This is a genomic window from Kitasatospora sp. NPDC018619 (assembly GCF_044391605.1).
Lineage (GTDB): Bacteria > Actinomycetota > Actinomycetes > Streptomycetales > Streptomycetaceae > Kitasatospora.
On sequence record NZ_JBISAI010000010.1, the window covers coordinates 1 to 224,365 of the forward strand.

The 224,365-nt window shown below is 74.9% G+C and carries 202 protein-coding genes, 3 pseudogenes and 1 riboswitch (1 of these 206 cut by a window edge); of the genes and pseudogenes, 70 read left to right on the forward strand and 135 right to left on the reverse strand.

Annotation, left to right across the window (positions count from 1 at the left end):
• On the reverse strand, positions 1-2,453 hold a 2,453-nt coding region (locus ACH5AR_RS17370; protein WP_396302275.1), incomplete at its 3' end, for a hypothetical protein.
• A gap of 1,573 nt (positions 2,454-4,026) precedes the next feature.
• Here ACH5AR_RS17370 and ACH5AR_RS17375 point away from each other — a divergent pair.
• The 3 genes from ACH5AR_RS17375 to ACH5AR_RS17385 all read left to right on the forward strand — a co-directional run bounded on the left by ACH5AR_RS17375 (position 4,027) and on the right by ACH5AR_RS17385 (position 6,851).
• Positions 4,027-4,563, forward strand: a complete 537-nt coding sequence (locus ACH5AR_RS17375) for a GNAT family N-acetyltransferase (protein ID WP_396302276.1) — start codon at positions 4,027-4,029, stop codon at positions 4,561-4,563.
• Positions 4,564-4,596: 33 nt separating this feature from the next.
• A complete protein-coding gene (locus tag ACH5AR_RS17380; RefSeq protein ID WP_396302277.1) occupies positions 4,597-5,595 on the forward strand; it encodes a TauD/TfdA family dioxygenase in 999 nt (332 codons plus the stop codon).
• A gap of 434 nt (positions 5,596-6,029) precedes the next feature.
• A complete protein-coding gene (locus tag ACH5AR_RS17385) occupies positions 6,030-6,851 on the forward strand; it encodes a DUF1206 domain-containing protein (protein ID WP_396302278.1) in 822 nt (273 codons plus the stop codon).
• A gap of 886 nt (positions 6,852-7,737) precedes the next feature.
• Here ACH5AR_RS17385 and ACH5AR_RS17390 read toward each other — a convergent pair.
• From ACH5AR_RS17390 to ACH5AR_RS17400, 3 genes are read right to left on the reverse strand one after another with little or no spacing between them, the layout of a single operon-like run.
• The gene (locus tag ACH5AR_RS17390; RefSeq protein WP_396302279.1) at positions 7,738-8,712 is read right to left on the reverse strand and encodes a hypothetical protein; all 975 of its coding nucleotides are present in this window, start codon (positions 8,710-8,712) and stop codon (positions 7,738-7,740) included.
• Positions 8,709-10,076, reverse strand: a complete 1,368-nt coding sequence (locus ACH5AR_RS17395; protein WP_396302502.1) for an MFS transporter — start codon at positions 10,074-10,076, stop codon at positions 8,709-8,711. The genes ACH5AR_RS17390 and ACH5AR_RS17395 overlap by 4 nt, the downstream gene beginning before the upstream one ends.
• A 2-nt stretch (positions 10,077-10,078) precedes the next feature.
• Positions 10,079-11,398: a discoidin domain-containing protein gene (locus tag ACH5AR_RS17400; protein WP_396302280.1), complete on the reverse strand. Its 1,320-nt coding sequence runs from the start codon at positions 11,396-11,398 to the stop codon at positions 10,079-10,081.
• Positions 11,399-12,199: 801 nt separating this feature from the next.
• On the opposite strand from ACH5AR_RS17400, the gene ACH5AR_RS17405 reads away from it, so the two are divergent.
• The 3 genes from ACH5AR_RS17405 to ACH5AR_RS17415 all read left to right on the forward strand — a co-directional run bounded on the left by ACH5AR_RS17405 (position 12,200) and on the right by ACH5AR_RS17415 (position 15,176).
• On the forward strand, positions 12,200-13,576 hold the full coding sequence (locus tag ACH5AR_RS17405; protein WP_396302281.1) for an erythromycin esterase family protein: 1,377 nt from the start codon (positions 12,200-12,202) through the stop codon (positions 13,574-13,576).
• 537 nt (positions 13,577-14,113) lie between these two features.
• Complete coding sequence (locus ACH5AR_RS17410) at positions 14,114-14,410, forward strand: DUF6479 family protein (protein WP_396302282.1); 297 nt, start codon at positions 14,114-14,116, stop codon at positions 14,408-14,410.
• Between the two features lie 544 nt (positions 14,411-14,954).
• Complete coding sequence (locus ACH5AR_RS17415; RefSeq protein WP_396302283.1) at positions 14,955-15,176, forward strand: DUF6458 family protein; 222 nt, start codon at positions 14,955-14,957, stop codon at positions 15,174-15,176.
• 151 nt (positions 15,177-15,327) lie between these two features.
• Here the strand turns inward: ACH5AR_RS17415 and ACH5AR_RS17420 are convergent, their stop codons facing one another.
• Together ACH5AR_RS17420 and ACH5AR_RS17425 are read right to left on the reverse strand one after the other, a co-directional pair.
• Positions 15,328-15,663: a MarR family transcriptional regulator gene (locus ACH5AR_RS17420; RefSeq protein ID WP_396302284.1), complete on the reverse strand. Its 336-nt coding sequence runs from the start codon at positions 15,661-15,663 to the stop codon at positions 15,328-15,330.
• A 284-nt stretch (positions 15,664-15,947) separates the two neighbouring features.
• Complete coding sequence (locus ACH5AR_RS17425; protein ID WP_396302285.1) at positions 15,948-16,295, reverse strand: PRC-barrel domain containing protein; 348 nt, start codon at positions 16,293-16,295, stop codon at positions 15,948-15,950.
• A gap of 417 nt (positions 16,296-16,712) precedes the next feature.
• On the opposite strand from ACH5AR_RS17425, the gene ACH5AR_RS17430 reads away from it, so the two are divergent.
• The 3 genes from ACH5AR_RS17430 to ACH5AR_RS17440 all read left to right on the forward strand — a co-directional run bounded on the left by ACH5AR_RS17430 (position 16,713) and on the right by ACH5AR_RS17440 (position 20,417).
• The gene (locus ACH5AR_RS17430) at positions 16,713-17,114 is read left to right on the forward strand and encodes a YccF domain-containing protein (RefSeq protein ID WP_396302286.1); all 402 of its coding nucleotides are present in this window, start codon (positions 16,713-16,715) and stop codon (positions 17,112-17,114) included.
• A gap of 134 nt (positions 17,115-17,248) precedes the next feature.
• Positions 17,249-17,923 (forward strand): TetR/AcrR family transcriptional regulator, encoded by a 675-nt coding sequence (locus ACH5AR_RS17435; protein WP_396302287.1) that lies wholly within the window; start codon positions 17,249-17,251, stop codon positions 17,921-17,923.
• A 49-nt stretch (positions 17,924-17,972) separates the two neighbouring features.
• Positions 17,973-20,417 (forward strand): LuxR C-terminal-related transcriptional regulator, encoded by a 2,445-nt coding sequence (locus ACH5AR_RS17440; RefSeq protein WP_396302288.1) that lies wholly within the window; start codon positions 17,973-17,975, stop codon positions 20,415-20,417.
• A 77-nt stretch (positions 20,418-20,494) separates the two neighbouring features.
• Here ACH5AR_RS17440 and ACH5AR_RS17445 read toward each other — a convergent pair whose 3' ends face one another.
• From ACH5AR_RS17445 to ACH5AR_RS17455, 3 genes are all read right to left on the reverse strand, one after another.
• Positions 20,495-20,656, reverse strand: coding sequence for a hypothetical protein (locus ACH5AR_RS17445; protein WP_396302289.1), 162 nt, complete (start codon positions 20,654-20,656; stop codon positions 20,495-20,497).
• Between the two features lie 85 nt (positions 20,657-20,741).
• Positions 20,742-20,906, reverse strand: a complete 165-nt coding sequence (locus ACH5AR_RS17450) for a hypothetical protein (RefSeq protein ID WP_396302290.1) — start codon at positions 20,904-20,906, stop codon at positions 20,742-20,744.
• A gap of 171 nt (positions 20,907-21,077) precedes the next feature.
• Complete coding sequence (locus ACH5AR_RS17455; protein ID WP_396302291.1) at positions 21,078-21,245, reverse strand: hypothetical protein; 168 nt, start codon at positions 21,243-21,245, stop codon at positions 21,078-21,080.
• A 281-nt stretch (positions 21,246-21,526) separates the two neighbouring features.
• Between ACH5AR_RS17455 and lxmK the strand changes: the two genes are divergently transcribed.
• From lxmK to ACH5AR_RS17470, 3 genes are read left to right on the forward strand one after another with little or no spacing between them, the layout of a single operon-like run.
• Positions 21,527-22,699, forward strand: coding sequence for a class V lanthionine synthetase subunit LxmK (lxmK, locus tag ACH5AR_RS17460; protein ID WP_396302292.1), 1,173 nt, complete (start codon positions 21,527-21,529; stop codon positions 22,697-22,699).
• Positions 22,700-22,751: 52 nt separating this feature from the next.
• The gene (locus ACH5AR_RS17465) at positions 22,752-23,774 is read left to right on the forward strand and encodes a T3SS effector HopA1 family protein (RefSeq protein WP_396302293.1); all 1,023 of its coding nucleotides are present in this window, start codon (positions 22,752-22,754) and stop codon (positions 23,772-23,774) included.
• Positions 23,775-23,784: 10 nt separating this feature from the next.
• Complete coding sequence (locus ACH5AR_RS17470) at positions 23,785-24,783, forward strand: LLM class flavin-dependent oxidoreductase (protein ID WP_396302294.1); 999 nt, start codon at positions 23,785-23,787, stop codon at positions 24,781-24,783.
• A 287-nt stretch (positions 24,784-25,070) separates the two neighbouring features.
• On the opposite strand, the gene ACH5AR_RS17475 is transcribed toward ACH5AR_RS17470, so the two are convergent.
• The 9 genes from ACH5AR_RS17475 to ACH5AR_RS17515 form a co-directional block, all read right to left on the reverse strand.
• The gene (locus tag ACH5AR_RS17475) at positions 25,071-26,339 is read right to left on the reverse strand and encodes an APC family permease (RefSeq protein WP_396302295.1); all 1,269 of its coding nucleotides are present in this window, start codon (positions 26,337-26,339) and stop codon (positions 25,071-25,073) included.
• A gap of 152 nt (positions 26,340-26,491) precedes the next feature.
• Complete coding sequence (locus ACH5AR_RS17480) at positions 26,492-26,965, reverse strand: SRPBCC family protein (protein ID WP_396302296.1); 474 nt, start codon at positions 26,963-26,965, stop codon at positions 26,492-26,494.
• Between the two features lie 142 nt (positions 26,966-27,107).
• Positions 27,108-28,739, reverse strand: coding sequence for an AMP-binding protein (locus ACH5AR_RS17485; RefSeq protein ID WP_396302297.1), 1,632 nt, complete (start codon positions 28,737-28,739; stop codon positions 27,108-27,110).
• 149 nt (positions 28,740-28,888) lie between these two features.
• Positions 28,889-29,128 (reverse strand): chaplin, encoded by a 240-nt coding sequence (locus tag ACH5AR_RS17490; RefSeq protein WP_396302298.1) that lies wholly within the window; start codon positions 29,126-29,128, stop codon positions 28,889-28,891.
• Between the two features lie 98 nt (positions 29,129-29,226).
• Positions 29,227-29,538, reverse strand: a complete 312-nt coding sequence (locus ACH5AR_RS17495; RefSeq protein WP_396302299.1) for a hypothetical protein — start codon at positions 29,536-29,538, stop codon at positions 29,227-29,229.
• Complete coding sequence (locus ACH5AR_RS17500; protein ID WP_396302300.1) at positions 29,535-32,108, reverse strand: Hsp70 family protein; 2,574 nt, start codon at positions 32,106-32,108, stop codon at positions 29,535-29,537. Before ACH5AR_RS17500 ends, ACH5AR_RS17495 begins: the two co-directional genes overlap by 4 nt.
• A 31-nt stretch (positions 32,109-32,139) precedes the next feature.
• Positions 32,140-32,970 carry a nucleotide exchange factor GrpE gene (locus ACH5AR_RS17505; RefSeq protein WP_396302301.1) on the reverse strand — a complete coding sequence of 277 codons (831 nt, stop codon included), beginning with the start codon at positions 32,968-32,970 and terminating at the stop codon, positions 32,140-32,142.
• Positions 32,967-33,389, reverse strand: a complete 423-nt coding sequence (locus ACH5AR_RS17510) for a hypothetical protein (RefSeq protein ID WP_396302302.1) — start codon at positions 33,387-33,389, stop codon at positions 32,967-32,969. The genes ACH5AR_RS17505 and ACH5AR_RS17510 overlap by 4 nt, the downstream gene beginning before the upstream one ends.
• Positions 33,390-33,539: 150 nt before the next feature.
• Entirely contained in the window at positions 33,540-37,724 is a 4,185-nt protein-coding gene (locus ACH5AR_RS17515) for a hypothetical protein (protein ID WP_396302303.1), read from the reverse strand.
• A gap of 241 nt (positions 37,725-37,965) precedes the next feature.
• On the opposite strand from ACH5AR_RS17515, the gene ACH5AR_RS17520 reads away from it, so the two are divergent.
• On the forward strand, positions 37,966-39,756 hold the full coding sequence (locus ACH5AR_RS17520) for a hypothetical protein (protein ID WP_396302304.1): 1,791 nt from the start codon (positions 37,966-37,968) through the stop codon (positions 39,754-39,756).
• Here the strand turns inward: ACH5AR_RS17520 and ACH5AR_RS17525 are convergent.
• The 3 genes from ACH5AR_RS17525 to metF all read right to left on the reverse strand — a co-directional run bounded on the left by ACH5AR_RS17525 (position 39,753) and on the right by metF (position 43,823).
• Positions 39,753-40,295 carry a hypothetical protein gene (locus ACH5AR_RS17525; RefSeq protein WP_396302305.1) on the reverse strand — a complete coding sequence of 181 codons (543 nt, stop codon included), beginning with the start codon at positions 40,293-40,295 and terminating at the stop codon, positions 39,753-39,755. The genes ACH5AR_RS17520 and ACH5AR_RS17525 overlap by 4 nt on opposite strands.
• Positions 40,296-40,421: 126 nt before the next feature.
• A complete protein-coding gene (locus tag ACH5AR_RS17530) occupies positions 40,422-42,668 on the reverse strand; it encodes a heavy metal translocating P-type ATPase (RefSeq protein ID WP_396302306.1) in 2,247 nt (748 codons plus the stop codon).
• Between the two features lie 219 nt (positions 42,669-42,887).
• Positions 42,888-43,823 (reverse strand): methylenetetrahydrofolate reductase [NAD(P)H], encoded by a 936-nt coding sequence (metF, locus tag ACH5AR_RS17535; protein ID WP_396302307.1) that lies wholly within the window; start codon positions 43,821-43,823, stop codon positions 42,888-42,890.
• 244 nt (positions 43,824-44,067) lie between these two features.
• Between metF and ACH5AR_RS17540 the strand changes: the two genes are divergently transcribed.
• Positions 44,068-44,388 (forward strand): heavy-metal-associated domain-containing protein, encoded by a 321-nt coding sequence (locus ACH5AR_RS17540; protein WP_396302308.1) that lies wholly within the window; start codon positions 44,068-44,070, stop codon positions 44,386-44,388.
• A gap of 407 nt (positions 44,389-44,795) precedes the next feature.
• On the opposite strand, the gene ACH5AR_RS17545 is transcribed toward ACH5AR_RS17540, so the two are convergent.
• Positions 44,796-45,338: an MOSC domain-containing protein gene (locus ACH5AR_RS17545; RefSeq protein ID WP_396302309.1), complete on the reverse strand. Its 543-nt coding sequence runs from the start codon at positions 45,336-45,338 to the stop codon at positions 44,796-44,798.
• Positions 45,339-45,415: 77 nt separating this feature from the next.
• Positions 45,416-45,826 carry a DUF4345 domain-containing protein gene (locus tag ACH5AR_RS17550; RefSeq protein ID WP_396302310.1) on the reverse strand — a complete coding sequence of 137 codons (411 nt, stop codon included), beginning with the start codon at positions 45,824-45,826 and terminating at the stop codon, positions 45,416-45,418.
• A 90-nt stretch (positions 45,827-45,916) separates the two neighbouring features.
• Between ACH5AR_RS17550 and ACH5AR_RS17555 the strand changes: the two genes are divergently transcribed.
• Both ACH5AR_RS17555 and ACH5AR_RS17560 read left to right on the forward strand, forming a co-directional pair.
• Positions 45,917-46,555, forward strand: coding sequence for a TetR/AcrR family transcriptional regulator (locus ACH5AR_RS17555; protein ID WP_396302311.1), 639 nt, complete (start codon positions 45,917-45,919; stop codon positions 46,553-46,555).
• Positions 46,556-46,657: 102 nt separating this feature from the next.
• Positions 46,658-47,950: a cytochrome P450 gene (locus ACH5AR_RS17560; RefSeq protein WP_396302312.1), complete on the forward strand. Its 1,293-nt coding sequence runs from the start codon at positions 46,658-46,660 to the stop codon at positions 47,948-47,950.
• Positions 47,951-47,975: 25 nt separating this feature from the next.
• Here ACH5AR_RS17560 and ACH5AR_RS17565 read toward each other — a convergent pair whose 3' ends face one another.
• Positions 47,976-48,824: a phosphotransferase gene (locus ACH5AR_RS17565; protein WP_396302313.1), complete on the reverse strand. Its 849-nt coding sequence runs from the start codon at positions 48,822-48,824 to the stop codon at positions 47,976-47,978.
• Complete coding sequence (locus ACH5AR_RS17570; protein WP_396302314.1) at positions 48,821-50,047, reverse strand: Dyp-type peroxidase; 1,227 nt, start codon at positions 50,045-50,047, stop codon at positions 48,821-48,823. The genes ACH5AR_RS17565 and ACH5AR_RS17570 overlap by 4 nt, the downstream gene beginning before the upstream one ends.
• Positions 50,048-50,078: 31 nt before the next feature.
• Here ACH5AR_RS17570 and ACH5AR_RS17575 point away from each other — a divergent pair, with 31 nt between their 5' ends.
• Entirely contained in the window at positions 50,079-51,440 is a 1,362-nt protein-coding gene (locus ACH5AR_RS17575) for a right-handed parallel beta-helix repeat-containing protein (RefSeq protein ID WP_396302315.1), read from the forward strand.
• Positions 51,441-52,161: 721 nt separating this feature from the next.
• On the opposite strand, the pseudogene ACH5AR_RS17580 reads toward ACH5AR_RS17575, so the two are convergent.
• A pseudogene (locus ACH5AR_RS17580) lies at positions 52,162-53,238 on the reverse strand (SdrD B-like domain-containing protein); the annotation flags it as partial.
• Positions 53,239-54,918: 1,680 nt separating this feature from the next.
• Here ACH5AR_RS17580 and ACH5AR_RS17585 point away from each other — a divergent pair.
• The 3 genes from ACH5AR_RS17585 to ACH5AR_RS17595 all read left to right on the forward strand — a co-directional run bounded on the left by ACH5AR_RS17585 (position 54,919) and on the right by ACH5AR_RS17595 (position 57,627).
• Positions 54,919-56,262, forward strand: a complete 1,344-nt coding sequence (locus ACH5AR_RS17585; protein ID WP_396302316.1) for an MFS transporter — start codon at positions 54,919-54,921, stop codon at positions 56,260-56,262.
• A gap of 119 nt (positions 56,263-56,381) precedes the next feature.
• Positions 56,382-56,975, forward strand: coding sequence for a hypothetical protein (locus ACH5AR_RS17590; protein ID WP_396302317.1), 594 nt, complete (start codon positions 56,382-56,384; stop codon positions 56,973-56,975).
• Between the two features lie 268 nt (positions 56,976-57,243).
• Positions 57,244-57,627: a hypothetical protein gene (locus ACH5AR_RS17595; protein ID WP_396302318.1), complete on the forward strand. Its 384-nt coding sequence runs from the start codon at positions 57,244-57,246 to the stop codon at positions 57,625-57,627.
• Between the two features lie 376 nt (positions 57,628-58,003).
• On the opposite strand, the gene ACH5AR_RS17600 is transcribed toward ACH5AR_RS17595, so the two are convergent.
• Positions 58,004-58,330, reverse strand: coding sequence for an ArsR/SmtB family transcription factor (locus ACH5AR_RS17600; RefSeq protein WP_396302319.1), 327 nt, complete (start codon positions 58,328-58,330; stop codon positions 58,004-58,006).
• A gap of 246 nt (positions 58,331-58,576) precedes the next feature.
• On the opposite strand from ACH5AR_RS17600, the gene ACH5AR_RS17605 reads away from it, so the two are divergent.
• Positions 58,577-59,305, forward strand: coding sequence for a DUF4097 family beta strand repeat-containing protein (locus ACH5AR_RS17605; RefSeq protein WP_396302320.1), 729 nt, complete (start codon positions 58,577-58,579; stop codon positions 59,303-59,305).
• A gap of 51 nt (positions 59,306-59,356) precedes the next feature.
• Here ACH5AR_RS17605 and ACH5AR_RS17610 read toward each other — a convergent pair whose 3' ends face one another.
• Complete coding sequence (locus ACH5AR_RS17610) at positions 59,357-59,551, reverse strand: hypothetical protein (protein WP_396302321.1); 195 nt, start codon at positions 59,549-59,551, stop codon at positions 59,357-59,359.
• Between the two features lie 253 nt (positions 59,552-59,804).
• Here ACH5AR_RS17610 and ACH5AR_RS17615 point away from each other — a divergent pair, with 253 nt between their 5' ends.
• The 8 genes from ACH5AR_RS17615 to ACH5AR_RS17650 all read left to right on the forward strand — a co-directional run bounded on the left by ACH5AR_RS17615 (position 59,805) and on the right by ACH5AR_RS17650 (position 69,703).
• Positions 59,805-60,167, forward strand: a complete 363-nt coding sequence (locus tag ACH5AR_RS17615; RefSeq protein ID WP_396302322.1) for a hypothetical protein — start codon at positions 59,805-59,807, stop codon at positions 60,165-60,167.
• A 165-nt stretch (positions 60,168-60,332) separates the two neighbouring features.
• Positions 60,333-60,905: a hypothetical protein gene (locus ACH5AR_RS17620; protein ID WP_396302323.1), complete on the forward strand. Its 573-nt coding sequence runs from the start codon at positions 60,333-60,335 to the stop codon at positions 60,903-60,905.
• A 150-nt stretch (positions 60,906-61,055) separates the two neighbouring features.
• The gene (locus tag ACH5AR_RS17625) at positions 61,056-63,881 is read left to right on the forward strand and encodes an AAA family ATPase (protein ID WP_396302324.1); all 2,826 of its coding nucleotides are present in this window, start codon (positions 61,056-61,058) and stop codon (positions 63,879-63,881) included.
• A 103-nt stretch (positions 63,882-63,984) separates the two neighbouring features.
• Complete coding sequence (locus tag ACH5AR_RS17630; RefSeq protein WP_396302503.1) at positions 63,985-64,413, forward strand: hypothetical protein; 429 nt, start codon at positions 63,985-63,987, stop codon at positions 64,411-64,413.
• 719 nt (positions 64,414-65,132) lie between these two features.
• Complete coding sequence (abc-f, locus tag ACH5AR_RS17635; protein WP_396302325.1) at positions 65,133-66,767, forward strand: ribosomal protection-like ABC-F family protein; 1,635 nt, start codon at positions 65,133-65,135, stop codon at positions 66,765-66,767.
• 70 nt (positions 66,768-66,837) lie between these two features.
• Positions 66,838-68,553, forward strand: coding sequence for an ABC-F family ATP-binding cassette domain-containing protein (locus tag ACH5AR_RS17640; protein ID WP_396302326.1), 1,716 nt, complete (start codon positions 66,838-66,840; stop codon positions 68,551-68,553).
• A complete protein-coding gene (locus ACH5AR_RS17645) occupies positions 68,550-69,113 on the forward strand; it encodes a CGNR zinc finger domain-containing protein (protein ID WP_396302327.1) in 564 nt (187 codons plus the stop codon). Before ACH5AR_RS17640 ends, ACH5AR_RS17645 begins: the two co-directional genes overlap by 4 nt.
• A 104-nt stretch (positions 69,114-69,217) precedes the next feature.
• On the forward strand, positions 69,218-69,703 hold the full coding sequence (locus ACH5AR_RS17650) for a hypothetical protein (RefSeq protein ID WP_396302328.1): 486 nt from the start codon (positions 69,218-69,220) through the stop codon (positions 69,701-69,703).
• Between the two features lie 289 nt (positions 69,704-69,992).
• On the opposite strand, the gene ACH5AR_RS17655 is transcribed toward ACH5AR_RS17650, so the two are convergent.
• From ACH5AR_RS17655 to ACH5AR_RS17685, 7 genes are all read right to left on the reverse strand, one after another.
• Complete coding sequence (locus ACH5AR_RS17655; RefSeq protein WP_396302329.1) at positions 69,993-70,421, reverse strand: Ohr family peroxiredoxin; 429 nt, start codon at positions 70,419-70,421, stop codon at positions 69,993-69,995.
• A 170-nt stretch (positions 70,422-70,591) separates the two neighbouring features.
• Positions 70,592-71,560 carry a helix-turn-helix domain-containing protein gene (locus tag ACH5AR_RS17660; RefSeq protein WP_396302330.1) on the reverse strand — a complete coding sequence of 323 codons (969 nt, stop codon included), beginning with the start codon at positions 71,558-71,560 and terminating at the stop codon, positions 70,592-70,594.
• Positions 71,561-71,649: 89 nt separating this feature from the next.
• Positions 71,650-72,789: an alpha/beta hydrolase gene (locus ACH5AR_RS17665; protein WP_396302331.1), complete on the reverse strand. Its 1,140-nt coding sequence runs from the start codon at positions 72,787-72,789 to the stop codon at positions 71,650-71,652.
• A gap of 94 nt (positions 72,790-72,883) precedes the next feature.
• A complete protein-coding gene (locus tag ACH5AR_RS17670) occupies positions 72,884-73,855 on the reverse strand; it encodes a helix-turn-helix domain-containing protein (protein WP_396302332.1) in 972 nt (323 codons plus the stop codon).
• Positions 73,856-74,007: 152 nt separating this feature from the next.
• Complete coding sequence (locus ACH5AR_RS17675; protein ID WP_396302333.1) at positions 74,008-76,731, reverse strand: AAA family ATPase; 2,724 nt, start codon at positions 76,729-76,731, stop codon at positions 74,008-74,010.
• Between the two features lie 771 nt (positions 76,732-77,502).
• Positions 77,503-78,189 carry a YoaK family protein gene (locus tag ACH5AR_RS17680; protein WP_396302334.1) on the reverse strand — a complete coding sequence of 229 codons (687 nt, stop codon included), beginning with the start codon at positions 78,187-78,189 and terminating at the stop codon, positions 77,503-77,505.
• 99 nt (positions 78,190-78,288) lie between these two features.
• The gene (locus ACH5AR_RS17685; protein ID WP_396302504.1) at positions 78,289-80,166 is read right to left on the reverse strand and encodes an amidohydrolase; all 1,878 of its coding nucleotides are present in this window, start codon (positions 80,164-80,166) and stop codon (positions 78,289-78,291) included.
• Positions 80,167-80,476: 310 nt separating this feature from the next.
• On the opposite strand from ACH5AR_RS17685, the gene ACH5AR_RS17690 reads away from it, so the two are divergent.
• Positions 80,477-81,139 (forward strand): hydrolase, encoded by a 663-nt coding sequence (locus ACH5AR_RS17690; RefSeq protein WP_396302335.1) that lies wholly within the window; start codon positions 80,477-80,479, stop codon positions 81,137-81,139.
• A 20-nt stretch (positions 81,140-81,159) separates the two neighbouring features.
• On the forward strand, positions 81,160-81,642 hold the full coding sequence (locus ACH5AR_RS17695) for a DoxX family protein (RefSeq protein WP_396302336.1): 483 nt from the start codon (positions 81,160-81,162) through the stop codon (positions 81,640-81,642).
• Positions 81,643-81,920: 278 nt separating this feature from the next.
• Here the strand turns inward: ACH5AR_RS17695 and ACH5AR_RS17700 are convergent, their stop codons facing one another.
• A complete protein-coding gene (locus ACH5AR_RS17700) occupies positions 81,921-82,478 on the reverse strand; it encodes a Dps family protein (protein WP_396302337.1) in 558 nt (185 codons plus the stop codon).
• Positions 82,479-82,511: 33 nt separating this feature from the next.
• The gene (locus ACH5AR_RS17705) at positions 82,512-83,237 is read right to left on the reverse strand and encodes an alpha/beta fold hydrolase (RefSeq protein WP_396302338.1); all 726 of its coding nucleotides are present in this window, start codon (positions 83,235-83,237) and stop codon (positions 82,512-82,514) included.
• Between the two features lie 307 nt (positions 83,238-83,544).
• Between ACH5AR_RS17705 and ACH5AR_RS17710 the strand changes: the two genes are divergently transcribed.
• Positions 83,545-84,381, forward strand: coding sequence for an alpha/beta fold hydrolase (locus tag ACH5AR_RS17710; protein WP_396302339.1), 837 nt, complete (start codon positions 83,545-83,547; stop codon positions 84,379-84,381).
• 203 nt (positions 84,382-84,584) lie between these two features.
• The gene (locus tag ACH5AR_RS17715) at positions 84,585-85,508 is read left to right on the forward strand and encodes a VOC family protein (RefSeq protein WP_396302340.1); all 924 of its coding nucleotides are present in this window, start codon (positions 84,585-84,587) and stop codon (positions 85,506-85,508) included.
• Positions 85,509-85,590: 82 nt separating this feature from the next.
• On the opposite strand, the gene ACH5AR_RS17720 is transcribed toward ACH5AR_RS17715, so the two are convergent.
• The 4 genes from ACH5AR_RS17720 to ACH5AR_RS17735 form a co-directional block, all read right to left on the reverse strand.
• Positions 85,591-86,346 carry an alpha/beta fold hydrolase gene (locus ACH5AR_RS17720; protein ID WP_396302341.1) on the reverse strand — a complete coding sequence of 252 codons (756 nt, stop codon included), beginning with the start codon at positions 86,344-86,346 and terminating at the stop codon, positions 85,591-85,593.
• A 107-nt stretch (positions 86,347-86,453) separates the two neighbouring features.
• Positions 86,454-87,311, reverse strand: a complete 858-nt coding sequence (locus ACH5AR_RS17725; protein ID WP_396302342.1) for a helix-turn-helix domain-containing protein — start codon at positions 87,309-87,311, stop codon at positions 86,454-86,456.
• 128 nt (positions 87,312-87,439) lie between these two features.
• Entirely contained in the window at positions 87,440-88,270 is an 831-nt protein-coding gene (locus tag ACH5AR_RS17730) for an alpha/beta fold hydrolase (RefSeq protein WP_396302343.1), read from the reverse strand.
• Between the two features lie 254 nt (positions 88,271-88,524).
• Complete coding sequence (locus ACH5AR_RS17735; protein WP_396302344.1) at positions 88,525-89,772, reverse strand: PucR family transcriptional regulator; 1,248 nt, start codon at positions 89,770-89,772, stop codon at positions 88,525-88,527.
• Between the two features lie 545 nt (positions 89,773-90,317).
• On the opposite strand from ACH5AR_RS17735, the gene ACH5AR_RS17740 reads away from it, so the two are divergent.
• A complete protein-coding gene (locus ACH5AR_RS17740; RefSeq protein WP_396302345.1) occupies positions 90,318-90,773 on the forward strand; it encodes an SsgA family sporulation/cell division regulator in 456 nt (151 codons plus the stop codon).
• 78 nt (positions 90,774-90,851) lie between these two features.
• Here ACH5AR_RS17740 and ACH5AR_RS17745 read toward each other — a convergent pair whose 3' ends face one another.
• The 4 genes from ACH5AR_RS17745 to ACH5AR_RS17760 form a co-directional block, all read right to left on the reverse strand.
• Entirely contained in the window at positions 90,852-93,251 is a 2,400-nt protein-coding gene (locus ACH5AR_RS17745; RefSeq protein ID WP_396302346.1) for an FtsX-like permease family protein, read from the reverse strand.
• Positions 93,248-93,934, reverse strand: a complete 687-nt coding sequence (locus ACH5AR_RS17750; protein ID WP_396302347.1) for an ABC transporter ATP-binding protein — start codon at positions 93,932-93,934, stop codon at positions 93,248-93,250. Before ACH5AR_RS17750 ends, ACH5AR_RS17745 begins: the two co-directional genes overlap by 4 nt.
• Complete coding sequence (locus ACH5AR_RS17755) at positions 93,931-94,464, reverse strand: PadR family transcriptional regulator (protein ID WP_396302348.1); 534 nt, start codon at positions 94,462-94,464, stop codon at positions 93,931-93,933. The genes ACH5AR_RS17750 and ACH5AR_RS17755 overlap by 4 nt, the downstream gene beginning before the upstream one ends.
• Positions 94,465-94,556: 92 nt before the next feature.
• On the reverse strand, positions 94,557-95,189 hold the full coding sequence (locus ACH5AR_RS17760; protein ID WP_396302349.1) for a TetR/AcrR family transcriptional regulator C-terminal domain-containing protein: 633 nt from the start codon (positions 95,187-95,189) through the stop codon (positions 94,557-94,559).
• Between the two features lie 65 nt (positions 95,190-95,254).
• Here ACH5AR_RS17760 and ACH5AR_RS17765 point away from each other — a divergent pair, with 65 nt between their 5' ends.
• Positions 95,255-96,526, forward strand: coding sequence for a beta-ketoacyl-[acyl-carrier-protein] synthase family protein (locus tag ACH5AR_RS17765; protein WP_396302350.1), 1,272 nt, complete (start codon positions 95,255-95,257; stop codon positions 96,524-96,526).
• Between the two features lie 22 nt (positions 96,527-96,548).
• Here the strand turns inward: ACH5AR_RS17765 and ACH5AR_RS17770 are convergent, their stop codons facing one another.
• From ACH5AR_RS17770 to ACH5AR_RS17780, 3 genes are all read right to left on the reverse strand, one after another.
• Positions 96,549-97,454 (reverse strand): S41 family peptidase, encoded by a 906-nt coding sequence (locus ACH5AR_RS17770; RefSeq protein WP_396302351.1) that lies wholly within the window; start codon positions 97,452-97,454, stop codon positions 96,549-96,551.
• A 257-nt stretch (positions 97,455-97,711) separates the two neighbouring features.
• Complete coding sequence (locus ACH5AR_RS17775; protein ID WP_396302352.1) at positions 97,712-98,161, reverse strand: DUF5990 family protein; 450 nt, start codon at positions 98,159-98,161, stop codon at positions 97,712-97,714.
• 67 nt (positions 98,162-98,228) lie between these two features.
• Positions 98,229-100,301, reverse strand: a complete 2,073-nt coding sequence (locus ACH5AR_RS17780; RefSeq protein WP_396302353.1) for a heavy metal translocating P-type ATPase — start codon at positions 100,299-100,301, stop codon at positions 98,229-98,231.
• A 97-nt stretch (positions 100,302-100,398) separates the two neighbouring features.
• Between ACH5AR_RS17780 and ACH5AR_RS17785 the strand changes: the two genes are divergently transcribed.
• Positions 100,399-100,788: an ArsR/SmtB family transcription factor gene (locus ACH5AR_RS17785; protein ID WP_396302354.1), complete on the forward strand. Its 390-nt coding sequence runs from the start codon at positions 100,399-100,401 to the stop codon at positions 100,786-100,788.
• Between the two features lie 105 nt (positions 100,789-100,893).
• On the opposite strand, the gene ACH5AR_RS17790 is transcribed toward ACH5AR_RS17785, so the two are convergent.
• The 5 genes from ACH5AR_RS17790 to ACH5AR_RS17810 all read right to left on the reverse strand — a co-directional run bounded on the left by ACH5AR_RS17790 (position 100,894) and on the right by ACH5AR_RS17810 (position 103,398).
• The gene (locus ACH5AR_RS17790; protein ID WP_396302355.1) at positions 100,894-101,403 is read right to left on the reverse strand and encodes a hypothetical protein; all 510 of its coding nucleotides are present in this window, start codon (positions 101,401-101,403) and stop codon (positions 100,894-100,896) included.
• A gap of 237 nt (positions 101,404-101,640) precedes the next feature.
• Positions 101,641-102,039: a DUF2267 domain-containing protein gene (locus ACH5AR_RS17795; RefSeq protein WP_396302356.1), complete on the reverse strand. Its 399-nt coding sequence runs from the start codon at positions 102,037-102,039 to the stop codon at positions 101,641-101,643.
• 58 nt (positions 102,040-102,097) lie between these two features.
• Positions 102,098-102,502 carry a DUF2267 domain-containing protein gene (locus ACH5AR_RS17800; RefSeq protein ID WP_396302357.1) on the reverse strand — a complete coding sequence of 135 codons (405 nt, stop codon included), beginning with the start codon at positions 102,500-102,502 and terminating at the stop codon, positions 102,098-102,100.
• Positions 102,499-102,840, reverse strand: coding sequence for an STAS domain-containing protein (locus ACH5AR_RS17805; RefSeq protein WP_396302358.1), 342 nt, complete (start codon positions 102,838-102,840; stop codon positions 102,499-102,501). The genes ACH5AR_RS17800 and ACH5AR_RS17805 overlap by 4 nt, the downstream gene beginning before the upstream one ends.
• Before the next feature lie 123 nt (positions 102,841-102,963).
• Positions 102,964-103,398, reverse strand: coding sequence for an Hsp20/alpha crystallin family protein (locus ACH5AR_RS17810; protein WP_396302359.1), 435 nt, complete (start codon positions 103,396-103,398; stop codon positions 102,964-102,966).
• Between the two features lie 109 nt (positions 103,399-103,507).
• Between ACH5AR_RS17810 and ACH5AR_RS17815 the strand changes: the two genes are divergently transcribed.
• The 4 genes from ACH5AR_RS17815 to ACH5AR_RS17830 all read left to right on the forward strand — a co-directional run bounded on the left by ACH5AR_RS17815 (position 103,508) and on the right by ACH5AR_RS17830 (position 106,549).
• Entirely contained in the window at positions 103,508-104,194 is a 687-nt protein-coding gene (locus ACH5AR_RS17815; RefSeq protein WP_396302360.1) for a type III effector protein, read from the forward strand.
• A complete protein-coding gene (locus tag ACH5AR_RS17820; RefSeq protein ID WP_396302361.1) occupies positions 104,169-104,417 on the forward strand; it encodes a hypothetical protein in 249 nt (82 codons plus the stop codon). The genes ACH5AR_RS17815 and ACH5AR_RS17820 overlap by 26 nt, the downstream gene beginning before the upstream one ends.
• Positions 104,418-104,884: 467 nt before the next feature.
• The gene (locus ACH5AR_RS17825; RefSeq protein WP_396302362.1) at positions 104,885-105,097 is read left to right on the forward strand and encodes a hypothetical protein; all 213 of its coding nucleotides are present in this window, start codon (positions 104,885-104,887) and stop codon (positions 105,095-105,097) included.
• 69 nt (positions 105,098-105,166) lie between these two features.
• On the forward strand, positions 105,167-106,549 hold the full coding sequence (locus tag ACH5AR_RS17830) for a hypothetical protein (protein ID WP_396302363.1): 1,383 nt from the start codon (positions 105,167-105,169) through the stop codon (positions 106,547-106,549).
• Here the strand turns inward: ACH5AR_RS17830 and ACH5AR_RS17835 are convergent.
• The 4 genes from ACH5AR_RS17835 to ACH5AR_RS17850 are packed head-to-tail and all read right to left on the reverse strand — an operon-like array spanning position 106,546 to position 111,423.
• Positions 106,546-108,027, reverse strand: coding sequence for an ABC transporter ATP-binding protein (locus ACH5AR_RS17835; protein ID WP_396302364.1), 1,482 nt, complete (start codon positions 108,025-108,027; stop codon positions 106,546-106,548). The two genes, ACH5AR_RS17830 and ACH5AR_RS17835, sit on opposite strands and share 4 nt — an antisense overlap.
• On the reverse strand, positions 108,024-108,872 hold the full coding sequence (locus ACH5AR_RS17840; RefSeq protein WP_396302365.1) for an ABC transporter permease: 849 nt from the start codon (positions 108,870-108,872) through the stop codon (positions 108,024-108,026). The genes ACH5AR_RS17835 and ACH5AR_RS17840 overlap by 4 nt, the downstream gene beginning before the upstream one ends.
• On the reverse strand, positions 108,869-109,879 hold the full coding sequence (locus tag ACH5AR_RS17845) for an ABC transporter permease (RefSeq protein WP_396302505.1): 1,011 nt from the start codon (positions 109,877-109,879) through the stop codon (positions 108,869-108,871). Before ACH5AR_RS17845 ends, ACH5AR_RS17840 begins: the two co-directional genes overlap by 4 nt.
• Positions 109,864-111,423, reverse strand: a complete 1,560-nt coding sequence (locus tag ACH5AR_RS17850; protein WP_396302366.1) for an ABC transporter substrate-binding protein — start codon at positions 111,421-111,423, stop codon at positions 109,864-109,866. The genes ACH5AR_RS17845 and ACH5AR_RS17850 overlap by 16 nt, the downstream gene beginning before the upstream one ends.
• A 383-nt stretch (positions 111,424-111,806) precedes the next feature.
• On the opposite strand from ACH5AR_RS17850, the gene ACH5AR_RS17855 reads away from it, so the two are divergent.
• Genes ACH5AR_RS17855 through ACH5AR_RS17875 form a run of 5 tightly spaced genes read left to right on the forward strand, consistent with a single transcriptional unit; the run spans position 111,807 to position 117,714 of the window.
• Positions 111,807-112,796, forward strand: coding sequence for a TauD/TfdA family dioxygenase (locus ACH5AR_RS17855; RefSeq protein WP_396302367.1), 990 nt, complete (start codon positions 111,807-111,809; stop codon positions 112,794-112,796).
• Between the two features lie 52 nt (positions 112,797-112,848).
• Complete coding sequence (locus ACH5AR_RS17860; protein WP_396302368.1) at positions 112,849-113,838, forward strand: ornithine cyclodeaminase family protein; 990 nt, start codon at positions 112,849-112,851, stop codon at positions 113,836-113,838.
• Positions 113,829-115,187 carry a Y4yA family PLP-dependent enzyme gene (locus ACH5AR_RS17865; protein ID WP_396302369.1) on the forward strand — a complete coding sequence of 453 codons (1,359 nt, stop codon included), beginning with the start codon at positions 113,829-113,831 and terminating at the stop codon, positions 115,185-115,187. Before ACH5AR_RS17860 ends, ACH5AR_RS17865 begins: the two co-directional genes overlap by 10 nt.
• A 31-nt stretch (positions 115,188-115,218) precedes the next feature.
• Positions 115,219-116,250, forward strand: a complete 1,032-nt coding sequence (locus ACH5AR_RS17870; protein WP_396302370.1) for a cysteine synthase family protein — start codon at positions 115,219-115,221, stop codon at positions 116,248-116,250.
• Positions 116,251-116,274: 24 nt separating this feature from the next.
• A complete protein-coding gene (locus ACH5AR_RS17875; RefSeq protein ID WP_396302506.1) occupies positions 116,275-117,714 on the forward strand; it encodes an MATE family efflux transporter in 1,440 nt (479 codons plus the stop codon).
• A gap of 28 nt (positions 117,715-117,742) precedes the next feature.
• Here the strand turns inward: ACH5AR_RS17875 and ACH5AR_RS17880 are convergent, their stop codons facing one another.
• Positions 117,743-118,702 (reverse strand): pirin family protein, encoded by a 960-nt coding sequence (locus tag ACH5AR_RS17880; RefSeq protein ID WP_396302371.1) that lies wholly within the window; start codon positions 118,700-118,702, stop codon positions 117,743-117,745.
• Between the two features lie 152 nt (positions 118,703-118,854).
• The gene (rpe, locus tag ACH5AR_RS17885) at positions 118,855-119,538 is read right to left on the reverse strand and encodes a ribulose-phosphate 3-epimerase (RefSeq protein ID WP_396302372.1); all 684 of its coding nucleotides are present in this window, start codon (positions 119,536-119,538) and stop codon (positions 118,855-118,857) included.
• A gap of 291 nt (positions 119,539-119,829) precedes the next feature.
• Between rpe and ACH5AR_RS17890 the strand changes: the two genes are divergently transcribed.
• Positions 119,830-120,681 carry a hypothetical protein gene (locus ACH5AR_RS17890; protein WP_396302373.1) on the forward strand — a complete coding sequence of 284 codons (852 nt, stop codon included), beginning with the start codon at positions 119,830-119,832 and terminating at the stop codon, positions 120,679-120,681.
• Positions 120,682-120,700: 19 nt separating this feature from the next.
• On the opposite strand, the gene ACH5AR_RS17895 is transcribed toward ACH5AR_RS17890, so the two are convergent.
• The 4 genes from ACH5AR_RS17895 to ACH5AR_RS17910 all read right to left on the reverse strand — a co-directional run bounded on the left by ACH5AR_RS17895 (position 120,701) and on the right by ACH5AR_RS17910 (position 124,397).
• Positions 120,701-121,375 (reverse strand): C39 family peptidase, encoded by a 675-nt coding sequence (locus tag ACH5AR_RS17895; RefSeq protein WP_396302374.1) that lies wholly within the window; start codon positions 121,373-121,375, stop codon positions 120,701-120,703.
• A 148-nt stretch (positions 121,376-121,523) separates the two neighbouring features.
• Positions 121,524-122,510: an aldo/keto reductase gene (locus tag ACH5AR_RS17900; RefSeq protein WP_396302375.1), complete on the reverse strand. Its 987-nt coding sequence runs from the start codon at positions 122,508-122,510 to the stop codon at positions 121,524-121,526.
• 70 nt (positions 122,511-122,580) lie between these two features.
• Complete coding sequence (locus tag ACH5AR_RS17905) at positions 122,581-123,414, reverse strand: ABC transporter permease (protein ID WP_396302376.1); 834 nt, start codon at positions 123,412-123,414, stop codon at positions 122,581-122,583.
• Positions 123,414-124,397, reverse strand: a complete 984-nt coding sequence (locus tag ACH5AR_RS17910) for an ATP-binding cassette domain-containing protein (protein ID WP_396302377.1) — start codon at positions 124,395-124,397, stop codon at positions 123,414-123,416. Before ACH5AR_RS17910 ends, ACH5AR_RS17905 begins: the two co-directional genes overlap by 1 nt.
• Positions 124,398-124,501: 104 nt before the next feature.
• On the opposite strand from ACH5AR_RS17910, the gene ACH5AR_RS17915 reads away from it, so the two are divergent.
• A complete protein-coding gene (locus tag ACH5AR_RS17915) occupies positions 124,502-125,263 on the forward strand; it encodes a TetR/AcrR family transcriptional regulator (RefSeq protein ID WP_396302378.1) in 762 nt (253 codons plus the stop codon).
• A 28-nt stretch (positions 125,264-125,291) separates the two neighbouring features.
• On the opposite strand, the gene ACH5AR_RS17920 is transcribed toward ACH5AR_RS17915, so the two are convergent.
• Together ACH5AR_RS17920 and ACH5AR_RS17925 are read right to left on the reverse strand one after the other, a co-directional pair.
• Positions 125,292-126,683, reverse strand: coding sequence for a pyridoxal-phosphate dependent enzyme (locus tag ACH5AR_RS17920; protein ID WP_396302379.1), 1,392 nt, complete (start codon positions 126,681-126,683; stop codon positions 125,292-125,294).
• Positions 126,684-127,014: 331 nt separating this feature from the next.
• Positions 127,015-127,725: pseudogene (locus ACH5AR_RS17925) on the reverse strand (vWA domain-containing protein); the annotation flags it as partial.
• A 240-nt stretch (positions 127,726-127,965) separates the two neighbouring features.
• On the opposite strand from ACH5AR_RS17925, the gene ACH5AR_RS17930 reads away from it, so the two are divergent.
• Together ACH5AR_RS17930 and ACH5AR_RS17935 are read left to right on the forward strand one after the other, a co-directional pair.
• Positions 127,966-129,108 (forward strand): serine hydrolase domain-containing protein, encoded by a 1,143-nt coding sequence (locus ACH5AR_RS17930; RefSeq protein ID WP_396302380.1) that lies wholly within the window; start codon positions 127,966-127,968, stop codon positions 129,106-129,108.
• Entirely contained in the window at positions 129,096-129,662 is a 567-nt protein-coding gene (locus ACH5AR_RS17935; protein ID WP_396302381.1) for a hypothetical protein, read from the forward strand. Before ACH5AR_RS17930 ends, ACH5AR_RS17935 begins: the two co-directional genes overlap by 13 nt.
• A 115-nt stretch (positions 129,663-129,777) precedes the next feature.
• On the opposite strand, the gene ACH5AR_RS17940 is transcribed toward ACH5AR_RS17935, so the two are convergent.
• Positions 129,778-130,587, reverse strand: a complete 810-nt coding sequence (locus ACH5AR_RS17940; RefSeq protein ID WP_396302382.1) for an alpha/beta fold hydrolase — start codon at positions 130,585-130,587, stop codon at positions 129,778-129,780.
• A gap of 109 nt (positions 130,588-130,696) precedes the next feature.
• Positions 130,697-132,157, reverse strand: coding sequence for a PQQ-binding-like beta-propeller repeat protein (locus tag ACH5AR_RS17945; protein ID WP_396302383.1), 1,461 nt, complete (start codon positions 132,155-132,157; stop codon positions 130,697-130,699).
• A gap of 443 nt (positions 132,158-132,600) precedes the next feature.
• On the opposite strand from ACH5AR_RS17945, the gene ACH5AR_RS17950 reads away from it, so the two are divergent.
• The 9 genes from ACH5AR_RS17950 to ACH5AR_RS17990 all read left to right on the forward strand — a co-directional run bounded on the left by ACH5AR_RS17950 (position 132,601) and on the right by ACH5AR_RS17990 (position 138,609).
• On the forward strand, positions 132,601-133,398 hold the full coding sequence (locus ACH5AR_RS17950) for a hypothetical protein (protein ID WP_396302384.1): 798 nt from the start codon (positions 132,601-132,603) through the stop codon (positions 133,396-133,398).
• A gap of 278 nt (positions 133,399-133,676) precedes the next feature.
• Positions 133,677-134,006 (forward strand): hypothetical protein, encoded by a 330-nt coding sequence (locus ACH5AR_RS17955; protein WP_396302385.1) that lies wholly within the window; start codon positions 133,677-133,679, stop codon positions 134,004-134,006.
• A gap of 32 nt (positions 134,007-134,038) precedes the next feature.
• Positions 134,039-134,728 carry an alpha/beta hydrolase gene (locus ACH5AR_RS17960; RefSeq protein WP_396302386.1) on the forward strand — a complete coding sequence of 230 codons (690 nt, stop codon included), beginning with the start codon at positions 134,039-134,041 and terminating at the stop codon, positions 134,726-134,728.
• Positions 134,729-134,807: 79 nt separating this feature from the next.
• Positions 134,808-135,158 carry a DUF6204 family protein gene (locus tag ACH5AR_RS17965; protein ID WP_396302387.1) on the forward strand — a complete coding sequence of 117 codons (351 nt, stop codon included), beginning with the start codon at positions 134,808-134,810 and terminating at the stop codon, positions 135,156-135,158.
• Positions 135,159-135,232: 74 nt separating this feature from the next.
• On the forward strand, positions 135,233-135,754 hold the full coding sequence (locus ACH5AR_RS17970) for a MarR family winged helix-turn-helix transcriptional regulator (protein WP_396302388.1): 522 nt from the start codon (positions 135,233-135,235) through the stop codon (positions 135,752-135,754).
• Between the two features lie 173 nt (positions 135,755-135,927).
• Positions 135,928-136,224 carry a hypothetical protein gene (locus ACH5AR_RS17975; protein WP_396302389.1) on the forward strand — a complete coding sequence of 99 codons (297 nt, stop codon included), beginning with the start codon at positions 135,928-135,930 and terminating at the stop codon, positions 136,222-136,224.
• The gene (locus tag ACH5AR_RS17980) at positions 136,221-136,562 is read left to right on the forward strand and encodes a sulfurtransferase TusA family protein (RefSeq protein WP_396302390.1); all 342 of its coding nucleotides are present in this window, start codon (positions 136,221-136,223) and stop codon (positions 136,560-136,562) included. Before ACH5AR_RS17975 ends, ACH5AR_RS17980 begins: the two co-directional genes overlap by 4 nt.
• A 70-nt stretch (positions 136,563-136,632) precedes the next feature.
• The gene (locus ACH5AR_RS17985; protein ID WP_396302391.1) at positions 136,633-137,664 is read left to right on the forward strand and encodes a ChbG/HpnK family deacetylase; all 1,032 of its coding nucleotides are present in this window, start codon (positions 136,633-136,635) and stop codon (positions 137,662-137,664) included.
• 33 nt (positions 137,665-137,697) lie between these two features.
• Complete coding sequence (locus tag ACH5AR_RS17990; protein ID WP_396302392.1) at positions 137,698-138,609, forward strand: S41 family peptidase; 912 nt, start codon at positions 137,698-137,700, stop codon at positions 138,607-138,609.
• 506 nt (positions 138,610-139,115) lie between these two features.
• On the opposite strand, the pseudogene ACH5AR_RS17995 reads toward ACH5AR_RS17990, so the two are convergent.
• The 5 genes and pseudogenes from ACH5AR_RS17995 to def form a co-directional block, all read right to left on the reverse strand.
• Positions 139,116-139,304: pseudogene (locus ACH5AR_RS17995) on the reverse strand (MerR family transcriptional regulator); the annotation flags it as partial.
• A 78-nt stretch (positions 139,305-139,382) separates the two neighbouring features.
• Positions 139,383-139,676: a hypothetical protein gene (locus tag ACH5AR_RS18000; RefSeq protein ID WP_396302393.1), complete on the reverse strand. Its 294-nt coding sequence runs from the start codon at positions 139,674-139,676 to the stop codon at positions 139,383-139,385.
• A gap of 266 nt (positions 139,677-139,942) precedes the next feature.
• Positions 139,943-141,376 carry an RsmB/NOP family class I SAM-dependent RNA methyltransferase gene (locus tag ACH5AR_RS18005; protein ID WP_396302394.1) on the reverse strand — a complete coding sequence of 478 codons (1,434 nt, stop codon included), beginning with the start codon at positions 141,374-141,376 and terminating at the stop codon, positions 139,943-139,945.
• Positions 141,377-141,471: 95 nt separating this feature from the next.
• Positions 141,472-142,410 (reverse strand): methionyl-tRNA formyltransferase, encoded by a 939-nt coding sequence (gene fmt, locus ACH5AR_RS18010; RefSeq protein WP_396302395.1) that lies wholly within the window; start codon positions 142,408-142,410, stop codon positions 141,472-141,474.
• Between the two features lie 46 nt (positions 142,411-142,456).
• On the reverse strand, positions 142,457-143,002 hold the full coding sequence (def, locus tag ACH5AR_RS18015) for a peptide deformylase (RefSeq protein ID WP_396302396.1): 546 nt from the start codon (positions 143,000-143,002) through the stop codon (positions 142,457-142,459).
• A 254-nt stretch (positions 143,003-143,256) separates the two neighbouring features.
• On the opposite strand from def, the gene ACH5AR_RS18020 reads away from it, so the two are divergent.
• Positions 143,257-143,874: a hypothetical protein gene (locus ACH5AR_RS18020; RefSeq protein ID WP_396302397.1), complete on the forward strand. Its 618-nt coding sequence runs from the start codon at positions 143,257-143,259 to the stop codon at positions 143,872-143,874.
• Positions 143,875-143,990: 116 nt separating this feature from the next.
• On the opposite strand, the gene ACH5AR_RS18025 is transcribed toward ACH5AR_RS18020, so the two are convergent.
• The 14 genes from ACH5AR_RS18025 to pyrR form a co-directional block, all read right to left on the reverse strand.
• On the reverse strand, positions 143,991-146,060 hold the full coding sequence (locus ACH5AR_RS18025) for a primosomal protein N' (RefSeq protein ID WP_396302398.1): 2,070 nt from the start codon (positions 146,058-146,060) through the stop codon (positions 143,991-143,993).
• 92 nt (positions 146,061-146,152) lie between these two features.
• Complete coding sequence (gene metK, locus ACH5AR_RS18030) at positions 146,153-147,361, reverse strand: methionine adenosyltransferase (RefSeq protein WP_396302399.1); 1,209 nt, start codon at positions 147,359-147,361, stop codon at positions 146,153-146,155.
• A gap of 151 nt (positions 147,362-147,512) precedes the next feature.
• Positions 147,513-148,748: a bifunctional phosphopantothenoylcysteine decarboxylase/phosphopantothenate--cysteine ligase CoaBC gene (gene coaBC / locus ACH5AR_RS18035; RefSeq protein WP_396302400.1), complete on the reverse strand. Its 1,236-nt coding sequence runs from the start codon at positions 148,746-148,748 to the stop codon at positions 147,513-147,515.
• A gap of 150 nt (positions 148,749-148,898) precedes the next feature.
• On the reverse strand, positions 148,899-149,165 hold the full coding sequence (rpoZ, locus tag ACH5AR_RS18040; RefSeq protein ID WP_030056185.1) for a DNA-directed RNA polymerase subunit omega: 267 nt from the start codon (positions 149,163-149,165) through the stop codon (positions 148,899-148,901).
• A 37-nt stretch (positions 149,166-149,202) separates the two neighbouring features.
• On the reverse strand, positions 149,203-149,760 hold the full coding sequence (gmk, locus tag ACH5AR_RS18045; protein ID WP_396302401.1) for a guanylate kinase: 558 nt from the start codon (positions 149,758-149,760) through the stop codon (positions 149,203-149,205).
• 49 nt (positions 149,761-149,809) lie between these two features.
• Positions 149,810-150,136 (reverse strand): integration host factor, actinobacterial type, encoded by a 327-nt coding sequence (gene mihF / locus ACH5AR_RS18050; protein ID WP_030056187.1) that lies wholly within the window; start codon positions 150,134-150,136, stop codon positions 149,810-149,812.
• Positions 150,137-150,485: 349 nt separating this feature from the next.
• Entirely contained in the window at positions 150,486-151,319 is an 834-nt protein-coding gene (gene pyrF, locus ACH5AR_RS18055; protein ID WP_396302402.1) for an orotidine-5'-phosphate decarboxylase, read from the reverse strand.
• A 29-nt stretch (positions 151,320-151,348) separates the two neighbouring features.
• Positions 151,349-152,452 carry a quinone-dependent dihydroorotate dehydrogenase gene (locus ACH5AR_RS18060; RefSeq protein ID WP_396302403.1) on the reverse strand — a complete coding sequence of 368 codons (1,104 nt, stop codon included), beginning with the start codon at positions 152,450-152,452 and terminating at the stop codon, positions 151,349-151,351.
• 87 nt (positions 152,453-152,539) lie between these two features.
• Positions 152,540-155,848: a carbamoyl-phosphate synthase large subunit gene (gene carB / locus ACH5AR_RS18065; protein ID WP_396302404.1), complete on the reverse strand. Its 3,309-nt coding sequence runs from the start codon at positions 155,846-155,848 to the stop codon at positions 152,540-152,542.
• A complete protein-coding gene (gene carA / locus ACH5AR_RS18070) occupies positions 155,841-156,998 on the reverse strand; it encodes a glutamine-hydrolyzing carbamoyl-phosphate synthase small subunit (RefSeq protein WP_396302405.1) in 1,158 nt (385 codons plus the stop codon). Before carA ends, carB begins: the two co-directional genes overlap by 8 nt.
• The gene (locus tag ACH5AR_RS18075) at positions 156,995-157,564 is read right to left on the reverse strand and encodes a hypothetical protein (RefSeq protein WP_396302406.1); all 570 of its coding nucleotides are present in this window, start codon (positions 157,562-157,564) and stop codon (positions 156,995-156,997) included. The genes carA and ACH5AR_RS18075 overlap by 4 nt, the downstream gene beginning before the upstream one ends.
• Positions 157,561-158,865, reverse strand: coding sequence for a dihydroorotase (locus ACH5AR_RS18080; protein WP_396302407.1), 1,305 nt, complete (start codon positions 158,863-158,865; stop codon positions 157,561-157,563). Before ACH5AR_RS18080 ends, ACH5AR_RS18075 begins: the two co-directional genes overlap by 4 nt.
• Complete coding sequence (locus tag ACH5AR_RS18085; protein WP_396302408.1) at positions 158,862-159,851, reverse strand: aspartate carbamoyltransferase catalytic subunit; 990 nt, start codon at positions 159,849-159,851, stop codon at positions 158,862-158,864. Before ACH5AR_RS18085 ends, ACH5AR_RS18080 begins: the two co-directional genes overlap by 4 nt.
• Before the next feature lie 5 nt (positions 159,852-159,856).
• A complete protein-coding gene (gene pyrR / locus ACH5AR_RS18090; RefSeq protein WP_396302409.1) occupies positions 159,857-160,504 on the reverse strand; it encodes a bifunctional pyr operon transcriptional regulator/uracil phosphoribosyltransferase PyrR in 648 nt (215 codons plus the stop codon).
• A gap of 329 nt (positions 160,505-160,833) precedes the next feature.
• Between pyrR and ACH5AR_RS18095 the strand changes: the two genes are divergently transcribed.
• A complete protein-coding gene (locus ACH5AR_RS18095; protein ID WP_030056198.1) occupies positions 160,834-161,337 on the forward strand; it encodes a transcriptional regulator in 504 nt (167 codons plus the stop codon).
• A 148-nt stretch (positions 161,338-161,485) separates the two neighbouring features.
• Here ACH5AR_RS18095 and ACH5AR_RS18100 read toward each other — a convergent pair whose 3' ends face one another.
• The 5 genes from ACH5AR_RS18100 to ACH5AR_RS18120 form a co-directional block, all read right to left on the reverse strand.
• Entirely contained in the window at positions 161,486-162,403 is a 918-nt protein-coding gene (locus ACH5AR_RS18100; RefSeq protein ID WP_396302410.1) for a hypothetical protein, read from the reverse strand.
• A 152-nt stretch (positions 162,404-162,555) separates the two neighbouring features.
• Entirely contained in the window at positions 162,556-163,383 is an 828-nt protein-coding gene (locus ACH5AR_RS18105; RefSeq protein WP_396302411.1) for a thioesterase family protein, read from the reverse strand.
• A 150-nt stretch (positions 163,384-163,533) separates the two neighbouring features.
• On the reverse strand, positions 163,534-163,971 hold the full coding sequence (gene nusB, locus ACH5AR_RS18110) for a transcription antitermination factor NusB (RefSeq protein WP_396302412.1): 438 nt from the start codon (positions 163,969-163,971) through the stop codon (positions 163,534-163,536).
• A gap of 4 nt (positions 163,972-163,975) precedes the next feature.
• Positions 163,976-164,539: an elongation factor P gene (efp, locus tag ACH5AR_RS18115; RefSeq protein ID WP_396302413.1), complete on the reverse strand. Its 564-nt coding sequence runs from the start codon at positions 164,537-164,539 to the stop codon at positions 163,976-163,978.
• A gap of 76 nt (positions 164,540-164,615) precedes the next feature.
• Positions 164,616-165,722: a M24 family metallopeptidase gene (locus ACH5AR_RS18120; protein ID WP_396302414.1), complete on the reverse strand. Its 1,107-nt coding sequence runs from the start codon at positions 165,720-165,722 to the stop codon at positions 164,616-164,618.
• Between the two features lie 308 nt (positions 165,723-166,030).
• On the opposite strand from ACH5AR_RS18120, the gene rpmG reads away from it, so the two are divergent.
• Positions 166,031-166,195: a 50S ribosomal protein L33 gene (rpmG, locus tag ACH5AR_RS18125; RefSeq protein WP_396302415.1), complete on the forward strand. Its 165-nt coding sequence runs from the start codon at positions 166,031-166,033 to the stop codon at positions 166,193-166,195.
• A gap of 47 nt (positions 166,196-166,242) precedes the next feature.
• Entirely contained in the window at positions 166,243-166,491 is a 249-nt protein-coding gene (locus tag ACH5AR_RS18130) for a type B 50S ribosomal protein L31 (RefSeq protein WP_396302416.1), read from the forward strand.
• A 90-nt stretch (positions 166,492-166,581) separates the two neighbouring features.
• On the opposite strand, the gene ACH5AR_RS18135 is transcribed toward ACH5AR_RS18130, so the two are convergent.
• Positions 166,582-167,697 carry a HoxN/HupN/NixA family nickel/cobalt transporter gene (locus ACH5AR_RS18135; RefSeq protein ID WP_396302417.1) on the reverse strand — a complete coding sequence of 372 codons (1,116 nt, stop codon included), beginning with the start codon at positions 167,695-167,697 and terminating at the stop codon, positions 166,582-166,584.
• Positions 167,698-167,725: 28 nt separating this feature from the next.
• Positions 167,726-167,939, reverse strand: a riboswitch (cobalamin riboswitch).
• Between the two features lie 81 nt (positions 167,940-168,020).
• Between ACH5AR_RS18135 and ACH5AR_RS18140 the strand changes: the two genes are divergently transcribed.
• Together ACH5AR_RS18140 and ACH5AR_RS18145 are read left to right on the forward strand one after the other, a co-directional pair.
• The gene (locus ACH5AR_RS18140) at positions 168,021-168,404 is read left to right on the forward strand and encodes an ArsR/SmtB family transcription factor (protein ID WP_396302418.1); all 384 of its coding nucleotides are present in this window, start codon (positions 168,021-168,023) and stop codon (positions 168,402-168,404) included.
• 48 nt (positions 168,405-168,452) lie between these two features.
• Positions 168,453-170,147, forward strand: coding sequence for a hypothetical protein (locus tag ACH5AR_RS18145; RefSeq protein ID WP_396302419.1), 1,695 nt, complete (start codon positions 168,453-168,455; stop codon positions 170,145-170,147).
• A gap of 50 nt (positions 170,148-170,197) precedes the next feature.
• Here ACH5AR_RS18145 and ACH5AR_RS18150 read toward each other — a convergent pair whose 3' ends face one another.
• The 15 genes from ACH5AR_RS18150 to ACH5AR_RS18220 form a co-directional block, all read right to left on the reverse strand.
• On the reverse strand, positions 170,198-172,201 hold the full coding sequence (locus ACH5AR_RS18150; RefSeq protein ID WP_396302420.1) for an AAA family ATPase: 2,004 nt from the start codon (positions 172,199-172,201) through the stop codon (positions 170,198-170,200).
• Positions 172,202-172,284: 83 nt separating this feature from the next.
• Positions 172,285-172,611: a putative quinol monooxygenase gene (locus ACH5AR_RS18155; RefSeq protein WP_396302421.1), complete on the reverse strand. Its 327-nt coding sequence runs from the start codon at positions 172,609-172,611 to the stop codon at positions 172,285-172,287.
• 120 nt (positions 172,612-172,731) lie between these two features.
• A complete protein-coding gene (locus ACH5AR_RS18160) occupies positions 172,732-173,541 on the reverse strand; it encodes an Fpg/Nei family DNA glycosylase (RefSeq protein ID WP_396302422.1) in 810 nt (269 codons plus the stop codon).
• Between the two features lie 78 nt (positions 173,542-173,619).
• Positions 173,620-174,471 carry an AAA family ATPase gene (locus ACH5AR_RS18165; RefSeq protein ID WP_396302423.1) on the reverse strand — a complete coding sequence of 284 codons (852 nt, stop codon included), beginning with the start codon at positions 174,469-174,471 and terminating at the stop codon, positions 173,620-173,622.
• A 70-nt stretch (positions 174,472-174,541) separates the two neighbouring features.
• Positions 174,542-174,970 carry a type II 3-dehydroquinate dehydratase gene (gene aroQ, locus ACH5AR_RS18170; RefSeq protein ID WP_396302507.1) on the reverse strand — a complete coding sequence of 143 codons (429 nt, stop codon included), beginning with the start codon at positions 174,968-174,970 and terminating at the stop codon, positions 174,542-174,544.
• 8 nt (positions 174,971-174,978) lie between these two features.
• Positions 174,979-176,070: a 3-dehydroquinate synthase gene (aroB, locus tag ACH5AR_RS18175; RefSeq protein ID WP_396302424.1), complete on the reverse strand. Its 1,092-nt coding sequence runs from the start codon at positions 176,068-176,070 to the stop codon at positions 174,979-174,981.
• Complete coding sequence (locus tag ACH5AR_RS18180) at positions 176,063-176,662, reverse strand: shikimate kinase (RefSeq protein WP_396302425.1); 600 nt, start codon at positions 176,660-176,662, stop codon at positions 176,063-176,065. Before ACH5AR_RS18180 ends, aroB begins: the two co-directional genes overlap by 8 nt.
• Positions 176,659-177,843 (reverse strand): chorismate synthase, encoded by a 1,185-nt coding sequence (gene aroC, locus ACH5AR_RS18185; protein WP_396302426.1) that lies wholly within the window; start codon positions 177,841-177,843, stop codon positions 176,659-176,661. The genes ACH5AR_RS18180 and aroC overlap by 4 nt, the downstream gene beginning before the upstream one ends.
• A 198-nt stretch (positions 177,844-178,041) precedes the next feature.
• On the reverse strand, positions 178,042-178,872 hold the full coding sequence (locus tag ACH5AR_RS18190) for a shikimate dehydrogenase (protein WP_396302427.1): 831 nt from the start codon (positions 178,870-178,872) through the stop codon (positions 178,042-178,044).
• Positions 178,873-178,971: 99 nt separating this feature from the next.
• Positions 178,972-180,825, reverse strand: coding sequence for an endolytic transglycosylase MltG (mltG, locus tag ACH5AR_RS18195; protein WP_396302428.1), 1,854 nt, complete (start codon positions 180,823-180,825; stop codon positions 178,972-178,974).
• A gap of 188 nt (positions 180,826-181,013) precedes the next feature.
• Entirely contained in the window at positions 181,014-182,252 is a 1,239-nt protein-coding gene (gene mltG, locus ACH5AR_RS18200; protein ID WP_396302429.1) for an endolytic transglycosylase MltG, read from the reverse strand.
• A gap of 138 nt (positions 182,253-182,390) precedes the next feature.
• The gene (gene ruvX / locus ACH5AR_RS18205) at positions 182,391-182,870 is read right to left on the reverse strand and encodes a Holliday junction resolvase RuvX (protein WP_396302430.1); all 480 of its coding nucleotides are present in this window, start codon (positions 182,868-182,870) and stop codon (positions 182,391-182,393) included.
• Entirely contained in the window at positions 182,870-185,539 is a 2,670-nt protein-coding gene (alaS, locus tag ACH5AR_RS18210) for an alanine--tRNA ligase (protein WP_396302431.1), read from the reverse strand. The genes ruvX and alaS overlap by 1 nt, the downstream gene beginning before the upstream one ends.
• Positions 185,539-185,982: a DUF6167 family protein gene (locus ACH5AR_RS18215; RefSeq protein ID WP_396302432.1), complete on the reverse strand. Its 444-nt coding sequence runs from the start codon at positions 185,980-185,982 to the stop codon at positions 185,539-185,541. The genes alaS and ACH5AR_RS18215 overlap by 1 nt, the downstream gene beginning before the upstream one ends.
• A 4-nt stretch (positions 185,983-185,986) precedes the next feature.
• Complete coding sequence (locus tag ACH5AR_RS18220) at positions 185,987-186,466, reverse strand: DUF948 domain-containing protein (RefSeq protein WP_396302433.1); 480 nt, start codon at positions 186,464-186,466, stop codon at positions 185,987-185,989.
• Between the two features lie 219 nt (positions 186,467-186,685).
• Here ACH5AR_RS18220 and ACH5AR_RS18225 point away from each other — a divergent pair, with 219 nt between their 5' ends.
• Together ACH5AR_RS18225 and ACH5AR_RS18230 are read left to right on the forward strand one after the other, a co-directional pair.
• Complete coding sequence (locus ACH5AR_RS18225; protein ID WP_396302434.1) at positions 186,686-188,914, forward strand: ATP-binding protein; 2,229 nt, start codon at positions 186,686-186,688, stop codon at positions 188,912-188,914.
• Positions 188,915-188,963: 49 nt separating this feature from the next.
• On the forward strand, positions 188,964-189,290 hold the full coding sequence (locus ACH5AR_RS18230; protein WP_396302435.1) for a tetratricopeptide repeat protein: 327 nt from the start codon (positions 188,964-188,966) through the stop codon (positions 189,288-189,290).
• Between the two features lie 81 nt (positions 189,291-189,371).
• Here ACH5AR_RS18230 and rpsD read toward each other — a convergent pair whose 3' ends face one another.
• From rpsD to ACH5AR_RS18265, 7 genes are all read right to left on the reverse strand, one after another.
• A complete protein-coding gene (gene rpsD, locus ACH5AR_RS18235; protein ID WP_030056230.1) occupies positions 189,372-189,986 on the reverse strand; it encodes a 30S ribosomal protein S4 in 615 nt (204 codons plus the stop codon).
• A gap of 312 nt (positions 189,987-190,298) precedes the next feature.
• Positions 190,299-191,717 (reverse strand): replication-associated recombination protein A, encoded by a 1,419-nt coding sequence (locus ACH5AR_RS18240; RefSeq protein WP_396302436.1) that lies wholly within the window; start codon positions 191,715-191,717, stop codon positions 190,299-190,301.
• A gap of 38 nt (positions 191,718-191,755) precedes the next feature.
• On the reverse strand, positions 191,756-192,574 hold the full coding sequence (ppk2, locus tag ACH5AR_RS18245; RefSeq protein WP_396302437.1) for a polyphosphate kinase 2: 819 nt from the start codon (positions 192,572-192,574) through the stop codon (positions 191,756-191,758).
• 169 nt (positions 192,575-192,743) lie between these two features.
• Positions 192,744-193,271, reverse strand: coding sequence for a GNAT family N-acetyltransferase (locus ACH5AR_RS18250; protein ID WP_396302438.1), 528 nt, complete (start codon positions 193,269-193,271; stop codon positions 192,744-192,746).
• A gap of 73 nt (positions 193,272-193,344) precedes the next feature.
• Complete coding sequence (gene aspS / locus ACH5AR_RS18255) at positions 193,345-195,135, reverse strand: aspartate--tRNA ligase (RefSeq protein ID WP_396302439.1); 1,791 nt, start codon at positions 195,133-195,135, stop codon at positions 193,345-193,347.
• A complete protein-coding gene (hisS, locus tag ACH5AR_RS18260; RefSeq protein ID WP_396302440.1) occupies positions 195,132-196,394 on the reverse strand; it encodes a histidine--tRNA ligase in 1,263 nt (420 codons plus the stop codon). Before hisS ends, aspS begins: the two co-directional genes overlap by 4 nt.
• A gap of 11 nt (positions 196,395-196,405) precedes the next feature.
• Positions 196,406-197,113: an MBL fold metallo-hydrolase gene (locus ACH5AR_RS18265; RefSeq protein ID WP_396302441.1), complete on the reverse strand. Its 708-nt coding sequence runs from the start codon at positions 197,111-197,113 to the stop codon at positions 196,406-196,408.
• A 234-nt stretch (positions 197,114-197,347) separates the two neighbouring features.
• On the opposite strand from ACH5AR_RS18265, the gene ACH5AR_RS18270 reads away from it, so the two are divergent.
• Both ACH5AR_RS18270 and ACH5AR_RS18275 read left to right on the forward strand, forming a co-directional pair.
• Positions 197,348-198,196, forward strand: coding sequence for a peptidylprolyl isomerase (locus ACH5AR_RS18270; RefSeq protein WP_396302442.1), 849 nt, complete (start codon positions 197,348-197,350; stop codon positions 198,194-198,196).
• 264 nt (positions 198,197-198,460) lie between these two features.
• Positions 198,461-199,690: a DUF349 domain-containing protein gene (locus ACH5AR_RS18275; RefSeq protein WP_396302443.1), complete on the forward strand. Its 1,230-nt coding sequence runs from the start codon at positions 198,461-198,463 to the stop codon at positions 199,688-199,690.
• Between the two features lie 70 nt (positions 199,691-199,760).
• On the opposite strand, the gene ACH5AR_RS18280 is transcribed toward ACH5AR_RS18275, so the two are convergent.
• The 16 genes from ACH5AR_RS18280 to pgsA all read right to left on the reverse strand — a co-directional run bounded on the left by ACH5AR_RS18280 (position 199,761) and on the right by pgsA (position 215,588).
• Positions 199,761-202,190 (reverse strand): RelA/SpoT family protein, encoded by a 2,430-nt coding sequence (locus tag ACH5AR_RS18280; protein ID WP_396302444.1) that lies wholly within the window; start codon positions 202,188-202,190, stop codon positions 199,761-199,763.
• A 185-nt stretch (positions 202,191-202,375) separates the two neighbouring features.
• A complete protein-coding gene (locus ACH5AR_RS18285; protein ID WP_396302445.1) occupies positions 202,376-202,927 on the reverse strand; it encodes an adenine phosphoribosyltransferase in 552 nt (183 codons plus the stop codon).
• 34 nt (positions 202,928-202,961) lie between these two features.
• Complete coding sequence (gene secF / locus ACH5AR_RS18290) at positions 202,962-204,053, reverse strand: protein translocase subunit SecF (RefSeq protein WP_396302446.1); 1,092 nt, start codon at positions 204,051-204,053, stop codon at positions 202,962-202,964.
• Between the two features lie 4 nt (positions 204,054-204,057).
• Positions 204,058-205,845 carry a protein translocase subunit SecD gene (gene secD, locus ACH5AR_RS18295; protein WP_396302447.1) on the reverse strand — a complete coding sequence of 596 codons (1,788 nt, stop codon included), beginning with the start codon at positions 205,843-205,845 and terminating at the stop codon, positions 204,058-204,060.
• A 148-nt stretch (positions 205,846-205,993) separates the two neighbouring features.
• A complete protein-coding gene (gene yajC, locus ACH5AR_RS18300; protein ID WP_396302448.1) occupies positions 205,994-206,395 on the reverse strand; it encodes a preprotein translocase subunit YajC in 402 nt (133 codons plus the stop codon).
• A 259-nt stretch (positions 206,396-206,654) separates the two neighbouring features.
• Positions 206,655-207,725 (reverse strand): Holliday junction branch migration DNA helicase RuvB, encoded by a 1,071-nt coding sequence (ruvB, locus tag ACH5AR_RS18305; protein WP_396302508.1) that lies wholly within the window; start codon positions 207,723-207,725, stop codon positions 206,655-206,657.
• A 53-nt stretch (positions 207,726-207,778) separates the two neighbouring features.
• A complete protein-coding gene (ruvA, locus tag ACH5AR_RS18310) occupies positions 207,779-208,390 on the reverse strand; it encodes a Holliday junction branch migration protein RuvA (protein WP_396302449.1) in 612 nt (203 codons plus the stop codon).
• A complete protein-coding gene (gene ruvC, locus ACH5AR_RS18315) occupies positions 208,387-208,935 on the reverse strand; it encodes a crossover junction endodeoxyribonuclease RuvC (protein ID WP_396302509.1) in 549 nt (182 codons plus the stop codon). Before ruvC ends, ruvA begins: the two co-directional genes overlap by 4 nt.
• Positions 208,936-209,088: 153 nt before the next feature.
• Complete coding sequence (locus tag ACH5AR_RS18320) at positions 209,089-209,847, reverse strand: YebC/PmpR family DNA-binding transcriptional regulator (protein WP_396302450.1); 759 nt, start codon at positions 209,845-209,847, stop codon at positions 209,089-209,091.
• 78 nt (positions 209,848-209,925) lie between these two features.
• Positions 209,926-210,549 carry a pyridoxal 5'-phosphate synthase glutaminase subunit PdxT gene (gene pdxT / locus ACH5AR_RS18325; RefSeq protein WP_396302451.1) on the reverse strand — a complete coding sequence of 208 codons (624 nt, stop codon included), beginning with the start codon at positions 210,547-210,549 and terminating at the stop codon, positions 209,926-209,928.
• Between the two features lie 92 nt (positions 210,550-210,641).
• Positions 210,642-211,553 carry a pyridoxal 5'-phosphate synthase lyase subunit PdxS gene (gene pdxS / locus ACH5AR_RS18330; RefSeq protein ID WP_396302452.1) on the reverse strand — a complete coding sequence of 304 codons (912 nt, stop codon included), beginning with the start codon at positions 211,551-211,553 and terminating at the stop codon, positions 210,642-210,644.
• Positions 211,554-211,682: 129 nt separating this feature from the next.
• Positions 211,683-212,183 (reverse strand): hypothetical protein, encoded by a 501-nt coding sequence (locus ACH5AR_RS18335; protein ID WP_396302510.1) that lies wholly within the window; start codon positions 212,181-212,183, stop codon positions 211,683-211,685.
• A gap of 74 nt (positions 212,184-212,257) precedes the next feature.
• On the reverse strand, positions 212,258-212,626 hold the full coding sequence (locus ACH5AR_RS18340; protein WP_396302453.1) for a 5-carboxymethyl-2-hydroxymuconate Delta-isomerase: 369 nt from the start codon (positions 212,624-212,626) through the stop codon (positions 212,258-212,260).
• Positions 212,627-212,699: 73 nt separating this feature from the next.
• Positions 212,700-213,884, reverse strand: a complete 1,185-nt coding sequence (locus ACH5AR_RS18345) for a glycosyltransferase family 4 protein (protein WP_396302454.1) — start codon at positions 213,882-213,884, stop codon at positions 212,700-212,702.
• A 77-nt stretch (positions 213,885-213,961) separates the two neighbouring features.
• Positions 213,962-214,924, reverse strand: a complete 963-nt coding sequence (locus ACH5AR_RS18350; RefSeq protein ID WP_396302455.1) for a phosphatidylinositol mannoside acyltransferase — start codon at positions 214,922-214,924, stop codon at positions 213,962-213,964.
• Between the two features lie 16 nt (positions 214,925-214,940).
• Positions 214,941-215,588 carry a phosphatidylinositol phosphate synthase gene (gene pgsA, locus ACH5AR_RS18355; RefSeq protein ID WP_359825323.1) on the reverse strand — a complete coding sequence of 216 codons (648 nt, stop codon included), beginning with the start codon at positions 215,586-215,588 and terminating at the stop codon, positions 214,941-214,943.
• A gap of 289 nt (positions 215,589-215,877) precedes the next feature.
• Between pgsA and ACH5AR_RS18360 the strand changes: the two genes are divergently transcribed.
• Positions 215,878-217,926, forward strand: coding sequence for an elongation factor G-like protein EF-G2 (locus ACH5AR_RS18360; protein ID WP_396302456.1), 2,049 nt, complete (start codon positions 215,878-215,880; stop codon positions 217,924-217,926).
• Here ACH5AR_RS18360 and ACH5AR_RS18365 read toward each other — a convergent pair.
• On the reverse strand, positions 217,914-218,339 hold the full coding sequence (locus ACH5AR_RS18365) for a thiol-disulfide oxidoreductase DCC family protein (protein WP_396302457.1): 426 nt from the start codon (positions 218,337-218,339) through the stop codon (positions 217,914-217,916). The two genes, ACH5AR_RS18360 and ACH5AR_RS18365, sit on opposite strands and share 13 nt — an antisense overlap.
• Before the next feature lie 192 nt (positions 218,340-218,531).
• On the opposite strand from ACH5AR_RS18365, the gene ACH5AR_RS18370 reads away from it, so the two are divergent.
• Positions 218,532-220,178, forward strand: a complete 1,647-nt coding sequence (locus ACH5AR_RS18370; protein ID WP_396302458.1) for a hypothetical protein — start codon at positions 218,532-218,534, stop codon at positions 220,176-220,178.
• 89 nt (positions 220,179-220,267) lie between these two features.
• On the opposite strand, the gene ACH5AR_RS18375 is transcribed toward ACH5AR_RS18370, so the two are convergent.
• The 4 genes from ACH5AR_RS18375 to ACH5AR_RS18390 form a co-directional block, all read right to left on the reverse strand.
• On the reverse strand, positions 220,268-220,828 hold the full coding sequence (locus ACH5AR_RS18375) for an HIT family protein (protein WP_396302459.1): 561 nt from the start codon (positions 220,826-220,828) through the stop codon (positions 220,268-220,270).
• Between the two features lie 82 nt (positions 220,829-220,910).
• Complete coding sequence (gene thrS, locus ACH5AR_RS18380; protein WP_396302460.1) at positions 220,911-222,890, reverse strand: threonine--tRNA ligase; 1,980 nt, start codon at positions 222,888-222,890, stop codon at positions 220,911-220,913.
• Between the two features lie 88 nt (positions 222,891-222,978).
• Positions 222,979-224,142 carry a hypothetical protein gene (locus tag ACH5AR_RS18385; protein ID WP_396302461.1) on the reverse strand — a complete coding sequence of 388 codons (1,164 nt, stop codon included), beginning with the start codon at positions 224,140-224,142 and terminating at the stop codon, positions 222,979-222,981.
• A 32-nt stretch (positions 224,143-224,174) separates the two neighbouring features.
• Positions 224,175-224,365, reverse strand: the 3' end of a protein-coding gene (locus ACH5AR_RS18390) for a DUF4365 domain-containing protein (RefSeq protein ID WP_396302462.1). It continues 367 nt past the right edge of the window; the window shows 191 of its 558 coding nt (coding positions 368-558); its start codon lies beyond the right edge, outside the window; its stop codon occupies positions 224,175-224,177.

A 224,365-nucleotide genomic window follows, 5' to 3' on the forward strand; every position in this document is an offset into this window, starting at 1 on the left:
GCGTCCGGCGTGAACGTCTGCGTCCACCCCGCGCTGTTGCCCGTCACGTCCCCGGCCCTGCCGTTCGCCGGATCGGCCGGGTCGTCCGACAGCGACCCCGGCGCGGCGGTGGTGTAGTACACCTTCGCACCCGCCACCGGCGTCACCGACTCCAGCCGGTACGAGCCCGAGTAGGACGTCCCGCGGCCGTCACCCCGGTACGGCAGGATGTCGATCGTGTCCGTGAACGCCTGCGGAGCCGGGTCGTAGGAACGCAGCGTCACCGTCCACGAACCCGAGCCCCTGCCGTCACCCTTGAGGTTCGGGATGAACGGACTGTCGGCACTCTTGCCGATCGTCGTCACACCGGTCGATGAGAGCGTCACCGATGCCGTCGCGACCGCGGAGTTCTGGCCGTTGTACGAGGCCACCGCCGAGTTGGTCAACGCCTGGCCGGGAGTCGCCTTGCCGTCGGCCACCGCCCGGTAGGTCAGCGCGTGCTCCGCGTTGGTGACCACCTTGTCGAACGTCCAGGTCAGCACCTGCCGGCCCGACCCGTCCGTCGTGACCGCCGGTTCCGGAGAAGCGGAGCCGGCCACGTACGTCATTCCCACCGGCAGCGTGTCCACGATCTTGAACCCGTCCACCGACGGCGGCACGCTGCCACCGCCGTTGGCCGAGTACCTGAGCGTGAACCCCGCGGGTTCACCCGGCCTGACGACCACCCGGTCGCTCGACTTGGAGATCGCGGGAGTCACCGAGATGACCCGGAGGATGTCCCGGCTCCCCGTCGTACTGGGGTACCGGGCGTTGGGCGTCGAGAGGAGGACCACCGGGTTGGAGAACCAGGTGCCTTCGCGGTACTGACCCCAGGTCCACACATCGGTGCCTGGCGGAACGGTGTCCTTGATCCGCAGTTTCACGAACATGTCGGTGGCCCACAGTGCCGCCACGTCCGGGCCGAGGTCGGAGCGCAGGAAGTTGGACCGTACGGCCTTCACGGTGCTCAGATCGGCCGGCGGCGTGGTCACCCACCCCGTCGCCCCGGGGTCCGCGCCGCCCGTCGCGCAGTCGAAAGCGTCAGGGTTGTAGCTGGCGGAGCTCGGGTCCAGGTACGGCGAGTTGCCGGTGTAGTACTCGAACGGGAGCTTGGCCAAGAGGGTGCTGCCCCACGAGACACCCTCGAAGGTCGCGTACTTGGTGTCGATGACGTCGCACACGCCGAGCTTCGTGTCGGCCGGCATGGCGATGGCACCGGCCTTGGTCATGACGATTCCGACGACCTCGCTGCCGGCGGAGACGCGGTAGGTGTCGTCGTGCCAGGAGCCGCTGGGGCGCGACTGCCAGGCCTGGTTGTAGCCACCGCTCTCGATGACCTTGCTGGACCGGTTGTTCGAGGGGTCGTCCTGCGCGGTCTGGCCGTTGACGGAGGTGTACGTCGGAGCCGACGCCTCCAGTTGCGTGCCGCCCTCCTGGGTGGTCAGGAGACGGAACCACACCGAGCCGCTGGCGACGGCCACCCGGTCGGTGGGGAGCGGCTTGCCGAGTGTGTCCTTGGTGGGCACCTGCGTCTGCGAGTAGTCGATGCCGGTCAGGGTCAGCTTGAACTCGTTGGCGTTCCCGGTCGGGGTCAGCGTGCAGGACTTCACGAACGGAGCTGTGTACTCCGGCGGGTGGGAACCTCCCGACCACGGGTGTTCGCTCGCCCACCCCGCGCTGAAGGGGGCGCAGGCGTCCGGGCCGACCTGGACGGTGCCGGCGGGGGGCGTCACCTTCAGGACGTAGCTGACCGAATCCGGTCCGGCCTCACTGCCCTTCCGCAGGTTCAGCGTCCACTCGAAGTCGAGGTCGAAGTAGCCCCGGCCGTTCTGGAAGACGTTGCTCGAGTTGTTCCAGAGCATGTCCATCCCGAACGCGTTCCTGATCGGGATCTCCGGCAGGATCGCGGTCTGCCCGTCGATGGTTCCGGTGGCGGACACCTTGTCGCCGGTCTGACCGTTCGCCACCACGGCGCTCTGGACAACCGTCGCGCTGCCCTGCTGCTGGGTGCCGACGTTGCACGTCAGCGTGGTCTTGTCGGCCGACAGTGACGACACCGGGGTCACACCTGTGGTCAGGCACGCCTCCGGGACCGCGCCGAAGGTGCCGTGCTGAAGCGTCACCGAGAAGGTGACGTTGTCCACCGGCTCATTGGACGGCGCCTGGGCGTCGTCGTTGACGTTCACCCGCCACTCGGCCGTCACCACCTCACCGTCGGCCAGCTGCGCGGGCACGGTACCCGCCCACCTGCCGGTGATCTGGTGCACCGTCTTCGCCCACGAACTGGCCGACAGGGCGAACGTCGTCAGCAGCATCGCCAGCACCAGTGCCTGCGCGATCCAGCCGATCCATCCGGGGCGGGATATCAGCAGTCCGCGCCCCCCTCCTCCGAACGCCGTACCGGCGGCACGCAGCCGCCATCTGTACGAACCCACCTCGGATCACCTCTTCAGTTCTCGTGACGCAGCACAGGCACACGGCCGCACGCAGCGGCCGGCTGCCACCAGCACAACTCTGTGGATGCCCGCCGGAATCGGCTCCTGGCGGACACAGGATCGGAGAGAGTTAAACACCCGATAAGGTGATTTGAGGATATTTAGGGTTGTTCATTGCGCGTGTCCTGCTCGGCTCGGTCGAGAATCCGGCCGCGGCCACGCCGCCCTGATGACCGGACGACGCCGCGCGAGCTCACCGATCCTGGACGAGGCGCCACGGGGGACCGCACGTCCGGCCCTGCAACGCCGGAGCTTCGGCTCCGCGGCGGCGACTGCCACGGCGTCATGACCGCGCGCTCCGACGGCTACGAGCGAGGACCTGAACGGACGGCGATCGCCCGCGACCCCGCCACCCGTCCCGACGGCATCGGCGTTGGCCTCGGCGCGGGCGGGACGAGGGGGCGTTGACCACGCCGCACCGGCTCTCCGCAGACCGGGATCCGCCGTCGCGCCTTCGCACTCCGCCCGGACCACCACGTCCTCTCGGTCGTGGACTTCGCGTCGCCCGTCCCACGGGCCGATCGTGGCACCGGCCTTGGCGTCCGGTCAGCCCGTCTTGGGCTAATTTCATCCGATTGGCGTACCGCCCTGGTTGTGGGCCGGTCGGGGCTGTAGAAAGACCGAGGTAGCCGCCGGCCAAGGAGGTAACAGCCGATGAGGGACGCGGACGTCTCGACGCCGGTCATGCAGGCCGCGTGGTTCGTGGAGTTGCCACCGTGCTCCTCCTCGCCCTCGAGGTGCTTCACGGCTGATGACCCCGATGTCTTCACCGGCGCGGCTCTCGTCGGCACGGCCGTCGGAGCCGGCATCCCCGAACCGTGCGGACACAGGCCATGAATTTCAGTCGGACGGGCGGGTCGAGGCCCATGACGAAAGCGGGCCGGTCCGCCGTGCACTGATTCGGAGTCAAGTCCGCCGGGCCACGAAGGATTTCCGTCCTTGACACAACTCCAATCCGGTCCTAGCGTTCAGCGCATTGGAGCCCGGTTCCGAATAGCCGAGGGAACTCCGACACGGTGGCCAGTCCTGCAGAATTCTCCTCCGGAGCCTGGGGCGGGATCCCTGTGAGTGGATATCGGGGATTGTCGATTGATTCGCCGATGGCAGGCCCGTACAGAGCACCGCAGGCCCCGGCCCTCCGCACAGCCTTGCCGGCCGTCCCCCTGTGTCGACGACCGGCCCACCTTCTCACCGTCGGCGCGGGCGCACCCGCCCCGGCACACCCTGCTCCACCCCTATCTTCGGCCCTTTTCCTTCGGGAGTTTCCTGATGTCCGGCACGAACAGCGAAGCCACCGTCTCCGACCCCGTGGTCGCCGTCATCGAATCCACCGCCCGGCCTCGCACCGGCACCCCGGCGCGAGGGAATCGACCGGCATCGGGACGGGCTCCGCCCCCCCTTGACGACGCCAACGGGCTGACCTGCCGCACGGCCCACTGGATTGCCCTGCCGGACGACCAGAGCACGCTGAAAAGAAACCACCCGCCGAACGGCGCATTCCGTTGGAGAGAACGTGGACGTGGAAATACGCACCGGCACCAGTGCCTTGCAGAGCCTCACCTGCCGCACTGCCGACGTCTACCAGGACTGGCCCCGCATCTGGCCGGTCTGGCAGCGCGTGGTGTCGGCAGGGGAAACCCACCCCTACCCCGTCGACGCCACCGAGAAAGAGGCCCGCGCCCTGTGGCTCGACCCGCACCGCTCCGTCGTCCACATCGCCGAGGCCGACGGTGAGCTGCTGGCCGCGATGATGACGAAACCGCTGCGGTACGGCCCCGGCGATCACGTCGCCAACTTCGACCTGATGGTCAACCCCGACCACTGGGGGAAAGGCGTCGGCCGCATCCTGGCCGACCACGTCATCGACGCCACCCGGACCGCCGGCTACCACGCCATGGAGGCGTACGCCGTCGTGGAGACCAACCACCGGGCCCTGCGCCTGTGGCAGAGCCTCGGCTTCCAGTCGATGGCCGTGGTGCCCGAGGCCTTCCGCCACCCGCGATTCGGCCTCACCGGCGTCCACCTCATGCGACGGTCCCTGCAGTCCTGACCCACTCAGCCCATGCCCGGAAGGGGAACCACCGTGTCCGACTCCATCAACTGCGCACCGTACGCCACCGAGTTGGAAGCGCTCGCCGCCCAGCTCCCGCAGCGGCCCCGGCAGGACTACCCCGCGTTCTTCGACGCGGCCACCGAGCTCTCCACCCGGATACCGGCACCGCTGCGCGACGCCGTCACCGACTTCCGCCGCAACGGCAACGAGCAGGGCTACCTCCACCTGACCGGCCTGCCCTTCGACCCCGCCGCGCTGCCGGCCACCCCCAGCAGCTACCCGCCACCCGCCGACCAACCGCTCATCGGCACCGAGCCCTGGGTGGCCCTGTTCGGCATGCTGCTGGGCAAGGCCACCGGCTACAGGGAGAACCGCGGCGGAAGCTGCTACCAGGACATCTTCGCCCAGCCGGGCGCGCACTGGACCACCGCGAACAACTTCAAGGTGTCGCTGCGGTACCACACCGAGATGGCGTACTGCGCGGACATGCAGCACTACGTCGTCATCGGCTGCGCCCGGCCCGACCACGAGCGGAAGGCGGCCACGCTCGTCGCCTCGGTGCGCCGCGCGCTGCCCCTGCTCAGCGAGGAGCACCGCGAGATCCTGCGGACCGTGCCCCTGCGGTGGCACGCCGACATGGCCTACCGCACCGCCTCCGAGGAGCGCGGCGGCGACCCTGACCCGACCACCTACATGCGCCTGCTCATCGACGGCGACGACGGCGTCCGGTACGACGGCGTCATGATCGACACCCCGGACGACCCGGAGGTGGCCGCGGCACTGGCGGCCTACACCGAGGCCGTCACCGCGACCGCAGCGCACGTCAACCTCGACGGCGGCGAGGTGCTGCTGCTCGACAACACGCGCACCTCGCACTCGCGTGCCCCGTACACCCCGCGGTTCGACGGCACCGACCGGTGGCTGCAGCGGATCTTCGTCCGTGACCCCGAGAAGCTGGGCCACCCGATCGGACAGGCCGAGGCACTGCCCTTCCGGATGCGCGAACCGGAGGCGGCCGCCCTGGTCTGACACCCGGACCCCAGCCCGTGGGGCCCCGGGTGCCGGGGGCCTGGCCTTCGTCAGGCCAGGCCCCCGGGCGGGCACAACTGCCGGTCCCGCGCACACGACGCGGTCTCCGCGGCAGGCGTGGACACTGACCGCGACCTGGCGGTGCGCCCGGTTCCCGAGCGCACCGCAGTGCGGCCGGGGGCCATCCGGCCGGGGCCCGGCCGCACCTGGGGAACGACACGTCGTCGATGACCCGCACCTGCGGCGCGACCGCCCCGGACAGGCGCCGACTCCCGCCACGTGCCCGGGGCCGCTGTGCCGCGCCCGGGCGTGCGCTCCGGCCGTGTCGGGCGGCTGTGGTCTGACGGGCGGTGGACGGGTGCCCACGTGTATCCGTCGTGCGGGCGGGCACACGGCCGCCGGGGGCGGCAGGCGCCCTCCACGGAGGAGGAGTCATGGTACCCACGGCACAGCACGCGCGGCACCGGCGCACGGGTTGGACGGAGTGGTTGCCGCGTTCCGCGGGCCGGGTCGGTTTCACCGCCCGCGGCGTCGTCTACGTCGTGGTCGGCTACCTCGCCCTGCGGATCGCCCTGGGCCGGGGCGGCTCGGACGAGGCGGACCGCCAGGGTGCGCTCCAGCAGATCGCGGACCAGCCCTTCGGCCGGGCGCTGTTGTGGTTGCTGGCCGCAGGTTTCGCCTGCATGGCGCTGTGGCGCGCCGTGGCCACCACGACCGGCAGGCAGGGGAACGGGAAGGCGGGCAGCAGACTCCTCAGTGCGGGGCGCGCGGTGTTCTACGCCTCGGTCTCCTGGGGCACCGCAGCCTTCGCGGCGGGAGCCGGCGCCGCCTCCGACAGCGACCGCGCGTCCAAGGACTGGACGGCCACCGTGCTCGGTCTGCCGGGTGGCGACGTGCTGGTCGGCGCGGCCGGCGTGGTCCTGACGGGGATAGGGATCGGGATCGCCGTCCGCGCGTTCCTGCGCACGTTCCTGCGCAAGCTGGACACGGGCGCGATGGGTCCGCGCACCCGCGGCGCCGTCACGGTCGGCGGAATCGCCGGCAACGCGGCGCGCGGCGCGGTGTTCGCCGGGGTGGGGGCCTTCGTCGTCGCAGCGGCCGTGCGTTTCGACCCGGACCAGGCCAAGGGCGTCGACGACACCCTCCGTTCCTTCGCCGCCACGCCGGCCGGTCCGGGGCTGCTCACCGCCACGGCGGTGGGCCTGCTGCTGTTCGGCGCCTTCTCGTTCGCCTCCGCCCGCTGGCGGCGCTTCTGACCCGCGGAGCGCGGCCCGCCGGCGACGTTGCGAACCGCCCGCCACCGGATGGATGCCGGACACCCGCAGGCCCTGCGGTTCTACGCCCGCGTCCTCGTCCGCGTCGGCCGCAACACGGAAGGCGCTCGCCCCGCTACTGCCGCACGACGGGGCCGGACCGGGCGGCTTCCATCGGGACGGCAGCGGCCCGCCGCCTCGGCGGCGGCCTCAAGAACGAGCGACCGCCCGACCGACCGGCACCTTCCGGGCGCCGGCCGCCCCGCCGGAGGCCGGCTCGCCATCAGCAGCCCCGGCAGCAGGCCGGCGGCGCAGCCGGGCGGGGCCCCGACGGCGACGAACCATCAGCCGGTGCCCCGCGGCGAACGGCAGGGTGCCGACGGCGGCCGATCGTCCGGGGCCGAGCCGGTGCACGAGCACGGCGCTGCCGGGGGCGACCGGCGGCACCGGCAGCGGTCCGGGGGCGACGGCGGGTCCGGTGCGCGGCGCCGAGTACCCCAGGCCTGCCGGCACCACAGGACCGGGGACGCGGCCTGGACCTGCCGCACCGGCGGCGAGGAGGTGCGGGGGCCGGACCTCGCGCTGGAGATCCGGCCGCACGTTGGGACCGCCAGGGCCCCACCCGGCGACACCCTGGAGCCGCTGCCCGCGCCCGCCACGCACCGGCGGGAGGTGGACCCGGTCCGGTCGGCGCGGACGAAGCCCCTGGCGAGCTTGTTCGCCAGGGGCTGGGTCTCCGGTGTCATCTGCCCCGGGGCGTCGGGCGCCGGCGCGTCGGCCCGTGCGCGCCGAGGACCGCCCGCGGTCGGCGCACCGTCGCGGAGACCACCTCGTCCACGTCCACGTCCACGGGGCGGGCGCGGCCCACCGTCCCGGGCCGGTGCGGGCGTCAGGCCGGCGGGGGCGGGACGGCGACCGGGGAGGAAGCACCGGGGAGCAGGAGGCGGGGCGTGCCGGTGCCGTCGGCGGGGGTGGCCCAGACGTCGGGAGCCTTGCCCGCCCGGGCCTGGAGGGCGTAGGCGAGGGTGGCGTCGTCGAGCCAGGCGGCCTGGTCGTCGACGCTGCGGGTCTCGGCCAGCGGGTGTTCGTGGAGGTCGGCCAGGTCGAGGACGTGGAGGCGCCAGGGCGCGGCGGGATCGGCGGAGACCTTCTTCTTGAAGGCGATCCGGGTGCCGTCCGGGGAGAGCGAGGGGCATTCCACGTTCTCCCGCAGGGTGCGGGCCGACCAGGCCTTGAGGTCGCCCTCGACGAGGTGGGTGCGGCCGGCGGTGGAGACGGTGGCGTAGAAGCGGTTGTCGTCGGCGGCGAAGTTGACGCCCCAGTAGTTGACGTCGGCGGCGTGGTAGCGGGTCCCGCCGATCGTCAGCGGGATCTCCTCGACGGACTTGATCAGGTAGCCGGTGCGCAGGTCGAGGATCGAGGTACGGGTGGAGAAGCGGTCCGCCGCGTAGGAGTCGCCGACGGCGAAGGTGGTCCAGGAGAGCACCTGGCCGGAGGGCGAGACCCGGGCCCGGTTCGGGGTCCCGGGGACGATCACCGACCGGAGCTCGGTGAACCGCCGGTCGTAGACCACGGCCTGGGTCCGGGCGGGGGTGCCCGGCAGGGCACGCAGGCACAGGGCGCGCTCCCCCGCGGCGTAGAAGCGGGCGCAGGACGGGCCGCCGGGCTCGCCGCCCGGGCTGCGGGCGACGCGGCCGGTGGCGGTGTCGCGGTAGTAGAGACCGGGCTGGTCGAGCGTGAACGAGGCGTCCGCGGCGACGAGTTGCGGTCCACCGTCGCGTTGGCGGGCGTGCACCACGTAGCCGAGGGAGCCGCCCAGGAGGACGAGGACGGCGAGGACCAGCAGGACCGTTCGCGACTTCATCGGCGCGTCTTCCTTCCCGGGAGGATCCGCCAGGCGGCGGTGAGTGCGGCGGCCAGGGCGAGGGCGGCCGCGACGAGGGCCGGGCGCGGCCCCCACCACGTCCAGGCCGCGCCGAACCCGCCCGCGCCGACCAGACGGGCCAGGGCCTGTCCGGTCTGCAGGACGGCGAGGCCGCTCGCCCGGCCGGCGGCCGGGAGCGCGGGCGCGGCGAGCGCCATCAGCACGCCGTCGGTGGCGGCGTAGAAGACGCCGAGGAGGACCAGGACCAGCACGGCGGACGGCAGGCCCGACGGGGCCAGGAGCGTCAGGTAGGCGGCGAGCAGCGCGCCGTGGCCGAGCAGGAACGGGATCCGCCGTCCGGCGCGGTCCGCGATCCGCCCGGCGGGGACGGCCAGCAGCAGGTAGCAGGCCGCCGCGCCGAGCGGCAGCAGGGGGAAGAGCGCGGCCGACAGGTCGAGGCCGCGCTGGAGCAGGAGGTAGAGGAAGGAGTCGCCGACGGTCGCGGCGCCCAGCAGCGCGGCGGCCGCCACCACCCGCCGGAAGGCGGGGTCGGAGGTCGACCGGGCCGCCGTGCCGGCCGGGCCGGGTGCGGCATTCGGCCCCGCGACCGGGGCAGCGGACCGGTCAGCGGTCGGGGCGGCGGTCGGCTCCGCGGACGGGAGCGAGGACGGGAGCGCGGACGGGAGCGCGGACGGGACCGGGCGGGTCGATGCGGCCCGCGGCGGCGGTGCCGACGGGTCGGCCGGGACGAAGAGGCCCAGCACCACCACACCGAGCAGGCCGGTGGCGAAGCTGACCACGAACACCGCGTCGTACGCGTCCGCCGTCACCCACAAGACCACGAAGGCGACCAGCGGGCCGAGCAGCGCCCCGGTCGTGTCCATCGCCCGGTGCACGCCGAACGCCCGGCCGAGGGTCTCCGGCGGTGCGCTGAGCGTGATCATCGCGTCCCGGGGTGCGGTGCGCACGCCCTTGCCGAGCCGGTCCGCGGCCAGCGCGGCGGCGATCCCGCCGGCGGCCCCGCCGGCCATCAGCAGGCCCAGCCGGGAGAGCGCCGACAGCAGGTAGCCCGCCCCCGCGACGGTCCGGTGCCGGCCGGAGCCGCGGTCTGCGAGCCGCCCGCCGAGGAGCCGGACCAGTGCCGTGGCTCCGTTGAACAGTCCGTCGAGGAAGCCGAACTGGAGGGGTGAGAGGCCGAGGCCCAGGACCAGGTAGAGCGGCAGCACGGCGGTGACCATCTCCGAGGAGACGTCCGTGACCAGGCTGACCGCGCCGAGCGCGACGACCGTGCCCGGGACGCGCCGCCCCACCCCGGCGGGGCGGGGCGGCGCGTCCGAACGACGGCCCGTGGTGGCCAGGTACATCATCAGTGGCAGCTGTAGGTCGGGCTGGTGTCCTTGGCCTTGCCGTCCGTCCCGACGAAGCTCCAGCCGTACCCGGAGTCGGTGAAGTCCAGCTTCAGCACGCCGTAGTCGCCGCTGATCCGCTTCTGGCTGTTCGGCTGCACCTGCTCGATCGGGTACGGCTCGGCGCCGCCCATCCCGCCGACGATCTCGACGATCCCGTCGGCGGTGGCCTTTCCGTCCGGGTCCTGCGGGGCGAACCGCTCGTAGTGGTGGTCGTGCCCGTTGAGCACCAGGTCCGCCCGGGCGTCGTAGAGGATCCGCCACACCGGCCGGGAGACCGGGTCGTTGCCGTGCCCGCCGGAGGAGTACAGCGGGTGGTGCCAGTAGGCGGCGACGCACTTGCGGGTGTTGGCCGCGAGGTCGGCCTTGAGCCAGTCGATCTGGGCGCTCTGGTCGAAGGAGTTGGAGTCGAGGGCGACGAAGTGCCAGTTCCCCTCGTCGAAGCTGTACCAGCTCTTGCCCTGCGGGTAGGCGATGCTGCCGAAGTACGCCTTGTACCCGGCGAGCGAGCCGGCCGGGTCGTAGGTCTCGTGGTTGCCGGGGACGGGGTGGGTCTTCGCCTTGAACGCGCCCCAGCTCTTGTCGTAGTAGGCGCGGAAGTCCGACAGCCGGGCGTCGTCGTACTGGTGGTCACCCATCGTCAGGTAGAACTTCGGGTCGATCCTCTGGGCGAGGGCGGCGGTCTTCGGGTGCGCGCAGGCGCTGTCCGAGGCGGTGCACTGTGCCGCGATGTCACCGGCCGCGACGACGGTGAACGCCCCGCCCGGGGCGGTGCCGGTCGGCGAGGGCGTGGCGGTCGGCGAGGGCGTGGTGTCCGTGACCCCGTAGACCTCCATCTCGAACAGCGAGTACCCGTAGGACGTGCCACGGGCCGTGCCGTACATCCGGACGTACCGGCCCTTGCCGGTCAGCCCGGTCCAGTCGTCCGTACCGCCGTTGCCGGCCTTCTCCTCGGCGACAGTGGTCCAGGTCGCCCCGTCCGTCGACACCTCCAGCCGGTACGCCTTCGCGTACGCGGCCTCCCAGGAGAGCTTGATCCGCGAGACCGTGGCGTTCGCCCCGAGGTCGACCCCCAGCCACTGCGGGTCCTTCCCCTCCGCGCTCGCCCACCGGGTACCGGTGTTCCCGTCGAACGCCTTGCCCGCCGCATAGGACGAGCCCTCCGTGGACGAGGCCGTGGCGGCCTTGCCCCGCGAGAGCAGCGGATCGGCCGCCGCTCCCGCCCGCCCGGACCAGCCGAGCAACAGTCCGCCGACCAGCACGAGCGCCGCGGCGAACACTCCGATGTGAACAGGCCTTACCGAGACTTGCGGACGCATCCCTGAACTCCCTGACCTCGAACGACGGCGAGAGCTGGACTCCGGCGGGCCCGCACGCGATCCCCGCCGGTCGAGCGGTGGTTCCCTCACCACCGCGGCGGCCGGGTCAGAGCTCTCGCTGAGCGCGTCACGCCCCGCTCCAGGGGGTGCCCCGCCAAGCCGCCGCCGAGAGCCTAGTGAAAAGTAAAGTTTCCTGACAATAGTCCGGACGCCGAAATCCCGCGCGGATCACCGGGACCGGTCTACGGGCAACGGCCTACGGGCGGGGGTGCTGCCGAACCTGGTCGGGCGAGCACCTCTCCCCCTGGCGGCATGGTCGTACGCACCACCGTGCACGAGCCGGCCTGCATGACCTCGACCGGCGGCGACCGCCGCCTCTCCGGGCCTCGGTGCCCCGTTCGCCGCCAGTTCTTCCACGGGGGCGCCGCGCCGTCCGTCCCGGCAGGACCGTCCGCCCAGCCTCACCGGCCGATCTCCGGCACCGGCTCCCGGCCCGATCCGGATCGGGACCCGGACCTGCTCGTCGACCTGGTGGTCGAGCCCGACCCGCCCTCCTGGACCGGAAGGACAAGGGCGAATACGCGCGCGGTAACGGCCGGCGGGCCGACGGCGGCCGGGGGGTCGGCCACCGAATCCGGTCGGGGGCTACCCCCCGTGAAGACGGCGGTCCGCCCCAGCGCGCGGCGGGCCCGCCCCGGCGAAGATCGACTCACCGAACGTCGCAGGCAGCGGCGTTCCGCGAGTCGAGGAGTGATCACAACGATGGCAGGCACCAAGGGGATCGGGCGGCGCGGACTGCTGACGGCGGTGATGGCCGCCGCGGCCACGCTGGTCCCGGTGGCGGCGGTCGCCGCGCCGGCGACGCCCTGGGCGGCCAACGCGGCCGCGGATCAGGTCGCGTCGCAGCGCTCCGCCGTGGTGCGCGCACTGGACGGCGTCGCCCAGCCCTTGCGGACGACCGAACCGGGCGGCCGCACCACCGACCTGCGTGCCCTGGGCGCGATGATCGGCGATGCCAAGGTGGTCGGCCTGGGCGAGGCCACCCACGGTTCGCACGAGTTCTTCGCGATGAAGCAGCGGCTGTTCCGCTACCTCGTCGAGGAGAAGGGCTTCACCGCCTTCGCCCTGGAGACGAGCTGGAGCAGCGGCCTGCAGATCGACGAGTACGTCCAGGGCGGCCCCGGCGACGCGCGGCAGCTCGTCAAGGACGCCTTGGGCGCAAGCCCGTGGGACCGTGAGGAGTTCGCCGACCTGATCGCCTGGATGCGGGAGTACAACCGGAGCCACCCGCAGAACCCGGTCCACTTCGTGGGCGACGACCTCGGCCTGCCGAGGCTCGGCGACCGGATCTTCGACCAGGTCACCTCGTACGTGCGCGGGGCCCGCCCCGACGTCCTCCCTCAGCTCGACGGCCTCTACGCGGGCCTGCGGCCGCTCGACGACGTCATCGCCTACCTGAAGAAGCCGCTGGCCGAGCGCCGGGAGAACGCCGCGAAGGCGCAGCAGGCGCTCGACCTGGTCACCGCGAGCGGCGCCGGCGCCTCCGACGACGCCCACGCGTGGGCGGTGCAGCACGCCCGGAACATCGCCGAGACCTTCGCCTTCGCCACCCTGGACATGTCCGACCCGGCCTCGGTCTCCGCCGCGGAGCAGCTGCGCGACCGGGCGATGGCGGACAACACCGCGTGGTGGCAGCGCCACACCGGCGGCAAGGTGCTGCTGTCCGCGCACAACGGGCACGTCGGATACCTGGCCACCGACACCTTCCTGTACCCCGAGCCGCAGGGCTCGCGGCTGCGCGACACCTACGGTCGCGACTACGCGGCGATCGGCTTCACCTTCGACAGCGGCTCCTTCCTGACCAACGACGCCGTTCTGACGGACGATTGGAAGACCGTCACGGTGCCGCCGGCCACCCCGGACATGAACGAGTACACCCTCGACCGGGTCCGCTACCGGGACTACTACGTCGACCTGCGCACCGCTCCCCGGGCGGCCCGCGACTGGCTGGACGCCTCCCGTCCCACCTACGAGGCGGGCTCGGTCTACGTCAGCGACCCGAAGCCGCAACTCGCGCTCGGCCGGGCCTACGACGTCCTGATCCATCTGAACCAGGTGACCCAGGCACGGAACTTCTGACCCCCCGACTACCCGCCACCCGGGCCGGCCGGCCGGTGGGTGCGGCCGAAGCGGCACCGGCGGGGCCCGCCGCGACCAGGGCCGCGGCCAGGAGGCCGGACACGAGCAGGGAAGGTCTCACGCGCCAGAGCGATCCGTGAGCCCCTCGAACAGGGCGGCCGACCCGCCCACCGGGTGGGTTGGGTGCGGACACGTCCCCGTGCCGGCCGTCGTCACGGCAGAGCGCGCTGCGCCGGGCGGGGAGCACGCGGGAGCCGGTCAGGAGCCCCTGCCCCGGGAGCAGGGCGTCAGCCGCGCGAGGCCGACGCGCTGCTCCCACGCAACGCACTCGCCTTGTCGCTGCCCGGGGCCCTGGCGGACCGCGACATCCCCTCGGAGTGGACGTGCGCCGGGCCGGCGGCCATCCTCCGCAGGCCGGGCCGGGCCGTCTCGCCTTGTCGGGGTGGGTGGGCCCGCATGCACGCGGCTGTTGTGGGCAGGCGCCCGAGGACCGTGCCGTGCTCGCGCGCGGCTTCCCCAGCTGCTGAGGAGGACCCGGTGATCGACACACCGTCCCTGCTGGCGCAGACGTCCAGCGGCCCCCCGTTGCTCGTGCTGATCGTGCCCGCCGTGCTGATCGGAGCGGCCCTGATCGGGGCGTTCGTCTGGGGCGGGCGCCGGCGGGCCGCCCGAGCCAGGCCGCCCGAGCCGGTGCCCCGCGCCGCCCCCGCCCAGGAACCCGACGGCCGCCGGCCCGACCCCGACTCCTGGCGGGTCGCCGGCACCGACGAGGGCCCGGCCTCAACCGGCACACCGGGCGAGTACGGCCAGGGCAACCCCGGCCCGCCGCAGTGAGCCACGGCACCGATCGGCGGCATCCCACCTGCGGGGCCGGAACGACGGCGGCGGGAACGACGGCGGCGGCAACGACGTGATGCTCCTGGCAGTCGCCGTCCCGGCCAGGCCGGGGTGGCGGCCGGACCGCGCGGTGGCGTCCTGTCGTGGTGGCCGAGGGCGTCCGCGACGACGGGGCGGGTGGTTCGAGGAACCGCCTCGGGCGGCGGCACCGCGGGCGGCGGCGACCGGGATGCCGGTCGCGCGCAGGAGCGCGGAGGAGTGGTCGGGGCGGGCCGGCCGGCCCGGTGCCGGAGACGAACAGCCCACCGCGCAGGCGGACCGTCCCGGTCACCGCCGTGTCCACGCCTCAGGGCAGGACCCCGTCGATCGTCCCCGGCTGTACGGTCCGCTGGGCTGCGGAGCGACAAGCCGTCTCACGAGCGAGGTCTCCTCGATCAGCCCCGCACGACGGCTCCCCGGGCAGCCCGCGGGAACCCGCCGACATTCAAGTCCGGATTCGGGGAACCCGAGGAGCAGACCGACCGACGAGGAGTGAGACCGCATGGGTATCGGTGGCTGCATCGTCCTGTTCGCCCTCGGCGCCATCATGGCCTTCGCGACCGACTGGCACGTGAACGGCGTCAACCTGCACCTGGTGGGCTGGATCCTCATGGCCGCCGGGCTTCTGGGATTGATCACCTACGTGAACGTGTTCCGCCGCCGACGCCTGGTCCGCAGGGTCGAGAGCGAGGAGCCGGTCGAGGAGCGCCGCTACTACGAGTAGGTGTCAACCGGACTCCACGACATCGGCCGAAGCCCCCGTACGGTCGGGTTCCGCGTTCGAGCGGGTCCCGGCCGTACGCCGGTGGCCGAGGCCTTCGGACCGGCGTCGGAGACCGGCCCACAGCTCCGGGGGCCAGGCGGCCCGCCGACGCTCAGGCCGGGGGCGGAGGCGGCGGGTTGTCGAGGACGGGGTCGTGGCCGACGTCGGTGAGGGTCTGGCGGACCTGTTTGCCCTCACGGCGGGTGGCGATCAGGCCGGCCGTGCGCAGGGCAGCGGCATGGGCGGAGGCGGAGGGCGGGGTGACGCCGAGCCGCTGGGCGAGTTCGGTGGTGGAGCAGGCGCTGACGCCGGTGGCGCCCAGGACGCGGGCCCGGGCTGGGCCGAGCACGGCAGCGAGGCCGTCGGCGGCCGGTGTCCGGGCCACGGGCTCGGCGGTCGGGGCGGCGATCGGGGGCAGCAGCAGGCTCTGGCGGTCCGGCCCCGCCAACAGGCTGATGCTCCGCTGAACGAAGTAGTCGGGCCGCAGCTCCAGGCCCCGGCCGCCGAGCCTCACCGGGCCGGGGGCGCCGCCGGGGCCGGACCGCTCGGGGGGACGGCCCCACGCCGTGTGCGTCCAGCGCCTGCCCGCAGCCGTCGACCGCACAGGGCGTGCCGCACGGTCCGTCGGCCGATGTCCGGTCAGGCGCGCCGGCGTTCCCGCCGCTCGGCGGGAACGCCGCAGGGCCCCGACCACCAGGTCGGGGCCCTGCGGGGTGCGCCGGTGAGGAGCGGTCAGAAGACCCCACCGTAGTACCCGCCGATCGCCTGGTGGTAGTCCGGGTCCGCGGTGTGCCGGTCCTTGTGGAACTCGGGCGAGTTCTTCACCTCGTCCTTCGTCCGGTTCACCCACACCGTCCGCTCGGCGGTGTCCACGCGCCGGACGGTGCCGGCGGGCAGCAGCACTTCACGGCCGAAGATCCACGGGCCGGTGTCGACCACGATGTGCGCGGAGTCCACCTCCTCGGTGTGCCGGTCGACCTTGCCGATGTGACCGTCCTCGGCCTCGACCCGGTAACCCGTCAGGTCGGTGCCCGGGGCGTAACCCTCGGCGTTGCCGTAGTCCCACAGTCCACTGGTCACAACTGCCTCCTCGTCGTCCGGAGTTCCCGCTTTCCTGGTACGCCGGTTTCCCCCGTCCCGGCGGAACATTCCCCCGCAACCCGCACTTTCCGTGCCGACGAAGGCGCTGCCCGGGCTCGTCTCCCCGCGGAGCTGCGCGGCCTCGACGGCGCGGCCTCTGCGCCGGGCCTCGTCCGGGACACCCCAGGTCTCGCACGGTGTGCCAGGGTGTTCGTGTCCGGGCGCCCCCACACGACAGCGCCGCGCGGCCGTCGGCGACCACCGCGAACAGGCCAGTGGCCCCAGCGCCCGGGCCCGGGCGCGCAAGGGCTCACCCGGACCGCTCCCTGAGGAGCGACCCCTAAGGGCTTAGACGCGTTCGCCGGCGGGCATCGCAGGTCGTAGTGCAACACCATCAGCCATGAGAAGGTACCGAGCATGAGCGCCCTGAAATTCGTCCTCAATGTCATCTGGTTGGTTTTCTGCGGAATCTGGATGGCCCTGGCCTATGCGCTCGCGGGAATCATCTGCTGCGTGCTTGTCATTACCATTCCGTTTGGCATTGCGTCGTTCCGGATCGCCGGGTTCATCCTGTGGCCGTTCGGGCGCACGGCGGTGGAGCGGCCGGACGCCGGGCCCGCGTCGTGCGTCGGCAACGTCGTCTGGCTGGTGTTCGCCGGGTGGTGGCTGGCGATCGGACACCTCGTCACCAGCATCCCGCTGTTCCTGTCGATCATCGGGATCCCCTTCGGGTGGGCCAACCTCAAGATGATCCCGATCTCGCTCATGCCGCTGGGCCGCGAGATCGTCTCCACCGACAAGGAGTGGGGCACCTACTAGGGCCCATCACCACCGACGGCCGACGAGGGCGGGGCCCTCGTCGGCCGTCGGTGTTCGCGCGTCCCCGGGCCTGGTCCCGTTGACTGGATGGCTGTACAGTCAACGCCCGAAGCGGCCACAGCCCAGGAGCCCGCGTGTCACCTCGCTCACCCCATGTCAACGCCCGGTTGCGGGAGGCGTCCCGCGAGCGGATCGTCGGCGCCGCGATCGACGTCCTGGCCCGGAAGGGCTTCCACCAGGCCACCGTCTCCGACATCACCGCCCAGGCGGGTGTCTCCCGCGGGCTGATCAGCTACTACTTCCCGACCAAGCAGGCCCTCGCGGACGAGCTGCTGAACCGCTACCTGGAGGGCGTCCACCAGCTCCTGGACGTCGAGGGCACCCCGGACGAACAGCTGTCCGCCATCATCGACCGCGCGCTGCTGGCCGCCCACCGCACGCGCCACATCCAGCAGATGGCCCTGGGCCTCATGATCGATCCGCAGACGCATCCGCTCTACGCGGCCGCGGAGGCCAGGAAGGACCGGCTGCTCGCCGAACTGGAGGAGCGGCTGCGCGCGTTGTTCCACGCCCGCGGGGCCGAGGACCCCGACCTGGAGGGGGTCATGCTGCGCAGCGTGCTGGAGGGCGTGACGGTCAAACTGGTCATCTACGCCGACCAGTACCCGCTGGAGCCGATCCGCCGCCGGATCCACGCGATGTACCACCTCCCGTGCCCGGCCGGCGCCCTGGTCGAGCAGGCCCCGGGCCCGGGCGGGCCGATGCGCGCCACCGGCGCACCGCCCGGGCCGGCCGACCCGTCACAGTGAACCCACCCAGCCAGGTCACCCACCGCGCCGGTACGTTCTGGAGACGCAAATGACGTCCGCTGATTTCGCCGTCGCCGCCTCGACGGCCGCCGCCCGGCTGCCCGAGGCCGGACCGCCGGGCACCGCCCTGGCGCCCGCCGCCACCGACCCCTTCCCGCTGGAGACGGTCGGCCGGGCCGGCGAGCTCGCCGAGGTCCTGGCCGTGCTCGAACGGCCGGACGTCGACGGCGTGCTGCTGTCCGGAGCACCGGGGATCGGCAAGAGCCGGCTCGCCCAGGAGGCCGCGCTCGCCCACCAGGCCCGCACCGGCGCGACGGTCGGCCGGATCGTGCCGGCGCCCGGGAGCGACTGGGCGGACGGGCTGCGCCGGTGGATCACCCGGGCCCGCGAGTCCGGCGACGCCCCGCCCGTACTGCTGTTGGACGGCGGGCGCCGCGACCCCGACCGGCGGGTCCTGGCCCGGCTGGCCCGGGCGCTGGCCGGGACGGGCGCCAAGGCGCTGGTCACCGCGCGGCGGCCGGTGGCGCAGGACGGCTTCGCGCACCGCAGCGTCCCCCCGCTCCCGGTGCCGCTGGACTGCTGCGCCATCGACGTCGAGGCGTTGGCCTCGGTGCCCTCCGTCGAGCTCTTCGTGGCCTGCCTGCGCGCCTTCAACCCCGCCTTCCGGATCGGGCGCCACAACCAACTGGCCGTCGCCCGCACCTGCGTGGAGCTCCACGGGAACCCCGGGTCGATCGGCCTGGCCGCCCGGATCGCGGCCCTGGAGGGGCCGGAGGTCCTGTGGGCCGCGCTCGACGGCCAGTCCCGGGCCGGAACGCTTCCGGACCGGCCCCGGCCGGGCGTCGACGGCCTCGCCCGATTACTGGACGCGTACGGCCCCGACGACCCGGACCCGGAGGCGCTGCGCGACCTGAGCCAGGCCGGGCGCCGACTGCTCGCCTGCGCCCGGGTGTTCAGCGGCGGCGCGGGGCCCGAGTCGCTGCGGCAGATCTCCGGGGTCGGCCTCGACGAGTACCCGGCCGCCCTGGAGGCACTGCTCGACCGGCACCTGCTCAGCCTCTCCGCGCTTCCCTCGGGCCGCCTCGACGGCTACACCCGCACCCGGCTGCACCTCTCCTTCGGCCGCCGGTCGTACCGGCCGCAGGAGCAGACGGCGGAGGCGGCGCCCGGGCCGGAGGACGTCCGGCTCGCCCACGCCCGGCACCACGCCCGGCTGGCCGCCTCCGCCGTCCGCCTCATCACGGACGGCCCGCAGGCGAGGGGCATCATCGCCTTCCGCAGCGAGGAGGGGAACATCCGCCGGGCACTGGACACCCTGGTCACCGCCGGGCTCGCGGACGAGGCGCTCGACCTCGCCGAGCTGTCCCGGGTGTACCACTACGCGATCGGCACCCCGTTCGACTGGCCCGCCGGACTGGCCTCACTGGGCGGCCCCGGCGCGGACCGGGAGATCCGGCGGCGGACGGCCCTGCTGCTGGCCGAGGCCGCCGTGCGCGACGACGAGCCAGAGGCGGCGCTGGCCGTCCTCGACGGGGTCGGGGCGGGCGGCGCCGGCCACGAGGCCCCGGCGGACGGCGGGTTCGCCGCCAGGACCAGGCACCTGCGCGGGATCGCCGTCACCCCGAGCCGCCCGGACGAGGGCCTCGCCCTGCTGCACCGGGCCGTCGAGCCGGGCGCCGACGGCAGCCACCTGGCCCGTCGCCGGCTGCTGGACGCCGCGCTGGCGGAGTTCCTCCACCGCTGCGCGGACACCGCGGCCACGCTGGCCACCCGCGCGCTCGCCGAGGCCATCCAGGCCGGGGACAGCCTGGTCGCCGGCCTCGCGCTGCTGCACCTGAGCGCGTTCGCGGCGGCCGCGGGACGCGCCGGGGACTCGGCCAACTACCTCGACCGCGCCGTGTCCGCGCTGCGCCCCCTCGGCGCCCCGGCCGCGCTCGGCGCGCTGCTCGCCCTGATGGGCAGCCCGCTGCTGCCGGGCCGCGCCGCCCGCGCCGCCGCGGTCGCCCGGGCACTGGGCTGCTTCCACGCCGTCCGGCGCCACCTGCTCGACGACCCGACCGAACCCGACTTCACCGTCGGCCGGGCCGAAGGGCGGCTGCTGCCCGGCGACCGCGATTCGCTGGCCGCCATGGCGGCCGGAGCGTTGGTCGAACTCCCGGAGCTGATCCAGGAGTTCGCGCTCGGCTGCGCGGCCGTCCGGACGCCCGGCGAGCGCCCGGAGCCCGTGCCGGGCCGGCCCGCCGCGCCCCCTTCGGCGACTGCGGCCGCGGCGGCCGTGCCGCCCTCCGGATCACCGCTGACGCGCCGTCAGATCGAGGTCGCCCGGCTGATCGCCGAGGGCCTGAGCAACAAGCAGATCGCCCGGCAGCTGGCCATCTCCGAATGGACCGTGGTGAACCACATCCGCGAAACCATGCGCAAACTCGACTGCTCCTCCCGCGTGGCGATCGCCGGCTGGGTCCACCGCACGGTACCGGCCCCCGGGGAGCGCTGAACGCTGAACGCGGACACCGAACACCGCCGCCGGTACGGCCCGAAGGCCGTACCGGCGGCGTGCCCCCAGGCGGCGGCTCAGGCCAGGGTCTGGGCGACGACGGAGACGATCCACGAGATGACGATGCTGGGCACGCTGATGCTCGCCTCGGCCCCGTCGGGGACCGACACCAGCTCGTCCCGGGCGGCGCCCGGCGTGGTGTAGGCGGAGTAACCGCCCATCAGGCTACTGGCGTTCACGCGAGGTCCCTTCACTCCGGATTGGGGCGGCGGCCGCCGGTACGGGCCGACGGCCGCGCCGACGGCACGACACGGCGCCGAGGGCTCAGTTGCAGCCCCGCACGATGACGGTGACCAGCACCGAGATCGAGACGGTGATCGAGACGGGGGTGAACCCCTCCGTCCCGTCGGGCACCGACACCAGGTCGTTGCGCGCTGCCGCCGGGGTGGTGTAGGCGGAGTAGCCGCCCATCAGGTCGCTGCTGTCCATGCTGACTCCATTCGTTCTCAACTGCTGCCGGGTGCAGCACCACCGGGATCCTGCCTCCGGACTCGGGCAGGCCGGCGGGCGGTACGGGGCGCGGAGCCCGGCCGCCACCGGATCGTGGCGGCACGGGTCCGTGCCGGACGGGCCCGAGCCGGACGCTCGGATCGGCCCCTGTTACAGGAGGGACATGGTGGCCGGGCTCACGATGAGCGAGATCACCGAGATGAAGGTGACGACGGGCGTGAACCCCTCCGTCCCGTCCGGGATCGACACCAGGTCGTTGCGCGCCGCACCCGGCGTCGTGTAGGCGGAGTAACCGCCCATCAGGTCGCTGCTGTCCATGCTGACTCCCATCGTTCACACGTCCGCTGCCGATCGCAGCGCCACCAGCACACCAGCCGCCGCCTCCGCCCGCCCAGAGGCAGACAACTGCGGCTCCCCGTCAGGGGAGTCACGACCTCACGCCAGGTCCCTGCCGGTCCGCTGCGCCGCACCCGTCCCCCGGCAGGGACCTGCGGGCGCACGGCCCCGCCCGGCAGTGCTCTGCCGGCCCCGGTGCGGGCCGTGCCTGGCAGGGCCGTGCGGCTGCCCGTCGGGGGGCGGGCCCGCCTACGGTGGCTCCCATGGCAGCGACGATCACCGCGATCCGGGACACGGCCGGAACGCCGACGGGGCCCGCCCCCGACACGGACCCCACCGGCGTCTTCGCACCGGTCCCCCTCGACCACGTCCCCGAGGTCGTCCACGCTCTCGAACGCCTGGGCGTGGCACCGTTCGCGGACCGCACGCTCACCAGCCGGGCCGGACGGAACGACAACTGGGCCGGCCCGACCACCGACGGCCGGGAGGTGTTCGTGAAGCGCCTCGCACCGCCGCTCGCCGCCGAACGGTTCGACCGGGCCCGCGCCTTCGAGCGGGCGCTGGCCGCCGGCCGCCCCCCGGAGCACTGGCGCTCGCCGGCCTTCCTCGGCGCCGACCCCGTGGCCCTGCTGCTGGTGCACGAGCGGCTGGCCGACGCGGTACCGGGCAACCTGCTCGCCGACCAGGGCCGCTTCGACGCCGCGCTGTCGCACCGGGCCGGCCTGGCGCTCGCGGAACTGCACCGGCTGCCGGTCGCCCCGGCCGACCTGCCCCAGCCCGCCACCGGGGGGCCGGAACGGGCCGCCGACCGGGTGGCGGAACTGACCGCCGAGAACTACGCCGCCGCCAGCGGGGGCGAGTTGGAGGTGTGGGCGATGCTCCAGCACGACAAGCGGGTCCGGGCCGCCCTGCGCGAACTGGCCGACGCGAGTGCCGCCGCGCCCGCGGTGCCGGTCCACGGCGACCTGCGGCTCGACCAGTTCCTGCTGTCCGGCGAGGAGTTGTACCTGACGGACTGGGAGGAGTTCCGGATCGCCGACGCGGCCCGGGACGTCGGCGCGTACGTCGGCCAGTGGCTCCACCGGGCGGCCACCGGGATGTTCGCGGGCCTCGGGCCGGACACCCCGGCCTCGCCCGCCGAGGTGCACGAGGCGCTGATGCGCAGCGGCACCGAGCAGCTCGACGCGGTGCGTCCGCAGATCGCCGCGTTCTGGTCCGGCTACCGCCGGGGCCGTACCCGGCCCTCCCCCGACGAGGAGCAGTTCACCGTCCGGGTGACCCGCTACGCGGGCTGGCACCTGTTCGAGCGCACGCTCGCCACGGCGGCCTTCACCCACCGCCTCTCCGCCGCCCTGCGCGGGGCCGCCGGGGTGGGGCGCAACGCGCTGCTCGACCCGCTCCGCTCCGCCGCGGTGCTCGGCCTCGTCCAGGACTGACCGCGGGCCCACGCCCACTCGTACGGATCGACAACGGGATCAGGAGACGATCGTGTCCCATCAGCATTCCCCGGCCCCGCTCTCGCCCGCCCTGCGCGAGGCGCTCGGCGGCCTGCGGATCACCGACGGCACGCCGCGGGTCGAGGTCGACGACGACCTGGTGGTGGCCGCGGACACCTGGAGCGAACTGCGCTCGGCGCTGGCCGGCCTGCTGTACGAACGCTGGCACGCCGGCATCGCCCGCCGGGAGGGCCCCGCGCGGCTGCCGCGGCGCAGCGCGTCCTTCGAGAGCGAGCTGATCGCGGCCACCGGCCACACCCGGACGGTCGCGGCGGGTGTGCTCCGCTCGCCGGTCGGGGCCGCCGAGGACGGGGCGGACGCTCCGGTACGGGTCGAGCTGGGCCGGGTGCTGGTCGGCGTGCGGGCCGGTGCGGTGCGCCCGGACGGGCCGCCGGCCGTCGGCCGGCCCTGCCTGGTCGAGCTTCCGGCGGTGCGGCCGGCGCTGTCGCCCGGCTTCCTGCTGGTCGACGGGCCCGGGGGCGCGCCGGTCGCGGCCGGCGAGGTGCTGCGGCTGTACGTGCACCTGGCGGAACCCGGTGCCGCCCCGCCGGTGTGGCGCGCCCTGCTGGAACGGCTGGCGGGCCTGGGTGTGCGGTACCGGGCGAAGGTGCTGTCCCGTCCGTGGACGTACCCGCGGCGGGACGCCGTGGTGGTCTACCTCGACGCCGGGGACGCGGGCGCCGCGCCGCTGCTCGCGGAGGCCGTCGCGGGCCTCCCGGGGATCGCCGCGGAGGCGTCGGTCTTCGCCTCGCCGCTGCGCCCCGGCGTCGCGCTCGCCTGGGAGCCGCGCGACGGGCGGGACGGCTGGGGCGGGCGCAGCTTCGGCCAGCACCGGGCGGCCGCGGTCGCCGACGGCGTGGTGCGCCGGGCGGCCGACCCGGCGGGCCCTCCGCTGGCGGAGCAGGTCGCCCGGGCGCTGCACGAGGCGTCGGCGTCCCCCGCCGAGCCGGCCCGCAACCTCGGTTCGCCCGCCCTGCCGGCACCGGCCGTGCCGGACGTGGACGTGCTGGTCTGAGGTGGCGGGGATGAGGAGTTCGCGCAAGGTCTCGGTGCTCTACCCCGCCCAGGTCCACGACCCGGGGGACGTCCTGCCGCTGGCCGAACTGGTCCACGGCGGGGCCGCCGCCCGGCTCTGGCTGGGCCAGTCGGTGGCCCTGGAGTCGCACCACGTGCTGGCGTACCTGGCGGGGGCGGGCTTCCGGATCCCGGTCGGCCTGTCCGTGGCGCTGACGGCTCTCCGGCACCCGTACGACGCGGCCGTGCAGGCCCGCACCCTCGGCGTGCTGACGGGCCGTCCGCCGGTGGTGGGGTACGGGGCGGGCGATCCCACCTTCGTCGCCTCGCTGAACGGCGCGCCCTACGCCCGGCCGGCCTCGGCGGTGGCGGAGTACCTGGACGTCCTGCGGCGGCTGCTGCACGAGGGGCGGCTGGACCACCACCCGGGGCCGCTGTTCCCGATGCGCGGAGCGGTGCTGCCCCCGGTGTCGGCGCCGGCCGGGAGCGCGCCGCCGGAGGTCGGGGCGGGTGTGCTGCGCCCCGGCATGGCCCGCGCGGCGGGCGCGGTGGCCGACACGGCGATCACCTGGCTGACGCCGCCCGACTACGTGCGGGACGTCCTGGCACCGGCCCTGGAGAAGGGCGCCCGCGACGCCGGGCGGGAGCGGCCGCGGATCGTCACCGTCGTCCACGCCGCGCTGGAGCGGCCGGGGCGCAACGCGATGGTGCTCGCCCAGCGCGGGACCAGGTTCCACCTGGCGGCGCCCCACTACGTGGACATGCTGCGCCGGGCCGGGCTGGACGTCGACGTGTCCGACCCGGTGTCGGCGGCCCGGGAACTGGTCGAGGAGGGCGTCTTCCTGTTCGGCGATCCCCGGGAGGTCCGGGCGGGAGTCGAGCGCCACTTCGAGGCCGGGATCGACGAGGTGGTGATCAACCCCGTCGCCGTCGCGGAGTCCTACGGCGTCCCGGCGGCGGTCGCCGACCTGCGGGAGATCCTGGCGGGCATGCACCGGGCTGCGCCCTGAGGACCGTACGCGCCGTGCCCGCCGCCGGGCGCAGCGCACGGCCCCGTGGGGGTGCGGGGGCGGCCCGGCCCCGGCGGCCCGGGGGCGGGGCGGTGGCCCTGCACCGGGCCGCCGGCGCGCCGGGGTCGCTCAGGGCCGACGGACGCCGGAGGCGGCGGCGGTGCCGGGTGCGAGGGCGGGGGCGCCCCGGACGGCGGAGACGGCGGGCAAGGCGGGGGCGGGGCAGCGGACCGCGCCGAAGGCAGGCACGACCCGGGGCAGCCGGCCCCCGGCGCTGCCGCAACCACTCACGCCCGGCGCGCGAACACCCCGCGGGCCCCGTACACCGCAGCACCGACGACGAGGACGACGGCACCCTGCACGACGGAGACGACCGGCAGGGCGAAGGCGAGGACGAGACAACCGACCACACCGAGGGCGGGCACGACGCGCGGCGGCCGGCCCTCGGCCGGGCTGAGGGTCAGGGCGGCGGCGTTGGCGACGGCGTAGTAGGCGAGGACGCCGAAGGAGGAGAAGCCGATCGCGCCGCGGACGTCGCCGAGGGCGGCGACCAGGGCCACCACGGCGCCGACGGCCAGCTCGGCGCGGTGCGGGACTCCGAAGCGGGGGTGGACGGCGGCCAGCGGGTGCGGGAGGTGGCGGTCGCGGGCCATCGCGAGGGTGGTGCGGGAGACGCCGAGGATCAGTGCCAGCAACGAGCCGAGGGCGGCCACCGCGGCGCCCACCCGCACCACCGGGGCGAGGCCGGGCGCTCCGGCGGCCCGGACGGCGTCGGCCAGCGGCGCGGCGCTGTGGGCGAGGCGCTCGGGGCCGAGGACGGCCAGTACGGCGAGGCCGACGGCGGCGTAGACGACCAGGGTGATGCCGAGGGCGAGCGGAATCGCCCGCGGGATGGTGCGCCCGGGGTCGCGGACCTCCTCGCCGAGGGTGGCGATCCGGGCGTACCCGGCGAAGGCGAAGAAGAGCAGGCCGGCGGCCTGGAGCAGGCCGTGGAAGCCGGTGTCCGCGCCGACGGCCCAGCGGCCGGTGTCCGCGCCGCCGGCGGCCAGGCAGGCGGTGACGACGGCGGCGAGCACCGCGAGGACGACGGCCACGACCACCCGGGTGAGCCAGGCGGCCTTCTGCACCCCGACGTAGTTGACGGCGGTCAGCGCGACGACGGCGGCGACCGCGACGGCGTGGGCCTGGGCGGGCCAGACGTAGGAGCCGACGGTGAGGGCCATCGCGGCGCAGGAGGCGGTCTTGCCGACCACGAAGCCCCAGCCGGCCAGGTAGCCCCAGAAGTCGCCGAGCCGCTCCCGGCCGTAGACGTAGGTGCCGCCGGACTGCGGGTAGCGGGCGGCCAGCCGGGCCGAGGAGGTGGCGTTGCAGTACGCGACCAGGCCGGCCAGCGCCAGCCCGACCAGCAGCCCGGAGCCGGCGGCCCCGGCGGCGGGCGCGAGGGCGGCGAAGACGCCCGCGCCGACCATCGAGCCCAGCCCGACCACCACGGCGTCGAACACCCCGAGGTGGCGCCGCAGCTCCCCCGGCCCGGCCGCCGTCGGCGACGCGCTCATCCTCTGCTCCTCCCGGACCGGCTGCGGTGTCGGCGCACCCTACCGGAGCGAGGGGAACGGCGCGTGCCGGACGGACCGCCACCGCCGGGCCGGGCGGCGGGCGCCGGGTCAGCGCGAAGCGGACGGGCCGGGGCCGGGCGGCGGGCGCCGGGTCAGCGCGAAGCGGACGGACCGGGGCCGGCTGCGGGCGGCGGGCGGCGGCCGAGGCGGTCCGCCAGGGTGCGCAGGTCCGCGGTGAGCGCGGCCCGTACCCGGCGGGACATCAGCGGGCCGGCCAGCCGGGGGCCGCCGCGGACGCGGAGGCGGGCGAAGGTGCCGGCCTGGGTGGGCTCGAAGGTGTAGGTGACCCGCATGGGCGTCGGCCCGGCGACGGAGACCAGGTCGAGCACCGTCGGCGGGTCGTGGCGCGCCACCCGCAGCACGTACGAGAAGGACCGGCCGAGGAAGCGCGCGGTCCGGGTGACCTCGGCGCCCACGCCGAAGCCTCCGGTGTCGGCCTCCCGGGTGAGGGCGGCGGTGCGGACGCCCCCGGCCCACTCGGAGTCGTGGCGCCAGTCCATCGCGTAGGCGGCCACGGTGGCGGGCGGGAGGGGGATCAGGCGTTCCACTGTGACGTCGAGGGGCATGATCACACTCTCCCGCCGGGCGGGCCACCGCGCCCCCCGGACTCGCCCGGGCGGAGGGGCGTGTCCCCGCGCGGCCCCGGTACGGCCCGGGCGCGTCCCGGGAGCGAGGCGTGTCGGGGCGGGGCGGGTCGCGGCCGCCGGTCTACAGCCCCAGGATCCGTCGGGCCTGCTCGCGCATCTCGACCTTGCGGATCTTCCCGGTGACCGTCATCGGGAACTCCTCGACCACGTGCACGTAGCGCGGGATCTTCACGTGGGCGAGCCGGCCGGTGCAGTACGCCCGGACGGCCTCGGCGGTGAGCGGCTCGGCGCCCTCCCGCATCCGGATCCACGCCATCAGCTCCTCGCCGTACCGGGCGTCGGGGACGCCGATGACCTGGACGTCGAGGATGTCCGGGTGGGCGTGCAGGAACTCCTCGATCTCGCGCGGGTAGAGGTTCTCGCCGCCGCGGATCACCATGTCCTTGATCCGCCCGGTGATGGCGAGGTAGCCCTCCTCGTCCATCACCGCGAGGTCCCCGGTGTGCATCCAGCGGGCGGCGTCCACGGCCTCGGCGGTGCGCTCGGGCTCGCCCCAGTAGCCGAGCATGACGGAGTAGCCGCGGGTGCACAGCTCCCCGGGTTCGCCGCGCGGGACGGTGCGGCCGGTGGCCGGGTCGACCACCTTGACCTCCAGGTGCGGCCCGACCCGCCCCACCGTGGCGACCCGCCGCTCGACCGGGTCGTCGACCCGGGTCTGGGTGGAGACCGGCGAGGTCTCGGTCATGCCGTAGCAGATCGAGACCTGCTCCATGCCCATCCGCCCGATGACCTCCTTCATCACCTCGCTCGGGCAGGGCGAGCCGGCCATGATGCCGGTGCGCAGGCTGCCGAGGTCGTAGCGGTCGAAGTCCGGGTCGGCGAGTTCGGCGATGAACATCGTCGGCACGCCGTACAGCGAGGTGCAGCGCTCGGCGGCGACGGCGGCCAGGGTGGCGCCGGGCTCGAAGGACGGGGCGGGGATGACCATGCAGGCGCCGTGCGAGGTGGCGGCCAGGTTGCCCATCACCATGCCGAAGCAGTGGTAGAAGGGCACCGGGATGCAGATCCGGTCCCGCTCGGTGTAGTCGAGCAGCTCGCCCACGAAGTAGCCGTTGTTGAGGATGTTGTGGTGCGAGAGCGTCGCGCCCTTGGGGAAGCCGGTCGTGCCGGAGGTGTACTGGATGTTGATCGGGTCGTCGGGGGCCGACTCGCCCTGGCGCTCGGCGAGTCGGGCCGGGTCGGCGCGCCGCCCGGCGGCGAGCAGGTCGTCCCAGGCGGGGCTCGTGGTCAGCAGGACGCGCTCCAGCCGCGGGCAGCGCGGCCGCACCTCCTCGACCATCCCGGCGTAGTCGGAGGTCTTGAACCGCTCGGCGGCGACCAGCAGCCGGATGCCCGCCTGGTTCAGCACGTACTCCAACTCGTGGGCGCGGTAGGCCGGGTTGACGGTGACCAGGATCGCGCCGAGCTTGGCGGTGGCGTACTGGGTGAGCGTCCACTCGGCGCAGTTGGGGGCCCAGATGCCGACCCGGTCCCCCTTGGCGATCCCGAGCTCCAGCAGGCCGAGCGCCAGGGCGTCGACGTCGGCGCCGAGTTGGGCGTACGTCCAGCGGCGGCCGGTGGCGCGGTCGACGAGGGCGTCGCGCTCGGGGAAGGCGCGCACCGCGCGGTCGAGGTTCTCCCCGATCGTGTCACCGAGCAGCGGGACCTCCGAGGTGCCGGAGGCGTAGCTGCGCGGGGTCGGCGTGGTCGGCACGGGCTGGCTCCTGGAGGACGGCGGTGCGGGTCGGGCACCATGCTCGCGGCCGCCGCGCCGCGCCGCCACCCCCGAACGGGGGTACGGACACGGCGCCGGGGCCGCCCGTCGACGCGCGACGGACGGCCCCGGCCCTGGGGCGGGCGGGACTACCCGTTGATGCAGACGTTGCCGAACGCCGGGTTGAGCAGCCCGATGACGTCGATCGAGTTGCCGCAGACGTTGGCCTCGACGTTGACCGGGACCTGGATGAGGTTGCCGGACAGGATGCCGGGCGAGCCGATGGCGGCACCGTTGGCGGTGGCGTCACCGGCGGAGGCGGTCCCGGCACCGGCGAGGACCGCCGCCGCGGCGAGGGCGGTGGCGGCGAGGGTGGTACGCATACGCATTGCGTCGCTCCTTGTGAGCAGGGCGGTTCGAAGTGTGACGATCACACTCGCCCACGATCACAAGCGATCCGCTCCGCCGCACGCCGGATTGGCCCGTCCTAGGGCGCGTCGGCCTCCCGCCCCACCGCCGCGGGCCCTCCGGAGCCGCCCACGCTCAGTGATTCCAGCAGCTCCCGGGCCGGGCGCAGCCCCGGCTCCGCCGCCACCGCCCGGTGCAACAGCCCGAGGGCGTACGGACCGTCCCCGGCCGCCAGGGCCGCCAGGGCCCGGTTGTAGTCGATCCGTCCGGCGTAACGCAGCCGGAACAGCACCGACAGGTCCTCCCGGCAGGACGGGCAGCGCAGCGTTCCCGGGTCCGCCGGCACCCGGCACAGCGGGCAGGGCACCTCCGGGGCGTCCTCGGCGCTCACCGCGGCCCCGCCTCCTCCGGCCGGACCGGGCCGAGCGACTCCTGGGCCGGCTCGCTGCCCAGCTCCCGCTGCGCCTGCGCGTACAGCGCCAGCAGGTTGGACATGTGGGTGTTGACCTGCGCCATGTTCGGCGCCTCCACCGCCTCGTCCAGCCCGCGCAGCTCGGCCATGATCAGCTGGGCCAGGGCGGGCGAGACCATGTTCTGGGTCACGTACACGTTGCACATGGTCAGCATCCGCATGGTGTGCCCGAGCGAGTCGCACAGTTCGTCCGCCCGCCGGGCCGCGCGCACCGCGCCCTCCCAGTCGGCGGCCTCGCGGCGCAGCCGCAGCTCGGCGGCGACCGACCGCAGCCGGTCCAGGTCGCTCGGGTCGAGGTGCTTCTCGCAGTAGTGGAGGAACAGGCTCAGGTACGCCTCGGAGCCGCGCACCCAGCGCTGGGCCTTGAGCTGCTGCTGGGCCCGCTCCAGGGCCGCGTCCACCGACTGGCCGCGGGTCTGCCCGGCCGCCAGGTCGTCCAGGGTGTCCATCAGCCGCTGCGCCTCCCGCCGCTCGGCCTCGGTCAGCTCGCCGCCCCAGCGGTCGGTGAAGGACTCGATCTGCCGCTGCTGCTCCTCGACCTGCACCTTCAGCTCGGGGTCGAGGGTGACCCGCTCCAGCTTGACGGTCTTCTCGGCGCCGCCCTGGATCCGCACCGACAGCGTGATGGTGCGGTCCCGGTCGAGGCCGAAGGCGACCTCCACCGGGGTGCGGCCGCCCAGGCCCTCGGGCAGCCGCAGGGTGAGGTGGCCGATCAGCTCGTTCTGCTGGGCGATCTCGTGCTCGCCCTCGTAGACCGCGACCTCCAGCCGCTGCCGGCCGCTGCCGGAGACCACGAACTCCCGGCTGACCGGCGCCCCGGTCGGGTAGCTGGTGTTCTTGGGGATGATGACGGCGAGCCGGCCGTCGTTCAGCTCGATGCCGAGGTTCTTCGGGGTGATGTCGAACGGGTTGGTGACCTGCGCCAGCTCGCCGCAGCCCGGGCAGACCTCGCAGCCGGGCGGGTTGACCACCCCGCAGGAGGCGCAGCGCAGGCCCACGTCCTCGGCGGCGGTGGCCACCCTGGTGCGGCCGGGGGCGGCCGAGTTCAGCGGCTCGCCGCACAGTTCGCAGGCGGTGACGCCGGCGGCGGCCGGGGTGCCGCAGCGCGGGCAGTTGCCGCCGTGCACCACGGCGGTGGTCCGGCTCTGCGGCGGGACGGCCGCACCGGCCCCGGCGGCGCCCGGACCGCTGAGCGCCTGCTCGCACTTGGGGCAGGACGCGGCCTCGGCGTCGACCGGCAGGTGGCAGGTCGGGCAGGAGACCCGGGCACCGCCGAGCAGGGTGGTGGCGCAGTTGGCGCAGTTGGAGGCGGACAGGTCCCCCGGGGCCCGGCACTCGGGGCACTCCACCTCGCCGACCAGCGCGGACTGCACGGCCGCGCCCAGCGCCACGCACTGCATCGGGTTGACGCCGCGGCGGATCCGGCGCGGGCCGAAGACCTCGCCGAGCCGGCGGGCGACGAGCGGGATCGCGGTCGAGCCGCCGACCAGCACCACCTCGTCGATGTCCCCGACGGTCAGGTTGGCCTGCATGATGGCCTTGTGGGTCAGCTCGATGGTGCGCTCGATCCGGCCCTCGATCAGCTCCTCGAAGCGGGCCCGCTCGAACTCCGTCTCCAGCACCAGCTGCCCGGCGCCCAGGCCCGGCAGGATGACCTCGGAGGACTCCTGGTTGGAGAGCTCGATCTTGATGCTCTCGGCGGTGGCGGCGATCTTCGGGCGGTCGCGCAGGTCGGGCTGGTACTGCGCGCCGTACTCCTCGCGGATGTCCTCCAGCAGCGCGGTGGTGATCGCGCGGTCGAAGTCGTCGCCGCCGAGCAGGTTGTCGCCCTCGATGCCGAGCACCGAGACCGAGCCGGGCACCAGTAGCAGGATGGAGATGTCGAAGGTGCCGCCGCCCAGATCGTAGACCAGGACGGTCCTGCCCTCGTCGCCCGCCTCCGAGGTGATGCCGTAGGCGAGGGCGGCGGCGGTCGGCTCGTTGATGATCCGCAGCACGTGCAGGCCGGCCATCCGGCCCGCCTCCTGGGTGGCCGCGACCTGCCGCTCGCCGAAGTACGCGGGGACGGTGATGACGGCCCGGTGGAAGGGCTCGCCGAGGCGCTGCTCGGCGTCCTCCCTGAGGCGGTGCAGGATGATCGCGGAGATCTCGATCGGGGTGTACGCGCGGCCGTTGAACCAGACGTTGACGTCGCCGTCGGTGCCCGCGGTGACCTTGTAGTCCACCTCCTTCAGGGCCGCCTGGACCTGCGGGTCCTTGAACTTGCGGCCCATGAAGCGCTTGACCGAGCGGATCACGTTGGCGCCGTCGACGGCGATCCGGCTGCGCGCGGTGGAGCCCACCAGCAGCTCGCCCCTGCGGCCGCTGCCGACCACGGAGGGCGTGGCCTCCTGGTTCTGCCGGTTGAAGATGATCTCCGGCTCGCCCCGGCGCAGGTGCGCGACCACGGAGTTGGTGGTGCCCAGGTCGATGCCGAGTGTGCGGTACATGTCGTTCCCCTCTTGCCCCTCGTGGTCCTGGCTACTTCTTGCGCTTGGCCTGCTTGGCCTGCTTGGCCGCGGTCCCGGCCCGGCGGCGGGCCCGGGGCGGGGCCGACCGGGGCTGGGTCCGGGTGACGGGCGCGGCGGCCTCCGGGTCGGGGGCCTCGGGCTCGGGGGCCTCAGGCTCGGGGGCCGGGCGCGGTTCGGGACCGGGCCCGGGGCCCGGCTCGGGTGCGGGCTGCAACTCCGGCTCCGGCTCGGGCTCCTGGCGCGGCTCGGACGCCAACTCGGGCTCGGGAACGGGATCCTGGCACGGACCGGTCTGCGACTCCGGCTCCGGGTCCGGCTCCTGGAGCAGCCCCGGCTCCGGTGGGGGCGCCGGATCGGGCTCCGGTGCGGCGACCACCACCTGGGCCCGGCGCAGCACCTCGTCCGCCCAGAAAAACCCGGTCACCACCGTCCGCACCACCGTCTCCGGCGCCACCCCGGGCCGGGCCTCGGTCCCGACGATCTCGGCCAGCTCCGGGTCGGCCGTCATGCCCTCCAGCCGCATCGGCCGCACCCCGGCCCTGGCGAGCTGCCCGAGCAGGCGCCGCCGGGTGGCCTCCAGCCCGGCACCGCGCCCGAGCGCCACCAGCTCGCGGTCCAGCCCGAGGGCGGCGAGCGCGTCGTCCACCTCGACCAGGATGCCGAGCAGTTCGCGCTGCCCGGCCCGGGCGTCCTCCTTCTGCTCCGTCAGCTTGCTCCCCAACAGGGAGGCCCGGAAGAGCAGTCGGCCGAACGCCTGCTCCAGGTCGACGTCCTCGACGCCGGGCGGGATCTCCAACGGCCGGTGGCTGTCGGCCGGTTCACCGGGGGATGTGTCGGTCATTCGGGGACCTCGATCTGCGGGAGCACGGACAGGTCCGCCGCGTAGCGCGCGGGGACGGGCGGTTCGGGGTCGGCGCCGCCGGGGGCGGGCTCGGCGAAGTCGGCGGCCAGCTCGGCCCGGTGGAGGGCGAGCAGGGCGGCGGGCGGCAGCGGCGGGCGCTCGACCAGCAGCAGCGGTTCGGCGAGCGCGGGGGCCAGCAGGTCGCCGGCCCGGTCGGCCGGCTCCGGCGGCAGGGGCCGCTGGAGGTCCGCCTCCAGGCGCCGGTCGGGGTTGCGCAGCAGCGCCGCGGCCTCCTGGATCTGCTGCCGGGTGTACCGGCCGGCCTTCATCGCCGGCCCGACGGCGAGGTTGATCTCGCGCACGCCGACCGTGAGCGCGACGCCCAGGACCTCGTACGGTGACGGTTCGTGCAGTGGCATGGCGGGCGGTCCCTCTCCTCACGGTGGCGGTGGGCGGCTCGTCGGCTGCTCGGACGGTGGGGGCTCGGACGGTGGCGGCTCGGACGACGGCTCCGGCGGGCGGTCCGCGGCGTACCGTCCAGGACGCCCCCGGGTACGGTGCGGTTGCCGTCAGTACAGCGAGTTGATCCGCAGCTGCATGGCGCGCAGCTCGATGTCGTCCGGGCTGTACTCGACGGCCCGGCGGGCCAGGTCCCGGGCCTCCCGCAGCTTCCGGGCGTTGGCCTGCTGGACGGCGAACGAGCCGTAGACGATACCGAGTTCGCGGTGCAGCTGGTCGGTGTCCTCCGCCGTGGCGGACAGCTCCAGGGCCTCCTCCAGCAGCTTGACCGCCGCGCGGTAGCGGCGGCCCTCGTAGTGGCCGATGGCGTTCCCGCGCCAGACGCTGACCATCAGCCGACGGATGTCGGTCGAGTCGTCGTAGGACCTGGCCTTCTGGAGCATCGCGGCCTGGTCGGCGAACGGCTGGTCCTGCATGGCGTCCACGACGTGGTTGGCGAGCAGCACCGAGACCCGCCGCGGGGCCTCGTGCTCGACCCCGCCCGTCCAGTCCGGGTCGGCGCGCAGCGCCTCGGCCATCCACGCGACGGCGCGCCGGCGGTCGTCGGCGAGGGCGGCCGAGCGGGAGAGCTGGCGCAGCACGAAGACGAGGCCGATCCGGTGGTCCGGGTCGGGGTTGAGCTCCAGCAGCGCCCGCCAGGCCCCGGCGGCCTCCTCCAGCTCCGCGTCGCTGGCGTCGGGCCGGCTGAGCTGGCCGGCCCGGTTGCCGAGGGCGGCCTCCAGGAAGTGCCGGGCGGTCGGGTCGCCGGGGGCCAGCTCCAGGCTCTTCTCCAGCAGCGCGAGGGCGCGGGAGTAGTCCTTCTCCTCGTTGTTGACCTTGCGCGCCCACTGGGCGTAGGTGGCGCCGAGGTCGCCCCGCACCTCCGGGTCGTCGGGGGCCAGCGCCAGGGCCTTCTCCAGGAGTTCGGCGGCTCCGGCCTGGTCGTCCAGGCTGCTCTTGAGCAGCGCCCGGGCGGCCCGCACCCCGGACTCGGCGGCGATCGCGGCGGCGTCGGCGGGCAGCCGGGCACCGGGGAGGGCACGGGCCCGGGTGAGGCTGTCCAGGGCCTCGCGCCAGTCCTGGTTGCGGTGGTGCTCGCGGGCCTGGCTGGCCAGGGCCTCGCCGAGCAGCTCCTGCCAGTCCTCGCCGCGCCGCTGCTCGGGCACCGCGTCCAGGGCCGCGACGGCGGCGGCCTGCCGGCCCTGGAGCTGGAGGTAGCGCTGCGCGCCGAGCTCGCCGAAGAGGCCGAGGGCGCGGGCGGGCGCGGGCGCGTCGGGGCCCGCGGGCCGCCGGCGCCAGGGCCGGACGGCCAGCTCGAAGGCCTCGGCCCAGCTCGCGGGGCCGGGCCCGGCGCGCAGCAGCCGGTCCAGGGTCGGGCCGTGGGCGAGGCGGCGGGCCGGGCGTCCGGGCAGGGTGACCCGGATGTCCTCCCGGGCGAACGCGTCCGCGCAGTACGTCTCCACGCCCAGGCGCAGCGTCCAGGCGGCGACCTCGTCGCCGCTGCGCCCGGCGCCGCGGTCCAGGGCGCGCAGGTCGTCGCGGAGGCGGTCGAGCAGCCCGGCCCGGGCGGCGGCCAGCCGCCGGGGGTCGGCGGTGCGGCCGGTGGTCCGCGCGGACTCCGCCCACAGTTCGGGCTGGTGCAGCGCGGCGACCAGGCAGCCCAAGGTCCAGTCCCAGACCTCCTCGCCGGAACCGCCGGGACCGCCGGGACCGCCGGGGCTGCTCGGACCGCTCGGATCACCCGGGTCACCGGGACTGCTGGGATCACCCGGACCGCCCAAGGCCCCGGAGGCGGCGGCGAGCCGGTAGCCGGCCAGGCCCAGCGCGTGCAGCAGCCGGGGGTGGGCCGGGTCCGTGCGCAGCAGCTCCCGGTAGGCCTCCCAGGCCTCCCGGTGGCGGCCGTCGAGGACGGCCTGGTGCGCCTCGTGCTCGGCGAGCAGGACGAGCGCGCCCGCCGCGTGCGGCTGCTCGGGGGCGAGCCGGAGGGCCTGGCGCAGGTCCACGGCGGCCGGCCCGGGCCGGCCTGCGGCGAGCGCGGCGGCGGCCCGGCGGACCAGGACGGCGGCGCGGGCCGTCCGGGCGTCCTCGGGCAGGCCGTCCAGCGCCTCGTCCAGCCGGCCGAGCTCGGCGCGCAGCAGGGCGAGGTCGAGCCGGACGGGCGCGGCGGCAGCGGCGTCGCCGAGCGCCTCGGCCCAGCGGGCGAGCACGGGCTCGGCCTGCTCGGGGGTGCCGGCCCGGCGGGCGCAGTCGAGGACGGCGCGCAGCGCGGGGGCGGCGCAGCGCACGCAGCGGGGCGAGCCGGCGGCCCCGGGGGCGTGCTGGTGGTCGGAGCAGGCCTCGCGGCCGCACCCGCCGCAGGCCGCGGCGGCGGGGCGGTCGCAGAGCGCGCAGTCGCCGGTCGGTCGGCCGCTCGGGGCCGGGCCCGAGGCCAGGAAGTGCCGGTACCAGTCCAGCGCGGCGGCCCAGTTGCCGGCCCGTTCGGCGAGCACGGCACGAAGCCGGGCGGTCGCCGGGTCCCCGGCCGGGTCGGGCGGGCCGAGCAGGGCGATGGTCCGGGCCGGACGGCCCGCCGCCAGGGCGACGGCGGCCAGGTGGTAGCGGTCGCGCGGGCCGCGTGCGGCGTCGAGCAGGGTGGCGACGGGCTCCGGGGTGCCCTCGGCCAGGGCCAGGGCGGCGCGCAGCCGGGCCTGGCGGTGGGTGAGGGCACCGGGCAGGCTGTCGGCGAGGGCGAGCGCGGCGGCGGCACGGCGGCGCGGTTCGGCGTGGTCGCGGCCGGTGACGAGCAGGTGGGCGGCCTCGCGCAGGGCGGCCTCGCGCAGCGCGGCGCGGTAGCCGGGGGCGTCCGGGTGCTCGGCGGCGGCGCGCTGCCACAGCTCGCGGGCGGCCGTCGGGTCGGTGGCCAGCCGGGCGCGGGCGAGCCGGTCACGGGCCAGGGCTCGGCGGGGCCCCGACTCCTCGTCGCCCAGGGCCTCCCAGCGGGCGAGGGCGCCGGCCGGGTCTCCGGTGCGGGCGAGGGCGAGGCCGTGGTGGAAGGCGGCGACGGCACTCCAGCGGCTGCCCGGTTCGGCGTCGGCCTCGGCGCGCAGGACGGGCCCGGCCTCCTCGGCCCGCCCGGCGGCGAGCAGCGCGGCGCCGAGCCGGACCCGGGCGGGCCGCCAGTCCGGGGCCAGGGCGAGGCCGGCCCGGTACTCGGCGACGGCCTCGGCGGGGCGCTCGGCCCGCTCGTGCACCAGGGCGAGGCCGAACCGGGCCGGGGCGTGGTCGGGTCGGACGGCCAGGGCGGCGCCGAACTGCTCCCGGGCCTGCTCGTCGGCGCCGAGCAGCAGGGCGAGCCGGCCCAGCGCGTAGCGGGGGCGGGGGTCGGCCGGGCTCTCGACGGCGGCGGCCGCGAGGTCGGCCCAGGCCCGTTCGGTGGCGCCGGTGCGCTGCGCGGCGAGGCCGCGGAAGAGCAGGGCGTCGGTGCGCAGGGCCGGGCCGCGAGCCCACGGGGAGGGCTCGCCGGGGCCGCGCCGCAGGGCCTCGTCGAAGGCGGCGACGGCGGGCGCGTCCCGGTGCCGGGCGTACAGCTGGGCGCCCCGGCGGAACCAGAGTTCGCCGCTGCCGCCGGGGGCCGCGTCGGACACCAGGCGCTCGGCCTCGGCGGCGCGGCCGGTGGCGGTCAGCAGGGCGGCGCGGGCGAGCACCGGCCAGTCCCGGCCGGGCAGGGCGGCGAGGGCGCCGGCGGTGGCCTCCTCCCGCTGCTCGACGGCTCCCTCCCGGCACCGGTGCTGCAGCCAGTCCAGGGCGCGGGCGGCGGCCTCGGCCTCCTCTCCGGGCTCGGCACCGCCGGCGGTGGCCCGGAGGAAGGCGAGCAGCGGGCCGAGGTCGCCCTCGGCGGCCCGCATCCGGGCCTCGGCGAGCCGGCGCAGGCTCCAGCGGGGCAGCTGCCGGGCCGGGTCGGCGAGCAGCGGGTAGGCCTCGCGGTACAGGGCGAGGGTGGCCTGCCGGTCGCCGGTGGGGACGGTCGCCTCGGCCTGGCCGAGCAGGGCGAGGCCGCGCTGGGGGCCCGACTCCCCCGGTGCGTCGGCGAGTCGGCGGGCCAGCCGGGCGTAGCTGCGGCGGGCCTGGGCGGCCTTCCCGGCGGCGAGCCGTTCGGCGGCCGCGGCGAGGGCCTTCGCCACCGTCTCGGCGTCCAGGGCCCGTCGGCGGCGGGCCAGGACGGCGGCGGCCGCACCGGCCAGCGCCACCACGGCGAGCAGCACCACCAACAGCGCCATGCACCCTCCCCCAGGGTTCGGACACCATCCATCTCATGAACAACTGGCTTTCCCAGACCATGAGTTGACGTTGTGTCGTGATGTTGCTCGGGCGCCATCAGAATAGGCCCTCGGTCGGACGGACGAACAGCGAAGAGCACTATCCTGGGCATCACCGCTCCAGGGGAACGGCGGCACGGCAACAGCGCCGCGGCAGCGCGTCGCCGGCGCGTCCACAGGGATCAGAACCGTCGGGGGTCGAGTGTCCGAGTCGCGTTGGGTGCCCGGGCTCCGGTTCGGGCCGGAGTTCGACCCCGAGCAGTACGAACTGCTGGAGTTCCACCACCGGGGCGGCGAGGCCGAGGTCTGGCGGGCGGTCCGCACCGGGCACAACGGGCGCAAGGAACTCGTCGCCGCGAAGATCATGCTGGAGCGCGACCCGGCCGAGGTGCGGCGCTGGCTCGGCCGCTGGGACGACGTCTCGCACAACGCGCACCGGCTGGGCGTCACCGACCTGGTGGTGCCCAGCTTCCTGCTCGGCCCCTCCCCGCACCGGCCCGGCAGTCCGCCCGGCGGCGCGCTGCTCGGCTACCAGATCTCGCCCTGGGTCGAGGGCGTGCCGCTGCACACCTGGGCGCGCGGCCAGCGCGGCGGCCCGTCGGCGGCGGCCGAGGTGCTGACCCGGCTCTGCGGGATCGTCGACGAGCTGCACCGCAAGCGCTGGGTGCACCGCGACATCTCCCCCGCCAACGTGCTGGTGGACGGCCAGGGGCAGGTCAAGCTGATCGACCTGACCTTCCTCGCCCCGCTGGACCACGCCCTGACGGTGGCGGTGTTCACCCCCGGCCACGTCCCGCCCGAGGCCGAGCAGGTGGGCGGCTTCCCGACGACGGCCAAGGACCTGTTCGCGGTCGGCACCCTCGCCCGCACCCTGCTGCTGCCCGACCACGGCCGTCTGGACCACCGGCTGGCCGCCGAACAGGCCCGCGCCGAGCTGCTGGCGGCGGGCTACGGCGAGGAGCTGGCGCACTGGGCCTGCGAGCCGCTGGCCCGCGACCCGGACCGCCGCCCCGCCCCGCTCGGCCCCTGGGCCGCCCGGGGCCGCGAACTGCTGCGCGCCCACCGGCCGGTGGGCCGCACCGCGGGCCTGGCCGTGCTGCCCGACCCGGCCGGGCGGCCGCTGGTGGTCACCGGCGGCGCCGACGGCACCGCACTGGCCGGGCCGGGCCGCCTCGGCCGGCGGCTCCCGACCGGCCAGGGGCCCTGCGGGGTGCGGGAGTTGGCGGCGGGCTGGGCCGGCCCCCAGGGCGAGCTGGTGATCTGCGCCGAGGACCGCGCCGGCACCCTGTGGGTCGGTACGGCGGCGGGCTGGTGGGAGGCGGCGCGCGGGGTCGGCGGGCTGGCGGGCGCGGTGGGCCCGGCCGGGGAGATGACGGTCTGGACGGCCGTCGGCGGCGCGCTGCGCTCGTACCGCTGGGCTCCCGGCCGCACCCTCACCGGCCAGGAGCACCCCGGCTGCCCGGCCGACCGGGTGCTCGCCGCCGAGGAGGAGCGGCCCGGCGCCTGGCTGCTGCTGGTCGAGCACCGCGAGCGGGTGCTGAGCTGGCGGCCCGGCGCCGGGCGGCCGCCCGCCCCGGTGGGGCCGCCCGGCCCGCTGCGCGCGGGGGCGCTGGCCCGTACCTCCGCCGGTCCGCGGGCCGCCACGCTGCGGGCGGACGGCTCCGTCCAGCTGCACGCCCTCGGCACGACGGGCGCGGGGACGGAGATCGGCGACGGCGAGCCCTCGCTCGGCCTCGCCATGGTCGGCCACCGCGGCGGCCCGACCGTCGCCCTGGCCGGCGCGGGCGGCGTACGGCTGCGGCTGCCGGCCGGCGGGGCGTCCCGGCGGCCCCGCTGGTGGCGGCCCACCCTGCGCCCGGCCACCCGGGTCGCGCTGGCCGTCGGCGACGACTGGCGGCTGTGCCTGGCGGCGGTGGTGGAGGGCGAGTTGCAGGCCTGGCAGGAGGGCGCGGCGTACCGCTGGCAGCCGGTGGAGCTGCCGGAGGAGGGTTAGCCCCGGGCTTGCGGGCAGCCGTCGAGGAGTTCGGCGAAGGCCGCCCCGGCGGCGCCCCGCGGGTGGATCCGCTCGGCCCGCAGGCCGTCCGGCGTGCTGGTCACGTAGTGCTCGGCGTGGAACGAGAAGTCGTCCCAGGGCTCCCAGGTGTGGGCGCGCAGCAGGGTCCGCCCGCAGCGGGTGCAGCCGATCCACGGCACCAGGACCAGGGCGGCCAGCTCCGGCTCGCTCCAGCCCGTCAGCACCTCGGCCTCGTCGCCCTCGCCGTCCAGCAGCCGCACCGGGGCGGGCGCGCCGTCGCCCGGGCAGCGCAGGAGGCCGGGGGTGAGCCGCTCGCGCTCGCCCCACTCCTCGGCGAGCACGGAGATCCGGGCCCGGTCCGCGCCGCCGAGCGGGACCTGGCGGGCGAGCAGGCCCTCGACCAGCAGCGCGAGCCCGCTCTCTCGCTCGCCGATCGCCCAGCTGTCCTTGACGCCCCGGGCGGCGTCCTCCGGCAGGAGGTCGGCGATCCGGTGCCAGAGCGCGGTGTCTTCGTCCATGGGTCGGACTCTAGTCGCGGGCGGGCGGCGCCGGTCGGCCAGGGGTGCGCGGCGGCGGGGACGCGCCGAGGCCCCGGAGCCCCTGGTGGGGGTCCGGGGCCTCGGCCGGCGGTGCGGCTCGGCGGCTCAGCGGAAGCGGCGCAGCCGCAGGCTGTTGCCGACCACGAAGACCGAGGAGAAGGCCATCGCGGCCCCCGCGATCATCGGGTTGAGCATCCCCGCCGCGGCCAGCGGCAGGGCGGCGACGTTGTAGCCGAAGGCCCAGAACAGGTTGCTCTTGATGGTGCCCAGCGTCCTGCGGGAGAGCCGGATGGCGTCGGCGGCGGCCAGCAGGTCGCCGCGGACCAGGGTGAGGTCGCCGGCCTCGATGGCGGCGTCGGTGCCGGTGCCCATCGCCAGGCCGAGGTCGGCCTGGGCGAGCGCGGCGGCGTCGTTGACCCCGTCGCCGACCATCGCGACGACCTTGCCCTCGGCCTGCAGCCGCTTGACGGTGTCGACCTTGTCCTGCGGCATGACCTCGGCGATCACGTGCTCCGGCCCGATGCCGACCTCGGCCGCCACGGCCTCGGCGACGAGCCGGTTGTCACCGGTGAGCAGCACCGGGGTCAGGCCGAGCGCGCGCAGCCTGCCGACGGCCTCGGCGCTGGTCGGCTTGACCGCGTCGGCGACCTCCAGCACCGCCCGGGCCTCGCCGTCCCAGCCGACCGCGATCGCGGTGCGGCCGGCTGCCTCGGCGGTGCGCTTGGCCTCGGCCAGCGCCTCGGGCAGGTACTGCGACCACTCGTTCAGCAGGGCCTCCCGGCCCGCCACCACGGCGTGGCCGTCGACCACGCCCTGCACGCCCAGGCCCGGGACGTTCTCGAAGCCCTCGACGGCGGGCAGTTCGCCGGCCTTCGCGGCGGCCTCGGCGACGGCCCGGGCGATCGGGTGCTCGGAGGCGTGCTCCAGGGCGCCGGCCAGGCGCAGCACCTCGGCCTCGGTGGCGGCGCCGGCGGTGTGGACGGCGAGCAGGGTCATCCGGCCGGTGGTGACGGTGCCGGTCTTGTCCAGCACGATGGTGTCGACCTTGCGGGTGGACTCCAGCACCTCGGGGCCCTTGATCAGGATGCCGAGCTGGGCGCCGCGGCCGGTGCCGACCAGCAGGGCGGTCGGGGTGGCCAGGCCGAGGGCGCAGGGGCAGGCGATGATCAGCACGGCGACGGCCGCGGTGAAGGCGGCGGCCCAGCCCTCGCCGGTGCCCAGCCAGTAGCCGAGGGTGGCCACCGCGAGGATGATCACGATCGGCACGAAGACCGCGGAGATCCGGTCGGCGAGGCGCTGGGCGGCGGCCTTGCCGTTCTGCGCCTCCTCGACCAGCCGGGCCATCCGGGACAGCTGGGTGTCGGCACCGACCCGGGTGGCCTCGACCACCAGCCGGCCGCCGGCGTTGACGGTGGCGCCGGTGACGGAGTCGCCGACCCCGACCTCGACCGGAACGGACTCGCCGGTCAGCATCGAGGCGTCCACGGCCGAGGCACCCTCGACCACCGTGCCGTCGGTGGCGATCTTCTCGCCCGGCCGGACCACGAAGCGCGTCCCCACCGCGAGCTCGGCGACCGGGATGCGCACCTCGGCTCCGCCGCGCAGCACCGTCACGTCCTTGGCGCCGAGTTCCAGCAGCGCCTTCAGCGCCGCCCCGGCGGTGCGCTTGGAGCGGGCCTCGAAGTAGCGCCCGGCCAGGATGAAGGCGGTGACGCCGGCCGCCGCCTCCAGGTAGATGGCGGACGAGCCGTCGCCGCGGGCGATGGTGAACTCGAAGCCGTGCCGCATGCCCGGCATCCCGGCGTGGCCGAAGAACAGCGCCCACAGCGACCACAGGAAGGCGGCGAGGGTGCCGAGCGAGACCAGGGTGTCCATGGTCGCGGCGCCGTGCCGGGCGTTGGTGAACGCGGCCCGGTGGAAGGGCCAGGCGGCGTAGGTGACGACCGGCGCGGCGAGGGTCAGCGAGAGCCACTGCCAGTTGTCGAACTGGAGGGCCGGCACCATCGCCATCGCGACCACCGGCACGGCGAGCGCGAGCGCGGTGAACAGCCGCTGGCGCAGCGAGGCCAGCTCGTCGGCCGGCCCGGACGCCTCGGCGCCCTGCCCGGTGGCCGTGACCCGGGGCCCGGGCAGCTCGGCGGTGTAGCCGGTGGCCTCGACGGTGGCGATCAGATCGGCGACCTCGACCCCGTCCGCGAAGGCGACCTTCGCCTTCTCGGTGGCGTAGTTGACGCTGGCCGTGACCCCGTCCATCCGGTTGAGCTTCTTCTCGATCCGGGCCGCGCAGGAGGCGCACGTCATGCCGCCGATCGAGAGTTCCACCTCCGCTGAGGCGGGTGCCTGCGTAGTCATCGTCGCTCCTCGTGACGTCGTCGTGCGGTACGTGTCGCGGCCGGGCCCCCTCTCATACCGCAGAGGGGTATCGGTCAGCGTCGGTCTCATTTGTACCCCCTGGGGGTATGGTCCGCAAGGCTCGGACGCAGGGGCGCGGGAAGCCCGCCGGGCCGGCTTCCCGCGCCCGACCGGACGCCAGGCGGTCCCCCGGTTCGACAACGGACCGGCGTCGGTCCGCTAGGCCGCTGACGCCGGCGCGGGCGCGGCGGTGGCCGGGGTGCTCGGGGCGAGGTTGCGGTGGATCTCCAGGGCGGCGGTGGAGCGGTTGAGGGTGATGTAGTGCAGCCCCGGGGCTCCCTCGTGGAGGAGGCGCTCGGCCATCCGGGTGGCGTGGTCGACGCCGATGCGGTGCGCCGCCGCCCGGTCGCCGCGGGCCGCCTCCAGGCGCCGGGCCAGGCCCGCGGGGAAGGAGGCGCCGCTGAGTTCGGCGAAGCGGCTGATCTGGCGCACGTCGGTGGCGGGCATGATCTCCGGGATGACCGGGGTGTCGCAGCCCGCCGCGGCCAGCCGGTCGCGCAGCCGCAGGTAGTGCTCGACGTCGAAGAACATCTGGGTGACGGCGTAGTCGGCGCCCGCCCGGCACTTGGCGACGAAGTGCCGGATGTCGCCGTCCCAGTCCGGCGAGCGCGGGTGGCGTTCGGGGAAGGCGGCGACGCCGACGGTGAAGGCGCCGCACTCCTTGACCAGCCGGACCAGTTCGGCCGCGTACCGCAGCCCGCGCGGGTGCGGCTCCCAGGCGCCGTTGGGGTCGCCCGGCGGGTCGCCGCGCAGGGCGAGGACGTCGCGGATGCCGACGTCGGCGTAGCGCCGTAGGACGGCCTGGAGTTCGGCGGTGGAGTGGCCGACCGCGGTGAGGTGGGCGACCGGGCGCAGGGTGGTCTGTGCGGCGATCAGCTCGGTGGTTCCGATGGTGCGGTCGCGCGAGGAGCCGCCGGCGCCGTAGGTGACCGAGACGAAGGTCGGCGCGACGGCCTCCACCCGCCGGATCGCCGCCCACAGGGCGCGTTCGCCGGCCTCGTCCCGGGCGGGGAAGAACTCGAAGGAGTAGGTCCGTTCGCCGGCCGCGAGGATCTCGCGCAGGCCGCGCGGGGCGCGCCGGGTGGTGGGGTCCATGAGGTCACCTCGTGTGGTGGGCGGGGGCGTGGTCCGGGTTGCGGGGCAGCGCCTCCACCCTGCCCGGGCACCCGCAACAGGACTGCCACACCGCCTGGTTGGGAGCGTCGGAGGAAAGGGGCAGGCCGCTCCCGACAGCCTGGCGGAGCCCTTCTCATTACCCCAGGGGGGTATGGTATGTTCGCCGACGAGGCGGCCGCCCGGACAGTCCGGTCGGCGCCGGACACCCACCCCGGGAGCACCCATGAGCGAGACCACCGTCACCGTCGAGACCCCCGCCGCCGAGGCCTCCTCCTGCTGCGGCTCGTGCGGCACCGGCGCCTCCGCGGCACCGGCCGCCGAGGCCGCGCGGTCCGCGGTCTTCCGGGTGGAGGGCATGACCTGCGGCCACTGCGTCGCCTCGGTCACCGCCGAGCTGAAGAAGCTCGACGGCGTCGGCGAGGTCGCCGTGGACCTCGCCGCCGGCACCGTCACCGTCGGCAGCACCGGCCCGCTGGCCGACTCCGAGGTGGCCGCCGCCGTCGACGAGGCCGGCTACGAGCTGGTCGGCCGCGTCGAGGGCTGACGCCCCGGCGCCCAGGCACCGGTGGCGGCCCCCGGCGGCGACCGCGCCCCCGAGGCCCCCCGCCGGGCCCCCGGCGCCGGGGGCCGGCCCGCGCCGCCCCCCCCCCACCCGCGCGCGCGCGCCGCGCCGCGGCGCCCCCCGCCCCCGGGCCCCCCCCCCCCCCCCGGCCCGGGGGGGCCCCCCCCCCCCCCGGGCGGGCCCCCCCCCCCGACCAGCCGCCCCCGGTGGGCGGGAGCCCGCCCCGGCGCACAGGAACCGGAGCCGGCCGCGGTCGGCTACTGCTCCCCCGAGGACGACGTCCGGGACGCCGTCGCCGAGGGCGGGCCGGAGCCGGCCCCCGGCATTACGGGGCGGGGGTATGGTCGACGCCCGCCGGCACCTTCACGACCTGCGCCGTCCCGACGTCCTCAGACCCGGTCGAGCGGCCGGTGCGGGCCGTCCGGCAGCTCGACCACGACGGTGTCGCCGGGCCGGACCGGGCCGCCGGTGCGGACGACGCCCATGATGCCGGCACGGCGCACGACGGTGCCGTCCTCGGCGCGGCCGACGACCTGCTTGAGCAGCCCGGGCCGGTAGGCCTCGATCTGGGCGCACGGGTTGCGCAGGCCGGTGACCTCCACCTCGGCCTCGGGGCCGATCCGCAGCACCGCGCCGACCGGCAGGCCGAGCAGGTCCACGCCCTCGGTGGTGATGTTCTCGCCCAGCGCGCCCGGGGCGACGTCGAAGCCCGACTCGCCGAGCTCGGTGAGCAGTTCGCGGTGGATCAGGTGGACCTGCCGCAGGTTGGGCGCCGTCGGGTCCTGGGCGACGCGGGAGCGGTGCCTGACCGTCACCCCGGCGTGCACGTCCCCCTCGACGCCCAGCCCGGCGAGCAGCGTGATGCCGTCGCGGTTCGGCTTGGTGAACGAGTACTCGGCGTTGCTGCTGACTGCCACCACGGTGCCGTTCATGTGCCGGTTCCCCTCTCGCGGACGTGCGTTCGACCGGTGCGGAGCATAACCCCTGGTACGGCCGGCCCTCCCGGAGGTCAGCGAGCCGGTGCGGCGGCCCGGTGGCCGCCGTGCGCCCGCTCGTCCGCGTCGGCGAGCCACAGGTGCACCGGCGCGAGCCCGAGTTCGATCCCCATCAGCACCAGCTGGAACCAGTGCGGCCGCCCGTCCGCCACGATCGACAGCACCCGGGCGAGGCCGCCCAGCAGGAAGACCGCCGCCAGCCACCGCACCGTCCGGGCCGGCACCGGCGCCCGCCGGGCGGCCTGGATCCAGGCCACGCCGTACCCGGCGAAGACCGCGCCCATGAAGCGGCCGAAGCCGGCGACCGTCGGCCCGGCGTCCGCGGCGCCGGGCATCGCGGCGTTCCCCAGCAGGATGTGGAGGAACCCGATCGCCACACAGGCGATCCCCGTCGTCCACGCGAGCACCCGCAACGCCTTGGCCATGACCCGGCCACCCCCTCGGTGAAAGTCTGGTTGACACGCGTCTACTAAGCTGCGCCAGCCGGTGGACGCGTGTCAAGTAACCTGGCGCCCATGCCAGTCCACGAACCGCGCCGACGGCTCTCCCCCGCCGAGCGACGCGCCCAGCTGCTCTCCGTCGGCGCCCGGATGTTCGCCGAACGGCCGTACGAGGAGGTGCTGATGGAGGAGGTGGCCGCGCGGGCCGGGGTCTCCCGCGCGCTGCTCTACCGGCACTTCGCGAGCAAGCGTGAACTCTTCGCCGAGGTCTACCGGGAGGCGGCCGCGGACCTGCTCGCCCGGAGCCGCTTCGACCCGGCCGACACCCTGGTCGAGCAGCTGGTCGAGGGCATGGACGCGCACCTGGACTACTTCGTCGCCAACCGGCACGCCGTGCTCGCGGCCAACCGCGTCCTGGCCGGGGACCAGGTGATCCAGACCATCATGACCGAGGAGCTCGACACCCTGCGCGGCCGACTGCTGGGCGTCCTCCCGCTCGCGGACGAGCGGAACCGGCAGGCGGCCTCGCAGGTCCTGCGCAGCTGGCTGGTGTTCGTGCGGGTGCTGGTCATCGACTGGCTCACCGAGGAGAGCTGCACCCGCACCGAGCTGCGGGACGCCTGCATCGGCGCCGTGCTGGGCGCGCTCCGGCCGCTGCTGCCCGTCGATCCGGCACCCGGCCGGGGGCACGGAGGGCATACCATCGGGGCGTAACGGAAGAAGCGTCACAACCGTCCAATTCCTCATGAAGATAAGACAATTGGATGCCCGGACGCTTCCCGACCAGTCGGACCTCCGAACCCCGCGAAGGGACCCATGGACTCCGTCACAGCCGACCTCCGGGCCGCCCTGCCCCCACTCCACCGGCTCCCCACCACCCCGGCCCAGCCGCCCCACCCCACCACCCTCCCGGACGGCACCCCCGCGTGGCTGATCACCCGCTACCACGACGTCCGGCAGGTCCTCGGCGACCCCCGGGTCACCCGGGCGGACCTGCACGAGGTCGGCACCGCGGGCGCCACCGCCGACGTGGCCGCCAACCCCGCCTCCCTGTTCAACCAGGACGGGCCCGCCCACCGCCGGCTGCGCGCCACCGTCCGACGGGCCTTCACCCCGCGCGCCATCGCCGGCTGGCAGCCGTGGGTCGCGGCCGCCGTCCAGCAGTCCGTGGACCGGCTGGTCGCCGCCGGCCCGCCGGCCGACCTGGTGCCCGCGTTCGCCCGGCCGGTGCCGTTCGCCGTCACCACCCGGCTGATGGGGCTCGACGGGGACGGGCCGGACCGCCTGGACGACGAGCGGCTCCAGCGCTGGACCACCGCGCTGCTCGCCCAGGGCGGCGAACAGGGCGGAGAGCAGAGTGGAGAGCAGGGCGGAGAGCAGGGCAGGGACCAGGGCGAGGAGGGGAACCGGGGCCGGCGCGGCGCCGGGGCCGGGGCCAGGGCCGGGCACGACGCCGCCCTCGCCGAATTCGGCGCCTTCATGGGCGAGTTGGTCGCCCGCCGACGCCGCGAGCCAGGCGACGACCTGGTCAGCCGACTGGTCCGGGCCGCCGACCAGGACGGCGGCGTCCCGGAGGACTCCCTCGTCTTCCTGGTCGCCGGACTCACCGCCAGCGGCAACGAGAGTGTCGCCGGGGCCCTCGCCAACGCCCTGGTGTACGTGCTCGGCGAGCGCCCCGGGCACTGGCCGCGCCTGGCCGACCCGGACGTCGCCGAGCGCACCGCCGAACGGCTGCTGCACTACATCCCGCTCGGCGACGACGAGGCCACCATCCGCCGCACCACCGCGCCGGTCGACGTCGGCGAGGTCACCGTCCCGGCCGGCGCGGTCCTCGCCGTCAGCCTCGGCAGCGCCAACCGCGACCCGGCCGTCTACCCCGAGGGCCTCGACACCGACCTCGACCTCCCGCTCCCCGCGCCGACGCTCGCCTTCAGCTCCGGCCCGCACTACTGCATCGGCGCCTGGCGGGTCCGCCTGGAGATGCGCGAGTCCCTGCACCGCCTCGCCACCGCCCTGCCCGGGCTGCGCCTCACCACCCCGGTCGCGGAGCTGGCCTGGCAGCTCGGCGGCACCACCCGCAGCCCGTCCCACCTCCCGGTGGACTGGTAGCGGCTCGCGGCCCGGCCGCCCGGCCTCAGTCCAGCAGGGCGGCCGACCACCGCTCCAGGCGCTGCTCGACGTACTCCGCGTCGGTGCGCCAGACCTCCCCGTGCCCCTCCGCCCAGAGCCCCGCCCAGGGCTGTTCGCCACGGCCCGCGCGGTCCCGCAGGAAGTCGTGCATGGCCCGGGTGCGCGGGCCCAACAGCGGTACCAGGGACCGCCGTTCGCCCTCGTCCAGCCCGTAGGCGTCGACGAAGACGCGCAGCCGGGCCGCCGCGCGGGCGTCGGCGAGCCGGAGGCCCGGCCGGGCCGACAGCGGCAGGAAGCCGTGCAGGGCGTAGGCGAGGTCCCAGAGCCGGGTGCCGGGGGCGGCGGTGTCCCAGTCGATGAAGGACCAGCGGTGCCCGGGGCCGGCCACCAGGTTCCACGGGGCCAGGTCGTTGTGGGCGATGGTGTCGGGGGCGCCGTCGGGCGGCATCAGCACCCGCCACCGGGCGTCCGGCGGGGGCGTGAAGTCCCGTACCGCGTCGTGGAACTCCCGGACCAGCCGGGCGATCCGGGCCAGCCGCCCGGCCGGGCGCAGCAGGTCGAAGCGGTCGGGCCAGACCACCTCGCCCGGCTGGTACGTCAGCACCTCGCGGCCCTGCCCGTCCAGGCCGAGGGGGCGCGGCGCCGCCCGGAACCCGGCCGCGTGCAGGTGCTCCAGCAGCGCGTGCACCGCGGGCGTCCACGGTCCGGCCGGGCGCCGCACGGTGTCCCCGACGCGGACCACGCCGGTGCTCGTGTTCCCGCCGGAGAGCGGCTGCTCCTCCACCCCGCCCGCCCGGGCTCCGGCACCACCGGACGCACCGGTTCCCGCCCCGCCGCCGGACGCCTCCCTCATCCGAACAGCCCCTCCCCCAGCGTCCCGCCCTCCGGCGCGCCCGGCAGCACGTAGGCCACCGCCGAGGCGGTGTGCTGGACGAAGGCGTTGAGGGCGTCGCGCTCCGCCAGCCGGTTCTGGACCCTGGTGAACTGGGCCGGATCGCGCATGAAGGCGCAGAACAGCAGCCCGCGGTCGTCCGGGCCGTCGTCGTAGCTGTAGCCCCGGCGCAGCATCCGGGCGCCGCCGTCCAGCCGGGGGCTGGAGAGGCGGACGTGCGCGGTGGCCGGGAGGACGTACGAGCCGTCCGGGTTCTTGGTGTAGATGTCCGGCTCGTCGTGCTCGGCGGTGCCGGTGAGCGGGGCGCCGTCGCCGATCCGACGGCCCATCACCTGCTCCCGGCGCTCCTCGGGCAGGGCGGCGAAGGCGGCGGTGTCCATCCGGATCCGGCGGTAGACCAGGACCGTCCCGTGCCGGTGCGGTCCCGGCGGGCCCCAGACCCACTGGTCGCCCTGCTCGGCGTCCGGGTTCGCCGTGCCGTCCTTGAAGCCGAAGAGGTTGCGCGGGGTCGCGCCGCCGGTCGTCCGGGCCAGGAAGCCGGACTGCGTCCACCGCGCCGTCGCGCCCGCCGCCCGGGCCGCCGCGTCCACCTGCTCGGCGACCACGGACAGCGGCCAGCGGTCCGCCGCGCACAGCTGGACCACCAGGTCGCCGCCGCCGCGTGCCGGGTCGAGCCGGTCCCCGGGGAAGGCGGGCAGCCCGGCCAGCAGGGCGGGCGGGACGTTCAGCCCCAGCCGGGCGGCGAGGTCGGGGCCGACGCCCACCAGGCTGCTGAGCCCGGCCGGGCGGGCGTCCTGCAGCCGGGCGTCCGTCGGGCCGCCCCCGGCCGCGGCGGCCAGCACCCCGGTCAACGCGCCGAGCAGGGCGCGCAGCGCGGCCCGGCCGTCCGAGGTGGAGGCCGGCGCCAGGTCGAGCGCCAGCAGTTGGGTGGCCGGCTGCTGCGCGGCCGTCACCCCGGCCTGCCGTTCGCCGTGGAAGGGCACCGGCGCCGGCTCCGGCGCCGCCGCGGGCCGCCGGCCGTGGCCGCCGCCCCGCAGGCCCTCACCGCCCAGGGCCAGGGCCGTGACCCCCGCACCGAGCCCCGCGGCCGCCACCACCCCGCCCGCGAGCAGCCCCCTGCGGTCCAGCCCGCCACCGCGGGCGGTCGACGGCCGGCCCTGCGCCTTTCCGGTTTCGGCATGCATGGGCGACATTGGAGACGATAGAACACGCCGTATGCAACTTCTGACCACACGTCACCCGCACCCGGGCACGGCACCCCGGACCGCGGGCCGGGCCGCCAGGCGGCTGCCCGCGCTGCTCGCCGCCGCCGTCCTCGCGCTGGCCGGCTGCTCCTCGGGCGGCTCGTCCTCCTCGGACGCCAAGCACCCGGAGGGCACGGTCGTCCGCGTCCCGCAGCACTTCCCGACCATCCAGCAGGCCGTGGACGTCGCCCGCGAGGGGGACACCGTGCTGGTCGACCCGGGCACCTACCGGGAGAGCGTGCGCCTGACCAAGCCGAAGATCGTGCTGCGCGGCACCGACCGCAACGCGGTGGTGCTGGACGGCGGCCTCAGGCTGGTCAACGGCATCACGGCCTCCGGCCCCGGCACGGTGGTGGAGAACCTCACCGTCCACGGCTACCTGGCCAACGGCGTGCTGTTCACCGGCGTCACCGACGAGAAGCTCCAGCAGCACGGCGCCGGCGGCTCGGCCTACGACCCGCTGGACACCGTCCGCTTCCCGCCCGTCCAGGGCTTCCGGGCCAGCAGCGTCACCGCGTACAACAACGGCCTGTACGGCATCTACGCCTTCGACGCCCGCGGCGGCGTCATCGAGGACTCGTACGCCTCCGGCGGCGCCGACTCCGGCATCTACGTCGGCCAGTGCAAGCCCTGCGACACCCTGGTGCGGGGCAACACGGTGGAGCGCAACGCCGTCGGCATCGAGATCACCAACGCCTCCGACAACCTCACCGTGGTCGGCAACCGGGTGCACGGCAACCGGGTCGGCGTCACCGTCAACTCCAACGACCTCGAAGCGCTCGCACCGCAGCACGGCGCGGTGATCGCGGGCAACGTCGTCACCGACAACAACGCCGCCGACACCCCCCAACAGGCCGACGGCGCCTGGGGCATCGGCATCGGGATCGGCGGCGGCACCGCCAACCAGGTGCAGCGCAACCTGGTCCAGGGCAACCGCTCGGCCGGGATCATCGTCACCGACCCGCCCGGGCACCCGGCGAGCGGCAACCGGATCGAGGGCAACCGGACCACCGGCAACGGCACCGACCTCGTGCTGGCCTCCGCCGACCCGGGCAACTGCTTCTCCGGCAACCAGCCGGCCGTCCAGAGCCCGGACGGCCTGGAGGCGCTGGCGGGCTGCGCCGCCGCTGGCCGCACCGCACCGCCCTTCGGCCGCGGCAGCCCGGTCCAGGCGCCGCCCGGCGTCCCGTTCAGCCAGGTCCCGGCCCCGCCCGCGCAGCCCTCGCTGCCGGACCCGGGCGCGCCCGGCCGCCCGGCGACCGACCTCCCGGGGCCGGTCGACCCCGGCGCCTACCCGCTGCCGGAGTCCGCGGACGCCGTTCCGAAGCGCTGAGCGGCCCGGGGCCGCTGCCGGGGACCGGGGCCGCTGCCGCCGTGCGGGGCGGGCGCGGTCGGGCGGGGCGGGCGCGGTCGGGCGGGGCGGGCGCGGTCGGGCGGGGCGGGCGCGGTCGGGCGGGGCGGGCGCGGTCGGGGGGGGGCGCCCGGGGGGCCCCCCCCCCCCGGCCCCCCCCCCCCCCCCCCCCCCCCCCCCCCCCCCCCCCGCGCCGTCGGCCGACCAGGGCCAGCGTGCCGCCCGCGCCCACCAGGGCCGTCGCGCCGGCCAGGCCGAGCGGCAGCAGCGGGCCGGCCCCGGTGCTCGGCAGCGGGCCGCCGGCCCGGGGCGGCGATCCCGGCAGGTCCGCGAGGTCCGGCGCATCCGGCAGGCCCGGCGCGTCCGCCAGGTCGGCCGGGTCCGGCGCATCCGCCAGGTCCGCCAGGTCAGCCGGGTCAGCCGGGTCGGCCAGGTCCGCCGGGTCCGGCGACGGGAGCGGCCGGGCCGTCGGGGCGTCCACCGTCCAGGCCGCGGCCCGCGCCGGCGCCGGGCCGGACGGCGGCGCCGGCGCGGGCACCGTCGCGATGGGCGGCGTGGCCAGCGGCGGCGAGGAGGTCGCCGGGTCCGGCGGCGGCGTCGGCAGCGGCGGCCACGGGAGGCCGATCCGCCGGTTGACGACCGTCACCGTGATCCCCTCGCCCAGGTTGTCGCAGGTCAGCACCAGCGGCCCGATCACCGTGGCGTCCGCGGCGTAGCCCTCCGGCGGCCTGACCTCCACCCAGAAGTACGTCCCCGGCCCGCCACTGGCCCGGCAGATGCCGTCGGCTCCGGTCGTGCACGGCTCGCCGACCGGCGTGTCCCGGTGCCCGCCGGTGGTCCGCGGCCGGCCGGGCCCGCCGGAGGTGCGCCACAGCTGGAACGTTGCCCCGGCCAGCGGCCTGCCGTCCTGGTCGTGCTTGACCAGGGTCAGCACGCCCCGCCGAGGCCGGAAGCCGAAGTCGAGGGTGTGGTCGTTCTCGCCCGGGCCGCCGGTGGTCAGCTCCCGTTCGGGGAAGGTGCCGCCGCGGGGGACGACACCCTTGGAGTTGAGGGCCGGATCGTCGCCGACGTCGTGCCGGGTGGGCGCCCACTGGTACAGCGGGCCGCCCTGCGCGTAGTCGGCCGGCTCGTCCAGCCGGACGGTGTACCGGGTGTGCGGCCGCAGGCCGCCGGTCACGTCCGAGTCGTCGAAGTAGTACTCGCCGCGCGCCGAGGTCCGCGTCGTGCCGACCAGCGTCCCCGCCGCGTCGTACAGGTGCACGGTGACGCCGGGGACGGGGCGCTGGCCCGGCCGCTGGACGCCCGTGCGCCCCGGGTCGTACCAGACCCGGTTGCCGATCTGCAGCGGCGCCCGGTCGCAGAGCACCTCCAGGTCCCCCATCGAGGCGCCCTTGCCGAACGGGGCGGGCCGGTCCGCCGGGTTGAGGCGCAGGCCGGGCTTCGCGTCCGGCGTGCCGTCCGTCCGCCGGAGGAACGCCGTCCCGTAGCCGAAGGCCGTGTTGTTCGGGTCGTACCCGGAAGTCCCGACGGTGCTCTCGACCTTCGACAGCGCCATCCCCGCGTAGTCCGCGTTGTGGTGGACGCCGAACCGGCTGGTGTCGAAGAAGCGGGTGCCCCGGGGCGAGAGCCCGCAGCCGTTGTCGGCGTCGAGCACGTACCTGCCGTCCACCGGGCAGGCCTTGTTCAGGTCGCCGCCCGACAGCACCTCGCCGACCGCCGCGCCCGCCGCCGCCTGGCCGGTCGCCCGGTCGGCGAGGCGGTCGCGGAAGGAGAGCAGCATCGAGCCGTCCGTCTCGAAGCCGACCTCGGCCAACTCCGGCTCCGGCTGGGCCCGGTAACCGGAGCAGGCCTGGCCGTGCTGCTCGGTCGGGTAGGTGTCCGTCCACGGGAACCAGCCCGCGCCGTCGCACGGGCCGCCGCCGACGGTCGACTGGCGCGGGTAGTCCAGCGGCTGGTCGAGCACGGCCGGCCGGAACAGCCCGGTGGCCGGGTCGAAGGGCAGCACGACCGCCCGCAGGTCCGCTGCGCGGCCCGTCGACTCGCCCGAGCAGACGCCGCCCAGGTAGCCGACGCCGTCCTGGAGGCCGAGGCCGAACGGCCGCCAGTCCCCGGCCGCGGGGCAGCCCGGGTCCGGGATCGGGTAGACGGCCTCGGGCGCCGCGGCCGTCGCCGCGGTGGCGTCGTAGCGGTACAGCGCACGGGTGTGGAGGTTGACGACGAACAGGTGCCGGCCGTCCTCGGTGACCTTGAGCCCGCCGAGGCTCTCCCGGCCCGGCACGGCGAGGAAGGCGTCGTCCGTCCCCGGCCCGTGCGGCGTCGCGCCCGCGTCCGGGACGGTGGTGAACAGCGTCGTCGCGCCCCCCGCCGGGTCGGTGACGTAGATGCCGCCGGAGCCGCCCGGCCCGTAGTCCGTGGTGCGCTTGGCCGCCGCCGAGGCGAACACCCGCCGGTCGGCCTTGTTCCACGCGACGCCGAACAGCGTGCCGGTCTGCGCGTCGGTGGCGAGGCCCGCGACGTTCACGTCCACGCCGTCCTGGCCGCGCGCGCCGTACGGGAACGACACCAGGGTGCGCTGCGCCCCGCCCTGCCAGGTGGTGTTCTGACAGGCCGTCACCAGCGGCGCGTTCTGCTGGCAGTAGTCACCCGGGTACCACAGGCCGGTGGTGTACCGGACGTTCCGGCCGTCGGAGAGGTCGACGAACTCCACGTCGGAGCCAAGCTGGTCCGGCGCGCCGTCCAGGCCCTGGCGCGAGGCGAACGCCGGGAACAGGACGCCCGGCTGCGGGTTCACCACCTGGACGCGGTACGTGCCGCCGGCGGCGCCGCCCGCGGCCGGGGCCAGCGTCACCGTGCCGTCGGTCGCCGTGGTGCCCTCCGTCCGCACGCCCGCGCCGTCCGTGAGCGTCACCGTCACGCCCGCGATGCCCGGCTCCAGGGCGGGCGTCCACACGCCGGTGGCGTCCACCGCCCGGACCACCCGGACCGTCACCGTCCCGTCGGCGGCCTGCGAGGAGGCCGGCGGGGCGGCCGCCAGCCCCCCGCCGGTCAGCACGGCGGCCAGCGCCGCCGTCAACGCGGCGTACCGCGTTCGCTTTCTCGTCCCCACCACGGTCCCCTTTCTCGTCGTCGGCGGGCCGGGCCCGACACGCGCGGAGCCGACGGGCACGACCCGGTCCGGACAGGACCCAGGAGAGCGGCCGAAGGGCGATCGCACCGGGCGGCCGGCGCACGTTCACCGGTGCGTGTGACCGGGGAGCGCCGGGAAATCGCATCAAGTTCGGACACGACCTCACCCGTTCGCATGCGGCCGAAGCCCGACCCGGAGCGCACGGGAGCCCCCGGGCGCGCCCGGACACTCCCGGAGAAGCCCGACACCCGTGCCGACACGGGCAGTTCGGGACACCTCCGGCACTTCGGAATCCGCCCGAACGGTCCTCCGCGGACATGACATACTGCGTCGGTGACCTCAGCAGACCTGGCTGCGAAGCCCTCCGAGAGCCGTCCCCGACTGGGCCGGAAGTTCCAGCTGCTGTGGTCCGCCTCGGCCGTCTCCTCGGTCGGCGACGGCATGCGCGACTCCGCCCTGCCGCTGCTCGCCGTGGCCGTCTCCGACTCCCCCGGCGCCGTCTCCGTGGTCTCCGTCGCCGCCTCGCTGCCCTTCCTGCTGATGTCCCTGTACGGCGGGGTGCTCGCCGACCGGGCCGACCGGCGGCGGCTGATGTGGACCATCGACGGCGCCCGCGCCGTCGTCGTCCTGGCCTTCGCCGCCTGGGTCTTCCTCGCCGACCCGCCGCTGGTCGCGCTCGCCGCCCTGGCCTTCCTGCTCGGCTGCGGCGAGACGGTCTTCTCCAACGCCGCCACCTCGGCCGTCCCCGAACTGGTCCGCCCCGACCAGCTGGACACCGCCAACGGCCGGATGCAGGCCAACATGCTGGTCGGCGGCAACCTCGTCGGCCCGCTGCTCGGCTCCGCGCTGTTCGCCGCGGCCGCCGCCTCCCCCTTCGCCCTGGACGGCTTCTCCTTCGCGCTCGCCGCCGTCCTGGTCGCCGCCACCGGCCGCTCCACCAGCCCGCGCGCCGCGGCCGACCGCCGCCCGGTGCTCACCGAGATCCGCGAGGGCGTCGACTGGCTGCTCCGCCACCGCGACGTGCGGATGCTCGCCGTGCTCTCCACCCTGGGCGCACTGGCCTGCTTCATGGGCACCACGATGATGGTCCTGATGGTCACCCGGGTCATCCGCGCCCCCGCCGCCTCCTACGGCATCGTGCTCGCCGTCGGCGCCGTCGGCGGCACCGCCGCCAGCACCCTGGCCGGCCGGCTCAGCCGACTGCTCGGCCGCGGTGCCCGGATCGCCCTCTCCTTCCTGCTGATGGGCGTCGCGCTGGTCCTGATGGGCCTGAGCACCTCGGTCGCCGAAGTCGCCGCGCTGTACGGGGTGGTCGGCTTCGGCATCGTCACCTGGAACATCCAGGCGATCTCGCTGCGCCAGCAGGCCGTGCCGAAGGAGCTGCTCGGGCGCGTCAACAGCTGCTACATGCTGCTGACCCGCCTGGGCATCATGACCGGCGCCGCCCTCAGCGGCTGGATCGCCTCGGCCGTCGGCGTCCGCACCCCGCTGCTCGTCGGCGGCGGGCTGCTGCTGCTCCTGCTGGTCGCGGTGCTGGTGCTGCTGCCGCGGATGACGGCGATGGAGGCGGGTTCGGCCGGGGCGGGTCCGTCGGGCGCGTCGGAGTCCCCGGGACCGTCCGAGCCCTCGGGTCCGTCGGAGTCCCCGGGACCGTCGGGCTCGTCGGGCTCCGCGTAGTCCCTGCCCGGCCGTTGCGCGTCCTCCCGTCCAACGGGCCCCGCCCGCCGGTATGGTGACCGGGGGGTGTGCCGGGAAGACTCGTCGGCGAGGAGTCGCCGCCAGCCCTGAGGAGAGCCGTGACCACCGAACGCCCCGCCGCCTCCGACCGTTCGACCGCCACCGAGCCCGCCACCCCGCCCGCCGGGCCCGCCGTCGGGCTCGGCCTCGGCCCGATGCTGAAGGTCGACGGCACCTGGTACATCGGCGACCATGAGAGCAGGGCCTGCCTCGCCGTCCTCCCGGAGGGGTTCGAGCACCGCGTCGCCGGGCGCGACCCGTTCCTGGTGCCGTGGCACCGCCTGATGAGCCTCGAACTCGGCGTCACCAGCAGCCGGTTCCTCAGCTCCCCGGTCGGCGGCCTCGTGGCCGGACGCCACGAACCGGCGATCGGCACCCACGGCTCCTGCCTGCGGGCGATGGTCCGGCACCCGTACGACCTATGGAGCCCCCGGTTCGTCCACCACCGCTGGTGGTACCCGGCGCCCGAGGTCACCCTGCTGCACCAACTCCTGGGCGCCATCGTCGACCTCGGCCGCGTCCACCGCCTCGGCGACGACGCCTGGCTCACCGCGACCGTCGAACTCCTCGCCACGGACCGCTTCCTCCGCCGTTGGCGGACCAGCAAGGCCGTCGCGGACGGCGTGCGGGACATCGTCGTGCGCGAGGCGTGACGGCAGCCGACGGCCCGGCTCCGTACTTGTCCGCACCCGAAGGCCGCCATGGTTCGACGAGTGCCGGGCTGCCGTGGTCGCGGCAGGTTCCCGCCCCGGCAGTCGGAAGGGAAGGGGTGGTCATGGGCGACGCGGTGTCGGCGGGCGATCCGGAGTGGGAACCGGACGAGCAGGTGCGTTTCCTCTGCTACCGCAGGCCGTTCGACGAGGTGGCCGCCGAGGAGGCACCCGCCCTCGTCAGCCGTGGCTCGCCGACCCTGACGCGGCGATGGCCGGCAGTGCCGTGTACGAGTGCCTCGACCGACGGGCCGCCGAGCTGCTCACGGATCCCGGCTGTCCCTCCTGGTGCCGGGAGATGACCGGGCCCGTGGCGGTGGACGACTTCTCCGCCCGGCGCCTGCGCGAGTGGACCGTGCTGCGAGCGGTGGCCTCGGACGAGCCGTGGGGCACCGAGGCCCTGCTCGCGGCCTCGAACTGGCTTCAGCTCCGGTCCGCCGAGGAGTCCTCGTCCGCAACCGCCCTGGCGGCGCTGGCCGAAGGCGGCCGAACCCGGCGCATCCGCACCGTCGCCGCATCCCGCCTGGCGGTCCTCGGTCGCCGGAGCCGGCCCGACCGGACCGCTTCACAGCGGGAGGTCGACCGGGCCCGGTAGCCGTCCAGACCGTGCCTCGACGACGGAGGGCGGGCCATCAGGGCCGACCGGATCCGGCCGTTTGGCCAGGACGCGCCGGATGGGCCACGCACGAGAAGTCGGTCGGGCCGACTTCTCGCGCCACTCCCACCTCACGCCCCCGGCGGGCGGGCGCACGACGCCGGGAGGCCCGGCGGGGTGCGCCGGCGGCGGCCAGACTTCCCATGGACAGGTCAACATTCCATCTGTAGCATTCTTCTGACGGGTCGCCAGGTTCGGACCGGCCGTGACGGTGCGCTCGCACCGGGTGGCGCGCCGAGGACGCGCCCCGTCGCCGAGCCGGGCGCCGGATCGCTCCCCCGTCGATCCGGCGCCCTTCGCGTCCGGGGCGCCTCCGTCACACGTCGCGCTCCGCCCGCTCCCGCTGCGCCCGGTCCTCGCGGAGGGCGGCGACGACGGTGTCGGCCGTGACATGGATCTCGAACGGGGCGAGTTCGAGGAACCTCATCGCCTTGCCGTCGTCGGAGAGTTCCAGCGCGCCGGCGACGAGACCGGCGTGTTCGAGCCGCTCCAGGTGCATGTAGAGCAGCGGCCGGGAGATGCCGAGCCGTCGGGCCAGTTCGCTGACGTGGACCCGGCCCCGCGCGAGTTCACCGATGATCCGCAGGCGCTGGGTGTGCCCCACGGCGGCCAGCAGGGACAGCAGTTCCGCGCTCGTCAGCACCCCACCCCTCTTCCTCCCGACCGGAAAGGCGAGACTGACAGGCGTGAGCGTGCACTGTCAACCGATCAACGCCCGCCACCTGCCCGCCGGTTCCTCCGACCGGGGGAACTCCCCCCTCCGGAGGCGGGTGTCAACCCCATGGCCGCCGCCTCCGGCAGCGCGGTAGCGTCCTGGCACCGCCCCTCGACGGAGCCCGCCCCACGACGGGGCCCCTCCGCGGGGCTTCCGGATCCGGGGGAACACGACATGCGCCAGCAGTCCGGCCGCCTCGCGTACTTCGCCGCCTTCGCGGCCGTCGCGACCGGCATGGCCGCCTGTGGAGTGGCTCCCGGCAACGGCTTCGACGACGACACCACGGTGGGCGAGCGGATCACCGCGGTGCGGCTCGACACCACCTCCGGCGGCGTCACCCTGCGCGGCAAGGACGGCCTGGACCAGGTCGCCGTGCACCGCTCGGTCAGCTACCGGGACGACCGGCCGGGGCCGACGAGCCGGGTCGAGGACGGTGTCCTGGTGCTCGGCGGCTGCGGCCGGCACTGCTCGGCCACCTACACCGTGGAGGCCCCCGCGGGGCTGCCGGTCAGCGGCCGGACCTCGTCCGGAGCGGACAGCCTCACCCGGGTGGGCGGCGTCCGGATCTCCACCGGTTCCGGGTCGGTCCGCCTCGACGGGGTGGCCGGTACCGCGGAGGTGAAGACCACCAACGGCGCGATCACGGGGCGCGGGCTGAGCGGCAGCCGCGTCCGCGCCGAGACGAGCAACGGGGCGGTCGACCTGGCCCCGGCCACGCCGCAGGACGTCTCCGCCACGACCTCCAACGGCGCCGTCACCCTGGTCGTGCCGGCCGCCGCCTACCGGGTGTCCGCGAGGACCGGCAACGGCCACCGGGACATCGGGGTGCCCGACGACCCGTCCGGCCCCTACCGGCTCGACCTGAGCACCGGCAACGGGCGCATCTCGGTCAAGCAGGGCTGACGGGCCGACGCCCCGGGCACAGGGGCCCGAGAGCCCCACCGCGGGCGCCCCCTACGCCCCCAGGTCGACGGCGAGGCAGTTGTAGAACCTCCAGGAGCCCTCGGGGTCGTACCCGCCGTTCGTCGCGCCGCCCGGGCCGGCCGCCGCCGCCTCGGTCATGTCCTCGAAGCGGATGCGCTCGGGCAGGGCGCCGAAGCGTGCCCGCCGCGCCTCGGCGGCGGGGTCGTCCGCCGGTTGCCTGCTCATGGCCACTCCCCTGGTCGGCAGTCACGGCGCCTGCCTCGGCGCCGGGGACGGCCTTCAGGGTGCACCTCGCCCGATCACCTGTCAAGGCGGTGACGGGCGGCGGATGAGACACGTGCCACTCACACGTGTTTGGCCGATTCCGCACTCCCTGGCCATTGTTGAAGATGCAAGGATCTGACATCGGGCCGGCCTCCCCCGAGGGGCCACACGCCGGCCTCCGAGCAGTTCCGCCACACACGAGAAGGTGGGTTGCATGTTCACACCCCAGGCGAAGCTCCGCAGCGCAGCCGTGACCACCGCCATGGCCGCGGCCCTGATCGCCCTCGGCGCCGGTGCGGCCGGAGCCGCCACCGGCTGGCCGCCGCTGGAGCCGGGCGCACACCTGTACGCGGCCGCCGACGGGCGGGGCACCGCCACCACCATCGACCTCGGCGACCTCGGCACCTGCCACACCCTGTCGGCACCGGCCCGCTCGGTGCAGGTGGTCAACGGCGCCGCGTCGGTGGTGCTCTACCCGGGCGCCGGCTGCACCGGCACCCACGCGTGGGCCAGCGGCTCGCTGGCGCAGTCCAACCTCCCGTTCCCGGCCCTGAGCTACCGGGTGGTCCCGGCCTGAGGCCTGCCACCGGGGCGCGGCACCCCCCGGGTGCCGCGCCCCACCCTCGGCCATCACCTCCTTGACAGGTGACGCATGGGCGCGGCAATCTCATCACCTGTCAGGGCAGTGACGGTCTCGTCGAGGCCGGACCGCCCCACGCCGACGACCCGGGAGGGACCTGTCGTGGTGAGCATCAAGGGCCGACGCGGACGGCCGGCGGCGAGCGCGGCCACGGCACTCCCGGCGGGCCTCGCCCTCGGCCGGGTCGGGGGCCCCGAGGTCCTCACCGGCCGCTCCTCCGGGGGCACCTCGGCCGGCCAGGCAGCCGCCGACGACCCCGAGGCGAGGGTCCCCGGCCACGTGGCCGCCTTCCTGCCCGCCCCCGGGCAGAGCGCCCCGGAGCCGACCGACCGGGACCCGGGCCCGCCCCTCCCCGACGCGCTGGGCCCGGCCGCCCGCCGGCAGGCCGACGGCACCGCCGCCAGCGACCCGTCCGTCCGGCGGGCGGCCCGCCGCCACCGGTCCGCCGCCGACGCCCCCGCCGGGAAGGCCGCCTCCGCCGCCCGGCCGAGCAGACCGGGCCGGGCCGTCGTCACCACCGGCGACCTCGGCATCCCGCCCGCGGCACACCGCTCCCCGGCCCGGCGCACCCACGCCGAGGCCCCCGCGGGCGACGCCCCGCACGCGGTCGCGGCCTCCCGCCCCCGCCTCGTCGCGGAGGTCGTCGGGCGGGCCGCCCGCACCACCCCCCGCTGACGCCCCACCCCGCGCCCGGTGCCCGGTGCCGCCCCGACGGCGGCACCGGGCACCGGCGCGCACCGACGCCGGGGGCACCGGGCCGCCGGGGGCACGGCGCAGGACCGAAGGACAGCAGAACGAACCGACAGGAAGGGGCACGGGGCCGCGGTGGCATCGACCAACGGAGGGATCGTCGGCCGCGAGCGCGAGCAGCGGCTGCTGTCCGGGTTCGCGACCAGCACCGAGGGCCGGGCTCTCGTCCTACGGGGCGAGGCCGGCACGGGCCGGAGCACCCTGCTGGAGCACGCCGCCGGGCTCGCCGCCCGGGCCGGCCACCGGGTGGTCCGGGCCTGTGGGGCCGAGGCCGAACGGGAGCTGCCGTTCGCCGGGCTGCACCAGCTCCTGCACCCGCTGCGCCCCGACGCCGACCGGCTGGACGACGGCCGCCGCGGGGCGCTGGACGTCGTGTTCGGCCGCGGCGGTGGGGCGCCGCCCTGCGTCCTGACGCTCGGCGCCGCCGTCCTCGACCTGCTCCTGACCGCCGCCTCGCGCCGGCCGCTCCTGCTGGTGCTCGACGACGGCCAGTGGCTCGACGGCCCCAGCACCGAGGTGTGCGGCTTCGTCGGACGACGGCTCGCCGGCAGCCCGGTGCGGTTCCTGGTGGGCCTGCGCTCCGAACCGCCCTCCGGCTTCGACGCGGCCTCGCTGCCCGTGCTGCCGCTCGGCCCGCTGTCGGAGACGGCCGCCGAACAGCTCCTGGACCTGCGCCACCCGGGCCTGGAGCCGCGGCTGCGCCGACTCGTCCTGGACGAGGCCCAGGGCCATCCGCTGACCCTCGTGGACCTGCCGCCGCACCTGCGGCGCGCGCCCCGGGCGGCCGGGTCCGACGACCCGGTGGCGGCCGACCGCCCGGAGCTGCCGTGGCCGGCCGGCGTCCCGCTCCCCCGGCGGCTGCGGCACGTGTACGGCCCCCGGATCGGGGCGCTCGACGACGCCGTCCGGGCCGAGCTGCTGCGCGCCGCCCTGGACGGCGCGGGGGCGGCCCCGCCGCCGGGCCGGGTCCTCGGCGCGCGCTACCGGATGACGCGGGCCGAGGCGGCCGCGGACAGCGGGCTGCTGGTCGTCGACCCGTTCAGCGGCGAGTTCGTCTTCCGGCACCCGCTGGTGCGGTCGACGGTCGTCCAGCTGGCGACGCCCGGCGAGCGGCGGGCGGCGCACGCGGTGCTCGCGCGGGTCCATCACGAGGACCCGGAACGGCACGCCCTGCACCTGGCGGCCGCGGCGGTCGGCCCGGACGAGGGGGCCGCGGCCGCGCTGGAGGCCGCCGCCGACGCCGCCACCCGGCGCGGCGGCGCGGCGGCCGCCGTGGCCTGGCTGACCCGGGCCGCGGAGCTGAGCGGGCACCGCCGGGAGCGGTCCCGGCGGCTGGGCGAGGCGGCCTTCGTCGCCTGCCAGGCCGGCCTGCCGGACCTGGCCCGCCGCCTGGCCCGCTGCGACGGAGCCGCCGAGCCGGGCGGGCCGCCGAGCCCGGTGCCGGCGGACGGCCCGGACGGATCCCCGGCCGCGGTGTACGCGGCGGCGCACGGCGCGCTGCACCAGGACGGGGACGTACGGTCCTCGCGCCCGCGGATCGTCGCGGCGATCGAGGCGCTCCGGGACGCCGGTGCCCGCGAGCCGGCCGGGGACCTCGCCCGGCTCGTCGACCTGCTGCTGACCGTCGACCGGTACGCGGCCGACCGGGCCGGCCGCGAGCGGACCCGCGAACTCCTCGACTCCCTGGGGGACCTGGTGCCCCCGGCCATCAGGCTCTGCCGACAGGCCGGGGACGACCCGGGCCGGCAGGACGCCGGCGTCCGGGAGCGGGTGGAGCGCGCGTTCGCCACCCTGCGGGCACCCGAGCCGTGGCACCTCGCCCGGCTGTCGGTCGCCGCCTCCCACCTGGACACGCTCGGCCCGTACCGCGCGCACCTGGAGCGCACCGTCGAGCGCGAGCTGGCGGCCGGGGCCCGGACGGCCGGTCTGACCGTGCTGCACGTGGTCATGCTCGACCAGCTGGCCGCCGGGCAGTGGACGGAGGCCGAGCGGACCGGCGAGCGGGGCCTGGAGCTGGCGACCGCGCACCACCACCCGCTGCTCGCCCACCAGTTCCGCGCGCACCTCGCCCTGCCGGCCGCGCTGCGCGGCCGGACGGACCGCGCGCGGGCCCTGCTGGCCGCCGTCGACGCCTGGGCGCGCCCCCGCGGCATCGGCCTGCTCGTCCAGGCCACCGAGGCCGTCGGCGCCGCCGCCGCGCTCGCGGACGGCGACTACGAGGGCGCCTACCGGCACGCCACCGCCCTCACCCCGCCCGGCTCCTTCGCCCTCGGCGCGCACCAGGCCGGCCGGACGCTGCTCGACCTGGTCGAGGCGGCCCTGCACACCGGCCGCACCGAGCAGGCCCGGCGGCACGCCCTGGCCGCCCGGGAGGCCGGCCTGCCCGAGCGCTCCCCCCGGCTCGCCGTGCTCAGCCACGGCGCACTCGCGATGACCGCCGCCGACCCGGCGGAGGCCGCCGAGTGGTACCGCCGCGCCGAGGGCCACCCGGCGGCCGCCCGCCTCCCCTTCGAGCTCGCCCGGATCCGCCTCGCCCACGGCGTCCGGCTGCGCCGGGCCCGGGGGCTGCGAGCCGCGCGGGCCGCGCTGGGCTCCGCCGCCGAGGCCTTCGAAGGGCTCGGCGCGGTCGCCTGGGCGGCCCGGGCCCGGGCCGAGCTGCACGCCGCCGGTGCCCGGCCCCAGGGCCCGGCGGCCCGCGGCGCGGCTCTGACCTGGCAGGAGCGCCGGATCGCGGACCTCGCGGCGGGCGGCCTGACGAACAAGGAGATCGGCGTGCGGATGCGGCTGTCCCCGCGCACCGTCGGCTCCCACCTCTACCGGGCGTTCCCGAAGCTCGGGATCACCTCCCGGGCCGCCCTGCGCGACGCCCTGACCCGGGTGCCCGCCGTCCCGGAGGCGTAGCCCCGACGACCTCCATCGTCACCGCCTTGACAGGTGACGAGCCGTCATGGAAATCTACCGTCACCGGTTGGAGCAGTTACTTTTCGATGAGGGGCACCCCACCATGGCCGTCGTACGCTTCCATCTCGTCTCCGCACTCGACCCGGCGGACGTGCTGGCGGTGCTGACCGACTTCAGCCCCTCCCGGGCCCAGGCCTGGCCGACGATCGACGCCGAGCACTTCGAGGTCCACGCATTGGGCGACACCTGGGCCGAGGTCACCGAGGGGACCGCCGCCGCCTGGGAGCGCGCCCGCTACGCGTGGGAGCCGGGCGGCGACACCGTCACCGTCACCACCCTCGACTCCAAGCTCTTCGGCCCCGGCGGCGGCTGGGTGTTCCGGATGACCCCGCAGGACGGGGGCACCCGGGTCGACGTCCAGCTGACGCGGCAGCCGGACACCCTCAAGGGCCGGATGCTCGCCGCGCTGCTCCCCCTCGCCGCCCCCGCGGCCCTGCGCAAGTCCTTCGCGGGGCCCCTCCGGGCCGCGTGACCCACCGCCCGCCAAGGGGCGGGCAGCACCGGCCGCCAACCCCTTCGTGCGTTCCGCCCGGCGACGCGAAAGGCCCGGCCCGCGCCGCGGGGCGCGGGCCGGGCGGGCCCGAGCGGGTCCGGTGCCGGGAGGCGGCGGAACCGGGGAGGTTCAGCGCCGGGAGGGCGGGACGCAGCGGAAGCCGGAGGCGGCCGCCCGGTCCCCGTGGCCCCGGCAGCGGGACACTTCGGGGCAGCGGCACGGCTCGCACCGGACACTGCCGCCGGTGGCGACGGCCGGATGTTCGACGGCCGGGGCGGGTGACAGCCGGCGGCAGCTCACACGTGTGAACACCTTCGAGCCACGCCCGCGTCTCCGCCACCGGTTCAACCGGTGACGATGCCGACACGGCCGCCCCGGGCTGCCAACGGCACGGCCGCCCCGGGCTGCCACGGCACGGCCGGCGGCCCGGGCCGAGCCGAACGGGGGTGCCGGAAAAGGACGTTGCCGTCCACGAACGGCCTGCTACAGTGGCCGGGACCAGTAGTCGTGTGATCGAGGAGTGGCAGACGTGGCGGGTGACGACGACATCTCCGGGTGAGATCCGGATCTGACGGCCACCGGCCGGTGCCTCAGCAGCGCCGCCGCCGGAGTGGTCGGCTTCGTCGTACCCATGTTCCGCACGTCTGCCCAGGGCAGAGCTCCGTCTTCCTGCCCTCATTCCCTTCGAGGTCATCCCCATGTCCGACGCTGCCGTCGTCTGCTCCAACCTCTCCTTCGCCTGGCCCGACGACACCCCGGTCTTCCACGACCTGTCCTTCACCGTGCCCGCCGGCCGGACCGGCCTGGTCGCCCCCAACGGCGCCGGCAAGAGCACCCTGCTCAAGCTGATCGCCGGCGAACTCAAGCCCGCCACCGGCTCGGTGACGGTCACCGGGCGCCTCGGCTACCTGCGCCAGAGCCTGCCGCTGGCCTCCGGGCTCACCGTCGCCGAGGTGCTCGACGTCGCCGGGATCATCCGCGCCATCGACGCCGTGGAGTCCGGGGACGTCGACGAGCGGCACTTCACCACCATCGGTGACGACTGGGACATCGAGGAGCGCACCCGCGCCCAGCTCGACCGCCTCGGCCTGACCGACCTCACCCTGGACCGCAGCCTGAGCACGCTCAGCGGCGGCCAGATCGTCTCCCTCGGCCTCGCCGCCCAACTGCTCAAGCGCCCCGACGTGCTGCTGCTCGACGAGCCGACCAACAACCTCGACGCCGAGGCCCGGCACAAGCTCCACGACGTGCTCGCCGACTTCAACGGCTGCCTGCTGCTGGTCAGCCACGACCGCGCGCTGCTCGACCGGATGCAGCACACCGCCGAGCTCGGCAGCGGTGAACTGCGCTTCTACGGCGGGAACTTCACCGCCTACGAGGAGGCCGTCCGGGCCGAGCGGGAAGTCGCCGAGAAGAACGTCCGCAACGCCGAGCAGGAGCTGAAGCGGGAGAAGCGGGAGCTGCAGCAGGCCCGCGAACGCGCCGAGCGGCGCCAGAGCAACGCGGCCCGCAACCTCAAGAGCGCCGGGCTGCCCCGCATCTTCGCCGGCAACATGAAGCGCGGCGCCCAGGAGTCCGCGGGCCGGGCCGGCCAGATGCACGCCGCCCGGGTGAGCGAGGCCAAGGCCCGGCTCGACGAGGCCGGACGCGCCCTGCGCGAGGAGCAGCGGCTCTCCCTGGAGCTGCCCGACACCCAGGTGCCCGCCGGGCGCAACCTCTTCCTCGGCGAGGGCCTCCAGGTCAGCCACGGCGGCCGGCCGGTGTTCGCCGGGGGCGGGGTCGACCTGAGCGTCCGCGGGCCCGAGCGGATCGCGCTGACCGGGCCCAACGGCGCCGGGAAGAGCACCCTGCTGAAGCTGGTCACCGGCGAACTCGTGCCGGACAGCGGGGAGATCAAGCGCAACGACGGGCGGATCGCCTACCTCTCGCAGCGCCTGGACCTGCTGGACCTCGACCGCACCGTGGCGGAGAACTTCGCCGCGTTCGCCCCGGAGCGGCCCGAGGCGGAGCGGATGAACCTGCTGGCCCGCTTCCTGTTCCGCGGCGCCCGGGCCCACCTGCCGGTCGGGGTGCTCTCCGGCGGCGAGCGGCTGCGCGCCACCCTGGCCTGCGTGCTGTGCGCCGAGCCGGCCCCGCACCTGCTGCTGCTCGACGAGCCGACCAACAACCTCGACCTCGTCAGCGCGGGGCAGTTGGAGAGCGCCCTGAACTCCTACCAGGGCGCCTTCCTGGTGGTCAGCCACGACGAGCGCTTCCTCGCCGAGATCGGGGTGACCCGCTGGCTGCGGCTGGCCGACGGCACGCTGCGGGAGACGGGGGCGCCCGCGGTGTGAGCCGCCGGTGCGCGAACGCGGCCCGCGCCCGGCGGGCCGCAACCCCCTCTCACCCCGGAAAGGCCCTCCCGTGCCCCAGCCCGCCCTGCTCGCCCATGACGTCGTCCGCAGCCTCGGCGGCCGGCGCGTCCTCGACGGCATCTGCCTGACCGCCGCCCCCGGCCACCGGATCGGCCTGATCGGGGAGAACGGCGCCGGCAAGTCCACCCTGCTGCGGGTGCTCGCCGGTGTGGACGAACCCGACGCGGGGAGCGTCTCGCGCCCCGCGGACCTCGGCTTCCTGCACCAGGAGATGCCCTTCGAGGCGGGCGCCACCGTCACCGCCGTCATGGACGACGCGCTGCGCGAGGCCCGCGAGGACCTCGCGGAGCTGGAGCGGCTGGGCTCGGAGGTCGCCCGCGTCCCGGCGTCCGCCCCCGGCCACGCGGAGCTCCTGGAGGCCTACGGCCGGCGGCTGGAGCAGGCCCAGCACCGGGAGTCCTGGGACGCCGAGCGCCGGGCAGCGCTGGTCCTGGACGGGCTGGGCCTGGGCGCGCTCGGGCCCGACCGCACGCTCGGCTCGCTGTCCGGCGGGCAGCGCGGGCGGCTGGCCCTCGCCGCGCTGCTCGTCCGGCGGCCGTCCGCGCTGCTGCTGGACGAGCCGACCAACCACCTCGACGACGATGCGGCCGCCTTCCTGGAGGAGCAGGTCCGCGCGCTGCCCGGCACCGTGGTCGTCGCCGCCCACGACCGGGCGTTCCTCGACGCCGTCTGCACCCACCTGGTCGACCTCGACCCGGCGGTGGACGGGCCGGTGCGCTTCGGCGGCACCTACAGCGCCTACCTGGGCGCCCGGCGCGCCGAGCGGGAGCGCTGGGAGCAGCGCTACGCCGAGGAGCAGGAGGAACTGGCCCGGCTGCGGCACTCGGCCGGGGTGACGGCCCGCCGGGTCGCCCCGGACCGCGGGCCGCGCGACAACGAGAAGATGGGCTACGGCCACCGGGCGGGCCGGGTGCAGAGCCAGGTCTCCCGCCGGGTGCGCAACGCCGCCCGGCGGCTGGCGGAGCTGGAGCGCGCGCAGGTCGCCGAGCCGCCGCGCCCGCTGCGGTTCGCGGTGGACGCCCTGGTCGCCGCAGCCCCCTCGGCCCCCTCGGCCGGAGCCGACTCCGCCCCCCGGGCGGAGGGGGCCCCGCAGCCGCTGGTGTCGCTGCGGGACGTCCGGGTGCCCGGCCGGCTCGCGCTGGACCGGCTGGAGGTCGCGGAAACCGACCGGCTGCTGGTGACGGGCGGCAACGGGACGGGCAAGTCGACGCTGCTGGCCGTGCTCGCCGGGCGCCTCGCCGCCGGGGGCGCGGTGCACCGCAGCCCGGGGCTGACGGTGGGGCTGCTCACCCAGGACACCGTGTTCGACCGGCCCGACCGCACCGTCCGCGACACCTACCAGCGGGCGCTGGGCGCGGCGCGGGCCGAGCGGGTGCCGCTCGGCTCGCTCGGCCTGCTGCACGCGACGGCCCTGGACGCGCCCGTCGGGCGGCTGTCCGTCGGACAGCGGCGACGGCTCGCGCTGGCGCTGCTGGTCGCCGACCCGCCCCGGCTGCTGCTGCTCGACGAGCCCACCAACCACCTCTCCCCGCGGCTGTGCGACGAACTGGAGGAGGCCCTCGGCACCGGCCCCGGTGCGATCGTCCTGGCGAGCCACGACCGCTGGCTGCGCCGGCGCTGGCAGGGGCGCGAGCTGCGGCTGGCCCCGTCCGGGACGGGACGTCATTGCGCCCCGACGCAGTCACCTGTCAGCATGGTGATGTGAACCTTGACCATGTCTTCGTCTGCGGGCACCCCGCGCTGGACTTCGCGGCCACGCTCCGTGCCCGGCGCACGGTCCGGTTCGAGATGTTCGCGACGCCGGAGCGCCTGAACGCCTGGTACCTGGACTCGGGGCTGGTGGACACCATCACGCCCGGTGACGAGCAGGACGTCCACGCGGCGCGGACCGTCCGCGAGGCGGTCTACCGGCTCGTCACCAACCGGCGGCTCGACGAGGCCTTCGACCGCGAGGCGCTCGCCGTGCTCAACGCCGCCGCGCGCAAGCCGCCCGTGACGCCGCAGCTCACGATGGCCGGGCGGCACAACGAGGCGACGCCCGAGCAGGCGCTGGCGACGGTCGCGCGGCAGGCCGTCGAACTCCTCAGCGGGCCGGACGTCCCGCTGCTGAAGGAGTGCGGCAACCCGGAGTGCACCCGGATCTACATCGACCGCTCCCGGGGCATGCGCCGCCAGTGGTGCGGCATGGAGTCCTGCGGCAACAAGATCAAGGCCGCCGCCTACCGCGCGCGGAAGAAGAGCCCCTCCCCCGTGGGCAGCCGGTAGCCGACCGCGCGGGGGCCCGGCACGGGTACCATGCAACACCACCCATGCCGAGGGAGTGACCGGTCGTGACCCGCCATCCTGCCTCCACGCTCCGGTCCCGGTACGTGGAACAAGCCGCGTCGGACCTGGAGAAGAACCACCGGCGCCAGCAGGAGCTGGCGGAGGAGCTCCGGGTGCTGAAGCAGGAGGAGGCCCTGCTGGGCGAGATCCTGAGTCTCGCCGAGCGGTACGAGGCGCCGGCCGGCCGTGCGGCGAAGGCCGGCGCGGCACGGGACGAGGCGGCACAGGGCGACGCGGCGAAGGGCGACGCGGCGAAGGGCGACGCGGCGAAGGCCGGCCCGCACGGGGCTCCGCCCCGGCCCCTGCTCGGCGACCTCCTGGAGGAGCTCCTCGGCCGGCACCACGAGCCGTGCCCGGCGAAGGAGTTGCGGGACGAACTCATGGCGGAGCACCCGGGGCGCAACCCCACGCCCCAGGTGGTCCGGAACACCCTGGAGTCACTGGTCGCCAAGGGGCGCGTCCGGCGCCACAAGGAGCAGCGCTCCGTCCGGTACACCCTGGTGCGGCCGGGCCCGGACGGCACCGGCTGACCCCTCACCCGAAGAACCGGGCTCCCGGGCCGTACCCCGTCCGTACCCCGTCCGTACGACGGTCTCCGCCCAGCCCCACAGCTGGGCTCCGTCCGGCAGCGGCCGCTCCCCCGGCCCACCAGGGCACCGGTCCGAGGGGTGACGAAGCCGTTCGAGCATGCGGACACACGTGTGCGCCCAGGAGGCCATGGGCCGACCCCTCTCCGTGGCGGAGGTGTGAGCGGGCCCCGTGCCGGACGGGGGAAGCCGGCACGGGGCCCGCGGTCCCGAGGACACGCCCGGAGGCGGGTCAGGCGGCGACGCCGGCCCGGATGACGACCGGGAGGGTGCCGCGGGTGGCCTTGGAGTACGGGCAGATCCCGTGCGCGGCCCGCGCCGGCTCCTCGGCGGTGGCCTGGTCCACGCCGCCGAGCACGGGGCGCAGCACCGCGGAGAGCGAGAACTCGTCGTCGTCGCCGTGGGTCAGCCTGATCTCGGCGGTGACGGTGGTGCTGGTGAGCCGGATGCCGCGCTCCCCGGCCGCCCGGCGCAGGGCCCCGAGGAAGCAGGCGGCCCAGCCGGCCGCGAGCAGCTGCTCCGGGTTGGTCGCGGTGCCGGCCCCGCCGAGCTCCTCGGGGATGGCGAGCCCGGTGTCCAGCAGACCGTCGGAGGGGCGGACCCGGCCGCCGTTGCGGCCCTCGCCGTCGACGTCGACGACTGCGGTGTAGCCCACTGCCATGACTCGTGCCCCCCTCTGGATCGGATCGGTCGGCGGCCGCCTCCGGCGACGCGCTCGCACCCTTCGAAGCGTCACCGATCCAGCCGGTGACGCAATGATGGCAAGCCCATGCGTCACCAGTCAAGCCAGTGACGAATGTCGAACACGGTACGGCCTGCCCGCCGGCCGCGTCAGACCGCGACGCCGTACCCGGCCGCGCCCGCCTGCCACTCCCGCGGGGAGACGCCGTAGGCCGTCCGGAACGCCCGACTGAAGTGGCTCGCGCTCACGAAGCCCCAGCGGGCGGCGACCGCCGCCACGCTCGCCCGGGCGGCCCCTGGGCGGGCCAGGTCCCGGCGGGACATGTCCAGCCGCTGGCGCTGGATCCAGCGGGCCACCGTCACCCCCTCGAAGCGGAACAGCTTGTGCAGGTAGCGCACCGACACGTGGTGGGCCGCCGCGATCCGCTCCGGGGTGAGGCCCGGATCCCCCAGGTGCCGCAGGATGTGGTCCTTCACCCGGGCCAGGGTGGCGAGCGCCGCCTCGGGTGCCTCCGGGACGGACCGGCCGCGCCGCTCGTGGGCGAGCACCCTGAGCAGGTCGAGCGCCGTGGCGGTGAGCCAGCCCGCCAGCTGCGGCTCCATCGAGCCGGCCGAGCGGGACAGGCACTCCAGGTACGAGGCGACCAGCCGGGCGGTGCCCTCCCCGGCGTCGAAGGCCGTCGCGGTCAGCGCCCGCAGGTCCTGCTCGCACAGGCCCCCGACCGACCGCGGCCAGTGGAAGGCCGTGAACCGGAAGGGCTCCGGGAACTCCATGACGAACGGCCTCCCGGCGTCCGGGACGGCGAAGGTGCCCGGGCGCAGCTCCACCCGCCGGCCGTCCTGGAACAACCGGGCGTTCCCGCGGTGCTGGAGCGCCAGGGTGAGGTGGTCCTCCCCGCCGCGGGCGATCAGCTCGGCGGTGCGCTCGATGCGCTGCGGGCCGGCCTGCACCAGGGAGACCTGCGCGGCGCCCAGGCCGTGGCTGGAGATCCTGGCCGGGGCCGGCGTGCTCTCCAGCAGGGCCACGTCCAGCGGGACGAAGGTGCGGGAGAGGGCCTCGCGCCAGGACTCGGCGCGGTCGGCGGGCGGCACCTGGGCGGTGTCGAGAACGACGGTCATCGGTCCTCCTCGGACGGCGCGCGGCCGGACCGGCCGGTCCGGCCGCGCGGTGTCGGGCGGGTACGGGGCCACGGCGGGACGGCGGGCGGTCACCAGGCACCGCCGTGCAGGGCCACGTGCACGGTGTCGACGGCCTGGACCAGCGCGGCCCGGGCCGTGGCGGTCGGGCAGACCGCGTCCAGCAGCAGGAAGCCGTGGACGGCCCCCTGGTAGCGCATCGACACCACCGGGACCCCGGCCGCGCGGAGCCTGGCCGCGTACGCCTCGCCCTCGTCCCGCAGCACGTCGGCCTCGGCGGTGACGACCAGGGCCGGGGGCAGCCCGGCGAGCTGCTCCAGGGAGGCCCGCAGCGGCGCGGCCGTGGCCTCCGTCCGCCGGTCCGCGTCGGGCAGGTAGTCGTCCCAGAACCGGCGCATGTGCTCGCGGTGCAGGAAGTACCCGGTCGCGAACCGGCGGTAGGAGGCGGTGTCGAAGTCGGCGTCGGTGACGGGGTACAGCAGCACCTGGTGGGCCAGCGGCTCGTCGCCGCGCTCCCGGGCCAGCAGGGTCAGCGCCGCCACCAGGTTGGCCCCGGCGGAGTCGCCGACGGCGGCCATCCTGCGGCCGGTCAGGCCGATCTGGTGGCCGTGGGCGCGGATCCAGCCGGCCACCGCGTGGCACTGCTCGACGGCCACCGGGTAGCGGGCCCCGGGGGCCCGGGCGTAGTCCACGTAGACCACGGCGGCGTCGGTGCCCAGGGCGAACTCCCGGACCAGCCGGGCGTAGCAGTCGGCGTCGCCGAGCGACCAGCCGAGGCCGGGCAGGAAGAGCACCACGGGGCTGGGCACGGCGGCCCCGACGGGCCTGGTCACCTGGACGTGCACCCGGCCGGTCGGGCCGCAGGGCAGGGCGAGCCACTCGGAGGTGGTGCCGCAGGGGTCCTCCGGGTCCTCGCCGCCTTCGCCGAACGGCCCGCCGGCGAAGGGCCCGTCGGCGAAGGGCCCGTCGGCGAAGGGCCCGTCGGTGAAAAGCCCACTGCCGTACGGCCCGTCGGCGAACGCCCCGCCGGCGAACGGCCCGTCCCCGGGCGGCCCGACCGTCGGGGGCCCGCCCTCCGCGGCCCCGGCGCGGAGGAGGAAGGAGAGGTCCGGCCGGTCCGGCGCTGGCCGGCCGGCTCCGGCGTCCAGGAACTCCTGGAGCGCCCGGTCGAGGACCGGGCGCCGGTCGGGCTGGGGGGTGGGGTCGGACAACTCTTCGCTCCTGGCTTCGGTCGGCGGGCACGGCCGCTCCGTGGGTGCCCCGTCCGTGGTGGCCTGTTCGTTCCCGCGGCCGGCGGGCGGCTGCTCAGCCGGTTTCCCCCTGCGGGCGTGCGCGCCACTCGCGCGGCGAGACGCCGTACGCGGCGCGGAAGGTCCGGCTGAAGTGCGCCGGGTTGACGAAGCCCCACCGCTGGGCGACGGCCGAGACGGTGGGCGCGGTGCGGCCGCGCCGGGCCAGCTCCCGGGCACAGGCCTCCAGGCGCAGCCGCTGGACGAGGCGGCTGACCGTCACGCCCTCGCCCTCGAAGAGCCGGTGCAGGTAGCGCACGGAGATGTGGTGGGCATGGGCGATCCTCTCGGGTGACAGGTCGGGGTCGCTCAGGTGGCGCTCGACGTACTCCCGCACCCGCCGGACGAGGTGCGCCTGCTGGGCGTCCGGCTGCTCGGCGGCCCGGGCCGGCGCCAGCTGGGCGATCAGGGTGCTGAACAGGTCGGCGACGCTGCCGGCCAGCCGGTCCCCGAGCGGGGCGGGGTAGGAGTGGGCGGAGTCGGCGAGGACGCCCAGGAAGGGCAGGAGCACCGGGCCGCACCCCTCGGTGGGGCCGACGGCCGTGGCCGACGCGTGCCGGAGGTCGCGCTCCGGCACCCCCAGCAGACGGCGCGGCACGTGGAACAGGTGGGTGCGGAACGGCTCCGGGTAGTCCACCGCGTACGGGCGCGCGGTGTCGTACAGGACCAGCCCGCCGGTCGGCACCCGGGCCCGGCGCCCGTCCTGCTCCAGCACGGCCTGCCCCGCCACCTGGACGCCGATGCCGACCTGCGGCTCGCTGCGCGGCGTGCGCGCGATCAGCGCCGCGGTGCGGGAGAGCCGGGCCGCGTCCGCCTCCAGCGTGGAGATCCGCACGTACCCGAGGCGGTGCGACTCCAGGAGCCCGCGGAACGGGCGCCCGGTCAGCGGGTGCACCTCCAGCGGCACCAGCGACCGCGACACCGCCCCGCTCCAGAAGGCCGCCTTGTCGCCGTCCGCGACCGACGCCGTCGTCACCCGCACGCCCATCTGACCGTCCTTCCGCCGGAGTCCTGCGCACTCTCAGCGTGGCCCGTGCGCGCGGCGGCCCGGTAGGTCATCTGACTGACGTCGTCGGCAGGTGCCGCTCCGGGCCTGCCGGCGCGGTCGGCACGCGCCCGCCGGACGGGCGTTCGCGCAGGTCAGACGCCGTCGAGGGCATGGGCCAGGGCGGCCCGGGTGGTGATGCCCAGCTTCGGGAAGATCTTGTACAGGTGGGCCCCGACGGTGCGCGGCGACAGCTGGAGCTGCCGGCCGATCTCCTTGTTGGTCAGCCCGGTCGCGGCCAGCCGCGCTATCCGCAGCTCCTGGCCGGTCAGCCGGGAGGCGTCGGCGGCCGGTCCGCTCTGCGGCAGGGCCACCGAGTCGCCCGCCGCCCGCAGCTCCTCCTCGCACTGGGCCGCCCACGGGTCGGCCCGCAGGCGGCGGAAGACGTGGTGGGCGGCGCGCAGCGCCTCCCTGGCCCCGGGCCGGTGGCGGCGGCGCAGCCACGCGCCGTGGGCGAGCCGCAGCCGGGCGAGGTCGAAGACCCACTGCTCGGCGCCCGGCACGGCGTACGCGGCGCGGTAGGCGGCGTCGGCCTCCTCGTCGTCGGCGGCCAGGGCGGCGGCGGCCGCGCACAGGAAGGCGTGGCGGGCGGAGACCTCCGCCGAGCGCGCCGCGGCCGCGGCCGCGAGGTGGTCCCTGGCCTCCTGGTGGCGGCCGGTCTGCACGGCGGCCGCCACCAGGTCGAGGACCAGCGAGTGGTGCCAGGGCCGGCCGCCGGGCAGCTGTCCGGGCGGGGTGAGCTCGCAGAAGTGGGCGTACGCCTCCTCGTGGCGCCGGTGGGCGAGCGCCGCCAGGCCGCGCAGGTGGGTCAGGCGGTCCAGGACGTACCGCATCCGGGCCCGGGTGGCGATCGGCCGGACGCTCCGCTCGATCTCCCGCAGGCCGTCCTCGTCGCCCCGGCCGGCCAGGAAGTGGGCGTGGTACTGGCGGAACAGCAGGCCGTTGGTGTGGTAGCCGAGCTCGTCCGCCACCTCGGCCTCGCGCAGGCTGACGGCCGCGCGGTCCCAGTGCCCGAGCAGGAAGTCCTGGTGGGCCCTGGCCTTCGCGATCGAGCCCTGGGTGGCGTAGCCGTGCAGCCCGGAGAAGCGCTGCCACAGGTCGCCGGGGCAGTCGAGCGCCGAGGCGGTCCACAGCAACAGCCAGGCCGCGCCGGCCTCCTGCTCCTCGGTCATGCCCTCGGCCATCGCCAGCAGGCCGTCGAGCACGCCCGGGCCGGGTTCGGTCCAGGCCCGCAGGCAGAGCCGGCCCGCTTCGGAGACGTCGTCCCGGTGCTTCTCCAGGGCGCGCCAGGCCCAGGGGTCGTCGGTGTAGGTGGCGGCCAGGAGGAGCTTGAACCAGGCCTGTTCGACCAGCCCGCCGAAGGACTCGGCGCCCGGCTCGGCCAGCGCGTCGAGGGCCGCGGGCAGCAGGGCGGCGGAGGACTCGAAGTCGACGTGGTGGCTCTGGTCGGCGTACACCACCGCGTACGAGAACAGCGGGGTGGTGTCCGCCGGGACGGTGCTGCCCTTCAGCTCCTCCACCAGGGCCGCGGTGTGCCGCAGCTGCCCGCCGTGGGCCGCCATCACCGCGGCCCGGGTGAGCCGGCGGACGCGGTCGCAGGAGCTGGGGCTGAGCACGGCGGCGCGTTCGAGCAGCAGCGCGCCCTCCGCCGCGCCGCCGCGGCGGGCGAGGTCGTGGCCGGCCTCCTGGAGGCGGCGCGCGAGCTCCTCGTCGGGCAGCAGCGCGGCGGCCGCCTCGTGGGCCAGCCGCCGGGGGTCTTCCGGGGCGAGCGTGTCCGACAGCGCGCGGTGCGCCTCCCGGAGCGCGGTGTCGGAGGCGGCCGAGACGACGGCGGTGCGGACCAGGGGGTGCCGGAACACCAGCTGCCCGGCCGGGTCGAGCCGGGCCAGGCCGTCCGCCTCGATCCGTTCCAGGATCTCCCGCGCGTTCTCGTCCGCGAGGGCGCGCAGCCACTCGGCGCTGCCGGAGTACGGGCCGGCGGCCAGGGCGCCGAGCAGCAGCAGGCGTCCGACCTCCGGGGCCACCGTGCCCAGCCGGTCGGCGAACATCCGCTCCAGCTTCCGGCCCAGCGGCAGCCGTTCGGGCAGCGGAGCGGCGCCCCGCTGCTGGGCGGCGGCCAGCTGGCGCGGCAGTTCCACCAGCGCCAGCGGGTTGCCGGCCGCCTCGGCCAGCACGCGCTCCCGGGCGGGGGCGGCGAGTTCCGGGTAGCAGGTGCCCAGCAGCCGGGCGGCGTCCTCCCGGGGCAGCGCCGGGACGTCCACGGCCTCCGCCGACCAGGTCTGGGCGGCCGGGCCGTCCGGGCGGCTGGCCCCGACGATCACCACCGGCAGCTCGGCGCACCGCCGGTGCAGGAAGGCGAAGACGGTCGCGCTGGAGGAGTCCATCCAGTGCAGGTCGTCCAGGACGAGCAGGACGGGCGCCGTCCGGACCGCCTCCTCCAGCAGGGCCAGCGCGGCGGCACCCACGGCGAAGCCGCTCGGGGTCCCGGAGCGGACGCCGAACGCGCTCTCCAGGGCCTCGCGCTGGTGCGCGGTCAGGGCGTCGGAGCGCTGGAGCAGCGACCAGAAGGCCTGGTGGAGGGCGCCGAACGCGAGGTCGGTCTCGGCCTCGGTGCCGACCGCCCGCAGGACGGTGAACCCGCGGCCGCGGGCCGTCCGCTCCACCCAGGCCACCAGCGTGCTCTTGCCGACGCCGGCGTCGCCGCGCAGCAGGACGGTGGACCCGCTCGCGCCGTCCACGGCCTGCACCAGCGCCGCGGTCAGCAGCTCCGTCTGCGGCTGCCGCCCGAGCAGGACCGGAAACCGACTGTCCTCCGCCACTGGTACCTCTTCCTCGAACCGGCCGCTCCGCCCGCCGGGCACCCAAGGCTACCGCCGGGGGCCGGCCCTGCCGGGGCCGGTCCGCCCGCCCTCGCCGGGGGCCGGCAGCCCGCCTAAGCAGGGCGACGGGGGCACCGGGCAGCAGCCCGGCAGGGCGGCGCGGCGGAGGCCGGGCGACGGCCCGGCGGAGCGGGGCGACGGGGGGCACCGGGCAGCAGCCCGGCAGAGCGGGGCGGCAGGCGGCAGCCAGGCGGAGCGGGGCGGCAGGCGGCAGCCAGGCGGAGCGGGGCGGCAGGCGGCAGCCCGGCAGAGCGGGGCGGCAGGCGGCAGCCCGGCAGAGCGGGGCGGCAGGCGGCAGCCCGGCAGAGCGGGGCGGCAGGCGGCAGCCCGGCAGAGCGGGGCGGCAGGCGGCAGCCAGGCGGAGCGGGGCGGCAGGCGGCAGCCAGGCGGAGCGGGGCGGCAGGCGGCAGGCGGCAGCCAGGCGGAGCGGGGCGGCAGGCGGCAGCCAGGCGGAGCGGGGCGGCAGGCGGCAGCCCGCCTAAGCAGGGCGACGGGGGCACCGGGCAGCAGCCCAGCGGGGGGCACCAGGCAGCAGCCCGGCAGAGCGGCGCGGCGGAGGCCAGGCGACGGCCCGGCAGAGCGGGGCGGCAGGCGGCAGCCCGCCTAAGCAGGGCGGCGGAGGCCGGGCGACGGCCCGGCAGAGCGGCACGGCGGAGCGGGGCGACGGGGGCACCGGGCGGCAGCCCGGCGGAGCGGGGCGGCGGGCACCGCTCACTCGCGGTAGAGCAGCACGGTGAGCCCGGCCAGCGCGGCGGCGGCGACCAGGGCCCAGGCGGTCTGCCCGTGCAGCACGAGCACGGCGCCGGGGGCAGCGCCGGCGAGCATGGTGACGACGGAGAGGACCTTGCGCCGCCGCCGGGGGGCGGTGCCGCCGGCCAGGCGGGAGTCGGTGGCCAGGCCGGTCAGGGTGAGGGTCAGCACGGTGGTGGTGAGGTCCGGCACGCCGAGGCCGCGGACGGTGCCGTTGCGGATGCCCATCGCCAGGGCGAGCAGGGCGATCACCGGGTACTGGGCGGGCCCCTCCAGGCTCCGGGCGAAGGCGAGGGCCGCGGCGGCCCCGTACAGAGCGACCTCCAGGACGAGGGCCGTGCGCAGCCGCACGGCCCGGTGCCGCCCGCCCTGCCGGATGGCCAGGCGGCCGGCCGCCCCCGCCCCGAGCAGGAAGGCGGCGAGCGAGGTCAGCGAACCGGCCACGGAGAAGCCGGGTGCGCCGGCGAGGGCGAAGGCGACGACGACCACGTTACCGGTCATGTTCGCGGTGAAGACGTGGCCGAGGCCGAGGTAGCTGATCGCGTCGATCAGGCCGCTGACCACGGTGAGGGCGAACAGGGCCAGCGCCAGCGGGTGGCGGTCGTGGATCTGCGGCCCGGACGGCTGCGGCGGCGGGGGTGTGGTCACGACGGTTCCTCGTGCGGGGAGGGAAGGGGGGAGAACGGGGCGCCGCCCGGTCCGGGCGGCGCCCCGGGGCGGGACCGCGGGGGCGGGACCGCGGGCGGGTCAGAGGAAGCAGGGGTCCGTCAGCGGCTGGGCCTGCCCGGGCAGGGCGAGCCCGCGGGCCGCGCGCCAGGCGTGCTGCTCCTCCGAGGCCGCCACCGCCTCCAGGACGCCCTCGGCCTGGTGGACGCCGGCCCGGCCGGGGGCGGGGGTCGCCCGGTAGCCGCCGAAGCGGGCGACCGGGCTCCAGGAGGGCGACACCTCGGGCAGCTCGGGCGCCAGGCCCTCGTACTCCCCCGCGGCGTGGACGATGCGCCCGCCGACGACGGTCAGCACGGACTCGATGTGCGGGATGTCGCCCTCGGGAACGGTGAAGTAGTCGGCGCTCAGCAGCGCGAGGTCCGCGTAACTTCCCACCGCCAGACGCCCCTTGACGTCCTGCTCGCCGGTGAGGCGGGCGCCGCCGAGGGTGTAGAGCTCCAGGGCCTGCTCGCGGCTGAGCCGGTTGTGCGCGGCGGCCAGGCGCCGCCCGGAGACGGCCCGGCCGGAGACCAGCCAGTGCAGGGCGACCCACGGGTTGTAGGAGGAGACCCGGGTGGCGTCGGTGCCGGCGGCGACGGTCAGGCCGCGGTCGAGCATCGCGCGCAGCGGGGGCGCCTCGGCGGCGGCGGGGGCGCCGTAGCGGGAGACGAAGGCCTCGCCCTGGAAGGAGAGGCGGTTCTGCACCGAGACGGCTCCGCCGAGGGCCGCGATGCGGTCGAGGCTGTCGGGGCTGACGGTCTCGGCGTGGTCGAAGAGCCAGCGGTTGCCCTGGGGGAAGAGGCCCTCGGCGGCGAGCTTCTCGAAGACGGCGAGGTCGCGGCGGATGGTCTCGTCGTAGGTGGCGTGCAGCCGGAAGCCCCAGCCGTTCTCCGTCAGGAGCCGGACGGCCTTCTCGAACTCGGTCTCGTAGGCGCCGAGTTGCGGGCGGGGCTCGGTGAAGTTCTCGAAGTCGGCGGCGGCCCAGGTGAGGTTCTCCCCCGCGCCGTTGAGCCGCAGCCACTCGTCGCCCTCGCCGGGGCGCACGGTGTCCACCCAGCGCCTGAGGTCGTCGAGCTCCTGCCCAGCGGTCTGCGGGAAGAGGTGGTAGGCGATGCGCAGGCTCAGCTCGCCCCGGCGGGCCAGCTCCATGACGGTGCCGTAGTTCTCGGGGAAGCTCTGGAAGCCGCCGGCGGCGTCGATCGCGGAGGTGAGGCCGAAGCGGTTGAGCTCGCGCAGGAAGTGGCGGGTGGAGCCGATCCGGTCGGCCTCGTCCAGCACCGGCGCCTTGGCCAGGGTGGAGTAGAGGAGCAGGGCGCCGGGGGCGGCGACCAGCAGGCCGGTGGGCTCGCCGTCGTGGCCGCGCACGATCTGGCCGCCGGCCGGGTCGGGGGTGTCCCGGGTGAAGCCGGCGGCGCGCAGCGCGGCCTTGTTGAGCAGGGCCGACTGGTACAGGTGCAGCACGAAGACGGGGGTGTCGGGGGCCGCGGCGTTCAGCTCGGCCAGGGTGGGCAGGCGCCGCTCGGCGAACTGGTCCGCCGACCACCCGCCGACCACCCGCACCCACTGGCCCGGCGGGGTACGCTCGGCCTGCGCCCGCAGCATCGCCAGCGCCTCGCGCAGCGACCGGACGCCGTCCCAGCGCAGCTCCATCACGTAGTTGAGGCCGCCGCGGATGACGTGCAGGTGCGCGTCGTTGAGGCCGGGGACGGCCCGGCGCCCGAGCGCGTCGACCACCCGGGTGCCGGGACCGACGAGCGCGGCGACGTCCGCGTCGTCACCGACGGCCTGGATCCGGCCGTCGCGCACGGCCAGGGCCGTGGCCTGCGGGCGGCGCGGGTCGTTGGTGTGCACCTTGGCGTTGCGCACGACCAGGTCGGCGGGGTGTTCGGGGGTGCCGGGACGGATCCCGGCAACGGGCATGGTGGACAAGGGAAGTCCCTTCGATCGGCGGGAGGTCGGCGCGAGGCCGCCCGTCGACCGTAGGCAGCGGACCGGCGGGCGGGGTTCTCCGCAGCGCATCGCCGGTTGCCCCGCAGCGCACTGCGGCGGCCGGCCGGCCCGGTGCGACGGGCGGTGCGTTGTCGGGACAGTGCCGGGCGCACAGCGAGCAGAACCGTCCGTCCACCGCGCACTAGTGTCGTCGAACGTGAGGCAGCGCCGATCCGGCCCATGCCTGACGCAGTGTCAACTACCTGCGTTACCACCCACATTCAGAAGAAAGAGAAGACCCATGGTCGACTTCGCCACCGTGCACGCCGCCCCGAGCCCGGACCTGCTCACCCCCGACAACGCGATGATGCTGTTCGTCGACCACCAGCCGCAGATGTTCTTCGGCACCGGCAGCGGCGACCGCACCGCGATCATCAACGCCACCGTCGGCCTGGCCAAGGCCGCGAAGATCTTCGACGTGCCGACCGTGCTGTCCACCGTCGCCGCCGAGTCCTTCTCCGGCCCGATCCTGCCCCAGCTGCGGGCCGTCTTCCCCGACCAGGAGGTCATCGACCGCACCTCGATGAACGCCTGGGAGGACGAGGCGCTGGTCGAGGCCGTCAAGGCCACCGGCCGCAAGAAGATCATCCTCTCCGGCCTGTGGACCGAGGTCTGCCTGGTGCTGCCGGCCCTGTCCGCGCTGGACCAGGGCTTCGAGGTCTACGTCGTCGCCGACGCCTCCGGTGGTGTCAGCCCGCTCGCCCACGAGCACGCCCTGCAGCGGATGACCGCCGCCGGCGCCGTTCCCGTCACCTGGATCCAGGTCCTGCTGGAGCTCCAGCGCGACTGGGCCCGCGCCGAGACCTACGTCCCGGTCACCGAGCTGGTCAAGGAGCACGGCGGCGCCTACGGCATGGGCCTGGTCTACGCCCAGTCCATGATCGACCCGCACGCCGCCGGCTGACCTCCCGGACGGAGTCCGACATGAACACGGGTCTACTCCTGCTGCGCCTGGTCGTCGGCCTGCTGATCGCGGGCCACGGCGTCCAGAAGGTCAGCTTCCACCTCGGTGGCGGCGGACTAGACGGCGGCAGCGCCGAGTTCCGGGGAGACGGCTTCCGCGGCGGCAAGCTCACCGCGCTGGCCGCCGGCGGCACCCAGATCGGGGCCGGGCTGATGCTCGCCGCCGGCCTGCTCACCCCGCTGGCCGGCGCGGGTGTCATGGGGGTGATGACCGTCGCCCTGACGGTCAAGTGGCCGCACGGGCTGTGGGTCCAGCACGACGGGTACGAGTTCCCGTTCGTCCTGATCGTCATCGGCGCGGCGCTGACCGCCACCGGCCCCGGACAGTGGTCGGTCGACGGGGCCCTCGGCCTCGCCTCCTGGCCGCTGTGGTGCCTGCCCGCGGCGGTGGCCGCCGGAGTGGGCGGCGGCCTGGCCACCCGCCTCGTGCTGCACCGCCGCTGAGGCGGCCGGCGCCCCACGGGCTCGGGCCCCTGGAAGGGAGACCTTCCAGGGGCCCGAGCCCGTCGGCGTGGACGGCGCAGAACGCCGGCCGTCGGGAGGCGGACGCGGCGGCCGGGGCGACGGCCACGGCGACGGCGACAGCGACAGCGACAGCGACAGCGACAGCGACAGCATGGGGAAGCGTCGGGACGAGGGCACGCAGAAGTGCCGGGCCCGCCGACGAACGGGCCCGGCACCGAGCGGGACCGGGCCTGCCGACGAACAGGCCCGGCCCGCGGTCACTGCCCGGTGTCGGGGGTGACGACCAGGTGCTCGGCGAGGAACCAGACCTGGGTCTCGCCGGTGCGGATGACCTGGGAGACCAAGAGGTCCTGGGTGCCGTCGTCGCCCAGCTCCGCGGTGCGGGCGGCGGCGTCGCGGACGTCGGCCAGGATCGTCTCGTGCGCGTCGAGCAGGCGCGAGAGCATCGACGGCACGCCCTCGATGCCGTCCGGCGGGCGCGGCACGCCCGTGATCAGGGCGGCGTGGCGGGGGTCCCCCACGGCGACGCCGCCGAGGCTCTGCACCCGCTCGGCGAGCGCGTCGATCAGCTCCAGCTGCTCCTGGGCGTGCTTGTCGAAGAGCAGGTGCAGCTGGTAGGCGGTCGGCCCGCGCATGCCCCAGTGGTACTTCTTGTACAGCGCGTACAGGAACTGGGTGTCCGCGAGGACCCGGTTGAGCCGCTGCGCCGAGTACTGCCGGGCGTCGTGGGAGAGCGCGATCGGCAGCTGGGTGACGGTGCCGAACTCCTGAAGTTCGGGGCCGTGCCGGTGGAGGTGCGGCTGCTGGCTGGTCATGATGCTCCTGGGTCTGGGTGCTTGCGGGGGTGGTCAGTTGGTGACGGACCGGACGGCGTCGCGGATCACGTCGGCGACGCACTCGGGGTGGGAGAGCATCACCAGGTGCGAGGAGTCCACCTCGACGGTGGTGGCCCCGGCGCGCCGGTAGCCGAACCGCTGGACCTCGGGGTTGAGGGTCCGGTCGGCGCCGGCCACGACCCCCCAGGACGGCTTGGTCCGCCACGCCGCGGTGGGCGCGGCCTCGCCGAACGCCGCCGCGGCGAGCGGGCGCTGGGAGACGGCGAGGACCCGGGCGAGCTCCTGGTCGACGTCGGCCGCGAAGATCGCCGGCAGGCGGTCGACCTCCACCGAGACGTCGGTGCCCTCGCCCTGGCCGCCGTCCAGCGGGAACGGGCTGTACACCAGGGCGGTGGCGAGGTCGGAGTCGGGGAAGCCGCCCTGGAGCGCACCCAGGCTCTCCCCCTCCTCCAGTGCGTAACCCGCCAGGTACACCAGGGCCTTGACGTTCTCCTCGGCGCCCGCCACGGTGATCACGGCGCCGCCGTAGGAGTGGCCGACCAGGACGACCGGCCCGGGGATCCGCCGGACCACCGACGCGATGTACGCGGAGTCCCCGACCAGACTGCGGTTCGGCACGGCCGGCGCCACGACCCGGAGTCCGTCGCTCAGCAGCTCCGGCACGACCCGGGCGAAGCTGGAGGCGTCGGCGAAGGCGCCGTGCACCAGCACGACGGTGGGCGTGTCGTTCGTCGTCATGACGGAGAGTCCTTAACTGAGGCCCCGCGAAAGACTTTTCGCCGGCCTCGGGATCGATCGCTGTTGGTGGCCTCCAGGCTAGGAAGGCACCGCCCGGGGCCTGTTCCGACGGCGCACTGGCTGCGGTCGGTCCGCGCACCGGGCGGGGCGGGGCGGCCTCCTCGGCGGTCAGGCCCGCGCCTCAGCGCTCTCGGACGACACGGGGTGCTCTCACAGGCAACCCTCCGGCCCGGACCGCGGCTAGCGTTCAGCCCGTCGCAGCCGTTACCGCTGCCGCCAGAACCACTGCCGCAGGAAAGGCACACCCATGCCGTACATCACCGTTGGCCAGGAGAACTCCGCCCCCGTCGAGCTCTACTACGAGGACCACGGCACCGGCCGGACCGTCGTCCTGATCCACGGGTTCCCGCTGAACGGCGACTCCTGGGAGCGCCAGAGCGCCGCCCTGCTGGACGCCGGCTACCGGGTCGTCACCTACGACCGCCGCGGCTTCGGCCGCTCCTCGCACCCGACCACGGGCTACGACTACGACACCTTCACCGCGGACCTGAACACCGTGCTGGAGACCCTCGACGTCCGGGACGCCGTGCTGGTCGGCTTCTCGATGGGCACCGGCGAGGTCGCCCGCTACCTGGGCACCTACGGCTCCGAGCGCATCGCCAAGGTCGCCTTCCTGGCCTCCCTGGAGCCGTTCCTGCTGAAGACCGGCGACAACCCGGACGGCGCGGCCCCGAAGGAGTTCTTCGACGGCATCGTCGCCTCGGTGAAGGCCGACCGGTTCGCCTTCTACACCGCCTTCTTCAACGACTTCTACAACCTGGACGAGAACCTCGGCACCCGGATCTCCGAGGAGGCCGTCCGCAACAGCTGGAGCGTCGCGGCGAGCGGCGGCGCCTTCGCCGCCTCGGCCGCGCCGAGCACCTGGTACACGGACTTCCGCGCCGACATCGCCCGCATCGACGTGCCGGCCCTGATCCTGCACGGCACCGGCGACCGCACCCTGCCGATCGACAGCACCGCGCGCCCGTTCCACAAGGCGCTGCCGGCCGCCGACTACGTCGAGATCGAGGGCGCCCCGCACGGCCTGCTCTGGACCCACGCCGAGGAGGTCAACGAGGCGCTGCTCGCCTTCCTCGCCAAGTAACCGGGCAGGCCGCCGCACCCGACCACGGCGGCCCGCCCCCCTCACCGGTACCGCCACCGCCTTCCGCGCCAGGACGACGGTGGCGGTGCCGGTCCCGGCCCCGCGCCCGACGTCCGTCCCTGCGCCCGGCCGCCCCGCCCAGCCACCCATCCGGCCGTGCCGTGCCCGGCCGGCCGGGCACGCACCCGACCAGGAGGTCGACCATGAAGCTCCGCCCGGTCCGCCGCATCGTCCCGCTGGTGGCGGCACTCGCCGCCCTGACGGCGGTGCCCGTCGCCTCGGCGGCCCCGCACACCCCGCCGGCCGCGTCGGGCACCCACCGGCCGTTCGCCGTCGGCCCGCAGTACGACTCCACCCACGTCTACGTCGAGCCCGGCACCGAACAGGCCTTCGTGGCCTGCTGGACGTCCACCTTCGGCGGCACCACGATCGGCCCCGTCTCCACCCAGGTGACGCCGACGCCCAGCCGCACGCTCTCCGAACTGGTGGTCTCCCCCGTCGGCACCCTGTCGGTGTTCGACTACACCACGCCGATCCCGTACCCCTTCGGCACCGAGCGCACCGGCTGGCTGGTCACCGACCTCGACCAGGCCGTCAAGGCGGCCCGCGCCGACGGCGCGACCGTCACCGTGGCGCCGTTCGCCGACCCGATCGGCCGGGACGCCGTCGTCCAGTTCCCCGGCGGGATCAGCGCCCAGCTCTACGTGCACACCACCCCGCCCAGCTACCCCGCCCTGGAGAGCGTGCCGGAGAACCGGCTCTACCTCTCGCCGGACGCGGTCGGCGACTTCCTGCACAGCTACCTCGCCTTCACCCGGGGCCGGATCGTCTCCGACGACCGGAAGGCCGACGGCGCCGCGCTCGGACTGCCCGGGACGACGTACCGGCTCGTCCGGCTCACCTCCGGCTTCGGCACCACCACCGTCGCCGTGACGGACGGCCACCTGCCCTACCCGTACGGCACGGAGCTCACCGGCTACGGCGTGGCCGACCTCGGCGCCACCCTGGAGCGTGCCCGGGCCGCCGGCGCCACCGTGCTGTCGGGGCCGGTGCGCACCGGTGCCCGGGACAGCGCCATGGTCCGCTTCCCGGGCGGCTACGTCGCGGAGCTCCACTCCGACCGCTGACGGACCGTGGCACAGCCGCCGACGGGCGGTGGGGCTCCGGTGCCCGGCCGCCCGTCGACGCACGCGTCCGTACGCCCCCGCCTCACCGCCCGCCCGGCGCCGGCCGCCGCCCGGACGCCGCCCCGGCCGCCTCGTGGATCAGCTCCGCGACCGCCGTCGGCCGGGAGACGGGCACCGCGTGGGAGGCGTCGGGCAGGTCGAGGACGGTGGCGCCGGCCCGCTCGGCCGTGAAGCGCTGGACGGCCGGGGGCAGCGCCCGGTCCGCACCGGCCACCAGCGCCCAGGAGGGCCTGGCGCGCCAGGCCGCCACCGTCACGGCGTCGGTCAACACCCTTTCGGCGGCGGGGCGTTGGACGGCGGCGAGCACCCGGGCCACCTCCGTGTCGAGGTCGGCGGCGACGAACGGCCGGAAGCACTCCGCGGGGACGGTGAGCTCCGCCGCCCGGTCGGCGCCGCCGGGGCCGCCGGGGCCGAACTCGGTGCGCCGCAGCCGCGGGATGAGCGGCGAGGGGGCGAAGCGGCTCGCCAGCGCCTGGTAGCTCTCGCCCACGTCGGGCAGGTGGGCGGCCACGTAGACCAGCGCGGCCACGTTCGGGGCCCGGCCGGCCTCCGTGATCACCGTGCCCCCGTAGGAGTGGCCGACCAGGACGACCGGGCCCTCGACGCCCGCGAGGACATCGGTCAGGTAGGCGGCGTCGTGGGCGAGTCCGCGCAGCGGGTTCGCGGCGGCGAAGGCCGTCAGGCCCCGGCTGTGGAGCTCGGCGATGACGCCGAACCAGGTGGTCGCGTCGGAGCAGCCGTCGTGGACGAGCACGACGGTGGGCCGGGTGGAGTGCATGGCTGCCTTTCGGACGGCGCCGACGGAACGGGGAGCGGATGCGCGGGGAGCGGACTCGGCGGGACGGGGGCACGGCAGGGAAGCGGCCCCGGCAGGGCGGGGAGGGGTCAGGAGGCCGGGTTGCGGCTGTCGGCCTGGGCGGCGTAGGCCTGCCACTCCCGGGGCGAGACCCCGAAGGCGTCGCGGAACGCCCGGCTGAAGTGGGAGTGGCTGACGAAGCCCCACCGGTGCGCGACCGCGGAGACACTGGTCTGCCGGCGGGCGGGGCGCTCCAGCTCCCGGCGGCAGGCGTCCAGCCGCCGCCGTCGCACCCACTGGCCCACCGTCGTCCCGTCCTGCTGGAAGAGCTTGTGCAGGTAGCGCACCGAGATGTGCTGGGAGCGGGCGATCGACTCGGGCGCGAGGTCCGGGTCGGCGAGGTTCTCCTCGATGTGGGCGCGGATCCGCGCCAGCAGCTCGGCCGAGCCGCTCGGGTGCTCCGGGCTCTCCCGCTCCAGCAGCTCGGCCACCAGGACCGCGACGATGTCGGAGGCGCTGCGCGCGAGGTGGTTGCCCGGCCGGGCCCGGTGCGCCGGGGCCTGGGCGGCGAGGGTCCACAGGAACTGCGAGGCGAGCGCGCCGACGCCCTCGCTCCCCCGGGCCAGCAGCCCGTCGGTGCGGTGGACGTCGCCCTGGCGCACGCCCAGGTAGAAGCAGGGCACGCGGAAGTGGACCATCCGGCACTCGGCGTCCTGGAGCAGGCCCGCCGGGTGGCGGGTGGTGCCGATCAGCAGGTCACCGGGGGCGAGCGCGGTGCTGACGCCGTGGCGCCGGACGGAGGCCGCGCCGCGGACGTGCAGGGCGACGTGGAGGCAGTCCTCGGGGTCGCTTCCGGGCGGCGGGGACAGGATGTCGATGCAGCCGGTGCCGCTCTCGCGGGCGGTCCGGCCGAACTGGCGGTAGTCGGCTTCGGGGGTTTCGGGCATGGGTGAGGGACCCGACGGGATCACGGGAGGCTCCGACCGGTTCGAGGGTGCTGTGCGGGTGCTGGGGGGATGTTGCGACGTACTGGGGGGTGGTGCGACCTGCTGGGGGTGGTGCGGGGTACGGGGGCTCAGGACAGGAACGACTCCACGACGGCGTTGAACGCGCCGGGGTTCTCCAGGAACGGGAAGTGCGAGCTCGCGACGCTCCTCGGGAACACGTGGAGGCGGGCACCGGGGATCCGCCCGGCGATGAACCGTTGCGAGGCCGGGTCCACGTGGCTGCCCTCGCAGCCGACCACCAGGGTCGGCACGTCGATGCGGTCGAGCACGTCGCGCCAGTCCTGGGCGCAGTGGTCGAAGAGCAGCGGGACGCCCGCGTACGCCGGGGTCGCGCGGATCTGCTCGGCCACGAAGGCGAGCAGGTCCGGGTCGGTGCCCCCGCCGAACATCGAGCGGACGAAGGCCTCGCGGACCTCCTCCCCGTCCGGGCCGGCCAGCGCGGCACACAGCTCCAGCAGCCCCGCCACGTCGAAGACGGCGCCGGAGTCGCGCTGCTCCGTCTCCGACATCCAGGGCACGGCCGCCACCGCGGCAGGCTGGTCGACCAGGACGAGCCGGCGGATCCGGCCGGTGCCGTGCCGGTCGATGTGGCTCCACCACACCGAGGCGCCCATCGACCAGCCGAGCGCGTCGAAGGAGTCCAGGCCCAGGTGGTCGAGCAGGCCGAGGACGTCGCGGGCCAGGCGCGCGATCCGGTAGCCGTGGCGCGGCTTGCCGGACCGGCCGTGGCCGCGGAAGTCCACCGTCACGACGCGTCGGCCGGGCGCCAGCCCCTCGACCTGGTGCCGGAACATCTCCTGCGTCTGCCCCCAGCCGTGGAGCATCACCAGGGGCACCCCGTCGCCTCCGCTGTCGCGGTAGGCCAGGCGCACACCGTCGTTCGTGATGAGTTCGTGCATGGTACTCGTTCGTGTCCGTTCGTTTCGGCTCGTGGGGCCGGGCGGGCCGGTCCGCACTGGTCGCCGGGGGTTGAGCGGCAGCTCGTGGAAGGATTCTCGCCGCGGGGTGAACCCGTTGGCCACCGACCGCCGTAGGGATTGCCTGACAAAGCTTCATCACTCTGTAGCAACGGCCCGCCCGCGGGCCCGCCGGGGACGACTCGCCCGGGGCGGGGGGCGGGCGGGGGCGACGCGCCCGGGGCGGGGGCGGGGCGCTACGGGAGGGCTTCCGGCCCGGGAGCCCGCAGCAGATCCCGCAGCCGCAGCCCGGTGTGCAGCATCAGGCGGTGCGCACCGTCGTCCAGGTCCAGGCCCGTGATCTCCTGGATCTGGCGCAGCCGGTAGTACAGCGAGGTGCGGTGCAGTTCCATGGCCTCCGCCGTCCTGGGCACCGAGCCGGCGTTCTCCAGGAAGCAGCGCAGGGTCTCCTCCAGGCGGGCGCCGGCCGCGTCGTCCAGCAGGCGCCGCAGCGGCTTCGGCAGGAGGGACTCGTCCAGCGCCGTCTCGGGCAGCTGGAGGAAGACCGCGTACTCGCCGAGCCGCTCCCAGTCGCCGGTGCCCTCCAGCCGGGGCAGCCGACGGGCCGCGCGCAGCGCCACCCGCGCCTGGTCGTGGGAGATCCACGCGTCGGCGAGCCGCTCCCGGCGTCCGCCCACGCCCACCACGGCGGCCGCGTCCGGGCCCAGGAAGGTCGTCAGGGAGCGCCGCAGGGCGCGGCCCTGCTGCTCCAGGGCCTCCTCCGGGGGCTCCCGGTCGAAGACCTGCACCAGGACCGCCCGGTCCTGGTCGACGGCCCACAGGCCGCGGGCCGTACGGGTGAGCCGCAGCGGCTCCAGCGCACCGCGCAGCGCCACCGCGCTCCGGCCGGAGGCCGGCTGCCCGGGGGCGGCCACGGCGGTCACCACGACGTGGGGGCCCGCGGGCAGCAGGCCGTCGTCGACCACCTGCTGGTGCGCCGCGCAGCGCTCCGCCGAGTCCGAGCCGACCAGCGCCTGCACCAGCCGGCGGATGCGCTCCTCCTCGCCGTCCGAGGCCAGCTGTTCGGCGTACATCTCCGCCGCCACGGCGCGGACCGTGCGGTCGACGGCCGCGGTCTCGGCCTCCGTGAAGGGCTCCCCCGTCGCCACCACCATGAGGATGCCGAGCAGGTGGCCGCGCTCGCGGACCGGGACGCAGTAGCGCGGCCGGAGCCCCAGGTCGTCGCGGCCCGGCAGGACGCCCGGCCGCGACCACCGGGCGACGCCGTGCGACAGCACGTAGCGGATGACCTCGTCGTCCGCGATGCCCTGCAGCAGGGTGCGCACCCGCACCCGGTCCTCGTCGCCGAAGTGCCGGCTGGCGCAGATCATCCGCACCAGGGGGTCGTCGAGGACGACGGAGCGCCCCAGTTCCTCGGCCAGGCCGTCCACCAGGGCCTGGAGCGCCCCGCCTCCCGAGCGCGCCGGCCGGATCCACGTCTTCATGATCAAAAACCTCCCGGCCGCCATTCATACAAGGAGCGAAACGGGATGGACAAACCTTCAACAAACCGAGGATCCGGCGGTTCCACCCGGGCCGGACGGCCGCCCCCGCGGGCCGTACCCGGGCCCGCGGACGGCTCCGCGGGCGGCGCGCCTGGACGGCCATCGGGCCGTGAACTCACTTCCAGCCCAGTGGAGTTGACTGCCGTCCGGGCACCGGGGCAGGGCTCCGGGCGGGCCGGGCCGCGATCACCGGCCGGAGCGGGTGCGGCGGTGCGGCGCGCGCTCGCCGTCCGCCGTCAGCGCGCCGGGGGCGCCGAACGGTGCGCGGATCGTCACCCCGCGGTGCACGACCGGAACATCCGCGCCGGCCCCGCCTTCCTAGCCTGGGGAGCGATTCCGCCTCCCCCTGCTCCTCGGCAGCTCCCAGGGCCCGAGGCGAGAGCGCCGCGCCGCCACCGGCAGCCGCGGCCCCACCGGGCCGCCGCGCCCCACCGCGGCGGCCCGGACGCCCCCCGGCCCCGCCCCGACACCGCCCAGGAGACCCCATGCCCGCGCACCACCCGCTCTCCGGCCCCCAGCCCCGCCCGGACGCCGCCGGGACCGACCTCACCCTCACCGCCTGCCTCGTCCTCGGCGAGCACGAGTCGGTGGACGTCCCGGTCCGTCTCGGCTACCGCAGCGACGACCCGCTCGCCGTGGCCCTCGAATTCCTCGGGCCCGCCGCGGAGGCGGGCACCTGGCTCTTCTCCCGCGACCTCCTCTGGGACGGCCTCCAGCGGCCCGCCGGCCTCGGCGACGTCCGCGTCTGGCCGCCCTGCACCTGCCACGGCCGCACCGCCCTGCGCCTCATGCTGCGCGGCCGCGACAGCGTCGTGCTCGTCGACCTGCCCGCCCGCCCGGTCCGCCGCTGGCTCCGCCGCGAGGCCTTCGCGCTGGTCCCCCGGGGCTCGGAGGCCGCGCTGATCGACTGGACCGCCGAGCTCGACGGCCTGGCCGCCTGACCGCGGGCCCGGACGCGGCGACGCCCCGGCCGCCGGGCCGGGGCGTCGCCGCGCTCACACCTGCCACAGGCGCGGGCGCTACTCGTACCGCAGGGCCCCTGGGCGCATCAGCCGCAGCAGCTGCGGCAGCCCGAGGAGCGTCGTCAGGAGCACCGCGCCCGCCGCAATCGCCGTCATGGCCAGCATCGAGCCCCAGTCCACGCTCGACGGGACGCCCGCCGAGTACTGGAGCACCGCACCCATCAGCAGGCCGCCGACGGCGGCCAGCGCCAGGCCCAGCGCCACCGGGACCATGGTCTGCCACAGCACCGACAGGCCCAGCACACGGCGGCGGGTCCCGACGGCGTTCAGCACGCCGAGCACCCGGCGCTGCTCCCGGAAACGCTCCAGCTGACCGACCAGCAGGCTGAGGGACACCAGCAGCAGGGTGACCGCCGCACCCGCCGTCAGCAGGCGCTTGACCGCGAGGTAGGTGTGGTCGAGGGTCTCCTCCAGCGGGAACTCCGCGCGGGCCCGCGGGTCGATCGCCATCGCGGCGGTGGCCAGCTGCTCCCTCGGGTCCGCCACGCCGTCCTCGAGCGACACCAGGACGGTCGCGCCCTGTCCGCGCAGCGCCTCGGCCGGCACGGCGCCGGGGGTGACGAGCAGCAGGCCCGACCCGATCCGCCCGTTGGGGTCCGCGCCGTCGACGGCCGGAACGGTGGCCGTCACCGCGGGCAGCGGGAAGGACGCCGGTTCGCCCGCGCCCCGGGAGGCGGCGGGGTGGACGACCATGCCGGACGGCACCGGCCCGGCGTCCGCCCGGCCGCCCTGCCCTCGGCCCTCGACGGCGAAGGCGTCGCCGTCCCGGCAGTCGGGCAGGGCCGCGAAGCCGCGCAGCACCTGGCAGGAGGCGATCCGGACGGTGGGCAGCTCCCAGAGCTTCGCCGTCGGGCTCTCCACCTGGAACTGGACGTACGCCGCGGTGGCCTTCACCCCCGCGCTGCTCGCCAGGCGGTCGGCCAGGCCGTCCGCCGTGGGCGCGCCGCCGGGGAAGGACACCGACTGCTGGTACGGCCCGGCGGCGGACGGCTCCCGGGTGCGCCCCTCGTACTGGCTGCCGACACCGAGGAAGAGCGTCTGCAGGGCGATCGCCCCGGCGACGGCCACCACCACGCCGCTGACCGCCGCGGAGGCCGGGCCCGATCCCAACTGGAGGCGCCGGACGGCCAGTTGCCAGGACAGCCCGCCGCCGCCCCCGGCCCGGCGGATGACGGCCTCCAGCAGCCACGGCAGGAGGCTGCACACGCCGAGCAGCATCAGCAGCACGCCGGCCGCCACCACGAGCGACCCCCGGGTGTCCTGCACCGGGTCGAACACCGCGGTGCTCGGCAGCGCGCCCGGAACGCCCTGCGCGGGCAGCGCGAGGGCGAACACCGTCAGCGCCAGCCCGGCCAGCGGCAGCATCAGCCGCCAGCCGATCCGGCGCCGGCCGGGGGTGGAGCGGCGGACGGTGCCCAGTGGGTCGAGCACCGCCCGGCGCATCGCCAGCAGGGTGACGCCGATCGCCAGCAGCGGCACGACGAGGGCGATCGCGGCGGCGACGGCGGGCTGCGGCGCGACGTCCTCGGGGTAGAAGCTGAATCCGGCGAGCCGCACGTGCCCGATCAGCTGCCGGCCGAGCAGGAAGAGCCCCGCGCCCACGGCCAGCCCCAGGACCGCGCCCACCAGGGACTCACCCGCGGCGAGCCGGGCGGTCATCCGGCGGTCCGCGCCGCCGAGCCGCAGCGCCGCGAGCCGGCGGTCGCGCCGCTCGCCGCCGAAGCGCGCGGCGGCGGCCAGGAAGACGCCGACCGGGGCCAGCATCACCGTCAGGCCGACGGCGTTGAGCAGGACCAGCCGCGGATCCATCGGCTTGGCCGGCGAGAAGTGGCCGTACTCGGTGATCCGGACGGTGTCGGCGTCCGGCGCGAGGTGGTCGCCGCCGAGCACGAAGCCGGCCTGGCCGGGGCCGAGCAGCCCGGCCGGGCCGATGGTGCCGACCACCGGGTACGGCAGCCGCTCGCGCAGCAGCCGGTTAGCCGGGTCCGCGAGCAGCTCGGCCAGGGCCGGGGAGACGACCATCTCGCCGGGCGCCGGATAGGCGGCCACCCCGGGCGGGAGCGCCGCGTGCGGGCCCTCGGGCTGGACGACCCGGCCGCGCACGGGCGTGCCGTGGAAGGTGGTGTCGGCGGCGGCCACCAGGACCGTACGGTCGCCGGGACCGGGCAGGTCCTCGTCCCCGAAGGTGTCGTTCTGGGTGTACAGGCGCTGGTCGCGGTGGTGCACGATGCCGGGGAAGGACGCGGTGAAGAGCAGCAGGCCCACTCCCAGGCCGACGCCGCAGGCGGTGAGCAGGAGCCGGCCCCAGCCGTCCCGCCCGCCGGTGACGGCCAGTCGGATCCCGAGGCCCAGCTGGTCCAGGAAGGGCAGCCGGACCTTCGGCTCGGCGGCGCTCACCGGGCGGCCGCCGGGGCGGCGGTGCGGCCGTCGCGGACGACGACCTCGCGGTCGGCGTAGGCGGCGACCCGCACCTCGTGGGTGACCAGGACGACGGCCGCACCGCTCTCCCGGGCGGCGCGGGTCAGCAGCTTCATCACGCGCTCGCCGTTGAGGGTGTCGAGGGCACCGGTCGGCTCGTCCGCGAACACCGCCTTGGGGCCGGTGATCAGGGCACGGGCGGCGCCCACCCGCTGGCCCTGGCCGCCGGAGACCTCGCCGGGGCGCTTGGCGGCGACGTCCGCCACCTCCAGCCGCTCCAGCCACTCGACGGCCCGGGCCTCGGCCGCCTTGCGGCGCATGCCGTTCAGGCGCAGCGGCAGCGCGACGTTCTCCAGGCAGGAGAGCTCCGGCACGAGCTGGCCGAACTGGAACAGGAAGCCGAACTCGGTGCGCCGCAGCGCGCTCAGCTCGGCGTCGGAGCAGGTGGTGAGGTCGCGGCCCCGGTACTCGACGGCGCCGCGGTCGGGGCGGGTGATGCCGGCCAGGCAGTGCAGCAGGGTGGACTTCCCCGAGCCGGACGGGCCCATCACGGCGACGAGTTCACCGGCGGCGACGGCCAGCGAGGCGCCGTCGAGGGCCTGGGTGAGGCCGAAGGACTTGTGCAGGCCGCTGGCGGAGAGCAGCGGTTCGGCGGCGGTCATCGCGGGCCCCCGGCCAGGCGCGCGGTGAGCTCGTCGAGGCGGGCGGCGGTCAGTTCCAGCCAGCGCAGGTCGGCCTCCAGGTGGAACAGCGCGTGGTCGCAGATCAGCTCGTCGGCGAGGTCCCCGGCGAGCTTGCGGCGGGTCAGTTCCCGCATGCTGCGCAGGTGTTCGGCCCGCTGGACGTCCAGCACCCCGGCGGCCGAGCGCCCGGTCAGGATGGCGAGCACGACCTTGTGGTAGAGCGTGCTCTGCAGGTACGGCTGCGGGTCCTCCGGCTGGGCGAGCCAGTCGGCGAGGTCGGTGACGCCCGCGTCGGTGATCGCGTACCGCTTGCGGTCCGGCCCCCCGCCCGCCTCCACGCCCTCCACCACGACCAGGCCGTGCTTCAGCAGCCGGGCGAGCGTCGCGTACACCTGCCCGTAGTGCAGGGCGCGGTCCCGCCCGAAGTGCTCGTCGTAGAGGCGCTTGATGTCGTATCCGTGGCGCGGCTGGGTCTCCAGCAGCCCCAGGAGCATCTGTCCGAGTTGCATGATCGCAACTGTACACACCATGTATACATGCCATGTATAGCGGGGCATGCCCCCGCGCCGCGGGAGCCGTTCCCCGCGGGCGGAGCGACTCCTCAGGCGGGGCCGGGTGCGTCGTGGATGGTCAGCGACCCGGCGAGGTCGAGGTCGGCGCCGGTGCCGTGGGCCCCGGCGCGGACGAGCAGCACGGCGCCGAGCGCGGTGCTCCAGAACGTCCTGGCCTCCACGGCGAGCGGTCGGCGGGCCTGCCAGCCGCGGCTGTCGACGAGCCGGCCCACGAAGCGCTCGGACTGCCGGAACAGCAGCTGGAGGTGGCGGTCGACCACGGGGGCGAGCTCGGGCCTGGAGATCCCGGCGGCGAGCGCTCGCGTGACGGACGGGAGCGAGGGCATGGCCAGGACGGCGCGGGCGACGTTGCGCCGGAAAGCCGCCGCGTCGGGGGCCTGGCGGCCGATGCGCTCGATCCGCCGGGCGTCGTGCAGCAGGCCGAGGAAGGCGGCGTGCACGAGCAGCGAGTCCTTGGAGCCGAAGTGGTAGGTGACCTGGTTGGGGAAGACGCCCGCCGCGTCCGCGATCTCCGCGACGCTCAACTCGGCGCCGGGCCGCTCCTTGCAGAGCTCCGCGGTCGCCTCGACCAGCCGGGTCCTCGTCGCGCGCCCGCGGTCACGGCTGCGGCCCGGCCCCGGCCGGGCTCCGGTCTGCTTCGGCTCCACCCGCTCCTTCTCCATCCCGGAATTGTATGTGATACAACATGGGCATTCACTTGTATCGCATACAAGAAAGGCGGGGGAGCATGCCCCGGACCGAAGTCGTCGTCACCGGACTCGGCGCGATCACACCGCTCGGCCCCGACGTGGCGTCCACCTGGGAGGCCCTGCTCGCCGGCGAGTCGGGCATCCGCGCGGCCGTGCTGCCCGGCCGGGAGGACACCGGCCTGCCCGACACCGTCGCGGGGACGATGGCGGCCGACCCCGCCCGGTCGCTGCCGCCGGTCCGGGCCCGGCGGCTCGACCGCTCCCAGCAGGCGGCCCTCGTCGCGGCGGCCGAAGCGTGGGCCGATGCCGGGGCCCCGCAGGTGGACCCGGACCGGCTCGCCGCGGCGATCGGCACCGGCATCGGCGGCGTGGGGACCCTGCTGCGGGAGGACGACGTCCTGGAGTCGGCCGGTGCCCGGCGCGTCTCGCCCCGTACGGTGCCGATGCTGATGCCCAACGCGGCGGCGGCGCTGGTCAGCATCGAGTACGGCGCACGGGCCGGGGTCTACACGCCCGTCTCGGCGTGCTCGTCCGGGGCCGAGGCGATCGCCCTGGCGGCCGGCCTCATCCGGGCCGGCGAGGCGGACGTGGTCATCGCGGGCGGGACGGAGGCCGCGACCACCCCGATCACCGTCGCCGGCTTCGCCCGGGCGCAGGCGCTGTCGACGCACACCGCCGATCCCGCCTCGGCGTCCCGGCCGTTCGCGGCGGACCGCAGTGGGTTCGTCCTCGGCGAGGGCGCCGCCGTCCTGGTGCTCGAAAGCGCCGAGCACGCCCGCGCCCGGGGCGCGCGCGTCCACGCGGTGCTCGCGGGAGCCGGCGTCGCCGCCGACGCCCACCACGTCACGGCGCCCGCCCCCGACGGCTCCGGTCAGATCGCCGCCATGCGCAAGGCGCTCGCCCAGGCCGGCCTGGCGCCCGAGCGGATCGGCCACGTCAACGCCCACGCCACCGGGACGCCGGTCGGCGACGCCGCCGAGGCGCGCGCGATCAGGGAGGTCTTCGGCCGCGCCACCGTGACGGCCCCCAAGGCCGCGCTCGGCCACCTCTTCGGCGCGGCCGGCGCGATCGAGGCGCTCATCGCCGTCCTCAGCGTGGAGCACGGCGCCATCCCGCCGACCCGCAACCTCACCGCGGCCGGCGGTCCCGGTGTCGATCCCGACCTCGGTCTCGACGTCGTCGCGGAGCGACGGGACCTCCCCCAGGACGCCGTGCTCAGCAACTCCTTCGGCTTCGGCGGGCAGAACGTCTCACTCGTCGTCACCCGCGCACGGCACCACGCCTGCCGTACGGCCGGGGCCACGCCGTGACCCGCCGCGGGTGCCCCGGGGCCTACGGGGCGCCCTGGCAGGCGGCCTGCCGCCCGAGCCAGCCGGTCGCGGCCCTGAGCGACGGATCCCCCTCCTTACGGGTGTCCACCGGCTCGTCGGGCTCGATCGGCCCCTGGTGGACCCGGCCCGTGCGGTCCGCCTCGGCCGCGCCCGTGAGCAGCACGACCGCGCCGTCCGACAGCCGGTGCACGGCGTTGCCGGTGGGCACCCCGTAGGTGCGCGCGCCGAAGCTGCGGGTGTCGGGGCGGCCGATGAACGCGATGGCGACGGCCTCGCCCGCGCTGCCCGTCCCCGGGCCGGTGAGGACGGCGACGGGCACGCCCGGCGCCGCGTCCGGGCCGGCCCCGGGGGGCTCGGCCTGCGGGACGTCGTCCAGGAACGGCACTCCCCCGCGCACCGACCAGACGCTGCGGGTGCCGTCCGCCGTGACGAAGGCCCCCACCGGACCGTCCCCGAGCAGCGGAGCCGCGACCGCCAGCGGCGCCCACATCCCGCCGCCGCTCTCCCGGCGCAGGTCCACCACCCAGCCGCAGGCGCCCGCCCCGGCCATCGCGGCGCGGCCGCGGGCGACGTACTCGGCGTAGGCGCGCTCCGAGCCGTTCACGGCCGGGAGGTTCAACCTGGCGATCCCGCCCGGGAGTCGTTCGACCGTCGGGGCTTCGACCGCCGCCGGGTCGGCGTCCACGGCCGCCGCCTCGCCGGGCGGGTAGAACCGGCTGTGGCCGTCCCCGAGCGCCGCCACCGCGGCACCGACCGCCGCGTGGGTGTCGGCCGCCGTCCGCGCCCCCGCCGCCCGCGCGAACGCCTCGCCCCGCAGCTTCGGCCAGTCCACCGTCGCGGTGTTCAACGACTCCCGCTGCAACAGGTCCAGCGCCTCCGACAGGTAGCCGTGCGCCGGCGCCGACATGCCCCCGGGCTCCGCGGCCCGCCCGGAGCCCCCGCGCCGCACCCGGCGACCAGCGCCACCGTGCCCGCCACCACCCCGGCGATCCGCGCCGCCCTCGTCCGCGTCGTGCTCACCCGCCCGTCCCTCCCCTCCCGGCCTGCGGCGCTCCCCGGTCCTCGGGTGGTCGCCGCCGGGGCCGTCCGGACGGCGGTCCGCGGCCCCGAGCCAGTATCCCCGGACGGCCGCCCCCGTCCGGCGCGCGGGTCAGCCGGCCCCGTTCACGGGGCCGCCGACCAGGCGGCCAGCGGGGGCCGCACCCGGGCGCACGGCGGGCGGCCCCCGGCGTCCGAGAGCCGCAGGCGTGTCGGCAGCCGCCCGGACCGCAGCGCGGCGTCGAGGGCCTTCGGGTCGATGCCGTCCAGCATCGGCTTCGCCCGTCGGACCGGGGTGAAGGCCCCGGCCTCGTCCACCGTGCCCCACGACAGGTAGACGAACCGGGCCCCCGGACGGCCCTGGACGTACGGCCCCGTCAGGTCCGTCCCGGCGTCGGTGGACGTCGCCGTGCACTCCGGCGGCCACGTCGCCGACGGGGCGTCACGGGCGTGGAGGCCGAGCAGTTCGTCGGGGCGGCCGCGCCGTTGGACGGCGACGTGGATGTCGCGGTAGCCGGGGAGGCCCGGAGCGGCGCCGCAGGTGCGGCCCGGCAGGTCGAAGGCTTCGATCCGCACCTGCCCGGCCCCGTCCTCCCCGTGCGCCCGCCTCGGTCGGCGTCGGCGGGGTCGCGGCCGCGCCCGCTCAGCTGCCGCCCGCGGTGCTCGCGCGCTTCCACGCGGCCTCGCGCAGCAGCCGCAGCCCGTTGAGGCCCACGATGACCGTGGAGCCCTCGTGACCGAGGACGCCGAGCGGCAGCGGCAGTGTGAAGGCCAGGTCCCAGACGACCAGGCCGGCGATGAACACCGAGGCGATCACGAGGTTCTGCACGACGAGGCCGCGGGCGCGCCGGGAGAGCGCCACCACCGCGGGGACGGTGGCGAGTTCGTCGCGGACGATCACCGCGTCGGCGGTCTCCAGCGCGAGGTCGGAGCCGGCCCGGCCCATCGCGATGCCGGTGTGGGCGGCGGCCAGTGCGGGGGCGTCGTTGACGCCGTCACCGATCACCAGGACCTTGCGCCCCGCCCTCTCCTGCTCCCGGACGGCCGCGACCTTGTCCTGGGGCAGCAGGCCGGCGCGCACGTCCGCGATGCCGACCTCGGCGGCCAGACGGGCGGCGGCGCGGGGGTTGTCGCCGGTGACCAGCACCGGCGCTCCGCCGGTGAGCGCGGCCAGGGCGGTGACGGTGGCGGCGGCGTCCGGCCGCAGCCGGTCCGCGATGCCCAGCACGCCGACCGGCACGCCGTCCACCGCCACCAGCACGGCGGTGCGGCCGCCGTCCTCCAACTCGTCGGCGACGGCCGCCGCCCCGGCGCGGAGCGCGTCCTCGGCGCCTGCCCCGCCCGTCGGCCGGGAGGCGCCCCCGAGCAGCCTGGCCGGGGCGCCGACGGCGACCGCGCGGCCGCCCACGGTGGCCCTCACACCGACGCCGGGGGTGGAGGCGAAGTCCTCGGCGGGCGGGATGTCCAGGCCCCGGGCGCGGGCGGCGTCCACGACCGCGCGGGCCAGCGGGTGCTCGCTGGGGTGCTCGGCCGCCGCCGCCAGCGCCAGCAGCGCGTCCCCGGTCAGGCCGGGCCCGACCGGGCCCGGCCCCTCGTGGCCCGGCCCGGCGTCGCCCGGCCCGTCGAGACCGGCCTCCAGCGGGCGGACGTCGACCACCCGGGGAGTGCCCTCGGTCAGCGTGCCGGTCTTGTCCAGGGCGACGGCGTCGACCTGCCCCAGGCGCTCCATCACCACGGCCGATTTCACCAGCACACCGTGCCGCCCGGCGTTGGCGATGGCGGACAGCAGCGGCGGCATGGTCGCCAGCACCACGGCGCACGGCGAGGCGACGATCATGAACGTCATCGCCCGCAGCAGCGAGCCGGTCAGCGCCGCACCGAAGGCCAGCGGGACCAGGAACACCGCCAGGGTGGCGGCCACCATGCCGATCGAGTACCGCTGCTCGACCTTCTCGATGAACAGCTGGGTGGGGGCCTTGGTCTCGGAGGCCTCCTCGACCATCGCCACGATCCGGGCGATGACCGAGTCGGAGGCGTCGCGTTCGACCCTGACCCGCAGCGCGCCGGTGCCGTTCAGGGTGCCGGCGAACACCTCGTCGCCGACTTCCTTCGCGACCGGGAGGGGTTCGCCGGTGATGGTGGCCTGGTCGACCTCGCTCGCGCCGTCCAGCACGCGGCCGTCGGCGCCGATGCGCTCGCCGGGCCGGACCAGGACGGTGTCACCGACCGCGAGGTCCTCGGTGGCGACCGTCTCCTCGGCGCCGCCGTCCAGCAGCCTGGTCGCGGTGGCGGGGGCGAGGTCGAGCAGGCCGCGCACCGAGTCGGCGGTGCGGGCGGTGGCCAGCGCCTCCAGGGCGCCGGAGGTGGCGAAGATGACGATCAGCAGCGCGCCGTCCATCACCTGGCCGATCGCCGCCGCGCCGATCGCCGCGACGATCATCAGCAGGTCGACGTCGAGGGTCTTCTCGCGCAGCGCCGTGAGGCCCGCCCAGCCGGGCTCCCAGCCGCCGGTCGCGTAGGCGAGCGCGTACAGCGGGCCCCAGGCCCAGGCGCTCGCGCCGGCCAGTTGCAGGGGCAGCGCGACCAGGAAGAGCACGGTCGCGGCGGCGGCCCAGCGGACCTCGGGCAGCGAGAACGCCCGCGTACGGCGCCGGGGCGCGGCGCCGGGGGGCGCCGCCGCGGCGGGCGCGGGGCGCTCGGTGAGGGTCGTGGACATGGCAGGGGCATTCCTTCGCGCAGGCAGGACGAGGCAGCCCGTCCACCATACAGGAATGCATGAACAGATATTCATCTGTCATCGGTATGATGGGCACATGGGTCATGGAGCCGTCACCGCCGCAGCCAACGCCGTCCCGCGTGCGCGCCTGGACGCGACCAACGCCGCGAAGGTCGCCACCACGCTCCAGGCCCTGGCCACCCCCTCCCGGCTGCTGATCCTCGCCCGCCTGCGCGAAGGCCCCTGCGCCGCGACCGAACTCGCCCACGAGGTCGGGATGGAGCAGTCCGCCTGCTCGCACCAGCTGCGGCTGCTCCGCAACCTCGGGCTGGTCGTCGGCCGGCGCAACGGCCGCTCCGTCGTCTACGCGCTGTACGACAACCACGTCGCCGAGCTCCTCGACCAGGCGGTCTACCACATCGACCACCTGCGGCTCGGGATGGCCGACGCCGCCGACACCGACGCCGAGGACGCCGCGACGGTGTAGCCACGGCACCCGCCGTTCGACGCCGTGCGCGGCGTCGGCGTGCGGCCCCTCCGGAGCGGCGGCCCGGCGGCGGCCCGGCGCCCCTCCGCTACCGGAGCGGCACCGTCAGGCCCGCCCGCCGGGGGCGGCGGAGAGGCGGCCGAGCATCGCGATCACGGTGATCCGCGTCCTGCTGTCGTTCGTCGCCGCGCAGTGGGCCTCGACGCCCCGCTCGTCCGGCGCCTCGTCCGGGTCGGTCAGGCCCAACCTGACCAGGTCGACGGTGTACTCGTGGCACCGGGCGTACTCCGCCGCGGCGTTCACCGCTTCGACGTGGTCGATGCGGCCGGGGTCCGCGGCGCGCAGCAGTGCCGGGGTGGGCCGCGGGCCCAGCACCTCCTCGATCCACTCCGAGACCGCCTCCCGGGGACAGCCCCGCTCCAGCTCCGAGGTCATCGCGACGGTGAGCGCCAGGTGGACGAGGAGCGTCCCGAACCAGGCGGTGACCTCGGCCGGGGGCGTGTCCGTACCCGCCGGCGGCATCACGGCCTGGTACAGCGCGGCCTCGTCGTCGGCGTGCGCGGCGGCGACGACCGCCTTCATCGCGCTGCCGAGCGCAGCCTGATCGATCGTCATGTCGGCGGTCCTCCCGTAGTCGGCGGCCGCCAACCTACCGCCCCGGCACGGCGTACGACGGGGGAAGGACACATCTTTCCCCCGCCGCGTGCGGCAGCAGGTTGACGACCCCTGCGGGTACGCCCGTGCTTCCCGCACGGCGTGCCCCGGCGGCGGCGCGGCGCCGTCACCCCCGGACCGTCCCACGCGGTTGACCCGGCGCCCACCCGCGCCCGCGGGAGGACGGGGCCCGCCGGATCAGGCGGCGGCGGCCAGGTCCGCCCGGCCGAAGAGCAGGGCGTAGCCGCGGGGCAGGTGGGCGAGGAGGCGGTCGGTGAGGTGGTCGTCGGCGAGGGCGGCGAGGGCGGCCAGGACGGAGGAGGCGTCCCAGCGGGCGGCGGTCAGGCTGGTGCCCAGGGTGTGGGCGAGGCCTTCGACGAAGGCGGGGGCGCTGACGGGACGGGGCAGCGGGATCTGGCCCGCGAAGACGGCGCGGGCCCGTTCGGGCAGGACGGCGGCGAGGTCGCAGCGCGCGTCGCCGGTGAGCTGGGAGCCGAGCAGGGCCAGGACGGCGTCCAGGACGCGTTCGGCTTCCTCGTCGGTGGGATAGCGGCCGAGGTTGCGGACCTGCTGGAGGAGTTGGCGGTAGCGGGTCATGACCGTGGGGCCTTCCAGGGGCGGGCCGCCGGCGGGCCGGCGGCGGCGTGCGGGGTGGTCAGGGTCGTGTCCCTGCGGTCGGGCGGCCGAACAGCAGGTCGTAGCCGGGCGGCAGCTGGAGCAGGACGCGCTGGGTGAGGTCCGCGCCGGCGGCGTCGGCCACCGTGGACAGGACCGCGCCGACGTCCCACAGGGCGGTTGCCTCGGTGGCGCCCTCGATCCAGGCCGCGGTCGCGCGCACGAAGCGTTCCGGGTCGAGCGGCTCGGCGGCCTGCAACGGATTGAGCAGGACCAGGGCCATCGTCTCCGGCAGCCGGGCTGCCAGCTCGGCCCGCACGTCGCCGACCAGGTGGGCGCCGAGCAGGGCCAGGACGACCCGGGCGGCCCGCTCGGCCTCCTGCGGGGTGTCGTACTCACCGCGCTCCCGGACCTCCTCCAGGAACGCCTCCCACCGAAGAGTCATGACGGTTCTCCCTTCGTCCCGAGGCCCGGCGCGACCGGTGCCGGTGAGGGCTCGACGGCCAGGCGCCGGTGCAGACCGGTGAGCTTGAGCAGCCGCACGACGCGGCGGTCGGCCCCGCGCAGGACCAGCCGCCTGCCGCCGCGGTCGGCCTGGTTGCGGGCCCGGACGAGAGCGCCCAGGCCCGCGCAGTCCATGAACGTCACCTCCGACAGGTCGAGCACCACCTCCCGGTGCGACTCCAGCGCGGCGGCGAGGGCACGCCGCAGCGCGGGGGCGGTGTCGAGGTCGATCTCACCGTGCGCCCGCACGACGAAGGGTGCGTCGCTGCGGCCGTTCATGGCATGGCCCCGTCCTCGCTGGCAGGCCGGCCCCGGCGAGGGCGGCCAGCGGTCGGGGTGTTCCGGCCGCCGCTTCGGTCGAGGGGGAGGGACCGGGGGCGGCCGGAACGGCATCGGGGTCGGTCAGGCCTGGATCTGCTTGCGGCTCCCGCTGTGGCTGATCGCGACCTTGCGGGGCCGGGCCTTCTCGGCGACCGGGATCTTCAGGGTCAGCACACCGGCGTCGTAGTCGGCGGTGATCCCGGCGGGGTCGAGGGTGTCGGAGAGCATGACCTGGCGGGAGAACACGCCGAGCGGGCGCTCGGACAGCTCCCACTTCACGTCCTCGCCGTCCTGGCGCGGACGGCGCTCGGCCTTGACGGTCACCATGTTCCGCTCGACGTCGATGTCGATCGCCTCCGGGTCCACCCCGGGCAGGTCGAAGCAGATCACGTACTCGTCGCCGGCCCGGTAGGCGTCCAGCGGCATCGGGGCCGGACGCGACCAGGTGCCCGTGCTGCCCAGGAACTGCTGGGTCAGGCGGTCCAGCTCGCGGAACGGGTCAGTGCGCAGCAGCATCGCGAAACACCTCCACTGATCGAACGGGTGCCAGTGCGCTTCACCTGACACCTTTCTAGCGCGTCATCCATCCGATGACAAGTCGCGGCGTCGCCGATAGAGTGACGGCATGAGTGAGACGTCCCGCAGACCCGCCACCGACGCCCCGCAGCCGGTCGAGCCCGCCTCCTTCCTGGCAGCCGCGGCGGCGCTGGCCGCCATCGACGACGCCGTCCGCACCGCCCGGAACCCCGCGTCCCGGCCCCCGGCCGCCCCCGACGCGCAGACGGGCCCCGAGCCGGCCCTGGCCGCCCTGGTGCTGCTGCGCGAGCTGCGCGCCGAGCTCGCCGGCTGGGAGGCCGGGCTGGTGGAGACCGCCCGGGAGGCCGGCGCCACCTGGGCCGACCTCGCCCGCCCGATGGGCGTCGCCAGCCGCCAGGCCGCCGAGAACCGCTACCTGCGCCTCAAGCCCGCCGGCGGCGCGGCGGGGGCCGCCACCGGCGCGGAGCGCGTCAAGGCCGTCCGCGACCGCCGGGCCGCCGACCGGACGGTCACCGCCTGGGCCCGCGACCACGCCGCCGAGCTGCGGGTCCTCGCCGCCCAGATCACCGCGGCCGCCCTGGGCCCCGGCGCCGCCCCCGCACAGGCGGCCCTGACCGCCGCCCTCGGCGCCACCGACCCGGCCGACCTCATCGAGCCCCTGGCCGCCGTCCGCCCCCACCTCGGCGCCGGCCAGGGCGACCTCGCCACCCGCCTCGACGCCCTCACCCACCACACCGCCCGGCTCCGCGATGACAGCGACCGACGCCGCGCCTGACCCGGTCGCCGCCGCCGAACGGCGCTGGCAGGACCTGCTGGACCGGATCCACGACCTGGAAGCCCGGGTGGCCGCCACCACGGGCGCCGTCACCACCGCCCTGGACGCCCACCTCGCCCGGCTCGACGCCCTGCGCCGCCACCTCGCGCACCCGGACTGGCCACGGCCCGCCCCCGGCCCGGACAGCCCCCGGGCGGCGCCGCCCGCCGTCCGGCCGAACTGACCGGCGGGGCCGCCGGGACGGGCGGGCCGGGCGGCGGAAACAGCTCCGGCGGTGCCGCACGACGCGGCACCGCCGGAGCCGGAGCGAGGGGGCCTGCGGCAACAGGCGGGCCTCGGATGGTGCGCGGCGACCGTCCGGACCAAGGGATGGACGCCACGGCCAGCCTCGGTGCGGGGCGGGGTGTTGCCCAAGGCGGAAACTGTTGCGCAAACGAGACCGGACGCCCGTGCACAACGACCTCCCCCGACCTGGGCGGACAGCGGGGTTGTCCACGCCGCGCGGGCGCGGACCCGACGGGCGGGGCCTCACACCGGGCCCGCGCCGGGGCGGCCTCGGACGGATCGTGGAAAACGGGCCGCATCGAGGCATTGCGGCCTCGCGGAGCCACCGTGAAATGCTGGGCGCGTCGCGGGCGGCAACCCGTGACGAAACGTCAAATCCCGTCCGGACCAAAGGACATGATCACCATGGCCATGCGCCGTCACACCTCGCGGAGGCCCGCCAGCGGGGCCGCGTTCTGCATCGACCTCCCCGGCGGCCGCACGCTCGGCGTGCCCTGGGTCCTCCCGACCGGTGTCGCGGTCGTCGTCCTCGTCGTCCTGGGCTACGACGTCCAGGCCGCCGTCGCGGCGGTCCTCGCCACGGGCGCGGTCGCGCGCGAACTCGGCCGGTCCGCCTGACCCTCCGGTCCGTCCACCGCGGTGGTGCCGCACACCCGGGCACCACCGCGCACCGTGAGGAGGTGCGCCGTGCCACGCCGTGAGAACCCCGTCGATCCGCACGCCCCGTACGCGGGGCTCGCCCTGCTGCTGCGCCGGGCCCGGGAGGAGGCGGGCCTTCCCCCTTACGCGGCCCTGGCGCGCCGGACCGACTTCTCCGTCTCGGCGCTCGCCCAGGCCGCCTCCGGCAGACGGCTGCCCAGTCTGGCGGTGACCGTCGCCTACGGCAGCGCCTGCGGGGGCGACCGGGAGTTCTGGGCCGCCCAGTGGAACGTCGCGCGCGCTCGCGGTGCCCGCGCCGGGGCTTGCGCCTCCGGCCCCGTGCTTCCCCCTGACCCGAGCGGCTGCCGGACGGTGGGAGAGTTCGTGCGGTGCCTGCGCGAGCTGAAGGCCTGGGCCGGCGAGCCGTCGCTGACGTGGGTCTCCCGGCACATGTCCAGGCATCTCGACATCCACGCGGGCCGGAGTACCGTGGGCGACGCGCTGAACCCGCGTCGCCGCAGCCTGCCGCACCTCCCCCTGCTGGTCGGCTTCGTCCGGAGCTGCCTGCACTTCGCGGCCTCGTACGGCGGCCGTGGCGGCGGACAGGACGTGCTCGACCCGTACCGCGCCGCCTGGCACCGGCTGCGGCAGTCGTCGGCCGGGGCGGCCCGGGAGCCGGGCGGGGGCCGTCCCGCGGCGGCGGGCGAGGAGGCGGGGCTCCTCCGTCGGCCTGGGCCGAACCCGCCCTCCCCCTCGGACTTCGGCCTCGCGACCGAGGCCGTGACACTCGCCAACGCCCTTCGGGACGTGGTCCGTTCGCGGCGCTGCTCGATCCGCCAGGCCGCCGGGGCGGTCTTCGTCAGCCCCGCCACGATGTCCCGCTACCTCCACGGCCACCGGGTGCCGCCCCGCCATGTCGTCGACGGACTCGTGGCCTTCGCGGCGCAGGGCACCGACGACGGCGCGGCCCTGCGCGCGATGCTCCACGAGCTCCGGTGGAAGGCCCTGAACGCGACCGGCCCGAGGACGGCGCTCACCGTCGAGTTGGCGGAGCGGTTGGACGACACCCGCAACCGCACCGGGGCCCTGGACGCGGAGGTCAGCAGGCTGAAGTCCGTGGTCACCGATCTGACGGCGCTTCTCCAGCAGGCGTACGAGGACGCCCAGCGGCTCGGCACGACCAGGCGCAGCGCGTGGCGGGAGGCTCCGGCCCCGGCGCCCGCACCGGTCTACGGTGACGTGTTCGCCGGCCTCAGGGCCCAGGTCGCTCCGCAGCCGCGCAGACTGGCCGTCCCGGTGCGCCGCCCGTCGGGGTCCGCGAGGCCGGCGAGGGTGGCCCGCACCGCCACCCGGTCCTCCGGCTCGGCGGCAGCGGACTCGCGGTCCTCGCCCGCGCCGGCGGGGAACCGGCCCGCCGTCCCCGCCCCCTAGGCTCGGTTCGGGACCGGGGTCGGGGCCGCCCGGTGCGGTGGGAACGGCGCCCCGGCGGCGCCGTCGAGGGTGAGGAGGAGGTCCGCGCGGGCCGCGAGCAGGGGCAGGTCGTGGCTGACGAGGACGACGGCGAGGCCCTGATCGGTCCGTAGGCCGCGCAGCAGGTCCATGATGCCGTCGGCGGTGTCGGCGTCGAGGGCGGAGGTGACCTCGTCGCAGAGCAGGACGTCGGGTTCGGCGGCCAGGGCGCGGGCGATGGAGACGCGCTGGCGCTGCCCGCCGGAGAGCTCGTGGGGGTGGCGGTCGGCGTGCTCGGGGGTCAGGCCGACCGCGGTGAGCAGTTCGGCGACGCGGGCCTCGCACCGGTCGGCGGGCCGGGCGAAGTGGAGCCTCAGCGGGCGCGTGAGGGTGGAGCCGACGGTGTGGGCGGGGTTGAGGGCGCCGAGCGGGTTCTGCGGGACGAGTTGGATGCGGCGGCGCTGGTCGCGGGTGCGCCGCCGGTAGGAGGGCGCCAGGGTCTCACCGCCGAGGGCGATCCGGCCGGCCTCGGGGCGGTGCAGGCCCGCCAGGGTGCGCAGCAGGGTGGTCTTGCCGCAACCGGAGGGGCCGGTGATCCCGGTCAGCGTGCCGGGCGGCAGGGCGAGGTCGAGGCCGGCGAAGACCCGGTGGCGGCTGCGGCCGGTGCCGACCCTGGCCGCCAGCGCCGCCACCTCGACGAGGGGCGCCGTACCGGCGGGGGCCCGGCCCGGGGCCGCGGGCGCCGCGGGCGGGCCCGGGTTCGGGCCCGCGGTCGTGGCCGGTCGGTCGGGGTCGGGCCGCAGGGCGAGGACGTCGTCGGCGCAGCGGGCGACGAAGTCGGAGTCGTGGCTGGTGAGGGCGATGGCGATGCCGTCGCGGTGGGCGAGGTCGCGCAGCAGGGCGGCGATGTCGTCGCGCAGGGCGGAGTCCAGGCCGGCGGTGGGTTCGTCGAGGAGGAGGACGGCGGGCCGGCGGGCGAGGGCGCGGGCGAGGGCGACGCGCCGCTGCTGCCCGCCGGAGAGGCTCACGGTCCGGCGGTGTTCGAGGCCTTCGCCGACCGGCAGGCGCACCGCGCGCAGCAGGTCCGCGACGGAGGCGGCGCGGCGGTCGGCGGCGGTCTCGGTGACGAGGCGGTCGACGCGCATGCGCGGGTTGAGCCCGGAGCCGGGGTCCTGGCCGACGAAGGCGAGCCGGTGGCGGCGCAGCCGGCGCAGCTCCTCGGGCGGGAGGGCGAGGACGTCCTGGCCGAGGACGGTGAGGCGGCCGGCGGTGACGCGCGCGCCCCGTGGAAGGGCGCCGGCGAGGGCGCGCAGCAGCGTGGTCTTGCCGGCGCCGGACGGGCCGGTGACGGCGGTGACGCGGCCCCGGGTGAGGGTGAGGGTGGCGCCCGTGAGCAGCGGGGTGTCCCCGAGGGCGACGGACAGGCCGGTGACGCGGGCGGCGGTGTCGGTGGTGCTCACAGCGGGCTCTCCGGGGTGGGCCGGGCGGGGGCGAGGGCTTCGGCGGCGAGGTTGACGCTGACGGCGAGCAGGCCGATGGCGAGGCAGGGCGCGCCGACGGCCCAGGGGTTGAGGGTGATGCCGGCGGCGTTCTCACGGATCATCAGGGCCCAGTCGGCCTCCGGCGGTTGCGGGCCGAGCTGGAGGAAGGCGGCGACGGAGACGATGTAGACGCCCTCGACGAAGCGCAGGCCGAACAGGGCGAGCACGGTGGAGCGCAGGTTGGGGAGGACCTCGCGGACGGTGAGGTGCCAGAGGTTCTCGCCGCCCGCGGCCGCGGCCTCGACGAAGCCGGTGGCGGCGAGGGGGGCGGCCGCGGCGGCGACGATCCGGACGGCGTACGGGATGCCGAGCAGGATGGCGGCGGCCGCGACGCCGAGGCGTCCGCCGCCGGGCCAGGCCAGGGCGATCAGCATGATGGCGAGGACGGAGGGCAGCAGGATCGTCAGGTCCGCGGCGCGTTCGATCCACCGGCCGAGGGCCGGGCGCAGCACGGCGAGGATGCCGACGGCGGTGGCGGCGGCGGTGACGACCAGGGCGATGGCCAGGGCGGTGGCGATCAGGGGTGCGCCGCCGGTGAGCAGGCGGCTGAGGACGTCGCGGCCGAGCTGGTCGCCGCCGAGCGGTGCGTCGCCGCCCGCCGGGGCGTAGGGGAAGGTGACCGGGGTGTCGATCGGGTGCGGGGCGAGCAGCGGTCCGGCGAGGGCGGCGGCCACGAGGGCGAGGGCGGGAACCGCGCGTACGAGCACCCGCCGCCTGCGCCGGGTGGCGGGAGCGGGGGCCGCGGCCGGGGCGTCGGCGGTCATCGGCGCTCCTCTCCGAGGGTGGTGGTGCGGACGGTGTCGGCGAGCAGCAGGAGCAGGCTGATGGCGGCTCCGGCGGCGGCCACCACTCCGGCGACCAGCGGGGTGTCGCGGTCGGTGATCGCTCCGGCCAGGACGGCGCCGATACCGGGGTAGTTGAAGAGGGTCTCGACGACGACGGTGCCGCCCAGCAGCATGCCGGCGGAGGTGGCGATGCCGACGGCGACGGCGGGCAGGGCGCCGGGGAGCATGTGGTGGCTGAGGATCCGTCGGCGGGGCAGCCCGTCGAGGACGGCGGCCTGGACGTGCGGCAGCGAGGCCTGGTCGGCGAGCGCGCCGCGCACGATGCGGGTGTTCCAGCCGATCTGGGGGACGGCCAGGGAGAGCAGCGGCAGGACGACCATGGTCCAGGACTCGGGCCTGCCGTCCGGCCCGGTGAGGGTGACGGCGGGCAGCCAGCCGGTCCACTGGGACAGCAGCAGGAGCAGGGCGACGGAGACGACGAACTCCGGCAGGGCGAACGCGGCGGTGGACAGGGCGTCGACGGCGCGGTCGACGCGGCCTCCCGGGCGCAGCGCGGCCCAGCCGCCGAGGGCGAGCGCGCCGGCGGTGCTGAGGGCGAGCGCGAGGGTGCCGAGCAGGAGGGTGTTGGGGAAGGGGCCGGCCAGGACGTCGGTGACGTGCTGTCCGCGCGCGGTGGTGCCGAGGTCGCCGGTGGGCAGGCCCGTCATCCAGTCCCAGAACCGCTCGGCGACGGGGCGGTCGAGGCCCATGGCGGTGCGTCGGGCGGCGAGGTCGGCGGCGGTGACGCCCCGGTCGGAGCTCGCTCCGGCGGCGTCGCCCGGCAGGAGCTCGACGGCCGCGAAGACGGCGGCGAGCAGGACGACGAGCACGGCCAGGCGCCGCACCGCCTGCCGGGCGACCCGGCCCGCACCGGGGAGGACGCGGGCCGGGAGGCTCCGGGGCGCTGTCGCGTCCGCCGGTTGACGGGTGGTCAACGCGCCAGCCAGGTCTTCTCGAGCTGGACGCGGCCGTAGCCGGGGAGCCTGGGCAGGTCGCGCACGGCCGCGCCGGCGAGGTCGATGCCGTCGGCCATGCCCCACAGCAGGTAGCCGGACCGGGCGAACTCGGTCTCCTGGAGCTGGTGGAGCAGCCGGTCGCGCTCGGCGGCGTCGGCGGTGCCCATCGCCTTGCGGTAGGTCTCGTCGAAGGCCGGATCGCTCCAGCCGGACTCGTTCTGGCCGGCGTCCGAGAGCATCGTCTTGGAGGCGAAGAAGACGACCGAGTCGTTGGTGCCCCAGTAGCTGGTGTAGAGCGTGCCCTTGAGCCAGGTGGCGTCCCAGAACACCTTGGAGTCCTGCTTCACCACGTTGACCTTCACCCCGGCCTCGCGGACCTGGGTGGCGAACAGGGTCGCGGACTCGGCGAGGCCGGCGATGTCCTCGGTGGTGACCAGGTCGTACGTCCTGGAGGTGTCGAAGCCGGCGTCGGCGAGCAACTGCCTGGCCCTGGCGAGGTCGCGGGTGCGCTGCGGGATGTCCCGGGCGTAGGCGGGGTCGCCGGTGCCGAGGATGTCGTTGGCGACGCTGCCGTAGCCGGAGAGGACCTGCTTGACCATGGCGTCGCGGTCGACGGCGAGCCGGAGGGCCTCGCGGACCCGGACGTCGGCGAACGGGCCGTCGGCGGTGCGCATGACGATGGGCATCGCCATGTCGTTGGGCCTGCGGACGATCTGGACGTCCTTGCGGGCCTCGGCCGTGCGGGCGGCGACGGCGCCGACGTTGGAGGCGACGTCGATCTGTCCGGCGAGCAGGGCGTTGGCCATGGCCTGGGGGCTCTCGAACAGGCGGACTTCGACGGCGTCGAGGAGGACCTTGCCGCCGTACCAGGTGTCGTTGCGCACCAGGCGGGCGTTGCCGTCGCGGTACCAGTCGAGCTTGAAGGGGCCGGTGCCGGGGGCGCCGGCGACCGCGTCGTCCCCGGTGTCCTTCTTGAGGACGAAGGTGGTCAGCCGGGTCTGCAGCGGGAGGTCGGCGTTGGGGTAGTCGGAGACCAGGACGACGGTCCTCGGGTCCTCGGCCGTGATGCCCTCGGGCTGGATGCCGGGCAGCCGGCTCCGGCCGGCCGGGGAGTTGCGCAGGCGCTTCAGCGACCAGACGACGTCGTCGGCGGTGACCGGGGTGCCGTCGTGGAAGGTGGCGCCGTCGACCAGGGTGAAGCGCCAGGTCCTCAGGTCGTTCGAGGGCTTCCAGGAGGCGGCCAGCCGGGGAGCGGTGTTGGTCCTGTCCCCGGGTATCGCGAGCGTGTCGTAGACCAGGCTGATGATGAGGTAGTCGCTCTCGTTGGCCTGGGTGCCGTGCGGGTCGCGGGTGACGGCCGACGCCTTGCCGAGCGCACCGATCTTCAGCGTCCCGCCGGAGCGGGGCTGTTGGCCGGTTCCGCCGGAGGCGGGGGCCTCCCCGGCGCCACCCTTGCCTCCACCGCAGGCAGCGAGCACGCCGATCGCCCCGGCGCCGGCTCCGGCCCACAGCAGCTGTCGTCTGGTGACGCCCACGTTCGATCCTCGTCTCGGTCCGCGCTCAGTTTGCTTAGGGTTACCTACCCTAAATTCAAGACACGTCGCAAGCCGTCCGACCGGGCGCACCCGACTTCCGGCCACCCGAACCATCGCCCCAACCAGGCCCATGAGCAGGGGAGTTGCCCCAGGCCGGGCCGGGCGCCGCCGAGCGGGACCGCGGCCGCGCAAATGTAGACATCCAGCAGGGTAAGGCTTGCCTAACCTAATGGTCGTTGTTAGTTTCCTGGCGTCCGGCCGTTCGAGCCGCCCCGGACCGATGCCCCACGCGCAGCTCCCGTCGCCGTCCCACACCGGCGCGGTGACGCCGCGTGCCCGCGCCCCGTGCACCACTCCTCCCCCGTCCCCCGGAAGGTCCTGCCGTGCCCACCTGCCCCGCCCCGGTCCGCCGTCTGCACGCCGACGCCGCCAAGGAACTCACCGCCACCGCAGCCGGGCTGCTGGCCCTCCACGGCTCCGCGACCAGGCCCGCCCTGCTGGCCGACCTGCCCGCGGCGTGCGCCCGGCTGAGCGAGCCGCTGCGCCACCGGCTGCGCCCCGTCGACACCGCCGACGGCCTGTTCGTGCTGCGCGGACTGGAGATCGACGACACCGAGCTCGGCCCGACGCCCGGCCACTGGTCGACCGTCGGGGACGCCGGCGCCCTGTGGGACGTGGTACTGCTCCTCGTCTCCACCCTGATGGGCACTCCGATCGCCTGGGAGGGCCAGCAGGACGGCCGGTTCGTGCACAACATCGTCCCCTCGCCCGGCCACGAGAGCGAGCAGACCGGCGCCTCCAGCTCCGTCCTGCTCACGCCGCACACCGAGGACGCCTTCCACCCCGGCCGCGCCCACCTGCTGCTGCTGTGCTGCATGCGCAACCACGACGCCGTCGCCACCACCGCGGCCAGCGTGCGCCTCGCCGAGCTCTCCGAGGCCGACGTCGAACAGCTGAAGCGGCCGGTCGCCCCGATCCTGCCGGACGACGCCTACGAGCAGGCCCGGAAGTTCGCCGGACGGCCCGCCCCGGTACCGACCCTCTTCGCCGCGCCCGACGGCCTGACCATGCGCTACGACCCCGCGTACACCCCGCTGGAGGGGGCCGACGAGGCCTGGCGGGAGGCCTACGGCCGCCTCGGCGAGGAGCTGGCCCGCGTCTGCGTCGCGGTCAGCCTGGAGCCCGGCGACATCCTGGTGGTCGACAACGACCTCGTCGTCCACGGGCGGGTGCCGTTCCGGGCCCGCTACGACGGCACCGACCGCTGGCTCAAGCGCGCCTCGGCCCGGGTCGAGGGCCGTCCCACCCGCCCGCTCGCCGAACAGGACGAACACGGCTACGGCCAGGCCGCCCGCACCGCCTGGGCCGCCTGAACCGCCCTCACCGCCCCTGCCGCCGCCCCAGCACCCTCGGAAGGACACCCCCATGGACCGGGACGACACCACCCTGCGCGTACTGTCCACCAGCGACCTCGCCGGCCTGGACATCTCCCTCGCCGACGTCGTCGACACCGTCGAACAGGCCTACCGCACCCTCGCCACCGGGCAGTCCGACAACCCGCGCAAACTCACCGTCAAGCCCGCCGACGGCCACTCCGTCTCCTACGCCATGCTCGGGCGCGACGGCGTCCGCAACGTCGTCGCCGTCAAGACCTCCTACAAGCACGGCCTCGACCGGGGGCGGGAGGAGCAGCACTACTACACCACGCTGACCGTCTACGACGACGTCACCGGCCTGCCCGTCGCCATGATGGACTGCTCCCGCATCGGCTCCCTGCGCACCCCGGCCGTCTCCGCCCTGCTGGCCCGCGCGTGCGCCGCCCCCGACGCGTCGACCGCGCTGGTGATCGGCACCGGGACCCAGGGCCGCCTCGCCCTGCCGTTCCTGCTCACCACCCTGCCGAAGCTGGAGCGGCTGCTGCTGTCCGGGACCCACCCCGAGGGCATCGCCGCGGTCCGCGCCGAACTCGCCCGGCACTTCCCCGGCCGGGAGCCCGAGCTCGTCACCGACCTGCGGGCCGCCGCCCGCGACGCCGACGTGATCGTCGCGACCGCCGGCGGCCACACCCCCGCCGCCGTCGAGGCCGACTGGCTCAAGCCGGGCGCGGTCTCGGTCCTGGTCGGCCACGGCCTCGCCCCCTCCACCCTCCACCGGGCGGACCGGGTGATCGCCACCAGCGAGGCCCAGATGCGCGTCACCGGCACCGACCTGGCCGACGCCGACGGCAACCTCCCCGCCGTCGACGTGGAGCTGCCCGCCGTCATCTCCGGCGCCTCCAGCGCACGCACCGCCCCCGAGCAGCGGATCTTCGCCTACAACAGCGGACTCGTCGTCACCGACATCGCCCTGGGCCACCGCTTCGCCCAGCTCGCCACCGCCCAGGGCCTCGGCACCGAGGTGGCGCTGTGGCGCTGACCCTGCCCGCCCTTCCCGACCCGCTCGCCGAGCGGATCCACGCGAGCGGTCTGCTCCAGGAGCTCGCCCACGGCCTGCGCGGCCCGTTCCACTACCTGCTGCCCGAGCGGTTCGACGCCAACCTCGCCGGCTTCCGGGCGGCCCTCGCCGAAGCCGGGGTCGAAGGTCGCGTCCACTACGCCAAGAAGGCCAACAAGGCCTCCGTGTTCGTGGAGCGCTGCGCCGCGGCCGGCGCGGGGGTGGACGTCGCCTCCCTCGGCGAACTGCGCGACGCCCTCGGCCACGGCGTGCGCGGCGACGAACTCGTCGTCACCGGCCCCGCCAAGTCCGAGCAACTGCTGCGCGTCGCCGTCCGCCAGGGCGCGCTGATCGCCGTCGACGCCCTCGACGAGCTGGAGCGCCTGCTCGGCCTCGGCGGCGACCGCCCCGCCCGGGTCCTGCTGCGCCGCCACCCGCCGGCCCAGCCGCGCAGCCGGTTCGGCCTGGACGACGCGCAGATCCGCGAGGCGCTGGAACGCTGCGCCGCGGCCGGGGGCGCCGTGCGGATGGAGGGGTTCAGCTTCCACCTCTCGGGCTACGCGATCCAGCCGCGCGCCGACCTCGCCGGCGAGCTCGTCGAACTCTGCCTCACGGCCCGGGACGCGGGCCTGCCGGCCGACCGGATCAGCATCGGCGGCGGCTTCCCCGTCGACTACGTCGCCGCCGACGCCTGGGACGCCTTCCTCGCCGACCAGGGCCCCGGGCACTACCACGGCGGAAGGTCCTTCACCGCGGACGACTTCTACCCGTACCACTCCCCCGTCGCCGGCGCGGACGCCCTGCGCGCGATCCTCGCCGCCCGCCCCGGCGGCACCGGGCCGAGCCTCGCCGAACGGCTGCGCCGGGCCGGCGTGCTGCTCCTGCTGGAGCCGGGCCGCGCCCTGCTGGACCGCGCCGGCTCCTCGGTGTTCCCCGTACAGGGCGTCAAGGACCGCGGCGAGTACGGCATCCTCACCGTCGACGGCACCAGCCTCAGCCTGTCCGAGCAGTGGTTCGACAGCGAGTTCCTGCCCGACCCGGTGCTGCTCCGCTCCCACGCCGACCCCACCGAGGAAGCCGCGGGCGCCGACCGCACCGACGGTCCGTACCCGGCGTGCGTGGGCGGGGCCAGTTGCCTGGACTCCGACCTGCTGACCTGGCGCACGATCTCCTTCCCCGGCCGGCCCCGCGTCGGCGACCTGCTCGTCTACCCCAACACCGCCGGCTACCAGATGGACTCCAACGAGTCCCCCTTCCACGAACTCCCGCTGCCGCCGAAGGTGGTCCTCGACCACCGCGGCGACCGCCCGAGCTGGTACCTCGACCGCTGACCCCGCCCCGCCGTCCCCACGGAGCCCCACCATGACCGACGCCCTGCACCGCCCCGCAGTGGTCAGCCGGATGTCCGAGCTCATCGGCTACACCCCGCTGTTCGAGCTCGCCCGCGCCGACAACGGCGCCCGGCTGCTGCTGAAACTGGAGATGTTCAACCCCACCGGCAGCGCCAAGATCCGGATGGCCCGCCAGATGGTCCTCGACGCCGAGGAGCGCGGCGACCTGCGCGAGGGCGGCCACATCATCGAGTCCACCTCCGGCAACACCGGCCTGGGCCTGGCCGTGGTCGCCGCCGAACGCGGCTACCGCTTCACCGCCGTCGTCGACAACCACGCCGCCGCCGACAAACTGCGCGGCATGAAGGCGATGGGCACCGAACTCGTCTACGTCGACGCCGGCACCGACGGCGAGGAGCTCCACACCGCGGCCCGCGAGGAGCTCGCCGAGGAGATGGCCCGCGGCAGGGACAACACCTTCTTCACCGAACAGCACAACAACCCCAGCAACGCCGTCGGTTACCACGCCGTCGGCCGCGAGATCGCCCAGGCCCTCGACAACCGGGTCGACGTGCTGATCGGCGCGGTCGGCACCGGCGGCGGCCTGTGCGGCACCGCCCGCGAGCTCCGGAAGTCCGTGCCCGGCGTCGCCGTCGTGGGCGTCGAGCCGAAGGGCTCGATCGCCTTCGGGCCGCCCGCCCACGACTACTACCAGTCCGGCACCGGCACCCCCGAGGGCGCCACCATCGGCCTGCTGGTCGACTACGACCTCATCGACGAAGGGGTGAAGGTCGGTGACGTGGAGGCCTTCGCGACCGCCCGTGTCGTGGCCCGCCGCACCGGCCTGCTGATCGGCGGCTCCGCCGGGGGCGTCGTCCACGAGGCCCTGAACCGCCTGCCCACCCTGGCACCGGGGGCCGTTATGGTCGCCTTCGTCAACGACGGAGGCGAGAAGTACATGGACACCGTCTTCGACGACGACTGGATGAACGCCCGCGCGCTGCTCGACGAGGCCGTCGAGGCCGACATCGACGAGACGCTCACCAAACTCCGCAGGCCCTGACTTCCGAGAAACGTGGCAACCACGATGCAGCAGCTCACCACCCTCGCCCGGGACAGCCGCGCGCTCGCCGCGCTCGCCGTCCCGCTCGCGCTCACCCAGCTCGCCCAGGTCGCCCTCACCACCACCGACACGGTCATGATGGGCGTCCTCGGGACGCAGGCCCTGGCCTCCGGCGGCCTCGCCCTGGTCGTCTTCAACCAGCTGCGGACGATGGGCGTCGGCCTCGTCACCTCCGTCGGCAACCAGGTCGCGGCGGCCGCCGCCCGCGCCGAACGGGGCGGGGACGCGGCCGACGGCGACCGTCACGACGGCGGGGGCGCCGAGGGCGACGGCGGCGAGGTGCGCGGCCTGGTCCGGGCGGCGATGGCCGTCGCCACCCTCGCCGGCCTGGCGGGCGCCGTCCTGATGGTCCTCATCGGCCAGGCCGCCCCCTGGCTCGGCCAGGACGCGGAGGTCGCCCACCGCGCCCAGGGCATGCTCGCCGCCCTGGCGCCGGGCCTGCTGCCCTGCCTCTGGTTCCAGGCGATCCGCCAGTTCACCGTCGGCATGCGCCGCCCCCAGGCCCTGCTGCGGATCACCGTCGCCTCCGTCGCCGTCAACGCCGGGCTCAACTGGGTGTTCATCCACGGCACCTGGGGCCTGCCCGAGCTCGGGCTCACCGGCATCGGCGTCGCCACCAGCAGCGTCCACCTGCTCTCCTTCCTCGCCCTCTACGCCTCCGCCCGCCGCGACCCCGAGCTGGCGCCGCTGCTCGGCCTGGACTTCTGGCGCGCCGACGCCCCCACCGTGCGCCGCCTGCTCGGCCTCGGCACCCCGATCGCCGCCACCTACGGCTCCGAGGCCGGCTTCTTCTCCGTCACCGCCCTGCTCGCCGGCAGCTTCGGCGCCGCCGCGCTCGCCGCCCACACCGCCGTCAACCAGCTGATCTACATCGTCTTCCAGGTCGCCGTCGGCCTCTCCCACGCCGCCTCCATCAACGTCAGCCGCGAGCTGGCCCTCGGCGAGTACGCCGCCGCCCGCCGGATCAGGAACACCGCCCTCGCCTGCGGAGCGGCCGTCACCAGCCTCGTCGGCCTCGCCTACCTCACCGTGCCCGACCTCGTCCTGCGGCCCTACTTCGACCCCGGCGCGGCCGACGACCAGCAGGGCCTGCGGATCGCCACCGGCCTCCTGGCCGTCGTCGCCGTGCTCCAGTTCTTCGACTGCGCCCAGAACATCGGCGTCGGCCTGCTGCGCGGCCTCGACGACACCGGCAGCGGCTTCCGCATCACCCTCGTCGGCTACTGGCTCGTCGGCCTGCCCGCCGCCTGGCTGCTCGCCTACCCCCTCGGCGGCGAGACCCGCGGCCTGTGGCTCGGCCTGCTCATCGGCCTCGCCACCACCGCCGTCCTCCTGCTGCGCCGCTACGGCCGCGCCCTGTCCGCCAGGGCCGTCGCCCCATCCGAAGCGGCCGTCGCCGGCTGAGCCGGCCCGCCCCCGCCGCCCCCGCGGCTCAGCGGGCGCGGCCGCGGGCCTTGAGGGGGACGGCGGGCAGCTCCGGGGCCGCGAGGCGGTCGCCGGCGTAGCCGTGCACCTCGCCGAAGCGGGTGCCGGCCATCCAGTCGGCGCGGGCCCGGGCGATGTCCTCCGTCGAGCGGCCGACGAAGTTCCACCACATGACGATCTTCTCGTCGAAGGGCGCGCCGCCGAGGAGCAGGACGGCCGCGTCGCCGCGGGCGCGGAGGGGGAGTTCGGGGCGGCCGCAGCCGAGGTAGAGCATGGAGCCGGGCTCGACCGGGACGCCGTCGACGTCGACCCGGCCGGACATCGCGAGGACGGCGTACTCGAAGTCGGGGACGAGCGGGAGGCGCAGCTCCGCGCCGTCGGCGAGGGCGAGGTCGGCGCCGACCAGCGGGGTGTGGGTGGTGCCGGGCGAGGTGGCGGTGTCGAGGGTGCCGAGGATGACGGTGGCGCGCAGGCCCGGGGCGGTGACCACGGGCAGGTCGGCGTGGTGCTCGAAGGCGGGGGCGGTGTGCCGGCCGGCCTCCGGCAGGGCGACCCAGAGCTGGGCGCCGTGCAGGTAGCGGGCGTGCGGGCGGGGCGACTCCTCGGAGTGCGAGATCGCCCGGCCCGCGGTCATCAGGCCCAGTTCGTACGGCCGGACGGTCTGGAGGCTGCCGAGGCTGTCGCGGTGCAGCACCTCGCCCTGGTGGAGCCAGCTGACGGTCTGCAGGCCCGTGTGCGGGTGCGGGGGCACCTGCATGCCGGGCTCGTCGGCGATGTCGTCCGGGCCGTAGTGGTCCACGAAGCACCAGGCGCCGACCATCCGGCGGCCCAGGTTCGGCAGCAGCCGGCGCACCACCGTGCTGCTGCCGAGCGGGAACCGACGGGCCGTCAGCAGGTCGCGCACCGGCCCGGTGCCGGCCTCGCGGCCGCAGCTGGTCGGGGCCGGCCTGAGGTCGAGGTTGCTCATCGCGGTTCCACCACCGTACGCAGAGGGGCCGGGCGGGGTCGTCCTCGGCGCCTTTCGGGGGGACGCCGTCACCGATCATCCGCCACGGCGCGGCGTTCCTCCACCCGTACCCGGCCATCCGGGCCCCGCGGCCCGGCCCCGCGGCCCCGGCCTCAGTGCCCGCAGGCCCACCAGGCGTCGGCGGTCGCCTTGTCGGCCTGCTCGCGCAGCCTGCGGACCGCCTCGGCCGGGTCCTCGGCCCCGTACACCGCCGAGCCGGCCACGAACACGTCCGCCCCCGCCTCCGCACAGCGCTCGACCGTGCCCGCCGAGACGCCGCCGTCCACCTGGAGCCACAGCTCCAGGTCGTGCTTGGCGATCAGCTCCCGGGTGCGGCGGATCTTCGGCAGCATGATGTCCAGGAAGGCCTGGCCGCCGAAGCCGGGCTCGACGGTCATGATCAGCACCATGTCGAGCTCGGGCAGCAGGTCCTCGTAGGGCTCGATCGGCGTGCCGGGCTTGAGCGCCATCGAGGCCCGGGCGCCCCTGGCACGGATCTCGCGGGCGAGCCGGACGGGCGCGGCGGCGGCCTCGACGTGGAAGGTGACCGAGCCGGCGCCCGCCTCGACGTACTGCGGGGCCCAGCGGTCCGGGTCCTCGATCATCAGGTGGAGGTCGAGCGGGATGTCGGTGGCGCGGGCGAGCGACTCGACCACCGGGACGCCGAGGGTCAGGTTGGGCACGAAGTGGTTGTCCATGACGTCCACGTGCAGCCAGTCGGAACCCCGGACGGCCTCGGCCTCGTCGGCGAGCCGGGCGAAGTCCGCGGACAGGATGCTGGGGTTGATCTGGGCCATTGACCGACTACCTTCGTACGAGGGCTTGCGAGGGCTGGGCGCCCCGGAGCGGGCACCTCATCCCATCATCCCGCGCGCCGCCGCGGCCGACCGCACGGCAGCTCCCGCGCGTGACCGTCATCACACCGCTTCCGCGGTTACCGGGGCTGTCGCGGTGGCCATCAGCCCTTGTACGGTCCACACGCCCGCCGCGCGAGCGGCCCCGCACGCGCGCCGCGGCTCCCGCCCCGGGCCGTCCCGACCAGTCGAGCGCCCCGGCCCGCCCGGGGCTCGTCCGAGGAAGGCCTCCCGATGACCGATCTCGTCCACCCCGCCCGCGCGTTGTGGTGGCTCTTCGAGCCGGTGCACGCCGTCACCTACTTCCTGCCCGAGGGCCGCCCCGCCTTCGAGGAGGCCGGTCTGCACGGCCGCCTGCACGGCTACTTCGGCACCCGCGCGGCCCCGCTCGGCGCGGTGGACGCCCCGCCGGTCACCGCCGCGTTCTTCAACTTCGCCCCGGCGATGGTCGAGCGCGCCCTGCCGGAGGTGTGGAACCACGCGAGCCCGGAGGAGGCGCTGGCCGCCCGGCTGAAGGCCTCGGCGACGATCCTGGGCGGGCTGCTGGAGCACGTGGACAAGGCCCAGGTCGAGCTGGTCGCCGACACCCTGGAGCAGGCCGCCGCCCGGCTGGACTGCGCCGGCCGGGTGCTGGCCTGCGCCAACGCCGCCCTCCCCCGCCCGAGCGGGCTGTACGAACGGCTCTGGCAGGCCGCCACCGTGATGCGCGAGCACCGCGGCGACGGCCACGTGGCCGCGCTGGTGGCGGCCGGACTGGACGGCTGCGAGGCGCTGGTGGTCCGCTGCGCGATGGACATGCGGCGCGAGATGATCCAGCCGCTGCGCGGGTGGACGGACACCGAGTGGGAGGCGGCCGCCGAGCGCCTGGTCGAGCGCGGCTGGCTGACCGCCGAGGGGGCGCTCACCGAGCTCGGACGGATCGGCCACCAGACCCTGGAGGCCGCCACCGACCTCGCCGCCGCCCGGGTCTGGGACGACTACCCGCGCGCCGAACTCGACCGGCTGGCCGCGGCGTTGAAGCCGATCTCGGCGCTCTGTCGCAGCCAGCTGCCGATCAACCCGGCGGGCCTGCCGGACCACCAGTGACCTCCGGCCGTCCGCGGCGTCAGGACGGGGACGCCCCGGGCGGGCCGAGCACGATCCCGCGCCCGGCGTAGAACCGCCCGAACGAGCGCCACGGCACGCGCGCGAAGACCTGCGACTCCCCCGGGAAACCGGAGGGGTTGTGGACCAGCAGCGCCGTGTCCGTGGCGCCCACCGCCAGCACCAGGTGCCCGCCGCGCCGCACCGGCTCCGGCCCGTACGGCTCCCGGACCGACGGGTGCACCGAGACCATCACCAGCCGGCCGGCGACCACCTGCGCCGCCACCTCCTCGGGCGTCAGCTCGGCTGCCCGCGCCGCCAGCCCCCAGCGCCGCTCGACGTACGCGGCGAACGGCGCGTGGATCAGCCCGCGCAGGCCGTCGCCGTCCCGCCGGTACGCGCCGGCCTCCAGGCACTCCCCGGCCAGCGCCAGCGCCGCCCGGTCGACGCCCCACCAGTGCGCCAGCGCCATCCGCAGGCAGGCCACCCCGCACAGCCGCCAGGACCACCACGCGTACTCCTCCGCGCTGGCCGCCCCGGACTGCCCCCAGCGCGGGTCGGCGGACGCGTCCAGCCGCCCCTCGACGATCTCCCGCACCAGCTCCGCCGACTCCCACTGCGCGCGGTACGGCACCTCGTGCACCACCCGCACCGGCCGCGCCGGCGCCTGCGTCCGCGCGTCGCCACGATCCACCATCCCCCGACGCTCTCACGGCGCGGCGGCCGGGCGCCTCACGACACTCCCCGGCGGCCGTGCGGGCGGCGCGCCCGGGCGGGGCCGCGCCGCCCCGCGCCCACCGGCGGCCCGGCCCCCGCCAGGAGGCCGGGCCGCCCGGGCGGGCGCCCTACCAGGCGTAGTCCTCGGGGGCGGGCTGGTGGCCCGGGAACAGCTCGTCCAGACGGTCGAGGGTCTTCCGGTCCGGCTTCAGGTCGAGCGCGCGGACGGCGGCGTCGAGGTGGGCCGGGGTGCGGGGGCCGATGATCGGGGCGGTGACGGCGGGGCGGGAGAGGAGCCAGGCCAGGGCGAGGTCGGCGGGGTCGACGCCGAGCTCGGCGGCGAAGTCCTCGTAGGCCTGGATGCGGTCGCGGTGCCGGTCGAGCAGCTCGGCCGCGCGCGGCTGGGCGCTGCGGCCGCGGGTGCCCTCGCGCTCCTTGCGCAGGATGCCGCCGAGCAGGCCGCTGCGCAGCGGGGACCACGGGATCAGCCCGAGGCCGTAGTGCTGGACGGCGGGGACGACCTCCAGCTCGATCGCCCGGTCGAGCAGGTTGTAGAGGGACTGCTCGCTGACCAGGCCGAGGAAGTGGCGGGCCCGGGCGCTCTCCTGGGCCTGGGCGATGTGCCACCCGGCGAAGTTGCTGGAGCCGACGTAGATGATCTTGCCCTGGGCGACCAGCACCTCCATCGCCTGCCAGATCTCCTCCCACGGCGTGGCCCGGTCGATGTGGTGCATCTGGTAGAGGTCGATGTGGTCGGTCTGGAGGCGGCGCAGGCTGGCCTCGACGGCCTTGCGGATCGCGACCGCGGAGAGCTTGCCGTCGTTGGGCCAGTCGCTGGCGTTCGCGTAGGCCTTGGTGGCCAGGACGGTGCGCTCGCGGCGGCCGCCGCCCCGGGCGAACCAGCGGCCGATGATCTCCTCGGTACGGCCCTGCTGCCGGCCCTCGCTGTCGCGGCCGTAGCTGTTGGCGGTGTCGAAGAAGTTGATGCCGCGCTCGTGGGCGGTGTCCATGAGGCGGTGGGCCTCGGCCTCCTCGGTGTGGGGGCCGAAGTTCATGGTGCCGAGGCAGAGGCGGGAGACGGTCAGGCCGGTGCGGCCGAGGTGGGTGTACTCCATGGCGCCCCACCCAAGACCACACCGGCTCCGCTGTCCAGCACATCGGGCGGGTGTGCCGGAGCCTGGCGGATCACCGCCCGTGGGTGGCGAACTTCCGTACGGCCAGTGGCAGGCAGACCGCGAGCAGCACGGCGCTCCAGAGCAGCGCGGCGGGCACGGCGTGCTGGGTCGGCCAGGCGGTCCCGGCCGCCGAGGGGTTGCCGAACAGGTCCCGGCAGGCCTGGACGACGGAGCTGACCGGGTTCCAGTCGGCGAGGAACCGCAGCCAGCCGGGCATGCCGCCGGTCGGCACGTAGGCGTTGGTGACCATCGCCAGCGGGAAGACGGCGACGGACAGCTGGCCGGCCGCCTCCTCCTTGCCGACGGCCAGGCCGAGCAGGGTGCCGGCCCAGGTCATCACGAACCGGAAGAGCAGCAGCAGCGCGAACGCCGCGGAAGCGTCGGCGAGTCCGTGCCGCGCGCGCCAGCCGGCGGCGAGCCCGACCAGCGCCAGCAGCCCCAGGACGGCCACGCTGACCAGCAGGTCGGCGAGGGTCTGCCCGAGCAGCAGTCCGGTGCGGGAGACGGGCATCGCGCGCAGCCGGTCGGTGACCCCGCGGCCGACGTCGCGGGCGGCGCCGACCATGGTGGGCATGATGCCGTTGGTGGCCACCATGGCGAACAGCCCGGGCATCAGGAACTCCCGGTAGTCACCGCCCCCGGGGACCTGCATGGCACTGCCGAAGACGTACCCGAAGACCACCACCATCACCACCGGCACGCCCAGTGAGGCGGCCAACAGGCCCGGCGAGTGGCGGTAGTTGAGCAGGACGCGGAGCACCGAGGCCCACGTGCCGCAGGCGAGCCGGCCGGCGGCGGACGGTCGGGCCGCGGGCGGGCGCGCCGCGACGGCGACGGCGGCCATCAGGCGGCCCTCCCCTCGGCGGCGGCGCGGGTGAGCGCGAGGAACACGTCGTCCAGCGAGGGCGCCCGCACCGCGACGTCCTCGGCGACGATGCCCGCGCCGTCCAACTCCCGTACCAGCGGGGGCAGCAGCACGCAGACGCCGGGAGTGGTCAGTACCGTGACGGTCCGCTCGGCCACGTCCACCCGTGCGTCGCCGCCGGTCAGCGCGGAGAGCACCACGGCGGTGGCGGCGAGCTGCCCCGGGTCGGCCAGGGCGACGGAGACCTCGCTGCCGATCGCGGCCTTGAGCCGCTCCGGCGGGCCGGTGGCGATGGCGGCGCCGTGGTCGACGACCACGACGGAGTCGGCGAGCCGGTCGGCCTCCTCCAGGTACTGGGTGGTGAGCAGCACGGTGGTGCCGCCGTCCGCCAGTTCCCTGACGGTGTCCCAGATCGCCTGGCGGCTGCGCGGGTCGAGCCCGGTGGTGGGCTCGTCCAGGAAGAGCACCGACGGGCTGGTGACCAGGCTGGCGACGAGGTCCAGGCGCCGGCGCATGCCGCCGGAGTAGGTGCGCACGAGCCGGTCGGCGGCGCCGTCGAGGTCGAAGCGGGCGAGCAGTTCGTCGGCGCGCTCACGGGCCCGGCGGGCGCCGAGGTGGTGCAGCCGGCCGAACAGCCGGAGGTTGTCGCGCCCGGTGATGCCCTCGTCGAGGGCGGCGTGCTGCCCGGCGAGGCCGATGGCGCGCCGGACCTCCTCGGCGGCGCGGACGACGTCGTGCCCGGCGACCCTGGCGGTGCCGCGGTCGGGGGCGGCGAGGGTGGCGAGGACGCGGACGGCGGTGGTCTTCCCGGCGCCGTTGGGGCCGAGCAGGCCGCAGACGGTGCCGGCCGGGACGGTGAGGTCCAGGCCGCGCAGGGCCTCGGTGGTACCGAAGCGCTTCTCCACACCCGCCATCTCGATGGCGGGCGCCGCGCCGGCGGCGGGTCGGACGGTATCGGACATGGCTCTGCCCTTCTCTAGGTACAGCGTACGTAGAAGTGCCTGCGGGCGCCACTCTACTACGTACGTCGTACGTATCTAAGATGGGAGGGCGAGGTGATCTTCCAGTGCCGTCCAGCAAGTCCATGCCGCCCGGCGACTCCGTGCCGCCCGGCACGCCCGTGCCGCCGGGCAGGCCCGCGCCGCCCGAGGCGCCCGAGCTGATCTGGCTGCGCCCCGAGCGCACCGGCCGCGGTCCGCGCCCGGCCCACAGCCGCGACTCGATCGCCGCTGCGGCCATCGGGATCGCCGACACCGAGGGCCTGGACGCGGTCTCCATGCGGCGGGTCGCGGCGGCGCTCGGTGCGGGCACCATGTCGCTCTACAACTACGTGCCGAAGAAGGAGCACCTGCTCGACCTGATGATCGACGCGGCGGCCGCCGAGTACCGGCTCCCCGCCGCACCGAGCGGCGACGTCCGGGCCGACCTCGCCGACCTCGCCCACCAGCAGCTCGGCATCTTCCGCCGCCACCCCTGGCTGCCCGCCCTGGTGCTGGCCCGCCCCGGCCTCGGCCCCAACGCCCTGCGCTACACCGACCACTTCCTCGCCGCCACCGCCCCCACCGGTCTGGGCGGGGGCGACCGGCTGGAGGCGATGGCGCTGTTCAACGGCTTCGTCGGGCAGTTCGCCCAGTTCGAACAGACGGCGGCCGCGGGCGCCAAGTGGCAGGCGGAGCTGGCCGGTTACCTCGGCCGGGCGGCGGCCGGCGGCGCGTACCCGCACCTGGCCGCGGCCTGCGCCACCACCGGGCCGCCCGCCGACCCGGAGCGGGCCTTCGAACGCACCCTGGACCGGGTGATCTCCGCCATCCTGGCACCCCCTGGCTAGGGCGTGGGCCCCGCGGGACGCGCCCGGCCTACGCCCGGGGCCCGCCCTGGCCGAGCACCTCGCGCGGCAGCACCGCCGCCACCCGCCCGTCCACCAGGACCGCGGCCGCCCGGTGCGTGCCGCCGACCGCCGCCCGCGCCTCGGCCGCCGACTGCCCGACGCCGACCGTCGGCAGGGCGGGCCCGACCAGCCCGCCCAGCGGGTCCCCCGGCTTGGCCGCGCCGTCCGCGACCGCCGCCGCCAGCACCGCCCGGGACACCGAGCCGACCACCTCCGTCGCGGCCACCCCGTACGGGTGCGCCGCCCGCCCCAGCACGACCGGGGCGACGGCGCACGACGCACCGCTCAGCGCCTCCAGCGCCGCGCCGACCGTCGCGTCGGCGGCCACCGGCACCAGCGGGCCGGCGGCCTCCAGCAACGGCCGCAGGCCCTCCCCCTCCTCCAGGAAGCCCCACTCCCGCATCCACGCGTCGCTGTGCACCTTGGACAGGTAGGAGCGCCCGGAGTCCGGCAGCAGCACCACCACCAGGTCGTCCGGGCCGAGCCCGGCCGCCACCCGCAGCGCCGCCGCGACCGCCGTGCCCGAGGACGGTCCGGCCAGGATGCCCTCCTCCCGGGCGAGCCGACGCGCCGTCAGCAGCGACTCGCGGTCCCCGATCCGCTCGTAGGAGTCGATCACCTCCGAGCGCAGCGCCTGCGGCCGGCGGTCCTCGACGGTCTCGGGGTGCAGGTAGTGCCCGATGCTCTCGACGTACCACGGGCTGCCGTCGCCGCCGCCGTACGAGGAGGACTCCGGGTCCGCGCCGACCACCGTCACCGAGCCGCCGGACGCCTCCTTCAGGTAGCCGCCCGTCCCCGTGATGGTGCCGCCGGTGCCGACGCCCGCGACGAAGTGGGTCACCCGGCCGCCGGTCTGCTCCCAGACCTCGGGGCCGGTGGTCCGGAGGTGGGCGTCGGGATTGGCCAGGTTGTCGTACTGGTTGGCGAGCCAGGCGCCGGGGATCTCCTCGGTCAGCCGCTCCATCACCTTGAACAGGTGCCGCGGGTCCTCCTGCGGGACGGCCGTCGGCGCGAGCACCACCTCCGCGCCGTACGCCCGCAGGATGTCGGCCTTCTCGGGCGCCGACCTGTCGGCCACCCCGGCGATCACCCGGTAGCCGCGCTGCCGGCCGACGATCGCCAGGCCGATCCCGGTGTTGCCCGAGGTCGCCTCGACGATCGTCCCGCCGGGCTTCAGCAGGCCGTCCCGCTCGGCGGCCAGCACCATCGAGAGCGCGGCGCGGTCCTTGACGCTGCCGCCGATGTTGAGGAACTCCGCCTTGGCGTAGACGGGCGCGGCGAGACCGGCGCCGAGCCGGGCGAGGCGGAACAGCGGCGTCCCGCCGATCGCGTCCAGGACGGATTCGTGAACTGCGGCCATCGTCGGCCCCTTTCGCTAGCACTGTCCGTCCGAGCCTGCCCAGGCCCCGGGCCGGGTAGACGGCCGCGGGGCCGTTCCTCACGGGGCCGAAACAATGGCCGACGGCCGTGCCCGGCCGGGAGCCCGGGCCGGGCACGGCCGTCGGTGCGCGCAGGCGGGTTCACTCCCCCCGGCCGGTACCGCTCCGCGTCCGGCGCCCGCCGGTCAGGGTGGCCCAGAAGCCACGGCGCTCCGGCCGCGGTGCCGCCGGACCCGGCTGCGGCTCCTGATCCTGCCGCGGCGCCGGGGCCGTCAGCGGCTGCGGCGTCAGGGCCGGGGCCGGGTCCGCCGGGACGAGGCCCTGGGCCCGGGCGGCCTCCAGCCAGTCGGGGAGCTCGGCGAGCAGCAGGTCGTACAGCTCGTCGTCGGAGACCGTCCCCGGGTCGCTGCCCAGGTGCACGAAGCCCGCGTTGTCGATCGGCCGCTTCTCCGGGACGGGCAGCTCGTCCAGCTTCCGCAGGAAGTCGAACTGGCGGCTGTCCGGGTCCCCGAAGCCGATGAACTGCCAGAAGATCGGCAGCGTCGCCGCCTCGCACAGGCGCCGCTCCGCGTCGCGCTTGCTGATCGGGCCGCCGTCGGTCTGGAACAGCACGAAGGCCGGGTCGGTGGCCCCGCTCTCCCGGTAGTGCCGGACCACCGCGTCCATCGCGAGGTGGTAGCTGGTCCTGCCCATGTGCCCGAGGCCGGCGACGATCCGGTCGATCCAGCCCGCGTGGTCCTCCAGGGCGATCTCGGCCAGGGCGTCGACCTCGGTGGAGAAGAAGACGACCGGCACCGTCCCGTCGTCGTCCAGGTGCGCCGACAGTCCCAGGACCCGGTCCGCGAGCGCCTGGACGCTGCCGTCCTTGTAGTAGGGCCGCATCGAGCCGGAGTAGTCGACCACCAGGTACACCGCCAGCCGCCGGCCGTTCAGCCCGCGCCGCTCGACGGAGGCCCCGGCCTTCTTGTAGAGGCTCACCAGCGCGGGCGCGCTCCGCTCGACCTTGCTCAGACTGACGGCCATGTGTCGCTCCCTCGCTCGCGGCGGCAGCCGGGCTGCCGGGGCGCGTGTCGCCAACGCGCTCCGGACACTCTGCGGCGCCTACCGCACCGGCGGCAAGCCGCCGACCGCTGCCGCGCCGCCCGCGAGCGGGGCCGCCCCATCCGTCCCACCAGCCCCCGCCTGGTGAAATCCCCTCGTCACGGCCGCCCGGCTCCCGTAGCGTGGTTCGGTCGATCTTGAGGCAGAACGGGGCACCCCATCATGCAGCAGCACCAGGGCTGGGCCGACGAGGGCTTCGGCGCCGTCGCGGACGCCTTCTCCGCCAACTTCGCCGAGTTCCCCGAACTGGGCGCCGCCGTCACGGTGTTCGTCGGCGGGCGCAAGGCGGTCGAACTCTGGGGCGGCACGGCCGACGAGCGCACCGGCCGGGCCTGGACGCAGGACACCCTCGTCCCGGTGTTCTCCTGCGCCAAGGGCCCGGTGAGCATCTGCGCGCACCTGCTCGCCCAGCAGGGCCGGCTCGACCTCGACGCCCCGGTCGCCCGGTACTGGCCGGAGTTCGCCCGCAACGGCAAGCAGGACGTCACCACCCGGATGGTCCTCGGCCACCGGGCCGGCATCCCGGCCCTGGACGCGGCGCTGTCCTTCGCCGAGGTCGCCGCCTGGGCCCCGGTGATCCGGGCGATCGAGGCGCAGGCACCGCTCTGGGAGCCGGGTACCGCGTACGAGTACCACGGCCACGTGCTCGGCTTCGCGGTCGGCGAGGTGATCCGCCGGATCACCGGGCTGACCCCGGGCGCGTTCCTGCGCAAGGAGCTCGCCGAGCCGCTCGGCCTGCCGCTCTGGATCGGCCTTCCGCAGGACGAACTCCCGCGCCTGGCCCGGCTGGTGGAGGCCGAGGGCCGCCGCCCGATGCCCGGCCCGGAGCACCTGCTCACCCGGATCGTCACCATGAACGGCGCGCTGGCCTTCCCCGGCCTGGACGTGCCGCACGGCTGGAACGACCCGGCCCTGCACGCCATCGAGCTGCCGGGCGCGGGCGCCGTCGCCTCGGCCACCGGCCTGGCGGGCCTCTACGCGGCGGCGGCCACCGGGCTGGACGGCGCGCCCCGCCTGCTCACCCGCGACACGGTGACCGACGCGGTGCGGGAGCTCTCCTCCGGCGCGGGCTTCCTGGGCTTCGACCTGGGCGCCCGCTGGGGCTCCGGGCTGCTGCTCGACTCCCCCGCGTTCCGCCCGCTGCTCGGCGCGCGCAGCTTCGGCAACGACGGCGCGGGCGGCCAGTTCGCCTTCGGGGACGACGAGTTCGGCGTCGGCTTCGGCTACGTCGCCAACCGGATGATCGGCCACGGCGACGCCCGGGCGACCAGGCTGATCGAGGCGGTGCGCACATGCCTGGGCTGACGGGCTTCCTCCCGCTCGTCACCGTCCTGGCCACCACCGGCGGGCTCGGCGAGCTGCGCTACGGCGCCTCGCTGCCGGCCCTCGCCGCCCACTACGGCGCCCCGTGGGACGGCGGCGGCATCCACCGCGGCGACCGCTGGCCGCACGCCTTCGGCTGGGGCGACGTCCAGGCGGTCTTCTGCCGCTGCCGCCGGCTGCGCTCGCTGTCCCTGCCGGTCTGGCACGGCGAGCTGGACCTCCCCCGGCCCGGCGGCGGCTCGGTGACGCTCGACACCCACGTCTCCGAGGACGACCTGATGGCGGCGCTGGCCGCCACCGGCCACGGCTGGCGGACGGTGACGTACGAGAACCTCCCGGGCCAGCGGAACCTGGAGTTCTCGCCGGCCGAGGAGGTCCGGGTGGAGCTGGTGCTCACCGACCGTGACGGCTACGACCGGCCGCCGCAGCCGGAGTGGGCGCTGCACAAGGCGGTGCTCTGGGGCTTCGAGCACGTCGAGTGCCCCGCGCCGGACGGGGAGCAGCCGGACGACGGGTGGGGCGCCGCGGCGCCCTGAGCCCCCGGACGCGTCGCGGGGGCCGAAGGCGCGTCGCGGGGGCCGAAGGCGCGTCGCGGGGGCCGAAGGCGCGTCGCGGGGGCTAAGCGCACGGAAGGAGCCGGGCGCCGGGGTCTCAGCGCAGGGCCCGCGGCAGCACCACCCGCACCCACTCCTCCGGCTGCGACAGGTGCGGGGCGTGCCCCGCCCCCGCGTACAGGTGGCGTTCCGCCTTGGGCAGGGCGAGGTCGACGAGGTCCAGCACCTCGCCGAACATCGGCGCGCTGTCGTCGCTCTGCGTCAGCAGCGCGGGCTCGCCGAAGCGGCCCAGTGCGGCGAGGTCGAGGTCGAGCGCGTCCGGGTCGCGCAGCTCGTCCAGGTAGGTGGGCGCGTTGCGGATGTAGCTGTGCCGGACGGGCGCGGGCAGCTGCTCCCAGGCGCCGGGGCCGAAGGCGAGGCTGTCCACGAACAGCTCGGCGGCGGCCGCCGACTCGGCCTGCTCCAGCAGCTCCCGGACGGCGGCGATCCGGTCGGCGAAGGCGGTGCCGATCGGCCGCAGGTCGGGGTCGGCGAGCAGCACGCCGGTGCCGGGCGGCTCGTGCACGGCGATCCCGCGCAGCAGGTCGGGGCAGGCGGCGGCGAGCCGGAGGACGATCAGTGCGCCGTAGGAGTCCCCGTAGGCGAAGGCGGGGGCGAGGCCCAGCCCCTGGATCAGTCCGGCCAGGTCGGCGGCGTCCTCGTGCACCGAACCCTGGGTGAGCGGGTCCTCGCTGCGGCTGTGCCCCCGGCGGTCGTAGGCGACCGCCGTGGTGGACTCCGCCAGCCCGGGCAGCACCCGGGCCCAGGAGTCCGCGTCGCTCCAGGAACCGTGCACCAGGACGACGCCGGGGCCCTCGCCGAGGGCCTCGTAGTGCAGCGCCACGCCGTTCACCCTGATCCCGGCCATCACGAGCCTCCCGATCTCGGCGGTGCCTCCCCACCCAGCCTGACACACCCGTCGGGAAGGGTCAGGTCCGCCGACGGCCGCGCCCGGCCTCCCGACGGCCGCCCGCCGGTCAGCTCATGGCCCGCACCGGCGGCTCGTCCCGCGTCCCGTCCTCGGCCACCACCGTGAACCGCTCCGCGCCGGACACCGACAGGTCCACCGGATAGAGCGACGCGGTGTCGTTGACGTCCAGCACCGCGCTCTGCCGCCCGGTCGCCGCGTCCACCCTGGTCACCCGTCCCCGGGTCATCGCCCACACCGAGCCGCCGTCCACCACCAGGCCGGTCACCTGGTCGTCCAGCCCCGCCGTCCAGCGCTTGCCGCCGTCCTCGAGCGAGTACGCCAGCAGCCGGCCGGTGGCGGTGCGGCTGGGGTGCCGGCCGCCGCTGATGCCGATGTCGCCGGGCTTCTCCCCCGGGACGACGAACAGGTCCCCCACCACGACGCCGCCGAACAGCGGCCGGGCGCTGAACTCGTCGAAGGCGTGCAGCCCGCCCAGCATCACGTCCAGGTCGTACTCGTCCCCGGTGACCGGTATGGCCGCCCGCCGACGGCCGGTCCGGTCGAAGCTGAGCACCGCGTGGGTGCCGCGCTCGGCCTGGGCGTCCACCCACACCGCGAGCGGGTCGACGGAGACCACCGCGAGGTTCCTCAGCCCGCCCTCCGCGGGCAGCGCGATCCGCTGCCGCTCCCGGCCGTCCGCCGGGGCCAGCGAGCGCAGCACGGGCGGCGCGGCGCCGCACTGGGCGACGGTGACGGCGTCCTCGGGGCCGCCCGCGACCTGGAGCGGGGCGCAGCCCGGGTCGACCGCGCTGTGCCAGGCCTCCCGGCCGTCCGCCAGCCGTACGGCGCGCCAGCCGGCCCGGTCCTGGAGCAGCGCCTGCTGCCCGGCGACCGCGACCACGTCCGGCGTCGCGTCGTCCCCGTCCCGGGCGGGCGCGTCCACGGTGGCGGTCCAGCGCGCGCGTCCGTCGGAGAGGTCGAGCGCGGTCACGGCGGAGCACGGCCCGTCGTGCGGCGAGTGGCCGATCAGGCCGAGGACGCCGCCGTGGCCGGTCCCGTCGGTGCCGGTCGTCCGGCTCATCGCGCAGACCGTGTCCCCGCCGGGCGGGGCCCACTGCCAGGCGACGGCGCCGGTGCCGCGGCGGTAGGCCACCACCAGGTCGGGCCGGGCCCGCACCACCAGGTCCCCGCTGGTCCAGCTGCCGACCGCGCGGACCGTCGACGGCCGGTCCGGCGGTGCCTTCCAGGAGTCGTTGAGGCCGTCCCCGGCGAAGCCGACGAAGATCCCGAGCCCCAGCAGCGCCCCGACGGCGGCCGAGGGGAGGCCGGCCCGCGGGTGGATCAGGGCCCAGACGAAGCCCGCGCCGCAGGGCATCAGCCCGAGGATGCTGACGATGCCCATGAACGCGAGGCTGTCGCCGCCGAAGCCGTTCGCGGGGCCGAACAGCACCGCCAGCCCCATGCTCGCGAACATCGCCCCCAGGACCCCGCCGGAGACCACCAGCCAGGTCGCCCTGTCCCAGGCCAACCTGGCTCCCCACCTCGCCCGGACCACACTGCCCTCGGGCCGAACGGCCATGCCGGTCTCTCCCCTGCGACGCGCCGCCCACCACAACAGGGCGACGATCATCGGATCGTCGCAGAGCACGCCATGATCCGAAACAAAGAGCAGGGAAAACCCCGGCCATGCCCCGCACCGGCCCGCACCACGCGCCGCGGGCGCCCGTCCGGCCCCGTCCGCCCCGTCCACCCCCTCCACCGCGTCCGCCCCTCGGACCCCTCGACCGCAGGGCCGGGGTCGAGGAGCCGGTCCCGGCGGCGGCCCGGCGCGGGCGGCCGGCGCGGGCACGGGCGGCCGGCGCGGTCGGGTGCCACCACCCCTGGCCCGCAACGGACTTCGCGAACCCCGCCCCGGCCGGGCCCGGCCGTGCTGACTAGACTTGCGCGCTCCACAGCCGAGGGGAGTCAGCGATGAGTGGCCTCACCCGCTGCGACGAGGTCGCGGCCGAAGCGAACCTGGGTGAACGGTGCCGGGTGTACCGGACGAGCCGGCGGATCGGTGACGGGCTGGCCAAGTGGGGCCTCGGGCTGCCCGGCCTGCTGATCGTCGCCGCCTCCGGCTGGACCTGGTGGGGCGCGGCCGCCGGGATCGCCGCCGTGGTCGCGGCCGCCTGGGCCTACAAGAGGGTGCCGCCGCGCTCCGGCCTGGTCGCCGTGGCGCGCTACCGGGGCGGCCTCGTCCTCCACCACGCCGGCGGCGACTTCCGCGCCCTGCCCTGGGAGGCCATCCGGCACTACGAGTACACGCGCTCCCGGCTGGAGCACCGGGGCAACCTGCGCATCGAGCACTTCGCCCGCGTCCTCATCCTGCCGTACGACCGCGAAACCCCGTACGTGGTCACGAAACTGGCCGGCGGCTACGAACCGGGGCTGGCCGAGGCCATCCGGGCCGGGCTGATGCCGCGCTACACGGCGCCGCTGCACGAACGTTTCGCCCAGGAGGGGCACGTCGTGTTCGGGACGGCACTCGCCGTGGTGCCCGAGGGGCTCTTCATCGACGCCCCCGGCAGCCGGCTCGACGAGCCCCTGCCGTGGAGCGACCTGGAGGACATCGCCGCCGAGGACGCGCGCGAGCTGCGGATCACCGCCCGCACCGACCTCGGCCCGGACGGACGGGCCGTCAGCTGCGTCCTCGCCGACGCGGACGTCGTGGCGGCCTTCGTCCGGGAGACCCGGGCGCGGCTCCTGCCGGAGCAGCGCGCCGAATGACCGCGCCGCGGCCCGCCGACCGTCCGCCAGGGCGCGCCAACCCCGCGCCAGGGGGCGACAGTTGGCCCGTACGGCGGGCGGGCCGGCACCCGGGGTGGCCGGCCCGCCCGCCGTGCTGAGCCGACCGGGTACACCTGGGCACCGGACAGTACGCGTACGCCCTGTCGGCTCGTTCTGCTGTACATGGCCCGCTTGAAGCTGTCCGCCGCTCCCCCGGAGCCGGATCCGCCGCCCCTGTCCGCCCCCGCCTCCGGGCCCGTCCCCGCCGGGAGGCCCCCGTGGCCGTGATCGGCCGTGCGACGGCCACCGTCGTCGCGCTGGGCATCCTGCTCGTCCCGGCGGCCGTCACGGCGGGCACCGACCTGCCGCCCGAGCCCGGTGCGGGCTGGTGGGAGGTGTCGGCCACCGCCGCCAACGTCCGGGTCGACCACTTCGGCGAGGAGACCGTCGTCGGACTCGCCCGTTCGGGTGACCAGGTCGAGGTGGTGGACACCTGGACCTCCCCGCTCGGAGCCCGCTGGGCGAAGGTCATGGTGGTGCGCACCCGGGTCTCCGGCTGGGTGCTGTGGTCCCTGCTCGCGCACCGCGACCCCACGTCGGAACCGTAGAATCCGCCTGTACACATCAGAAGGGATTTCGCGTGTTCCGAGCGCAGCGTCCGCGCACCGCAGAGCTGACCCCGCGACAGGGGCAGGGGCCGGTCTCCGGCGTCGCCCTGTTGCTGCCGGGCGGATTCCTCCGCAGTCGGCGCGCACCGCTGAAGGTCGCCGAGCTGGGCCTGCGGGGCCTCGCCGCGGAGCTCACCGACCGCGGTCGGCCGCACGGCGTCGCGGTGCACCTGCTGCGCTACCGCCACGGCGGCTGGAACGGCGCGGACGCCGACACCGCCGTCGACACCCGCTGGGCGCTCGACGAGCTCGACCGGCGGTACCCGGGCGCACCCGTCGTCCTGGTCGGCAACTCGCTCGGCGGGCGCGCCGCCTTCTGGTGCGCCGGGCACCCGTCGGTGGTGGGCGTGGCCGGGATCGCACCCTGGCTGCCCACCGGCGACCCGGTCGACCAGCTCGACGGCCGGCGGGTGCTGATCGTCCACGGCACCGGGGACCACAGCTCGGCCGGCGCCACCCAGTCCCTGGAGTACGCGCTGCGCGCCCGGGCGGTCGTGCCGGACCTCGCGCGCTACGAGGCCCCGGGCGCCAACCACCTGCTGATCCGCGAGTCCCGCGACATCAGCGCGCTGACCACCGCCTTCACCCTCTCGGCACTGGGCGCCGAGCCCGCTCCGACGGTGGCGGGGGCGGTCTGCACCCGGCTCCCGGCCCGGGTGTAGCCGCACCCTCCGCCGCCCCGGCCCCGGCCGGCCGAAATCGCGTTGGCGGCCGGCCGCCCGCACTGCCTATGGTCGGGGGATGACCAATCGAACCTTCCGCATCATGGTACGCGGCGTCTTCGACGCACTCACCGACGAGCAGCGCGCCCGCCTGCTCGCCGCCGCCCCCGAGCACGACGTGCTGCGTGCCGCCTTCACCCGTGAGGGCCACCTGAGCTACGACCTCTCCGCGCGGGCCGCCTTCACCTTCCGCTTCCTCGACGAGGGCGAGGCCGAGGAGGACATCCTGGCGGCCACCGAGCGGGCCGAGCAGTCGGCCCTGGCCTGGCTCACCGAACGCGGCTACGGCTTCAGGAACCTCCGCTCCCAGGCCGAGGACCTCTCCCAGGCGCCGCTCGGCAAGCGGCAGCGCCGCGCCGCCGCGCGCTGACCCGCCCCTCCCCCCTGTGCCACCTCCTTGACGGCCGTCCGCGGGGATATACTTGAGCAGTCAAGGAGGTGGCAATGACACACCACCCGACCCACCCGGACCGGCGTCCGGACGAAGCGGCCCAGACCGCACCGGGCCCCGGACCGGGCCCCGACCCGCTGGACACCGCGCTGCGGCTGGTCCGCGCCCAGACCGCCCTGGTCAAGCGCTTCGACGCGAGCCTCGGCGGCCTGCACGGCGTCAGCCTGGCCGACTTCACCATGCTGCTGCACCTCTCCCAGGCCCCCGGCGGCCGGATGCGCCGGGTCGACCTCGCCGAGGCCCTCGGGCTCACCGCCTCCGGCGTCACCCGCGGCCTCGCACCCCTGGAGCGGATCGGCCTGGTCTCCCGCGAGAGCGCCGCCCGCGACGCCCGGGTCGCCTACGCCGCCCTCACCGCCACCGGCCGCGAGCGGCTCGCCGAGATGCTGCACACCGCCCGCCAGGTCGCCGCCGACCACTTCGCGGCCGAGCGCTGGAGCCCCGAGGACCTCGGCCGTCTCTCCGCCCTGCTCACCCGCCTCGGGGGTGCCGCCCCCGGCCGGCGCCTCGACTGAAGCCGCGAGCGACCCACCCCACCGCCCCCGCCGCCCGGCCCCGCGTCCTAGCTAGGGCGTGTCTGACAATTCTCGCCGGGTGCGCGCCAATTGTCAGACACGCCCTAGGCTGGCGGTGCACCACCGGTTCCACCCGCACCACCCGAACTCCCCACCCCGCGAAGGGCGGCACCATGACCGCCGGCCCCGGCACCGGTCCCGACCGGGAGCGCCCCCTCGCCGACGCCCGGCTCGCGCACTGGCAGCGGACCGTCGTCCGCACCGTCCGCCATCCCGGTGACGCCCGCTACGGCGCCGGTACCGGCCACGGGGACGACATCCGGGAGCACGGCGGTTTCGCCGTCCACGTCCTCCCCCGCGAGCGGGTGGACGCGCTCGCCGGGGACCGGCCGTCGACCGCCGTCCGCCCCTTCGAGGAGGGCGAACCACCCCGCCGCCTCCGGCGCATCACCCAGGAGACCCCGCGATGACCGCACCCGACGCCGCCGCCCCCGCGACCCCGGGAAGCGCCGCCCCGGCGGCCCCCGACCTCACCGTCGACGGCACCGGCCTGCTCTGCGTCCAGCTCCTGCTCCGGCTGCGCGCCCGGATCGCGCACCTCCCCGCCGGCGCGGTGGTCCACATCCACACCACCGACCCGGCCGCTCCGCTCGACCTCCCCGCCTGGTGCCACCTGACCGGCCACGACTACCTCGGCCCCGTCCCGTCCGAGGCGGCCGACCACGAGGTGTACGCGCTGCGCCTCACCTCCGCCCCGGTGCCGACCCGCCCCGACCGCCCCTGGCACCCGGCCCCCGCCACCGACTGACCGACACCGGCGCCTCGCGCCCCGCGAAAACCCCGCGCGCCCGCCCCCGTCGCCACGTCAGACTGCCGCCATGCCCACGGCCGACCCAGCACCCCCGCCCCCGCGCCGCCCGCTCCCCACCGCCAACCACCTCCTCGGCCATCCCCCCGACGCCCGGCTCCTGCTGCTCAACTGCGACGACCTCGGCCTGGACGAGTCCGTCAACCTCGCCGTGATCGACGCCGTCCGCAACGGCATCGCCGCCTCGTGCAGCCTGATGACGCCCTGCGCCGCCGCCCCGCACGCCCTGCGGCTGCTGCGCCGGCACCCGGAGGTCCCCTTCGGTGTCCATCTGACGCTGGTCTGCGAGGCCGCGGACCGCCGCTGGGGCCCGCTCAGCGCACCCGAGCGGGTGCCCTCCCTCCTCGACGCCTCCGGCGGGTTCTTCGCCCCCACCCCGGGCGGGCGGGCCGCCCTGCTCGCCCGGGCCCGACCCGACGACGTCGAACGCGAGTTCCGGGCCCAGATCGACGCGGTGGCGGCGGCCGGCCTCGCTCCGACCCACCTCGACTTCCACTGCCTGGCCGACGGAGGCCGCGAGGACATCCTCGACCTCGCCCTCTGCCTCGGCACGGAGTACGGCCTCGCGGTGCGGGTCTGGCTGCCGCCCGCCCTGGCCCGGCTGCGCGAGCGCGGCCTGCCGGTGGTGGACCACGGCTTCCTCGACAGCTTCACCGTCCCGCCGCAGGACAAGCCCGCCCACTACGCCCGGCTGCTCGCCTCCCGCCCGGCCTCACCGAGTGGGCCCTGCACCCCGGCCTGGCCGGCCCCGACCCCCGGCGCCCGGACGGCGGTTGGCTCGTCCGCCGCACCGACCACGCGTTCCTCGTCTCCCCCGGCGCACGCCGCCTGCCGGCCGAACACGGCGTCACCGTCCTCGGCTACCGCGCTCTCCAGGAGGCCTGGCAGCGGATCCGGGCCGGGCACACGCCCGAGGCCCCCGGAGCCCCCGGTGTGCCACCGGGGCGGGGCGCGAAGGACGACCGCCGTGGCCCCGACCGCCGGCTGCCACCGGCGTGACCGGCGAGCCGGGCCCGTCCGAGCGGGCGTCAAACACGTTTGACGCCCCGGAGGGCCGCTGGTCTACTCCCTCTCCATGACCTCCACCACATCGTCGCCCGCGTTGGACACCGCCGCCGTCGTCGAGTCGATCGCCGCCCTGGTCGGCGAGAACTACGTCTTCCCCGACGCCGCCCGGCAGCTGGCGGCCCTGCTGCGGAGCCGGAGCGCCGAGGGCGCCTACCGGACGGACCGCGCCCAGGAGTTGGCCGACGCGGTCACCGCGGACCTGCGGTCCGTCAACGGCGACCTGCACCTCGCCCTCAAGCACCACGCCGCCCCGGTGCCCGCCGAGCGGGGCGCGGCCGCCCTCGCCGCGATGCGCAGGGAGTTCGACGCCTCCCTGCACGGCGTGCCGCGCGTGGAGCTCCTCGACCACGGCGTCGCCGTCCTGGAGATCGCGCCCAAGATGTTCCCGGTGGACTGGGCGGCTCAGCCGCTGGCCGCGGCGCTCTCCCTGGTGGCCCCCGCCCGCGCCCTGGTCCTGGACCTGCGCCGCAACACCGGGGGCGACCCGCAGACGGTCGCCTTCGTCTGCGGCTACCTGCTCGACGACCGCACCCACCTCAACACCCTGCTCTCCCGGCAGGGGGAGGTGGCCGAGCAGTCCTGGACGCCCCCGTTCGTCCCCGGCGCCCGCTTCGGCGGCAGCAAGCCGCTCTACGTGCTCACGAGCGGGGACACCTTCTCCGGGGGCGAGGAGCTCGCCTACGACCTCCAGCAGCTCGGGCGCGCCGAGGTCGTCGGGGAGGCCACCCGCGGTGGTGCGCACCCGCGCGAGGGCTGGACGGTGCACCCGCACCTGGAGCTCAGCGTGCCCGTCGCCCGGGCGGTCAACCCGGTCTCGGGCACCAACTGGGAGGGCACCGGCGTCCGTCCCGACGTGCCGTGCGACGCCGGGTCGGCACTGGACCGCGCACTGGCCCTGGCCGCCGCCCGCCTGGCCTGAGCCCCTCCCCCGGCGGCGACCGCCGGCCCGGCCGACTGCCGTACCGCCGAAGCCAGTCCGGGCCTCGGCAGGCCCGAGCCGGCCGCCGCCCCCGGGGCCCCTCCGGTCCCCGCAGCCTCCGCGGCCTCCGCCTCCGCGGGCCCGCGCCGCAGCGCCCGGAAGCCGGCGTCCCCCGCCCACCGCGCCAACTCCCCCCAGGCCTCGACCTGTTCGACCGTCGGGCCCTGCGGCAGTTCCGGCGTCAAGGAGCGCGCCACGGCGGCGGACCGCCCGGCGTCCCCGGTCCCGCCGAACACCCCCGTCGGCAACTCCCCGACCACGCGCTCGCGTTCACCCTCCGCCAACCGGACCACGCGGTGCACCAGCGTCGACTCCTCAGCTGCCGGCAAGAGCCTGGCCACCGCCCCGAGCACCGCCCGGAGCAGCGGCAGCACCCGGATCCGCAGGTCGATCGCCGCCACCTGCGCGGCGGCGACCTCGGCCGGCGCCGGTTCGCGCTCGACCACCCGCCGGATCACGGGCGGTGCGAGCCCGAGCTCCCGCAGGGCGCGGACCGGTTCCAGGCGTACGACGGCGTCGGCGCCGTACCGTCGGCGGCCGGCCCGGCTACGGCCGGCCGGCCGGCGGCACGACCTCCTGGTCCGAGGAGCAGCGGACGGTCTCCACCGCGGGCCCCGCCCGCCGGGCCGGCTCACCTGTCGCCCGGAGCGCGCCGCCGTTCACGGGCACCACCCTGCCGCCTCTTCCCCGGGGGAGGTGCACGTGCCCGGGGCTCACCCGCGGGGCCCCGGCCGGCGCTCCTCCTCCCGCCCCGGGCGCCGCGGCGTGCGCCAGGCGGCGAACAGGACGCCCGCCGCCCCGATGACCGCCTGGAGCGCCCCGGCTCCGGCGGTCAGGCAGACCAGGGTGCACACCGCCAGGATCGACATCAGGGAGATCAGGTCGAGCCCGCGGCCGTCCACCGCCGTCCGCCGGGCCCGCGGGCGGGGTACGGCGGCCGGCGGGCCGGGCACGGGGGCCGACGGGCCGACGCCGTCGTCCTGCGATCGCTGGATCTCCGATGACACCGGGTGCCTCCCCGAGCCGGGAGGGGCAGCCGTCGGGGAGTGCGCCCGCACAGAGAAACAGCCGCATCGCGCCGCATGTCTTGTGGGGTTGCTTCCCCGGCCCGCCGCACGACACGACGGAGCCTGCCCCCCAAAGATCATGCAGCCGAGCGGCTACACGCCCACCATGGAAGACCGCGCCTGACGCCCTGTCAACCCCGGCGGCGCGCCCCGCACGTCCCCGGCCGGGCGGCGCCCCGGCCGGGGAGGAGAAGCCCCGGAAGGCCTCAGGCGGTGCGCCGCAGCAGCGCCAGGTACATCGCGTCCGTCCCGTGCAGGTGCGGCCACAGCTGCACGTCCGGCCCGTCACCGAGCGCCGGGACGCCGGGCAGCAGCGGGCGGGCGTCGATCCACTCGACCCGGCCGCCCTCGCCGCGCAGCACGTCGTCCACGACCGCCCGGGTCTCCGCGAGGTGCGGCGAGCAGGTCGCGTAACCGACCACACCGCCGATCCGGGTGGCCTCGACGGCCGAGCGCAGCAGGTCCCGCTGGAGCGGGCCGAAGGCGGCGATGTCGGCCGGGCGGCGCCGCCAGCGCGCCTCCGGGCGGCGGCGCAGCGCGCCGAGGCCGGAGCACGGCACGTCGACCAGCACCCGGTCGAAGCCGCCGGAGCGCCAGGCCGGGCGCGTCCCGTCGGCCGCGATCACGGTGTACGGGCCGGGGTTGCCCGCCAGCGCCCGGGCCACCAGCCGGGCGCGGTGCGGCTGCTTCTCGCTCGCGACCAGCCCCGCGCCCCGCTCGGCGGCCAGCGCCCCGAGCAGCGCGGCCTTGCCGCCGGGGCCCGCGCAGCCGTCCAGCCAGAGCCGGTCCGGCCCGTCGAGCGGCGCCGCGGCCAGCGCCAGCGCGACCAGCTGGCTGCCCTCGTCCTGCACGCCCGCCCGGTTCTCCCGGACGGCCTCGACCGAGGCCGGGTCGCCGCCCTCGGCGAGCCGCAGGGCGAACGGCGACCAGCGGCCCGGCTCGGCCTGCGGCAGCGCGTCGGCCAGCTCGCCGACGGTGGCCCGGCCGGGGCGGGCGACGAGGGTGACCTCGGGCCGCTCGTTGTCGGCCCGCAGCAGCTCCTCCATCGCGGTGCGCCCGGAGGCGTCCGGCTGCCAGCGGCCGAGCGAGTCCCAGAGCGCGGAGACGACCCAGCGCGGGTGCGAGTGGACGACCGCCAGGTGGTCCTCGGCGTCCTCGTCGTACGGCGGGGCGACCTGCTCGATCCAGCCGTCCAGGTCGTGGGCGCTGATCCGGCGCAGCACGGCGTTGACGAACTTGGCCTTGCCGTCGCCGAGCACCGCCCGGGCCAGCTCGACGGTCGCCGAGACGGCCGCGTGGGTGGGGATGCGGGTGGTGAGCAGCTGGTGCGCGCCGAGCGACAGGACGTCCAGCACGGGCGGGTCGACCTTGCCGAGCGGCCGGTCGACGCAGGCGGCGATGATCGCGTCGTAGGTGCCCTGCAGGCGCAGGGTGCCGTAGACGAGCTCGGTGGCGAGGGCGGCGTCGCGCCGGTCCATGCCCTTCTGCTCGGCCTCGCGCAGCAGCGAGGGCAGGATCAGGTTGGCGTACGCGTCGCGCTCGTCGACGGCGCGCAGGGCGCGGAACGCGACGATCCGGGCCGGGTCCTTCTTCGGGCGGCGGTGCGGGCGGGGGGCGCGCTTGGCGCTGGGGGTGGTCACAGGTGCCTCAAGGTGCTGCGGTGGCTATCAACGAACACGAACGGTCTCACAGGCTCAAAAGGGTCTCGCACGAACAGTAGCGCCGAACCGGGGCGTCAGCCCCCGAAGCGCTCCCCCGCCTCCAGCCGCGCGCCCCGGGCCCAGTCGGCGGCCCGCATCTCCTTCTTCCCCTGCGGGCGCACCTGCGCGAGCTCCACGTCGTGGCTGCCGGTCCCGACCCGGACGCTGTTCTTGCCCGCCATCGCGACCTCGCCCGGCGCCAGCTCGGCGGAGTCCGGCAGCAGCCGCAGCGGCCCGGTGACCTTCAGCCGCTCGCCCCGGAACTCCGTCCAGGCCCCCGGCGCCGGCGCACAGCCGCGCACCACCCGGTCGATCCGCAGCGCGGGGTGGCCCCAGTCGATCCGCGCGTCCTCGACGGTGATCTTCGGCGCGAGCGTGACGCCCTCGGCCGGCTGCGGCACGGCGTGCAGCGAGCCGTCCTCGATGCCGTCCATGGTGGCCGCGAGCAGTCGCGCGCCGGAGACCGAGAGCCGGGTGAGCAGCTCGCCGCTGGTGTCGGCCGGACGGATCTCCTCGGTGACCACGCCGTAGACCGGGCCGGAGTCCAGGCCCTGCTCGATCAGGAAGGTGGACGCGCCGGTGACCTCGTCACCGGCCAGCACCGCGTGCTGGACGGGGGCGGCGCCGCGCCAGGCGGGCAGCAGCGAGAAGTGCAGGTTCACCCAGCCGTGCTCGGGGATCTCCAGCGCGCCCGGGCGCAGCAGCGCGCCGTAGGCGACGACCGGGCAGCAGTCGGGGGCGAGTTCGCGGAGCCGGGCGAGGAAGTCCGGGTCGCTGGGCTTCGCCGGCTTGAGGACCTCGATCCCGGCCTCCTCGGCGCGCTGGGCGACGGGGCTGGCGACGAGCTTGCGGCCGCGGCCGGCCGGAGCGTCGGGGCGGGTGACCACCGCGACGACCTCGTGCCGGTCCGAGGCGAGCAGGGCGTCCAGGGCGGGAACGGCGACCTCGGGGGTGCCGGCGAAGACGAGACGCATCAAGTGCCTTTCTGCAAGGGGTGGTTCAGGGAGCGGGCGGAGGGGTTCAGCGGGCCGAGCCGAAGGTGCTGTGCGGCGAGACCCTGACCACCGGGGCCGGCCCGCCGCCCCAGTCCGCCTCCCGGACGGCCTTCAGCGCGGCCTTGCGCTGCTCGCCGTCGAGCCGGTCGATGAAGATGATGCCGTCCAGGTGGTCGGTCTCGTGCTGGATGCACCGGGCGAGCAGCCGGGTGCCCTCGACCGTCACCGGATCGCCGTACATGGTGAAGCCCTTGGCCACCACGCCGTACGCGCGCCGGGTGTCGTAGCGCAGCCCGGGCAGCGACAGGCAGCCCTCGGGGCCCTCCTGCTCCTCCTCGCTCAGCGAGAGGTCCGGGTTGACCAGGTGCCCGGTGACGCCGTCCACGTGGTAGGTGAACACCCGCAGGGAGACGCCGAGTTGGGGCGCGGCGAGACCGGCCCCGGGGGCGTCCAGCATGGTGTCGGTGAGGTCACCCACCAGCTTGCGCAGCTCCTTGTCGAAGGTGGTCACCGGCTGGGCGGTGGACCGCAGGACGGGGTCTCCGAAGAGACGGATCGGCTGGATCGCCACGGGGTACGGGCTCCTGTCCGTCGGGGCGCGGGCTGCGGGCGGCCGCTGGTTCACCCGCCAGTCTATGCAACCGGCGCGGCCGCCCGCCGGGGGCTTCCCGGCGCCCGGATCGGCGGCCGCCGCAGCCCGACTGCGCCGAGCCGCGTTACCCCGGCCCCCGCTTCGGCGTTGGTCAAGAGAGATTGACCGGGGCCGGGCGCACGGGACACCGGGCCCCGGCCGGACCGAACCGTACGGAAGGTGGCACGTAGGCCATGGCCGAGCAGATCAACCACGACGCCCGGGCGCGGGCGAGCCTGCACCTGCTGGTGCGGGACATCGAGCGGGTGAGGCGGCAGGTCGACGCGCTGCGGACCCTCACCGCTCAACTGGGCAACGTCTACCGACCGCGCCGACCGAGCACCTCGGCCGGCTTCGTGGTGTACGGGCGGGCGCCGGCGCCGACCGTACGCCTGGCGCAGGAGCTGCGCGAGAGCGTGGAGACCCTCGTCGCGGCGGCGGTCGAGTTCGACCGGGCACTGGGCTTCTCCTGGGACTCGGTGGGCTCCGCCCTCGGGGTCACCAAGCAGGCGGTGCACCGGCGCTACGGCATGCGCCGGCCGACCAGCGAGCTGCTCGCGGCGAGCGGCGCCGTCCCCGGCCAGGGCCGTCCGGACCGCTCCGAGGAGCTGCCCGTCGGCGCCGAGCGCACCGGCCTGGCCGCCACCGTCCCGGCGGCCCGCCAGGGCGGCCTGGACCGCGGCAGCCTGGAGCGCCCCGCGATCGACCGGACGGCCGTCGACCGCCCCGCGATCGACCGCGCGCCGACCGACCGCGCCACCGCCGTCGACCGTTCCCAGGCGGACCGGCCCGGCATCCCGCTGCGCGGCTGACAGCGCCGCTCGTACCCCCGGGCCGTCCGGGGCGGGGTGGCCCACTCACCCCGCCCCACCGGGCGTCAGGGCGGGTCCGACCCCTCCCGCCGGGTGTGCGGCGGCGGGACGCGCGGCTAGCCGATCTCGGTCGGGTCGATCCGCACGTCCAGGGTCGCGGGCCCGCGCACGGCGGTCCGGGTGATCTGGGCGGCCTTGAGGGCCGCCGCCAACGCGGCCCCCTGTCCGGGCGCGACCCGCAGCAGCGCCCTCTCCCGGTCCTCCCCGCGCACCGGCGCCAGGGGCACCGGGCCGAGCACGTCGGCCGTCTCCGGCAGCTTGACGAGCTCCAGCAGGTCGGCCACCGCCTTCGGGTCCCCGCTCACCGACGCCATCCGCGACACCGGCGGGAAGCGCAGCTGGGCCCGTTCGTCCAGTTCCATGCCCGCGTGCCCGAGCGGATCCCACCGCACCAGCGCCTGGACCGGGCGGGCCGTCGGCTCGGCGACCACCACGACCACCCCGCCCTCGGCGCCCGGCCGCACCAGCGCGGCCGCCGTCAACCAGCGGTGCAGCGCCTGCTCACCCGCCCGCAGGTCGGGGAAGCTGAGCAGCGACCACCCGTCCAGCAGCAGGGCCGCCGCGTACCCCGGGCCGCCGTCGACCACGGGCTCGGCCCCCGGCGTCGAGATGACCAGGGCCGGTTCGTCCGGCACCGTGGCGAGCAGCGCGTCCCGTCCGGAGACCCGTACCGGCACCCCCGGGAAGGCCCTGCCCAGCTCCTCGGCCGTCCGCCGGGCGCCCACCACCTGCGCACGGAGCCGGAACGACCCGCACTCGGGGCAGTGCCAGTCGGCCTCGTCCGTCCCGCACCAGCCGCAGTGCAGCGCGGCGTCCGCCGAGACCGCCTCCAGCGGCCCCTCGCAGTGGCGGCAGCGCGCCGCCTCACGGCAGTTGTTGCACGCCAGCCGCGGCACGTAGCCCCGCCGGGGCACCTGGATCAGCACCGGAGCGCCCGCGGCGAGCCCGTCACGCGCGGCCTGCCAGGCCACCGACGGCAGCCGCGCCGCCTGCGCGGCCGCGTCCCGGGCCTCGTCGCGGTCGGTGACCGTACGCACCGCGGGTGCCGTCTGCCGGACGGTCTCCCGCTCCGCCACGATCGGCCTGGCCCAGCCGCTGCTCACCAGCTGCGCACCCTCGACCGTCACCGAGTGGCCGCCGAGGAGCGCGCCCGCCCCCGCCTCCGTCGCCCGGAGCAGGGCGACGTCCCGGGCGTGCGGGTGGGGCGCGTGCCCGTCGCTGTGGCTGCTGTCGCCGTCCGACCACACCACCACCAGGCCGAGATCGCGGACCGGGGCGAACATCGTCGCCCGGGTGCCGATCGCGGCGCGGACGGACCCGCGGCTCACGGTCAGCCACCGCGCGTACCGCTCGCGGGGGCCGAGGTCCGCGGCGAGGACGGCGTGCAGGCCCTCGCCGAGCAGCTCGGTGAGCGCCTGGTCGACCCTGGCGGTGGCCCGGCCGTCCGGCAGCACGACCAGCGCTCCACGGCCGCTCGCCAGGGTGGCCGCCACGGCCCGGGCGATCTCGTGGGGCCAGCCGGGCCCGGGCAGCGCCGCCCAGACGGCACGCGGCGAGCCCCCGTGCGCGAGGGCGGCCAGGAACTCCGGCCCCGCCGGGTAACGGGACCAGCCGCCCGGCGCCGGCGCGCCCGGCGCGGGCCGGGGCGGCGGCGAGGGCTCGGCCTCCGCCTCGCCGTGCCGGGGCGGTACGGCGAGCTGGAGGACGTCGGCGAGCGTGCCCGCGTACCGGTCGGCGACGGTGCGGCAGAGTCTCAGCAGTTCCGGGGAGAGCACCGGCTCGGGCGAGATGACCTGGGCGATCGGCGCCAGGGCGTACGGGTAGTCGGACTTCGCGAGGCGTTCGACGATGAACCCGTCGTGGAGCGTGCCCCCCTGCCGCTCCCCGTTGACCAGCCGGGCCCCGAACCGCACGCGGACCCGGACCCCGGGCCGCGCGGCCTCGTCCATGACCGCCGGGACCTCGTAGTCGAAGAACTTGTCGATGCTCAGGACGCCCTTGTCCACCACGACCCGGGCCACCGGCAGGTGCTCCGCCCGCTTGGCGCCGCGCCACGTCCGGGGCTTGGCCCGCTTGACCGTCTCGCGGATGAACGCGAGCTGTTCCGGCTCCCCTGAATTGCTCATCGTCACCAAGTACTACCAGGTCATGCCGACAATGCACGCAGCGGCGCCCACCCCCGGGCGGGGGCGGGCGCCGCTGTCACGCACGGGGCGCGTCAGTCGCGGGCGGCGGCCTTCAGCTGCTCCACCCGGTCGGTGCGCTCCCAGGTGAAGTCCGGCAGCTCACGGCCGAAGTGGCCGTACGCGGCGGTCTGGGAGTAGATCGGACGCAGCAGGTCCAGGTCGCGGATGATCGCGGCCGGGCGCAGGTCGAAGACCTCGGAGACGGCCTTCTGGATGGTGAGGACCGACACGGTCTCGGTGCCGAAGGTCTCCACGAACAGGCCGACCGGCTCGGCCTTGCCGATCGCGTACGCGACCTGCACCTCGGCGCGGCGGGCGAGGCCGGCGGCGACGATGTTCTTCGCCACCCAGCGCATCGCGTACGCGGCCGAGCGGTCCACCTTGGACGGGTCCTTGCCGGAGAAGGCACCGCCGCCGTGGCGGGCCATGCCGCCGTAGGTGTCGATGATGATCTTGCGGCCGGTGAGGCCGGCGTCGCCCATCGGGCCGCCGATCTCGAAGCGGCCGGTCGGGTTGACCAGCAGGCGGTAGCCCTCGGTGGTCAGCTTGATGCCCTGCTCGGCCAGCGCCTTCAGCTCCGGCTCGACCACGAACTCGCGGATGTCCGGGGTGAGCAGCGACTCCAGGTCGATGTCGCTGGCGTGCTGGGTGGAGACGACCACGGTGTCGAGGCGGACGGCCTTGTCGCCGTCGTACTCGATGGTGACCTGCGTCTTGCCGTCGGGGCGCAGGTACGGGATGGTCCCGTTCTTGCGCACCTCGGTCAGCCGGCGGGAGAGGCGGTGCGCCAGGGTGATCGGCAGCGGCATCAGCTCGGGCGTCTCGTCGGACGCGTAGCCGAACATCAGGCCCTGGTCGCCGGCCCCCTGCTTGTCCAGGTCGTCCTCGTCACCCTCGACCCGGGCCTCGTACGCGGTGTCGACGCCCTGCGCGATGTCGGGCGACTGGGCACCGATGGACACCGAGACGCCGCAGGAGGCGCCGTCGAAGCCCTTCTTGGAGCTGTCGTAGCCGATCTCCAGGATCTTGTCCCGGACGAGCTGGGCGATCGGCGCGTACGCCTTGGTGGTCACCTCGCCGGCCACGTGCACCTGGCCGGTGGTGATGAGCGTCTCCACGGCGACCCGGGAGGTCGGGTCCTCCCGCAGGAGAGCGTCAAGGATGGTGTCGCTGATCTGGTCAGCGATCTTGTCGGGGTGGCCCTCGGTGACGGACTCCGAGGTGAACAGGCGGCGAGACACAGCGCTCCCTGGGGTTGCAGCGGCTGCTGACTGAAGATCCCCGGGCGAACCGGGGATCTCCGGAAAGACTTGATTCCTGGAGTCTAACGGTCCGGCTCGGCGGAACGTCACCCGCTTCAGGATTTCTCGATCGGGACGCGAGCGGTTCCGATCAGTTGCCGCCCGTTTCCAGCCGCTTTGCGACCAGGTCCCAGACGACGTCCGCGAGCGCCTCCTTCGGCCCCACCGGAACGGCCGTCTCGCTGCCGTCCGAGCCCAGCACCACGGCCTCGTTGACGTCCTGGCCGAAGGCCTTGCCGCCGCCCACCTCGTTGACGACGAGCAGGTCACAGCCCTTGCGGGCGAGCTTGGCGCGGCCGTTGGCGAGCACGTCGTCGGTCTCCGCCGCGAAACCCACCACGAGTTGGCCCGAACGGGCCCGGTGGGCCGACAGCTCGGCCAGGATGTCGGGATTGCGGACGAGGACGACGGGCGGCTGCTCGACCCCCTCGACCTTCTTGATCTTGCCGGTCGCGTACTCGGCGGGCCGGAAGTCCGCCACCGCCGCGGCCATCACCACGGCGTCCGCGTCCCGGACCGCCGCCAGTGCGGCCTCGCGCAGCTCCAGCGCGGTCGAGACGTGCACCACGTCCACCCCGGCCGGGTCCGGCAGCTCCGCGTTGGCCGAGAGCAGCGTCACGCGGGCCCCGCGCGCCGCGGCCGTCACGGCGAGCGCGTAGCCCTGCTTGCCGGAGGAGCGGTTGCCCAGGTAGCGCACCGGGTCCAGCGGCTCCCGGGTGCCGCCCGCCGAGACCACCACGTGCCGGCCGGCCAGGTCGGTCGGCACCGCCCCGCCGCGGCGCAGCACGGCCCGGCAGGCCTCGAAGATCGCCCCGGGCTCGGGCAGCCGCCCCTTGCCGGTGTCCTTGCCGGTCAGCCGCCCGACGGCCGGCTCCAGCACGATCACGCCCCGGCGGCGCAGCGTGGCCACGTTCTCCCGGGTGGCGGGGTGCTCCCACATCTCGGTGTGCATGGCGGGCGCCAGCACGACCGGGCAGCGGGCGGTCAGCAGGGTGTTGGTCAGCAGGTCGTCGGCGAGGCCGTGGGCGGCCTTGGCGATCAGGTCGGCGGTGGCCGGGGCGACCACGACCAGGTCGGCCTGCTGCCCGATCCGCACGTGCGGCACCTCGTGCACGCGCTCCCAGGTCTCGGTGGCGGCCGGGCGGCCGGACAGCGCGGCCCAGGTCGCCTCGCCGACGAAGTGCAGCGCGGCGGCCGTCGGCACCACGGTGACCGGGTGGCCGGACTCGGTGAAGCGGCGCAGCAGCTCGCACGCCTTGTACGCGGCGATCCCGCCGCTGACGCCGAGGACGACGCGGGGGGCGTCCGCGTTCGCGTTCACGCTCATCTTCCGGTACCGGCCTTTCTCGCCATCGGGAACGCGCCCACCCTACGGCCCCTCAGCCGCCGCCCGTACGGTGCCCCACCACGCCCGGGAATGCCGGAGGGCCCGGCGGAAACGGTTCCGCCGGGCCCTCCCGGAAATTCAGCGACCGCCTCAGGCAGCCTCGACCGCCTCGGCGGTCAGCATGCCCGCGTTGATCTCGCGCAGCGCGATCGACAGCGGCTTCTCGTGCACGTGGGTGTCGACCAGCGGGCCGACGTACTCCAGCAGGCCCTCGCCGAGCTGGGAGTAGTACGCGTTGATCTGGCGCGCGCGCTTGGCAGCGTAGATCACGAGGCTGTACTTGGAGTCGGTGGCCTCGAGCAGCTCGTCGATCGGCGGGTTGATGATGCCCTCGGGCGCGGTCATGGAAGAGGACACGCTAAAACCTTCCGAAAGGGTGGAAAAGACAGACAGGTCAGGCTACACCGAGCAAGGCTAGCAGTTCGGCCGCTACCTGCTCGACGGAGGTGTTGACAAGGGTCGTGTCGAACTCGGGCTCGGCCGCGAGCTCGACCTTGGCCGCCTCCAGCCGCCTCTCGATCACGTCCTGCGCCTCGGTGCCCCGGCCGGTCAGCCGGCGGACCAGCTCGTCCCAGCTCGGCGGGGCCAGGAAGACCAGCTGCGCCTCGGGCATCGAGGCGCGCACCTGCCGGGCGCCCTGGAGGTCGATCTCCAGCAGCACCGGCTCGCCGCGCTCCAGCTTCTCCTGCACGGCCGCGCGCGGGGTCCCGTAGCGGTTCCCGGCGAACTCGGCCCACTCCAGCAGTTCGCCGTTGGCGACCAGCTTGTCGAACTCGTCGTTGTCGACGAAGTGGTACTGGACCCCGTTCTTCTCGCCGGGCCTCGGGTGGCGGGTCGTCGCCGACACCGAGAGCCAGACCTCGGGGTGCATCTTCCTCATATGAGCGACGACCGTGCTCTTGCCGACCCCCGAGGGGCCGGAGAGCACGGTCAGCCGCGGACGCTCACTCATGCACCGATTATCCCGGATCGCGGGGGATCCTGGGACCACGGGGGCACGGTCAGGCGGCGCCACCGCCGAACTCCCGCTCCAGGGAAGCGATCTGGTTCGTACCGAGGCCGCGGACACGGCGGCTCTCGCTGATGCCGAGGCGCTCCATGATCTGCTTGGCGCGGACCTTGCCGACACCGGGAAGGGACTCCAGCAGGGCCGAGACCTTCATCTTGCCGATGACGTCGTTGTCGGCCTTGCCGGCCTTGATCACCTCGTGCAGGGAGGCGCCGGAGTGCTTGAGCCGGTTCTTGACCTCGGCGCGCTCCCGGCGAGCCTCGGCGGCCTTGGCGAGCGCGGCGGTGCGCTGTTCAGGGGTAAGGGGCGGAAGGGCCACGCCGTTCACCTCAGGGTGTGGATGGATGGATGGAGCTAGGACTGGTTCGGTACCGAGGACACCGTCCGCAAGGGGAACCACAAGGCCCTGACCTGCGGGAGCCACGGAAATCGCGGCTCGCCGATGACCTATCGCCGGACACTACCCGGATTGCGGCGCCACGTCAGGAAAAGAACACGAAAAGTCCTGGTCAGCCAAGGCCGACCAGGACTTTCCGGGGCAAAATGACCGCGATTGCGAGGCTTTGGCGGCACCGGTGTGACGGCGCTCACGTCGACTCCGCGGCCGGCCCGCGGTCCTGCGGACACTCCGCAGGGTCACCGCGCGCTTACCTGAACGAGGCGTTCCGCTACTTGACGGCGTCCGCGAACTCGCCGACGAAGCGCTCCGCCGCCGCGCGCAGGGCCGCCACCGAGGGCCCGTGCCTGAGCACGTCCCGGCTGACGCTCGGCACCACGTTCGCCACCGAGGCGCCGAACACCCGCGGCAGGTCCGCCATGGTCGCGCCCTGGGCGCCGATCCCGGGGGCCAGCAGCGGGCCGTTGACGGCCAGGTCCACGCCCGCGTCGGCCAGCGTCGCGCCGACCACCGCGCCGAAGGAGCCCAGCGGCGCGGCGTCGCCGTTCTCGGCCGCCAGCTGCCGCAGCACCGAGGCCGCGACCGGCTCGCCGTCCGCGCCCACCGCGCGCTGCACCTCGGCGCCCTCCGGGTTGGAGGTGAGCGCCAGCACGAACGCCCCGCAGCCCTGCGCCCGGGCCAGGTCCAGGGCCGGACGCAGCGAGCCGAAGCCCAGGTACGGGCTGACCGTCACCGCGTCCGAGAACAGCGGGCTGCCCGGCGACAGGAAGGCCTCGGCGTACGCGGCCATGGTGGAGCCGATGTCGCCGCGCTTGGCGTCCATCAGGACCAGCGCGCCGGCCGCCCGGGCCTCCTCGACGGTCCGCTCCAGCACCGCGACGCCCCGGCTGCCGAAGCGCTCGTAGAAGGCGGCCTGCGGCTTGAGCACGGCCACCCGGTCGGCCAGCGCCTCGACCACCGTGCGGCTGAAGGCCTCCAGTCCGGCGAGGTCGTCCCCGAGCCCCCAGGCGGCGAGCAGGGAGGCGTGCGGGTCGATGCCGACGCAGAGCTGGCCGCGGGTGTCGAGGGCCTGGCGCAGCCGGGCGCCGAACGGGGCGAGAGTCATGTCGTCCTTTCCAGAACCGATCGGGGTGTTCACGAGCTGCGCACGGCGCTGCCGACGGCCTCGGCCAGGCTGCGGAAGCCACCCGCGCGGACCTTGGCGGACAGGCCCCTGTGGATGCGCCGGCACCAGAACGGGCCCTGGTAGATGAAGGCGCTGTAGCCCTGGACCAGGTCGGCGCCGTGCACGATCCGCTGCCAGGCGTCCTCGGCGGTCTCGATGCCGCCGACCGACACCAGCACCAGCCGGCCCCCGGTGCGGGCGCGCAGCCGCTGGAGCACCTCCAGGGCGCGGGCCTTGAGCGGGGCGCCGGACAGGCCGCCCATGCCGATCTCCCCGACCCGCCCGGCGTCGGTGCGCAGGCCCTCGCGGCCGATCGTGGTGTTGGTGGCGATGATGCCGTCCAGGCCCAGCTCCAGGGCGAGGTCGGCGACCGCGTCCACGTCCTCGTCGGCCAGGTCGGGGGCGATCTTGACCAGCAGCGGCACGTGGTGCGCGGTGGTGCGGTCGGCGGCCTCGCGGACGGCGGCCAGCAGCGGCCGCAGGTGGTCGACGGCCTGGAGGTTGCGCAGCCCGGGGGTGTTCGGCGAGCTGACGTTGACCACCAGGTAGTCGGCGTACTTCGCCAGCCGCTCGGTCGACTTCACGTAGTCGGCGACGGCGTCGGCCTCCTCGACCACCTTGGTCTTGCCGATGTTGACGCCGACCACCGGGGTGGAGCTGGTGTGCGGGCGGGCGGCCAGCCGGGCGGCGACGCGGGCCGAGCCCTGGTTGTTGAAGCCCATCCGGTTGATCAGCGCGCGGTCCTCGACCAGGCGGAACAGCCGGGGCGCCGGGTTGCCGGGCTGGGGCTCGCCGGTGATGGTGCCGATCTCGACGTAGTCGAAGCCGATCATCGACAGGCCGTCGATGCCGACGCCGTTCTTGTCGAAGCCGGCCGCCAGGCCGAACGGGCCGGGCAGGTCGAGGCCCAGGGCGCGGGTGCGCAGGGCGCGGTCGCGCGGGGCGAGCACCAGCCGTACCACGGAGCGCAGGCCGGGCACCGAGGAGGCGAGGCGGATCCAGAAGAAGGCGAGGTGGTGGGCCTTCTCGGGGTCCATCTTCTTGAAGACGAGGTCGAACAGCAGCTTGTACAAGGGGGGTCCATCTCCCGGAGCGACGGGTGGGCGGGCATGGAAGTGGGGGGCACCCCATGGCTTCCGGTGCCCCCCACTGCGGTGGTGCTACTCGCGGCCGGCGTTGATCAGCTCGGCGTGCTCCTGGAGCGACATCACCCCGACCTCGTCGCGCAGCAGCGCGTCCATGCCCTGCACGGCCGCGCCCATCGCCTGGACGGTGGTCAGGCAGGGCACCGCGCGGGCCACGGCCGCGGTGCGGATCTCGTAGCCGTCGAGGCGGCCGCCGGTGCCGTACGGGGTGTTGATGATGAGGTCGACCTCACCGTCGTGGATGAGCTGGACGATGGTCCGCTCGCCGTTCGGGCCCTCGCCCTCGCTGTGCTTGCGCACCAGCGTGGACGGGATGCCGCCGCGATGGAGCACCTCGGCGGTGCCGGCGGTGGCGAGCACCTCGAAGCCGAGGTTGACCAGCGCCCGGGCCGGGAAGACCAGGTTGCGCTTGTCCCGGTTGGCCACCGAGACGAAGACCTTGCCCTTGGTCGGCAGCGCGCCGTACGCGCCGGCCTGCGCCTTCGCGTAGGCGGTGCCGAACACCTTGTCGATGCCCATGACCTCGCCGGTCGAGCGCATCTCCGGGCCGAGCACGGTGTCCACCCCGCGGCCGTGGATGTCGCGGAAGCGGCTCCACGGCATCACGGCCTCCTTGACCGCGATCGGCGCGTCGGCGGGCAGCGTGCCGCCGTCGCCCTCGGCCGGGAGCAGGCCCTCGGCGCGCAGCTCGGCGATGGTGGCGCCGAGCGAGATCCGGGCGGCGGCCTTGGCCAGCGGCACGGCGGTCGCCTTGGAGGTGAACGGGACGGTCCGGGAGGCGCGCGGGTTGGCCTCCAGGACGTACAGGATGTCGCCGGAGAGGGCGAACTGGATGTTGATCAGGCCGCGGACGCCGACGCCGCGCGCGATGGCCTCGGTGGAGGTGCGCAGGCGCTTGATGTCGTGGCCGCCGAGGGTGATCGGGGGCAGCGCGCAGGCGGAGTCGCCGGAGTGGATGCCGGCCTCCTCGATGTGCTCCATGACGCCGCCGAGGTAGAGCTCGGTGCCGTCGTAGAGGGCGTCGACGTCGATCTCCACCGCGTCGTCGAGGAAGCGGTCGATGAGCACCGGGTGCTCGGAGATCAGGCCGGCGTGGCGCTCCAGGTAGGAGGCGAGCGAGGCCTCGTCGTAGACGATCTCCATGCCGCGGCCGCCGAGCACGTAGGACGGGCGGGCCAGCACGGGGTAGCCGATCTCGTCGGCGATCGCCTTGGCCTCCTCGAAGGAGAAGGCGGTGCCGTGCTTGGGGGCCGGCAGGCCGGCCTCGCGCAGCACGCGGCCGAAGGCGCCGCGCTCCTCGGCGAGGTCGATCGCCTCGGGCTGGGTGCCGACGATCGGCACGCCGTTGTCCTTGAGCGCCTGGGCCAGGCCGAGCGGGGTCTGGCCGCCGAGCTGGACGATCACGCCCGCCAGCGGGCCGGCCTGCTGCTCGGCGTGGACGATCTCCAGCACGTCCTCCAGGGTGAGCGGCTCGAAGTAGAGCCGGTCGGAGGTGTCGTAGTCGGTGGAGACGGTCTCCGGGTTGCAGTTGACCATGACGGTCTCGTACCCGGCCTCGGCGAGCGCGAAGGAGGCGTGCACGCAGGAGTAGTCGAACTCGATGCCCTGACCGATGCGGTTCGGGCCGGAGCCCAGGATGATCACGGCGGGCTTGGTGCGCGGGGCGACCTCGCTCTCCTCGTCGTAGGACGAGTAGAAGTACGGGGTCTTGGCGGCGAACTCGGCGGCGCAGGTGTCGACGGTCTTGTACACCGGGCGGATGCCGAGGGCGTGGCGCACCTCGCGGACGACGTCCGGCCTCAGGCCGCGGATCTCGCCGATCTGCTGGTCGGAGAAGCCGTGCCGCTTGGCGTGGCGCAGCAGCTCGGGGGTGAGCTCGGCGGCCTCGGCCAGCTCGCCGGCGATCTCGTCGAGGAGGAACAGCTGGTCGACGAACCACGGGTCGATCCTGGTGGCGTCGAACACCTCCTCCGGGGTGGCGCCGGCCCGGATGGCCGCCATCACGGTGTTGATCCGGCCGTCGGTCGGCACGACCGCCTTGGCCAGCAGCTCCGCCTTGTCGCCGATGGGGTCGGCCCAGGAGAACTGGGAGCCCTTCTTCTCCAGCGAGCGCAGCGCCTTCTGGAGGGCCTCGGGGAAGTTGCGGCCGAGGGCCATGGCCTCGCCGACGGACTTCATGGTGGTGGTCAGGGTGGCGTCGGCGCTCGGGAACTTCTCGAACGCGAACCGCGGCACCTTGACGACGACGTAGTCGAGGGTCGGCTCGAAGGAGGCCGGGGTCTCCTCGGTGATGTCGTTGGGGACCTCGTCCAGGGTGTAGCCGATGGCCAGCTTGGCGGCAATCTTGGCGATCGGGAAGCCGGTGGCCTTGGAGGCGAGCGCCGAGGAGCGGGAGACGCGCGGGTTCATCTCGATGACGATGACCCGGCCGTCCGCGGGGTTGACGGCGAACTGGATGTTGCAGCCGCCGGTGTCGACGCCGACCTCGCGGATGACGGCGATGCCGATGTCGCGCAGGATCTGGTACTCGCGGTCGGTGAGGGTCATCGCCGGGGCGACGGTGATCGAGTCACCGGTGTGCACGCCCATCGGGTCGAAGTTCTCGATGGAGCAGACGACCACGACGTTGTCCTGCTTGTCGCGCATCAGCTCCAGCTCGTACTCCTTCCAGCCGAGGATGGACTCCTCCAGGAGCACCTCGGTGGTCGGCGAGAGGGTCAGGCCCTGGCCGGCGATGCGGCGCAGGTCCTCCTCGTTGTGGGCGAAACCGGAGCCGGCGCCGCCCATGGTGAAGGAGGGGCGCACGACCACCGGGTAGCCGCCCAGCGTGTCGACGCCGGCCAGCACCTCGTCCATGGTGTGGCAGATGACCGAGCGGGCGGACTCGCCGTGGCCGATCTTGGCGTTGACGGCCTCGACGACGCCCTTGAAGAGCTCGCGGTCCTCGCCCTTGTTGATCGCCTCGACGTCGGCGCCGATCAGCTCGACGCCGTACTTCTCCAGCGTGCCGGCCGCGTGCAGCGAGATCGCGGTGTTGAGCGCGGTCTGGCCGCCCAGGGTCGGCAGCAGCGCGTCGGGGCGCTCCTTGGCGATGATCTTCTCGACGAACTCCGGGGTGATCGGCTCGACGTAGGTGGCGTCGGCGATCTCCGGGTCGGTCATGATCGTGGCCGGGTTGGAGTTGACCAGCACGACCCGCAGGCCCTCGGCCTTGAGGACCCGGCAGGCCTGCGTACCCGAGTAGTCGAACTCGGCGGCCTGGCCGATCACGATCGGGCCGGAGCCGATCACCAGGACGGACTTGATGTCAGTGCGCTTAGGCACGCTGGGCCTCCATGAGCTTCACGAAGCGGTCGAACAGGTAGGCGGCGTCGTGCGGACCGGCGGCCGCTTCGGGGTGGTACTGCACGCTGAAGGCCGGGACGTCGAGCGCCTGGAGGCCCTCGACCACGTCGTCGTTCAGGCAGACGTGGGAGACCTCGACCCGCCCGAAGGGGGTCTCGCTCACCTCGTCCAGCGGGGCGTTCACGGCGAAGCCGTGGTTGTGGGCGGTCACCTCGACCTTGCCGGTGGTGCGGTCCTGCACCGGCTGGTTGATGCCGCGGTGGCCGTACTTGAGCTTGTAGGTGCCGAAGCCCAGGGCGCGGCCGAGGATCTGGTTGCCGAAGCAGATCCCGAAGAACGGGGTCCTGCGCTCCAGCACGCCCTGCGCGACGGCCACCTGGTGGTCGGCGGTGGCCGGGTCGCCCGGGCCGTTGGAGAAGAAGACGCCGTCCGGGGCGACGGCGTAGACGTCCTCCAGGGTGGAGTTCGCCGGCAGCACGTGCACCTCGATGCCGCGCTCGGCCATCCGCTGCGGGGTCATCGCCTTGATGCCGAGGTCCAGCGCGGCGACGGTGAACCTCTTCTCACCGACGGCGGGGACGACGTACGGCTCGGTGGTGGCGACCTCGGCGCACAGGTCGGCGCCCTTCATCTCGGGCGCCTGCTGCACCCGGGCGAGCAGGGCGGCGTGGTCGGCCAGCGCCTCGCCGGAGAAGATGCCGCAGCGCATCGCGCCGCGCTCGCGCAGGTGGCGGGTCAGCGCGCGGGTGTCGATGCCGCTGATGCCGACGACGCCCTGCCGGGCGAGCTCCTCGTCGAGCGGGCGCAGCGAGCGCCAGTTGGAGGGGATCCGGGCGGGGTCGCGGACCACGTAGCCGGCGACCCAGATCCGCTGGGACTCGTCGTCCTCGTCGTTCCAGCCGGTGTTGCCGATCTGCGGGGCGGTCATCACGACCACCTGGCGGTGGTACGACGGGTCGGTGAGGGTCTCCTGGTAGCCGGACATGCCGGTGTTGAAGACCGCCTCGCCGAAGGTCTCGCCGATGGCGCCGTAGGCCTGTCCGCGGAAGGTCCGGCCGTCCTCCAGGACGAGCACGGCAGGCACTCGTTCCCGCCGTTGGCGCTGCGTGGTGGGGGCAGGTGCGGTCATTGCGCGGCCTCTTCCGTCTTCTTCGTCTTCGTACGTGTTGCGAGTCGGGTGACCGCCTCGACCCAGGCGGCGTGCTCGTCGGGGTGGTCGGCCCGGAACCCGGAGTCCAGCTCGGTGCCGTCGAGCGTCCAGGTGACGACGAGCAGCCCGGAGGGGACGACCTTGCCGGCGATCCCGGAGTCGGTGCGGGCACCGGTCAGGTGCTCCGCCGGGATCCAGAAGTCGACGTCGCCGGGGCGCCGCACCAGCAGGCCGTCCTCGCCGAGGGTGAGGTCGGCGCGGCTGCGGGTGCCCAGGCCGTGGGCGACGACCCGGTCGAGCCAGTTCCCGGCGGTGGTCGTGCCGTGGTACCGGCCGCTGGTCTCCAGGATGGTGCGTCCGGCGCGGGCCGGCACGGCCGGCAGCGGCGGGAGGCCGGACTGCAGGGTGCGCCGCCAGTTCCAGCCCTGGCGCATCAGCCAGTAGACGAGGGCGACGACGATCAGCAGGCCGACGGACCAGCCGACGTAGCCGGGCCAGTCGGTGACCTTCGCCTGCTCCTGGGCGAGCACGGCGTGGGCCGTCACCGCGCGCCGTCCTGCTCGGCGAGCTCGCCGGCCAGCACGGTGGCGCGCCCGCGCAGGAAGGTGGCGTGCACCCGTCCGGGCAGGTCCAGGCCCTTGTAGGGGGTGTTGCGGCTGCGGGTGGCGAAGGCGTCCGGGTTCACGGCACCACGGTACGCGGGATCGAACAGCACCAGGTTGGCCGGCTCACCCACCGAGATCGGCCGGCCGTGGCCGGCGAGCCGGCCGATCCGGGCCGGGCGGTGCGACATCCGGTCCGCGACGCCCTCCCAGTTCAGCAGGCCGGTGTCGACCATGGTCTGCTGGACGACCGACAGCGCGGTCTCCAGGCCGACCATGCCCATCGCGGCCACGGCCCACTCGCAGTCCTTGTCCTCGTCGGGGTGCGGCGCGTGGTCGGTGGCGACGGCGTCGATGGTGCCGTCGGCCAGCGCCTCGCGCAGCGCCCGGACGTCCTCGGCGGTGCGCAGCGGCGGGTTGACCTTGTACACCGGGTCGTAGGTGCGGACCATCTCGTCGGTCAGCAGCAGGTGGTGCGGAGTCACCTCGGCGGTGACGTCCCACCCCTTGGACTTGGCCCAGCGGACGATCTCGACCGAGCCGGCCGTGGAGAGGTGGCAGACGTGCAGGCGGGAGCCGACGTGCGCGGCGAGCAGCACGTCGCGGGCGATGATCGACTCCTCGGCGACGGCCGGCCAGCCGCCGAGCCCGAGCTCGCCGGAGACCTGGCCCTCGTTCATCTGGGCGCCCTCGGTCAGCCGCGGCTCCTGGGCGTGCTGGGCGACGACGCCGTCGAAGGCCTTGACGTACTCCAGGGCGCGGCGCATCAGCACCGCGTCGTCCACGCACTTGCCGTCGTCGGAGAAGACCCTGACCCCGGCGGCGGACTCGTGCATCGCGCCGAGCTCGGCGAGCTTCCTGCCCTCCAGGCCGACGGTGACGGCGCCGACCGGCTGCACGTCGCAGTAGCCGGCCTCCTGGCCGAGCCGCCAGACCTGCTCGACGACGCCGGCGGTGTCGGCCACCGGGGTGGTGTTGGCCATCGCGTGCACGGCGGTGAAGCCGCCCATCGCGGCGGCCCGGGTGCCGGTCAGAACGGTCTCGGCGTCCTCGCGGCCGGGCTCGCGCAGGTGGGTGTGGAGGTCGACCAGGCCGGGCAGGGCGACCAGCCCGGTGGCGTCGATCTCGATGTCCGCCTCGGCCGTCAGGCCGGTGCCGATCTCCTGGATGACGCCGTCGGCGAGGTGGAGGTCCTGCGGGGCGCCGCCCAGGATCTTGGCGTTGCGGATCAGGTAGCTGGTCACTGGGTGGTCTCCACGGAGTCGGTACGGGGGGCGTCGGCGGGGGCGTCGGCGAACACGGCGCCGCCGAGCAGCAGGTAGAGCACGGCCATCCGGACGGAGACGCCGTTGGCGACCTGCTCGACGGCGGTGCAGCGCGGCGAGTCGGCGACCTCGGCGGTGATCTCCATGCCGCGGACCATCGGGCCGGGGTGCATCACGATCGCGCGCTCCGGCAGCTGGGCCATCCGGCGGCCGTTCATGCCGTAGCGGCGGCTGTACTCGCGCTCGGTCGGGAAGAACGCCGCGTTCATCCGCTCGCGCTGCACCCGCAGCATCATCAGCGCGTCCGTCTTGGGCAGCACCTCGTCCAGGTCGTAGCTGATCTCGCAGGGCCAGTTCTCGACCCCGATCGGCAGCAGCGTGGGCGGGGCGACGAAGGTGACCTGCGCGCCGAGGGTGTTCAGCAGGTGGACGTTGGAGCGGGCGACCCGGCTGTGCAGGACGTCGCCGACGATGGTCACCCGGCGCCCGGCCAGGTCGTTGCCGCTGCCGGGGTTGAGGTGGCGGCGCATGGTGAAGGCGTCGAGCAGCGCCTGGGTGGGGTGCTCGTGGGTGCCGTCACCGGCGTTGACCACACTGCCGTGCAGCCAGTCGGACTGGGCCAGCCGGGCCGGCGCGCCGGAGGCGTGGTGGCGGATGACCACCGCGTCGGCGCCCATCGCCTGGAGGGTCAGCGCGGTGTCCTTGAGGCTCTCGCCCTTGGAGACCGAGGAGCCCTTGGCGGAGAAGTTGATGACGTCGGCCGAGAGCCGCTTCTCGGCGACCTCGAAGGAGGTCTTGGTCCGCGTGGAGTCCTCGAAGAAGAGGTTGACGACGGTGCGGCCGCGCAGCGTGGGCAGTTTCTTGACGGCCCGGCCGGAGAGCTGGGCCAGCTCCTCGGCGGTGTCCAGGATCAGCAGCGCGTCGTCGCGGCTGAGATCGGCGGCGGAGACGAGGTGGCGCTTCACGCGGGTTACTCCGGGAGGTGCGGTTCGGAAGGCTGGGGGGCCAGGGCCTGCGAGCTGTGTTCGTGGCGCCCGGAGCGCGACGCGGTGGTGAAGTCGCGGTCGCCGACCAGGACGGCGTCCACGCCGTCGGTGTCCGCCAGGCGCACCTGCACGGCCTCGCGCAGCGAGGTGGGGAGGTTCTTGCCCACGTAGTCCGCGCGGATGGGCAGCTCGCGGTGGCCGCGGTCGACCAGGACGGCGAGCTGGACGGCGCGCGGGCGGCCGATGTCGTTCAGCGCGTCGAGCGCGGCGCGGATGGTGCGGCCGGAGAAGAGCACGTCGTCGACGAGGACGACGAGCTTGCCGTCGATGCCGCCGGGCGGGATCTCGGTGTGCTCCAGGGCGCGGGCGGGCTTCAGCCGCAGGTCGTCCCGGTACATGGTGATGTCCAGGGTGCCCAGCGGGATCTCGCGCCCGGTGATCTGGGCCAGCCGCCCGTGCAGGCGGCGGGCGAGGTGGACGCCCCTGGTGTGGATGCCGAGCAGCACGACGTCCTCCGCGCCCTTGGCGCGCTCGACGATCTCGTGCGCTATCCGGGTGACGACCCGGGCGATGTCCGTGCCGTCCAGGACCTGGTGCGGTGCCCGCGGCGTCGGTTCGTGGTGCGTGGTCATGCCGAAGCGGACCTCCTTCCCCGCCTCACGGGACGGGCCTTAAAGGATGTCTGGATGGCCCCCGCCGACGCGGCGCGGGCTTCGGGCCATCCTAGCAGTGCCCCGGACGGCCAACCGGAGGCCACCGCTCCGCTTCCCGGGGTTCACGCCCAGGACGCACCGACGATGCGGGCCATTCGCACGACTGCCCCATTCGGCTTGACGCATCTACCTTACTCTACGTAACCTCACAGTGAGTTACGAGACGGACGTCGGACCCACCGGTAACGACGTCGGCGATCGACCGTGACCCACCACTGAACGCGAAGCAATCTCGTCCGGGGAGATCAATGTCCAGCGACTACGCGAAGCAGCTCGGAGGCAAGCTCCGAGCGATCCGCACCCAGCAGGGTCTCTCCCTGCACGGTGTCGAGGAGAAGTCCCAGGGGCGCTGGAAGGCAGTCGTCGTCGGCTCGTACGAGCGTGGTGACCGCGCGGTCACCGTGCAGCGCCTGGCCGAGCTGGCGGAGTTCTACGGCGTCCCGGTCCAGGAGCTGCTGCCCGGCGGCACGCCCGGCGGTGCGGCCGAGCCGCCGCCGCGCCTGGTCCTCGACCTGGAGAGACTGACCCAGGTCCCCTCGGAGAAGGCCGGCCCGCTGCAGCGCTACGCGGCCACCATCCAGAGCCAGCGCGGCGACTACAACGGCAAGGTGCTGTCGATCCGCCAGGACGACCTGCGCACCCTGGCCGTCATCTACGACCAGTCGCCGTCGATCCTCACCGAGCAGCTGATCTCCTGGGGCGTGCTGAACCCCGACGCGCGCCGCGCGGTGCGCGAGGAGGACGCGAGCTGAGGCTCCCCGCACCGGCTCCCGCCAGCGGATCGAGGCACGACCCGGCACGATTCTCGGCCGTGCCGGCAAGCAGAAACGTCACGGCGCGGCTTCCCTGACCGGGGGCCGCGCCGCGGTGTGTGCACCCCTGCCCGCGGCGGCGGGAGCGTCAGCAGACCGTCCCCAGGCCGTAGCCGGGCTGCGCCACCACGCCGTCCAGCGTCACCGGCCGGTCGGCCGGGGCCCACTCCTGCCCGCCGCTGGACCAGGCCCAGGAGGCCGGCAGGTACTCCCCGCAGGAGGCCGCCGAGCCCTGCGAGCCGTGCAGCACCGCGACGCCCGGCAGCTCCAGGGCCAGCCCGGCGCAGAGCACCGCGCAGACCAGCTCCAGGTCCTCGTCGTTGATCCGGACCACGCCGTCCTCCCACTGGAGCACCCGCGCCGCCGCGGTCAGGCCCCCGCCGGGCGCGTCCACCCGCAGCCGCAGCTCGTACACCCCGGCCCCGGCGCCGACCAGCATCCGCCGGAACACCTCGCCCCCGCGCTGGTAGGCGGCGCGCACCCAGGCCGCGTGCTCCTCGTCGGCCCCGCCCGCGCCCCCGTACAGGCCCCCGTCGAGCAGCAGGTCGGCGTGGCAGAGCGTCAGCCCGTTCTCCCGGGCGCGCACCAGGCGCGGCACGAAGTCCCCGGCCAGCTCCTCGCCCTGGTACGGGAGCAGCTGGGACTGGAGGGCCGGGTTGACGAGGTAGCGGTCGCGGGCGGCGGGCTCGGCCGGGTCCAGCCCGTGCAGCAGGCAGTACTCCGCGAAGTCCTGCGGGTGGAACATCCGGGCCCGGACGGTGTCGAACCGCTCCAGCGCCTCGGCCAGCAGGTCGGCGGTGTCGGCCAGGTAGCGCTCGTGGTCGGGGGCGTCGCAGACGCCCCAGGCCCGGGCCCGGGCGAAGTCGGCGGGGTTGGTGAGAACCCCGATGACGAACGCCTGCTCGGCGCCCTCCGCCCGCCGCGGCCGGTGCGGGGCCCGCACCACGGGCCGCGAGCCGCCGGCGGTGCAGTCGGAGTTACGGCGGGCGCGACCCAGATGACTCATCGATTGCTCCTGGCTTCGGCGTCGGCGGCGGGGTTGGAGGTCGGCGGCGGGTTCGCCGCTGACCCTCTTCCTCCCCATCCGTGCGCGTCGCACACGTACGGCGTGTCACAGGAATGTAACCACCGGTAATCCGGGTGCGCGGGAGCGGCGGCTCAGGCCGGCCGGGGCGCCCGCGCCAGCTGGCGGGACTGCGCGACCAGCCGGCCGGACTCGTCCCAGACCTCGGCGTCCTCCTCGAAGTAGCCGCCGGCCAGGTTGCGGGTCGCGTGGGTGACCCGCAGCCAGCCGGGCACCGGCCTGGCCCGCAGGTGGACGGTCAGCTCGACGGTGGGCGCCCAGCCCGGCAGGCCGAGGTCGAAGGTGACCGGCGGCAGCGCGTCGGCGACCAGCAGGAGCAGCAGCGGGTCGGGCTCGCGGCCGTCGGCGAGCCGGAACCAGCCCTGGATCCGCCCCTGGCCGGAGGGCTGCCCGAGGGCCCAGCCGACGGTGGCCGGGTCCAGCCGCAGGTCGAACCGCTCCAGCAGGGCGGCCTGGGCGATCAGCTCCCTGGGCGCGTGCTCGACGCCGATGCACTGGTCCGGCGGCGGCAGCTGCGGGGGCCGCGCGCTGGTGCGCACCTCGCCCGCGGCGGCGGAGAGGTCGCCGTGGCTGGCCACCACGCGCAGCCGCTCGACGCCGTCCTGGCTGAGCGAGGCGGTGCCGGTGGACAGGCCGCGGCCGGTGCGCAGCACCTCGGTGCGGACGGTGGCCGGGCCGGGCGTGGAGGCGGACAGGTAGTAACCGCTGATCGAGACCGGGTCCGGGTGGGTGCCGTGCTCCAGCGACAGCGCGTGTCCGGCCACCGCGAGCAGCAGGCCGCCGTTCACCCCGCCGCCGATCTGCCAGCCGGCGCCGAGCTCGGCCTCGTACCGGCCGGCCTCCTCGGGGTGCCTGGTCAGGGCGATGCCCTGGTCGAACTCGCTGCGGGTCGCCGTGGTCATGTGGCGGGCCTGCCCTTCACGCGGGGTTCCGGACGTCAAGTTACTGACAAGTAGGCCCCAACCTTACGCCCCACGGGTGAAACGCGGAACGGCCGCCGGACACCTGTGCGGGTCCGGCGGCCGTTCTCGGGGTGCCGAGGGCGCGTCGCGTCAGCGGCGGATGCCCGGCTTCAGCTCCATGAAGCGGGCGAGCATGCCGTTGACGAAGGCCGGGGAGTCGTCCGTGGAGAACTCCTTGGCGATCTCGACGGCCTCGTCCAGGACGACCGCGTCCGGGACGCCGTCCTCCCAGATCAGCTCGTACGCGCCCAGCCGCAGGACGTTGCGGTCCACGATCGGCATCCGGTCGAGCGTCCAGCCCACGGCGTACTGCTCGATCAGGTCGTCGATGCGGCGGGCGTGCTGGACGTAACCCTCGATGAGCTCCATCGTGTACTCGCCGACCTGCGGGGTGCCCTCGTCGGGCTTGGGCTCACGGGCGCGGGCCACCCAGTCGGCGAGGACCTGCTGCGGGTCGACCCCGCGGTGGTCGGCCTCGAAGAGGATCTGGAAGGCCCGGGTGCGGGCCTTGCTGCGTGCGGCCGACACGGACTTACTTCACCCGGCCGAGGTAGCTGCCATCGCGGGTGTCGACCTTGACCTTCTCGCCGGTGGTGACGAAGAGCGGGACCTGGATCTCGGCGCCGGTCTCCAGGGTGGCCGGCTTGGAGCCACCGGTGGAGCGGTCGCCCTGGACGCCCGGCTCGGTGTGGGCGATGGTCAGCTCGACGGCGGCCGGCAGCTCGATGTAGAGGACGGCGCCCTCGTTGGTGGCGACCAGGGCCTCGAAGCCCTCCAGCAGGTACTTGGCGGCGTCGCCGACGACGGCCGGCTCGACCGTGATCTGGTCGTAGGTGTCCATGTCCATGAACACGAAGTTCTCGCCGTCCTTGTACGAGAACTGCATGCCGCGCTTGTCGACGTTGGCGGTCTCGACCTTGGTGCCCGCGTTGAAGGTCTTGTCGACGACCTTGCCGGTCAGGACCTCCTTGAGCTTGGTACGCACGAAGGCCGGGCCCTTGCCGGGCTTGACGTGCTGGAACTCGACGACGGACCAGAGCTTGCCGCCCTCCAGCTTGAGGACCATGCCGTTCTTGAGATCGTTCGTGGAAGCCACGGGCGCACTTACTCCTGGATATAGCTGTCAAGGAACCAAGGGGTGCGTCCTGCCGTCCGCGGCCCGGGGGCCGCGGTCACAGGGCGAGGAGCTCCTTGGTGGTGATGGTGAGCAGCTCGGGCCCGCCCTCCTCGAGGGGGCGCACGACGAGCGTGTCCTCGATCCGGACGCCGCCCCTGCCCGGGAGGTGGACCCCAGGGCCGACGGTGACCGGCACGCGGCTGTCCAGTTTACCCATGTCCGCAGGACCGAGGCGCGGGGCCTCCCGGATCTCCAGCCCGATGCCGTGGCCCACCGGGTGCGGGGAGGCCTCGGTGTGGCCCGCCGCCTCCAGGACCTGCCGGGCGGCCCGGTCGGGCACGCACTGCTCCACCCCCGGCCCGAGCGCCTCCCGGCCGGCCCGCTGGGCGCGGAACACCAGCCGGTGCAGCTCCACCTGCCAGGGCGCGGGCGCGGCACCGATCACGAAGGTGCGGGCGGTGGAGACGCCGTAGCCGCGGTACTGGGCGCCCATCACCACGGTCAGGAAGTCGCCCTCCTCCACCCGGCGGTCGGTCGGCTGGTGGGCGGCCTGGCCGGAGTGGCTGCCGGTTCCGACCGAGACCGGGAAGGCGGCCCGGTCGGCGCCGTGGTCGATCATCCGGCGCTCCAGCTCCATCGCCAGGTGCCGCTCGGTGCGGCCGACCAGGATCGACTCCAGCAGCTCGCCGAGCGCCTGGTCGGCGATCTCGGCGGCGATCCGCAGGTCGGCGATCTCGTGCTCGTCCTTGACCACCCGCAGCCGCTCGACCGTCGGGCCGAGGTCCACCAGCCGGGCCCCCTCGGTCAGGCCCCCCACCGCCCGGTGCCGGCTCACGGTCAGGTCGTGCTCCTCCACCGCCAGGCCCGACACCCCGGCCCGCGCGGCGACGACCGCGGCGGCCAGCGCGGTGTCCGAGCCGGCCGCCACCGGCAGCCGGGCGACGTCCGGGGCGATCAGGTGCTCCCCGGAGTCGTCCGGCGGGAGGTCGTCCGGCAGCGCCAGCAGCGCCCGCTCCCTGGTCAGCAACAGGCTCGCCCCGCAGGGCGCGCAGCCCGTCAGGTACCGCACGTTCGCCGCGCGGGTGATCAGCGCCGCATCGGCCCCGGCCGCACTGCAGTGCTCCCTCACCCGCTCCCGCCGCCCCGCGTACGCATCCGCCATGCGTCGAGCCTACGAACCCCCGGCCCGAAGCGCCCGCCGAGCACCCCCGTCAGAACCCCCGGTGCCCCCTGCGCGCCCCCCGCGCGACCGCGCCGTCCCCCTCCGGCACGCGCCGGGCCTCCCGCTCCCCCGGCCGCCGGAGCCGGGGGTGGGCCCCGGCGCGTGCGCCGCAGCGCGCGGGACGGCGGACGCGCCCCGCGGCCGGGAATGGGCGGAGCGGGGCCCGCGCTAGGTCAGATGAAAACGACTTCCATTTCGATGTAGAGTCCCGTCCCAGCACGCGACCCCGACCCCAGGAAGGACGCCCGATGGCCCGCAGCGAGCTGCGCCCGGTGATCAAGCTCCGCTCCACCGCCGGCACCGGCTTCACCTACGTGACCCGCAAGAACCGCCGCAACGCCCCGGACCGGATGGTCCTGCGCAAGTACGACCCGGTCGCCGGCCGGCACGTCGACTTCCGCGAGGAGCGCTGAGCCCCGGCCGCTCCGGCCCCCGCAGCCCGATCCGAGAGGAGCCCCTCATGAAGCCCGGAATCCACCCCGACTACCGCCCCGTCGTCTTCCGCGACAAGGTCGGCGGCCTCGCCTTCCTCACCCGCTCGACCGTCACCGGCGACCGCACCGTCGAGTGGGAGGACGGCCACACCTACCCGGTGGTCGACGTCGAGATCTCCTCGGCGAGCCACCCCTTCTACACCGGCCAGTCCCGGGTGCTGGACACCGCCGGACGGGTCGAGCAGTTCCGCCGCCGCTACGGCGACCGGCACTGACACCGCGGGACGGCGACCGCGCCCGCCCGGTTCCGGGCGGGCGCGGTCCCGGGTTCCGCCGTCCGCCGTGCGGACCGGCGGCCGCCCGGGTCACCGGCCCCCGGGCGTCCAGCGCTGCTCGACCCGGGCGAGCTTCCAGTACCCGACCGCGATCGCCCAGACCACCACGAACAGCCCGGCGATGGCGTAGCCGACGTTGTCCAGCGAGATGTCCGCGACGAACCCGGTGACCGGGTCGCTCAGGTCGAGCTTCTCGTGCAGCACCCCGACCAGCTCGATGGTGCCGATGACGAAGGCCACCGCGATCGACAGGCCGGTGATGGTCAGGTTGTAGTAGACCTTCCGGACCGGGTTGGCGAAGGCCCACTGGTACGCGACGTTCATGAACGTCCCGTCCAGGGTGTCGAACAGGCTCATCCCGGCCGCGAACAGCAGCGGCAGGCAGACGATCGCGTACCAGGGCAGCCCCGAGGCCGCGCCCGAGCCGGCCATCACCATCAGGGTGACCTCGGTCGCGGTGTCGAAGCCCAGCCCCAGCACCATGCCCACCGGGAACATCTGGCCCGGCCGGGTGATCGAGCGGGTCGCCCGGTTCAGCACCCGGGCCATGAAGCCGCGCGAGTCGAGGTGCGCCTCCAGCTCCTTCTCGTCGAACCGCCCGGCCCGCATCGAGCGGAACACCCTGAGGATGCCGAGCAGCGCCGCCAGGTTGAGCGCGCCGATCAGGTAGAGGAAGACCCCGGAGGTGGTCGTGCCGACCACGCCCAGCCACTTGTGGGTGGTCGACTCGTCGTCCATCAGGGTGTTCGCCAGCTGCGCGCCGCCCGCCACCAGGGCGGCCATCAGCACCACCATCGAGGAGTGCCCGAGGGCGAACCAGAAGCCCACCGAGACCGGCCGCCTGCCGTCCGCCATCAGCTTGCGGGTGGTGTTGTCGATCACCGCGATGTGGTCGGCGTCGAAGGCGTGCCGCATGCCGAGGGTGTACGCGGTGACGCCCAGGCCCACCCCGAAGACCTGGGTGCCGACGGCGTACCGCTCGGGTGCGACCAGGAAGACCAGCGTGCCGAAGGCCACGACGTGCATGGCGGCGATCACGGCCATCAGCCCGGCCGTGCGGACGGTGTCCTCGCGCCGCCACCTGAAGGCGGGCAGCACGGAAGGGGCCGCCTGCGGACCGGCGGCAACGGTTTCGGGCAGGGTCATCTGCGTCACGCTCCAGCACCTCGTGGAAAACCTCGTGAGATGCCGTGGCCGGTCTCCTGGCTGACGGGACGCCCGTACCCGCCTTCCCAGGCGCGCGAGGCGCCCAGTGGCTCCGTGGGTACGGACGACGTTCCCCCGCGGACGGGGGAACGACCCGATCACAGTGGCGAGGGCCGCTCCGGGCTGGGACCCCTGAGGGTCCGTCACCGGTCTTCCCGAGCACCACGGCGGGCAACACCGTAGGGGCCCGTCCCCACGGGTGCAAGGCTGCGCACCTGCGCAGGTGTCCAGGATCACAGGCCGCCGCCTGCGAGAATCTCCGCATGCATCTCGTACCGGCCGACCGCGCGGGCCACCGCACCATCGACGGACACCGGGTCTGCGAGGCCATCGCCGCGATCGGCGATCCCGCGCACGTCCGGTCCTGGTCCGAGCGGTTCTCCCTGCTCGCCGACCCCGGGCGGCTCGCCCTGCTGCTCGCCCTCCACCGGGCCGGCCCCCTCGCCGTCAGCGACCTCGCGGTCGCCGCCGGCATGCGCGACCCCGCCGTCTCCCAGGCCCTGCGGCTGCTCCGCACGGCCGGCGTGGTCACCGGTGACCGGGACGGACGAGTGGTGCGCTACCGGCTCGTGGACGAGGCCATGCGCCCCCTCCTCGACGAGTGTGCCGCCGCCGAGCACCACGAGCCCTCCGCCGCCGCGGGCTGACCCGCCGAAACCCCGGCCGGGAGCGCGGCCGGCCGTTACGATCATGGTGTGCTGAACCGCCTCCGCCGCAGGCCTCGGCCGTGGCCCGACGACTCGCGTTGGGACACCCGGCCGGTCAGGGCACGCGTCCTGGCCGTCACCCGCACACTCACCTCGGCGACCCGCGTGCTCGACGTGCTCGCCCTCCTGCGCGGCCAGGACGGCATCAGGTTCTACGTCACCGTCAATCCCGGTTCGGCGTTCGCCTCCGGGCTCGACGACCACCTCCACGCGATCCCCGGCAACGTCACCGTCATGCCCTGGGACGAGGCCGTCCAGCACGAGTTCGACCTGGCGGTCGCCTGCTCGGTCCACGCGTCCATGCACCGGTTGCGCGCGCCGCTCGTCGTCCTCCCGCACGGCGCCGGCTACAACCGCCTGGTGGCCGAGTCCACCGGGGACGCGGTGAGCGCCGCAGGCCTGTCCCGGAAGGAGCTCACCCACCGCGGGCGGGTCTTCCCCGCCGTCATCGGCGTCACCCACCCGGAGCAGTGCGACCGCCTCGCGGGCGTCCTGCCCGAGGCCCTGCCGCGCACCCGCGAAGTCGGCGACCTCTGCTTCGACCGGATGCTCGACAGCGCCGACGCACGGGACCGCTACCGCCGGCGGCTGGGCGCCGTCGACAAGCGGCGGCTCGTGGTGGTCAACTCCACCTGGAGCAAGCACTCGCTGCTCGCCCGGGCGCTCGACCTGCCGATCCGACTGGTCGGCCAGCTCCCCTGCGACGAGTACACCGTCGCCGTCATCCTGCACCCCAACATCTGGGAGAAGCACGACCCGCAGGCCCTGCTGGCCGAGGCCACCCGCTCCGGCCTGCGGCTCATCCCGCCGCACCGCGGCTGGCAGGCCACCGTGGTGGCGGCCGACTACATGATCGGCGACCACGGCTCGGTCTCCTTCTACGGCGCCGCACTGGAACGCCCGACCGTCCTCGTCGCCACCGGCGCCGGCGAGCTGGACCCGCGATCCCCCACCTACGCCTTCGGTCAGGCCGCGCCGGTGCTCGACCCGGACGGCGACCTCCTCGCCCAACTCGACAAGGTGCTGGCGTCCCACGACCCCGACGCCCTCCGTCCGATCACCGACCTCTCGCTCGGCATGCGCGGCCGGGCCGCCCAGGTGCTGACGGACATCCTGTACGACTTCCTGACCGGCGTGGACCGACCGGTCCGGGCCCCGGTCCTGCCGCCCTTCCCCGACCCCGTCCCGCTGCCCTTCGGGGCGCCCACGAGCTACGACGTGGAGGGCGAGTGCGACGGCACCGAGGTGAGCGTCCGCCGGTACCCGATCGTCGATCCGCAGCGCCACCGGCCCCGCGGACTCTACGCCGTGAGCGCGGAGGAACCCGTCTGGGACCTGAAGTCCGCGGCGGAGGCACTGGCCCGCACCACCGTCGACGCCGAGCGGCCCGCCGAGGACTGGCTCGCCGACACCGCCGCCGACCGCCCCGGAGCCACCGTGCTGGTGGCGGCCCTCGGCGACTCCCGCCACCTGGTCCGGCTGCCCGCCGGCCTGCTCCTGGAGGCGCACGCCGTGCGCCCCTGGGGCGGTGTCAAGCCGCCCCTCGACCCGCTCCTCCTCGGCGCGGCGCTCGCCCTGTGGCTCGCCGAGGGCGGGGCTCCGACCGGACTGCCCGACCACGGCCTCACCATCCGCACCGGAGGCCACCGCGTCGCGGTGGCCTTCACGGCACGGCCCGGCTAGGGCGTGTCTGACAATTCGCCGCGCACCCGGCGAGAATTGTCAGACACGCCCTAGTCCAGCTCCGCGATCCGCGCACGGCTGCGAGCGGCCAGGTCGTCGTCCCCGGTCTCCTCCGCCAGTGCCAGCAGCAGGCGGTGGGCCTCCCGTTCCTTGGCCCGCTGCCCGAGCTCCGACGCCCGCTCGACGCACACGCGGGCCCAGCCGGTCGCGGCCTGCGGCTCACCCAGCGCCCGGTGGGCCCGGGCGCGGACGAGCGGCAGCCGCATCAGCATCGGCGCATCGGCCGTGCGCTCGGCGAGGGACGTCGCCTCCTCCAGCACGTCGACCGCCTCCGCCGCCCGTCGGGCCTCGACCAGGGCCTGCGCGATGTTGTAGCTCTGCACGACCACGCCGTGGTCGTCGCCCGCGTTGGCCTCCCGTGCCAGCCCGAACCGCTCCACGGCACGCTCCGGCCGGCCCGCCGCCAGGCAGAGCAGGCCGTCGGTCTCGTACAGCACCCCGCTCAGCCGGGGCTCCTCGACCAACGGCAGGAGCTCCGTCGCCATCGCCACCTGCTCGGCCGCGCTCGCGTACTCCTTCAGTTCGTAGTACGCCCGGGCCAGCTGGTTGCGCATCCGGATGACCGCGTCCGGCCGGTTGTCCCACTGCGCGGCCTCCACGCCCAGCCGGTGGGTCTCGATCCAGTCCCCGTAGTTCTTGTCGCTGTGGTAGAGGGCCCACAGCGACTCGCACAGCCTCCACACCTCCCCGTGCCACCCCTGCTCGGCCACCACCCGCACCAGCTCGCGCAGGTCGGCCCGTTCGGCCCGGAGCCACTGCAAGGCCTCGGCCTTCCCGGCGAAGCCGGGCATCCCCCGGCCGTCCGGCTCCTGGATGCGGAACCGGTCGCCCAGCACCAGGGTGTCCGCCAGGGCGGTGCGGCCCCGGTAGTACCCGACGATCAGGGCGAGCAGCTCGGTGTACTCCGGCAGGGCGCGCGCACGGGAACGGGCATGGAGCCGCACGAGGTCGTGGGCCCGGTACCGCTTCTCCGGACCGCCTCCCGCGACGTCGTCGAGGAGGTGGGCGGCCCGCAGCTCGGCGAGGGCCTCCCGCACCCCGTCCACGCCGGCCGCCGTCGCGAGCTCGACCGAGACGAACGGGCCCGGGTTGGCACCCACCACGTGGTAGAACGCGAGCGCGTGGGGGCTCAGCCGCCGGTAGACCGGATCGAGGACCCTGTCGATCCCGCCTTCCTCGTTGTTCAACGAGACCAGCCTCCGCTCGGGGTCCGAGAGTTCGGCCACCGCCTGGCCGACCTCCAGGTCCTCGCGCTCCAACAGCTGGAAGCCGACCGCGTTCAGGGCGAGGGGCAACCCACCGCACAGCTCGACCAGCGCCCGGAGGTCCCGCTCGCTGCCCCGCTGCGGCCCGAGCCGGCGGCGCACCAACGTCGCCCCGGCCGCCGGGCTGAGCGGGCCCAGCTGGAGCACCTCCGCGCCGTCGAGCACCAGCCCGGGAAGCCGCCTGCGGCCCGCGACGACGACCAGCCCGCACGCCGGCAGCAGCGTCCGGACCTCGGCCGCGTGCTCGACGTTGTCCAGGAAGACCAGGACCTGCCGCTTCGCGGTGACCGTCCGGAACCGTGCGGCCCGCTCCGGCAGGGAGGCCGGGGCCTCCACCCCGAAGGCGCGGAGGAAGCCCGCCAGCACCTCGCTCAGGTCGACGCCGCCGAGGTGGCGGTAGGTCGCGAGGTCGGCGTACAGGTCACCGTCAACGAACGTCGCGCGGTTCCGGAAGCCGAACTGGGAGACGAGTTCGGTCTTCCCCACCCCGCCCAGCCCGGTGCAGGCGACGACCGTCGGCCTCCCGTCGTCCAGCCGCCCGAGCGCGGAGGTCAGTGCCGCCAGTTCACGGTCACGGTTGACGAAGGTGGGACGCGGGACCCTGATCTGACGGGGCGTCTCAGCGGGCGGCACACCGTGCAGGTGCACCGCTCCGATGTCCCGGGCCTGCACCACGTGGCCGGCCACCGTGCCGCCTGACACGGTGTCGGCCACCTCGCGCCGCTCCATCCGACCGCTCCCTCCGACCGCCCGGGCCCCAGCCTACGGGCTGGGCGCCCGGCCGGAGGGGCACTCGGGCCACCGGGGAGGAGTCACCGCGGAGTGATCTCGCCCATCTCCGCCCAGCCGTCCAGGCCGGCGATCTCGGTCGAGACGATCCGCGGCTTGGCGGCCACGGCGTAGGACAGCTCCTCCATGGCCTTGGCGAAGTGCGCGGACTCCACGTGCTCCTTGCCCGCGTCGCCGTCCCGGAACGCCTCGACCAGGACGAACTCGTTCGGGTCCTCGACGCTGCGGGACCACTCGAAGAAGAGGTTGCCGGGCTCCTCGCGGGTGGCCCGGGTGAACTCGTCGACCAGGCTCAGCCACTCCTCGGCGCGCTCGGGACGGACCGGGAACTTGACCGTGATGAAGATCATGGGACTTCCTTTCGCTCCACGCTCGCACGTGGCCGGGCGGACAGGGGGCGCGCCGCTGGGCGCGCATGAGGTCCATCGTCGCAGGTCAGGAGGGATTCCCACGACACGGGGGCGGCCCGGTCAGGCCGCCTGGCACTGCGGGCACCAGAAGAGGTTGCGGGCGGCGTGCGCCTGCGTGCGCACCTCGGTGCCGCAGACCAGACAGGGCAGGGCGGCCCGCCGGTAGACGTACACCTCGCCGCCGTGGTCGTCCACCCGGGGCGGGCGGCCCATCGCCTCGGGGGTGTGCTCGGGACGGACGGTGTCGATCCGCCCGGCGGTGGCGCCCTCGCGCATCAGGGCGACCAGGTCGGCCCAGATCGCGTCCCACTCCCGGCGGGTGAGGTCGCGTCCGGCGCGGTGCGGGTCGATGCCGTGGCGGAACAGCACCTCGGCCCGGTACACGTTGCCCACCCCGGCCAGCACCTTCTGGTCCATCAGCAGCGCCGCGATGGTCGTGCGGCTGCCCGATATCCGGCGCCAGGCGGCCTCCGGGTCGGCGTCGGCGCGCAGCGGGTCGGGGCCGAGGCGGGCGGCGACGGCGGCCTTCTGGCCCTCGGTGACGAGCGCGCAGGTGTTGGGGCCGCGCAGGTCGGCGTAGCCGTCCTCGTTCTCCAGCCGCAGCCGGACCAGCCCGACCGGCTCCGGCGCCGGGCCGGTGCCGAAGGTGAAGCCGCCGTAGAGGCCGAGGTGGACGTGCACCCAGGCGCCCTCCTCGAAACCGAGGAAGAGGTGCTTGCCGGTGGCCTCCGCGCCGGTGAGCAGCTGCCCGTCGATCACCTTGGCCTCGTCGGCGAAGCGGCCCTGCGGGCTGGAGACCCGGACCGGGCGGCCGCCGAAGGCCTTGCGGTTCTCGGCGGCGAGGCGGTGGATGATGTGGCCTTCGGGCACGGGCTTCGGCTCCTCCGGGCTCGGCGACTGGACCCGTCCATCATCGCAGCCGGCTCCGACAGTCCCGGCCGCCGCCGGTCAGCGGACCGGGACGCCCATCAGCCGGGCCAGGATGACGCGGTCCAGCTCGGCGGCCGTCCCGGCGACGTCCAGGGCGGAGTTGTCGATGATCGGCAGCCCGGAGTTGTACCAGCCGGCCATCCGCCCGTGGATGCGGGCCACCTCCTCGTCCCCGAGCCGGCGGTTGCCGGTGCGGCGGGCGTTGCGGCGCAGCACGGAGTCGAGGCTGGGCAGCAGCACGACCGGGATCATCCCGGGGCCGATGTGCCGCTTCCAGCCGCCGAGGCCGATCGCCGGGCGGTCCGGGAAGACGGCGTCGTCGATGATGCAGGAGATGCCGTTGGCCAGGTAGTTGCGGCAGGCGAAGCCACAGGTGCGGCGGGCCAGCCGGTACTGCGCCTCGGAGGCGTTGTTCCAGCCGGTCTGCGGGTTGGCGAAGCCGGCCTGCACCCACTCGCGGACGTCGTCCAGGCTGATGTGGGCGGTCGGGGTGGGGCGCCGCTCGGCCCAGTGGCGGGCGACGGTCGTCTTGCCGGCCCCGGCCGGGCCGATCAGCAGCACGGCGATCGGCCCGGTGGGCGCGTGCCGCCGCGGCGGGTGGGCGGGCAGTTGGACGGGCTCGCCGGACGGCAGCACGAAGTGCCCGGTCCCGCCCGCGGGCGCCGGGGCGCTCGGCGCCGGCGCGGCCGCAGCGGGCGCGGGGGCCGGGTGGGCGGTGGGCGCCGGACGGGCCGGCGGCGCGGCGGGCGGGGGCAGCGGCACCCCCGGCGACGTCCTCCGCGGACCGCCCCCCGGCGGGACCGGCGGAGCCACGGGACGCGGCGGGACCTCCCCGCCTCCGGCGTACTGCGTCACGGCACCTCCCGACACCTCTCAGCGGGGACACTACACGGCGGCCCGGCGACGGGCACAGTCCGCCGCCGGGCCACCGCCCGTACCCTCAGCGGGTGGTGAGCTGCTCGGCCAGCGCGCGCAGCGCCAGCTCGTAGGAGCCGAGCCCGAACCCGGCGATGGTGCCGGAGGCCACCGCGGCGATCACCGAGGTGTGCCGGAAGGCCTCCCGGGCGTACGGGTTGGAGATGTGCACCTCGATCAGCGGCGCGGTGCGCTGGGCGGCGGCGTCCCGCATCGCGTACGAGTAGTGGGTGAACGCACCGGGGTTGACCACCACCGGCACCCGGCCGTCGGCCGCCTCGTGCAGCCACTCCACCATCTGCTGCTCGGAGTTGGTCTCGTGCACCTCGACCTCGAAGCCGAACTCCCTGCCGAGCGCGGTGCAGCGCTCGACCAGCCCGGCGTAGGAGGTGGCGCCGTAGACGTCCGGCTCGCGGCTGCCCAGCCGGCCCAGGTTGGGGCCGTTGAGCACCATCACCCTGGTCACGCCGAGACCTCCGCGTACGCGGCGACCAGCAGCGACGGGTCGGGGCCCTCCAGCACGGAGGTCCTGCCCAGGCCGTCCAGCACGATGAAGCGGATCAGGTCGCCGCGCGACTTCTTGTCGATCTTCATCGCGTCCAGCAGCTTCGGCCAGGCGTCCGCCCGGTAGCTCAGCGGCAGGCCGACGGAGGCCAGCACGGTGCGGTGGCGGTCGGCCGTCTCGTCGTCCAACCGCCCGGCCAGGCGGCCGAGTTCGGCCGCGAAGACCATGCCGATGGAGATCGCGGCGCCGTGCCGCCACTTGTACCGCTCGTTGCGCTCGATGGCGTGGCCGAGGGTGTGGCCGTAGTTGAGGATCTCGCGGCGGCCGGCCTCCTTGAGGTCCCCGGAGACCACGTCGGCCTTGACCTGGATGGCGCGGCGGATCAGCTCGACGGTATGCGGGCCCGCCGGGGTCCTGGCGCCCTCCGGGTCGGCCTCGATCAGGTCGAGGATGGCCGGGTCGGCGATGAAGCCGCACTTGATGACCTCGGCGAGGCCGGAGACGTAGTCGTGCCGGGGCACCGTCTCCAGGGTGCCGAGGTCGGCCAGCACGCCCACCGGCGGGTGGAAGGCGCCGACCATGTTCTTGCCCTCGGCGATGTTGATGCCGGTCTTGCCGCCGACGGCCGCGTCGACCATGCCGAGCAGCGTGGTGGGCACGGAGATCCAGCGCACCCCGCGCAGCCAGGTGGCGGCCACGAAGCCGGCCAGGTCGGTGGTGGCGCCGCCGCCGAGGCCGACGACGACGTCGCTGCGGGTGAAGCCGGTCTGCCCGAGCACCGACCAGCAGTACGCGGCGACCTCGGCGCTCTTGGCCTCCTCGGCGTTGGGCACCTGGAGCACGATGGCCTCGTAGCCCTCGCCGAGCAGGTCCTCGCGGATCGCGTCGGCGGTGGCGGCCAGCGCCTCCGGGTGGATGAGCGCCACCCGCTTGGCCCGGGTGCCGATCAGCGGCGCCAGCTCGCCGAGCAGCTGGTGCCCGATCAGTACGTCGTAGGGCTCGTGGCCGGCGCTGCCGCCGACGTGGATCCTGACGGTGGTGTCAGTCATGGGGGGTCTTCAGCTCCAGTGCTTCCAGTACGGCGTCCGCGACCTGCTCCGGGGTGCGCCCGGCGGTGTCGACCACGGCGGTGGCCACCTCCAGGTAGAGGGGGCGGCGGGCCTCCATCAGCTCGCGCCAGCGGGCCCGCGGGTTGACGGCCAGCAGCGGGCGCGGCGCGTCGAGGCCGACCCGCTTGACGGCGTCGCCGAGCGGGACCTCCAGGAAGACCACCGGCAGCTCGTGCAGCAGCGCGCGGGTGGCCTCGGCCAGCACCGCGCCGCCGCCGAGCGCCAGGACCCCGTCGTGCCCCTCGGCGGCCGCGCGCACGGCCGCCGCCTCCAGCGCGCGGAAGTGCGCCTCGCCCTCGTCGACGAAGATCTCCGGGATCGGCCGGCCGGCCGACGCCTCGACGTCGGCGTCGGTGTCCCGGAAGCCGACGCCCAGCCGCTCGGCCAGGACCCGCCCGACGGTGGACTTGCCGCTGCCGGGCGGGCCGACCAGCACGACGACGGGCGAACCGCTCCCGGCCCGCGCCGCGTCCGCCCGGTCGCTGCGCCCGGCGGCGTGCGGCTCGGATCGCTCGCTGTGCCCACTCATCATCGGATGATCAGGTTGTCGAGGTAGCCCTGCACGTTGCGGCGGGTCTCCGCGACGTTGTCGCCGCCGAACTTCTCGTTCACCGCGTCGGCCAGCACCAGCGCGACCATCGCCTCGGCGACGATGCCCGCGGCCGGCACGGCGCAGACGTCCGAGCGCTGGTGGTGCGCCTTGGCCGGCTCGCCGGTGCGCACGTCCAGGGTCTGGAGCGCCCGCGGCACGGTGGCGATCGGCTTCATCGCGGCGCGCACCCGCAGCACCTCGCCGGTGCTCAGGCCGCCCTCGGTGCCGCCGGAGCGGCCGGAGGCGCGCTTGACGCCCTCGGGGGTCGGGACGATCTCGTCGTGGGCCTGGGAGCCCGGCACCCGGGCCAGCTCGAAGCCGTCGCCGACCTCGACGCCCTTGATCGCCTGGATGCCCATCAGCGCGGCGGCCAGCCGTGCGTCGAGCCGGCGGTCCCAGTGCACGTGCGAGCCGAGGCCCACCGGCACGCCGTACGCCAGCACCTCGACGACGCCGCCGAGGGTGTCCCCGTCCTTGTGGGCCTGGTCGATCTCGGCGACCATCGCCTTCGAGGCGTCGGCATCCAGGCAGCGCACCGGGTCGGCGTCCAGCCGGGCCTCGTCCGAGGGCAGCGGCACCACTCCGGCCGGCGCCTTGGCGGCGGCCAGCTCGACCACGTGGCTGACGATCTCGATCCCGGCCACCTCGCGCAGGTAGGCGCGGGCGACGGCGCCCAGCGCGACCCGGGCGGCCGTCTCCCGGGCGCTGGCGCGCTCCAGGATCGGCCGGGCCTCGTCGATCGAGTACTTCTGCATGCCGGCCAGGTCGGCGTGGCCGGGCCGGGGGCGGGTGAGCGCCTCGTTGCGGGCCAGCCCCGCCAGCACCTCCGGGTCGACCGGATCGGCCGACATGACCTGCTCCCACTTCGGCCACTCGGTGTTACCCACCATGATCGCGACCGGGCTGCCCATGGTCAGGCCGTGCCGGACGCCGCCGAGGAAGGTCACCTCGTCCTGCTCGAACTTCATCCGCGCCCCGCGGCCGTAACCGAGCCGGCGGCGCGCCAGCGCGTCGGCCACCACGTCGGTGGTGACCGGTACACCGGCGGGCAGGCCTTCCAGCGTCGCGACGAGTGCGGGGCCGTGCGACTCCCCCGCCGTCAGCCAGCGCAACGTACCCAACGGAGCTCCTTCATCAGCGGACCGGACCACGGCACCGCCGGGGCCCGCCCGGGCGTGCCTTGTCCCTGAATCCTTTCATGCCCCAGCGGCCCCCGGGGGCACAGTCCGCGTGACGGACGGCCACCGGCCACGATCCGGCCGGGAACGGCCCGGAGGACCGGGCCGAGGACGGGGCCCGCCCCCGCCGGACGGCCTGGCTCAGCGCCCGGCGAGCGCCTTCTCCCCCGCCTCCCGCATCGCCGCCAGCGGTCCCGGCACGCATCCGGTGAAGGCCTCGCTCTGGAGCACCGCCTGGTGCACCAGGAGGTCCAGCCCGCCCAGGACGGTCGCCCCGCGCGCGGCGCAGGCGGCGGCCAGCGCCGTCGGCCACGGGTGGTACAGCACGTCGAACAGCGTGCCCGGCTCGGCGGGCAGCGCGTCCGCGAAGGCGTCGGTCGCGCCGACCGGCGTGGTGGAGACGGTCAGCGGCCGGGCCAGGGCCTCGGCGCCGCGCTCCCACGCGGCCGTCCGCACGGCCACGCCCAGCCGGTCGCCCAGCTCGGCCATCTCCCGCGCCCGCTCGGGGCCGCGCACGAAGACCGTCACCTCGCCGGTGCAGATCCGGGCCAGCGCGGCCAGCGCCGAGGAGGCGGTGGCCCCGGCGCCCAGCACGGCCGCCTCGGACACCTCGGTGATCCCGCGCTCGCGCAGCGCGTTGACCAGCCCGGGGACGTCGGTGTTGTCCCCGGTGCGCCGGCCGTCGGCGGTGAACACCACGGTGTTCACCGCTTCCACCGCGCGGGCTGTCTCGCTGATCTCGTCGAGCAGCGGGATGACCGCCCGCTTCAGCGGCATGGTGAGCGACAGCCCGGCCCACTCGGCCTCGTCCAACCCGGCGACGAAGCCGGGCAGCCCGGCCTCGTCCACCTCGTGGCGCTCGTAGCGCCAGCCGTCCAGCCCGAGCGCCGCGAAGGCGGCCCGGTGCAGGTCCGGCGAGAGCGAGTGGGCGATCGGCGAGCCGAGAACGGCCGCCCGGTGCTTGCTGGTCAACGCTGCCCCTCCGCGGACGCGAACTCTGGACTCGGAACTCCGGACCCGGACCTCCGGACTCCGAGCGGCGTCGGACGGCCGTCCGGCCGTCCGACGCGGTCACTTCTTGGTGGTGCAGTGGCCCCGCGCCTCGTCGAAGCTCTGCCCGGCCGCCTGGCAGTACTCCTTGACGTTGGCGTAGTGCTCCTTGCTCGTCTCGGCGAACCGGGTCTCGGTCGGGGACATCGCGATGAAGTACAGCCACTTCCCGTCCGCCGGGTGCAGCACCGCGCTCAGCGCGTCGTCGCCGGGGTTGGAGATCGGGCCGGGCGGCAGGCCCGGGTTGATGTAGGTGTTGTACTTGTTGGACGCGTCGTCCATGTCCTTCTTGTCGAGGTCCTTGCGGTTCAGCGAGTACTGGAGCGTGGTGTCCATGCCGAGCCGGTGGTTGATCTCGCCGCCGGCCGCCAGCCGGTTCTGGATCGTCTTCGCCATCTTGGCGAAGTCCGCCGGGTTGTTGCCCTCGCGCTGCAGGATGCTCGCCTCGATGAGCACCTCGTAGCCGTTCTTCAGCCCCACCGAGGCCGCCTGGGCGTCCAGGCCGGCGTACTTCTCGGTGGCGTTCTTCACCATCTGCTTGAGCAGGTCCTCGGGCTTCATGCCCTCGGCGATGTTGTAACGGGTCGGCCAGAGGAAGCCCTCGATGTTGCCCTGTGCGTAGGGCGGCAGGCCGAGGTCGTTGACCTGGGCCTTGGCCACGCCCGCCGTGGTGCCCGCCTGGAGCTTCAGCTTGCCGTCGATCAGGGCGTAGATCTCGGAGGAGTTCTTGCCCTCCGGGACGACGATCGCCGTGCCGCCCGCCTGGGCGAGCAGCTCCTTGAGCGCGGCGGCGGCCGGCATCTCCTTCTTCAGCTGGTAGTAGCCGTACTGGACGGTGTTGCACTTGGGCTCGGCCTTGCACGCCTGGCTGTACGCGTCGACGCTCTTGACCACGCCGGCGTTCTTCAGCATCAGGCCGATCTGGCCGGCCACCGCGCCCTTCTTGACCTCGACCTGGACGGAGCCGGTGCCCTCGCCGGTGAAGTCCGGCGGCGGCCCGAAGTGGTCCTGGTAGAAGCCGTAGCCCCACCAGCCGGCCCCGCCCACGGCACCGAGCAGCACCAGGGCGACCAGCAGGCAGGCGCCGCCGTTGCGGCGGCCCGACTTCTTGCCCTTCTCCTTGCGCTTCTTCTTGGCCTCGCGGGAGTCGTCCCGCTCGCCGAGGAAGCCCGCCTGCCCGGCCTCGGCGTGCTCGTCGAGGTAGCCGTCGTCCTCGCGGTGGCCGTCCTGGCGGTCGTCCCACTCGTCGTCGGCGGCCTCGGGCGCGGCACCGACCGGGTCGGCCCCGGCCTCCAGGGCGGCGGCCTCGGCCTCCCAGTCGATCCCGTCCGGGCCGGGGCCCGAGGCGGGCGCGGGCTCGGGCTCGGGCTGGGGGCGGGCGTGCTGCCGCGGTGCCTGCTGCTGGACCTGCTGGGGCTGGTCCTGCTGGGGGGACTGCTGCTGGTAGCCCTGCTGCGGCATCGGCATCTGCTGCTGGTAGCCGCCCTGCTGCATCGGCTGCTGCGGCATCTGCGGTTGCGGCATCTGCTGCTGCGCGTACCCCTGCTGGTGGTAGCCCTGCTGCGCCATCTGCTGCGGGTAGCCCTGCTGACCGGCCGGGTAGCCCTGCTGCGGCATCTGCTGCTGGGGCTGTTGCTGGTAGCCGCCCTGCTGCGCCATCATCTGCTGCTGCATCTGCGGCGTCATCTGCTGCTGCGGGTACCCCTGCTGCACGTCGCCGTACGGCTGCTGCCGGACCGGCTGGCCCTGCTGCGGGTACTGCTGCTGCCACTGGCCGTCCTGCGGGCCGGGGACCGGCTGCCGGCCGTCGTACCCGGGATCACCGGGGTGCCACGGCTCGCCCTGGGGGTTGTAGCCCCCGCCCAGATCGGTCATCGATCCCCTTAACCGACGGTGACGGCCGGAGGATCAAACCGGCCGCCCGGGACGACGCCGTCCCGGCTGCTTCTCGAACCGGCGTGCTAGCGCAACGCCTGGAGGGAGACGTTACCGTACCGCAGCCTTGCCCCCGGCCGGGCGGACGCACCGTCAGTGGGCGACCTCACCGACAGCACACATCACCGCTACGGCGCCCCCGCACCGGGCGCCGCCGGGGAGGCCGGGGCGGAGGGCGTGCCGGTCGCGGCGGCGCTCGGCTTGGCCGCCGCCCGGTTGGCGTTGAACTCCGCCACGTTGCGTTGCTGCACGTCGAAACTGTCGGTGAAGCGGGTGTCCCCCGGCTTCACGGTGACGAAGTACAGCCAGTCCCCCGGCGTCGGGTCCAGCGCCGCCATGATCGCCTGCCGCCCGGGGTTGGAGATCGGGCTCGGCGGCAGCCCGGCGTGCAGGTAGGTGTTGTACGGGGAGTCCAGCCTGGTGTCGGTCACCGAGGTGTTCAGGGTGGAGCGGCCGAGCGCGTAGTTGATGGTCGAGTCCAGCTGGAGCGGCATGCCCTTGGCCAGCCGGTTGTAGATCACCCGGGCCACCTTGCCCATGTCCGCGGTGTTGTCGGCCTCGCCCTGGACCATGCTGGCCACCGTGACCAGCCCGTAGACGCTCTGCCCGAGGTTCTGCGCCACCACCGTGGCGTCGTCCCGGCTGAACTCCCGGCCGGCCCGCTCCACCATCTGCTTCAGCAGGTCGAAGGCGGTGGTGCCCTCGGTGACGCTGTACGTCGCCGGGAACAGGTAGCCCTCCGGGCTGCCGTTGGCGAAGTCCGGCAGGCCCAGTTCGGCGGCCTGCTCCTGGGCGGTCCGCTGGGCGGTGCCCTCGGGCAGGTTCAGCTTCTTGTCGATGGCGGCGTAGATCTGGTAGCCGCGCCAGCCCTCGGGGATGGTCAGGCCGTTGGCGTTGGCCGGGTCGATCAGGACGGCCAGCGCCGCCGCGGCCGACATCTTCTGCTTCAGCGTGTACGTCCCGGGCTGGATCCGGCCGGCCGCCGCGGCGCTGCCCTTCGCGGCGCGGGTGAAGGCGAGCGAGCTGGCCACCACCCCGTTGCGGACCAGCGCGGAGGCGATCTGGGAGAGGCCGGCGCCCTCCGGCACCGAGACCTGCACGCTGCCGGTGCCCTGCCCGGCGAAGTCGGCGGCGGCCGCGGGCTTGCGCTGCCCCTGGAACCACGTGTAGCCGGTCAGCCCGACCCCGCCGAACACCGCGACCAGCGCCAGCGCGGTGAGGCCGCAGGCCAGTCCGTTGCGCCGTCGGTGCGGATCCGGCGCATCGGAGCGCGGACGGGGCGCGCCCGGGGGGCGGCCCTCCGGCTCCAGCACCGGCGCGCCCAGATGCCCGGGCGTGAGCCCCGGGTGGAAGTCCTGATCGGTCATGGCTCGCGCCCCCTCGGTGGTCCCAGATCACTCCGGATCGATACGAGTCAATCCAGAACGGACATGGAAACGAACGAAAGAGGGGTCCGTGCGGACGCGTCCGCACGGACCCCTTTTCGGGACGTTAGACCAGGCCGGTCAGCCGACCGCCTCGACGCTCTCACCGGGAGGGCGTCCGCTCACCCGCTCGGACTCAAGGGCGCTCTGCAGGATCACCACCGCGGCGGCCTGGTCGACCACCGAGCGGCCCTTCTTCGCCCGGACGCCCGAGGCGCGCAGCCCGTGGGTCGCGGTGACGGTCGACATCCGCTCGTCCACCAGCCGCACCGGAACCGGGTAGAGCCGGTTGGCCAGCCGCGCCGCGTACGCCCGGACCTTCTCCGCCGCCGGGCCCTCCTTGCCGCTGAGCGAGCGCGGCAGCCCGACGATCACCTCCATCGCGTCGTACTCGTCGACGATGGCGGCGATCCTGGCCTGCGACTTCACCCCGGCCGGGACGGTCTCCACGGGCGTGGCGAGCACCCCGTCGGGGTCGCAGGACGCGACCCCGATCCGGGCGTCCCCGACGTCGACGGCGATCCGCCGCCCGCGCCGGAAGGGCCTCTCCTCGAACTCCATCAGCTGGCGCGCTCCGCGACCAGGCCGCGCACCGCGGCGATGGCCTCGCCGACCGCGGCCGGGTTGGAGCCACCGCCCTGGGCGACGTCGTCCTTGCCGCCACCGCCGCCGCCGAGGGTCTTGGCGGCGGTGCGGACCAGCTCGCCGGCCTTGATGCCGCGGCCGCGGGCGTCCTCGTTGGTGGCGATCACGGTCAGCGGGCGGTCGTTCGCCACGGTGAACGCGGCGACCACGGCCGGGCGCGAGCCGAGCCGGCCGCGCACGTCCAGCACCAGCTTGCGCAGCTCGTCCGCGCCCACGCCGTCGGCGACCTGCGCGGCGACCACGGCGATGCCGTGCACGTCCTCGGCCGAGTCGGCCAGGCCCGCCGCGGCGGCCAGCACCTTCTCGGCGCGGAAGCGCTCGATCTCCTTCTCGGCGTCCTTGAGCTTGGCGAGCATGCCGGAGATCTTCTCCGGCAGCTCCTCCGGGCGGCCCTTGACCAGCTCGGTGAGCTGGGAGACCACGGTGTGCTCGCGGGCCAGGAACCGGTAGGCGTCGCTGCCGACCAGCGCCTCGACCCGGCGCACGCCGGAGCCGATCGAGGACTCGCCGAGCAGCTTCACCAGGCCCAGCTGGGCGGTGTTGCCCACGTGGGTGCCGCCGCACAGCTCCTTGGAGAAGTCGCCGATGGTGACGACCCGGACCTCGTCGCCGTACTTCTCGCCGAACATGGCGATGGCACCGGCCTTGCGGGCCTGGTCCATCGTCATGACCTCGGCGGTGACCTCCAGCTCGCGGCCCAGCACGTCGTTGATCTTCTGCTCGACGTCGACCAGCACGGAGCCGGGCACGGCGGCCGGCGAGCCGAAGTCGAAGCGGAAGCGGCCGGGGGCGTTCTCGGAGCCGGCCTGGGCGGCCGTCGGGCCGAGCGCGTCGCGCAGCGCCTGGTGGGTCAGGTGGGTGGCCGAGTGGGCGCGGGCGATCGCCCGGCGGCGCTCGGTGTCGATCGTGGCGTACGCCGAGGCGCCCAGCACGACCTCGCCGAACAGCACCCCGCCGGAGTGCACCATGACGCCCGGGACGGGCTGCTGCACGTCCCGGATCTCCACCACCGCGCCGGACTCCAGCCGGATCCGGCCCTGGTCGGCGAGCTGGCCGCCGCCCTCGGCGTAGAACGGGGTGCGGTCGAGGATGATCTCGACCTCGTCGCCCTCGGAGGCGGCCGGCGAGGGGACGCCGTCCACCAGCAGGCCGACCACGGTGGCCTCGCCCTCGGTGAGGGTGTAGCCGGTGAAGACGCTGGCGCCGGACTTGTCGGCGACCTCGCGGTACGCGGCGACGTCCGCGTGGCCCGTCTTCTTGGCCTTGGCGTCCGCCTTGGCGCGGTCCCGCTGCTCCTGCATCAGGCGGCGGAAGCCGGCCTCGTCCACCTGGAGGCCCTGCTCCTCGGCCATCTCCAGGGTGAGGTCGATCGGGAAGCCGTAGGTGTCGTGCAGCTTGAACGCCTGCTCACCGGAGAGGACGGCGCCGCCGGCCTGCTTGGTCTCGGTGACCGCGACGTCCAGCAGGTTGGTGCCGGCCTTCAGGGTCTGGAGGAACGCGGCCTCCTCGCCGACGACGACCGTCTCGATGCGCTTGCGGTCGCTCTCCAGCTCCGGGTACTGCGGGGCCATCGCCTTGATCGCGACGTCGACGAGCACCTTGGCCACCGGCTCGGTGGCGCCCAGCAGCCGCATGTTGCGGATGGCGCGGCGCAGGATGCGGCGCAGCACGTAGCCGCGGCCCTCGTTGCCCGGGGTGACGCCGTCGCCGACCAGCATCAGCGCGGTGCGGATGTGGTCGGTGACCACGCGCAGCGAGACGTCCGCCTTGTGGTCGGCACCGTAGCGGTGGCCGGTGAGCTCGGCGGCGCGGTCGAGGATCATCCGACTGGTGTCGATCTCGAAGAGGTTGTCGACGCCCTGGAGGATGGCGGCCAGGCGCTCCAGGCCGAGGCCGGTGTCGATGTTCTTGCTCGGCAGGTCGCCGAGGATCTCGAAGCCGTCCTTGCCGTCGCCGTGGCCGCGCTCGTACTGCATGAAGACCAGGTTCCAGATCTCCAGGTAGCGCTCGCCGTTGACGGCCGGGCCGCCCTCCTCGCCGTGCGCGGGGCCGCGGTCGTAGTTGATCTCCGAGCACGGGCCGCACGGGCCGGGGACGCCCATCGACCAGAAGTTGTCCTTCATGCCCAGGCGCTGAATGCGCTCCGTGGGCACGCCGATGACGTCGCGCCAGATCTGCTCGGCCTCGTCGTCGTCCTGGTAGACGGTGATCCAGAGCTTCTCCTTCTCCAGGCCGTAGCCACCGTCCGCGACGGGGGTGGTGAGCAGCTCCCAGGCGAACTTGATGGCTCCTTCCTTGAAGTAGTCGCCGAAGGAGAAGTTGCCGCACATCTGGAAGAAGGAGCCGTGCCGGGTGGTCTTCCCGACCTCCTCGATGTCCAGGGTGCGCACGCACTTCTGGACGCTGGTGGCGCGCGAGAACTGCGGCTTGACCTCGCCCAGGAAGTAGGGCTTGAACGGCACCATGCCGGCGTTGACGAGCAGCAGGGTGGGGTCGTCGGCGACCAGGGACGCCGACGGAACGACGGTGTGGCCGCGCTCCTCGAAGAAGCGCAGCCAGCGGCGGCGGATCTCAGCCGACTCCATTAGTGGTCCTTCCGGTTCGGGGTGCCGCCCCGCGGCGGCAGGGCGCGGCGGGGCGTTTCTTCAGTGGTCCGGGGGGTGGTACGGGCGCCGTCGGTCAGCGAGCGGGCGCGGGACGGAGGCAGGGCGGCGGCCGGGCTACCGGGCGCCGCCGAGATAGCTCGGTACTGCGGCTCGCCGCGCAGGACGCGGCGGTCACCGCGGGGCTCGACCACGGCGGTGCCGTGCAGCCCGAGGTCGTCCTTCAGCTGCTCCTCGCGCTCGGCCATGCCGGCCCTCACGTCCTGGGCGAACTGCTTGGCCACGTCGCCCAGGTGCAGCGCGCCGCGGGCGGCGGTGCCGGAGAGGCTGTCCGGGGTGAGCCGGTGCACGGCCTCGTTGGCCTTGTTCATGGCCCAGACGGTGGCGCCGGCGCCGACCGCCATCCAGAAGATGCGTCGCACCATGCCCTCAGCCCCTCACCGCTCGCCGGACCCGGGAGAACAGGCCGTTCCTGGGCGCCGTCGCGGCGCGGACCTCGGCCCGGATCAGCCGGGCCAGCTCCTCGCGCTCGCCGGCCTGCGCCGGCACGGGCGGCAGGCCGCCCTGCTGCCGGGCGACGGCCTTGCGCACGCCGTAGCTGAACGCGGCGACCTTCACCAGCGGTCCGCCCAGAGTGGCGGCCACGGTGGAGGAGAGCGCGTTGGCGTTGGCGGCGGCGTCCTGCACGTTGGCGGTGATCTCGTCCACCCGCTCCAGCTGCTCGTTGGCGCTGCGCACCGCGGCGCCCGCGTCGGTCAGCAGCGGGACGGCCTGGTCGGTGACGGCGGAGACCAGGACGGCGGCCTCCTTGAGCACCCGCGAGAGGCGGACCAGGACCACGGCGAGCAGGGTGACCAGGACCGCCCAGAACACGGCGACGAGCAATCCGGCCAGCTCTCCCACGGACACCTTGCGCGCTCCCTCGCCTTGCAGTTCTTCGAAGGGAACCCTATCGCGCCCACGCCCGATTCCCGGACCGGGTTCTTCCGGCGGCGACCCGGTCGGGTGTGCGATCGGCGGGCGTAACCTACCGGCCGGTCACCTCGTTCTGCCTGGCAGGCCGTCGCCCGTACGGCCCGACGCACGTCCGGACCGCGACGGTCCGGCCTGGAGCACGGGGAGCAGCCGTTGGCCGGGGACTGGACAGCGCAGCCCGGGGAGCCCGAGGCGGGGCCGCCCGAGCCGGAGCCCGGCCGGCTGCCGGCCGAGGTGACGGGCTTCGTCGGGCGGCGGGGCGAACTGGCCGAACTGGCCGCCCTGCTGGATACGGCCCGGCTGGTGACCGTCACCGGGCCGGGCGGGGTGGGCAAGAGCCGGCTGGCCCTGCGGGCGGCGGCCCGGGCGGCCGGGGCATTCCCGGGGGGCACCTGGCTGGTGGACGTCGTCCCGGTGCAGGACCCGCTCCTGCTCGGCCACGCCGTACTGGAGGCGCTGGGGATCACCGACGCCACCGCCCGTCCGCCGTTGGACGTCCTGGCCGAGCACCTGGCGGGCCGGCGGCTGCTGCTGGTGCTGGACGGCTGCGAGCACCTGGTGGAGGCCTGCGCCGAGCTGGCCGACGCACTGCTGCGGGCGCTGCCCGGCCTGCGGCTGCTGGCCACCAGCCGCACCGCCCTGCGGGCCTCGGGCGAGCACCTGCTGACCCTCGCGCCGCTGCCGGTCGGCCCGGCGGAGGGCGGCCCGGTGCGGCCGGACGCACTGCCGGAGGCCGTACGGCTGTTCGCCGACCGGGCCCGGGCGGTGCTGCCGGCCTTCGAGGTGACGGAGGCCAACGCGGAGGCGGTCACGCTGCTCTGCCGCCGGCTGGACGGCATCCCGCTGGCCCTGGAGCTGGCGGCCGGCCGGCTGCGCGCGCTGTCGGTGGAGCAGGTCACCGCCCGGCTGGACGACCGCTTCCGGCTGCTCACCGGGGGCTCCCGGACGGCCCTGCCCCGGCACCAGACGCTGCGCACGACGATCGGCTGGAGCCATGAGCTGTGCACCGTGCAGGAACGTTTACTCTGGGCCCGCCTGTCGGTCTTCGCCGGCGGCTTCGACCTGGAGGCCGCCGAGTACGTCTGCGCCGGCGAGGGCATCGAGGCCGAGGAGGTGCTCGACCTCCTCGACGAGCTGGTCGCCAAGTCCGTGGTGCTGCGCGAGGACAGCCCCTTCGGCGTGCGCTTCCGGCTGCTGGACACCCTTCGGGAGTACGGCGGCCAGTGGCTGCGCGCCGCCGGCGAGGAGCAGCGGCTGCTGCGCCGCCACCGGGACTGGTACCTGGGCGTCGCCACCTGGGGGGAGGTGGAGTGGTTCGGCCCCCGGCAGGCGGAGACCGCCGAGCGCACCGCACTGGCCCACGGCAACCTCCGCGCGGCGCTGGAGTTCAGCCTCGCCGAGCCCGGCGAGGAGCAGATCGCGCTGCTGCTGGCCGGGACGCTCTGGTTCTACTGGATCGGCTGCGGCCACCTCGGAGAGGGCCGGCACTGGCTGGACCGCGCGCTCGCCCTGGACCGCGAGCCCACCGAGGCCCGGGCCAAGGCGCTCTGGGTGACCGGCTACATGGCCACCCTCCAGGGCGACCTCGGCTTCGCCCGCCCGACCCTGGAGGAGTGCCGCCGCCAGGCCCTGGACACCGGCGACGACCGCGCCCTGGCCTACGCCGTCCACCGGCAGGGCTGCGTCGCCCTGGTCGCCGACGACCCGGACCGGGCCGCCGAGCTGTTCGAGGAGGCGCTCTGGCACTACCGGACCATCGGCGAGCTCAACAGCAACGTGGTGATGGCCATGCTGGAGCTGGGCCTGGCCCACCTCTTCCAGGGGGACCTGGACAGCGGCGAGCTCTGGTTCGGCCAGGCCCGCGAGCTGTGCGAGGAGCACGGCGAACAGTGGGCCTACGGGTACGTCCTCTACGCGATGGCGTACTCGCACTGGCTGGACGGCGCCGTCCAGCCCGCCCGGGCCCTCGCCCGGGAGTGCGTACGGCTCAACCACCTCTTCCGGGACCGGCTGGGCATCGTGCTGGGCATCGACCTGCTGGCGCTGCTGGAGACCGAGCCGAGCCGCCCTGGCGAGCCCGGCGACCTGCGCGAGGCCCGGGTGCTGCAGGGGGCCGCGCACCGGATCTGGCGCGCGGTCGGCAACCCGTTCCTGGGCTCGCGGAACTTCTTCGGCCCGCACCAGGAGTGCGCGGAGCGGGCCCTGGCCGGGCTGACCGCCCAGGAGTACGAGGAGTGCTACGAGGCGGGCACCCGGCTGGACCTGGACGCGGCGGTCAGCCGGGCCCTGGGCGGCGGGGGTCCGGCCGAGGGCCAGGAGCAGGCCGCGGGGCCCCGCTCGGTACCGCCCGCACCGGCCCCCTCGGCGGTGCGGAATAGCTGATGCTTGCCGATTGCTTGAGGAGGCAAGGATCAGCCCGGAAGGAGGCCTCATGGCCGTCCACAACACCGCCGACGAGTACCGCATGGCGAAGTTCTACTTCGAGTCCAAGGCGTACACCGACGCGGCCCGCATGCTCGAAGGCGTCCTCGCCGAGGAGCCGACCAACCTCTCGGTCCGGATGCTGCTGGCCCGCAGCTACTTCCACTCGGCGCAGCTGGGCCGCGCCGAGGCCGAGCTGCTGCGGATCCTGGAGGCGGACCCGGCCGAGGACTACGCCCGGCTGATGCTCGGCCGCACCCTGGAGCGCCAGGGCCGCGCCGAGGAGGCCCGCCCGCACCTGCGGCTGGCCGCCGCGATGGCCGGCGAGGGCATCTGACGGCCGCACGGAACGGGGCGAGCCCCCGCCGCCTCGGAGGGCGGCGGGGGCTCGCTGGTGTTCGCGAGGAGCGAAGCCGGGTCAGCGCGAGTAGTACTCGACGACCAGCTGCTCGTCACAGATCACCGGGACCTCCTTGCGCTGCGGCGCACGGTCCAGGCGGAAGGCCAGGGCCTTCAGGTTGACCTCGAGGTACTTCGGGGTCTGGCCCTCGCCCGCGTAGCCACCCTCACGGGCGACCTGGAAGGGGACCTTCTCCTTGGAGCGCTCGCGGACGGTGACCACGTAGCCCGGCTTCATCTGGAACGACGGCTTGTTGACCTTGCCGCCGTTGACCTCGATGTGGCCGTGGACGACCATCTGGCGGGCCTGGTAGATGGTGCGGGCGATGCCCGAACGCAGGACCAGGGAGTCCAGACGGGTCTCCAGGTCGGCGACGAGCGCCTCACCGGTCTTGCCCTCGGCCTTCTTCGCGCGGTCGAACGCGCGCGCCATCTGCTTCTCGCTCAGGTCGTACTGGGCGCGCAGACGCTGCTTCTCGAGCAGACGGACCTTGTAGTCCGAGTTCTGCTTGCGGCCGCGGCCGTGCTGGCCGGGCGGGTACGGGCGGGCCTCGAAGTACTTGACGGACTTCGGGGTCAGCGGCACGCCGAGGGCACGCGCGATCTTGACCTTGGGACGCTTCTGGTTCGCCATGAACCAAACCTTCCTTGCTTACGAATACGGCTTTCACCAGGTGTTGACGGAGGTCGCATGTCGCGACCCGGAGAAAACCCCGTCGCCTGCGCGAAGGGATCAGCCGCTCTCCGGAGCCGGGCACGAGAAGTGCTGGTCACACGAAGGGCCCGGTGAACCGGGCCGTCCGCGACACCGAAACGGTGCGCGACGCTCCTGATGCGGGCCTCCCGGAGGAGGCCTACCGCCGGTGCCCCGCTGGTGCGGCCGGTCGGTGGGGTCTCCCCCGCCGCCGTCCCGGGACATGGCACTCCGACCGAGTATACCGGTGGATCACCCGCCGTTTTCCCCGGGCTGCTCCGCGGCCTTCTTCTCCGGCTTCTCCGCCTTCTTCTCCGCCCTGCGCTCCCCGCGCAGCCGCCCGCGCGTCCACTCCACCACGTCCGCGTACCGGGCCTCGCCGCCGCGCCTGGTCGGCTGGTAGTACTCCCGGCCGTGCACGGCGTCCGGCGCGTACTGCTGGGCGGCGATGCCCTCCGGCAGGTCGTGCGGGTAGCGGTAGCCCTTGCCGTGGCCGAGCTTGCCCGCGCCGCCGTAGTGGGCGTCCCGCAGATGGGCGGGGACGGCGCCCGCCAGGCCCTGCCGGACGTCCGCCAGCGCCGCGTCGATCGCCAGGTAGGCGGCGTTGGACTTGGGCGCCAGGGCCAGCGCGATGGCCGCCTGGGACAGGATGATCCGCGCCTCCGGGAAGCCGATCAGGGCCACCGCCTGGGCCGCCGCCACCGCCGTCTGCAGGGCCGTCGGGTCGGCCAGGCCGACGTCCTCGCTGGCCGAGATCATCAGCCGGCGGGCGATGAACCGCGGGTCCTCCCCCGCCTCGATCATCCGGGCCAGGTAGTGCAGGGTGGCGTCCACGTCGCTGCCGCGGATCGACTTGATCAGCGCGCTCGCCACGTCGTAGTGCTGGTCGCCGTCCTTGTCGTAGCGCACCGCCGCCTGGTTGACCGCCGTCTCGGTGGTGGCCAGCGTGATGCTCGGCTCGCCCTTCTCCAGCGCCGCGCCGGCCGCCGCCTCCAGCGTGGTGAGCGCCCGCCGGGCGTCCCCACCGGCCAGCCGCACCAGGTGGTCCTCGGCCTCGGCGGACAGCTCCAGGGCCCCCTCCAGCCCGCGCTCGTCGGCCACCGCGCGGCGCAGCAGCTCCCGGATGTCCTCGTCGGTGAGCGACTCCAGCGTCAGCAGCAGCGAGCGGGAGAGCAGCGGGGAGATCACCGAGAAGTACGGGTTCTCCGTCGTCGCCGCGATCAGGGTGACCCAACGGTTCTCCACGGCCGGCAGCAGCGAGTCCTGCTGGGCCTTGGAGAAGCGGTGGATCTCGTCCAGGAAGAGCACCGTCTCCCGGCCGGACATCCCGACCGCCCGCCGGGCGCCGTCGATCACCGCCCGGACCTCCTTGACCCCGGCGGTGATCGCGGACAGCTCCACGAAGCGGCCCTCGACGGCCTGGCTGATCACGTGCGCCAGGGTGGTCTTGCCGGTGCCGGGCGGCCCCCAGAGGATCACCGAGCTCGTCGCCGCCGGCCCGCGCGAGCCCGCGACCAGCCGGCGCAGCGGCGAGCCGGGCTTCAGCAGCTGCCGCTGCCCGGCCACCTCGTCCAGGGTGCGCGGACGCATCCGTACGGCCAGCGGCGCCCGGCCGGGCTCCCTGGTCTGGCGTTCCTCGGCTGCGGCGGTGAAGAGGTCCGGTTCGTCCACACCGGAAGCCTATGCGAGGCCCCCGACAGCCCGGGCGGCTACGCCAGGCCGGCGGCGTGGTCCGGGACGTACTTCCGGAGGTCGCGCGGGGGCCGCTGGTAGCCGCGCGGGGCGGGGCGGGGCGGCAGGTCGATCTGCGGCGCCCGGATCTCGTGGTACGGCACGGTGGACAGCAGGTGGGCGATCATGTTGATCCGGGCCCGGCGCTTGTCGTCGCTCTCCACCACGTGCCAGGGCGAGTCCGGGGTGTCGGTGTGGATGAACATCTCGTCCTTGGCCCGCGAGTAGTCCTCCCAGCGGCTGATCGACTCGACGTCCATCGGGGAGAGCTTCCAGCGCTTCATCGGGTCCTCCAGGCGGTCCCGGAAGCGCCGCTCCTGCTCGGTGTCGCTCACCGAGAACCAGTACTTGCGCAGCAGGATGCCCGACTCGGTCAGCATCCGCTCGAAGGTCGGGCACTGGTGCAGGAACTGCCAGTACTCCTCGTCGGTGCAGAAGCCCATCACGCGCTCGACGCCGGCGCGGTTGTACCAGCTGCGGTCGAACAGGACGATCTCCCCGGCCGCCGGCAGGTGCTCGACGTACCGCTGGAAGTACCACTGGGTCTTCTGCCGCTCGGTCGGCGTGGGCAGCGCGGCGACCCTGGCGATGCGCGGGTTCAGGTACTCCGTCACCCGCTTGATCGCCCCGCCCTTGCCCGCGGCGTCGCGGCCCTCGAAGACGACGACCAGCCGGGCGCCCTCGACCCGCACCCACTCCTGGAGCTTCACCAGCTCCTCCTGGAGCCGCAGCAGCTCCCGCTCGTACGGCTTCCTGGCGAGTTTCTCCGGCCTGCCGGTCCGCTGCTGCTCGGCCACCCTCGGGTCCTCCGTTCGGCTGAATGCTGATCAGCACTCACCGTAGGCGCCGACGGCCGGGTCCGCAGGTCGGCGTGGCCGCGGCGACCGGGGCCGGTCTCGTGGACCGGCCCTGGGGAGAGGTGCCCGAGGGGAACGGGGAACGGGGAACGGACGCCCCGGACGCGCGCTAGACGGCGACGAAGGGCTCGGGGTAGCGACAGAGCCCGCGCGGGGCGCCGTCGTACGCCGCCAGCGGCAGCGCCTGGAAGTACGCCTCCGGCACCTCGAACGGGCCGGTCACCTCGTGCCGTCCGGCCGGCGCGAAGCCGAACCGTCCGTAGTACTCCGGATCGCCGAGGACGATCACGAGCTTCTCGCCCGCCTCCTCGGCCGCCGCCAGCACCGCCCGGACGACCAGCTCGCCGACGCCCCGGCGCTGCCACTCGGGCGCCACCGCGACCGGCGCGAGCGCCAGCCCCTTGCCGTCGCCGACCCGCAGCCGGGTCAGCAGCGCGTGCCCGATCACCAGCCCGGTGTCGTCCACCGCGACCACGGACAGGCCGGGCAGCCAGGCCGGGTCGCGGCGCAGCGCGTCCACCAGGTCCGCCTCGTCCGGGCCGGGGAACGCGGCCATGTGCACGCGTCTGGTCGCCGGCGCGTCCTGCGGACGTTCGACTCTCGTTGTGACCTGCAAAGTCAACCCTCCCTGTGTCACACACCGTTGTGGACCGGCCCCGGACGGCTGGTGGGCCGTCCGGGGCCGTTGCAGGTTAGCGGATGACGCGGCGTCAGGCCTTGGGCTGGGCCTCGCCCTTGGCGTCCTCGCGGACCTTGGGCTGGGCGTCCACGCCGGCCTCGCGGCGCTGCGCCGGCGTGATCGGGGTCGGCGCGCCGGTCAGCGGGTCGCCGCCGGTGGACGTCTTCGGGAAGGCGATGACGTCCCGGATGGTGTCGTACCCGCCGAGCAGCGTCACGATCCGGTCCAGGCCGAAGGCGACACCACCGTGCGGCGGCGGGCCGTAGTTGAAGGCGTCCAGCAGGAAGCCGAACTGCGAGGCCGCCTCCTCCTCGGAGAGGCCGATCGCGTCGAACGCCCGCTTCTGCACCTCGCGCTGGTGGATACGGATCGAACCGCCGCCCAGCTCCGAGCCGTTGAGGACGAGGTCGTAGGCGTTGGACAGGGCCGAGCCCGGGTCGGTGTCGAAGGTGTCCAGCGACTCCGCGGTCGGGGCGGTGAAGGGGTGGTGCACCGCGTGCCAGCCCTGGAACTGGCCCTTGTCGTCCTCGATCGGCTCGAACATCGGGAAGTCGACGACCCAGAGGAAGGCCCACTGGGACTCGTCGATCAGCCCGCAGCGGCGGCCGATCTCCAGGCGGGCGGCGCCGAGCAGCTCCTGGGAGGCGCGCTGCTTGCCGGCCGCGAAGAAGATCGCGTCGCCGTTCGAGGCACCGGCCGCGGCGGCGAGGCCGGCCAGGTGCTCCTCGGAGAGGTTCTTGGCGACGGGGCCGCGCAGCTCGCCGGTCTCGGCGTCGATGAGGACGTAGGCCAGGCCGCGGGCACCGCGCGCCTTGGCCCAGTCCTGCCAGGCGTCCAGCTGCTTGCGCGGCTGCGAGGCGCCGCCGGGCATGACCACGGCGCCGACGTACGGGGCCTGGAAGACGCGGAACTCGGTGCCCTTGAAGTACTCGGTCAGGTCGGTGAGCTCCTGGCCGAAGCGGACGTCCGGCTTGTCGGAGCCGTAGCGGCCCATGGCGTCCGCGTAGGTCATCCGCGGCAGCGGGTTCGGGATCTCGTAGCCGTGCACCTCGCGCCAGATGGCGCCGACGATCTTCTCGCCGAGGGCCAGGACGTCCTCCTGGTCGACGAAGGAGGCCTCGATGTCCAGCTGGGTGAACTCCGGCTGGCGGTCGGCGCGGAAGTCCTCGTCGCGGAAGCAGCGGGCGATCTGGTAGTAGCGCTCCATGCCGGCCACCATCAGCAGCTGCTTGAACAGCTGGGGCGACTGCGGCAGGGCGTACCAGTGGCCGGGCTGGAGGCGGACCGGGACGAGGAAGTCGCGGGCGCCCTCGGGGGTGGAGCGGGTGAGGTACGGCGTCTCGATGTCGAGGTAGTCGTTCTCCTCCATCACCCGGCGGATGATGTTGTTGACCTTGGAGCGCAGGCGCAGGCCCTTGGCCGGGCCCTCGCGGCGCAGGTCCAGGTAGCGGTAGCGCAGCCGGACCTCCTCGTTGACCGTGCCCGGCTCGTACTCGGCGACCGGGAAGGGCAGCGGGGCGGCCTCGGAGAGCACCTCGATCGCGCTGACCACGACCTCGACGGCGCCGGTCGGGATGTCCGGGTTCTCGTTGCCCTCGGGGCGGACGCGGACGTCACCGACGACCTTGACGCAGTACTCGGCGCGCAGGCCGTGCACCGAGTCGAGGTCGCGGACCACGATCTGCACGGTGCCGGAGGCGTCGCGCAGGTCGATGAAGGCGACGCCGCCGTGGTCGCGGCGGCGGGCGACCCAGCCGGCCAGGGTGACGGTGGTGCCTGCGTGCTCCGGGCGGAGCGTGCCCGCGTCGTGCGTGCGGATCACAGCTGCTTCTCCTTCAGGGTGGTGACGAGTGCGTCGAGGGCGACGGGGCTCTGCTCGCCGGTGCTCAGGTCCTTGAGCTGGACGACGCCCTCGGCGAGGTCCCGGTCCCCGGCGATCAGGGCGAAGCGGGCGCCGGACCGGTCGGCGGACTTCATGGCGTTCTTGATGCTCTTGACGCCGAAGGCGAGGTCGGTGGCCACGCCGGCCCGGCGCAGCTCGACCACCTTGGCGAACAGGGTGTTCTTGGCCTCCTCGCCCAGCGCGACGGCGTAGACGGAGGTGGCGGCCGGCAGGTCGAGGACGACGCCCTCGGCCTCCAGCGCGAGGAAGGTGCGGTCCACGCCGAGCGCCCAGCCGACGGAGGGCAGCGCCGGGCCGCCGATCATCTCGGACAGGCCGTCGTAGCGGCCGCCGCCGCCGATCGCGGACTGGGCGCCGAGGCCGTTGTGCACGAACTCGAAGGTGGTGCGGGTGTAGTAGTCCAGGCCGCGCACCAGCTTGGGGTCGTCGACGAAGGCCACGCCGGCCGCGGTGAGCAGGTCGCGGACCTTCTCGTCGTACGCCTTGCAGGCCTCGCAGAGGAAGTCGCGCAGCTTCGGGGCGTCGACCAGCTGGGCCTGCACGGCCTCCCGCTTGTCGTCGAGGACGCGCAGCGGGTTGATCCCGGCGCGGCGGCGGGTCTCCTCGTCCAGGTCCAGGCCGGAGAGGAACTCGACCAGCGCGGCGCGGTAGACCGGGCGGCACTCCTTGTCGCCGAGGCTGTTGAGGAGCAGCGAGTAGTCGCTCAGGCCCAGCGAGCGGAAGGCGTCGTCGGCCAGGATGATCAGCTCGGCGTCCAGCGCCGGGTCCTCGGCCCCGATCGCCTCGGCGCCGACCTGGGAGAACTGGCGGTAACGGCCCTTCTGGGCGCGCTCGTAGCGGTAGTACGAACCGGAGTACCAGAGCTTGACCGGCAGGTTGCCCTGCTTGTGCAGGTTGGCCTGGAGCGCGGCGCGCAGCACCGAGGCGGTGCCCTCCGGGCGCAGCGCGAGCTCGTCGCCGCCCTTGGTGGTGAGGTTGTACATCTCCTTGGTGACGATGTCGGTGGACTCGCCGACACCGCGGGAGAACAGCTTCACGTCCTCGAAGACCGGGGTCTCGACGTAGCCGTAACCGGCCCGGCGGGCGGGCGCGGCGATGCGCTCGCGGATCGCCAGGAAGGTCGCGGAGCTGGGGGGCAGCAGGTCGTAGGTGCCCTTGGGGGCGGTGAAGGTGCTCAACTTCTCTTCCGTCACATTCCTCGTCGCGGGAAAGCCGGGGCGCCGGCCGCCCCCGCTGCCTGTCGGAGGTAGGGGTTGGTGGCGCGCTCGCGGCCGATGGTGGTCTGACCGCCGTGGCCGGAGAGGACCACGGTGGAATCGTCGAGGGGCAGGCACACCCGGGCCAGCGAGCGCATGATGGCTTCGCTGTCCCCGCCCGGGAGGTCGGTACGCCCGATGGAGCCGGCGAACAGCAGGTCGCCCGAGAACAGCACCGGGGGGAGGTCCTCGGCACCGGGCGTCCGGAAGGTCACCGACCCCCCGGTATGGCCCGGGGCGTGGTCCACGGTGAGCTCCAGGCCGGCCAGCTCCAGCACGCTGCCGTCGGCGAGCTCGCGCACGTCGTCGGGCTCGCCGACGGTGAGCTCGCCCATCAGCTGGGTGCCCAGGGAGCGGCCGAGCGCCCGCTCCGGGTCGGACATCATGTACCGGTCCTCGGGGTGGATCCAGGCCGGGACGCCGCGGGCGCCGCAGACCGGGACGACCGAGGCCACGTGGTCGATGTGGCCGTGGGTGAGCAGCACGGCGACGGGCTTCAGCCGGTGCTCGCGGACCATCTCCTCGACGCCGCGGGCCGCCTGGTGGCCCGGGTCGACGATGACGCACTCCTCGCCCGCCGCCGGGGCGACCAGGTAGCAGTTGGTGCCCCAGGCTCCAGCGGGGAATCCGGCGATGAACACGCGCGTCCTTCGGGGTGCGGTCGGTGGCGACGGGGACGGAAGTCAAGTGGTGTAACGGCAGCCTACCGGCGCTGCGGGTCCGGTTGCGAACCAGATAGGGGTGGCGGAGCGCCGCGGCCTGGCAGGTTCACCACGTTCTTACGGGCCCGGTCCCTACACTTGGCCGCCGAGGGATGCGATGATCCGCTCCGGAATCCATCCACTTTTCCCGCACATCCGTAGGAGACACGGCCGGTGGTCAGCAGCGAACAGCGGCGGCGGCAGCTCGCCCGAGAGAAGTACGAGCGCCAGATGGAGCGCCGGGCCGCGGCCGCGGCCGCGCGCAGGCGGCGCAACACGATCCTGGGCGCCGCGGTCGCGGTGGTGGTGCTCGCCGGCGGTGGCACCCTGGTCGCCACCGGCGCGTTCAGCTCGGACGACAAGGCCGACACCAAGGCCTCGGCCGCGAAGAGTGCCCAGGCCGCACCGACCGGCACGGAGGAGCCGACCACTCCGACCCGCAAGCCGGTCGAGGGCTGCGCCGCCCCGGCACCGGGCGCGCCCAACGGCAAGCAGTGGCCGGCCGAGCCGCCGATGACGATCGACCCGGCCGGCGCGTACGCCATGACGCTGGACAGCAACTGCGGCAAGGTGACGATCGCGCTGGACGCGGCCAAGGCCCCGCACACCGTGAACTCCTTCGCCTTCCTGGCCGGCGAGCAGTACTTCGACCACACCAAGTGCCACCGCCTCACCACCGACGGCATCTTCGTCCTCCAGTGCGGCGACCCGACCGCCAGCGCGACCGTCCCGGGCGGCACCGGCGGCCCCGGCTACAAGTTCGCGGACGAGAACCTGGCCGGCGCGACGTACCCGGCCGGCACCGTGGCGATGGCCAACTCCGGCCCGGGCACCAACGGCAGCCAGTTCTTCCTGGTCTACAAGGACACCAAGCTGCCCCCGAACTACACCCCCTTCGGCAAGATCACCGGTGGCCTGGACGTGGTGCAGAAGATCGCCGCCGCGGGCACCCTGGAGGGCTCGCCGGACGGCCACCCGATGGCCGACGTCACCTTCAACTCCGTTACGGTGTCGAAGGGTTGACCGACTCCGGGGCCGTCGGCGGGCAGCCTGCGCGCCGCCCCCGCACGGCCCCGGACCGAAATCGCCCGGCCCGGATGCGGACAGCACCGGGCCTGGTCGCCTATGTTGGCGTTGTATAGGGTGCCCGCACCCGCCTGGCCGTCACCCTCGGCAGCAAGGCACGGCGGACGGGGACGGCGGATCTTTCGGTCCGTCGCACATCAACTGTGGACGACGGACGCGCGCCGCCCAGGCGCGGGCGCGACGTCATGTGGAGGACGCGCTATGAGCAGCGACCCGTGGGGCCGTGTGGACGAGCAGGGCACGGTCTACGTCAGGACGGCCGACGGCGAACGCGTCGTCGGTTCCTGGCAGGCCGGCTCGCCCGAGGAGGCCCTCGCCTACTTCGAGCGCAAGTACCAGGGCATCGAGGTGGAGATCGGCCTGCTGGAGAAGCGGGTGCGCACCACCGACCTGGCCGCCAAGGACGCCCTGGCCGCGCTGGAGCACCTGCGCGCCCAGGTCGTCGAGGGGCACGCGGTCGGCGACCTGGCGGGCCTGGCCAAGCGGCTGGACACGCTCACCGGTGAGATCGAGAGCCGGCGCGAGGAGCGCAAGGCGGCTCGCGCCAAGGCCCAGGAGGAGGCCCGCGCGGCCAAGGAGGCGCTGGTCTCCGAGGCCGAGCAGCTCGCCGGGTCCACCCAGTGGCGGGAGGCCGGGGACCGGCTGCGCGCCCTGGTGGAGACCTGGAAGGGCCTGCCGCGGCTGGACCGCAAGAGCGACGACGAGCTGTGGCACCGCTTCTCGCACGCCCGCTCGGTCTTCTCGAAGCACCGCAAGGCGCACTTCGCCACCCTGGACGCCGAGCGCGAGCGGGCCCGGCAGACCAAGGAGGCGCTGGTCTCCGAGGCCGAGGCGCTGTCCTCGTCCACGGAGTGGGGCAGCACCGCGGCCGCCTACCGCGACCTGATGGCGCGCTGGAAGGCCGCCGGCCGGGCGCAGCGGGACGTCGAGGACGAGCTGTGGGCGCGGTTCCGCGGCGCCCAGGACGTCTTCTTCCAGGCCCGCTCCGCGGTGTTCAGCGAGCGGGACGCCGAGCAGGTGGAGAACCAGAAGCTCAAGGAGGCGCTGGCCGCCGAGGCCGAGGCGATCCTGCCGATCACCGACCTGAAGGCCGCCAAGGCCGCGCTGCGCGAGATCAACGAGCGCTGGGAGGCGATCGGGCACGTGCCGCGCGAGGTCCGTCCGAAGCTGGACGGCCGGCTGAACGCGGTCGAGCGGGCCGTCCGCGAGGCCGAGGACGCCGAGTGGAAGCGCTCCAACCCGGAGGCCAAGGCCCGTGCGGCCGGCATGGTGGGCCTCTTCCAGGCGAAGGCCGACAAGATCCAGGGCGACCTGGACCGGGCCCGCGCGGCCGGCAACACCGCCAAGGCCGCCAAGCTGGAGTCCGAGCTGGCCGGCGTGCGGACCCTGCTGGAGCAGGCGCACCGCAGCCAGGAGGAGTTCAGCGGCTGACCTCCTCGACGCGCTGAACGGCGAAGGCCCCCGGGAGTGCTCCCGGGGGCCTTCCGCGTTCCCGCGGCCGCTACTTGCGGGCGGAGGTGACGCGGTACACGTCGTACACGCCCTCGACGCCGCGCACCGCCTTGAGCACGTGGCCCAGGTGCTTCGGGTCGCCCATCTCGAAGGTGAAGCGGCTCATCGCCACCCGGTCCCGGGAGGTCTGCACCGCCGCCGACAGGATGTTGACGTGCTGGTCGGAGAGCACCCGGGTGACGTCCGAGAGCAGCCGGGAGCGGTCCAGCGCCTCGACCTGGATGGCCACCAGGAAGACCGAGGACTGGGTGGCGGCCCACTCGACGTCGATCATGCGCTCCGGCTGCTGGTTCAGCGCCTCCACGTTGACGCAGTCGGCGCGGTGCACCGAGACGCCGTTGCCGCGGGTCACGAAGCCGACGATCGGGTCGCCCGGGACGGGGGTGCAGCAGCGGGACAGCTTGACCCAGACGTCCTCGACGCCCTTGACGATCACGCCCGGGTCGCCCTTGGCCCGGCGGCGCACCGCGCGGCGGTTGTCGTGGGTCGGGGTGGCGGTCTCCGCCAGGTCCTCGGTCGCGCCCTCCTCGCCGCCGAGCGCCTGGACCAGCTTCTGCACGATGTTCGGCGCGGCGACGTGGCCCTCGCCGATCGCGGCGTAGAGCGAGGAGATGTCGGGGTAGCGCATCTCGTGGGCCAGGGTGACCAGCGAGTCGCCGGTCAGGATCCGCTGGATCGGCAGGCCCTGCTTGCGCATCGCCCGGACGATCGCCTCCTTGCCGTGCTCGATCGCCTCCTCGCGGCGCTCCTTGGAGAACCAGGCGCGGATCTTGTTGCGGGCGCGCGGCGACTTGACGAAGCCCAGCCAGTCCCGGGACGGGCCGGCGTTCTCCGCCTTCGAGGTGAACACCTCGACGGTGTCGCCGTTCTCCAGGGTCGACTCCAGCGGCACCAGCCGCCCGTTGACCCGGGCGCCTATCGTCCGGTAGCCGACCTCGGTGTGCACCGCGAAGGCGAAGTCGACCGGGGTCGCCCCGGCCGGCAGGGCTATCACGTCGCCCTTGGGGGTGAAGACGAAGACCTCGTTGCTGGCCAGGTCGAAGCGCAGCGACTCCAGGAACTCGCCCGGGTCGGCGGTCTCCTTCTGCCAGTCCAGCAGCTGCCGCAGCCAGGCCATCTCGTTGACGGCGCCGGCCTTGTCGTCCTTGCGCACCTGGGTCGGGGTGTCGGTGCGGACCTTGGAGGCCCCGGCCACCGCGCGCTGCTTGTACTTCCAGTGCGCGGCGATGCCGTACTCGGCCCGCCGGTGCATGTCGAAGGTGCGGATCTGGAGCTCGACGGGCTTGCCCCCGGGACCGATCACCGTGGTGTGCAGCGACTGGTACATGTTGAACTTGGGCATCGCGATGTAGTCCTTGAACCGCCCCGGCACCGGGTTCCACCGCGCGTGGATGGTGCCCAGCGCCGCGTAGCAGTCGCGGACGGTGTCGACCAGGACCCGGATGCCCACCAGGTCGTAGATCTCGGCGAAGTCCCGGCCCCGGACGATCATCTTCTGGTAGACCGAGTAGTAGTGCTTCGGCCGGCCGGTGACGGAGGCGGTGATCCGGGCGCCGCGCAGGTCCGCCTGGACCTGGTCGATGACGGTCGCCAGGTACTCGTCCCGCTTGGGGGCGCGCTCGGCGACCAGCCGGACGATCTCGTCGTACATCTTGGGGTAGAGGATCGCGAAGGCGAGGTCCTCCAGCTCCCACTTGATGGTGTTCATGCCCAGGCGGTGCGCCAGCGGGGCGTAGATCTCCAGCGTCTCGCGGGCCTTCTTCTCCTGCTTCTCCCGCTTGAGGTAGCGCATCGTGCGCATGTTGTGCAGGCGGTCGGCCAGCTTGATCACCAGGACCCGCGGGTCCTTGGCCATCGCCACGACCATCTTGCGGACGGTCTCGGCCTGCGCGGCCTCGCCGAACTTGACCCGGTCCAGCTTGGTGACGCCGTCCACCAGCAGCGCCACCGAGTCGCCGAAGTCCTTGCGCAGGGTCTCCAGGCCGTAGTCGGTGTCCTCGACGGTGTCGTGCAGCAGCCCGGCCATCAGCGTCGGGGCGTCCATGCCGAGCTCGGCCAGGATCGTCGCGACGGCCAGCGGGTGGGTGATGTACGGGTCGCCGCTCTTGCGCTTCTGCCCGCGGTGCCACTTCTCGGCGACCGCGTAGGCCTTCTCTATGTCGCGCAGCAGCGCCGGGTCGGCCTTGGGGTCGTTGGCCCGGATCGAGCGGAACAACGGCTCCAGGACGGGGTTGAGCACGCTGGAGCGCTGGCCGCCCAGGCGGGCCAGCCGCGCCCGCATGCCGCCGGTGGAACCGCGGCCGGAGGGGCCGAGCGAACGCGAGGAGGTCGGCGCCGGGCGTGCCGGGGTGGCCCCCGAGGGCGTGGGACGTTCTTCGGGGGTGGCCGCTGCGGCCGTGGGCACAACCTCGTCGGGCAAGGACTACTCCTCGGGGCACCGGGGCCGACCCCTGCCGAGGCCCGAACGGTCCGGGGCAACCGGAAGGGGATGAATCTTCATGGTACCGAGCCGGGCGCCGGGGTGTTCATCCGGCCGGGCCGGGAAACGCGAGGACGGCGGCCGGATGCCCGACCGCCGTCCTCCCGGAGGTTCCCGCGGACCCCTCAGACCGTGACCAGCGTCTCCAGCGGAGCGCCGCCCAGGTGCCCGGCCAGCCGCTCGCGGCCGTCCAGGAAGCCCAGCTCCATCAGCACCACGACGCCCACCAGCTCGGCGCCGGCCTCCTTGACCAGGTCCAGCGAGGCGCCGATGGTGCCGCCGGTGGCCAGCACGTCGTCGACCACCAGCACCCGCTCGCCGGGCGCGAAGGCGTCGCACTGCACCTCCAGCGTCGCCGAGCCGTACTCCAGCTCGTACGAGCGCCGGAACACCTCGCCGGGCAGCTTGCCCTGCTTGCGGATCGGCACGAAGCCGAGCCCGGCCGCGAAGGCCGCCGGGGCCGCCAGCACGAAGCCGCGCGCCTCCAGGCCCACCACCTTGGTCGCACCGAGCTCCTTCGCCCGGTCCGCGAGCGCCCGGGTGAGGGCGCCGAAGGCCTCGGCGTCGGCGAGCAGCGGCGCGATGTCCTTGAACAGCACACCCGGCTTCGGGTAGTCCGGGACGTCCCGGATGCGGCTGTCCAGCAGCTCGGCCAGTGCGGTGTCGGCGGTGGTCACGGTGGGGTCCTTAGCGGTCGGGTGGGGCGTCGGGTCAGCGCTTGGTGGACGGACGGCCCTTGGTGCGGGTGGTCCCGGCCGACCGGCCGCGCTGTCCGACCATACCCGCGGGCTGCTCGTCGTCGGCCGGGGCCTCGTCCGCCGCGGCCTCGGCCTTGGCGGCGGCCGCGGCCCGGTGCTGGAGGACCCGCTTGCGCAGCGCCTTCATCTCCGGCTGCTCCTCCTTGAGCTGCGCCAGCAGCGGGGTGGCGACGCAGATCGAGGAGTAGGCACCGGCCGCGAGGCCGATGAACAGCGCGAGCGAGATGTCGTTCAGGGTGCCGGCGCCCAGCAGCCCGCCGCCGATGAACAGCAGCGCGGCGACCGGCAGCAGGGCCACCACGGTGGTGTTGAGCGAGCGCACCAGGGTCTGGTTGAGGCCCGCGTTGGCGGCCTCGCTGTAGGTGAGCTTGTTCTGCTTGGTGATCCCCTTGGTGTTCTCCTTCACGGTGTCGAAGACGACGACCGTGTCGTAGAGGGAGTACCCGAGGATCGTCAGGAAGCCGATCACCGTGCCCGGGGTGACCTCGAAGCCCACCAGGGCGTACACCCCGATGGTGATCAGGAGGTCGTGGATGAGGGCCACCAGGGCGGCCAGCGCCATCCGCCACTCGAAGGCGATCGCCAGGTAGACCGTCACCAGGACCATGAAGACGATCAGGCCGGTGAGCGCCTTCTGGGAGATCTGCTGGCCCCAGCTGGGGCCGATCACCTGGGCCTCGACGGTGTCCAGCGGCACGTCGAGCTTCTGGGAGAGCTCGGTGCGGATCTCGTCGGAGCTCTTCGCCTCCTCGGTGCTGACCTGGATGCGGATCTTGCCGTTGTCGGTCGACTGCACCAGCGGGTGCGAGGAGACGACCCCGTCCGCGGTGTCCTGCGCCTGGGAGACGGTCAGGCCCGGCTTCGACACGGTGTAGACCGAGCCGCCCTTGAACTCGATGCCCAGGTGCAGGCCCATGGCCAGGCCGATCGCCGCGACCAGGACGATCACGCCGGAGATGGAGTACCAGAGCTTGCGGCGTCCGACGAAGTCGAAGCTGACTTCACCCTGGTAGAGCCGGTGGCCCAGGTTGGAGAAGCGTGACACGGTGTCAGGCCTCCTTCACGGCGGCAGAGGAGGGGCTACGGCGACGGCTGCTGCGCAGCGGCGGGCGGGCGCCCAGCCGCTTCGGGTCCAGGCCGGACCACGGGTGGCCGTTCAGGAAGAACTTGCGGCGGGCCAGCAGCGTGATCAGCGGCTTGGTGAAGAGGAAGATCACCACGACGTCGAGCGCGGTGGTCAGACCCAGCGTGAACGCGAAGCCCTGGACCTTGCCGACCGAGACCACGTAGAGCACGGCGGCGCAGAGGAAGGACACGAAGTCCGAGACCAGGATGGTGCGCCGGGCGCGCGGCCAGGCCCGCTGGACCGCCGGGCGCAGCGGGGCGCCCTCGCGGACCTCGTCGCGGATGCGCTCGAAGTACACGATGAAGGAGTCGGCGGTGATGCCGATCGCGACGATCGCCCCGCAGACCGCCGGCAGGTTCAGCGCGAAGCCGATCGCGTTGCCGAGCAGGCTCATGATCGAGTAGGTCAGGGCCGCCGAGACGAGCAGACCGGCGATCGAGACCAGGCCGAGGCCGCGGTAGTAGACCAGCGAGTAGCCGACCACCAGGACCATGCCGATCGCGCCCGCGATCAGGCCGGCCTTGAGCTGGTCGCTGCCGAGCGCCGGGGAGACGGTGGTGATGTCACTCTTGCTGAACTCCAGCGGCAGGGCGCCGTAGCTCAGCACGTTGGAGAGGTCCTGCGCCTCGGCCTGCGAGAAGCGGCCGGTGATGACGGCGCTGCCGCCCGGGATCGCGCCGTTGACCTGCGGGTGGGAGACCACCTGGTTGTCCAGCACGATGGCGAACTGGTTGGTCGGCGGGGTCTGGGTGGCGAGCTGGCCGGTGACCTTGGCGAAGGCGTCGGTGCCGGTGCCGTTGAACTGGAGCTGCACCTGCCAGCCGGCGCCGGTCTGGGTGTCGATGGTCGCCTGGGCCTTGGAGACGTCCGAGCCCTTCACGGCGACGGGGCCGAGGGCCAGCTTCTCGTAGTAGCCGTTCTCGGCCTTCTGCGAGCAGGCGACGACGGCCTTGTCCTCGGCACCGGTCTGGGCGGCGCGGACGTCGGGCTTGGAGCAGTCCAGGGCGGCGAAGGCGGCGGCCAGCTCGGGCGGCACGGTGCCCTGGGTCATCGCGTTGCCGAGGTCGGCGGCGCTCGGCGGGGTGGCCTGGGCGCTCGGGGCGCCGGTGGCGGCGGGAGCGGCGCCGGTGGCGGCGGGCGTCGGGCTGGCGCCCTCGGCGGCCAGCGCCTCGCTCGCGGCCCGGCCCTGCTTGGTGGCGCTCGCGCCCGCGGACGGGGTGCCGGTCGCGGCGGCGGTGGCTCCGGCGGACGGGGTCGCGCCCGGGGTGCCGGTGGCGCCCGCGGACGGGGTGCCGGTCGGCTCGGGGGCGGTGACGCCGCTGGGGGCCACGGCCAGGACGGGGCGGAAGAACAGCTTGGCGGTGGTCCCGACCTGGTCCGCCGCGTTCTGCCGGTCGCCACCCTTCGGGATGTTCACGATGATCGTGTCCGAGCCCTGGGTCTGGACCTCCGCCTCGGAGACACCCATGCCGTTGACGCGGCGCTCGATGATCCCCACGGCGATGTCCATGTTGGACTTGTTGAGCGCCTTGGGGTCGGCCGACTTCGCGGTCAGCGTGATGCTGGTGCCACCGGCGAGATCGATCCCGAGCCGGGGCTTGGTGGTGCCCGTCCCGAACATGAGGGCGACCAGTCCGACGGTGACGACCAGGATGAGGGCCAGCGCCCGCCCTGGGTAGCCGTCGCGCGGGCGCGACTTGGGTGTTGCCACCTTGCTCGTTTCTCCCTGTCCATGCCACTTCCCCGGCCGTACCCCCGGCCGGCGATCGTTCCGGACGGGGGTACGGGGGTTCTGCGGCCCTGAGGTCCTGTGGGCTCGCGGCACTGTGCCGCGCGAACGGGCGGGTTGCCCGTCCGTACTACTTGCTCGCGGGAGCCCCGCCCTCGGCATCGCCCTTCTCGGCGCTGTCCTTGGTCAGCGTCAGCGGCTTGTCCTCGACCGGCTCGGCGTCCTCGGCCTCCGGCTCGGGCAGCTCGTCCTCGGCGGGGCGGCCGTTGATGATCGCGTCGTACTCCTGGGGGTCCAGGACGGCCGCGACGGCACTCTTGGTGAAGTGGGTGACCACGCCGGGCGCGATCTCCAGCTCGACGGTCTCCTCGTTGACCGCCTTCACCTGGGCGTACAGGCCACCGATGGTGCGCACCCCCGCCCCGGGCTCCAGCGCCGTCTGCATCTGCTGCATCTGCTGCTGGCGCTTCTTCTGCGACCGGAACATGAGCACGATCGCGATGATCGGGAGGAGAAGGATGATGAGGTTCACTGCAGCCAGGGTCCTTTACGGGCCGCCGGCCGGCGGCCTGTGTGGTATTGGTCGGCCCGTCAGGTGAGAGGGGCGGTCCGGCGGAGTCTAGGCGACCCCGAATCGATCGGACAACGCCAAGCATCGCATCCTGCCGCCGAAAGTGGCGACCCTCCGCCTGCACAGTTTCCCGGACTTCGTTCCGGGCTCCTCCCGGCGCCGGCCCGCGGGCACCGGGTGGGAACCGGCCGGCCGGACTCACCCGTTCAGCCGATGGCGGTCAATCCCCGTCGACGGGGAACAGCTCCGACTGCGCCGGAACACTTCCGCGAGTGGTCTGGACCGGCGGGGTCAGCCCGAGGTGCTGCCAGGCCGCCGCGGTGGCGATCCGGCCGCGCGGGGTGCGCGCGAGCAGGCCCTCGCGGACCAGGAAGGGCTCGGCGACCTCCTCGACCGTCTCGGACTCCTCCCCCACCGCGACCGCGAGTGTCGACAAACCGACCGGCCCGCCGCCGAACAGGCGCAGCAGCGCGTCCAGCACCGCGCGGTCCAGCCGGTCGAGCCCGCGGGCGTCCACCTCGTAGACGTCCAGCGCCCGGGCGGCGATCCGCGCGTCCACCACGCCGTCGTGGCGGACCTGGGCGTAGTCGCGGACCCGGCGCAGCAGCCGGTTGGCGATGCGCGGGGTGCCCCGCGAGCGCCCGGCGATCTCGGCCGCGCCGGCCGGGTCTATCTCCACGTCCAGCAGCGCGGCCGAGCGGTGCACCACCCGCTGGAGCTCGGCCGGGGCGTAGAACTCCATGTGCCCGGTGAAGCCGAAGCGGTCGCGCAGCGGGGGCGGCAGCAGGCCGGCCCGGGTGGTGGCGCCGACCAGGGTGAAGGGCGGGAGCTCCAGCGGGATGGCGGTGGCGCCAGGGCCCTTGCCGACGATCACGTCGACCCGGAAGTCCTCCATCGCCATGTAGAGCATCTCCTCGGCCGGCCGGGACATCCGGTGGATCTCGTCGAGGAACAGCACCTCGCCCTCGGTGAGCGAGGAGAGGATCGCCGCGAGGTCCCCCGCGTGCTGGATGGCCGGGCCGGAGGTGATCCGGATCGGGGCGCCCAGCTCGGCGGCGATGATCATGGACAGGGTGGTCTTGCCGAGCCCGGGCGGGCCGCTGAGCAGCACGTGGTCGGGTGCGCTGCCGCGCTGGCGGGCGGCCTGGAGCACCAGCGAGAGCTGCTCGCGCACCCGCTCCTGGCCGATGAACTCGTCCAGCAGCTTGGGGCGCAGCGCCGCCTCCACCGCCTGGTCCTCACCGTCGGCGGAGGCCGTGACCAGCCGGTCGGCGGGTTCCGGGTCGTACATCGTCGCGGGCTCCAGGATCTCCGGTGTCGACAAGGGGACAGATCGTCAGGGGGTCAGCGGGTGCGGTTGAGGCCGCGCAGGGCGAGCCGGAGCAGCGCGCCGACGTCCGGTGTCGCCTGCGCCTCGGCCTCCGGGGCGACGGCCGCGACCGCCTCGTCCGCCTCGCGCGGGGCGTAGCCGAGGCCGGTCAGCGCCGAGTGCAGCTGCTCGCTCCAGGGCGCCGGGCCCGCGGCGAGCGGCTTCTGCGCGGGCACCGCCCCGTGCGGGGCGCCGAGCTTGTCCTTGTACTCCAGCAGCAGCTTGGCCGCCTTGGCCTTGCCGATGCCCGGCACGGCGACCAGCGCCTTCTCGTCGCCGCCGGCGATCGCGGCGCGCAGTGCGTCGGGGCTGTGCACGCCGAGGATCGCCTGCGCCAGCTTGGGGCCGACCCCGGGCGCGGCCTGGAGGATCTCGAACACGGCGCGCTCGTCGTCGTCGGCGAAGCCGAAGAGGGTCAGCGAGTCCTCGCGGACCACCAGCGAGGTGGCCAGCCGGGCCGGCTCGCCCAGCCGCAGCCCGGCCAGGGTGTTCGGGGTGCACTGCACGGCCATGCCGACCCCGCCGACCTCGACCACCGCGATCCCGGAGGAGATGGCCGCCACGGGCCCTTGCACGAAGGCGATCATCGGACGGTGCCTTTCGGAGGAGTGGAGCGGGCGGGCCGGGCGGCGCGGACGGCCGCCTCCAGCCGGTTGGCGGCCCCGCCGCGCCAGATGTGGCAGATGGCCAGGGCCAGCGCATCGGCGGCGTCGGCGGGCTTGGGCGGCGCGTCCAGCCGCAGCAGGCGCTGCACCATGGCGGTGACCTGCGCCTTGTCGGCCCGGCCCGAGCCGGTGACGGCGGCCTTGACCTCGCTGGGGGTGTGCAGGGTGACGGGGATGCCGCGCCGGGTGGCGCAGAGCATCGCGACGGCGCTGGCCTGGGCGGTGCCCATCACGGTGCGGACGTTGTGCTGGGCGAACACCCGCTCGACGGCGACGAGGTCGGGCCGGTGCTCGTCCAGCCAGGCCTCCAGGCCCTGCTCGACCTGGAGCAGCCGCTGCCCGATCCCGGCCTCGGCGGGCGTGCGCACCACGCCCACCCCGGCCATCCGCAGCGGGCGGCCCGGCGCGCCCTCGACCACGCCGACCCCGCACCTGGTCAGCCCCGGGTCCACGCCCAGTACCCGCACCACTCGCCCCGACTCCCTGCCACTCGCCATGAAGGACCTCCGCAGGCTACCGCCCTGGTCCGACAACCCGACCGACGACACCGGCCCGGTGGTCCAGGGACCACCGGGCCGGGCAGTGGGAACGGTCACCCACCGACGATCACTGGGCAGTGATCACTCGGCGTCGAGCTGCGCGCCGACCTCGTCGGGGATGTCGAAGTTGGCGAAGACGTTCTGCACGTCGTCGCTGTCCTCGAGGGCGTCGATCAGCTTCAGGATCTTGCGGGCGCCGTCGACGTCCAGCTCGACCTGCATGCTGGGGAGGAAGTTGGCCTCGGCCGAGTCGTAGTCGACGCCGGCGTCGACCAGCGCGGTGCGCACGGCGACCATCTTCGAGGCCTCGGAGACGATCTCGAACGAGTCGCCGAGGTCGTTGATCTCCTCCGGCTCCTGGTCGAGGACGACCTCGAACAGCTTGTCCTCGTCCACGCCGTCGGCCTTGGGGACGATGACGACGCCCTTGCGGGTGAAGAGGTACGACACCGAGCCCGGGTCGGCCATCGAGCCGCCGTTGCGGGTCATCGCGACGCGCACGTCGGAGGCCGCGCGGTTGCGGTTGTCGGTGAGGCACTCGATCAGGACGGCGACACCGTTCGGGCCGTAGCCCTCGTACATGATGGTCTGGTAGTCGGCACCGCCGGCCTCCAGGCCGCCACCGCGCTTGACGGCGCGGTTGATGTTGTCGATCGGGACCGAGCTCTTCTTCGCCTTCTGGATGGCGTCGTAGAGGGTCGGGTTGCCCGCCGGGTCGGGACCGCCGGTGCGCGCCGCCACCTCGATGTTCTTGATCATCTTGGCGAAGAGCTTGCCGCGCTTGGCGTCGATCACGGCCTTCTTGTGCTTGGTGGTAGCCCACTTAGAGTGGCCGGACATCGCCAGCTCCTTTACGTCGCCAAAGGGAAATGAACAGATGAGATCTTACCGGTGTCGTCACCGGTGGAGCGCACACGGTCAGCGCGCGGCCCCGGCGAGGTGCTCCTCGACCATGCGCACGAAGTACGCGTGCACCCGGTGGTCGCCGGTCAGCTCCGGGTGGAAGGAGGTGGCCAGCAGGTTGCCCTGGCGCACCGCGACGATCCGGCTCTCCGGGCCGTCCGCGGCGGGCAGCTCGGCCAGCACCCTGACGCCCGCGCCGACGGCCTCGACCCAGGGGGCGCGGATGAAGACCCCGTGCACCGGCGCGTCGTCCAGCCCCGCGAACTCGATCCCGGACTCGAAGGACTCGTTCTGGCGGCCGAAGGCGTTGCGGCGCACCGTCATGTCGATGCCGCCGACGGTCTGCTGGTCGTCCCGGCCGTCCAGGATCTTGTCCGCCAGCATGATCATGCCCGCGCAGGTGCCGTAGACCGGCATCCCGGCGGCGACCCGCTCGCGCAGCGGGTCCATCACGCCGAACAGCAGCGCCAGCTTGGACATGGTGGTGGACTCCCCGCCGGGGATCACCAGCGCGTCGACCTCGGCCAGCTCCTCGGCGCGGCGCACCGGACGGGCGAGCGCGTCGGCCTCGGCCAGCGCGACCAGGTGCTCGCGGACGTCGCCCTGGAGGGCGAGGACGCCGATGACAGGAGTGCTCACGGTCTTCAACCTCTATCGATCGTTACGACGGACTACGTGGCGCGGCCCGCCGCGCGCCGAGGCGCTGCGGCGGGCCGGCTCGGGAGGGGCGACTACCAGCCGCGGTTGGCGTAGCGCTCGGTCTCCGGCAGGGTGTCGCAGTTGATGCCGACCATGGCCTCGCCCAGGTTGCGGGAGGCGTCCGCGATGACCTTCGGGTCGTCGTAGAAGGTGGTGGCCTTCACGATGGCGGCGGCGCGCTTGGCCGGGTCGCCCGACTTGAAGATGCCGGAGCCGACGAAGACGCCCTCGGCGCCCAGCTGGCGCATCAGCGCGGCGTCGGCCGGGGTGGCCACGCCACCGGCGGAGAACAGCACGACCGGCAGCTTGCCGAGCTCGGCGACCTCCTTGACCAGCTCGTACGGGGCGCGCAGCTCCTTGGCGGCGGCGTACAGCTCGTTGTGGTCCAGGGCGCGCAGGTGGCCGATCTCGTTCTTGATCTGGCGCAGGTGGCGGACGGCCTCGACGACGTTGCCGGTGCCGGCCTCGCCCTTCGAGCGGATCATGGCCGCGCCCTCGGCGATGCGGCGCAGGGCCTCGCCCAGGTTGGTGGCACCACAGACGAAGGGGGTGGTGAAGGCCCACTTGTCGGAGTGGTTGACCTCGTCGGCCGGGGTCAGCACCTCGGACTCGTCGATGTAGTCGACGCCGAGCGACTGGAGGACCTGGGCCTCGACGAAGTGGCCGATGCGGGACTTGGCCATCACGGGGATGGAGACCGCCTCGATGATCTCCTCGATCATGTTCGGGTCGGACATGCGGGCCACGCCGCCGTCCTTGCGGATGTCCGCCGGAACCCGCTCCAGGGCCATGACGGCCACGGCACCGGCGTCCTCGGCGATCTTGGCCTGCTCGGCGTTGACCACGTCCATGATCACACCGCCCTTGAGCTGCTCGGCCATGCCGCGCTTGACCCGGGCGGTACCGATCTGCGGCTGGTCTGCGGTGGTGGGGGTGGTGGACACGTGAGACCTCACTCGAAGATGAATCAGTGCTATCGCCCTATGGTAGGCAGACCGAATGGCCCCATCATGCGCCACCAAGTCCAGCCCGGACGACGGGATACGACAAACGGGCCGTATCCGGGGGACACCTTAAGCAGGCGCCCCTTCGGGCGTGAGGGCGGGCGGTGGGGCATCGTCCATCTCGAACGCCAGCGGGAACGGCGCCTTCCCGGCCAACCGGAAGTACCGCACCAGGCGGTGCTCGCGCACCGCCCGTGCCGCCCGCACCGCGTCGTTGTGGAACCGACGGGCCATCGGCACCCGTCGCACCGCGGCGGTCAGCTCACGAACCGCGTCCTCGCCGCCCGGCTCCGCGACCAGCGCCGCCATCTGCTCGGGCTCCTCGAACACCGCCCGCAGCGCCAGGCTCAACCGGCTCTCCGCCACCTCGCGCTGCTCGTCCTCGGCCTGCCGGGCCGCGTGCGCCGCGTCCAGCAGCAGCAGCGAGGCCGCCGGGTCCAGCAGCGAGGACGTCGCCAGCTCGATGGCCACCGAGGCCCGGCGGACCAGCTGCGCGTCCAGGGCCGCCCGCGCGGCGTCGATCCGGGCGTGCAGCCGGTCCAAGCGGCCGGCCGTCCAACTCAGGTACATGCCGAACAGCACCACGGCCACGCCGGCCCAGATCCAGGTAGTCACGGGCCGCTACGTTACCGCGTGTCACCGGCTCAGCCGTGGGTGATCGCGTTCCGGTAGGTTCCCCGGTCGATGTCCGCGACGTTCACCGCCGTGAGCAGCCGGGAGCCCGGCCGCGGCCGCACGTACCGGGCCACCAGCGCCAGCACGCCCTCGCTCAGCGCCGCCTTGGCCTCCGGCGTGCGGCCCGGGAAGATCTGGAACTCGACGAACACCTGGGCGTCATCGGCCGGCCCGCTGGTGCCGACCACCAGCGCCTCGCTCTGCCGGAACACCGTCTTGCAGGACTCCGGCTTGGCGTCGATCGTCTCCTCGGCCAGCCGGTTGATCGCCAGGCCGAGGCCCCGGCGGTCGAAGGTGCCGGCCAGGTCGGCCGAGTAGTCGACGGAGATCTGCGGCATCGGTGCCCCCGTGGATCGCAGTGGTGCGGACGTCCGACCCTAACCCCGCCGACCTGCGCCGCCGGACGCGGCCTCAGTCCCTGGCCAGCCCGAACCGGCCGCGCCGACCGCTGCGCACGTCCTCCTCGACCACCGCCGCGTCGCCCGCCGTCACCGTCTCGTACACCGCCAGGATGTCCGCGCCGACCGTCGACCAGTCGAACCGCCGCACGTGCCGCGAGGCCGCCTCGCGCAGCTCCTCCAGCCGCGCGGGATCGCCCAGCAGCCGCAGCGCCGCCCGGGCCAGCGCGTCCGCGTCCTCCACCGGGAACAGCTCGCCCGCGTCCCCGCCGTCCAGCACCTGCTTGAACGCGTCCAGGTCGCTCGCCAGCACCGGCGCGCCCGCGGACATCGCCTCGACCAGGATGATCCCGAAGCTCTCGCCGCCGGTGTTCGGCGCGACGTACAGGTCCACGCTGCGCAGCAGTCGCGCCTTGTCCCGGTCGCTCACCATGCCGAGGAACTCCACCTGGGCGCGCACCTCGGGCGGCAGGCCCGCGACGGCCTCCTCCTCGTCGCCCTTGCCCGCCACCAGCAGCCGCACCCCCGGCCGCTCGGCCAGGATCCTCGGCAGTGCCGCCAGCAGCGTCGGCAGGCCCTTGCGCGGCTCGTTGATCCGGCCGATGAAGCCGATCGTTCCCGGCTCCCCCTTCGCCGCACCGCCCGTCCAGCGCTCGTCCGGCTCGGCCCGGGCGAAGAAGCCCACGTCCACGCCGTTCGGGATCACCACCGCGTCCCCGCCCAGGTGCTCCACCAGGGTGCGCCGGGCGTACTCCGACACCGCGATCCGGGCCCGCATCTTCTCCAGCCCCGGCTGGAGGATCGGCGAGGCCGCGATCATCACCCGCGACCGCGGGTTGGAGGTGTGGAAGGTCCCCACCATCGGCCCGGTCGCCGACCAGGCGGCCAGCATCGACAGGCTCGGCGCGGCCGGCTCGTGCACGTGCAGGATGTCGAAGCCGCCGTCGTGCAGCCAGCGCCGCACCCGCGCCGCCGACAGGATCCCGAAGCTCAGCCGCGCCACCGACCCGTTGTACGGCACCGCCACCGACCGCCCCGCCGGGACGACGTAGGGCGGCAGCGCCCCGTCGTCCTCGGCCGGCGCCAGCACGGACACCTCGTGCCCCAGGCCGATCAGGTGCTCGGCGAGGTCCCGGATGTGGAACTGCACCCCACCGGGGACGTCCCAGTCGTACGGGCAGACAATGCCGATCTTCACGGGTTCCTCGAACTCCTTCGGACGGTCGTGCGGACTGGCGGGACGGCGGCGCGGCAGGGCGGGACGGCGGGAGGAGGTCAGGAGCCGGAGGCCTCGGCCGCGGGCTCCGCGGCCGGCCGCGCGGGCTCCACGGGCGCCGCCTGCGCCGGCCCGCGGGCCGGCAGGTCGGCCAGCCAGAACCGCTGCAGCATGTGCCAGTCCTGCGGGTGCTCGCGGATGCTCCGCTCCCACACCAGGGCCATCTCCTGGGTCATCGCCCGGGTGCGCTCCTTGCGGTCGCCCTCCTCGGGCACCGGCACCTCGGGGTGGATCCGCGCCCGCATCACCGGGCCGTCGTACCAGAGCGTCACCGGCAGCAGCGCCGCCCCGGTCCGCTGGCACAGCGCCGCCGGACCGGCCGGCATCCTGGTCCCCTCGCCGAAGAAGGTCACCCCGATGCCCGCCTCCGAGAGGTCCCGGTCCCCCACCAGGCAGACCAGCCGGCCCTCGCGCAGCCGGCGCGCCAGCGTGCCGATCACGTTCACCGAACCGCCGGTCAGCGCCAGGACCTCCATGCCCAGGCCCTCCCGGAACGCCACGAACCGGTCGAACAGCCGCTCCGGCTTCAACCGCTCGGCGACGGTGGTGAACGGGTAGCCCTGCTGCGCCACCCAGGCTCCCGCGAGGTCCCAGTTGCCCATGTGCGGCAGGGCTATCAACGCGCCCCGCCCGGCCTCCAGCGGCGCCCGCAGGTTCTCGAAGCCCTCCACCCGGACGTCCCGGGCCACCCGCTCCCGGCTCCACACCGGCAGCCGGAACGACTCCATCCAGTACCGCAGGTACGAGCGCATCCCGGCCCGCGACAGCGCCCGCAGCCCGGCCTCGTCCAGCCCCGGACGGACCCGGCGCAGGTTCGCCTCCAGCTGGAGCACCCGCTTGCCGCGCTTGCGCCACGCGTAGTCCGCCAGCCGGTCGAACAGCCCCCGGGCGGCCCGCTCCGGCAGGTGCTTCAGCAGCCCCCACCCCAGCGCGTACGCCCAGTACACCAGTCGGTCCGTCACCGCAGGACGCCCCCCATCAGCTCCCGGCCGCCGCTCGGTCGGCCTCGAACGCCTCCCGGCGCACGGTCAGCATGCGCTGGAACACCGTCACCAGGCTGCCCGCCGCGACCAGCCACAGCGCCACCGGCAGCAGCCACTCCACGTACGGGACGCCGAAGGTGTGCAGGCCCGCGACCCCGGCCGCCACCAGGCTGGCCACGAGCCGCTCGGCCCGCTCCACCAGGCCCGACACGTCGCACGGCAGGCCCTGGCTCTCCGCCCGCGCCTTCGTGTACGACACCACCAGGCCGCTCGCCAGGCAGAAGATCGCCACCGCGCAGAGCAGGTTGTCGTCACCCTTGCCCGCGTACCACATCGCCAGACCGCCGAAGATCGCCGCGTCCGCGACCCGGTCCAGGGTGGAGTCGAGGAACGCCCCCCACTTCGTGCTCCGGCCCAGCTGGCGGGCCATGTTCCCGTCGACCAGGTCCGAGAAGATGAACAGCGTGATCGTGATGGTGCCCCAGAAGAACTCCCCACGCGGGAAGAACACCAGCGCACCGGCCACCGAACCGGCGGTACCGATCAGCGTCACGGCGTCCGGGCTCACGCCCAGGCGGATCAGGAACGCGGCGAACGGGGTCAGGACACGTGTGAAGAAGGCACGCGCGTATTTGTTGAGCATGGCCTTCCCAGCCGCTCCGATCTCCCAGATACCCGCCTGGCGCAGAACGCGCGGCAGACGGCCGGGCGGATCAGCCCGTCCGGCCCACCCATCGTAGCCACGCCGGGGACACGCTCCGGCGCACGCACCGCCGTCCACCGCCCCCGCCACGGCGCACACACGGACGGTCACCGCCCGGCCGTACGGCGCGCGCCCCGCCGGAACCCGACCGGCCGCACGGCACGCGCCCACCGCGACGCTCCCACCTAGACTGCGATGGACAGCCTCGGCGCCACGGGAGGAGACCCCGATGCCCGACCGCAGCACGGCACGAGCCGGCCAGGCACCCACCGTCACCGGCCCGAAGGACCTGCGCAACGTCGTCCTCATCGGCTCCAGCGGTGTGGGCAAGACCACCCTCGCCGAGTCCCTCGCGCTCGCCGCCGGCGCCGTCGGCCGGGCCGGCCGCGTCACCGACGGCACCACCGTCTCGGACCACGAAGACATCGAGCACCAGCAGCAGCGCTCCGTCCAGCTCGCGCTCCTCCCCCTCGAATGGAAGGGCGTCAAGATCAACCTGATCGACCCGCCCGGCCACCCCGACTTCACCGCCGACCTGCGCGCCGCCCTGCACGCCGCCGACGCCGCCGTCTTCGTCGTCTCCGCCACCGACCCGGTCACCGCCCCCACCCGCGCCCTGTGGCGCGAGTGCGCCGCCGAAGGCATCCCCCGCGCCGTCGCCGTCGCCAAGCTCGACCTCGCCCGCACCGGCTTCGACGAGATCCTCACCGCCTGCCACGACGCCTTCGACCTCGGCCCGGACACCCTCCGCCCGCTCTTCCTGCCCGTCCTCCACGACGGACGCCCCGACGGCAGCGTCGACCTCCTCACCGGCGACACCTACGGCGACGCCGACCCCCTGCCCGACACCGCCCCCGCCCACGACAGCCTCGTCGAGGCCATCTCCGGCCAGGACGACACCCTCATGGAGCGCTACCTCTCCGGCGACCCGCTCGACACCGACTCCCTCGAAGCCGGCCTGCGCCGAGAAGTCCTCGCCTGCGACCTCCACCCCGCCGTCCCCACCAGCGAGAACGGCCTGGGCGCCGCCGAACTCCTCGACCTCGTCGCGCACACCTTCCCCGACCCCACCGAGCGCACCCGCCCCGCTCCCGCCTGCGACCCCGACGCCCCGCTCGCCGCCCAGGTCGTCCGCGTCACCGGCGACGCCTACGTCGGCCGGATCAGCCTGCTGCGCCTGTTCGCCGGCACCCTGCGGCCCGACACCAGGATCCACCTCGCCGGCCCCGCCCACACCGCCGACCAGAACGGCGACGAACGCGTCACCGCCCTCACCAGCCCGTTCGGCAAACTCCAGCGGCCCGTCCCGCACGCCGTCGCCGGCGACCTCGTCTGCGCCGCCAAGCTCACCACCGCCCGCGCCGGCGACACCGTCCACGACCCCGGCCACCCCGTCGACCTCGACGGCTGGACCGTGCCCGAGCCCCTGCTGCCGATCGCCGTCGAAGCCCACAGCAAGGCCGACGACGACAAGCTCTCCCAGGCCCTGGCCCGCCTCACCGCCGAGGACCCGGCGCTGCGCCTGGAACAGAACCCCGACACCCACCAGCTGGTCCTCTGGTGCACCGGCGAGGCCCACGCCGAGGTCGTCCTCGACCGCCTGCGCACCCGCCACGGCGTGCACGTCGACACCGTCGAGCCCAAGGTCGCCCTGCGCGAGACCTTCGGCACCGCCGCCGCCGGGCACGGCCGCCTGGTCAAGCAGTCCGGCGGCCACGGCCAGTACGCCATCTGCGACCTCGAAGTCGAACCGCTCCCGGCCGGCTCGGGCGTCGAGTTCCAGGAGCACGTCGTCGGCGGCGCCGTCCCCAAGCACTTCATCCCCTCCGTCGAGAAGGGCGTGCGCGCCCAGCTCGCCAAGGGCGTCACCACCGGGTACCCGCTCGTCGACGTCCGGGTCACCCTCACCGACGGCAAGGCGCACTCCGTGGACTCCTCCGACGCGTCCTTCCAGAACGCCGCCGCCCTCGCCCTGCGCGACGCCGCCGGGCACGCCGTCATCCGGCTGCTGGAACCCGTCGCCGCCGTCAGCGTCCTGCTGCCCGACGACTACCTCGGCGCCGTCCTCGGCGACCTCTCCGCCCGCCGCGGCCGCGTCCTGGGCACCGAGACCGGCGGCACCGGCCTCACCCTGCTGCGCGCCGAGGTCCCCGAGCTCGAACTCGTCCGCTACCCGACGGACCTGCGCTCGCTCACCCACGGCACCGCCGAGTTCTCCCGCGCCTACCTGCGCCACGAGCCCATGCCCGCCGCCCTCGCCGAGCGCTACACCGACTGAGACCCGCGGTCCGGCAGCGCGCACGCCGCCGTACCCCCCGGCATCCGGTGCCGGTTGCGCGACACCCAGCGGTACGCCAGCCCCGCCAGCGGCCGCACCGGCGCCGCCGTCAACACCGCGCCCAGATACGCCCACGCCCCGCCGGAGCGCATCAGCAGCCGCGCAACCGCCTGCGCGCCCCCGTACACCCGGCCGGTCGGCGTCACCCAGAGCACCTCGTGCTCGGCCCGCTCCGCCGACACCTCACCGCGCCCGCCGGCCCGGCCGTCCAGCTCCGCCAGGTCCGCGCGCTGGAACGGCACCGCCTCCCAGCCCCCCGAGGCCAGCGTCTGCCGCAGGTACCGCTCGGCCCAGCGCACACAGGACGAACAGAACGAACAGTCCCCGTCGAAGACCAGCACCGGATCCTTCACGACCGCTCCCTCGCCTCGTTCCCACCAACCATCCTGCCCCACCCCCACCAGGCTCCCCACTCCGGCATCGACCCGCCGGAAGCTGGGCATCATGCCCCTCAGGCCCCGGTGACGGTACTTCAGACGATCATCCGCGCGGGGGTGCCACGGCACGGTAACCTGCCGCTGACAAGGGGAGGAGGGGACGCCACCGTGACCACACTCGACATGACCCCGGGTGCGCAGATACCCCGGACCGACGCCGGGCCGCAGACCGCCATCACCCAGGGACTCTCCTCGACCGCCTACCGCGACGGCGAGATCCAGGGCTTCGTCGGCGCCGTCACCGACGCCACCGAGAAGAAGGGCCGCTTCGCGCTCTTCCGCCCCAACCTCGGCGAGGCCTTCAGCAAGGCGCTGATCTCCCGCGCCCTCGGCGGCGGCCGCAAACCCCTCGTCCCGGCCTTCGGAGTCGACACCCGCCAGGTCGTCGAGCACTGCCTCGCCGCCGAGGAACTGCGCAACACCCGCGACCGGCAGCTCAGCACCGTCTCCATCGCCACCGGCGCGCTCTTCCTCCCCGGCACCCTGGTCTGGCTCGGCGCCTTCCAGCTCCGCGCCTGGCTCAAACGGGACAACCCGAAGAACGCGGCCGTCTACGGCGGCATCGTGCTCGCCGCGACCGCCGCCCTCGCCGTCCTCCTCGCGCTGCGCCCGCCGGCCACCGGCTTCATCGGCGTCTACCTGCGCATCACCATGCTCGCCCCGGTCGTCGGCTGGTACCTCGCCCGCCGGATCGTCGAGCGCTCCGCCAAGGACCTGCGCGGCCGCTGGCAGGCCCTGGTCGAGGGCAGCACCGTGGCCGCCACGGTGGCCAAGGCCGTCCCCCGGGACGACCTCGACAAGAAGGCCGCCGACCTGCGCGACAAGCTCGGCCGGCTGGACGCCGAGCAGGAGACCAACATCCACCACTACGCCGGGCCCAAGGGCATCCTCGGGGCCGGCCGCCGCTGGGGCGAGTGGCGCCTCGCCGACACCCTCCACCCCGCCGAGGGGCACGTCGACTTCCGCGCCTTCCACCCCTGGGACCTGATCCGCCGGATCTCCTCCCACCTCAAGGGGCTCGGCGTCAGCCACGTCGCCAACAGCGGCATGCCCAACGTCGCCGTCAAGCAGTGGGTGGTCTTCGACATCGGCGAGGGCGCCGACGAGATCAGCCGCCCCGGCAACGCCGACATGGACGGCGACCGGATGCGCGACTTCGCCGTGCAGAGCGTCGCCGACAAGCAGACCTTCTCCGGCGGCCCCCGGCACTACCTCGCGACCCAGTTCATCACCCACGACGGCAAGCTGGTCCTCACCTTCACCGTCACCGTCACCCTGCTCGCCAACGTCCTGAACATCACCGTGTCCGGCTACGCGCTCGGCCCGGTCAAGGGCGTCTTCTTCGACAAGCCCAAGGACAAGGAGAAGTCGGTCTCCAAGACGCTGAAGTTCTGGGAGGAGCGCACCGTCAAGCTCCCCCTGATCGACAACGACGAGGTCGTCCGCCAGGCCGTCCGCGCCCCGTTCTACCGGATGCCCGGCCTGCTCAGCTGGCTCGGCGGCGGGCTCGGCCTGCCCGAGCCGTTCGGGCTGCGGCACGTCTGGGCGGGCCGGGCCTGGGAGAACCGCTCCATGGTCGACAACGCCCAGAACGCCTCCGTCCCGGTGCTCGCCGCCGTCCACGCGGCCACGCTGGAGTTCCTGGAGGAGCACGACCTGGACGCCGACCGCTTCTTCAAGAACCGCACCTCGGTCATCAAGTCCGAGGCGCAGAGCCCGCGCCCGTACGACGTCGACACCTTCAACGCCGGCTGACCCGCGGGGCGCACCGGCTGCCCCGGGGCGCACGCGAGAGGGCCCCACCGAGATCCTCGGTGGGGCCCTCGTCCGCCGTACCGCCCGGCTCAGTCCTGCGGCCAGACCTCGGCCAGCATCTTCCGGGTGTCCGCCAGCAGCTGCGGCAGCACCTTGGTGTGGCCGACCACCGGCATGAAGTTGGTGTCCCCGCCCCAGCGCGGGACGACGTGCTGGTGCAGGTGGGCCGCGATGCCGGCCCCGGCGGCCGCGCCCTGGTTCATCCCGATGTTGAACCCGTGCGCCCCGGAGGCCGACCGCAGCGCCGTCATCGCCTTCTTGGTGAAGTCCGCCAGCTCGGCCGTCTCGGCCTCGTCCAGGTCGGTGTAGTCGGCCACGTGCCGGTACGGGACGACCATCAGGTGCCCGCCGTTGTACGGGTACAGGTTCAGCACCGCGAACACGGCGCTCCCCCGGGCGATGACCAGCCCCTCCTCGTCGCTCAGCGACGGGATCGAGCAGAACGGACAACCGTCGTCCGGAGCCGGGCCGGTGGGCTTGTTCTCACCCTGGATGTACGCCATCCGATGGGGGGTCCACAGGCGGCGGAAGCCGTCCGGCTCACCGACGCCCCGCTGCAGTTCCGGCTCAGTCGTCATGCTGATCAGCATATTCGCCCGACGGTGCTCGCGAAGCCGCGCGGGGCAGACTCTTCGAGAGCCTGCCCCGCGCACGAGCCGTCGTGCTACCGGATCACACCTGGATCCGGTTCTTCACCGCGTCCACGATCTCCTGCACGGCGTCCGCGACCGGAACGCCGTTCTTCTGCTCGCCGTTGCGGTAGCGGAAGGAGACGGCACCGGCCTCGACGTCGTCGTTGCCCGCGATCAGCATGTACGGCACCTTGCTGCGCTGGGCGTTGCGGATCTTCTTCTGCATCCGGTCGTCCGAGGTGTCCACCTCGACCCGGATCCCGTGCTTCCTGAGCTCGGCCGCGACCTCCAGCAGGTACGGCACGTGCTCGTCGGTGATCGGGATGCCGGTCACGGTGACGGGGGCCAGCCACGGCGGCATGGCGCCGGCGTAGTGCTCCAGCAGCACCGCGAAGAAGCGCTCGATCGAGCCGAACAGGGCCCGGTGGATCATGACCGGCCGCCGGCGCGAGCCGTCCGCCGCCGTGTACTCCAGGTCGAAGCGCTCGGGCAGGTTGAAGTCGAGCTGGATGGTGCTCATCTGCCAGGTCCGGCCGATGGCGTCCCGCGCCTGCACCGAGATCTTCGGGCCGTAGAAGGCCGCGCCGCCCGGGTCCGGGACCAGCGGGAGGCCCTGCTTCTCGGCCACGGCGGCGAGCACCGCGGTGGCCTCCTCCCAGGTCTCGTCGCTGCCGACGAACTTCTCCGGGTCCTTGGTCGACAGCTCCAGGTAGAAGTCGGTCAGGCCGTAGTCGCGGAGCAGGTTGAGCACGAAGGTCAGCGTGGAGTCGAGCTCCTCCGCCATCTGCTCGCGGGTGCAGTAGATGTGCGCGTCGTCCTGCGTGAAGCCGCGGGCGCGGGTCAGGCCGTGCACGACGCCGGACTTCTCGTAGCGGTACACCGTCCCGAACTCGAAGAGGCGCAGCGGCAGTTCACGGTACGAACGGCCGCGCGCGTCGAAGATCAGGTTGTGCATCGGGCAGTTCATCGGCTTGAGGTAGTAGTCCACGCCCTCGTCGAGCTGCATGGGCGGGTACATGCCGTCCGCGTACCAGTCGAGGTGGCCGCTCTTCTCGAACAGCTTCCCCTTGGTGGCGTGCGGGGTGTAGACGAACTCGTAGCCCTCCTCCTCGTGCCGCTTGCGCGAGTAGTCCTCCATGGCCCGGCGGATGATGCCGCCCTTGGGGTGGAAGACGGCGAGGCCGGAGCCGATCTCCTCGGGGATGGAGAAGAGGTCGAGCTCGTTGCCGAGCTTGCGGTGGTCGCGCTTCTCGGCCTCGACCAGGAAGTCCAGGTGGGCCTTGAGCTCGTCCTTGGTCGGCCAGGCGGTGCCGTAGATGCGCTGGAGCATCGGGTTCTTCTCGCTGCCGCGCCAGTAGGCGGCCGCGTTGCGCATCAGCTTGAAGGCCGGGATGTGCCGGGTGCTGGGCAGGTGCGGGCCGCGGCAGAGGTCGCCCCAGCACTGCTCGCCGGTCTTGGCGTCCAGGTTGTCGTAGATGGTGAGCTCGCCGGCGCCGACCTCGACGTCGGCGCCCTCGCCGGCGGTGGCGGCGGAGCCCTTGAGGCCGATCAGCTCCAGCTTGTACGGCTCGGCGGCCAGCTCCTCGCGGGCGGACTCGTCGGTGACCACCCGGCGGGAGAACTTCTGCCCGCGCTTGATGATCTCCTGCATCTTCTTCTCGATGGCCTTGAGGTCATCGGGGTGGAAGGGCTTCTCGACGTCGAAGTCGTAGTAGAAGCCGTCCTTGACCGGCGGGCCGATGCCGAGCTTGGCCTCGGGGTAGAGCTGCTGCACGGCCTGGGCCATGACGTGCGCGGTGGAGTGGCGCAGGATGTCCAGGCCGTCCTTGCTGCCGATCTCGACGGGCTCGACCTCGTCGCCGTCCTGGACGGCGTACGCGAGGTCCTTGAGCAGGCCGCCGACGCGGGCGGCGATGACCGAGCGGTCGTCGGCGAAGAGATCGGCGGCCGTGGTGCCCGTCGTCACCACGCGCTCTTCCCGATCGGGTTCGCGGCTGATGGTTACCCGGACGTCCGTCACCGGTCTCTCCTGACGTGCTGGATTTCAGAGGGCGCAACACTGCGCTGCGCGTGACGATGGTACCGAGCGCGCCGCCCCCGCCGTCCACCTACGCCCCTTCCCCCCCTTCCTCCGCCGTCTCACCGAGCGCTTTCAGCAGCCGTTCGCGGTCCCCTTCCTCCCAGCCGCGGAGCTCCAGCCCGTGCGGGCGGTTCAGCCGGCGGAAGCCGTCGTGCCGGTCCAGCCGGCCGGAGACCCGGACGGGCAGGCCCGCGAGGTGGGCTTCGGCGGCGAGCCGGTAGTCGGGGTCGGGCAGGCGGAGCTTGAGCTCGCGGACCTCGGCGCCGGCCAGCACCCGCAGCCGTACCGAGCCCGGGCCGGACGGGTCGGCGCGCTTGAGCCGGGTGACCACGCCGACCACGGTGACGGCCACCGCGGGTTCGAGCCGTTCCAGCAGGTCGGCGGCCTCGGCCAGGGCGGGCAGGTCGCCGGGCGAGAAGTCGAGGTCGATCCGGCGGTCCCCGAAGCCGCCCGGCGTCCCGGCGGCGGGTGACCAGGCGACGGTGAGCCGGGCGGCGGTGGCGTCGCGCACCAGCTCCTCGACGGCCCGGACGAGCTCCCGGCTGACGCCGGCCGGGACGGCGTTCGCGAAGGCCTCGGGCCCGCCGCTGACCCGGCGGTAGTCGACGGCGTCGCGCAGCGCCTCCAGGGCGCGGACCAGGGTGGTGACGGCGGCGCGTCCCTCGGGGGCGGGGGTGAGGGCGGTGAGGGCGGCGTCCTGTTCGACCAGCAGCACGCGGTCCAGGAAGTCCCCGGCCGGGCCGTCCAGCCGGGCGCCGAAGTACCCGGCCCTGGTGCGGGCGGCCTTGGCGCCGGCGGCGAGCATCCCGCGGGCCGCCCGCCGGAGCCGCTCGGCCCCGTCCCAGGAGGCGGCGCCGGCGGGGCCGGAGGGCTCGCGGCGCCAGCGCAGCTCGTCGCCGGGGACGGTGAGGGCGAGCAGGATCGAGCGGGCGGAGGGGGTGCGGGAGCGGGAGAGGGCGGTGACGGCGTCGGTGAGGAGTTCGACGGCGTCGTCGAAGCCGCTCCCGGCCGGGACGAGCAGGCTGGTGCCGGGCTCGTCGTCGGGCGGGGTCCAGCGACCGTACCGGGCGGCCGGCCCCCCGCGGCGGGTCCAGCCGTGCCGGGCGAGCAGGGTGGCCAGCACCGCCGGGTCGACGGTGGCCGGGTCGGGCAGGGGCCGGGCCGGTTCGCCCGGTGCGTGCGGCGGTGTCATGGGTCCGGTTCCTCCCTGCCGGGGCCGGGCCGTCACGGGCTGCCGCCCGCGCCGACCCGGGCCATGATGTCGCAGAGCGCGCGGTCGTCGAAGACCTTGTCGGTGGGCACCCGGACGTTGGTGCGCCGCTGCCCGGTGACCGGGTGGCCGGCCAGGTTGACCCAGTAGCAGCAGTGCCGCAGCTCCAGGGCGTCCGGGCGGGCCCGCAGCCAGTGGTCGACCC

What these genes read in the sequence shown, in the direction of transcription:
- ACH5AR_RS17385 (WP_396302278.1), top strand. Translation starts at nt 6,030, where the DNA reads ATGGTACCCACGGCACAGCACGCGCGGCACCGGCGCACGGGTTGGACG.
- ACH5AR_RS17390 (WP_396302279.1), bottom strand. Translation starts at nt 8,712, where the DNA reads ATGAAGTCGCGAACGGTCCTGCTGGTCCTCGCCGTCCTCGTCCTCCTG.
- ACH5AR_RS17395 (WP_396302502.1), bottom strand. Translation starts at nt 10,076, where the DNA reads ATGTACCTGGCCACCACGGGCCGTCGTTCGGACGCGCCGCCCCGCCCC.
- ACH5AR_RS17405 (WP_396302281.1), top strand. Translation starts at nt 12,200, where the DNA reads ATGGCAGGCACCAAGGGGATCGGGCGGCGCGGACTGCTGACGGCGGTG.
- ACH5AR_RS17415 (WP_396302283.1), top strand. Translation starts at nt 14,955, where the DNA reads ATGGGTATCGGTGGCTGCATCGTCCTGTTCGCCCTCGGCGCCATCATG.
- ACH5AR_RS17430 (WP_396302286.1), top strand. Translation starts at nt 16,713, where the DNA reads ATGAGCGCCCTGAAATTCGTCCTCAATGTCATCTGGTTGGTTTTCTGC.
- ACH5AR_RS17440 (WP_396302288.1), top strand. Translation starts at nt 17,973, where the DNA reads ATGACGTCCGCTGATTTCGCCGTCGCCGCCTCGACGGCCGCCGCCCGG.
- ACH5AR_RS17450 (WP_396302290.1), bottom strand. Translation starts at nt 20,906, where the DNA reads ATGGACAGCAGCGACCTGATGGGCGGCTACTCCGCCTACACCACCCCG.
- ACH5AR_RS17455 (WP_396302291.1), bottom strand. Translation starts at nt 21,245, where the DNA reads ATGGACAGCAGCGACCTGATGGGCGGTTACTCCGCCTACACGACGCCG.
- lxmK (WP_396302292.1), top strand. Translation starts at nt 21,527, where the DNA reads ATGGCAGCGACGATCACCGCGATCCGGGACACGGCCGGAACGCCGACG.
- ACH5AR_RS17470 (WP_396302294.1), top strand. Translation starts at nt 23,785, where the DNA reads ATGAGGAGTTCGCGCAAGGTCTCGGTGCTCTACCCCGCCCAGGTCCAC.
- ACH5AR_RS17475 (WP_396302295.1), bottom strand. Translation starts at nt 26,339, where the DNA reads ATGAGCGCGTCGCCGACGGCGGCCGGGCCGGGGGAGCTGCGGCGCCAC.
- ACH5AR_RS17480 (WP_396302296.1), bottom strand. Translation starts at nt 26,965, where the DNA reads ATGCCCCTCGACGTCACAGTGGAACGCCTGATCCCCCTCCCGCCCGCC.
- ACH5AR_RS17490 (WP_396302298.1), bottom strand. Translation starts at nt 29,128, where the DNA reads ATGCGTATGCGTACCACCCTCGCCGCCACCGCCCTCGCCGCGGCGGCG.
- ACH5AR_RS17500 (WP_396302300.1), bottom strand. Translation starts at nt 32,108, where the DNA reads ATGTACCGCACACTCGGCATCGACCTGGGCACCACCAACTCCGTGGTC.
- ACH5AR_RS17505 (WP_396302301.1), bottom strand. Translation starts at nt 32,970, where the DNA reads ATGACCGACACATCCCCCGGTGAACCGGCCGACAGCCACCGGCCGTTG.
- ACH5AR_RS17510 (WP_396302302.1), bottom strand. Translation starts at nt 33,389, where the DNA reads ATGCCACTGCACGAACCGTCACCGTACGAGGTCCTGGGCGTCGCGCTC.
- ACH5AR_RS17515 (WP_396302303.1), bottom strand. Translation starts at nt 37,724, where the DNA reads ATGGCGCTGTTGGTGGTGCTGCTCGCCGTGGTGGCGCTGGCCGGTGCG.
- ACH5AR_RS17525 (WP_396302305.1), bottom strand. Translation starts at nt 40,295, where the DNA reads ATGGACGAAGACACCGCGCTCTGGCACCGGATCGCCGACCTCCTGCCG.
- ACH5AR_RS17530 (WP_396302306.1), bottom strand. Translation starts at nt 42,668, where the DNA reads ATGACTACGCAGGCACCCGCCTCAGCGGAGGTGGAACTCTCGATCGGC.
- metF (WP_396302307.1), bottom strand. Translation starts at nt 43,823, where the DNA reads ATGGACCCCACCACCCGGCGCGCCCCGCGCGGCCTGCGCGAGATCCTC.
- ACH5AR_RS17540 (WP_396302308.1), top strand. Translation starts at nt 44,068, where the DNA reads ATGAGCGAGACCACCGTCACCGTCGAGACCCCCGCCGCCGAGGCCTCC.
- ACH5AR_RS17545 (WP_396302309.1), bottom strand. Translation starts at nt 45,338, where the DNA reads ATGAACGGCACCGTGGTGGCAGTCAGCAGCAACGCCGAGTACTCGTTC.
- ACH5AR_RS17550 (WP_396302310.1), bottom strand. Translation starts at nt 45,826, where the DNA reads ATGGCCAAGGCGTTGCGGGTGCTCGCGTGGACGACGGGGATCGCCTGT.
- ACH5AR_RS17555 (WP_396302311.1), top strand. Translation starts at nt 45,917, where the DNA reads ATGCCAGTCCACGAACCGCGCCGACGGCTCTCCCCCGCCGAGCGACGC.
- ACH5AR_RS17560 (WP_396302312.1), top strand. Translation starts at nt 46,658, where the DNA reads ATGGACTCCGTCACAGCCGACCTCCGGGCCGCCCTGCCCCCACTCCAC.
- ACH5AR_RS17565 (WP_396302313.1), bottom strand. Translation starts at nt 48,824, where the DNA reads ATGAGGGAGGCGTCCGGCGGCGGGGCGGGAACCGGTGCGTCCGGTGGT.
- ACH5AR_RS17570 (WP_396302314.1), bottom strand. Translation starts at nt 50,047, where the DNA reads ATGCATGCCGAAACCGGAAAGGCGCAGGGCCGGCCGTCGACCGCCCGC.
- ACH5AR_RS17575 (WP_396302315.1), top strand. Translation starts at nt 50,079, where the DNA reads ATGCAACTTCTGACCACACGTCACCCGCACCCGGGCACGGCACCCCGG.
- ACH5AR_RS17595 (WP_396302318.1), top strand. Translation starts at nt 57,244, where the DNA reads ATGGCCGGCAGTGCCGTGTACGAGTGCCTCGACCGACGGGCCGCCGAG.
- ACH5AR_RS17605 (WP_396302320.1), top strand. Translation starts at nt 58,577, where the DNA reads ATGCGCCAGCAGTCCGGCCGCCTCGCGTACTTCGCCGCCTTCGCGGCC.
- ACH5AR_RS17610 (WP_396302321.1), bottom strand. Translation starts at nt 59,551, where the DNA reads ATGAGCAGGCAACCGGCGGACGACCCCGCCGCCGAGGCGCGGCGGGCA.
- ACH5AR_RS17615 (WP_396302322.1), top strand. Translation starts at nt 59,805, where the DNA reads ATGTTCACACCCCAGGCGAAGCTCCGCAGCGCAGCCGTGACCACCGCC.
- ACH5AR_RS17630 (WP_396302503.1), top strand. Translation starts at nt 63,985, where the DNA reads ATGGCCGTCGTACGCTTCCATCTCGTCTCCGCACTCGACCCGGCGGAC.
- abc-f (WP_396302325.1), top strand. Translation starts at nt 65,133, where the DNA reads ATGTCCGACGCTGCCGTCGTCTGCTCCAACCTCTCCTTCGCCTGGCCC.
- ACH5AR_RS17655 (WP_396302329.1), bottom strand. Translation starts at nt 70,421, where the DNA reads ATGGCAGTGGGCTACACCGCAGTCGTCGACGTCGACGGCGAGGGCCGC.
- ACH5AR_RS17660 (WP_396302330.1), bottom strand. Translation starts at nt 71,560, where the DNA reads ATGACCGTCGTTCTCGACACCGCCCAGGTGCCGCCCGCCGACCGCGCC.
- ACH5AR_RS17670 (WP_396302332.1), bottom strand. Translation starts at nt 73,855, where the DNA reads ATGGGCGTGCGGGTGACGACGGCGTCGGTCGCGGACGGCGACAAGGCG.
- ACH5AR_RS17685 (WP_396302504.1), bottom strand. Translation starts at nt 80,166, where the DNA reads ATGCCCGTTGCCGGGATCCGTCCCGGCACCCCCGAACACCCCGCCGAC.
- ACH5AR_RS17690 (WP_396302335.1), top strand. Translation starts at nt 80,477, where the DNA reads ATGGTCGACTTCGCCACCGTGCACGCCGCCCCGAGCCCGGACCTGCTC.
- ACH5AR_RS17695 (WP_396302336.1), top strand. Translation starts at nt 81,160, where the DNA reads ATGAACACGGGTCTACTCCTGCTGCGCCTGGTCGTCGGCCTGCTGATC.
- ACH5AR_RS17700 (WP_396302337.1), bottom strand. Translation starts at nt 82,478, where the DNA reads ATGACCAGCCAGCAGCCGCACCTCCACCGGCACGGCCCCGAACTTCAG.
- ACH5AR_RS17705 (WP_396302338.1), bottom strand. Translation starts at nt 83,237, where the DNA reads ATGACGACGAACGACACGCCCACCGTCGTGCTGGTGCACGGCGCCTTC.
- ACH5AR_RS17710 (WP_396302339.1), top strand. Translation starts at nt 83,545, where the DNA reads ATGCCGTACATCACCGTTGGCCAGGAGAACTCCGCCCCCGTCGAGCTC.
- ACH5AR_RS17715 (WP_396302340.1), top strand. Translation starts at nt 84,585, where the DNA reads ATGAAGCTCCGCCCGGTCCGCCGCATCGTCCCGCTGGTGGCGGCACTC.
- ACH5AR_RS17720 (WP_396302341.1), bottom strand. Translation starts at nt 86,346, where the DNA reads ATGCACTCCACCCGGCCCACCGTCGTGCTCGTCCACGACGGCTGCTCC.
- ACH5AR_RS17725 (WP_396302342.1), bottom strand. Translation starts at nt 87,311, where the DNA reads ATGCCCGAAACCCCCGAAGCCGACTACCGCCAGTTCGGCCGGACCGCC.
- ACH5AR_RS17730 (WP_396302343.1), bottom strand. Translation starts at nt 88,270, where the DNA reads ATGCACGAACTCATCACGAACGACGGTGTGCGCCTGGCCTACCGCGAC.
- ACH5AR_RS17735 (WP_396302344.1), bottom strand. Translation starts at nt 89,772, where the DNA reads ATGAAGACGTGGATCCGGCCGGCGCGCTCGGGAGGCGGGGCGCTCCAG.
- ACH5AR_RS17740 (WP_396302345.1), top strand. Translation starts at nt 90,318, where the DNA reads ATGCCCGCGCACCACCCGCTCTCCGGCCCCCAGCCCCGCCCGGACGCC.
- ACH5AR_RS17750 (WP_396302347.1), bottom strand. Translation starts at nt 93,934, where the DNA reads ATGACCGCCGCCGAACCGCTGCTCTCCGCCAGCGGCCTGCACAAGTCC.
- ACH5AR_RS17755 (WP_396302348.1), bottom strand. Translation starts at nt 94,464, where the DNA reads ATGCAACTCGGACAGATGCTCCTGGGGCTGCTGGAGACCCAGCCGCGC.
- ACH5AR_RS17760 (WP_396302349.1), bottom strand. Translation starts at nt 95,189, where the DNA reads ATGGAGAAGGAGCGGGTGGAGCCGAAGCAGACCGGAGCCCGGCCGGGG.
- ACH5AR_RS17765 (WP_396302350.1), top strand. Translation starts at nt 95,255, where the DNA reads ATGCCCCGGACCGAAGTCGTCGTCACCGGACTCGGCGCGATCACACCG.
- ACH5AR_RS17770 (WP_396302351.1), bottom strand. Translation starts at nt 97,454, where the DNA reads ATGTCGGCGCCGGCGCACGGCTACCTGTCGGAGGCGCTGGACCTGTTG.
- ACH5AR_RS17780 (WP_396302353.1), bottom strand. Translation starts at nt 100,301, where the DNA reads ATGTCCACGACCCTCACCGAGCGCCCCGCGCCCGCCGCGGCGGCGCCC.
- ACH5AR_RS17785 (WP_396302354.1), top strand. Translation starts at nt 100,399, where the DNA reads ATGGGTCATGGAGCCGTCACCGCCGCAGCCAACGCCGTCCCGCGTGCG.
- ACH5AR_RS17790 (WP_396302355.1), bottom strand. Translation starts at nt 101,403, where the DNA reads ATGACGATCGATCAGGCTGCGCTCGGCAGCGCGATGAAGGCGGTCGTC.
- ACH5AR_RS17795 (WP_396302356.1), bottom strand. Translation starts at nt 102,039, where the DNA reads ATGACCCGCTACCGCCAACTCCTCCAGCAGGTCCGCAACCTCGGCCGC.
- ACH5AR_RS17800 (WP_396302357.1), bottom strand. Translation starts at nt 102,502, where the DNA reads ATGACTCTTCGGTGGGAGGCGTTCCTGGAGGAGGTCCGGGAGCGCGGT.
- ACH5AR_RS17805 (WP_396302358.1), bottom strand. Translation starts at nt 102,840, where the DNA reads ATGAACGGCCGCAGCGACGCACCCTTCGTCGTGCGGGCGCACGGTGAG.
- ACH5AR_RS17810 (WP_396302359.1), bottom strand. Translation starts at nt 103,398, where the DNA reads ATGCTGCTGCGCACTGACCCGTTCCGCGAGCTGGACCGCCTGACCCAG.
- ACH5AR_RS17815 (WP_396302360.1), top strand. Translation starts at nt 103,508, where the DNA reads ATGAGTGAGACGTCCCGCAGACCCGCCACCGACGCCCCGCAGCCGGTC.
- ACH5AR_RS17820 (WP_396302361.1), top strand. Translation starts at nt 104,169, where the DNA reads ATGACAGCGACCGACGCCGCGCCTGACCCGGTCGCCGCCGCCGAACGG.
- ACH5AR_RS17825 (WP_396302362.1), top strand. Translation starts at nt 104,885, where the DNA reads ATGGCCATGCGCCGTCACACCTCGCGGAGGCCCGCCAGCGGGGCCGCG.
- ACH5AR_RS17840 (WP_396302365.1), bottom strand. Translation starts at nt 108,872, where the DNA reads ATGACCGCCGACGCCCCGGCCGCGGCCCCCGCTCCCGCCACCCGGCGC.
- ACH5AR_RS17860 (WP_396302368.1), top strand. Translation starts at nt 112,849, where the DNA reads ATGGACCGGGACGACACCACCCTGCGCGTACTGTCCACCAGCGACCTC.
- ACH5AR_RS17870 (WP_396302370.1), top strand. Translation starts at nt 115,219, where the DNA reads ATGACCGACGCCCTGCACCGCCCCGCAGTGGTCAGCCGGATGTCCGAG.
- ACH5AR_RS17875 (WP_396302506.1), top strand. Translation starts at nt 116,275, where the DNA reads ATGCAGCAGCTCACCACCCTCGCCCGGGACAGCCGCGCGCTCGCCGCG.
- ACH5AR_RS17880 (WP_396302371.1), bottom strand. Translation starts at nt 118,702, where the DNA reads ATGAGCAACCTCGACCTCAGGCCGGCCCCGACCAGCTGCGGCCGCGAG.
- rpe (WP_396302372.1), bottom strand. Translation starts at nt 119,538, where the DNA reads ATGGCCCAGATCAACCCCAGCATCCTGTCCGCGGACTTCGCCCGGCTC.
- ACH5AR_RS17890 (WP_396302373.1), top strand. Translation starts at nt 119,830, where the DNA reads ATGACCGATCTCGTCCACCCCGCCCGCGCGTTGTGGTGGCTCTTCGAG.
- ACH5AR_RS17895 (WP_396302374.1), bottom strand. Translation starts at nt 121,375, where the DNA reads ATGGTGGATCGTGGCGACGCGCGGACGCAGGCGCCGGCGCGGCCGGTG.
- ACH5AR_RS17900 (WP_396302375.1), bottom strand. Translation starts at nt 122,510, where the DNA reads ATGGAGTACACCCACCTCGGCCGCACCGGCCTGACCGTCTCCCGCCTC.
- ACH5AR_RS17905 (WP_396302376.1), bottom strand. Translation starts at nt 123,414, where the DNA reads ATGGCCGCCGTCGCCGTCGCGGCGCGCCCGCCCGCGGCCCGACCGTCC.
- ACH5AR_RS17910 (WP_396302377.1), bottom strand. Translation starts at nt 124,397, where the DNA reads ATGTCCGATACCGTCCGACCCGCCGCCGGCGCGGCGCCCGCCATCGAG.
- ACH5AR_RS17920 (WP_396302379.1), bottom strand. Translation starts at nt 126,683, where the DNA reads ATGGCCGCAGTTCACGAATCCGTCCTGGACGCGATCGGCGGGACGCCG.
- ACH5AR_RS17930 (WP_396302380.1), top strand. Translation starts at nt 127,966, where the DNA reads ATGCAGCAGCACCAGGGCTGGGCCGACGAGGGCTTCGGCGCCGTCGCG.
- ACH5AR_RS17935 (WP_396302381.1), top strand. Translation starts at nt 129,096, where the DNA reads ATGCCTGGGCTGACGGGCTTCCTCCCGCTCGTCACCGTCCTGGCCACC.
- ACH5AR_RS17940 (WP_396302382.1), bottom strand. Translation starts at nt 130,587, where the DNA reads ATGGCCGGGATCAGGGTGAACGGCGTGGCGCTGCACTACGAGGCCCTC.
- ACH5AR_RS17950 (WP_396302384.1), top strand. Translation starts at nt 132,601, where the DNA reads ATGAGTGGCCTCACCCGCTGCGACGAGGTCGCGGCCGAAGCGAACCTG.
- ACH5AR_RS17965 (WP_396302387.1), top strand. Translation starts at nt 134,808, where the DNA reads ATGACCAATCGAACCTTCCGCATCATGGTACGCGGCGTCTTCGACGCA.
- ACH5AR_RS17970 (WP_396302388.1), top strand. Translation starts at nt 135,233, where the DNA reads ATGACACACCACCCGACCCACCCGGACCGGCGTCCGGACGAAGCGGCC.
- ACH5AR_RS17975 (WP_396302389.1), top strand. Translation starts at nt 135,928, where the DNA reads ATGACCGCCGGCCCCGGCACCGGTCCCGACCGGGAGCGCCCCCTCGCC.
- ACH5AR_RS17980 (WP_396302390.1), top strand. Translation starts at nt 136,221, where the DNA reads ATGACCGCACCCGACGCCGCCGCCCCCGCGACCCCGGGAAGCGCCGCC.
- ACH5AR_RS17985 (WP_396302391.1), top strand. Translation starts at nt 136,633, where the DNA reads ATGCCCACGGCCGACCCAGCACCCCCGCCCCCGCGCCGCCCGCTCCCC.
- ACH5AR_RS17990 (WP_396302392.1), top strand. Translation starts at nt 137,698, where the DNA reads ATGACCTCCACCACATCGTCGCCCGCGTTGGACACCGCCGCCGTCGTC.
- fmt (WP_396302395.1), bottom strand. Translation starts at nt 142,410, where the DNA reads ATGCGTCTCGTCTTCGCCGGCACCCCCGAGGTCGCCGTTCCCGCCCTG.
- ACH5AR_RS18020 (WP_396302397.1), top strand. Translation starts at nt 143,257, where the DNA reads ATGGCCGAGCAGATCAACCACGACGCCCGGGCGCGGGCGAGCCTGCAC.
- ACH5AR_RS18025 (WP_396302398.1), bottom strand. Translation starts at nt 146,060, where the DNA reads ATGAGCAATTCAGGGGAGCCGGAACAGCTCGCGTTCATCCGCGAGACG.
- coaBC (WP_396302400.1), bottom strand. Translation starts at nt 148,748, where the DNA reads ATGAGCGTGAACGCGAACGCGGACGCCCCCCGCGTCGTCCTCGGCGTC.
- gmk (WP_396302401.1), bottom strand. Translation starts at nt 149,760, where the DNA reads ATGAGTGAGCGTCCGCGGCTGACCGTGCTCTCCGGCCCCTCGGGGGTC.
- pyrF (WP_396302402.1), bottom strand. Translation starts at nt 151,319, where the DNA reads ATGACTCTCGCCCCGTTCGGCGCCCGGCTGCGCCAGGCCCTCGACACC.
- carA (WP_396302405.1), bottom strand. Translation starts at nt 156,998, where the DNA reads ATGACCGCACCTGCCCCCACCACGCAGCGCCAACGGCGGGAACGAGTG.
- pyrR (WP_396302409.1), bottom strand. Translation starts at nt 160,504, where the DNA reads ATGACCACGCACCACGAACCGACGCCGCGGGCACCGCACCAGGTCCTG.
- ACH5AR_RS18095 (WP_030056198.1), top strand. Translation starts at nt 160,834, where the DNA reads ATGTCCAGCGACTACGCGAAGCAGCTCGGAGGCAAGCTCCGAGCGATC.
- ACH5AR_RS18100 (WP_396302410.1), bottom strand. Translation starts at nt 162,403, where the DNA reads ATGAGTCATCTGGGTCGCGCCCGCCGTAACTCCGACTGCACCGCCGGC.
- ACH5AR_RS18105 (WP_396302411.1), bottom strand. Translation starts at nt 163,383, where the DNA reads ATGACCACGGCGACCCGCAGCGAGTTCGACCAGGGCATCGCCCTGACC.
- ACH5AR_RS18120 (WP_396302414.1), bottom strand. Translation starts at nt 165,722, where the DNA reads ATGGCGGATGCGTACGCGGGGCGGCGGGAGCGGGTGAGGGAGCACTGC.
- rpmG (WP_396302415.1), top strand. Translation starts at nt 166,031, where the DNA reads ATGGCCCGCAGCGAGCTGCGCCCGGTGATCAAGCTCCGCTCCACCGCC.
- ACH5AR_RS18130 (WP_396302416.1), top strand. Translation starts at nt 166,243, where the DNA reads ATGAAGCCCGGAATCCACCCCGACTACCGCCCCGTCGTCTTCCGCGAC.
- ACH5AR_RS18135 (WP_396302417.1), bottom strand. Translation starts at nt 167,697, where the DNA reads ATGACCCTGCCCGAAACCGTTGCCGCCGGTCCGCAGGCGGCCCCTTCC.
- ACH5AR_RS18140 (WP_396302418.1), top strand. Translation starts at nt 168,021, where the DNA reads ATGCATCTCGTACCGGCCGACCGCGCGGGCCACCGCACCATCGACGGA.
- ACH5AR_RS18150 (WP_396302420.1), bottom strand. Translation starts at nt 172,201, where the DNA reads ATGGAGCGGCGCGAGGTGGCCGACACCGTGTCAGGCGGCACGGTGGCC.
- ACH5AR_RS18155 (WP_396302421.1), bottom strand. Translation starts at nt 172,611, where the DNA reads ATGATCTTCATCACGGTCAAGTTCCCGGTCCGTCCCGAGCGCGCCGAG.
- aroQ (WP_396302507.1), bottom strand. Translation starts at nt 174,970, where the DNA reads ATGGTGCTCAACGGCCCCAACCTGGGCCGGCTGGGCAGCCGCGAGCCG.
- aroB (WP_396302424.1), bottom strand. Translation starts at nt 176,070, where the DNA reads ATGACTGACACCACCGTCAGGATCCACGTCGGCGGCAGCGCCGGCCAC.
- ACH5AR_RS18180 (WP_396302425.1), bottom strand. Translation starts at nt 176,662, where the DNA reads ATGATGAGTGGGCACAGCGAGCGATCCGAGCCGCACGCCGCCGGGCGC.
- mltG (WP_396302428.1), bottom strand. Translation starts at nt 180,825, where the DNA reads ATGACCGATCTGGGCGGGGGCTACAACCCCCAGGGCGAGCCGTGGCAC.
- mltG (WP_396302429.1), bottom strand. Translation starts at nt 182,252, where the DNA reads ATGACCGATCAGGACTTCCACCCGGGGCTCACGCCCGGGCATCTGGGC.
- ruvX (WP_396302430.1), bottom strand. Translation starts at nt 182,870, where the DNA reads ATGGAGTTCGAGGAGAGGCCCTTCCGGCGCGGGCGGCGGATCGCCGTC.
- alaS (WP_396302431.1), bottom strand. Translation starts at nt 185,539, where the DNA reads ATGGAGTCGGCTGAGATCCGCCGCCGCTGGCTGCGCTTCTTCGAGGAG.
- ACH5AR_RS18215 (WP_396302432.1), bottom strand. Translation starts at nt 185,982, where the DNA reads ATGGTGCGACGCATCTTCTGGATGGCGGTCGGCGCCGGCGCCACCGTC.
- ACH5AR_RS18230 (WP_396302435.1), top strand. Translation starts at nt 188,964, where the DNA reads ATGGCCGTCCACAACACCGCCGACGAGTACCGCATGGCGAAGTTCTAC.
- rpsD (WP_030056230.1), bottom strand. Translation starts at nt 189,986, where the DNA reads ATGGCGAACCAGAAGCGTCCCAAGGTCAAGATCGCGCGTGCCCTCGGC.
- ACH5AR_RS18275 (WP_396302443.1), top strand. Translation starts at nt 198,461, where the DNA reads ATGAGCAGCGACCCGTGGGGCCGTGTGGACGAGCAGGGCACGGTCTAC.
- ruvB (WP_396302508.1), bottom strand. Translation starts at nt 207,725, where the DNA reads ATGTACGACCCGGAACCCGCCGACCGGCTGGTCACGGCCTCCGCCGAC.
- ruvA (WP_396302449.1), bottom strand. Translation starts at nt 208,390, where the DNA reads ATGATCGCCTTCGTGCAAGGGCCCGTGGCGGCCATCTCCTCCGGGATC.
- ACH5AR_RS18320 (WP_396302450.1), bottom strand. Translation starts at nt 209,847, where the DNA reads ATGTCCGGCCACTCTAAGTGGGCTACCACCAAGCACAAGAAGGCCGTG.
- ACH5AR_RS18335 (WP_396302510.1), bottom strand. Translation starts at nt 212,183, where the DNA reads ATGTACCTGAGTTGGACGGCCGGCCGCTTGGACCGGCTGCACGCCCGG.
- ACH5AR_RS18340 (WP_396302453.1), bottom strand. Translation starts at nt 212,626, where the DNA reads ATGCCGCAGATCTCCGTCGACTACTCGGCCGACCTGGCCGGCACCTTC.
- pgsA (WP_359825323.1), bottom strand. Translation starts at nt 215,588, where the DNA reads ATGCTCAACAAATACGCGCGTGCCTTCTTCACACGTGTCCTGACCCCG.
- ACH5AR_RS18360 (WP_396302456.1), top strand. Translation starts at nt 215,878, where the DNA reads ATGCCCGACCGCAGCACGGCACGAGCCGGCCAGGCACCCACCGTCACC.
- ACH5AR_RS18375 (WP_396302459.1), bottom strand. Translation starts at nt 220,828, where the DNA reads ATGCTGATCAGCATGACGACTGAGCCGGAACTGCAGCGGGGCGTCGGT.
- ACH5AR_RS18385 (WP_396302461.1), bottom strand. Translation starts at nt 224,142, where the DNA reads ATGACACCGCCGCACGCACCGGGCGAACCGGCCCGGCCCCTGCCCGAC.